Origin of the sequence: Streptococcus infantis (genome assembly GCF_047464215.1) — a bacterium.
Lineage (GTDB): Bacteria > Bacillota > Bacilli > Lactobacillales > Streptococcaceae > Streptococcus > Streptococcus infantis_P.
Genome location: NZ_JASHCG010000001.1, coordinates 1 through 230,686 on the forward strand (window position 1 = coordinate 1; position 230,686 = coordinate 230,686).

At 39.8% G+C, this 230,686-nt stretch carries 201 protein-coding genes, 2 tRNA genes, 6 pseudogenes and 1 riboswitch (1 of these 210 cut by a window edge); of the genes and pseudogenes, 174 read left to right on the plus strand and 35 right to left on the minus strand.

Going from position 1 to position 230,686, the window contains the following annotated elements; all coding sequences use genetic code 11:
- Positions 1-186 precede the first annotated feature (186 nt).
- The 5 genes from QM469_RS00005 (at position 187) to QM469_RS00025 (ending at position 4,424) form a co-directional block, all read left to right on the plus strand.
- Positions 187-945 carry a threonine/serine exporter family protein gene (locus tag QM469_RS00005; protein ID WP_414275769.1) on the plus strand — a complete coding sequence of 253 codons (759 nt, stop codon included), beginning with the start codon at positions 187-189 and terminating at the stop codon, positions 943-945.
- 1 nt (position 946) lies between these two features.
- Positions 947-1,396: a threonine/serine exporter family protein gene (locus QM469_RS00010; RefSeq protein ID WP_049503410.1), complete on the plus strand. Its 450-nt coding sequence runs from the start codon at positions 947-949 to the stop codon at positions 1,394-1,396.
- A gap of 153 nt (positions 1,397-1,549) precedes the next feature.
- A complete protein-coding gene (locus QM469_RS00015) occupies positions 1,550-2,722 on the plus strand; it encodes a hydroxymethylglutaryl-CoA synthase (RefSeq protein ID WP_414275770.1) in 1,173 nt (390 codons plus the stop codon).
- The gene (locus QM469_RS00020) at positions 2,722-3,996 is read left to right on the plus strand and encodes a hydroxymethylglutaryl-CoA reductase, degradative (RefSeq protein WP_414275771.1); all 1,275 of its coding nucleotides are present in this window, start codon (positions 2,722-2,724) and stop codon (positions 3,994-3,996) included. The genes QM469_RS00015 and QM469_RS00020 overlap by 1 nt, the downstream gene beginning before the upstream one ends.
- Before the next feature lie 236 nt (positions 3,997-4,232).
- Positions 4,233-4,424 (plus strand): hypothetical protein, encoded by a 192-nt coding sequence (locus tag QM469_RS00025; protein WP_414275772.1) that lies wholly within the window; start codon positions 4,233-4,235, stop codon positions 4,422-4,424.
- Positions 4,425-4,668: 244 nt separating this feature from the next.
- On the opposite strand, the gene QM469_RS00030 is transcribed toward QM469_RS00025, so the two are convergent.
- Together QM469_RS00030 and QM469_RS00035 are read right to left on the minus strand one after the other, a co-directional pair.
- A complete protein-coding gene (locus QM469_RS00030) occupies positions 4,669-5,634 on the minus strand; it encodes a LacI family DNA-binding transcriptional regulator (RefSeq protein WP_414275773.1) in 966 nt (321 codons plus the stop codon).
- Positions 5,615-7,069 (minus strand): sucrose-6-phosphate hydrolase, encoded by a 1,455-nt coding sequence (locus tag QM469_RS00035; protein ID WP_414275774.1) that lies wholly within the window; start codon positions 7,067-7,069, stop codon positions 5,615-5,617. The genes QM469_RS00030 and QM469_RS00035 overlap by 20 nt, the downstream gene beginning before the upstream one ends.
- A 363-nt stretch (positions 7,070-7,432) precedes the next feature.
- Here QM469_RS00035 and QM469_RS00040 point away from each other — a divergent pair, with 363 nt between their 5' ends.
- Both QM469_RS00040 and scrK read left to right on the plus strand, forming a co-directional pair.
- Entirely contained in the window at positions 7,433-9,316 is a 1,884-nt protein-coding gene (locus QM469_RS00040) for a sucrose-specific PTS transporter subunit IIBC (RefSeq protein ID WP_414275775.1), read from the plus strand.
- Between the two features lie 260 nt (positions 9,317-9,576).
- On the plus strand, positions 9,577-10,464 hold the full coding sequence (scrK, locus tag QM469_RS00045; RefSeq protein WP_371607603.1) for a fructokinase ScrK: 888 nt from the start codon (positions 9,577-9,579) through the stop codon (positions 10,462-10,464).
- Between the two features lie 40 nt (positions 10,465-10,504).
- Here the strand turns inward: scrK and QM469_RS00050 are convergent, their stop codons facing one another.
- Positions 10,505-11,695, minus strand: a complete 1,191-nt coding sequence (locus tag QM469_RS00050; RefSeq protein WP_414275776.1) for a cation diffusion facilitator family transporter — start codon at positions 11,693-11,695, stop codon at positions 10,505-10,507.
- A 157-nt stretch (positions 11,696-11,852) separates the two neighbouring features.
- Between QM469_RS00050 and QM469_RS00055 the strand changes: the two genes are divergently transcribed.
- The 12 genes from QM469_RS00055 (at position 11,853) to QM469_RS00110 (ending at position 28,188) form a co-directional block, all read left to right on the plus strand.
- Positions 11,853-13,463, plus strand: coding sequence for a hypothetical protein (locus tag QM469_RS00055; protein ID WP_414275777.1), 1,611 nt, complete (start codon positions 11,853-11,855; stop codon positions 13,461-13,463).
- Position 13,464: 1 nt separating this feature from the next.
- Positions 13,465-14,496 carry an acyltransferase family protein gene (locus tag QM469_RS00060; protein WP_414275778.1) on the plus strand — a complete coding sequence of 344 codons (1,032 nt, stop codon included), beginning with the start codon at positions 13,465-13,467 and terminating at the stop codon, positions 14,494-14,496.
- On the plus strand, positions 14,489-15,457 hold the full coding sequence (locus QM469_RS00065; protein ID WP_414275779.1) for a glycosyltransferase family 2 protein: 969 nt from the start codon (positions 14,489-14,491) through the stop codon (positions 15,455-15,457). The genes QM469_RS00060 and QM469_RS00065 overlap by 8 nt, the downstream gene beginning before the upstream one ends.
- A gap of 190 nt (positions 15,458-15,647) precedes the next feature.
- Positions 15,648-18,332, plus strand: a complete 2,685-nt coding sequence (locus QM469_RS00070; RefSeq protein ID WP_414275780.1) for a cation-translocating P-type ATPase — start codon at positions 15,648-15,650, stop codon at positions 18,330-18,332.
- Between the two features lie 108 nt (positions 18,333-18,440).
- Positions 18,441-18,851, plus strand: a complete 411-nt coding sequence (locus QM469_RS00075) for a peptide deformylase (protein ID WP_414275781.1) — start codon at positions 18,441-18,443, stop codon at positions 18,849-18,851.
- 45 nt (positions 18,852-18,896) lie between these two features.
- Positions 18,897-19,619, plus strand: a complete 723-nt coding sequence (gene yaaA / locus QM469_RS00080; RefSeq protein ID WP_414275782.1) for a peroxide stress protein YaaA — start codon at positions 18,897-18,899, stop codon at positions 19,617-19,619.
- Positions 19,620-19,759: 140 nt separating this feature from the next.
- Positions 19,760-21,046 (plus strand): homoserine dehydrogenase, encoded by a 1,287-nt coding sequence (locus QM469_RS00085; RefSeq protein ID WP_414275783.1) that lies wholly within the window; start codon positions 19,760-19,762, stop codon positions 21,044-21,046.
- A gap of 1 nt (position 21,047) precedes the next feature.
- On the plus strand, positions 21,048-21,917 hold the full coding sequence (thrB, locus tag QM469_RS00090; protein WP_414275784.1) for a homoserine kinase: 870 nt from the start codon (positions 21,048-21,050) through the stop codon (positions 21,915-21,917).
- Positions 21,918-22,195: 278 nt separating this feature from the next.
- Positions 22,196-23,134 carry a peptide-methionine (R)-S-oxide reductase MsrB gene (gene msrB, locus QM469_RS00095; RefSeq protein WP_414275785.1) on the plus strand — a complete coding sequence of 313 codons (939 nt, stop codon included), beginning with the start codon at positions 22,196-22,198 and terminating at the stop codon, positions 23,132-23,134.
- Between the two features lie 50 nt (positions 23,135-23,184).
- Positions 23,185-24,909 carry an ABC transporter ATP-binding protein gene (locus QM469_RS00100; protein WP_414275786.1) on the plus strand — a complete coding sequence of 575 codons (1,725 nt, stop codon included), beginning with the start codon at positions 23,185-23,187 and terminating at the stop codon, positions 24,907-24,909.
- A gap of 1 nt (position 24,910) precedes the next feature.
- On the plus strand, positions 24,911-26,659 hold the full coding sequence (locus QM469_RS00105) for an ABC transporter ATP-binding protein (RefSeq protein ID WP_414275787.1): 1,749 nt from the start codon (positions 24,911-24,913) through the stop codon (positions 26,657-26,659).
- A 269-nt stretch (positions 26,660-26,928) separates the two neighbouring features.
- Positions 26,929-28,188 carry a TRZ/ATZ family protein gene (locus QM469_RS00110; protein WP_414275788.1) on the plus strand — a complete coding sequence of 420 codons (1,260 nt, stop codon included), beginning with the start codon at positions 26,929-26,931 and terminating at the stop codon, positions 28,186-28,188.
- 178 nt (positions 28,189-28,366) lie between these two features.
- On the opposite strand, the gene QM469_RS00115 is transcribed toward QM469_RS00110, so the two are convergent.
- Positions 28,367-29,845 (minus strand): oligosaccharide flippase family protein, encoded by a 1,479-nt coding sequence (locus QM469_RS00115; protein ID WP_414275789.1) that lies wholly within the window; start codon positions 29,843-29,845, stop codon positions 28,367-28,369.
- A 124-nt stretch (positions 29,846-29,969) separates the two neighbouring features.
- Between QM469_RS00115 and mecA the strand changes: the two genes are divergently transcribed.
- The 12 genes from mecA (at position 29,970) to QM469_RS00175 (ending at position 46,966) form a co-directional block, all read left to right on the plus strand.
- Positions 29,970-30,707, plus strand: a complete 738-nt coding sequence (gene mecA / locus QM469_RS00120; RefSeq protein WP_414308233.1) for an adaptor protein MecA — start codon at positions 29,970-29,972, stop codon at positions 30,705-30,707.
- Positions 30,708-31,476: 769 nt separating this feature from the next.
- On the plus strand, positions 31,477-32,040 hold the full coding sequence (locus tag QM469_RS00125) for a TIGR01440 family protein (protein WP_414275791.1): 564 nt from the start codon (positions 31,477-31,479) through the stop codon (positions 32,038-32,040).
- Between the two features lies 1 nt (position 32,041).
- Positions 32,042-38,176, plus strand: a complete 6,135-nt coding sequence (locus tag QM469_RS00130) for a ZmpA/ZmpB/ZmpC family metallo-endopeptidase (RefSeq protein ID WP_414275792.1) — start codon at positions 32,042-32,044, stop codon at positions 38,174-38,176.
- A gap of 156 nt (positions 38,177-38,332) precedes the next feature.
- Positions 38,333-38,893, plus strand: coding sequence for a TlpA family protein disulfide reductase (locus tag QM469_RS00135; RefSeq protein ID WP_281334825.1), 561 nt, complete (start codon positions 38,333-38,335; stop codon positions 38,891-38,893).
- A 9-nt stretch (positions 38,894-38,902) separates the two neighbouring features.
- Positions 38,903-40,018 carry a peptide-methionine (R)-S-oxide reductase MsrB gene (gene msrB / locus QM469_RS00140; protein ID WP_414275793.1) on the plus strand — a complete coding sequence of 372 codons (1,116 nt, stop codon included), beginning with the start codon at positions 38,903-38,905 and terminating at the stop codon, positions 40,016-40,018.
- A 316-nt stretch (positions 40,019-40,334) separates the two neighbouring features.
- Positions 40,335-41,126 carry a ZmpA/ZmpB/ZmpC family metallo-endopeptidase gene (locus QM469_RS00145; protein WP_414275794.1) on the plus strand — a complete coding sequence of 264 codons (792 nt, stop codon included), beginning with the start codon at positions 40,335-40,337 and terminating at the stop codon, positions 41,124-41,126.
- Between the two features lie 117 nt (positions 41,127-41,243).
- Positions 41,244-42,965 carry an aminodeoxychorismate synthase component I gene (gene pabB, locus QM469_RS00150; RefSeq protein ID WP_153225319.1) on the plus strand — a complete coding sequence of 574 codons (1,722 nt, stop codon included), beginning with the start codon at positions 41,244-41,246 and terminating at the stop codon, positions 42,963-42,965.
- Positions 42,966-43,589 (plus strand): alpha/beta fold hydrolase, encoded by a 624-nt coding sequence (locus QM469_RS00155; protein WP_153225318.1) that lies wholly within the window; start codon positions 42,966-42,968, stop codon positions 43,587-43,589. It abuts the gene before it with no gap.
- 44 nt (positions 43,590-43,633) lie between these two features.
- Complete coding sequence (locus QM469_RS00160) at positions 43,634-44,479, plus strand: excalibur calcium-binding domain-containing protein (protein ID WP_414275795.1); 846 nt, start codon at positions 43,634-43,636, stop codon at positions 44,477-44,479.
- Positions 44,480-44,582: 103 nt separating this feature from the next.
- The gene (locus QM469_RS00165; protein WP_414275796.1) at positions 44,583-45,542 is read left to right on the plus strand and encodes an ROK family glucokinase; all 960 of its coding nucleotides are present in this window, start codon (positions 44,583-44,585) and stop codon (positions 45,540-45,542) included.
- 97 nt (positions 45,543-45,639) lie between these two features.
- Positions 45,640-46,074, plus strand: coding sequence for a GTP pyrophosphokinase (locus QM469_RS00170; RefSeq protein WP_315639717.1), 435 nt, complete (start codon positions 45,640-45,642; stop codon positions 46,072-46,074).
- 52 nt (positions 46,075-46,126) lie between these two features.
- Entirely contained in the window at positions 46,127-46,966 is an 840-nt protein-coding gene (locus tag QM469_RS00175) for a thymidylate synthase (protein WP_414275797.1), read from the plus strand.
- Between the two features lie 116 nt (positions 46,967-47,082).
- Here the strand turns inward: QM469_RS00175 and QM469_RS00180 are convergent, their stop codons facing one another.
- Entirely contained in the window at positions 47,083-47,253 is a 171-nt protein-coding gene (locus QM469_RS00180; protein WP_049526232.1) for a DUF3042 family protein, read from the minus strand.
- 120 nt (positions 47,254-47,373) lie between these two features.
- Between QM469_RS00180 and miaA the strand changes: the two genes are divergently transcribed.
- The 45 genes and pseudogenes from miaA (at position 47,374) to pyrE (ending at position 106,547) form a co-directional block, all read left to right on the plus strand.
- The gene (gene miaA, locus QM469_RS00185) at positions 47,374-48,258 is read left to right on the plus strand and encodes a tRNA (adenosine(37)-N6)-dimethylallyltransferase MiaA (RefSeq protein ID WP_414275798.1); all 885 of its coding nucleotides are present in this window, start codon (positions 47,374-47,376) and stop codon (positions 48,256-48,258) included.
- On the plus strand, positions 48,251-49,489 hold the full coding sequence (hflX, locus tag QM469_RS00190) for a GTPase HflX (RefSeq protein ID WP_414275799.1): 1,239 nt from the start codon (positions 48,251-48,253) through the stop codon (positions 49,487-49,489). The genes miaA and hflX overlap by 8 nt, the downstream gene beginning before the upstream one ends.
- Positions 49,482-50,105 carry a cystathionine beta-lyase gene (locus QM469_RS00195; protein ID WP_414275800.1) on the plus strand — a complete coding sequence of 208 codons (624 nt, stop codon included), beginning with the start codon at positions 49,482-49,484 and terminating at the stop codon, positions 50,103-50,105. The genes hflX and QM469_RS00195 overlap by 8 nt, the downstream gene beginning before the upstream one ends.
- Positions 50,106-50,119: 14 nt before the next feature.
- Entirely contained in the window at positions 50,120-51,049 is a 930-nt protein-coding gene (gene rnz / locus QM469_RS00200) for a ribonuclease Z (protein WP_414275801.1), read from the plus strand.
- 20 nt (positions 51,050-51,069) lie between these two features.
- Complete coding sequence (locus QM469_RS00205) at positions 51,070-51,825, plus strand: SDR family NAD(P)-dependent oxidoreductase (protein WP_414275802.1); 756 nt, start codon at positions 51,070-51,072, stop codon at positions 51,823-51,825.
- A gap of 398 nt (positions 51,826-52,223) precedes the next feature.
- Entirely contained in the window at positions 52,224-52,553 is a 330-nt protein-coding gene (locus QM469_RS00210) for a hypothetical protein (RefSeq protein ID WP_414275803.1), read from the plus strand.
- 6 nt (positions 52,554-52,559) lie between these two features.
- Positions 52,560-52,754: a helix-turn-helix transcriptional regulator gene (locus QM469_RS00215; RefSeq protein WP_006148098.1), complete on the plus strand. Its 195-nt coding sequence runs from the start codon at positions 52,560-52,562 to the stop codon at positions 52,752-52,754.
- Between the two features lie 340 nt (positions 52,755-53,094).
- A complete protein-coding gene (locus QM469_RS00220) occupies positions 53,095-54,843 on the plus strand; it encodes a glycoside hydrolase family 13 protein (RefSeq protein ID WP_414275804.1) in 1,749 nt (582 codons plus the stop codon).
- Between the two features lie 14 nt (positions 54,844-54,857).
- The gene (locus tag QM469_RS00225) at positions 54,858-55,415 is read left to right on the plus strand and encodes an SMI1/KNR4 family protein (RefSeq protein ID WP_414275805.1); all 558 of its coding nucleotides are present in this window, start codon (positions 54,858-54,860) and stop codon (positions 55,413-55,415) included.
- Positions 55,416-55,976: 561 nt separating this feature from the next.
- Positions 55,977-56,145: pseudogene (locus tag QM469_RS00230) on the plus strand (YSIRK-type signal peptide-containing protein); the annotation flags it as partial.
- Positions 56,146-56,351: 206 nt separating this feature from the next.
- Positions 56,352-62,469 (plus strand): annotated as a pseudogene (bgaA, locus tag QM469_RS00235) (LPXTG-anchored adhesin/beta-galactosidase BgaA); the annotation flags it as partial.
- Positions 62,470-62,498: 29 nt separating this feature from the next.
- A pseudogene (locus QM469_RS00240) lies at positions 62,499-62,756 on the plus strand (SIALI-17 repeat-containing surface protein); the annotation flags it as partial.
- Positions 62,757-62,789: 33 nt separating this feature from the next.
- Positions 62,790-63,701: pseudogene (locus tag QM469_RS00245) on the plus strand (SIALI-17 repeat-containing surface protein); the annotation flags it as partial.
- A 489-nt stretch (positions 63,702-64,190) separates the two neighbouring features.
- Positions 64,191-64,892: an ABC transporter ATP-binding protein gene (locus tag QM469_RS00250; RefSeq protein WP_248034751.1), complete on the plus strand. Its 702-nt coding sequence runs from the start codon at positions 64,191-64,193 to the stop codon at positions 64,890-64,892.
- A gap of 1 nt (position 64,893) precedes the next feature.
- On the plus strand, positions 64,894-67,599 hold the full coding sequence (locus QM469_RS00255; RefSeq protein WP_248034752.1) for an ABC transporter permease: 2,706 nt from the start codon (positions 64,894-64,896) through the stop codon (positions 67,597-67,599).
- A gap of 95 nt (positions 67,600-67,694) precedes the next feature.
- Positions 67,695-69,047 carry a UDP-N-acetylmuramoyl-L-alanine--D-glutamate ligase gene (gene murD, locus QM469_RS00260; protein ID WP_414275806.1) on the plus strand — a complete coding sequence of 451 codons (1,353 nt, stop codon included), beginning with the start codon at positions 67,695-67,697 and terminating at the stop codon, positions 69,045-69,047.
- A gap of 1 nt (position 69,048) precedes the next feature.
- Positions 69,049-70,107: a UDP-N-acetylglucosamine--N-acetylmuramyl-(pentapeptide) pyrophosphoryl-undecaprenol N-acetylglucosamine transferase gene (locus QM469_RS00265; RefSeq protein ID WP_414275807.1), complete on the plus strand. Its 1,059-nt coding sequence runs from the start codon at positions 69,049-69,051 to the stop codon at positions 70,105-70,107.
- Positions 70,108-70,116: 9 nt separating this feature from the next.
- Positions 70,117-71,421 (plus strand): FtsQ-type POTRA domain-containing protein, encoded by a 1,305-nt coding sequence (locus tag QM469_RS00270; protein ID WP_414275808.1) that lies wholly within the window; start codon positions 70,117-70,119, stop codon positions 71,419-71,421.
- A gap of 166 nt (positions 71,422-71,587) precedes the next feature.
- Positions 71,588-71,956 carry a hypothetical protein gene (locus QM469_RS00275; RefSeq protein ID WP_414275809.1) on the plus strand — a complete coding sequence of 123 codons (369 nt, stop codon included), beginning with the start codon at positions 71,588-71,590 and terminating at the stop codon, positions 71,954-71,956.
- A gap of 13 nt (positions 71,957-71,969) precedes the next feature.
- A complete protein-coding gene (locus tag QM469_RS00280) occupies positions 71,970-72,431 on the plus strand; it encodes a hypothetical protein (RefSeq protein ID WP_414275810.1) in 462 nt (153 codons plus the stop codon).
- Position 72,432: 1 nt separating this feature from the next.
- Positions 72,433-73,104 (plus strand): DUF2786 domain-containing protein, encoded by a 672-nt coding sequence (locus QM469_RS00285; protein ID WP_414275811.1) that lies wholly within the window; start codon positions 72,433-72,435, stop codon positions 73,102-73,104.
- A gap of 34 nt (positions 73,105-73,138) precedes the next feature.
- On the plus strand, positions 73,139-73,321 hold the full coding sequence (locus QM469_RS00290; RefSeq protein WP_414275812.1) for a hypothetical protein: 183 nt from the start codon (positions 73,139-73,141) through the stop codon (positions 73,319-73,321).
- Positions 73,321-74,445, plus strand: coding sequence for a replication initiator protein A (locus tag QM469_RS00295; RefSeq protein WP_414275813.1), 1,125 nt, complete (start codon positions 73,321-73,323; stop codon positions 74,443-74,445). The genes QM469_RS00290 and QM469_RS00295 overlap by 1 nt, the downstream gene beginning before the upstream one ends.
- 392 nt (positions 74,446-74,837) lie before the next feature.
- A complete protein-coding gene (locus tag QM469_RS00300) occupies positions 74,838-75,155 on the plus strand; it encodes a hypothetical protein (protein WP_414275814.1) in 318 nt (105 codons plus the stop codon).
- A 190-nt stretch (positions 75,156-75,345) separates the two neighbouring features.
- A complete protein-coding gene (locus tag QM469_RS00305; RefSeq protein ID WP_414275815.1) occupies positions 75,346-77,943 on the plus strand; it encodes an SEC10/PgrA surface exclusion domain-containing protein in 2,598 nt (865 codons plus the stop codon).
- Between the two features lie 142 nt (positions 77,944-78,085).
- Positions 78,086-82,789, plus strand: a complete 4,704-nt coding sequence (locus QM469_RS00310) for an SspB-related isopeptide-forming adhesin (protein ID WP_414275816.1) — start codon at positions 78,086-78,088, stop codon at positions 82,787-82,789.
- Between the two features lie 71 nt (positions 82,790-82,860).
- Positions 82,861-83,280 (plus strand): hypothetical protein, encoded by a 420-nt coding sequence (locus QM469_RS00315; protein WP_414275817.1) that lies wholly within the window; start codon positions 82,861-82,863, stop codon positions 83,278-83,280.
- Between the two features lie 80 nt (positions 83,281-83,360).
- Positions 83,361-83,588, plus strand: coding sequence for a hypothetical protein (locus QM469_RS00320; protein ID WP_414275818.1), 228 nt, complete (start codon positions 83,361-83,363; stop codon positions 83,586-83,588).
- Between the two features lie 9 nt (positions 83,589-83,597).
- Positions 83,598-84,347, plus strand: a complete 750-nt coding sequence (locus QM469_RS00325) for a conjugal transfer protein TrbL (protein WP_371560896.1) — start codon at positions 83,598-83,600, stop codon at positions 84,345-84,347.
- 56 nt (positions 84,348-84,403) lie between these two features.
- Positions 84,404-84,778 (plus strand): hypothetical protein, encoded by a 375-nt coding sequence (locus tag QM469_RS00330; protein ID WP_371560898.1) that lies wholly within the window; start codon positions 84,404-84,406, stop codon positions 84,776-84,778.
- Positions 84,720-87,083, plus strand: coding sequence for a VirB4-like conjugal transfer ATPase, CD1110 family (locus tag QM469_RS00335; RefSeq protein WP_414275819.1), 2,364 nt, complete (start codon positions 84,720-84,722; stop codon positions 87,081-87,083). The genes QM469_RS00330 and QM469_RS00335 overlap by 59 nt, the downstream gene beginning before the upstream one ends.
- A gap of 10 nt (positions 87,084-87,093) precedes the next feature.
- The gene (locus tag QM469_RS00340; protein WP_414275820.1) at positions 87,094-89,820 is read left to right on the plus strand and encodes a phage tail tip lysozyme; all 2,727 of its coding nucleotides are present in this window, start codon (positions 87,094-87,096) and stop codon (positions 89,818-89,820) included.
- A gap of 12 nt (positions 89,821-89,832) precedes the next feature.
- A complete protein-coding gene (locus QM469_RS00345) occupies positions 89,833-90,513 on the plus strand; it encodes a hypothetical protein (RefSeq protein WP_414275821.1) in 681 nt (226 codons plus the stop codon).
- A 10-nt stretch (positions 90,514-90,523) separates the two neighbouring features.
- Positions 90,524-90,763, plus strand: coding sequence for a hypothetical protein (locus tag QM469_RS00350; protein WP_414275822.1), 240 nt, complete (start codon positions 90,524-90,526; stop codon positions 90,761-90,763).
- The gene (locus tag QM469_RS00355) at positions 90,756-91,658 is read left to right on the plus strand and encodes a hypothetical protein (protein ID WP_414275823.1); all 903 of its coding nucleotides are present in this window, start codon (positions 90,756-90,758) and stop codon (positions 91,656-91,658) included. Before QM469_RS00350 ends, QM469_RS00355 begins: the two co-directional genes overlap by 8 nt.
- A gap of 1 nt (position 91,659) precedes the next feature.
- Positions 91,660-92,208, plus strand: a complete 549-nt coding sequence (locus QM469_RS00360; protein WP_414275824.1) for a DUF3801 domain-containing protein — start codon at positions 91,660-91,662, stop codon at positions 92,206-92,208.
- Complete coding sequence (locus QM469_RS00365) at positions 92,205-94,040, plus strand: VirD4-like conjugal transfer protein, CD1115 family (protein ID WP_414275825.1); 1,836 nt, start codon at positions 92,205-92,207, stop codon at positions 94,038-94,040. The genes QM469_RS00360 and QM469_RS00365 overlap by 4 nt, the downstream gene beginning before the upstream one ends.
- Before the next feature lie 12 nt (positions 94,041-94,052).
- Positions 94,053-95,402 carry a hypothetical protein gene (locus QM469_RS00370; protein ID WP_414275826.1) on the plus strand — a complete coding sequence of 450 codons (1,350 nt, stop codon included), beginning with the start codon at positions 94,053-94,055 and terminating at the stop codon, positions 95,400-95,402.
- Positions 95,403-95,413: 11 nt separating this feature from the next.
- On the plus strand, positions 95,414-100,420 hold the full coding sequence (locus QM469_RS00375; protein ID WP_414275827.1) for a PBECR4 domain-containing protein: 5,007 nt from the start codon (positions 95,414-95,416) through the stop codon (positions 100,418-100,420).
- Positions 100,421-100,468: 48 nt separating this feature from the next.
- Positions 100,469-100,777, plus strand: coding sequence for a hypothetical protein (locus tag QM469_RS00380; RefSeq protein ID WP_049509047.1), 309 nt, complete (start codon positions 100,469-100,471; stop codon positions 100,775-100,777).
- 114 nt (positions 100,778-100,891) lie between these two features.
- Positions 100,892-101,365 (plus strand): plasmid mobilization protein, encoded by a 474-nt coding sequence (locus QM469_RS00385; protein WP_414275828.1) that lies wholly within the window; start codon positions 100,892-100,894, stop codon positions 101,363-101,365.
- On the plus strand, positions 101,356-103,032 hold the full coding sequence (locus QM469_RS00390) for a helical hairpin domain-containing protein (RefSeq protein WP_414275829.1): 1,677 nt from the start codon (positions 101,356-101,358) through the stop codon (positions 103,030-103,032). The genes QM469_RS00385 and QM469_RS00390 overlap by 10 nt, the downstream gene beginning before the upstream one ends.
- Before the next feature lie 324 nt (positions 103,033-103,356).
- Positions 103,357-104,679, plus strand: a complete 1,323-nt coding sequence (locus tag QM469_RS00395) for an ISLre2 family transposase (protein WP_414275830.1) — start codon at positions 103,357-103,359, stop codon at positions 104,677-104,679.
- A 500-nt stretch (positions 104,680-105,179) separates the two neighbouring features.
- On the plus strand, positions 105,180-105,875 hold the full coding sequence (pyrF, locus tag QM469_RS00400) for an orotidine-5'-phosphate decarboxylase (protein ID WP_414275831.1): 696 nt from the start codon (positions 105,180-105,182) through the stop codon (positions 105,873-105,875).
- A gap of 39 nt (positions 105,876-105,914) precedes the next feature.
- Entirely contained in the window at positions 105,915-106,547 is a 633-nt protein-coding gene (pyrE, locus tag QM469_RS00405) for an orotate phosphoribosyltransferase (RefSeq protein WP_414275832.1), read from the plus strand.
- A 62-nt stretch (positions 106,548-106,609) separates the two neighbouring features.
- On the opposite strand, the gene QM469_RS00410 is transcribed toward pyrE, so the two are convergent.
- The 4 genes from QM469_RS00410 to QM469_RS00425 are packed head-to-tail and all read right to left on the minus strand — an operon-like array spanning position 106,610 to position 109,571.
- Positions 106,610-107,476: a cysteine ABC transporter substrate-binding protein gene (locus QM469_RS00410; RefSeq protein ID WP_414275833.1), complete on the minus strand. Its 867-nt coding sequence runs from the start codon at positions 107,474-107,476 to the stop codon at positions 106,610-106,612.
- An 18-nt stretch (positions 107,477-107,494) separates the two neighbouring features.
- Positions 107,495-108,253: an amino acid ABC transporter ATP-binding protein gene (locus tag QM469_RS00415; RefSeq protein WP_070459048.1), complete on the minus strand. Its 759-nt coding sequence runs from the start codon at positions 108,251-108,253 to the stop codon at positions 107,495-107,497.
- On the minus strand, positions 108,254-108,931 hold the full coding sequence (locus tag QM469_RS00420; RefSeq protein ID WP_070459050.1) for an amino acid ABC transporter permease: 678 nt from the start codon (positions 108,929-108,931) through the stop codon (positions 108,254-108,256).
- Positions 108,891-109,571 (minus strand): amino acid ABC transporter permease, encoded by a 681-nt coding sequence (locus QM469_RS00425; RefSeq protein WP_000384100.1) that lies wholly within the window; start codon positions 109,569-109,571, stop codon positions 108,891-108,893. The genes QM469_RS00420 and QM469_RS00425 overlap by 41 nt, the downstream gene beginning before the upstream one ends.
- A gap of 204 nt (positions 109,572-109,775) precedes the next feature.
- Here QM469_RS00425 and QM469_RS00430 point away from each other — a divergent pair, with 204 nt between their 5' ends.
- The 8 genes from QM469_RS00430 (at position 109,776) to manA (ending at position 118,552) form a co-directional block, all read left to right on the plus strand.
- Complete coding sequence (locus QM469_RS00430) at positions 109,776-110,171, plus strand: CopY/TcrY family copper transport repressor (protein ID WP_414275834.1); 396 nt, start codon at positions 109,776-109,778, stop codon at positions 110,169-110,171.
- Positions 110,172-110,181: 10 nt separating this feature from the next.
- On the plus strand, positions 110,182-110,553 hold the full coding sequence (locus QM469_RS00435) for a cupredoxin domain-containing protein (protein WP_004252344.1): 372 nt from the start codon (positions 110,182-110,184) through the stop codon (positions 110,551-110,553).
- Positions 110,554-110,562: 9 nt separating this feature from the next.
- On the plus strand, positions 110,563-112,785 hold the full coding sequence (locus QM469_RS00440; protein WP_414275835.1) for a heavy metal translocating P-type ATPase: 2,223 nt from the start codon (positions 110,563-110,565) through the stop codon (positions 112,783-112,785).
- 323 nt (positions 112,786-113,108) lie between these two features.
- Positions 113,109-114,884 (plus strand): pyruvate oxidase, encoded by a 1,776-nt coding sequence (gene spxB, locus QM469_RS00445; RefSeq protein WP_049503130.1) that lies wholly within the window; start codon positions 113,109-113,111, stop codon positions 114,882-114,884.
- A 110-nt stretch (positions 114,885-114,994) separates the two neighbouring features.
- The gene (locus tag QM469_RS00450; protein ID WP_020901924.1) at positions 114,995-115,342 is read left to right on the plus strand and encodes a VOC family protein; all 348 of its coding nucleotides are present in this window, start codon (positions 114,995-114,997) and stop codon (positions 115,340-115,342) included.
- Between the two features lie 365 nt (positions 115,343-115,707).
- Positions 115,708-115,863: a hypothetical protein gene (locus QM469_RS00455; protein WP_371559735.1), complete on the plus strand. Its 156-nt coding sequence runs from the start codon at positions 115,708-115,710 to the stop codon at positions 115,861-115,863.
- A gap of 184 nt (positions 115,864-116,047) precedes the next feature.
- Positions 116,048-117,487 (plus strand): 6-phospho-beta-glucosidase, encoded by a 1,440-nt coding sequence (locus tag QM469_RS00460; RefSeq protein ID WP_414275836.1) that lies wholly within the window; start codon positions 116,048-116,050, stop codon positions 117,485-117,487.
- A gap of 120 nt (positions 117,488-117,607) precedes the next feature.
- Positions 117,608-118,552 (plus strand): mannose-6-phosphate isomerase, class I, encoded by a 945-nt coding sequence (gene manA / locus QM469_RS00465; RefSeq protein ID WP_414275837.1) that lies wholly within the window; start codon positions 117,608-117,610, stop codon positions 118,550-118,552.
- 39 nt (positions 118,553-118,591) lie between these two features.
- Here manA and QM469_RS00470 read toward each other — a convergent pair whose 3' ends face one another.
- Positions 118,592-119,935: a sodium-dependent transporter gene (locus QM469_RS00470; protein ID WP_414275838.1), complete on the minus strand. Its 1,344-nt coding sequence runs from the start codon at positions 119,933-119,935 to the stop codon at positions 118,592-118,594.
- A gap of 229 nt (positions 119,936-120,164) precedes the next feature.
- Here QM469_RS00470 and QM469_RS00475 point away from each other — a divergent pair, with 229 nt between their 5' ends.
- Positions 120,165-120,905, plus strand: a complete 741-nt coding sequence (locus tag QM469_RS00475) for a MerR family transcriptional regulator (protein WP_414275839.1) — start codon at positions 120,165-120,167, stop codon at positions 120,903-120,905.
- A gap of 225 nt (positions 120,906-121,130) precedes the next feature.
- Here the strand turns inward: QM469_RS00475 and QM469_RS00480 are convergent, their stop codons facing one another.
- The 3 genes from QM469_RS00480 to QM469_RS00490 are packed head-to-tail and all read right to left on the minus strand — an operon-like array spanning position 121,131 to position 123,335.
- On the minus strand, positions 121,131-121,586 hold the full coding sequence (locus QM469_RS00480) for an 8-oxo-dGTP diphosphatase (RefSeq protein ID WP_414275840.1): 456 nt from the start codon (positions 121,584-121,586) through the stop codon (positions 121,131-121,133).
- A gap of 10 nt (positions 121,587-121,596) precedes the next feature.
- Positions 121,597-122,118, minus strand: a complete 522-nt coding sequence (locus QM469_RS00485) for a DUF1697 domain-containing protein (RefSeq protein ID WP_414275841.1) — start codon at positions 122,116-122,118, stop codon at positions 121,597-121,599.
- A gap of 50 nt (positions 122,119-122,168) precedes the next feature.
- Positions 122,169-123,335, minus strand: a complete 1,167-nt coding sequence (locus QM469_RS00490; protein ID WP_414275842.1) for an NAD(P)/FAD-dependent oxidoreductase — start codon at positions 123,333-123,335, stop codon at positions 122,169-122,171.
- Positions 123,336-123,537: 202 nt separating this feature from the next.
- Here QM469_RS00490 and tnpA point away from each other — a divergent pair, with 202 nt between their 5' ends.
- Positions 123,538-124,002, plus strand: coding sequence for an IS200/IS605 family transposase (gene tnpA / locus QM469_RS00495; RefSeq protein WP_173267970.1), 465 nt, complete (start codon positions 123,538-123,540; stop codon positions 124,000-124,002).
- A gap of 145 nt (positions 124,003-124,147) precedes the next feature.
- Here the strand turns inward: tnpA and QM469_RS00500 are convergent, their stop codons facing one another.
- Positions 124,148-124,993, minus strand: a complete 846-nt coding sequence (locus tag QM469_RS00500; RefSeq protein WP_414275843.1) for a DegV family protein — start codon at positions 124,991-124,993, stop codon at positions 124,148-124,150.
- Between the two features lie 124 nt (positions 124,994-125,117).
- Here QM469_RS00500 and QM469_RS00505 point away from each other — a divergent pair, with 124 nt between their 5' ends.
- From QM469_RS00505 to rpsR, 14 genes and pseudogenes are all read left to right on the plus strand, one after another.
- The gene (locus tag QM469_RS00505; protein WP_311523089.1) at positions 125,118-125,675 is read left to right on the plus strand and encodes a TetR/AcrR family transcriptional regulator; all 558 of its coding nucleotides are present in this window, start codon (positions 125,118-125,120) and stop codon (positions 125,673-125,675) included.
- Positions 125,676-125,693: 18 nt separating this feature from the next.
- Positions 125,694-126,161, plus strand: a complete 468-nt coding sequence (locus QM469_RS00510) for a deoxycytidylate deaminase (protein WP_000136981.1) — start codon at positions 125,694-125,696, stop codon at positions 126,159-126,161.
- An 86-nt stretch (positions 126,162-126,247) separates the two neighbouring features.
- On the plus strand, positions 126,248-126,877 hold the full coding sequence (gene upp, locus QM469_RS00515) for a uracil phosphoribosyltransferase (protein WP_414275844.1): 630 nt from the start codon (positions 126,248-126,250) through the stop codon (positions 126,875-126,877).
- Positions 126,878-126,989: 112 nt separating this feature from the next.
- Positions 126,990-127,583: pseudogene (locus QM469_RS00520) on the plus strand (ATP-dependent Clp protease proteolytic subunit); the annotation flags it as partial.
- A gap of 75 nt (positions 127,584-127,658) precedes the next feature.
- Complete coding sequence (locus tag QM469_RS00525; protein ID WP_049509420.1) at positions 127,659-127,928, plus strand: YlbG family protein; 270 nt, start codon at positions 127,659-127,661, stop codon at positions 127,926-127,928.
- A gap of 87 nt (positions 127,929-128,015) precedes the next feature.
- Positions 128,016-129,176, plus strand: coding sequence for an ABC transporter substrate-binding protein (locus tag QM469_RS00530; protein WP_281334786.1), 1,161 nt, complete (start codon positions 128,016-128,018; stop codon positions 129,174-129,176).
- Positions 129,177-129,291: 115 nt separating this feature from the next.
- A complete protein-coding gene (locus QM469_RS00535; RefSeq protein WP_281334785.1) occupies positions 129,292-130,161 on the plus strand; it encodes a branched-chain amino acid ABC transporter permease in 870 nt (289 codons plus the stop codon).
- A 3-nt stretch (positions 130,162-130,164) separates the two neighbouring features.
- The gene (locus QM469_RS00540; protein WP_281334784.1) at positions 130,165-131,121 is read left to right on the plus strand and encodes a branched-chain amino acid ABC transporter permease; all 957 of its coding nucleotides are present in this window, start codon (positions 130,165-130,167) and stop codon (positions 131,119-131,121) included.
- Positions 131,121-131,885, plus strand: a complete 765-nt coding sequence (locus tag QM469_RS00545; RefSeq protein WP_049503117.1) for an ABC transporter ATP-binding protein — start codon at positions 131,121-131,123, stop codon at positions 131,883-131,885. Before QM469_RS00540 ends, QM469_RS00545 begins: the two co-directional genes overlap by 1 nt.
- Positions 131,885-132,595, plus strand: a complete 711-nt coding sequence (locus QM469_RS00550; protein ID WP_281334783.1) for an ABC transporter ATP-binding protein — start codon at positions 131,885-131,887, stop codon at positions 132,593-132,595. Before QM469_RS00545 ends, QM469_RS00550 begins: the two co-directional genes overlap by 1 nt.
- A gap of 354 nt (positions 132,596-132,949) precedes the next feature.
- Positions 132,950-133,606, plus strand: a complete 657-nt coding sequence (locus QM469_RS00555) for a CBS domain-containing protein (protein ID WP_000268637.1) — start codon at positions 132,950-132,952, stop codon at positions 133,604-133,606.
- Between the two features lie 128 nt (positions 133,607-133,734).
- Positions 133,735-134,025, plus strand: a complete 291-nt coding sequence (rpsF, locus tag QM469_RS00560; protein WP_001151786.1) for a 30S ribosomal protein S6 — start codon at positions 133,735-133,737, stop codon at positions 134,023-134,025.
- Positions 134,026-134,036: 11 nt separating this feature from the next.
- Positions 134,037-134,507, plus strand: coding sequence for a single-stranded DNA-binding protein SsbA (gene ssbA, locus QM469_RS00565; RefSeq protein WP_000609604.1), 471 nt, complete (start codon positions 134,037-134,039; stop codon positions 134,505-134,507).
- 32 nt (positions 134,508-134,539) lie between these two features.
- Positions 134,540-134,779, plus strand: coding sequence for a 30S ribosomal protein S18 (gene rpsR / locus QM469_RS00570; protein ID WP_000068664.1), 240 nt, complete (start codon positions 134,540-134,542; stop codon positions 134,777-134,779).
- An 85-nt stretch (positions 134,780-134,864) separates the two neighbouring features.
- Here the strand turns inward: rpsR and QM469_RS00575 are convergent, their stop codons facing one another.
- Positions 134,865-136,121 carry an ISL3 family transposase gene (locus QM469_RS00575; protein ID WP_248034601.1) on the minus strand — a complete coding sequence of 419 codons (1,257 nt, stop codon included), beginning with the start codon at positions 136,119-136,121 and terminating at the stop codon, positions 134,865-134,867.
- 501 nt (positions 136,122-136,622) lie between these two features.
- On the opposite strand from QM469_RS00575, the gene QM469_RS00580 reads away from it, so the two are divergent.
- The 8 genes from QM469_RS00580 (at position 136,623) to QM469_RS00615 (ending at position 142,277) form a co-directional block, all read left to right on the plus strand.
- Positions 136,623-137,126 (plus strand): GNAT family N-acetyltransferase, encoded by a 504-nt coding sequence (locus tag QM469_RS00580; protein ID WP_248034770.1) that lies wholly within the window; start codon positions 136,623-136,625, stop codon positions 137,124-137,126.
- 80 nt (positions 137,127-137,206) lie between these two features.
- Positions 137,207-138,607, plus strand: a complete 1,401-nt coding sequence (locus QM469_RS00585; protein WP_248034771.1) for a bifunctional Cof-type HAD-IIB family hydrolase/peptidylprolyl isomerase — start codon at positions 137,207-137,209, stop codon at positions 138,605-138,607.
- A 1-nt stretch (position 138,608) separates the two neighbouring features.
- The gene (locus tag QM469_RS00590; protein WP_414275845.1) at positions 138,609-138,971 is read left to right on the plus strand and encodes a S1 RNA-binding domain-containing protein; all 363 of its coding nucleotides are present in this window, start codon (positions 138,609-138,611) and stop codon (positions 138,969-138,971) included.
- Positions 138,972-139,020: 49 nt separating this feature from the next.
- Complete coding sequence (locus tag QM469_RS00595) at positions 139,021-139,767, plus strand: tRNA1(Val) (adenine(37)-N6)-methyltransferase (RefSeq protein ID WP_248034772.1); 747 nt, start codon at positions 139,021-139,023, stop codon at positions 139,765-139,767.
- Positions 139,757-140,041 (plus strand): GIY-YIG nuclease family protein, encoded by a 285-nt coding sequence (locus QM469_RS00600; protein WP_248034773.1) that lies wholly within the window; start codon positions 139,757-139,759, stop codon positions 140,039-140,041. Before QM469_RS00595 ends, QM469_RS00600 begins: the two co-directional genes overlap by 11 nt.
- Positions 140,042-140,125: 84 nt before the next feature.
- A complete protein-coding gene (locus QM469_RS00605) occupies positions 140,126-141,061 on the plus strand; it encodes a manganese-dependent inorganic pyrophosphatase (RefSeq protein WP_009731484.1) in 936 nt (311 codons plus the stop codon).
- Between the two features lie 63 nt (positions 141,062-141,124).
- Positions 141,125-141,637: a YiiX/YebB-like N1pC/P60 family cysteine hydrolase gene (locus tag QM469_RS00610; RefSeq protein ID WP_371607568.1), complete on the plus strand. Its 513-nt coding sequence runs from the start codon at positions 141,125-141,127 to the stop codon at positions 141,635-141,637.
- On the plus strand, positions 141,621-142,277 hold the full coding sequence (locus QM469_RS00615) for a DUF1803 domain-containing protein (protein ID WP_371607567.1): 657 nt from the start codon (positions 141,621-141,623) through the stop codon (positions 142,275-142,277). The genes QM469_RS00610 and QM469_RS00615 overlap by 17 nt, the downstream gene beginning before the upstream one ends.
- A 26-nt stretch (positions 142,278-142,303) precedes the next feature.
- Here QM469_RS00615 and QM469_RS00620 read toward each other — a convergent pair whose 3' ends face one another.
- Positions 142,304-143,749: a UDP-N-acetylmuramoyl-L-alanyl-D-glutamate--L-lysine ligase gene (locus tag QM469_RS00620; RefSeq protein WP_371607566.1), complete on the minus strand. Its 1,446-nt coding sequence runs from the start codon at positions 143,747-143,749 to the stop codon at positions 142,304-142,306.
- 105 nt (positions 143,750-143,854) lie between these two features.
- Here QM469_RS00620 and QM469_RS00625 point away from each other — a divergent pair, with 105 nt between their 5' ends.
- The 19 genes from QM469_RS00625 to QM469_RS00715 all read left to right on the plus strand — a co-directional run bounded on the left by QM469_RS00625 (position 143,855) and on the right by QM469_RS00715 (position 165,409).
- Positions 143,855-145,477 carry an oligosaccharide flippase family protein gene (locus QM469_RS00625; protein WP_371607565.1) on the plus strand — a complete coding sequence of 541 codons (1,623 nt, stop codon included), beginning with the start codon at positions 143,855-143,857 and terminating at the stop codon, positions 145,475-145,477.
- Between the two features lie 200 nt (positions 145,478-145,677).
- A complete protein-coding gene (locus tag QM469_RS00630) occupies positions 145,678-147,636 on the plus strand; it encodes a peptide ABC transporter substrate-binding protein (protein WP_248034779.1) in 1,959 nt (652 codons plus the stop codon).
- Positions 147,637-147,781: 145 nt separating this feature from the next.
- Positions 147,782-148,876, plus strand: coding sequence for a cystathionine gamma-synthase (locus QM469_RS00635; RefSeq protein ID WP_414275846.1), 1,095 nt, complete (start codon positions 147,782-147,784; stop codon positions 148,874-148,876).
- A gap of 4 nt (positions 148,877-148,880) precedes the next feature.
- Positions 148,881-150,047 (plus strand): MalY/PatB family protein, encoded by a 1,167-nt coding sequence (locus tag QM469_RS00640; protein ID WP_371607563.1) that lies wholly within the window; start codon positions 148,881-148,883, stop codon positions 150,045-150,047.
- A gap of 92 nt (positions 150,048-150,139) precedes the next feature.
- Positions 150,140-153,226 carry a DEAD/DEAH box helicase gene (locus tag QM469_RS00645; RefSeq protein WP_371607562.1) on the plus strand — a complete coding sequence of 1,029 codons (3,087 nt, stop codon included), beginning with the start codon at positions 150,140-150,142 and terminating at the stop codon, positions 153,224-153,226.
- A 58-nt stretch (positions 153,227-153,284) separates the two neighbouring features.
- The gene (locus QM469_RS00650) at positions 153,285-153,881 is read left to right on the plus strand and encodes a hypothetical protein (RefSeq protein ID WP_049528575.1); all 597 of its coding nucleotides are present in this window, start codon (positions 153,285-153,287) and stop codon (positions 153,879-153,881) included.
- Positions 153,882-153,892: 11 nt separating this feature from the next.
- Positions 153,893-155,227: a UDP-N-acetylmuramate--L-alanine ligase gene (gene murC / locus QM469_RS00655; protein WP_371607561.1), complete on the plus strand. Its 1,335-nt coding sequence runs from the start codon at positions 153,893-153,895 to the stop codon at positions 155,225-155,227.
- 8 nt (positions 155,228-155,235) lie between these two features.
- Complete coding sequence (locus QM469_RS00660; protein ID WP_371607560.1) at positions 155,236-155,751, plus strand: GNAT family N-acetyltransferase; 516 nt, start codon at positions 155,236-155,238, stop codon at positions 155,749-155,751.
- Positions 155,748-156,236: a GNAT family N-acetyltransferase gene (locus tag QM469_RS00665; protein WP_371607559.1), complete on the plus strand. Its 489-nt coding sequence runs from the start codon at positions 155,748-155,750 to the stop codon at positions 156,234-156,236. The genes QM469_RS00660 and QM469_RS00665 overlap by 4 nt, the downstream gene beginning before the upstream one ends.
- Positions 156,237-156,311: 75 nt before the next feature.
- Entirely contained in the window at positions 156,312-158,129 is a 1,818-nt protein-coding gene (gene mltG, locus QM469_RS00670; RefSeq protein WP_371607623.1) for an endolytic transglycosylase MltG, read from the plus strand.
- 353 nt (positions 158,130-158,482) lie between these two features.
- Positions 158,483-158,965, plus strand: coding sequence for a transcription elongation factor GreA (gene greA / locus QM469_RS00675; protein WP_000818756.1), 483 nt, complete (start codon positions 158,483-158,485; stop codon positions 158,963-158,965).
- 82 nt (positions 158,966-159,047) lie between these two features.
- The gene (locus QM469_RS00680) at positions 159,048-160,421 is read left to right on the plus strand and encodes an amino acid permease (RefSeq protein ID WP_371607558.1); all 1,374 of its coding nucleotides are present in this window, start codon (positions 159,048-159,050) and stop codon (positions 160,419-160,421) included.
- A gap of 100 nt (positions 160,422-160,521) precedes the next feature.
- Positions 160,522-160,932, plus strand: a complete 411-nt coding sequence (locus QM469_RS00685) for a GNAT family N-acetyltransferase (RefSeq protein WP_371607557.1) — start codon at positions 160,522-160,524, stop codon at positions 160,930-160,932.
- A gap of 56 nt (positions 160,933-160,988) precedes the next feature.
- Positions 160,989-161,585 carry an HAD family hydrolase gene (locus QM469_RS00690; RefSeq protein WP_371607556.1) on the plus strand — a complete coding sequence of 199 codons (597 nt, stop codon included), beginning with the start codon at positions 160,989-160,991 and terminating at the stop codon, positions 161,583-161,585.
- 147 nt (positions 161,586-161,732) lie between these two features.
- Positions 161,733-161,942 carry a helix-turn-helix transcriptional regulator gene (locus tag QM469_RS00695; protein WP_070837358.1) on the plus strand — a complete coding sequence of 70 codons (210 nt, stop codon included), beginning with the start codon at positions 161,733-161,735 and terminating at the stop codon, positions 161,940-161,942.
- Positions 161,932-162,420 (plus strand): DUF6773 family protein, encoded by a 489-nt coding sequence (locus QM469_RS00700; protein ID WP_281334761.1) that lies wholly within the window; start codon positions 161,932-161,934, stop codon positions 162,418-162,420. Before QM469_RS00695 ends, QM469_RS00700 begins: the two co-directional genes overlap by 11 nt.
- Positions 162,421-162,527: 107 nt before the next feature.
- A complete protein-coding gene (locus QM469_RS00705; RefSeq protein WP_371607555.1) occupies positions 162,528-163,988 on the plus strand; it encodes a nicotinate phosphoribosyltransferase in 1,461 nt (486 codons plus the stop codon).
- Positions 163,985-164,809, plus strand: coding sequence for an ammonia-dependent NAD(+) synthetase (gene nadE / locus QM469_RS00710; protein ID WP_371607554.1), 825 nt, complete (start codon positions 163,985-163,987; stop codon positions 164,807-164,809). Before QM469_RS00705 ends, nadE begins: the two co-directional genes overlap by 4 nt.
- 57 nt (positions 164,810-164,866) lie before the next feature.
- A complete protein-coding gene (locus QM469_RS00715; protein WP_371607553.1) occupies positions 164,867-165,409 on the plus strand; it encodes a GNAT family N-acetyltransferase in 543 nt (180 codons plus the stop codon).
- A 46-nt stretch (positions 165,410-165,455) separates the two neighbouring features.
- On the opposite strand, the gene QM469_RS00720 is transcribed toward QM469_RS00715, so the two are convergent.
- From QM469_RS00720 to QM469_RS00735, 4 genes are all read right to left on the minus strand, one after another.
- Entirely contained in the window at positions 165,456-166,538 is a 1,083-nt protein-coding gene (locus QM469_RS00720) for a M24 family metallopeptidase (protein ID WP_371607552.1), read from the minus strand.
- Positions 166,539-166,653: 115 nt separating this feature from the next.
- On the minus strand, positions 166,654-167,436 hold the full coding sequence (gene gatD, locus QM469_RS00725; RefSeq protein WP_248035991.1) for a lipid II isoglutaminyl synthase subunit GatD: 783 nt from the start codon (positions 167,434-167,436) through the stop codon (positions 166,654-166,656).
- Positions 167,436-168,779 (minus strand): lipid II isoglutaminyl synthase subunit MurT, encoded by a 1,344-nt coding sequence (gene murT, locus QM469_RS00730; RefSeq protein ID WP_371607551.1) that lies wholly within the window; start codon positions 168,777-168,779, stop codon positions 167,436-167,438. The genes gatD and murT overlap by 1 nt, the downstream gene beginning before the upstream one ends.
- Before the next feature lie 87 nt (positions 168,780-168,866).
- The gene (locus QM469_RS00735) at positions 168,867-170,183 is read right to left on the minus strand and encodes an FAD-containing oxidoreductase (protein WP_371607550.1); all 1,317 of its coding nucleotides are present in this window, start codon (positions 170,181-170,183) and stop codon (positions 168,867-168,869) included.
- A 339-nt stretch (positions 170,184-170,522) separates the two neighbouring features.
- Here QM469_RS00735 and QM469_RS00740 point away from each other — a divergent pair, with 339 nt between their 5' ends.
- The 15 genes from QM469_RS00740 (at position 170,523) to QM469_RS00810 (ending at position 183,978) form a co-directional block, all read left to right on the plus strand.
- Entirely contained in the window at positions 170,523-172,100 is a 1,578-nt protein-coding gene (locus QM469_RS00740; protein WP_248035988.1) for a DEAD/DEAH box helicase, read from the plus strand.
- 271 nt (positions 172,101-172,371) lie between these two features.
- Positions 172,372-173,160, plus strand: a complete 789-nt coding sequence (gene codY / locus QM469_RS00745; protein ID WP_248035987.1) for a GTP-sensing pleiotropic transcriptional regulator CodY — start codon at positions 172,372-172,374, stop codon at positions 173,158-173,160.
- Positions 173,160-173,735 (plus strand): cysteine hydrolase family protein, encoded by a 576-nt coding sequence (locus tag QM469_RS00750; protein ID WP_281334752.1) that lies wholly within the window; start codon positions 173,160-173,162, stop codon positions 173,733-173,735. Before codY ends, QM469_RS00750 begins: the two co-directional genes overlap by 1 nt.
- A gap of 81 nt (positions 173,736-173,816) precedes the next feature.
- Positions 173,817-173,902, plus strand: a tRNA-Leu gene (locus tag QM469_RS00755).
- 135 nt (positions 173,903-174,037) lie between these two features.
- Positions 174,038-175,315, plus strand: a complete 1,278-nt coding sequence (locus QM469_RS00760; protein WP_414275847.1) for an ABC transporter permease — start codon at positions 174,038-174,040, stop codon at positions 175,313-175,315.
- Positions 175,316-175,328: 13 nt separating this feature from the next.
- Positions 175,329-175,976, plus strand: a complete 648-nt coding sequence (gene vex2 / locus QM469_RS00765) for an ABC transporter ATP-binding subunit Vex2 (RefSeq protein WP_016466097.1) — start codon at positions 175,329-175,331, stop codon at positions 175,974-175,976.
- A 47-nt stretch (positions 175,977-176,023) separates the two neighbouring features.
- Complete coding sequence (gene vex3 / locus QM469_RS00770; RefSeq protein WP_414275848.1) at positions 176,024-177,403, plus strand: ABC transporter permease subunit Vex3; 1,380 nt, start codon at positions 176,024-176,026, stop codon at positions 177,401-177,403.
- 70 nt (positions 177,404-177,473) lie between these two features.
- Positions 177,474-178,130 carry a response regulator transcription factor VncR gene (gene vncR / locus QM469_RS00775; protein WP_371607548.1) on the plus strand — a complete coding sequence of 219 codons (657 nt, stop codon included), beginning with the start codon at positions 177,474-177,476 and terminating at the stop codon, positions 178,128-178,130.
- The gene (gene vncS / locus QM469_RS00780; protein ID WP_371607547.1) at positions 178,127-179,479 is read left to right on the plus strand and encodes a sensor histidine kinase VncS; all 1,353 of its coding nucleotides are present in this window, start codon (positions 178,127-178,129) and stop codon (positions 179,477-179,479) included. The genes vncR and vncS overlap by 4 nt, the downstream gene beginning before the upstream one ends.
- A gap of 113 nt (positions 179,480-179,592) precedes the next feature.
- Positions 179,593-180,474 (plus strand): class II fructose-bisphosphate aldolase, encoded by an 882-nt coding sequence (locus QM469_RS00785; RefSeq protein WP_049549139.1) that lies wholly within the window; start codon positions 179,593-179,595, stop codon positions 180,472-180,474.
- 284 nt (positions 180,475-180,758) lie between these two features.
- Positions 180,759-181,751, plus strand: coding sequence for an ATP-binding cassette domain-containing protein (locus QM469_RS00790; RefSeq protein WP_371607546.1), 993 nt, complete (start codon positions 180,759-180,761; stop codon positions 181,749-181,751).
- Position 181,752: 1 nt separating this feature from the next.
- Complete coding sequence (locus QM469_RS00795) at positions 181,753-182,571, plus strand: ABC transporter permease (protein ID WP_371607545.1); 819 nt, start codon at positions 181,753-181,755, stop codon at positions 182,569-182,571.
- Between the two features lies 1 nt (position 182,572).
- Positions 182,573-183,358, plus strand: coding sequence for an ABC transporter permease (locus QM469_RS00800; protein WP_371607544.1), 786 nt, complete (start codon positions 182,573-182,575; stop codon positions 183,356-183,358).
- Between the two features lie 38 nt (positions 183,359-183,396).
- Entirely contained in the window at positions 183,397-183,858 is a 462-nt protein-coding gene (locus tag QM469_RS00805) for a GNAT family N-acetyltransferase (protein ID WP_371607622.1), read from the plus strand.
- A 47-nt stretch (positions 183,859-183,905) separates the two neighbouring features.
- Positions 183,906-183,978 (plus strand) — tRNA-Thr (locus QM469_RS00810).
- 624 nt (positions 183,979-184,602) lie between these two features.
- On the opposite strand, the pseudogene QM469_RS00815 reads toward QM469_RS00810, so the two are convergent.
- A pseudogene (locus tag QM469_RS00815) lies at positions 184,603-184,830 on the minus strand (helix-turn-helix domain-containing protein); the annotation flags it as partial.
- 407 nt (positions 184,831-185,237) lie between these two features.
- A riboswitch (glycine riboswitch) is annotated at positions 185,238-185,326 on the plus strand.
- A 90-nt stretch (positions 185,327-185,416) separates the two neighbouring features.
- Between QM469_RS00815 and QM469_RS00820 the strand changes: the two are divergent.
- The 5 genes from QM469_RS00820 (at position 185,417) to QM469_RS00840 (ending at position 191,171) form a co-directional block, all read left to right on the plus strand.
- Complete coding sequence (locus QM469_RS00820) at positions 185,417-186,739, plus strand: alanine/glycine:cation symporter family protein (protein WP_371607543.1); 1,323 nt, start codon at positions 185,417-185,419, stop codon at positions 186,737-186,739.
- A 393-nt stretch (positions 186,740-187,132) separates the two neighbouring features.
- Complete coding sequence (locus tag QM469_RS00825; RefSeq protein ID WP_371607542.1) at positions 187,133-188,311, plus strand: ryptide export MFS transporter; 1,179 nt, start codon at positions 187,133-187,135, stop codon at positions 188,309-188,311.
- A gap of 227 nt (positions 188,312-188,538) precedes the next feature.
- Positions 188,539-189,087 carry a carboxymuconolactone decarboxylase family protein gene (locus QM469_RS00830; protein WP_414275849.1) on the plus strand — a complete coding sequence of 183 codons (549 nt, stop codon included), beginning with the start codon at positions 188,539-188,541 and terminating at the stop codon, positions 189,085-189,087.
- Between the two features lie 14 nt (positions 189,088-189,101).
- On the plus strand, positions 189,102-190,166 hold the full coding sequence (locus QM469_RS00835; protein WP_371607540.1) for an acyl-CoA dehydrogenase family protein: 1,065 nt from the start codon (positions 189,102-189,104) through the stop codon (positions 190,164-190,166).
- 108 nt (positions 190,167-190,274) lie between these two features.
- Positions 190,275-191,171: a TDT family transporter gene (locus QM469_RS00840; RefSeq protein ID WP_371607539.1), complete on the plus strand. Its 897-nt coding sequence runs from the start codon at positions 190,275-190,277 to the stop codon at positions 191,169-191,171.
- A gap of 74 nt (positions 191,172-191,245) precedes the next feature.
- Here QM469_RS00840 and QM469_RS00845 read toward each other — a convergent pair whose 3' ends face one another.
- The 7 genes from QM469_RS00845 to QM469_RS00875 are packed head-to-tail and all read right to left on the minus strand — an operon-like array spanning position 191,246 to position 194,075.
- Positions 191,246-191,785 carry a DUF3278 domain-containing protein gene (locus tag QM469_RS00845; RefSeq protein ID WP_414275850.1) on the minus strand — a complete coding sequence of 180 codons (540 nt, stop codon included), beginning with the start codon at positions 191,783-191,785 and terminating at the stop codon, positions 191,246-191,248.
- Positions 191,786-191,797: 12 nt separating this feature from the next.
- Positions 191,798-192,139 carry a hypothetical protein gene (locus QM469_RS00850; RefSeq protein WP_153225184.1) on the minus strand — a complete coding sequence of 114 codons (342 nt, stop codon included), beginning with the start codon at positions 192,137-192,139 and terminating at the stop codon, positions 191,798-191,800.
- Positions 192,140-192,149: 10 nt separating this feature from the next.
- Positions 192,150-192,692, minus strand: coding sequence for a DUF3278 domain-containing protein (locus QM469_RS00855; protein ID WP_414275851.1), 543 nt, complete (start codon positions 192,690-192,692; stop codon positions 192,150-192,152).
- A gap of 26 nt (positions 192,693-192,718) precedes the next feature.
- A complete protein-coding gene (locus tag QM469_RS00860) occupies positions 192,719-193,054 on the minus strand; it encodes a hypothetical protein (RefSeq protein ID WP_248035642.1) in 336 nt (111 codons plus the stop codon).
- Between the two features lie 10 nt (positions 193,055-193,064).
- Complete coding sequence (locus QM469_RS00865) at positions 193,065-193,313, minus strand: hypothetical protein (protein WP_248035645.1); 249 nt, start codon at positions 193,311-193,313, stop codon at positions 193,065-193,067.
- 10 nt (positions 193,314-193,323) lie between these two features.
- Entirely contained in the window at positions 193,324-193,866 is a 543-nt protein-coding gene (locus QM469_RS00870; RefSeq protein ID WP_414273194.1) for a DUF3278 domain-containing protein, read from the minus strand.
- 14 nt (positions 193,867-193,880) lie between these two features.
- Positions 193,881-194,075, minus strand: coding sequence for a helix-turn-helix transcriptional regulator (locus tag QM469_RS00875; RefSeq protein ID WP_006152985.1), 195 nt, complete (start codon positions 194,073-194,075; stop codon positions 193,881-193,883).
- A gap of 218 nt (positions 194,076-194,293) precedes the next feature.
- Between QM469_RS00875 and QM469_RS00880 the strand changes: the two genes are divergently transcribed.
- Positions 194,294-195,127 carry a metallophosphoesterase family protein gene (locus QM469_RS00880; protein WP_414275852.1) on the plus strand — a complete coding sequence of 278 codons (834 nt, stop codon included), beginning with the start codon at positions 194,294-194,296 and terminating at the stop codon, positions 195,125-195,127.
- A gap of 217 nt (positions 195,128-195,344) precedes the next feature.
- Here QM469_RS00880 and QM469_RS00885 read toward each other — a convergent pair whose 3' ends face one another.
- A complete protein-coding gene (locus tag QM469_RS00885; RefSeq protein ID WP_248035735.1) occupies positions 195,345-196,127 on the minus strand; it encodes an amino acid ABC transporter substrate-binding protein in 783 nt (260 codons plus the stop codon).
- Between the two features lie 242 nt (positions 196,128-196,369).
- On the opposite strand from QM469_RS00885, the gene QM469_RS00890 reads away from it, so the two are divergent.
- The 11 genes from QM469_RS00890 (at position 196,370) to pheT (ending at position 208,007) form a co-directional block, all read left to right on the plus strand.
- Positions 196,370-196,975 carry a nitroreductase family protein gene (locus QM469_RS00890; RefSeq protein WP_414275853.1) on the plus strand — a complete coding sequence of 202 codons (606 nt, stop codon included), beginning with the start codon at positions 196,370-196,372 and terminating at the stop codon, positions 196,973-196,975.
- A 9-nt stretch (positions 196,976-196,984) separates the two neighbouring features.
- Positions 196,985-198,385, plus strand: coding sequence for a dipeptidase PepV (gene pepV / locus QM469_RS00895; RefSeq protein ID WP_414275854.1), 1,401 nt, complete (start codon positions 196,985-196,987; stop codon positions 198,383-198,385).
- A gap of 50 nt (positions 198,386-198,435) precedes the next feature.
- Positions 198,436-199,026: a uracil-DNA glycosylase family protein gene (locus QM469_RS00900; RefSeq protein WP_414275855.1), complete on the plus strand. Its 591-nt coding sequence runs from the start codon at positions 198,436-198,438 to the stop codon at positions 199,024-199,026.
- Positions 199,023-199,304, plus strand: coding sequence for a rhodanese-like domain-containing protein (locus QM469_RS00905; RefSeq protein WP_414275856.1), 282 nt, complete (start codon positions 199,023-199,025; stop codon positions 199,302-199,304). Before QM469_RS00900 ends, QM469_RS00905 begins: the two co-directional genes overlap by 4 nt.
- 166 nt (positions 199,305-199,470) lie before the next feature.
- Positions 199,471-200,796 carry a branched-chain amino acid transport system II carrier protein gene (brnQ, locus tag QM469_RS00910; RefSeq protein ID WP_414275857.1) on the plus strand — a complete coding sequence of 442 codons (1,326 nt, stop codon included), beginning with the start codon at positions 199,471-199,473 and terminating at the stop codon, positions 200,794-200,796.
- 97 nt (positions 200,797-200,893) lie between these two features.
- Positions 200,894-201,931 (plus strand): M42 family metallopeptidase, encoded by a 1,038-nt coding sequence (locus QM469_RS00915; protein ID WP_414275858.1) that lies wholly within the window; start codon positions 200,894-200,896, stop codon positions 201,929-201,931.
- 17 nt (positions 201,932-201,948) lie between these two features.
- Positions 201,949-202,905 (plus strand): hypothetical protein, encoded by a 957-nt coding sequence (locus QM469_RS00920; RefSeq protein WP_311523558.1) that lies wholly within the window; start codon positions 201,949-201,951, stop codon positions 202,903-202,905.
- A gap of 53 nt (positions 202,906-202,958) precedes the next feature.
- The gene (locus QM469_RS00925) at positions 202,959-203,420 is read left to right on the plus strand and encodes an HIT family protein (RefSeq protein WP_371559449.1); all 462 of its coding nucleotides are present in this window, start codon (positions 202,959-202,961) and stop codon (positions 203,418-203,420) included.
- An 11-nt stretch (positions 203,421-203,431) separates the two neighbouring features.
- The gene (ldcB, locus tag QM469_RS00930; protein WP_315639506.1) at positions 203,432-204,148 is read left to right on the plus strand and encodes an LD-carboxypeptidase LdcB/DacB; all 717 of its coding nucleotides are present in this window, start codon (positions 203,432-203,434) and stop codon (positions 204,146-204,148) included.
- Between the two features lie 276 nt (positions 204,149-204,424).
- Positions 204,425-205,471: a phenylalanine--tRNA ligase subunit alpha gene (gene pheS / locus QM469_RS00935; RefSeq protein WP_315639499.1), complete on the plus strand. Its 1,047-nt coding sequence runs from the start codon at positions 204,425-204,427 to the stop codon at positions 205,469-205,471.
- 130 nt (positions 205,472-205,601) lie between these two features.
- Complete coding sequence (pheT, locus tag QM469_RS00940) at positions 205,602-208,007, plus strand: phenylalanine--tRNA ligase subunit beta (protein WP_414275859.1); 2,406 nt, start codon at positions 205,602-205,604, stop codon at positions 208,005-208,007.
- A 119-nt stretch (positions 208,008-208,126) separates the two neighbouring features.
- Here the strand turns inward: pheT and QM469_RS00945 are convergent, their stop codons facing one another.
- On the minus strand, positions 208,127-209,032 hold the full coding sequence (locus QM469_RS00945) for an alpha/beta fold hydrolase (protein WP_414275860.1): 906 nt from the start codon (positions 209,030-209,032) through the stop codon (positions 208,127-208,129).
- Positions 209,033-209,359: 327 nt separating this feature from the next.
- Between QM469_RS00945 and QM469_RS00950 the strand changes: the two genes are divergently transcribed.
- The 6 genes from QM469_RS00950 to QM469_RS00975 all read left to right on the plus strand — a co-directional run bounded on the left by QM469_RS00950 (position 209,360) and on the right by QM469_RS00975 (position 216,537).
- Positions 209,360-210,253 carry an ABC transporter ATP-binding protein gene (locus tag QM469_RS00950; RefSeq protein WP_311523577.1) on the plus strand — a complete coding sequence of 298 codons (894 nt, stop codon included), beginning with the start codon at positions 209,360-209,362 and terminating at the stop codon, positions 210,251-210,253.
- The gene (locus QM469_RS00955; RefSeq protein ID WP_315639494.1) at positions 210,250-211,449 is read left to right on the plus strand and encodes an ABC transporter permease; all 1,200 of its coding nucleotides are present in this window, start codon (positions 210,250-210,252) and stop codon (positions 211,447-211,449) included. The genes QM469_RS00950 and QM469_RS00955 overlap by 4 nt, the downstream gene beginning before the upstream one ends.
- Positions 211,450-211,741: 292 nt before the next feature.
- Positions 211,742-212,317, plus strand: a complete 576-nt coding sequence (gene rpoE / locus QM469_RS00960) for a DNA-directed RNA polymerase subunit delta (RefSeq protein WP_322741485.1) — start codon at positions 211,742-211,744, stop codon at positions 212,315-212,317.
- A gap of 321 nt (positions 212,318-212,638) precedes the next feature.
- A complete protein-coding gene (locus tag QM469_RS00965) occupies positions 212,639-214,246 on the plus strand; it encodes a CTP synthase (protein WP_000105251.1) in 1,608 nt (535 codons plus the stop codon).
- Between the two features lie 98 nt (positions 214,247-214,344).
- Positions 214,345-215,298, plus strand: coding sequence for a class I SAM-dependent methyltransferase (locus tag QM469_RS00970; protein ID WP_414275861.1), 954 nt, complete (start codon positions 214,345-214,347; stop codon positions 215,296-215,298).
- Positions 215,299-215,346: 48 nt separating this feature from the next.
- Complete coding sequence (locus QM469_RS00975) at positions 215,347-216,537, plus strand: acetate kinase (RefSeq protein WP_414275862.1); 1,191 nt, start codon at positions 215,347-215,349, stop codon at positions 216,535-216,537.
- 55 nt (positions 216,538-216,592) lie between these two features.
- Here the strand turns inward: QM469_RS00975 and birA are convergent, their stop codons facing one another.
- The gene (gene birA, locus QM469_RS00980; RefSeq protein ID WP_414275863.1) at positions 216,593-217,528 is read right to left on the minus strand and encodes a bifunctional biotin--[acetyl-CoA-carboxylase] ligase/biotin operon repressor BirA; all 936 of its coding nucleotides are present in this window, start codon (positions 217,526-217,528) and stop codon (positions 216,593-216,595) included.
- A gap of 210 nt (positions 217,529-217,738) precedes the next feature.
- On the opposite strand from birA, the gene QM469_RS00985 reads away from it, so the two are divergent.
- Positions 217,739-218,929 (plus strand): O-antigen ligase family protein, encoded by a 1,191-nt coding sequence (locus tag QM469_RS00985; RefSeq protein WP_371607520.1) that lies wholly within the window; start codon positions 217,739-217,741, stop codon positions 218,927-218,929.
- A 52-nt stretch (positions 218,930-218,981) separates the two neighbouring features.
- Here the strand turns inward: QM469_RS00985 and QM469_RS00990 are convergent, their stop codons facing one another.
- Positions 218,982-219,530, minus strand: a complete 549-nt coding sequence (locus QM469_RS00990; protein ID WP_414275864.1) for an NADPH-dependent FMN reductase — start codon at positions 219,528-219,530, stop codon at positions 218,982-218,984.
- A 260-nt stretch (positions 219,531-219,790) separates the two neighbouring features.
- Between QM469_RS00990 and QM469_RS00995 the strand changes: the two genes are divergently transcribed.
- The 5 genes from QM469_RS00995 (at position 219,791) to QM469_RS01015 (ending at position 225,252) form a co-directional block, all read left to right on the plus strand.
- A complete protein-coding gene (locus tag QM469_RS00995; RefSeq protein WP_371607518.1) occupies positions 219,791-220,279 on the plus strand; it encodes a DUF5590 domain-containing protein in 489 nt (162 codons plus the stop codon).
- Positions 220,276-221,454 carry a pyridoxal phosphate-dependent aminotransferase gene (locus tag QM469_RS01000; RefSeq protein WP_414275865.1) on the plus strand — a complete coding sequence of 393 codons (1,179 nt, stop codon included), beginning with the start codon at positions 220,276-220,278 and terminating at the stop codon, positions 221,452-221,454. The genes QM469_RS00995 and QM469_RS01000 overlap by 4 nt, the downstream gene beginning before the upstream one ends.
- A gap of 150 nt (positions 221,455-221,604) precedes the next feature.
- Positions 221,605-222,948 (plus strand): asparagine--tRNA ligase, encoded by a 1,344-nt coding sequence (gene asnS / locus QM469_RS01005; protein ID WP_083279616.1) that lies wholly within the window; start codon positions 221,605-221,607, stop codon positions 222,946-222,948.
- Between the two features lie 269 nt (positions 222,949-223,217).
- On the plus strand, positions 223,218-224,417 hold the full coding sequence (locus QM469_RS01010) for an MFS transporter (protein ID WP_414275866.1): 1,200 nt from the start codon (positions 223,218-223,220) through the stop codon (positions 224,415-224,417).
- A gap of 67 nt (positions 224,418-224,484) precedes the next feature.
- Complete coding sequence (locus QM469_RS01015; protein ID WP_000567559.1) at positions 224,485-225,252, plus strand: epoxyqueuosine reductase QueH; 768 nt, start codon at positions 224,485-224,487, stop codon at positions 225,250-225,252.
- 265 nt (positions 225,253-225,517) lie between these two features.
- On the opposite strand, the gene QM469_RS01020 is transcribed toward QM469_RS01015, so the two are convergent.
- The 3 genes from QM469_RS01020 to QM469_RS01030 form a co-directional block, all read right to left on the minus strand.
- On the minus strand, positions 225,518-226,051 hold the full coding sequence (locus tag QM469_RS01020; RefSeq protein WP_000775325.1) for a DUF402 domain-containing protein: 534 nt from the start codon (positions 226,049-226,051) through the stop codon (positions 225,518-225,520).
- Positions 226,052-226,139: 88 nt separating this feature from the next.
- The gene (gene recX / locus QM469_RS01025; protein ID WP_414275867.1) at positions 226,140-226,916 is read right to left on the minus strand and encodes a recombination regulator RecX; all 777 of its coding nucleotides are present in this window, start codon (positions 226,914-226,916) and stop codon (positions 226,140-226,142) included.
- A 10-nt stretch (positions 226,917-226,926) separates the two neighbouring features.
- On the minus strand, positions 226,927-227,703 hold the full coding sequence (locus QM469_RS01030; RefSeq protein ID WP_414275868.1) for an aminoglycoside 3'-phosphotransferase: 777 nt from the start codon (positions 227,701-227,703) through the stop codon (positions 226,927-226,929).
- 55 nt (positions 227,704-227,758) lie between these two features.
- Here QM469_RS01030 and rlmD point away from each other — a divergent pair, with 55 nt between their 5' ends.
- The 3 genes from rlmD to QM469_RS01045 form a co-directional block, all read left to right on the plus strand.
- Positions 227,759-229,126, plus strand: coding sequence for a 23S rRNA (uracil(1939)-C(5))-methyltransferase RlmD (gene rlmD, locus QM469_RS01035; RefSeq protein WP_414275869.1), 1,368 nt, complete (start codon positions 227,759-227,761; stop codon positions 229,124-229,126).
- A 117-nt stretch (positions 229,127-229,243) separates the two neighbouring features.
- On the plus strand, positions 229,244-230,002 hold the full coding sequence (gene tpiA, locus QM469_RS01040; RefSeq protein ID WP_045763546.1) for a triose-phosphate isomerase: 759 nt from the start codon (positions 229,244-229,246) through the stop codon (positions 230,000-230,002).
- Between the two features lie 124 nt (positions 230,003-230,126).
- On the plus strand, positions 230,127-230,686 hold the start of the coding sequence (locus tag QM469_RS01045) for an ABC transporter ATP-binding protein (RefSeq protein ID WP_414275870.1). The gene runs 1,177 nt beyond the window's last position; only the first 560 of its 1,737 coding nucleotides appear in the window; its start codon is at positions 230,127-230,129; the stop codon falls past the right edge of the window.

Consider the following 230,686-nt stretch of genomic DNA (forward strand, 5'->3'; position numbering starts at 1 on the left):
CATATGATTCTTTCTAATGAGTTGTTTGATCGCTTTTCATTATAGGTCATATGGGACTTTTTTTCTACACAAAAATAGGCTCCATAATATCCATAGGGGATTTACCCACTACAAATATTATAGAGCCGATTTTTTTTCCTTCGAAATTATGATAAAATAAAATGGAGTTTGAAAAAGGAGGGAAACATGGACGAATCAAAAAAACTGAATGCAGTCATTGATGTCATCATGCTAGCAGGAACGATTCTGCTTCGCAATGGTTCTGAGATTTATCGTGTTGAAGATACCATGATTCGGATTGCTCATTCACAGGGCATTATGGATTGTAATGTTTTAGCTATGCCTGCCGCCATTTTTTTCTCCATTGAAAATACAAATATATCTCGTATGAAGCGAGTGACATCCTCCTCTTATAATATTGAGAAGGTTTGTGATGTTAACCAAATTTCAAGGCAGATCGTGGCTGGTCAGCTTGATCTGGATACAGCTTTTATCCAACTAAAGGAATTAAATGCCAAACCGTCTCCCTATACCAATGTTCAACTAACTGCTGCAGCGACTCTCAGTGCTCCTTTCTTTTCAATCATGTTTGGTGGGAATGTCTACGATGCAATCGGAGCGGGAGTGGCGACCTTATTTGCCTTTACTTGCTCTCTCTATGTAGAGAAGTTTATTCGTATTCCTTTTATGACAGCTTTTGCAGGTGCTCTTGTCTTTGGTTTGATTGCACAATTTTGGGCGCGCTATTCTGGTTTACCGTCAACAGCTGATCTGGTGATTGCGGGTGCGGTTATGCCTTTTGTACCTGGAATTGCTCTGACCAATGCTGTTCGAGATATTATGACCAATCACATTAACTCTGGTATGAGCAAGATGTTTGAATCCTTGCTGATTACCCTTGCCTTAGGGGCTGGAACATCAGTCGCCCTCTTACTCATGAACTAATATGACACTAACAACATTTTTATTGCAAGCTCTGGCAAGTTTGCTTGCCATTATTACCTTTTTAATCGTTTTAAATGTCCAGCGTTCCATGCTTATCCCTGGTGGAGTTTTAGGAATGTCTATCTGGCTACTCTATCTGATACTCAAGGAACCAACCAATGTTATTTTGGCAACCTTTATTGCTGCGGTGATTGGTTCTTGTGTTAGCCAGATTATGAGTATTCTCTACAAAACACCAGCAGTGGTTTTTGCCCTAGCCATTCTGGCACCATTAGTGCCAGGTTATCTGTCCTATCGAACCACTTCCTTCTTCGTTACAGGTGACTACGGCCATGCCATTTCTAGTGCCATGCTAGTTATGATGTTGGCCCTTGTTATCTCCATTGGAATGGCCAGTGGGACAGTTTTGTTGAAATTGTATCATTATCTCAAAAAGAATCGAGCTAGCTAAGACTCGATTTTTTGTAGCCCTAAAGTTCTATTTGAAAAATGAGATAATGAACTTGATTTGGTGAATCAAGTCTTTTTTAGCTCATTTGACCTCAATTGTGATAAAATAGAGGTGAACGATTTTTTACAATGAATGATAAAAATAGAGGTAAATATGACAATCGGTATTGATAAGATTGGTTTTGCGACCAGTCAATACGTTTTGAAATTACAAGATTTAGCAGAAGCTCGAGGGACAGATCCTGAAAAATTGAGTAAAGGACTCCTTTTAAAAGAATTGAGTATTGCTCCGTTAACAGAGGATATTGTGACCTTGGCTGCCAGTGCAGGAAATTCTATCCTGACTGAAGAAGATAAGCAAGAGATTGATATGGTTATCGTTGCGACAGAATCTGGAGTCGATCAAAGTAAGGCGGCTGCGGTTTTTGTACACGGTCTACTTGGGATTCAACCATTTGCTCGTAGTTTTGAAATCAAGGAAGCTTGCTATGGTGCAACAGCGGCCCTTCACTATGCTAAGTTACATGTAGAAAATTCTCCTAAATCAAAGGTTTTGGTGCTTGCTAGTGATATTGCAAGATATGGTGTCGAAACTCCTGGAGAACCAACTCAAGGTGCAGGCTGTGTTGCCATGTTGATTAGCCAAAATCCACGCGTTATGGTCTTCAACAATGATAACGTTGCGCAGACTCGTGACATTATGGACTTTTGGCGTCCAAACTATTCGACAACACCATTTGTCAATGGGGTTTACTCAACACAGCAATATCTTGATAGTTTAAAAACAACTTGGGAAGAGTACCAAAAGCGTTATGACTGTACTTTGGATGATTTTAAAGCTGTCTGTTTCCACTTGCCATATCCAAAGCTAGCTCTCAAAGGATTGAAAAAAATTCTGGATAAATCTCTGCCTCAAGAGAAAAAGGATTTACTTCAAAAGCACTTTGATGAATCCATTATTTATAGTCAAAAAGTTGGAAATATCTATACGGGTTCACTCTTTTTAGGACTCTTGTCTCTTCTTGAAAATTCTGATAGTCTGAAAGCTGGGGATAAGATTGCCCTCTACAGCTATGGTAGTGGTGCTGTATCTGAGTTCTTTAGTGTAGAATTGGTTGAAGGCTATGAAAAACAATTGCAGAATAATCGCTTAGACTTGCTAGATCAACGTCAAGCTTTGAGTGTTGCTGACTATGAACGAATCTTCTTTGAAGAAGCAAACTTAGATGAGTCTGGTTCTGCAACTTTGTCAGGCTATGAAGGACAAGACTATGCTCTGGTTGAGATTGTAGACCACCAACGACGCTACAGCAAGGTTGAAAAATAATGAAAAAAAATTGGAATGGATTTGCTAAAAAATCAATTCAAGAGCGCATAGAGTTCGTTAAGTCTCAGGCGCTTACTACTATTGAAGCCCAAGAAAGTCTTGAGCAGAATGAAAATCTCAGTCTAGCAGTAGCGGACCAATTGAGTGAAAATGTGGTAGGAACCTTCTCACTTCCATACTCAATCGTTCCAGAAGTTCTGGTAAATGGTCAAGAATACACAGTTCCCTATGTGACCGAAGAACCATCTGTAGTTGCTGCAGCTAGTTTTGCCAGTAAGATTATCAAACGTGCTGGAGGTTTTACAGCTCAAGTTCATCAGCGACAAATGATCGGTCAAGTGGCTCTCTATCAAGTCCCAGATAGTGACCAAGCTCGTCAGGCTATTTTGAGTCAAAAGGCGGAATTGCTGGAACAAGCAAACCAAGCCTATCCTTCTATTGTCAAACGTGGTGGTGGAGCTAGAGAGCTAACAGTTGAAAAAATTTCTGGTGAGGCTGACTTTTTAGTGGTTTATCTCCATGTCGATACTCAGGAAGCCATGGGAGCTAATATGCTCAATACCATGCTTGAAGCTTTAAAACCAAGTCTAGAGGCTCTCAGTCAAGGGCAAAGTTTAATGGGGATCCTATCCAACTACGCAACTGATTCGTTAGTAACAGCAACTTGTCGGATTGCTTTTCGTTATTTGAGCCGACAGAAGGATGAGGCGCGTGAGTTGGCAGAAAAAATGGTTTTAGCCAGCCAGTTTGCCCAAGCCGATCCTTATCGTGCAGCGACTCACAACAAGGGAATCTTTAACGGAATTGATGCTCTCTTGATTGCTACTGGAAATGATTGGCGTGCTATTGAAGCGGGAGCGCATGCCTATGCGAGCCACGATGGTGTCTATCAAGGTCTTAGTCGTTGGACTATGGATTTGGAAACAGAAGAGCTAATTGGAGAGATGACCATGCCGATGCCGGTTGCTACCAAGGGTGGATCAATTGGTCTTAATCCTCGAGTCGTACTCAGTCATGAGTTGCTTGGTCATCCATCTGCCAAAGAATTGGCTCAAATTATCGTTTCGATTGGTCTCGCTCAAAACTTTGCAGCACTTAAAGCTTTGGTCAGCACAGGGATCCAGCATGGACACATGAAACTTCAAGCAAAATCTCTAGCACTTTTAGCAGGAGCTACAGAGAAAGAAGTACCTAAGCTAGTAGAAAGCTTGATTGCTGAAAAAACTTTTAATTTAGAAAAAGCCCAAACTCTTTTGAAAAACTTAAGATCATAAGAAAAACTCAGACTGGTTTGATTTTTTGCGCTTTTTACTGTTTTTTTAAATAAAAGAAACTCAAATACAGAATCGTATTTGAGTTTCTTAATTCAACGACAGTGTTTGACAGTTTTTCTATTTTTGTTCAAAAAAACAAGATGTATGCATTGATAACGCTTTGATTTTTATTATAATATAACTGTAAATTATTAAGATTGGTAATCAAAAAAATATAGAGAGGAGGATTTTTGATTATGAATAAAAAAATAAAAATGGTAAGTGTTGCATTACTTAGTACAGTAATATTGAATATAGCACTTACAGAAGGTGTTTCAGTTGTTCATGCTAATGAGGTGGCTTCAGCTACAAAATTTGGAAATACTGTAGTTGACATGGGGTCTACTATTTTGGGAATTAAGGCAATTGGTGATAACTGTTTTGAATAAGAAATACAATATAGTTTTATTTTTATTATTTATAGTCTATTTGTTTGGGTACTTCTCAATTTCAAAAAATTTAATTCCTATAATGTGTGTGATCCAAATATTTTTATTAGAAAATATATTTAAATCTCAAAATAAGCTTATCCAAATAGGTAAAATTATAGTTATTATTGCTTCTATAATATTATTTATTGATAGTATACTAAATTAAGAGTCTGAGAACTATTTTGTCTCAGACTCTTTTTGTTTAAATACTTTTACCTGGTAAGAGGCTGACTGGTAAGAAATAACCGGTTGTGGCAACTTCTTTTCCTTCGATTTTTTGAAGTAGTAAATCAACTGTCAGGCGAGCAATTTCTTCCAAGGGTTGTTTAATGGTAGTGAGGTGAGGGTAGAAATTCTCAATGAAATAAGTTCCATCATAACCGATAACCTTAAGTTGTTCTGGAACAGAGATACCAAGTTCCTGAGCAATCTTCATAACCAAGATGGCTGTTAAATCGTCTGATGCGAAAATAGCATCTGGTTTTTGCTTGCTTAAGATAGTTTTGATTTCCATTTCTTTTCGAAGGGGTGAAAAGTCACTGGAAACATTGATAATGGGAGCCTTGGGTAAGATTGAAGCAAAACCAGCATGACGAAGTCCAGTTGGTGAATTGGAGTTGTCATTACCTGTAATCATAATGACAGACTTGGCTCCAGTTTTCTCTAAAGTTTGAGCTGCAAGGACTCCACCAGCATAGTTATCAGAGGAAACGACAGGAATGTCTGGTGATAGGTTTCGGTCAAAAGAAATGATTGGAGCCGTAACGCGATTGTAGTCTTCAATCCCCAAGTTATGACTGCCAGAGATAATACCATCTACTTGGTTGGCTTCTAGCATTTCAAGATACTCACGTTCTTTTTCCGAATCGTGCTCACTATTACAGATGATGGTCTTATAGCCGTTTTTGAAGAGTTCGTGCTCCAGTTTGTCAATCAATTCAGCATAGAAAACATGGCTGATTTTTGGGAAAATCAACCCAATTAACTTGGCTGATTTCCCTTGGAGGCTACGAGCTAGGTTGTTGGGTTTATAGCCCAATTCACGCATAGCTTCATTGACCTTTTGAATAGTTTTTTCAGACAGATAACCTTTTTTATTGATAACACGTGAAACAGTAGTAGGGCTGACGCCAGCTAATTTTGCGACATCAGTTAGTTTTGCGACCATATTCTAATTCGTAGTATGTTCCAGTTGGGTTTCCAGATTTAATGAGGATTCCATTTTGATCTTCATGAGGGAAGACACGACCAGAAAATACTTTTTCTCCTTTATTGATGAAAATTTCAAAAACTGAATTATCGATGAAGATATTTACAGTAGTAGCTTGATTGTCGATTGAACATGAGCGAGTAGTTCCAAATTCTTGAGCATACTGCTCACCTGCTTGACTGCGGTCAACGGTAACTTGACCATTGACAAGGTCAAAATTGATAGAGAGTCCTTTGCCATCTTTATCAGCAAGAAGAACGATTTCACTTTGACTATTAGCTTCTAAGTTAAGCTCGAGCTCGTAGGTGTTTTTGGTTTCAGAACGATTTGAAAATTCCTCTTCTGAAGCACGGAGTTCTTTGATAGCAGCTACAGGATACTGATAGAGTCTGCCATCTTTAATGGTAAGTTCCTTGACCAATGAGAAAGTCCCTTGGTGATCAAAACGATCAGATGGATAAGACACATCTGGCAAACCAAGCCAGCTAACTGCCAGGGCACGTCCATCAGGAGCATTGAATGCTTGAGTAGCGTATGCTTCAAACCCATAATCGAGGTTATGTAGTTCAGACACATCTACCATACGAGCATTTTCAGGATCAAAGGAAGCACCGATTTTATACATATTTGGATAGATGTTGTCATAGTCAAGAACCTTTTTATCCAAACCTTGTGGACAGTAGAGAAGGACGGGGTGTTCTCCAACAAAGACAAGATTTGGGCACTCCATCATATAGGCAGTACGGTCATTGTTGAAGTCAAGATCACCAACTTCTTGCCAGTTTGTATAATCGTTATCGACCGCTTTGTAGAGACGAACAAAACCTTTTTTCTCCAAGTCTTGACCACCAACGATAGCGTAGTATTGTCCTTTAAAGTTGAAAATCTGTGGATCGCGGAAGTGGTCAGTAGCATCAGCAGGTTGATCAATCAAGACCTTATCAATCTTTTTAATATTTCCATCCTTATCCATCAAGGCACCAATCTGATAAGGGTGGCGTACCCAATTTTCATCACGGACATTTCCTGTATAGAATAGGAACAATTGATCATCAAACTGCATAGCAGATCCTGAGTAAGCGCCGTGGCTATCCAGTGGAGTATCAGGTAAGATTTTAACACCTGTTTCAGTAAAGTGCACCAAATCATCACTCTCAAGTTGAACCCAAGATTTCAAGCCGTGGGCTGCTCCAAAGGGGAAGTTTTGGTAAAAGACAATCCACTTACCATCAAAATAAGAAAAACCGTTTGGATCGTTGAGAAGTCCTTCCTTTGGTTCAATGTGATAGCTGACATGCCATGGGGATTGCGCCATCTTTTCTTGGATTTCTTTTCTTTCTTCTTGTGTCCAATCTTCATAACGTCTGTAACGACGTTCAGTAGTCCATTCCATTTCTATTTCCTCCATAAATTCTACTATCTTAATAGTAAACGTTTCCTTATAAAAAAGCAAGTCTTTTACACTAAATTAAAGAAAAAAATGTCAAACGATTGACAGAATCTAGGAACGTAATTTTATGAAAAATGATGAAAATATGGAAGTTTTTGAAAACTTTAAAGTAAAAACCTTGATTTTAGAGGGTGTTATGGCTGTGTTGATGAAAAAAATAGCAAAAACAATCAAAAAATAAAAAATAGCAAAATTTTTTCTGCAAAACGCTTGACATATTTTTTAAACGTGATAGAATAGTATTCGTGAGGCGAGTAAAATCGCTTTCAAACAAGAACAAATTTTTTTATAAGGAGATTTTTGCAAATGACCAATACAGAAATTGCAAAAAAAGTCATCGAAGCCTTGGGTGGACGTGAGAACGTTAACAGTGTAGCCCACTGTGCGACTCGCCTTCGTGTTATGGTGAAAGATGAAGCGAAGATCAACAAAGATGCTATCGAGAACTTGGAAAAAGTTCAAGGTGCTTTCTTTAACTCAGGTCAATACCAAATCATTTTTGGTACAGGTACAGTAAACAAGATGTACGACGAAGTCGTAGCTCTTGGTTTGCCAACGACATCTAAGGATGAGATGAAGGCAGAAGCTGCTAAACAAGGAAATTGGTTCCAACGTGCCATCCGTACTTTTGGTGACGTCTTTGTTCCAATCATTCCAGTTATCGTAGCAACTGGTCTCTTCATGGGTGTTCGTGGTCTCTTGAATGCTCTTGGAATGACACTTCCAGAAGATGTGACAACTTACACTCAAATCTTGACTGACACAGCCTTCATCATCTTGCCAGGTTTGGTTGTTTGGTCAACCTTCCGTGTATTCGGTGGTAACCCAGCCGTTGGTATCGTTCTTGGTATGATGCTCGTTTCTGGTTCACTTCCAAATGCCTGGGCTGTTGCGTCTGGTGGTGAAGTAACTGCAATGCAGTTCTTCGGATTTATCCCAGTTGTAGGTTTGCAAGGTTCAGTTCTTCCAGCCTTCATTATCGGGGTTGTCGGAGCTAAGTTTGAAAAAGCAGTTCGCAAGGTTGTTCCAGATGTACTTGATCTCTTGGTAACACCGTTCGTAACACTCCTTGTAATGTCAATTCTTGGATTGTTTGTTATCGGACCAGTCTTCCACGTTGTTGAAAACTACATCCTCATTGGAACTAAAGCAATTCTTAACTTGCCATTCGGACTTGGTGGTTTCTTGATTGGTGGAGTTCACCAATTAATCGTCGTATCAGGTGTTCACCACATCTTCAACTTGCTTGAAGTTCAATTGCTTGCTGCTGACCATGCTAACCCATTCAACGCTATCATCACAGCTGCCATGACTGCTCAAGGTGCTGCGACAGTAGCCGTTGGTGTGAAAACTAAAAATCCTAAACTTAAAACACTTGCTTTCCCAGCTGCTCTTTCTGCCTTCCTAGGTATTACTGAGCCTGCTATCTTCGGGGTTAACTTGCGTTTCCGTAAACCATTCTTCCTTTCATTGATTGCTGGTGCAATCGGTGGTGGATTGGCATCTATCCTTGGACTTGCTGGTACTGGTAATGGTATCACAATCATCCCTGGTACAATGCTTTACATTGGTAACGGACAACTTCCACAATACCTTCTTATGGTAGCTGTATCATTCGCTCTTGGTTTTGCTCTTACTTACATGTTTGGTTATGAAGATGAAGCAGAAGTGGCTTCAGAAGCTACAACTGAACGTTTGGCTGACGAAGCAGTAACTGGTACTGTTGTTGCACCTAGCGAAGGTGTCATCCAAACACCAATCGTTGGTGACGTCGTTGCTCTTTCAGACGTTAATGACCCAGTCTTCTCAAGTGGAGCTATGGGACAAGGTATCGCTGTAAAACCTAGTCAAGATGTTGTTTATGCACCAGCTGATGCTGAAGTGACAATCGTCTTCCCAACAGGACATGCTTATGGTTTGAAAACTGCAAACGGAGCTGAAATCTTGATCCACGTGGGTATCGACACTGTTTCAATGAACGGTGAAGGATTTGACCAAAAAGTTGCTCAAGGTGACAAGGTTAAAGCTGGAGATGTTCTTGGAACATTTGACTCAGCTAAGATTGCTGCTGCAGGCCTTGATAATACAACAATGGTTATCGTGACAAACACTGCAGACTTTGCTTCAGTAAATCCAGTTGCTTCTGGATCAGTTGCTAAGGGAGATGCAATCATCGAAGTTAAAGCTTAATACTCTTCGAAAATCAAATTCAAACTGCGTCATACTCGCTTTGCCGTACTCAAGTACTGCCTGCAGCTCGATTCCTAGTTTGTTCTTTGATTTTCATTGAGTATACTACTGTCGATTTAATAAAACAAAAAAACGAACAAATGTCATGTTTGTTCGTTTTTGATTGAATCTTAAAATTTACAGAGGAAAAACTAAAATATAGGGCAACTTTCCTCCTTGAAATATGCTATAATAGAGAAAATAAAAACTAGAGGTTTATCATGACAAAATTATACGGAAGCTTGGAAGCGGGCGGTACAAAATTTGTCTGTGCTGTCGGTGATGAAAACTTTAACATTGTAGAAAAAACACAATTTCCAACAACAACTCCTATCGAGACAATCGATAAAACCATCGAGTTCTTTTCAAAATTTGATAATCTTGCAGGTCTTGCAATTGGTTCATTTGGTCCCATTGATATTGACAAAAACTCAAAGACTTATGGCTTTATCACAACAACTCCAAAACCTCACTGGGCAAATGTGGACTTGCTTGGTGCCCTCCGTCGCGCTCTAAACGTTCCAATGTACTTCACAACAGACGTAAACAGTTCTGCCTACGGTGAAGTAGTAGCACGTAATAACGCAGGTGGACGAATCGAAAACTTGGTTTACTACACAATCGGTACAGGTATCGGAGCTGGTGTTATCCAACGTGGTGAGTTTATCGGTGGCGTGGGTCACCCTGAGATGGGACACTACTATGTGGCTAAACACCCAATGGATATTGAAAAAGAATTCAACGGTGTTTGTCCTTTCCACAAAGGATGTTTGGAAGGCTTTGCGGCTGGTCCAAGCTTAGAAGCTCGTACAGGAATTCGTGGTGAAAACATCGAACTTAACAACTCTGTATGGGATGTTCAAGCCTACTATATCGCTCAAGCAGCAGTAAACGCAACTGTAACTTTCCGTCCAGACGTTATCGTATTTGGTGGTGGGGTTATGGCCCAACAACACATGCTTGACCGTGTGCGTGAGAAATTCACATCCTTACTCAATGGTTACCTACCAGTTCCGGATGTACGCGACTATATCGTGACACCAGCTGTTGCAGGTAATGGTTCGGCTACACTTGGAAACTTCGTTCTTGCTAAGAGCGTAGCAAAATAAGTAAAAAAAATGAGGTCGAGATTTATCTCGGCCTCTTTCTTTAGTCTTTTTCAATTTTCGTTTCCTGATGGAATATATTTTGCCAAGTTTCATGTCTGCGCCAGATACTTGTATGGATGGTGTCACCAATCTGATAGCGGATGAGTTTTGTCTTCTGACTAATGGAGGTCAAGTGAAGTTCCTTGATAGCAGAGGTTAGTTCTTTTTCCTCCTTATAGGATTCCTTGTCTAGTTCTTGTCCGTCTTGGCGAATATAAATGAAATCTTCAGCCAGTAATTCTTCCAATTGATTTCCTTGGTCAATTAGTTGCTCTCTCATGAGCAATTTTTTATAGACATTATCAAGAATTTCATCCTCAGGAATTGGTGCTGGTTCGATATGAATATCGGTATCAAAGACGCCAAAGCGTTCTGATAACATGGATTCAACCTGATCTGCAATTTCGTGACTTTCGAAAACGGAGAGGTCTGGATTCATCTCGAGAGTAATGTCTAGATAAATATTACTTCCATAAGTACGACCCCGTTGTGATTTGACCTTGCTAATCTTAGGGATTTCCATGATAGCCTTTTGGTAATCTTCCAACAAATGTTCATCAAAACCATCTGAAAGACTGAAGGATGACTCAATAAAGATATCATAGGCAGTCTTGAGGATAAAGAAGGTGATAACGATGGCAACCAACTTATCCACGAGAGGGAAGTTAAAACTGCTGGCTAGGATGGCGATGGTGGTTCCAAGTGAGGTGACGGCATCTGATAGATTGTCCTTGGCAGCTGCTTTCAGTGCCTTAGACTTGGATTGCTTGCTGAGGTGAGTGTTGTAGAGATAGACTCCAAACATAATCACTGCAGAAATCACTCCCAAAATCGCTCCCAGTGGATCAATCACAGTTTCTTCGCGACTGATAATCTTTTGAATCGTATCGCGAAGAACATCAAAACCAACATAGAACATGATGATGGAAGTGATGAGACTTGCCAAGTCCTCGATTTTCCAGTGACCGAAGCGATGTTCTCTATCTGCTGGTTGGCGAGCCAAACGAATCCCGATGAGGAGGGCAACATTTCCGATGATATCAGAAACGTTGTTGAAACCATCCGCCACCAAACTGGACGAGTGAAGGAGGTGGCCCGCTGCTAACTTAGCTGCTGACAAGAAAAGGTAGGTCAAGATGCTAATAATAGCACCTCGCTCAGCTAATTTCAAGTTTGAAACTGATTGATTCATCTGACTCTCTTCCTAGAATTTTTGTATTCTATCATTATACTGGTTTTGTAAGGAAAATTCAAATGGAGTGGTTGGGGAGATTTGCATTGATTCAACAGATTTTTTGATTGAAATATGATAGAATATAAAGTAATCATAATTTTAGAGAGAGTTTTCCATGACCCAAAAACAAATCACAGATAGAATGATTCGCATTGGTTTGATTGTGCTACCATTTTTTATTTTTTATGGATATAGATTGATGAAAGGCTTTGAATATCCAGTCGTAGATGATATCATGGTCAATCAAACCATACTATCTGGTGATAATATGTTGCTCCCTTACATTGGGATTATGTTGTCATCTGCTTTAGTATTCCTTCAGCAATTGTTTACAACTTGGAATGTTTATTTTATTTTCCTAGCCCTTAGTTTTTGCTTGAGCTTTAGTGTATACTTGGATTCTTTTTTCAGGAAGAAACTTTATTTTGTTCTTCCCCTACTTGTTATACTTCAAATGATTTTGATGAAGTATTTCTCGTTTTCAGTAATTGCTTATTTGTTGTCTACAGCAGGGATACTTTTATTATTCGATAGAAAACACATCGTAGGAGCTCTGTTGTCTCTGATTGGATTGTCGATTAGACCGCAAATCATTGCCAGTTTATTGCTACTTTTACTGCCGTTTCTAGTTTTTGAAGTAATCAAAGAGAAAAAGAAAAAAGAGCTTTTCGTATTATCTGCTCTTATTTTACTTATCTTTGCTTCTAATAAAGTTTACACCTTAACGAAACCAGATGTTCAAGAATACCTAACTTGGAATACTCTGAGTACCAATTTGAGAGATTTCCCTGCAATTGATTATGAGAAGCATGCCAAGGAATTTCAGGAATTGGGGGTCAGTGAAAACGACTTATCTGCTTCAACCTACTGGTTATTTGCTGAAAAAGATGCTTTGAACAATGAGTTGTTAACAAAAATTCAATCCGTACGTTCTTTCTCTGAGAAGTACTCCTTTAATGTATTTCAGATGGTGAAAGATTATTTCCAAAACATTATTTTGACAACCTTTCTTCTTGTTATGGTTGGCTGGTTTTTGTTCTTCAAGCCTAAGAAAGTCTATGGCTGGTTACTCCCGCTTGTTCCATTTGCACTCATCGGTGCACTATTTGTTAGGCAGAGAGTAGTAGAACGTGTTTATATCCCGATTATCGTTAGCTTTTTAATCTTTTTCGTCTACTATGCGCCCTTATTTTACAATAAGCGTAAACTGTTGAAAGAAAGAGGAATTTTTTATAGTCTACAACTTGTAGGAATGCTGGCGAGTATGGCCTGGGTAAATAGTGTGGGACAAGAACTTTACTGGTTCCCAATCATTCAATCATCCATGATATCAGAGTATCATGATGTAGTGGAAAAACATTCTGATAAATTGCTTGTTTTTGGCGGTTATGGAACACTTGTCAATTCTCAACCAAGCTTGGCTACGATTAGAATGAAGCCTGATCAGTTAATTGAAAATACAACAACCTTAGGTAATTGGCAAACTTTTTCGCCACATTACTATCAATTAATGGAAAACTACAATGTGGAGGACCCTAGTAATCTTCTTTCATCGGCTTTAGATAAGGAGAACATCCTATTCTTTTGGTCACCTTCCTCAGGAAATATGGATCGGGTCAAAAAAATTATGAAAGAACATTACCAGAAAGATATTTATTTTGAAGAAGTTGAGTTGGTCACTTCTGATATGAATCTTTATCGACTAAGAACAGGAGAAGATAGATAGGATGAAAAAGCGCATAGGTTACCTAGATATGGCTAAGGGACTAGCAATCATACTTGTTATTATAGGGCATAGTAGCTTTGTACCTGGACCTGCAAAAATGCTCCTGTATGTTTTTCATATCCCCTTATTTTTTTTCTTATCGGGATTTACTTTAAATGTTACTAAATACAAAACGTTTAAGGAGTATTTTTTTAGTAAGGTGAAAAGTTTGGTTGTACCCTTTTTTTACCTGAATATTTTTGTTTTCCTCTTTCAACTCTTTGTGATGTATCCTGAACAAGTGTTTAGTTTTAACCTTATTCATTTTGCTAAACAATTATTACTGTCAGATAGACTGCATGTTTATTTTCAGTTATGGTTTCTGAATGTCATGTTCTTGGCTCATGTTGTTAGTTACTTCATTCTGAGAAGAAAATGGTCGATTGGTCAATGGATACTAATTGCTATTTCCCTCTTATTCTTGGTCGTTCTAGGACAAAAAGTTTATTCTTGGAATTTTTATCTTATCTGGAATATTGATCTAGTTCCTGTAGCCATCATTTTTACACTCTTAGGTGTCGGTGTGAGAAAATATTTAGCGCAACTGGAAAAGTTTTTTGCAATATACTATTTACCGCTTGCCTTATTGCTAACTATATTTGTTGGTAGGTTGAACTATCATTGGAGTGGGAAACAGATTGTTGATCTTTACTATCAACAGATTGGAAACCATCTCTTGTTTTACATTGCTGCAATTTCAGGTATATGGTCCACCCTCATATTCTTTAAGTCAATTCCTGAAATGACTCTCTTGAAATCAATCGGTCAAAGAACCTTGATTTACTATGGTGTCCATGCCCCGATTGTTTTAGTATTGGTAGAAAAATTAGTTTTACAATTATCTACAAGATATACCGGTATTTTTGTGAATGCCTATATTACAACAAGTGTTGTGACAATATTGACTTTGGTAGGGTGTGAATTGATTGTCAGAGTATTTAGAGGGACTAATTTCCCTTTTGGATTTAAGAGGTTAGGAGAAAAAGATGACTAGAAATAATCCGATTTTATATATCGTGATTCCATGTTATAACGAAGAGCAGGTATTGCCTCATACTAACCCAATGTTTGTGGGAAAAATAGAGGAGCTTGTGAAAAATCAAGAGGTTCATCCAAATAGTAAGGTCATGTATGTGAATGATGGCAGTAAGGATAAAACTTGGGAACTTATCCAAGAATATGCTTCATCGAATCCATTTGTTGTAGGTATTTCTCAAAGTCGAAACCGTGGTCATCAAAGTAGTGTTCTTGCTGGGATGTACGAAGCTGCAGAATTTGCGGATATCGTGATTACCATTGACGCAGATGGTCAAGATGATATTGATTGTATGAATCAGATGATTGCTGAATATAAGTCAGGTTCAGAGATTGTCTACGGCGTTCGTGATAACCGAGAGACAGATTCGGCTTTTAAACGTATTACAGCAGAGGGGTTCTATAAGGTGATGCAACTATTTGGAGCGGATGTCGTTTTTAATCATGCTGACTATCGTTTAGTCTCCAAACGTTTTATTCATGAACTTGCTAAATTTAAAGAAGTAAACTTATTTCTTCGAGGCATTATGCCTCTTGTAGGGTTTAAGTATTCCTACGTGACTTATAAACGCCATGAGCGGATTGCTGGTGAGAGTCACTATCCACTCTCTAAAATGCTTGGTCTAGCTATGGATGGAATTACTAGCTTATCGATTAAACCAATCCGTTTGATTACTAGCTTGGGAGTTATGACTTCACTGTTTAGTTTTTTGTTGATCATCTGGGTTTTGTGGAGCAAATTTGTTGGTACAGTAGTAGCTGGATGGGCCAGTACCTACGCCATTGTAAGCTTACTTGGCGGGGTTCAACTCATTAGTCTTGGTGTAATTGGGGAATATATCGGAAAAATCTATCTAGAAACGAAACAACGTCCAAGATATATTATCAGCGACCGCACCTATGATGAGAATAATGACTAACTCCACTCCAACCCTTGAAAACTTTTGAAATTCTGATATAATAGAACTACTCAAGGGAGTAGCTGGCGGTTAACCGCGATAGTGTCGTCATTACGAATTATTTCCGGCACTATATTAAACAGCGAGACTTGTTTTTTTAAAAAACAGGTCTCTTTTTTTGTAAAAAGAGGCCAAAAAGGAGGAGACTGTTTTGTCAAAAGAACAAAATAAAGATTTGTTTTACACACAATCTTCTGAGGAAGTCCTAAAGAATCTGGACTCATCTGTCGAAGGTTTGTCAACTGCTCAAGCTCAAGAACGCTTAGCGACTTATGGTCGAAATGAGTTAGAAGAGGGCGAAAAACGTAGCCTACTAGCTAAATTCCTTGATCAATTTAAGGATCTGATGATTATCATCTTGCTAGCGGCAGCCGCACTTTCTGTCATTACAGAAGGAATGGATGGTTTAACAGATGCCATTATTATCTTGGCCGTTGTTGTCTTGAATGCAGCCTTTGGTGTTTACCAAGAAGGTCAAGCTGAAGCAGCTATTGAAGCGTTAAAAAATATGTCTAGCCCGATGGCTCGTGTTCGTCGTGATGGTCATGTCATTGAGATTGACTCAAAAGAATTGGTGCCTGGGGACATCGTCTTGCTAGAAGCTGGAGATGTGGTGCCTGCCGATATGCGTTTGCTTGAAGCGGCGTCTCTTAAAATCGAAGAAGCTGCTCTTACTGGTGAATCTGTACCAGTTGAAAAAGATATTACTCAAGTGGTAGAAGCAGATGCTGGTATTGGGGACCGCGTTAATATGAGTTACCAAAACTCAAACGTAACTTACGGTCGTGGTATTGGTGTCGTAACCAATACTGGTATGTATACAGAAGTTGGTAAGATTGCAGATATGTTGGCTAATGCCGATGAGACAGAAACACCATTGAAGCAAAGCTTGGAACAATTATCTAAAGCCTTGACTTACTTAATCGTTGTGATTGCGATTATCACTTTCTTGGTTGGTGTCTTCGTTCGTGGTGAGCATCCGTTGGAAGGCTTGATGGTTGCAGTTGCTCTTGCGGTTGCAGCGATTCCAGAAGGTCTCCCTGCCATTGTAACCATCGTTCTTTCTTTGGGAACTACAACTCTGGCTAAACGTAATTCAATCGTTCGTAAATTGCCAGCCGTTGAAACACTTGGTTCAACAGAAATCATTGCATCTGATAAAACAGGTACCTTGACCATGAACCAAATGACTGTTGAAAAAGTTTATACTAACGGTCAATTGCAAAGCTCTGCAGCTGAGATTGCTGCGAGCAACAATACCCTTCGTATCATGAACTTTGCCAATGACACTAAAGTGGACCCATCTGGCAAATTGATTGGTGACCCAACGGAGACTGCCTTGGTACAGTTTGGTTTGGACCACAACTTTGATGTTCGTGAAATCTTGAAGGATGAGCCACGTGTGGCAGAATTGCCATTTGACTCAGACCGTAAACTTATGTCTACGATCCATAAGGAAGCAGACGGTACTTACTTTATCGCTGTTAAGGGTGCTCCTGACCAATTGCTCAAACGTGTGACTCGTATCGAAGTCAATGGGGAAGTTCGTCCCATCACAGAAGAAGACAAACAAGCTATCCTTGCCACCAACAAAGACTTGGCCAAACAAGCCCTTCGTGTCTTGATGATGGCTTATAAGACAAGCAAGGAAATCCCAACTTTGGAATCTGAAATCGTTGAGTCTGACCTCATCTTCTCTGGTTTGGTCGGCATGATTGACCCTGAGCGTCCAGAAGCTGCAGAAGCTGTACGTGTCGCTAAAGAAGCAGGTATCCGCCCAATCATGATCACGGGTGACCACCAAGATACAGCTGAAGCCATTGCCAAACGTCTTGGAATCATTGATCCAAATGATACAGAAGACCATGTCTTCACGGGTGCTGAGTTGAATGAACTCACGGATGAAGAATTCCAAAAAGTCTTCAAGCAATACTCTGTTTATGCTCGTGTATCACCTGAGCACAAGGTTCGTATCGTGAAAGCATGGCAAAATGAAGGTAAGGTTGTTGCTATGACGGGTGATGGGGTCAACGATGCACCATCACTTAAGACAGCGGATATTGGTATCGGTATGGGGATTACAGGTACAGAAGTTTCTAAGGGAGCTTCGGATATGGTCCTTGCTGATGATAACTTTGCAACTATTATCGTAGCGGTAGAAGAAGGACGTAAGGTCTTCTCTAATATCCAAAAATCCATTCAATACCTCTTGTCTGCCAATATGGCTGAAGTCTTCACGATTTTCTTTGCAACCTTGTTAGGTTGGGATGTGCTTCAACCAGTGCATTTGCTATGGATTAACCTGGTAACAGATACGCTACCAGCCATCGCCCTTGGTGTGGAACCAGCTGAGCCAGGTGTCATGACCCACAAACCACGTGGCCGTAAGTCTAACTTCTTTGATGGTGGTGTCTTCGGAGCAATCATTTATCAAGGGATCTTCCAAACGATGCTGGTTTTAGGTGTTTATGGTTGGGCTCTTCTCTTCCCAGAGCACCAAAGTCATACTGAAATCCATGCGGATGCCCTTACCATGGCTTTTGCAACTCTCGGTTTGATCCAATTGCTTCATGCCTTTAACGTTAAGTCGGTTTACCAATCGATCTTTAAAGTGGGACTCTTTACAAACAAGACCTTTAACTGGTCTATCCCAGTTGCCTTCGTCCTCTTTGTGGTGACAATTTTGGTTCCTGGATTTAATAATCTCTTCCACGTGTCACATTTGAGTTTGACTCAATGGATGGTGGTCGCTGTAGGAGCGCTTATGATTGTAGTCCTTGTTGAGATTGTCAAAGCAGTTCAACGAGCGCTTGGAAAAGATAAAAACGCTATTTAATGCACTATGAAAGTCATCTTCGGATGGCTTTCTTGTTTTTATGTAAAGATAAAAGTCAATAGATTTTATGCTATAATCAAGTAGAGAAAAAGATGGAGGAAAGAAGACTTGGAAAAGAAAATCGTAAGAGATATGATATTTTTATCGCAGGTATCCCAGCCTGCTAGTCAGGAGGATTTACCTCTAGCAAGGGATTTGCAAGATACCCTAGAGGCCAATCGTGAGACCTGTGTTGGACTAGCGGCTAATATGATTGGGGAGCAAAAGCGAGTGATTATTTTTAATATCGGCATGATTCCCATGGTCATGTTTAATCCCATCCTCAAATCTTTTGAAGGGCCTTACGAGACCGAGGAAGGATGTTTGTCTCTGACGGGTGTGAGACCGACAACCAGGTATGAAAAAATTACCGTATCCTATAGAGATATTCATTGGAAAGAACAGACCATTACCCTGACGGGTTTTCCAGCTCAGATCTGTCAGCATGAACTCGATCATTTAGAAGGTCGTATTATTTAGGCTCAAATCCTTGGTGCTCCTAGAAAAATATGCTACACTAAAACTATGAAAATTCTAATCCCAACCGCAAAAGAAATGAACACTAGTCTTCCGACTGTAAAAGCAAAACCCTTGTGTCCTGAAAGTCAGGCAGTACTAGACGAACTAACTATATATTCTGCTCAAGAACTGGAAAATTTTTATAAAATCTCTGCCGAAAAGGCGCAAGAGGAGTATGAACGCATCCAAGCTTTAAAAAATGGAACTGCAAACTCTTATCCTGCTTTGCAACTCTTTGATGGACTCATGTACCGCAACATCAAAAGGGACAATCTAAGCAAGGTTGAACAAGCCTATCTGGAGAAACACCTCATGATAACGTCAGCTCTTTACGGTGTGATTCCAGCCTTTGCACCCATCGCTCCTCATAGACTAGATTTTATGATGAAGCTCAAGGTTAGAGGCAAAAGTCTTACAAAACATTGGCAAGCGGCATACGAAGAATCTATGCAAGAAGAATCATTAATTTTTTCTCTCTTGTCTTCGGAATTTGAAACTGTCTTCCCTAAAGAGGTTCGCGAGCAAATGGTGACCTTTAAGTTTATGGAAGACAGAGATGGAAAACTTAAAGTCCACTCAACCATTTCAAAGAAAGCTAGAGGTGCTTTCTTAATAGCCTTGATGGAAAATCAGATGACTTCGGTAGAAGAAATCAAAAAGCTCAGCTTTGCAGGTTTCCACTATCGAGAAGACCTGTCTACTGGCAAGGAATTGGCTTTTGTGAAATAGATTGAAAATAGAGTCTGCCCTAGGTTGTATCAGGGCAGGCTTTTTTATGATTTGACGCTCCTATTTTTAGTTCAGAATGGTAGGAATTTTCGCACAATTTTGGTATAATAGGACTATTAGAAAATTTCGAGGAGACAAACATGTCAGTTAAGATTGCTTTACTTGGATTTGGTACAGTAGCCAGTGGTGTACCATTCTTGCTAAAGGAAAATGGAGAAAAAATTGTTCAAGCAGCACATTCAGAAATTGAAGTAGCTAAAGTTTTGGTCAAAGACGATGAAGAGAAAGCACGCTTGCTTGAAGCAGGAAATGATTTTAATTTTGTAACAAATATTGATGAAATCTTGTCAGACAAAGATATCACAATCGTTGTTGAGTTGATGGGACGTATCGAACCGGCAAAAACATTTATCACTCGTGCTTTAGAATCAGGGAAACATGTCGTGACAGCAAACAAGGACCTTTTGGCTGTTCATGGTGCAGAATTGCTTGAGATTGCCAAAGCTCATAATGTTGCTCTTTATTATGAAGCAGCTGTTGCGGGAGGAATCCCAATTCTTCGTACCTTGGTCAACTCACTAGCATCAGACAAAATCACACGTGTTCTTGGTGTCGTCAATGGCACATCAAACTTCATGATGACTAAAATGGTAGAAGAAGGTTGGTCTTATGCAGATGCCCTTGCTGAAGCCCAACGACTTGGCTTTGCTGAGAGCGACCCAACCAATGACGTTGACGGGATTGATGCAGCCTACAAGATGGTCATCCTTAGCCAGTTTGCATTTGGGATGAATGTCAAATTTGAAGATGTGGCCCATCAAGGAATCCGCAACATCACTCCAGAGGATGTGGCAGTTGCCCAAGATCTTGGTTATGTGGTTAAATTAGTAGGTTCTATCGAAGAAACACCATCTGGAATCGCTGCCGAGGTTACACCAACTTTCCTTCCTAAGGCTCACCCACTTGCAAGTGTCAATGGGGTCATGAATGCAGTCTTTGTGGAGTCTATTGGTATCGGTGAATCTATGTACTACGGACCAGGTGCCGGACAAAAACCAACTGCGACGAGTGTCGTAGCTGATATCGTTCGTATCGTTCGTCGTTTGAATGACGGTACAATTGGAAAAGCCTTTAATGAATACAGCCGCCCAGTGGTCTTAGCTAAGCCAGAAGATGTCAAAGCTAACTATTATTTCTCAATCTTGGCTCCTGACTCAAAAGGTCAAGTCTTGAAATTGGCTGAGCTCTTTAATGCGGAAGATATCTCCTTCAAGCAAATCCTTCAAGATGGTAAGCAAGAAGGCAAGGCTCGTGTTGTCATCATCACTCATAAAATCAACAAGGCGCAACTTGAAAATATTACAGCAGCTTTGAAGGGTGTAACTGAATTTGAACTTCTCAACACCTTCAAGGTTTTAGGAGACTAAGATGAAGATTATTGTACCCGCTACGAGTGCCAATGTGGGTCCTGGTTTTGACTCAGTTGGTGTAGCTGTAACCAAGTATCTAGAAATTCAGGTTTGTGAGGAACGTGAAGAATGGATGATCGAGCACCAATTAGGCAAATGGATTCCACGGGATGAGCGTAATCTTTTGCTGAAGATTGCTTTACAAATTGTTCCAGACCTACAACCACGACGTTTGAAAATGATTAGTGATATTCCTCTTGCACGTGGGCTTGGTTCTTCTAGTTCAGTCATCGTTGCAGGGATTGAGCTGGCAAATCAACTCGGAAACTTGAAGCTAAGCAAACATGAAAAATTACAGTTGGCGACTAAGATTGAGGGACACCCTGATAATGTTGCACCTGCTATCTATGGAAATCTCGTCATTGCAAGCTCAGTCGAAGATCAGGTTTCAGCAGTTGTGGCTCCTTTCCCAGAGTGTGCTTTCTTAGCTTATATTCCAAACTATGAATTGCGTACTCGCGATAGTCGTGGTGTCTTGCCTAAGAAACTTTCTTACAAGGAAGCTGTTGCAGCAAGTTCTATCGCCAATGTAGCTATTGCAGCTCTACTGACTGGTGACATGGTTAAAGCAGGCCAAGCTATCGAGAGTGACCTCTTCCACGAGCGTTACCGTCAAGAACTGGTGCGAGAATTTGCGACCATCAAAAAAGTTGCCAAGAAAAATGGTGCTTATGCAACCTACCTCTCTGGAGCTGGTCCGACTGTCATGGTCTTGGCTGACCCTGACAAGATGCCAAAGATTAAGGCAGAGCTTGAAAAGCAACCTTTCAAAGGCAAGCTTCATGACTTGCAAGTAGACACAGAAGGCGTTCGCGTCGAAGAAAAATAAATATAGCGATAGGATGGGGAAACTCTCTATTAGAGGGCTTCCTGTCCTTTTTTTGAAAATGAAACGTGAGAACTGATACTCAATGAAAATCAAAGAGCAAACTAGGAAGCGAGCCGCAGGTTGCTCAAAGCAATGCTTTGAGGTTGTAGATAAGACTGACGATGTCAGTTACATATATCTACGGCAAGGCGACGCTGACATGGTTTGAATTTGATTTTCGAAGAGTATGAAAGGTTTCCCGTGTTTAGCGACCGATAGTTGGTCAAGGAGGATTTGAAATGGCAGAAATATATCTAGCAGGCGGTTGTTTTTGGGGCTTGGAAGAGTACTTTTCACGTATTTCTGGAGTGTTGCAAACCAGTGTTGGTTACGCTAATGGTCAAGTTGAAACTACCAATTATCAATTAATCAAAGAAACAGATCATGCAGAGACTGTGCAAGTTATCTATGATGAAAAAGCAGTCTCGCTCCGTGAGATTTTGCTTTATTATTTCCGAGTCATTGATCCATTATCTGTCAACCAACAAGGAAACGACCGTGGTCGTCAGTACCGCACAGGGATTTATTATCAAGACGAAGAGGATTTACCGACTATCTATGCTCTTGTCCAAGAGCAGGAGCGCATGCTTGGACGCAAGATAGCAGTAGAAGTGGAGAAGCTTCGTCACTATATCCTGGCTGAGGACTATCACCAAGACTACCTCAAGAAAAATCCTGGTGGTTATTGCCACATTGATGTGAGGGATGCGGAGAAACCACTGATAGATGCCGCCAACTATGAAAAACCTAGTCAGGCAGTTTTAAGAGAAAATTTGTCAGAAGAGTCCTATAGAGTCACGCAAGAGGCAGCGACGGAAGCTCCCTTTAGCAATGCTTATGACCAAACTTTTGAGGAAGGGATTTATGTCGATATCACGACTGGGGAGCCCCTCTTCTTTGCCAAGGATAAGTTTGCCTCAGGCTGTGGTTGGCCAAGTTTTAGCCGTCCTATTTCCAAGGAACTCATTCATTACTACCAGAACTTGAGTCATGGTATGGAACGTATCGAAGTCCGGTCACGTTCAGGAAATGCTCACTTGGGACATGTCTTTACAGACGGGCCTCAGGAACTAGGTGGCTTACGCTATTGTATCAATTCTGCCTCTCTACGATTCATCGCTAAGGATGAAATGGAAGAGGCTGGTTATGGCTACCTACTTCCATATTTGAACAAATAAAAGAAGATGGTGGTTTTTCCACCTTCTTCATTTTGAATTAGAAGGGACATATGAAACAATTACTTTCTTACTTTAAACCCTATCTCAAGGAGTCTTTCCTAGCACCCTTGTTTAAGCTGCTAGAAGCTGTTTTTGAACTCTTGGTACCCATGGTGATAGCTGGGATTGTCGACCAATCCATCCCTCAAAAAGATCAAGCTCATCTCTGGATGCAAATGGGTCTCCTCTTTGTGTTTGCAGTTATCGGCGTTTTGGTAGCCTTAGTAGCTCAGTTTTACTCAGCCAAGGCGTCGGTCGGATTTGCTAAAGAGTTGACCAATGATCTCTATCGTCATATTCTCTCCTTGCCCAAGGATAGTAGAGACCGTTTGACGACTTCGAGTTTGGTGACGCGTTTGACTTCAGATACCTATCAGATTCAGACAGGGATCAATCAATTTTTACGCTTATTTTTAAGGGCGCCTATTATTGTTTTCGGTGCCATTTTCATGGCCTATCGCCTCTCGCCTGAATTGACCTTCTGGTTCTTGGTCATGGTTGCCATTTTGACCCTTGTCATTGTCGTTCTGTCACGGTTGGTCAATCCCCTCTACAGTAGTTTGAGAAAGAAAACTGACCAGCTGGTTCAGGAGACGCGCCAACAGATACAAGGTATGCGTGTGATTCGTGCCTTTGGTCAAGAAAAACGAGAAATTGAACATTTCCAAGTACTAAACCAAGTCTATATGGCTATCCAAATGAAAACAGGATACTGGTCCAGTCTCTTGACCCCCTTGACCTATTTGATCGTCAACGGAACTCTGCTGGTGATTATCTGGAATGGCTATTTTTCTATCCAGGGAGGCTGGCTCAGTCAGGGAGCCTTGATTGCTTTAATCAACTATCTCCTGCAAATCTTGGTAGAGTTGATTAAACTAGCCATGCTGATTAATTCACTCAACCAGTCCTATATATCAGCTAAGCGAATTGAGGAAGTCTTCGCTGAAGAACCTGAAGATATACTGGCAGAAATTGCTCAAAAAGAAACTTCCTCGAACCAGTCCTTACGAGTTGAACATTTATCCTTTACCTATCCAGATGCTGCCCAACCTTCTCTGAGAGATATTTCTTTTGCTATGCAACAAGGACAAATTCTTGGAATCATTGGGGGAACTGGTTCTGGTAAGTCAACCTTGGTACAAGTCCTACTTGGGCTCTATCCGGCAGATAAGGGAAGCATTTCCCTTTATCGAGATGGACGTAGTCCTCGCGATCTTTCTGAATGGCGATCGTGGATGGCCTATGTCCCTCAAAAGGTTGAACTTTTTAAAGGAACCATTCGTTCTAACTTGACTCTGGGTATGGATGAGGCAGTCTCTGACCATGAACTCTGGCAGGCCTTGGAAATTGCCCAGGCCAAGGACTTTGTCAGTGAAAAGGAAGGTCAGTTGGACGCAGAAGTTCAAGCAGGCGGCCGTAATTTCTCAGGTGGGCAAAAACAACGTTTATCTATTGCCAGAGCAGTTTTACGTCAAGCTCCTTTTCTCATCCTCGATGATGCGACTTCAGCCCTTGATACCATCACCGAGTCCAATCTTCTAAAGGCCATTCAGGAGAACTTGCCAAACACCAGCTTGGTTTTGATTTCCCAACGAACTTCAACCTTGAAGATTGCTGATCAAATTCTCCTTTTAGAAAAAGGTCAGCAATTAGCGCTTGGAAATCATGAGGAATTGATGAAATCTAGCCAAGTCTATCGTGAAATCAATGCATCCCAACATGGAAAGGAGGACTAGAATGAAAGGTAAACATGCAAGTCAAACCCTCAAACAATTGGCAAAAGATTTAGCAAGTCATCCCGTCCTTCTTTTCCTGGCTTTCTTAGGAACCATTGCTCAAGTGGCCCTATCAATCTATCTTCCAATCTTGATTGGACAAGTAATTGACCAAGTCCTAGTGACGGGCTCATCTCAGGTATTTTGGCAGATTTTTCTCCAGATGATATTGGTGGTCATAGGAAATACACTGGTACAATGGGTCAATCCTCTCCTCTATAACCGTCTTATTTTCTCCTATACCAGAGATTTACGTGAAAAAATCATTCAAAAACTCCATCGTCTCCCGATTGCCCTTGTAGATAGACAGGGGAGTGGAGAAATGGTCAGCCGTGTGACGACAGACATCGAGCAGTTAGCAGCGGGACTGAATATGATTTTCAACCAATTTTTCATCGGAGTTCTGATGATTTTGGTCAGTATCCTTGCTATGCTTCAAATTCATCTTTTGATGACTCTATTAGTTCTGCTCTTAACACCTCTGTCTATGGTCATTTCACGCTTTATCGCCAAGAGATCCTACTATCTCTTTCAAAAACAGACAGAGTCTAGGGGTATTCAAACCCAGCTAATCGAGGAATCGCTCACCCAACAGAACATTATCCAGTCTTTTAATGCCCAGGAAGAATTTATCGAGAGACTTCATGAGGCAAATGATAACTACGCAGGTTATTCTCAGTCGGCTATCTTTTATTCTTCGACAGTCAATCCTTCAACCCGTTTTGTAAATGCCCTTATTTATGCTCTTCTTGCTGGAGTTGGTGCTTTCCGTATCATGATGGGCTCTACTTTGACAGTTGGACGTTTAGTGACCTTTTTGAACTATGTGCAGCAGTACACTAAGCCTTTTAATGATATTTCATCGGTCTTAGCTGAGTTGCAAAGTGCCTTGGCTTGTGCAGAACGTGTTTATACTGTTTTAGAAAGCCCTGAGATTAGAGAAACAGGTCTTGAAGTCTTGAACAGCGACCAGGTCAAGGGAGCTATTTCCTTTAAGCATGTTTCTTTTGGCTACAACCCTGAAAAGATCTTAATCAAGGACTTGTCTATTGATATTCCAGCTGGTAGTAAGGTTGCTATCGTTGGACCAACGGGTGCTGGGAAATCTACCCTTATCAATCTCCTCATGCGTTTTTACCCGATTAACTCTGGAGATATTTTACTGGATGGCCGTTCCATTTATGACTATACTCGAGCTTCTCTTCGACAGCAGTTTGGAATGGTGCTTCAAGAAACCTGGCTCAAGCAAGGAAGCATTCATGACAATATTGCCTTTGGCAATCCTGATGCTAGTCGAGAGCAGGTTATTGCAGCAGCTAAGGCAGCCAACGCAGATTTCTTTATCCAACAGTTGCCCCAGGGTTATAATACTAAGTTAGAAAATGCGGGTGAATCCTTGTCTGTTGGTCAGGCTCAGCTCTTGACCATTGCCCGTGTCTTTCTAGCCATTCCTAAGATTCTGATCTTAGATGAGGCGACTTCATCCATCGATACCCGGACAGAGATCTTGGTTCAGGATGCCTTTGCCAAACTCATGAAGGGGCGGACAAGCTTTATCATCGCTCACCGTTTATCGACCATTCAGGATGCTGATTTGATTCTTGTCTTGGTGGATGGAGATATTGTCGAGTATGGCAATCATCAGGAACTCATGGCGAGAAAAGGCAAATACTATCAAATGCAAGAAGCAGCTGCTTTTAGTCCAGAATAGACTTTTAATCGTTTATAAAGCAAATACAGAATAAAAGTTGCCTTCGGGTGACTTTTTTGTTACAATAGCTAGAAAAATTATCTAGTATGAAAGCTAATACTCAATGAAAATCAAAGAGCAAACTAGGAAGCTAGCCGCAGGTTGCTCAAAGCACTGCTTTGAGGTTGTAGATAGAACTGACGAAGTCAGTAACATATATACGGCTAGGCGACGCTGACGTGGTTTGAATTTGATTTTCGAAGAGTATAATTTAGAAAAGGAGCCTATTGATGAAAGTCTTTCAGCATGTAAATATCGTGACTTGTGACCAAGATTTCCATGTCTACATGGATGGTATCTTAGCTCTTGAAAATTCTCAAATCGTCTATGTCGGTCAGGAAAATCAAGAAATTCTCAAGCAAGCAAATCAAATCATAGACTATCAGGGTGCTTGGATCATGCCTGGTTTGGTTAACTGCCATACTCACTCTGCAATGACAGGCTTGAGGGGGATTCGTGATGATAGCAATCTCCACGAATGGCTAGAAGACTATATCTGGCCAGCAGAAGCAGAATTTACACCAGAGATGACTACAAAGGCCGTCAAAGAGGCGCTAACAGAGATGCTCCAGTCAGGAACGACAACTTTCAATGATATGTACAATCCCAATGGAGTGGAGATAGAGAAGATTTATGATGCAGTCAAGGCATCCAAGATGCGTTGCTATTTCTCTCCGACCCTCTTTTCTTCAGAAACCGAGACGACGGATGAAACCATAGCCAGAACTCGATCTGTTATCGAGACAATCAAAGGCTATCAGGATTCCAAGTTCAAGGTTATGGTGGCTCCTCATTCGCCCTACAGTTGTAGTCGAGAATTGTTAGAGGCTAGTTTGAACCTAGCAAAAGAAGAAGATATTCCACTTCATATTCATGTGGCAGAAACAAAAGAAGAGTCAGGGATTATCCTGAAACGTTATGGTAAACGTCCAATAGCCTTTCTAGATGAACTTGGCTATTTAGATCATCAGGCTGTATTTGCCCACGGTGTGGAGTTAAATGAAGCAGAAATTACCCGCTTGGCAGATTCACAAGTCGCTATCGCCCACAATCCTATCAGCAATCTCAAGCTAGCCTCAGGCATTGCACCAGTCGTCCAACTTCAAAAGGCAGGGGTGCCAGTCGGGATTGCGACTGACTCAGTTGCCTCTAACAATAACCTGGATATGTTTGAGGAAGGGCGGACTGCAGCACTCTTGCAGAAGATGAAGAGTGGTGATGCCAGTCAATTTCCAATCGAGACTGCCCTTAAAGCCTTGACGATCGAGGGTGCTAAGGTGTTAGGAATGGAAGATGTGATTGGTAGTATAGAAGTTGGCAAGCAGGCTGACTTTCTCGTTATTCAGCCCCAAGGTAAAATTCATCTCCAACCACAAGAAAACATGCTTTCTCACTTAGTTTATGCCGTGAAATCCAGTGATGTCAATGACGTCTATATTGCAGGTGAGCAAGTCGTGAGAGCTGGGAAGGTACTAACAGTAGATTTGTAAGTGATACTCTTTCTAATTTTTTAAAGCTAGGTCGGTGTCGTCTTGAACTCGTTTGCTCTAACAAGTTCATTGAGTGAGTATTTATTGTGTAGGCCGTATAGAAAAAAGAAGACTCTGTAAGGTCTTCTTTTTGTTACATAATATTTAATTTGAACATTTTTGAGAAGGCTAATGACCTCTATCCTCTTTTAATCTTAGCACGAACTAGATCAAGTGCATAATGAAGTGTTTTATCTTTGATAATAAAGAGTGTGATAGCGTAATAGATGCCACAAGCTGCGATTGTAGAAAGAACCATGCTGATCATATTCATCGTAACTTCGTAGCTATGAACTTGGAAGAGGGTTTTAAAAACAAAATAAATTGGGATGAAACCGAGTGACACGATTGTGTAGCGAGTTAAGGTTGTAAAAATCTCTTTCAAATCCAATAGTTTGTACTTCTTAATAAAGCGAATCTCTAGCAGAACCACAATTGCTTCAGCTAGAACGGTTGTTCCAATGTAGTATTCAGGAGTGAAGATATTATTGAAAAACAGCAAGGAGTTAAATAGAATATTTGCACCACCTCCGATAAAGTAGAAAGCAGTCAAGTGATTTTCATGGTCATTGATAAAGATAATTTGTTTAGCAAGGATTAATTCGATGGCCCAGATAATGGTACGAAAGGCAAAGACACTTGTTACAATTCCGGCTTCTAGATATTTCTCAGAAGAGTAAATAACTGTAGCATAGGTTCCCAAAACCATAATACCAATACTGGTAGGAATCATGAGGAAGTAAAAGAGGGATGCGCCCTGATTGACCAAATTTTTATAAGAAGTAAAATCTTTTTTTCCTAGATAATAACCAAGTCGTGGGATGCTGACGTTGATAGCTCCGCTAAGGACACTAGCGATCAGCATAACGATACTGGAGGCGATGGTGTAGTATGAGATGTAATTCTCATCAGGTCCTTTGGTAATAAACATACGGTCTAGCAAGGTATAGAGCATATTAGCATTTGCTAGAAGGAGCATAGTTAGGAGAGGTTTAGATGACTTGAGAAGTTCGATGAACTCAATCTTAACAAAGGAGACCTCTCGTTTAATCCAGAGGAAGCTTAGCAGATAGTTGATGATAGTTGTCGCACTCATGATGGTAGCATAAGGGACGATATCATCAGGTGTCTTAACGAAAGCGAAGATAGCGACCAACATTCCAATCCGAATAACCAGTGTTTTATAAAGGATAAAAGAATAATTCTCGTAGGCTTCATTCATCCACTCGATATTTAGAAATTGAAAGAGTGCTTGGATTCCAAGGATATAATAAAGGATTTTGAGGTTGACAATACTGGTATCAAAGTGAATAAAGAGGAAGTAGATAACTGTTGTTACAACTGAAGTAATTAGCGAAATATAGAATAACTTAGAAAAGACATAATTGATCTTGTTTTTGTCATCCTTAACTTTACTAATGGCTCGAATCCCATAATTGTAAATCCCAAAGGCAGCGAGTGGAATGACAAAGCTTGCCCAGGTGTTGGCAGTGTTGAAGTAACCGTAATTCGATTTGCTAAGAATCCGCGTTAGATAGGGATTAGTAATCAAAGGAAAAACGATATTCAAGATATTGACCAGCAAGCTAGCCAAAGCATTAACTTTTATATTTTTCATGAAACTTTCTTTCTTACATTCTAAAATAGATACTAGTATTATATCACATTCCAACGCCATTCTTTTGATAAAATTTTTGAAATCTTGTATAATAGATAGAACTGAAAGTATGAGGTTACGAACTATGAAAATGAAACAAATCAGTGATACGACTTTAAAAATCACCATGTCTCTAGAAGATTTGATGGATCGTGGAATGGAAATCGCAGACTTTCTCGTTCCACAGGAAAAAACAGAAGAATTTTTCTATGCAATCTTGGATGAGTTAGAGATGCCAGATAGCTTCTTGGATACAGGTATGCTTAGTTTTCGAGTAACACCTAAGCCAGACAAGGTTGATGTTTTTGTGACCAAGTCTAAGATTGATCAGAATTTGGACTTTGACGATTTGGCAGACCTTCCAGATATGGATGAATTGGCCAAAATGTCTCCAGATGAGTTTTTGAAAACCTTGGAGAAAACCATGGCAGAAAAAACTAAAGATGATATTGAAGCTATTCAATCTTTAGAGCAGGTTGAAAAGGAAGAAGAAGCAGCGCTTGATGAAGCCCTCGAAGTAGAAGAAGGAAAAAGAGAGCCTTATATCTACTACATCTTATGTTTTGACGATTTATCTAATTTGGTTTCTTTGGCCAAAACGGTTGACTACCAAATGGAGACTTCAGAACTCTACAAGATGAATGACCAGTACTATCTAACAGTCTTAGTTGATGTAGAAGACCAACCTAGCCTTTATCCAGCTTGGTTGTTGGCACGTATGCGAGAATTTGCGGATGATAGTGATATCAGCCGTTCTGTCCTACAAGAATATGGGCAATTACTCATCAATCATGATGCTGTTCAAGGACTCCAAAAAGTTTAATCTAGAAAAAGAGGTTGGGACAAAAGATCCCGACCTCACTTTTTATTAGCAATCAAACTTTGACGCGGTAGATGATTGAACTTTTTGTTCGTCTTTTATACTCTTCGAAAATCAAATTCAAACCACGTCAGCGTCACCTTGCCGTACTCAGGTACAGCCTGCGGCTAGCTTCCTAGTTTGCTCTTTGATTTTCATTGAGTATTAGACTCCAAAAAGCTCCTAATCATCCTCGCGGGGCTGGGACTACGAAATCTAGACTTTGTCTATTGATTTCTGTCCCACCGCCTTTTGTTATCTTCTCTGTAAAATCTATTTTTAAAAAATTGGATACAGTTTGTATTCAAAAAATTGCTATATTATAATTTGATAGTAGAATTAAAATTTTAGCATAATTTCAAGAAAATTTTCTGAATGGTCAAAGGTTGGTACAAAGTAGAAAAAAAGTCCAAAAAATAAGGTAAAGTAGTAGCTTAAAAGTAAGAAATGGGGTAGAATGGAGGAAGTTACTTTCGGTAGTTTAGAATCGAATTGACTGACAAATCTTTTAGGTGTAAATGTTGTTACATCAACGATTTTACTAAACTATTATATTTTTTTGTTTTCAAAGTATAATTTTAGTTTATATTTGAAAATAGATAAAATTTGAATCAGTTTTTGAAAAGAGCCCTCATATAGTTTTTGAATCCGAGCAAATGGTATTCCTATGTCTTCCAATCTTGCTAAAATTGATGAAAAACGATATGATAGAATGAAAAAAGCGAGGTGAAATATGGACCAAAGACGGATTCAAATAGAAACACAGCAGATTCTTGAAGATGTACTAGACAAGGCTTCTTTACAGGAGGGAGCACTATTTGTCTTGGGTTTGTCTTCGAGTGAAGTGCTGGGAGGACACATCGGAAAAGATTCGAGTCAGGAAATCGGTGAACTAATTGTCAAGACTATGTTGGAACTGTTGACGGCTAAGGGAATTCACCTGGCTGTTCAAGGTTGTGAACATGTCAATCGGGCTTTAGTTGTTGAACGAGAAGTAGCTATAAAACATCAGTTGGAGATTGTGAGTGTACTCCCGACCTTACATGCAGGAGGTTCTGGTCAATTGGCCGCCTTCCGCTATATGAAGGATCCTGTGGAGGTCGAATTTATTAGAGCTGATGCTGGTTTGGACATCGGAGATACTGCTATTGGGATGCATATCAAACATGTTCAGGTACCCATTCGGCCAGTCTTAAGAGAGATTGGTAAGGCTCATGTAACGGCACTTGCTAGTCGACCAAAACTCATTGGAGGGGCGCGTGCTCAATATCCAATAGATCACATTAGAAAGATTTAAAATGAAAAACAGAAAAATGCAGTTTGATAAAGTTATTAAATACTCTATTCGGAAGTTCTCAGTTGGTGTAGGTTCTGCAGTTATCGGGACATTTCTTTTGGGAGCAAACAACTTTTTAGTTGAAACTGTTGCAGCTAACGAAGTAGCAACACCTAACCAAGTTCATTACCGCTATTTGGCTGAACAGGAATTGACGGAATCAGAAAAAGCTTTGATCCATCGCGAACTTCCTTCAGATTTAAAGCAAGATGATGTTGTCTATCTTGTTTACAGAAAAAAGGAAGTGAATTCTCAACAATTGCCGAACACTGGAAGCAAGGAGTTGGCTCTAGCAACTCTTGGTTTTGCAACAGCGTCTATGGTTGTTGTGGTGATGTCTAAAAAACACCGCAATAAAATGTTGGGTATTCTCTTTATTGGGGCTCTAGGTGGTAGTTACTTTATCCCTCAGTCTGCTCAAGCCTTTGAGAATAAAATCTTGGTGTCCTTCAATCAAACGATTGCAGCAAGTAGTCAAGAGGACTTGGCAAAAGGTGTCATTCAAATCGAAGGATACGAGTACGTCGGTTACTTTAAAGCATCAGACTTCCAAGACCAACCAGAGCAAATGACGACTGCTAAGGGAACTCAAGAAGAAGGCCACGAAGGCGAATCCCTAGTTCAGCCAGAATTGCCAGCCTATACAGGCGAACTTAGCGCTAAAGGCACTCAAGAAGCAGGCCACGAAGGCGAATCTTTGGTTCAGCCAGAGTTGCCAGCCTATACAGGCGAACTTAGCGCTAAAGGCACTCAAGAAGCAGGCCACGAAGGCGAATCTTTGGTTCAGCCAGAATTGCCAGCCTATACAGGTGAACTTAGCGCTAAAGGAACTCAAGAAGCAGGCCATGAAGGCGAATCTTTGGTTCAGCCAGAATTGTCAGCCTATACAGGCGAACTTAGCGCTAAAGGAACTCAAGAAGCAGGCCACGAAGGCGAATCTTTGGTTCAACCAGAATTGCCAGCCTATACAGGCGAACTTAGCGCTAAAGGCACTCAAGAAGCAGGTCACGAAGGCGAATCTTTGGTTCAGCCAGAATTGCCAGCCTACACCGGTGAGATCAGTGCTAAAGGCACGCAAGAAGAGGGTCACCAAGGCGAAGCTTTAGTTCAACCAGAAGAACCAGCCTACACAGGCGAAATTACAGCAAAAGGTACGCAAGAAGCAGGTCACGAAGGTGAGTCCTTAGTTCAGCCAGAGTTGCCAGCCTACACAGGTGAGATTAGCGCTAAAGGAACTCAAGAAGAGGGCCACCAAGGTGAATCTCTAGTTCAGCCAGAAGCTCCAGCCTACACCGGCGAGCTTAGCACTAAAGGAACCCAAGAAGAGGGTCACCAAGGTGAGTCCTTAGTTCAGCCAGAATTGCCAGCCTACACAGGTGAGCTTAGCACTAAAGGAACCCAAGAAGAGGGTCACGAAGGTGAATCCCTAGTTCAGCCAGAATTGCCAGCCTACACCGGCGAGCTTACAGCTAAAGGCACGCAAGAAGAGGGCCATCAAGGTGAATCTTTGGTTCAACCAGAATTGCCAGAGTATACAGTAGCTGAAGCAACTGTCACAGAAACTGAAACTGTGGAAGTCCCATATACAAGAGAGTATGTAACAGATGATACTCGCTACACTGATGAAGAAACAGTAATTCAAAATGGTCAAGCCGGAAGTCAGCTGATTCACCGTGTCTATAAGACTGTCAATGGTCAAAAAGTTGGGGACCCAATCAGTACGAGTACAGAAACTGTTAAGGCGCCAGTAAACGAAAAAATTAGTCGCGGTACAAAGGCTATTGAAGGTCAAGTTGAAGAAGTTTCATTTGAAGAAATTCCTTTCGAGACAAGAACAGAAGTAGACAGCACTCTTCCGAAGGGAACAGAAGTTGTTGCTCAAGCTGGTCAAAACGGTAAGAAAAAGATTACCAAAGTCTATAAGACTCTTAAGGGCGTGAAAACTGCAGATGCTCCAACGATTTCAGAGGAAGTTGTTGAAGCAGTTCAAGATCGTATCATCAAAAAAGGTGATCAAATCCTGACTGAGCCAACGTTGACCCTCACTCATATAGATAAAGAAGAATTAGAGCGTAGTGCCAAGGTTCGTTACCAATTGGTTAAACCAACAGGTGTAACCATTAAATCTCTTGAAGTTGTCTTGAAAGAGGGAGACACTAACCTTCAAACAGTCAACATGTCTGAGGGAGACCTGACTGCAAATCTTACAAACTTGAAATACTACAAGGACTACAAGATTGCGACCAAGATGGTTTACGATCGTGGAAATGGGAACGAAGAAGTAGTTCTTGCGGAAGAACCACTGCGACTTGATCTCAAAAAAGTCGAAGTCAAAAACATCAAGGAAACCAGCCTTATCAGTGTTGATGACCAAGGTGTAGAAATTGATAATAGTCTATTGTCAGCTAAACCATCAGATGTGAAACCTTATTACTTGAAAGTGACAACTCATGATAACAAGGTGACAAAACTTGCAGTTGATAAGATTGAAGAAGTCACAGTTGATGGTAAAGACTTGTTCAAAGTCACTGCTAAAGCACCAGACCTAGTCCAACGCAATGCAAATAATCAGTTTGCAGAAGAATATGTCCATTACTTTGCTAAGCCAAAAGCTCATGAAGGTGATGTTTATTACGATTTCAATGATCTTGTAAAGGCCATGCAGGACAATAAAAATGGAACATTTAAACTAGGTGCTGATCTTAATGCAGCTAATGTTCCAACACCAAATAAACAATATGTACCTGGTAAGTTTAGTGGAACTTTAACAAGTGTTGAAGGAAAGCAGTACACAATCCACAATATGGCTCGTCAATTGTTCGATAATATCGAGGGTGGCTCGGTTACAAATATTAACCTAGGTAACGTTGATATCAATATGCCTTGGGCTGAAAATATTTCACCACTTGCAAGAACGATTAAAAATGCTACAGTTGAGAATGTCAAGGTGACTGGTAGTGTTCTTGGTAAAGATGGTATTGCTGGTATTGTCAATAAAGCAGATGTTGGTGGCCTACTTAAAAATGTCGCATTCATTGGTAAACTTACTGGTGTTGGTGACAAAGGCTGGGATATTGGTGGTATTGCCGGTGAAATTTGGAGAGGGAATATCAAACACGCTTATGTAGATGCTGATATTACAGCAAATAAAGCTCGTGTTGGTGGTCTTCTTGCTAGATCTGATAATGGTTCGGATCCTAATGGAATCGACAAGTATGCTTCTGTTCGTAATGCTGTTACTAAAGGAACCATTAATGTTAAGACACCTGTTGAGGTTGGTGGATTCATTAGTAAAAACTGGACATGGGGTAGAGTTGCTGATACTGTTTCAATGATGAAAGTTGAAAATGGTGAAGAGTTCTACGGTTCAAAAGACTTAGACGAAGAAGACGGTTACTATACAAACGATTGGATTGAGCGAAACTATGTTGTTAAAGATGTCAGCTCTGGTAAACGTTCATTCAAACGTTCTCGTACTAACAGAATTCAAGAAATCAGTCTTGAAGAAGCAAATAAAAAGATCGCTGAATTCGGTATCACTGCTGATACGTTTGAAATTAAACCTCTTGTTGAGGATACTCTCAATAATAAGAAAGTAAAAGCTGATACTTATAAAGATACTCAAGATTACGATGCCTCTCGTGAACTTGCCTACCGTAATATCGAAAAATTACAACCTTTCTATAATAAAGAATGGATCGTAGACCAAGGAAACAAACTTGCTGCAGGTAGTCCTCTCTTGACTAAAGAAATCTTGTCTGTTACTGCCATGAAGGGAAATGCCTTTGTGACAGAATTGGCTGATGCTGACCATATTATGGTTCATTATGGTGATAAGACTAAAGACATCTTTACTGTTTCACCGAAAGACTCTAAGGTCAAACAAGTCAAAGAGTACAGCATTGCTGAACTTGGAGAAGTTGTTTACACTCCGAACATGGTTGACAAAGATCGCAGCGATCTTATCAATGCTATTGTTGAAAAATTAAGCCTAGTAGAATTGCAATCAGATCCTATCTACACACACCTAGGTAGAACAGGACAAAATAAAGTTAACGCTATAAAAGATCTTTACCTAGAAGAAAGCTTCAAAGAAGTCAAGGATAATCTGGCTAGATTTGTGAAACAGTTGCTTGAAAATGAAGACCATCAATTAAACACAGATGAAGCTGCTAAACGTGCTTTGATCAAGAAGATTGATGACAACAAGGCTGCTGTTCTTCTTGGTTTGTCTTACCTCAATCGTTACTACGGAGTTAAGTTTGATAACTTCAATATCAAGCAACTCATGTTGTTCAAACCAGACTTCTATGGTAAAAATGTCAATGTGTTAGACTTCTTGATCAAGATTGGTTCCAAAGAAAATAACATTAAAGGTGATAGAACTTTAGAAGCTTATCGCGAAACTATCGGTGGAGTTATCGGTATAGGCGAGTTAAACAGTTTCTTAGACTATAATATGCGTCTATTCACAGAAGACAAAGATCTAAATGATTGGTTCATTAAAGCAACTAAAGATAATGTCTATATCGTGGAACCAAAAACAACAACTCCTGAGTTTGCTGATAAGAAACACAGAGCCTATGAAGGATTAAACAACGATATGCACGGTAAGATGATTCTTCCCCTTCTGAACTTAAAAGATGCACATATGTTCTTAATCTCAACATATAACACTATGGCATACAGCTCATTTGAGAAATATGGCAAGTATACTGAAGCAGAACGTGAAGCATTCAAGAAAGAAATCGATAAAGTAGCCAAAGGTCAACAAAACTACCTAGACTTCTGGTCACGCTTATCATTGGATAAAGTTCGTAATCAACTACTTAAGAGCAACAACATGGTACCTACACCGGTATTAGATAACCAAAACTATAAAGGTATTAGCACAGACCGTTACGGCCACACTGCTAGTGGTAAAGACGTTGCTCCGGTACGTGAATTATATGGACCAACAGGTCGTTATCACGCAACAGACGGTCGTATGGGAGCAGTAGCTCGTGTTTATCCTAAACCATATAAAGATGATTCTGTTTTCTTCATGGTGACAGATATGATTAGTGACTTTGGTATTTCAGCCTTTACTCACGAAACAACTCACGTAAATGACCGTATGGTTTATTTAGGAGGTTCGGGACATCGTGAAGGTACGGACTTAGAAGCGTTTGCTCAAGGGATGTTACAATCTCCTGCTGAATCTAGTCCAAATGGTGACTTTAAAGCTCTAGGATTAAACATGGCCTACGAACGTCCAAATAATGGAAACCAATGGTACAACACAAATCCAAATGACCTTAAATCTCGTGAAGAAATTGATCGTTACATGAAAGGCTTCAATGATACTCTCATGCTTCTTGATTACCTTGAAGGAGAGGCTGTCCTCAATAAAGCAAATCAAGATTTAAACAACGCTTGGTTCAAGAAGGTTGATAAGCAATATCGAGGAAATAACACCAAGAACCAATTCGATAAGGTTCGACCTTTAAGTGATGATGAAAAGACTATTCCTTTGCGTACAGTTGATGACTTAGTTACGAATAACTTCATGACCAACCGTGGTCCAGGCAACAGAGTTTACAACCCAACTGACTTTGATTCTGCTTATGTCACTGTACCTATTACTGCAGGTATCTACGGTGGGAACACAAGTGAAGGTGCTCCTGGAGCGATGTCATTTAAACACAATACCTTCAGAATCTGGGGTTACTATGGCTACGAAAAAGGCTTCTTAAACTATGCTTCTAACATGCTAAAAGCTGAATCTAAAAAAGCTGGAAAAGATACTCTAGGTGATGACTTCATCATTAGCAAGATTTCTGAAGGAAAATTCAACAATCTTGAAGATTGGAAGAAAGCTTACTTCAAAGAAGTTGTGACAAGTGCCAAAAATGGAATTCAATCTATTGAAATTGATGGTAAGACATACAATAGCTATGAAGACTTGAAACGCGCATTTGCTGAAGCAGTTGATAAAGATAAGGCTACTCTAAGTAAGGGATCTGTTAAATTTGACAATACTGTTGCTTTGAAAGAGAAAGTCTTCAAGAAACTTCTTCAACAAACAGATAGCTTTAAAACTTCAATCTTTAAATAATCCAAAGCTCTCATCTGCTTAGCAGGTGGGAGTTTTTGTAATCAAGAAGATTATTGATTTTCCAAACAGATTCTAAGTATTTTTAGCAAGGTAGGTATATAATAGAACTACAAAGTAAATATCTATATTCATATAACAAAAAAGAAGGTGATGAAGATGAAAAAATGGCAAGCAACTGTATTGGTCTGCACTAGTCTGTTTTGTCTATCAGCTTGTAAAAATCAGACGACGAGCGAAGCTGATAAGCAAAATGGAGACAAAAATGCACAAGTTAGTTCTCAAAATGCAAAACAAGGAGAAGCAGTTCCAGACTTTGAGCTTATGGGAGTTGATGGGAAAACCTATCGCCTATCAGATTATAAGGGCAAAAAGGTCTATCTCAAATTTTGGGCATCTTGGTGCTCTATTTGTCTAGCTAGTTTACCTGATACCGATGAACTGGCAAAAGAAGCTGGCGATGATTTTGTAATTTTGACAGTTGTTTCTCCTGGTCAAAAAGGAGAGCAAGCAGAAGAAGCCTTTAAAAAATGGTATCAAGGTTTGGACTATAAAGATTTACCAGTATTGCTAGACCCTTCGGGACAACTTTTGGCGAGTTACGGAGTTCGTTCTTATCCGACTCAAGCCTTTATTGATAAGGAAGGTAGACTCGTTAAGACCCAGCCAGGCTTTATGGACAAGGAAACTATTTTACAGACGCTAAAAAGCATAGATTAGAGGCTCATCATGAATGATAAATTAAAAATAATTGTATTCATAGGAATCATCATTTGCATTATTATTGGAATTCTATTTCTTTTGGAAAAAAGGAGCGCAAGCTACACAGATACCACTCAAATCGAGAAGGCAGCAGTTAGTCAAGGACAAAAGGCCAAGAAAAAAACTGAGCCAAGTAAAGATGCTGACTTACATGATATCTATCTAGCGGGAGGTTGTTTCTGGGGAGTAGAAGAGTATTTTTCGCGAGTAGCGGGTGTGACAGATGCTGTTTCGGGCTATGCAAATGGTAGAGGAGAAACAACCCAGTATGAATTGATCGGCCAAACTGGGCATGCTGAGACTGTTCATGTGACCTATGATGCTAATCAAATCTCTCTAAAAGAGATCTTGCTTCATTATTTCCGCATTATCAATCCAGTCAGTAAGAATAAGCAGGGAAATGATGTGGGGACTCAGTACAGAACAGGAGTCTACTATACAGATGAGAAAGATTTAGAAGTCATCAATCAAGTTTTTGACCAAGTTGCTCAGAAATACGACCAGCCTCTAGCGGTTGAAAAGGAAGCCTTAAGAAATTTTATCGTGGCTGAGGACTACCACCAAGACTATCTCCAGAAAAACCCTAATGGATATTGCCATATCAATGTCAATCAGGCAGCCTATCCGGTCATTGATGCAAGTCAATATCCAAAACCGAGCGACGATGAATTGAAAAAACTTTTGTCTTCAGAGGAGTATGCCGTGACTCAAAATGGTCAAACAGAACGTGCCTTTTCAAATCGTTACTGGGATAAATTTGAAGCAGGTATTTATGTGGATGTTGCGACTGGCGAACCTCTCTTTTCTTCGAAAGATAAATTTGAGTCGGGTTGTGGTTGGCCAAGTTTTACCCAGCCGATCAGTCCAGATGTTGCGACCTATAAGGAAGACAAGTCATACAATATGGTCAGAACAGAAGTCAGAAGTCGAACAGGGAATTCTCACCTAGGACATGTCTTTACAGATGGACCTACAGAAAAGGGTGGGCTACGATATTGTATCAATAGTCTCTCCATTCGCTTTATTCCTAAGGATCAAATGGAAGAAAAGGGCTATGGCTATTTGTTGGATTATGTTGAGTGATCTTGAAATTATTAAAAAGAGTTTACTAGAAATATATTTTAATTCATAAGAAGTGTAGAGTTTGGATTTTAGAAGTAGAATGTCTTTTAAAATAGTTTTCTTTTTAATAAAAGAAAAATGAGGTCTGGCAATTTAATCGAACGTGTTGGGATCACTCCTGAAAATTTTTGATTTTGAAAACAAGTAAGGTGAAGGCCATCAGGGTGAATATGGCGCTCTCGGGCTCAATATGGCATACATGCGACCAAATGATGGGGATCAATGGTACAATCCTGATCCAACCAAGTTGCAAACACGCCAGTAGATTGACCACTACATGAAAGGTTATAATGAGGCCTTGATGCTTCTAGATTATCTGGAAGGGGAACGAGTTCTCGCTAAGAATGATCTGGCTTTGAAGAAGGCTTGGTTCAGCAAGATGACCAAGCAAATGCGCTATCAGGACCAGGATAATAAACTCCTTGCTCCAAACCAGTGGGACTATGTCCGTCCATTGACAGATGAGGAAGCCAAGACTCAGCTAAATTCTGTGGATGATTTAATCAAACATAACATCATCACCAATAGGCATTATCAGGGAACTTACCGACCAGAAGAACTCAAGACAGCTTATGTCAATGTCAAGATGGTGGATGCTATCTATGGTGGAAATACAAGTCAGGGAGCTCCAGGAGCCATCTCCTTCAAGCATAATGCCTTCCGTATGTGGGGTTATTATGGCTACGAAAATGGTTTCCTAGGCTATGCTTCTAATAAATACAAAGATGAAGCCTTAAGCGAGGGACGTGACACCCTTGGGGATGATTTCATTATCCAGAAGGTTTCGAAAGGCAAGTTCCAGAACTTGGAAGAATGGAAGAAGGCTTGGTTTGACGCTATTATTGCTAAGGCAAAACGAGGAATCCATAGTTTTGAAATTGATGGTCAGCAAATTGATTCTTATGAGAAATTGCAAGACTTGTTTGACCAAGCAGTAGAAACGGATTACCGAAACTTTAAGTATGGTGGTTCAGTTGCCAACTATACAGTAGCCCTGAAGAAAAAAGTCTTCCAGAAACTATTGCAGGTTACAGATGCCTTTTCATCTGAACTCTTTCCCAAAGGATAGATAAAAGAGAGTGTGTTTTTAGATTTGCTAAGGAAGTGAAATCTACTTTATCATTCTCAAAGAATAAAATTGCCAGATCTCCTGTTTGGGGTCTGGCTTTTATGGTATACTTAGGATATGCATAGAAAAACAGTGATTGATTTCAGGGCTTTGGGCGAGCGATACACCTTTACCCAGCCTATCAAAGAATTAAAAACCAGAGATTTAGCAGAAGTAACAGACTTGTTAGCTCAAGTGGAAAGCTACCAAGAACAGGACTATTATGTGGTGGGTTATGTTAGTTATGAAGCAGCGCCAGCTTTTGAGGAGAAGTTGGCGGTTCACTCAGGTCCCTTGTTAGGAGAGTATCTCCTCTATTTCACTATTCATGACAGCGTTGAAAAATCTAGCATTCCTCTGACTTATGAGGAGGTGGCTTTGCCATCAAACTGGCAGGAAGTAACATCTGCAGAGGACTATGAAAAGGCGATTGCTCAGATTCACCATCATTTACGACAGGGCGATACTTATCAGGTCAATTATACGGTTCAACTCAAGCAGGAGTTGTCTGCTAATCCTTTTGCTATCTACAATCGTATGGTGGTGGAGCAGGAGGCAGGCTACAATGCCTACGTAGAGCATGATGACATGGCAGTGATTTCCATGAGTCCAGAACTCTTTTTTGAACAAAATGATCGTGAATTGACAACTCGTCCTATGAAGGGGACGACTAAACGTGGTCTGACTGATGCTGAAGATTTGAAAGAAGCAGCTTGGTTGGAGCAGGATCCCAAAAATCGTTCAGAAAATATGATGATAGTTGACCTCTTGCGTAATGACATGAATCGTCTGTCTGAGGTGGGAAGTGAGCATGTGGAACGTTTATGTCAGGTGGAACAGTATTCAACGGTTTGGCAGATGACTTCGACCATCAAGAGTCAGTTACGACCAGATATTGACCTAGTAGAAATCTTCCGTTCACTCTTTCCATGTGGTTCTATCACAGGAGCTCCCAAGATAGCGACTATGGAAATTATCAAGAATTTGGAACCACAAGCTAGAGGAGTTTACTGTGGAACTGTTGGACTCTTACTTCCCAATGGTAGACGGATTTTCAACGTAGCTATTCGAACCATTCAACTGCATCGAGATCGAGCCATCTATGGAGTCGGCGGTGGCATCACTTGGGATAGTACTTGGGAGTCAGAATACCGTGAAGTCCAGCAAAAGGCAGCTGTTCTTTACCGAAAACAGCCTCGTTTTCAATTAATAACGACAGGGAAAATCAGTCAGAAGAAATTACTCTTTGAAAATCAACATCTGGAAAGACTGCAAAAGGCTAGTCGTTATTTTGCCTTTACATTTGATGAAGATAGTTTGAGACAAAAGATAGAGGAAGAGTGTCAAGTTTGTGACCTCCATCAAGACTACCGTTTGCGAATCAGTCTCAATAAGTCTGGAGAAATAGACATTGATCGCCAAGTATTGACACCGATTAGTTCTAGCTTCTGTCAGGCTAAACTTTGTCGGCAAGAAGCTGATTTGCAGCAGGCCTTTACCTACTTTAAGACGACACACCGACCGCATTTGACAGTGGGAGAGAATGAAATTATTTATCATACTGCTGATGGAAAATTGCTTGAAACCTCTATTGGCAATCTGGTTTTGAAAATGGATGGCAAACTCTATACACCGCCAAGTCAACTAGGTATTTTACCAGGGATTTATCGTCAACACTTGCTTGAAAGCGAACAAGTAAAAGAGAAGGTCTTAACCATAGAAGATTTGAAGCGAGCAGAAACTGTATACGGATGCAATGCAGTCAGGGGCTTGTATGAGTTATCATTACAGGAGAACTAAATGAAACTTATATTTTTACATGGCCTAGGTCAGTCAGCAGATAGTTGGAAAGAAGTTCAGGATTTACTGGCAGATTATCCTTCTGAAGCCATAGAGTTATTTCCTACTGGAGTTGGGACTTATCAAGAAGCCAAAGAGCGCATTTATCAGCACTTATCAGAGGAGACAGAACCTTTTGTCTTAATCGGTTTGTCTTTAGGGGCTGCACTTGCATTGGAGCTTTCAAGTTATGATCTACCATATCTTCAGGCCTTGGTTTTGTCAGGATGTCCACTGAAATTAGCAGGTAACATTCCTTTTTACATACAGTTGCTGATATTTAAATTGCTTCCTAAGAGGATATATGAGAAGCAGGGGGCAGATAAGGCTCTTATGGTTGGAGTTTCCGAAGAATTAAAAACACTTGATTTAAGAGAGATTGCACGGAATTGTCCCTATCCAAGCTTGTTAATTTGTGGTAGTCAGGATAAGCCTAATCTCAGTTCAATGAAAGCTATTCAAGAACTGATGCCAGATTCTCAGTTTGAGATCATCCCTGACGGCCCTCATGTCTTGAATAAGGCAAAACCAAAAGAGTTTGCAGAATTAACCAGAAGTTTTCTTGAATTGCTGAAACAAGTTTGATAAAATAATATTGAGATTGATATTATAATTTTAGGAGAAAAATCATGAACAAACGTCATCTATTAAAACTAGGCCTATTTTCTTTACCTGTCCTTGCTCTGTTTTTACATCCTGTTGTTGCAGATGAAAGTATCCATTTTTCAAGCTGTAAGGAAGCTTGGGAGAATGGTTATGCAGATATTCATAAGGGAGAACCAGGGTATTCTGCTACTCTAGATAAAGATCATGATGGGATTGCCTGTGAATCGAAGAATGCGCCAAAGGGAGTTTTAAAAGAGAAAAAGACGAGTACATCTCAAGCTAACAACAGTGTAGCACCAAATAGTGCAGTACCTGCTCCAAGTGCAGCAGCTGTAAGTGGCTGGGTTCGTCAGAATGGATCTTGGTACTATTTTTCTGAAAATGGAACTCCAGTAACAAATACTTGGCAGGGTGCTTACTATCTCAAGTCAGATGGAAGAATGGCTGAGAATGAGTGGGTATACGATAACTATTACCAAGCCTGGTATTACCTCAAATCAGATGGTTCTTATGCACGCAATACTTGGCAAGGAAGTTACTATCTCAAATCAGATGGTAAGATGGCTCAGGGTGAATGGCTTTATGATTCTTACTACAAAGCTTGGTATTACCTCAAATCAGATGGATCTTATGCGCATAATACTTGGCAAGGTGCATATTACCTCAAGTCAAATGGGAAAATGGCTCAGAGTGAGTGGGTCTATGATTCTTCTTACCAAGCCTGGTATTACTTGAAATCAGATGGATCTTATGCTCGCAATGCATGGCAAGGAAATTACTATCTCAAATCAGATGGCAAAATGGCTAAGAATGAGCGAGTGGATGGCGGACGCTATTATGTAGATGCTTCTGGTTTGTGGAAACCATAGAATAGAAAAAAATCTGGAAAGTTAATGCAAACCTTTGCACTGATTGGCAGATTTTGTTATACTAGTACTGTAAGCATTTTCAATTAAGGATAAGGAGAAGACGATGAGTCAAAAGATTATTGGGATTGACCTTGGTGGAACTTCTATCAAGTTCGCTATTTTAACGCAAGAAGGAGAAATCCAAGAAAAATGGTCTATTAAGACAAACATTTTGGATGAAGGAAGCCATATCGTAGACGATATGATTGAAACTATTCAACACCGTTTGGGCTTGCTTGGATTGTCTGCTGAAGATTTCCGTGGAATTGGTATGGGGTCACCTGGTGTGGTTGACCGTGAAAAAGGGACTGTTATCGGTGCCTACAACCTCAACTGGAAAACTCTTCAACCAGTCAAAGAAAAAATGGAAAAAGCCTTGGGGATTCCATTCTTTATCGACAATGACGCCAACGTGGCAGCTCTTGGTGAGCGTTGGATGGGTGCTGGTGACAACCAACCAGATGTTGTCTTTATGACACTTGGTACAGGTGTTGGTGGCGGTATCGTAGCAGAAGGTAAATTGCTTCACGGTGTTGCAGGTGCTGCTGGTGAACTTGGACACATCACAGTTGACTTTGACCAACCAATCGCATGTACTTGCGGTAAGAAAGGCTGTCTTGAGACAGTAGCTTCAGCGACAGGTATCGTCAACTTGACTCGTCGTTACGCAGATGAATACGAAGGCGATGCAGAGTTGAAACGCTTGATTGATGACGGAGAAGAAGTAACAGCTAAAACTGTCTTTGATTTGGCAAAAGAAGGAGATGACCTTGCCTTGATCGTTTACCGTAACTTCTCACGTTACTTGGGTATTGCATGTGCCAACATCGGTTCAATCCTAAACCCATCAACAATCGTTATAGGTGGTGGTGTATCAGCTGCGGGAGAATTCCTCCTTCAAGGTGTGCAAAAGGTTTATGATGAAAATACCTTCCCACAAGTTCGCACAACAACTAAACTAGCTCTTGCAACTCTAGGAAATGACGCTGGAGTGATTGGTGCTGCGTCACTTGTCTTGCAATAATGCACATGAATCAAGAGCTTGGATATTGATCAAGCTCTTTTTAAGTTGAAGTTGTTAAAATAAAGTAATAGCTCACTAATGATAGGAGGAGTTTTGGATGAATACTGTAGAACAATCCATGGTTGATTTAGCCTTGTCTATTGCTAGGCAAGCTCATGAAGGGCAACTGGATAAGGCAGGGGTGGCTTACATAGAACATCCAATCTATGTAGCCAGTCTTGTACAAACGGAAGAAGAAAAAGCAGTTGCTTTGTTGCATGATGTTCTTGAGGATAGTCCTGTTTCAGCTGAAGAACTATTACAAGCTGGTTTACCAGAAACAGTTGTTACTGATGTTCAGGTTTTGACAAAGAAACCAATGCAAGATTATCAAGCATATTTGGAAACTGTAAAGACAAATCCTCTAGCACGAGTAGTCAAATTAGCTGATCTAAAACATAATTCAGATTTATCGAGATTGCCTTCTATTACTGCAAAGGATAGGGAAAGATTGAAGAAATATAAAAAGGCCATTGATTTGCTGAGCAGGTAGAAAAGCCCTTTTTATGCTATACTAGTTAAGACAATAATTGAGGTGAGAGTAAATGACAAAAGCAGACACGATTTTTAAAGAAAATATCGAGCGAATTCTCAATGAAGGAGTCTTTTCAGAACAGGCTCGTCCCAAGTATAAGGATGGAACAGTGGCTAACTCCAAGTACATCACAGGAGCCTTTGCGGAGTATGATTTGTCAAAGGGTGAATTTCCCATCACGACCTTGCGCCCAATCGCAATCAAATCAGCCATCAAGGAAGTACTTTGGATCTACCAAGACCAGACCAATAGTTTGGAAGTTCTCAATGACAAGTACAATGTTCACTACTGGAATGACTGGGAAGTTGGAGATACAGGGACTATTGGGGAACGTTATGGGGCTGTTGTTAAGAAGCATGATATTATCAACAAGATTCTCAAACAGTTAGAAGCCAATCCTTGGAACCGTCGCAATATCATCTCACTTTGGGATTATCAAGCTTTTGAGGAGACAGATGGCCTTCTGCCTTGTGCCTTCCAGACCATGTTTGATGTCCGTCGTGTGGATGGTGAGATTTATCTGGATGCGACCTTGACCCAACGTTCTAACGATATGCTGGTGGCCCACCATATCAATGCTATGCAGTATGTGGCTCTTCAGATGATGATTGCTAAACACTTTGGTTGGAAAGTTGGAAAATTCTTCTACTTTATCAACAACCTTCACATTTATGACAATCAATTTGAACAAGCTCAGGAATTGCTTCGTCGTGAGCCTTCAAACTGCCAACCACGTTTGGTCTTAAATGTACCAGACAAGACCAACTTCTTTGATATTAAAGCAGAGGATTTTGATCTGGTTGATTATGATCCAGTCAAGCCACAGTTGAAGTTTGACTTGGCAATTTAATACTCTCTGAAAATCTCTTCAAACCACGCTAGATTCCTAGTTTCCTATTTGGTTTTTATTGAGTATAAAAGAATAGAAAAAAAGAAGTTGAGAAAAATCCCAACTTCTTTTGTGTTTTAACGTGATACGCGACGACGCGCTGCTTTCTTACGGTTTTCTTCGATGAAAGCTGCTTTTTGTTCTTCTGGTTCGATCACTTTCTTTTTAACTGCGTAAACTGCACCTGCAACTGCAGCGACAGTTCCTGCAATACCTGTTACAAGACCTTTAGCGAAACCTTTAGCCATGAGTATTCCTCCTTTAACTTATAAATCAGCCAGCTACCTCAAGAGGTCGCATTTTTCTGACTGACCTTTTTGTGATATAATAATAGTAGCGAAAAAATGGGAATTTTTCAAGGAAAAAAGATGAAAACAAAAATAATTGTGATTGTTGGACCGACTGCAGTTGGAAAGACAGCTCTAGCTATTGAAGTTGCTAAGCGTTTTAATGGTGAAGTAGTTAGTGGAGATAGCCAACAAATCTATCGAGGACTAGATATTGGGACAGCCAAGGCTAGTCCAGAGGAGCAGGCAAGTGTTCCTCATCACTTGATTGATGTGAGAGATGTAACCGAGTCTTACTCGGCTTTTGATTTTGTTTCAGAAGCTAAGGCAGCCATTGAGGATATTCAAAGTCGCGGCAAACTAGCTATTATCGCTGGTGGGACAGGTCTTTATATCCAGAGTCTGCTAGAAGGATATCATTTAGGTGGTGAGACTACCCATGAGGAGATTTTAGCTTATCGAGCTAGTTTGGAGCCTTATACAGATGAGGAATTAGCCCATTTGGTGGATCAAGCAGGCCTTGAAATTCCCCAGTTTAATCGTCGTCGTGCCATGCGTGCCTTGGAAATTGCCCATTTTGGTCAAGACTTGGAAAATCAAGAGACCTTGTATGAACCTCTGATTATTTGCTTAGATGATGAGCGTAGTCAATTGTATGAACGGATTAATCACCGTGTGGATTTGATGTTTGAAGCTGGACTATTGGATGAAGCTAAGTGGTTGTTTGACCATGATCCAGATGTGCAGGCTGCTAAAGGGATTGGCTATAAGGAACTCTTTCCCTATTTTCGAGGGGAGCAGAGCCTGGAGGAGGCCAGTGACAGTCTCAAACAGGCGACCCGTCGTTTTGCCAAGCGTCAACTAACCTGGTTTCGTAACCGCATGCAGGTGACCTTTTATCAGATAGGAGAATCTGGTGTGCAAGACCGTGTTTTAAGCCAGATTGAGGAGTTTTTAAATGATTGAAACGGAGAAAAAAGAGGAGCGGGTCCTGCTGATTGGAGTTGAACTCCAGGGCATGGATAATTTTGACCTTTCCATGGAAGAACTAGCTAGTCTGGCTAAGACGGCTGGTGCAGTCGTAGTCGATAGTTACAGACAAAAACGTGAAAAATACGACTCTAAGACCTTTGTCGGATCTGGTAAGTTGGAAGAAATTGCTCAAATGGTGGATGCAGAAGAAATCACAACTGTCATTGTCAACAACCGTCTGACACCTCGACAAAATGTCAATTTAGAGGAAGTCTTGGGTGTTAAAGTCATTGACCGTATGCAGTTGATTTTGGATATCTTTGCCATGAGAGCTCGAAGTCATGAAGGAAAGCTTCAAGTTCATCTTGCGCAACTCAAGTATCTCTTACCTCGCTTGGTTGGTCAGGGGATTATGCTTAGCCGTCAGGCAGGGGGCATTGGTTCTCGTGGTCCAGGTGAAAGTCAGCTAGAACTGAATCGTCGTAGTGTTCGTAACCAAATCACAGATATCGAGCGTCAGCTCAAAGTCGTTGAGAAAAATCGAGCGACAGTTCGAGAAAAACGTTTGGAGTCAAGTACCTTTAAGATTGGTTTGATTGGCTACACCAATGCTGGAAAGTCAACTATCATGAACACCTTGACTAGCAAGACCCAGTATGAGGCAGATGAGCTCTTTGCGACTCTGGATGCGACAACTAAAAGCATTCATCTGGGGGGCAATCTTCAGGTTACCTTGACTGACACCGTTGGGTTTATTCAAGATTTGCCGACAGAGTTGGTGTCTAGTTTCAAGTCGACCTTGGAAGAAAGCAAGCACGTAGATCTCTTGGTCCATGTTATCGATGCCAGCAATCCTTATCATGAGGAACATGAAAAAACGGTCCTGTCTATCATGAAAGACTTGGACATGGAGGATATTCCTCGCCTAACCCTTTATAATAAAGCGGATTTGGTGGAAGATTTCACGCCTACTCAAACGCCTTATGCATTGATTTCTGCCAAGTCTAAAGATAGTCGAGAACAGTTACAGGCTTTATTGCTAGATAAGATCAAGGAAATTTTTGAACCCTTTACTTTGCGCGTGCCTTTTTCTAAGTCCTACAAGATTCACGGCTTAGAAAGTGTTGCTATCCTCGAAGAACGTGACTACCAAGATGACGGTGAAGTCATCACAGGCTTCATTTCTGAGAAAAACAAATGGAGATTAGAAGAATTTTATGACTGATATCAAATCATTAGCTCTCAAGTATGGTGGCTATACAAGTCTAGACAAGGTTTATCTGGATCAGCTTTTAGCTGGTAGGTCTGAAGAGGAGCAACTAGCTCTCATTACCCCTCCACCTAGCGTGGTTAATGCCTACTTTGCAGAACTCTACCAGAAAAAAAGTCCTCAAGCTGCGACAGATTATTTTGCGGAAGTCAGCCAGGAACTGAATCTCTACAATGCTGAACCAAGTTTCACGGAAGAAAGCAAACCCTTTATCCGCCTCAATCTATCAGGCAAGTCTTTTGGATTTTGTTACGAGAAAGAAGGTCTTGGACGCATTTTCTCAGAAGCTGAGGAAACAATCACAGCTGACTTGCTTTTTGAGATTGCGCAAATTTTTCCCCATCAGCTGGTCTTTGAAGAGTCTGGGAAAATTTACATGAAGGCAATCGGAGAAGAGGAAGTTGTTAACGTGGAAAATCTCACAGCCTTGACAGATCTGGAAAGTTTGGCAGATGGTCGCAAGCGTCTCAAAGGTTATAGTCAAGAGGATTTGCTACAAGAAGCTAAAGCCTATACTGGTAAGTTTTATTATCGCTCAGAAAACCGCACCGCTATGTTATATATTGATTAATTAGAAAGTATCGAATGGATATTCAATTTTTAGGAACGGGGGCTGGTCAGCCCTCTAAAGCCCGCAACGTTTCAAGTCTCGCCCTGAAACTCTTGGACGAGATTAACGAAGTCTGGCTCTTTGACTGTGGAGAAGGTACACAAAATCGCATTCTTGAAACCACAATTCGACCACGCAAGGTTAGCAAAATCTTTATCACCCACTTACACGGAGACCATATCTTTGGCTTACCAGGATTTCTCTCTAGTCGTGCCTTTCAAGCCAATGAAGAGCAGACAGATTTGGAAATCTATGGACCTCAAGGTATCAAGTCTTTTGTTTTGACCAGCCTTCGTGTATCGGGTTCTCGTTTGCCTTATCGTATTCATTTTCATGAATTTGATCAAGATTCTCTTGGGAAAATCCTTGAAACGGATAAGTTTACCGTTTATGCAGAAGAGTTGGATCACACTATTTTCTGTGTCGGCTATCGTGTCATGCAAAAGGACTTAGAAGGTACCTTGGATGCTGAGAAACTAAAGGCTGCTGGTGTCCCATTCGGCCCGCTCTTTGGAAAAATTAAAAACGGTCAGGATGTCGTCTTAGAAGACGGCACCGAGATCAAGGCAGCAGACTATATCTCAGCACCACGCCCTGGTAAGATTATCACCATTTTGGGAGATACTCGAAAAACAGATGCTAGTGTGCGTCTTGGAGTCAATGCAGATGTTCTTGTCCATGAGTCCACTTATGGCAAGGGTGATGAGAAGATTGCCCGCAACCACGGTCACTCAACTAATATGCAAGCTGCTCAGGTTGCAGTAGAAGCAGGAGCCAAACGACTCTTGCTCAACCATATCAGTGCACGCTTCCTTTCAAAAGACATTAGCCAGCTCAAGAAAGATGCGGCAACGATTTTTGAAAACGTCCATGTGGTTAAAGACCTAGAAGAAGTGGAAATCTAGGATCTCGAGAAAGGATAAATATGTCTACTATTCTCATTACGGGTGCTAGTGGTGGTCTAGCCCAAGAAATGGTCAAACTCTTGTCCAATGATCAATTGATTTTGCTGGGTAGAAATAGAGAAAAATTAGCTCAACTATACGGAAATCATCCACAGGCTGAATTGGTTGAGATTGATATTACCGATGATACAGCCCTAGAAACTCTGGTAGCAGACCTCTATCTCCGCTATGGCAAGATTGATGTTTTGATTAATAACGCTGGTTACGGGATCTTTGAAGATTTTGACAAGATCTCTAATCAAGATATTCATCAGATGTTTGAGGTTAACACCTTTGCTTTGATGAATTTATCACGTTTGATCGCTTCTCGTATGAAGGAAATGCGAAAAGGCCATATCATCAATATCGTTAGTATGGCTGGTTTGATAGCAACTGGCAAGTCCAGTCTTTACTCAGCGACTAAGTTTGCGGCTATCGGTTTTTCAAATGCTTTACGTCTCGAACTCATGCCCTATGGAGTCTATGTGACGACGGTTAATCCAGGTCCGATTCGTACAGGATTTTTTGACCAGGCTGATCCAGATGGAACCTATCTTAAGTCGGTTGATCGTTTTCTACTCGAGCCAGATGCAGTAGCTAGAAAGATTGTCAAAACCATAGGAAAAAACAAACGGGAACTCAATCTTCCAATCTTGCTCAATCTAGCCCATAGGTTTTACACCCTCTTTCCCAAGTTAGCAGATAAGTTAGCTGGGGAAACCTTTAATTTTAAGTGATGAAGCTGTTCCCTTGAGGAATGGCTTTTTACTTTAATTAGGAGGAGTTGTACATCAAAAATAATCCCTGAAAATACTGGTAGTTTATCTCTATTTGATAGTTTTGGAGTATAATTGAGATAAGAAAGCAGATTAAAGAGAGAATAAACTCCGAGTCTAACATAACTAAAAGTATATCTATAGCCGAAGCTTATGAAGTCAAGATAAAATAGGTTTAAAAGAACTTGCCCTTTGTCGGATTGACTAGGCTGTAAATCGGAGTTAGAAATATTCTTAGAACAGAAGAAAATAAAAAAGCCTAAAAATGTTAAAACATCTTGACATTCCATCGATTTAGAGTATAATAAAAAATGTAAAGAGCTCTTGACATTGTTTTGACGGATTGGAGGAACAGGACTATGAGAAAAATGGATGAAATGGACAGAGCGATTCAGCTACGTTCTGAGGAGTGGGGATATAAAACGGCTCTATTTGGCTTATGTGGATGGACAGTATTTAATATTTATCAATCTATTACAAAAGGCATTGAACTTGAAATGTTACCATGTCTGATTTTATGTTTATCTATTTCTGTTCAAGGATTTGCACAAACTGCCATAAAACAGAAAATGATTGGTGGTGATGAAGAGTTTAAAGAACCAAATAAACTTGTTCAAGGAGTAATTTTGATGGTTGTTATCCTTATCGTAGTTTTGGCGATTGGCATTTATTGTTTTCAGAAAGACTAATGCTGTATGAAAAATAATATCAAACAGTTAAGAAAGTCTGAAGGACTACGTCAGGAAGATATGGCAAAAATATTAGGCGTTAGTCGACAAACCATTATAGCTATCGAGAATGACAAGTACAATCCTACACTTGAACTAGCAATGAAAATTGCAAGATTGCTACGACTACATGTTGAAGAAATTTTCATTTTAGAAGATTAAAGATATCAGATAGCATTTATTTTAATCATCTGCTCCGTAATGATGAGAGAGTTTTCCGGTTCATGGAAACTCTCTTTTTAAAGCTCATAAAGAGTCTACTCAATTTTACCCTTGTCCATCTATATATAGTTTGTTGAATCTAGAATAGTACACTATGGATTCTAAAAAAACTTCTAGAAATTTAGTTGGCTTTCCCAATCTCTTTGTTCACACCTTAATTCAATCTATTATATCTATCGTAAAACTGGTATAAAAATTGCAAATCGAATCTTTAAATAGTATACTAGAACTAGTAATTGTGAAAACGTTTGCGCTTTTTATTGATTTTAGGAGACAAGACATGGAATTAACAGCCATTTATCATAGACCAGAATCAGAGTATGCTTATCTGTACAAAGAAGGTCAGCTACATATCCGAATCAGGAGCAAGAAGGATGATGTCCAGCAGGTCATCTTGCACTATGGAGATCCTTTTATTTTCATTGAGGATAAGTATGAAGCCAAGAAAGAAATGACTAAAGTAACCTCGGATGCTTTATTTGATTATTGGCAGGTTACAGTATCGGTTGATTTTGCACGGATTCAGTATCTCTTTGAACTCCTTGATAAGGAAGGTCAGGGTGTTTTCTATGGTGATAAGGGTTGTGTGGAACATACTCAAGAAAACTTGGATGCTGAAGGTAATGGTTTCAAGCTTCCTTATATTCACGAAATCGACGGTTGCCAAGTTCCTAGCTGGGTTTCAGAAACTGTTTGGTATCAGATTTTCCCTGAACGCTTCGCTAATGGAAACCCTAATTTGACTCCTGATGGAGCTCGAGCGTGGGATGCAGAGATTTCTCCTGAAAGGGATGATTTTTTTGGTGGAGATTTGCAAGGGATTATTGACCATCTGGACTATTTCAAAGACCTAGGAATCACTGGGCTCTATCTCTGTCCGATTTTTGAAGCTACAACCAATCACAAATATGATACCACGGATTATTTTGAGATTGACCGTCACTTTGGAGACAAGGAAGTCATTCATAATCTAGTTGAAGAAGCTCATAAACGTGGCATTAAGATCATGCTTGATGCAGTGTTTAACCATATCGGTTATCAGTCAGCCCAATGGCAGGACGTTCTAAAGAATGGAGAGAATTCCCCTTATAAAGATTGGTTCCATATTCAAGAATTTCCAGTTACAGAGGATAAACTTAAGAACCCAAGAGAACTACCTTATCATACCTTTGCCTTTGCTAGCTATATGCCTAAGTTAAATACGGCAAATCCTGAAGTTAAAAAATTTCTTTTAAGTGTTGCGACCTATTGGATTGAAAATTTTGATATCGATGCTTGGCGTTTGGACGTTGCCAATGAAATTGACCATCAGTTCTGGAGAGATTTTAGAAAGGCAGTTCTCGCTAAAAAGCCTGATTTGTATATCTTAGGTGAAATCTGGCATACCTCACAACCTTGGCTAAAAGGGGATGAGTTCCATGCAGTCATGAACTACCCACTTTCTGAAAGTATCAAGGATTATTTCTTACGTCAGCATAAAAAGACGGAGCAGTTTATTTCAGAAATCAATAGCCAGTCTATGTACTATAAGCAACAAATCTCGGAAGTGATGTTTAACCTTTTAGACTCTCACGATACAGAACGTATCCTCACGACTGCCAAAGGAAATATCCAGCATGTTAAGGCTGCTTTAACCTTCCTCTATCTTCAAAAAGGGACTCCTTGTATCTATTACGGAACAGAGCTGGCACTTAAAGGTGGACCAGATCCCGATTGCCGTCGTGTCATGCCTTGGGACCGTGTTTCTGAGGACAATGATATGCTGAATTTCATGAAGAAATTAATTAAGGTCCGTAAGGAAATTTCAAGCATTATTCAATATGGAACCTATAAGCTAGAAGAAGTGAAACCAGATGTTCTAGTTTTGAAATGGAACTATGAAGGGAAAGAAGTTCAAGCCATCTTTAACCAGTCTTCTGAGAATTTTGTTTTAGATAGAGATTCAGTTGATTTAGCTAGTCATTGCCAGCTTGAAGATGGACATCAAGTCATCTTACCAGCTGGATTTGTGGTCTATATTTCTGAGTAAAAAGGATTAAAATAATGGCACTCAAGGAAGTTTATGATTATTTTCGTCACTATGATAAGGAAACTTATCAGGTTGTCGCCTGCATGGGCAATGAACCATCGGAAGTAGATGTCCAGGATTTTGAAAATCAATACGGCATTCGTCTGCCAGAAGATTTCAGGGAATTCACCATGTCAGCTCTGGGAGGCCTCTTTATGGAGGTAAGAGAAGAGCTATGGCCAAGAGCCAAGGCTTACGATGTAGCACCATTTTGGACCTTCTGTCGAGGTATTAAGGTCTTGGGAATTGCAAATGGCATCCCAGACTTCTTAGACATTCGTCTTAAAACCAAGGAATTACACGCTCTGGGCTTTGTGGATTATATTCCATTTCTGTCTATCATCGGGGATGGAGATGTCATATTTTGCTTTGATAAGGACAATCATATAGTAGCTCTAGCTTGGTATAATAGTGGCGAAACTGAAGAGCTTGAATGTGATTTTTCAGGATTTTTACTCCATCAAATTGCCGAGCTAGAAGAACGTAAGAATGAGATGGTCAAGCTTTTGGAAAAGGGTAAATCTAGTCAATAATCTATAAGGAAATATCAGTTTGATAGTCCGTAAAAGAGGTTGGGACAAAAGATCCCGACCTCACTTTTTATTAGCAATCAAACTTTGACGCGGTAGCTGATTGAACTTTCTGTTCGTCTTTTATACTCTTCGAAAATCAAATTCAAACCACGTCAGCGTCGCCTTTCCGTATATATGTTACTGACTTCGTCAGTTCTATCTACAACCTCAAAGCAGTGCTTTGAGCAACCTGCGGCTAGCTTCCTAGTTTGCTCTTTGATTTTCATTGAGTATTAGACTCCAAAAAGCTCCTAATCATCCTCGCGGGGCTGGGACTACGAAATCGAGACTTTGTCTATCGATTTCTGTCCCACCGCCTTTTTTAGTAAAACCATTCACTAAATGTACATTCAGATTTTTAAACTTTTCTACAAATTATAGAAAAAAGAATCAAAAGTATGATTTTTATGCTGCCAGTATTGAAGTTTCTTATATTATTTTATAAAATAGAAGCAAAATACTACTGAAAAAGTAGAGCGCTTACACAAAAATGGAAGCGGTTACGAATATAAGGAGGATCTTATGGGAAAAGGTCATTGGAATCGAAAAAGAGTGTATAGTATCCGGAAATTTACCGTTGGAACTTGCTCTGTAGTCATCGGTACTTGCTCAGTCTTATTTGGAGCAAGTGTAGCTGGTGCAAATCCAGTAGCTGCGGAAGAAACTCCGATTACAGTTGCTACAGAAAAAGTAGCGGATGATTCTCATAAAGAGGAACTTGGTGAAACAAGAAGTCCAGAACAGCCAGCATCAACTGAATCAGCTGCAAGTGAAGTTGCTACACCAGCTCATGCAGTTGAAAAGGCACAGGACGACCAAACTCTACAATCAGATTCTGATAAAAAAGTGGATTCCATGCTAGATAAGAAATCTCAAGTAATTACTCAAGATCAATCTTCTCAAACGGAAAAACCGGACCTAAAACCGGCTACCAGCGAGGAGGTAAATCAATTGGTTGAGGATCGTAAAGTAGAATTTAACCAAAACTGGCATTTTAAACTCAATGCTAATGCCAAAGACGCCATCAAGCCAGATGCCGATGTATCAAGCTGGAAGAAATTAGACCTTCCTCATGACTGGAGTATCTATAACGACTTCGACCATCAGTCTCCTGCCCAAAATGAGGGTGGACAACTGAATGGTGGGGATGCTTGGTATCGCAAGACCTTTAAATTAGATGAAAAAGACCTAAACAAGAATATTCGCCTAGTCTTTGATGGTGTTTATATGGATTCGCAAGTCTATGTAAACGGTCAGCTAGTTGGTCACTATCCAAATGGTTACAACCAATTCTCTTATGACATCACTGATTATCTCAATAAAGACGGTCGTGAAAATGTCGTAGCTGTACATGCGGTTAATAAACAACCAAGTAGCCGTTGGTACTCAGGAAGTGGTATCTATCGTGATGTTACTCTTCAAGTGACAGACAAATTGCATGTTGCCAAAAACGGTACAACCATCTTAACTCCAGACCTTGAAAAACAACAAAATGGTAAGGTTGACACTCACGTATCAAGTAAGATTGTCAATACAGATGACAAAGATCATGAAATTGTTGCTGAATACCAAATTATTGAACGAAATGGTCAGGCTGTAACGGACGTGGTTCGTACAGATAGTCAAGTCTTGAAAGCTCATCAATCAACTAGTCTAAATGCTATTTTGCAAGTTGAGAAACCAAAACTTTGGACAGTCCTTAACGACAAGCCTGCCCTTTATGAATTGGTAACTCGTGTCTATCGTGATGGCCAGTTGGTAGATGCTAAGAAAGATTTATTTGGTTATCGTTATTACAATTGGACTCCAAACGAAGGCTTCTCTTTGAATGGTGAACGGATTAAATTCCACGGTGTTTCTCTTCACCATGACCACGGGGCCCTAGGAGCAGAAGAAAACTATAAGGCAGAATACCGTCGTCTTAAACAGATGAAGGATATGGGTGTGAACTCTATCCGTACAACCCACAACCCAGCTAGTGAGCAGACCTTACAAATTGCTGCAGAGCTTGGTTTGTTGGTTCAAGAAGAAGCTTTTGATACTTGGTATGGTGGTAAGAAACAGTATGACTATGGCCGCTTCTTTGAAAAAGATGCCACTCACCCAGAAGCTAAAAAAGGTGAAAAATGGTCTGATTTTGACTTGCGTACCATGGTCGAAAGAGGTAAGAACAACCCGGCTATCTTCATGTGGTCTATCGGTAATGAAATCGGTGAAGCTTCAGGAGATCCACATTCTCTAGCGACTGTTAAGCGTTTGGTCAAGGTCATCAAAGACGTTGACAAGACTCGCTATGTCACAATGGGAGCAGATAAATTCCGCTTCGGTGATGGTAGCGGTGGACATGAGAAAATCGCTGACGAACTGGATGCGGTTGGATTTAACTATTCAGAAGATAACTACAAGAAACTGCGTGCTAAACATCCAAACTGGTTGATTTACGGTTCAGAAACTTCTTCTGCAACTCGTACTCGTGGCAGCTATTTCCGTCCTGAAAGTGAACTAGTCCACAGCAACCAAGCTTACCGTCATTATGAGCAGTCTGACTACGGTAATGACCGTGTTGGTTGGGGTAAAACAGCTACAGCATCTTGGACTTTTGACCGTGACAATGCAGGCTATGCAGGTCAGTTCATCTGGACAGGTACTGACTATATCGGTGAGCCTACTCCGTGGCACAACCAAAACAATACGCCAGTTAAGAGTTCTTACTTCGGTATCGTAGATACAGCCGGAATTCCAAAGAATGACTACTACTTGTACCAAAGCCAATGGGTTTCTGCTCGGAAGAAACCAATGGTTCACCTGCTTCCTCACTGGAACTGGGAAGATCCTACTCTTAAAGCTAACGTAGCGGATGCAGATGGTAAGATTCCTGTTCGTGCTTACTCTAACGCTGCAAGTGTTGAGTTATTCTTGAACGGTGAATCTCTAGGCAAGAAGACCTTTAACAAAAAACAAACAAGTGATGGACGTACTTACCAAGAAGGTGCCAATGCCAAGGAACTTTATCTTGAGTGGAAGGTTGCTTTCGAAGCTGGAACTTTGGAAGCAGTGGCTCGTGATGAAGCAGGTAATGAAATTGCTCGTGATAAGATTACGACTGCTGGAGAGCCTGCAGGTGTTCGCTTAGTGAAAGAAGAACATGCTATTGCAGCAGACGGGAAAGACCTCACTTATATTTACTATGAAATCGTTGACCAGGCTGGTAATGTAGTTCCTACAGCTAACAACCTTGTGCGCTTCCAGTTGCATGGTCAAGGTCAAATTGTCGGTGTGGATAACGGTGAACAAGCAAGCCGTGAGCGTTACAAAGAGCAAGCTGACGGTTCATGGATTCGCAAGGCCTTCAATGGTAAGGGTGTTGTAATTGTTAAATCAACTGAGCAAGCTGGTAAATTTACCTTGACTGCCCACTCTGATCTCTTGAAATCTGATCAAACAACGATCTTTACAGGTAAAAAAGAGCAAGCAGAAAAAACTGTCTTAGGTACAGAAGTACCTAAAGTACGTACTGTTATCGGTCAAGCACCGAAAATGCCTAAGAAAGTAGCCTTTATCTACAGTGATGGCAGCCGTGCCAAACTTCCAGTAGAATGGTCAGCAGTTGATGTCAATGAACCAGGAATTGTGACTGTCAAAGGTGTGGCAGACGGACGAGACGTCGAAGCGCGTGTTGAAGTCTTGGCTCTCGAAGCAGAATTGCCTGTAGTCAAGAGAATCGCTCCAAATACAGACCTAAATTCAGTTGACAAATCTGTTTCTTACGTATTGTCAGATGGTACTGTAGCAAGCTATGATGTTAATAAGTGGGAAATTGCAGCAGAAGATCAAGCTAAACTAGCTATCCCAGGATCTCGCATCCAGGCAAAAGGTATTTTAGAAGATGAAGAAATTGCTGCAACCTTGGTAGTGGCAGAAGGTGAAGCTGCTAATCCAGTAGTTCCAAGCGTAACTGTGGCAGATCAAGCGGTTGAAGGCCTTTCGACTGACCAACCTGTAAAATACCACAAGCTTGCTTATGGAGTAGCCTTGCCAGAGGTCAAAGCTACAGCTGAAAATGCGGAAGTGACTGTTATTCAAGCTAGTGAAGCGACGGGTATGCGAGCAACTATCCATGTTCAACCAAATGATGGTGGCCCACTACAAATCTATGCTATCCAATTCCTACAAGAAGCTCCACAAATCGAACGATTGAGCTTAGAGGTAGAGAACGAATCTGCACTTAAAGAAGACCAAACGGTCGGTATCAAGGTCTTGGCTCACTACCAAGATGGTACTCAGGCAGTCTTGAAGGCTGACAAGGTTACCTTCTCAACTACAGGTGTGGGAGATGTAGCCGTTCGTAAAGGTATGCTTGAATTGCACAAACCAGGTCAAGTAACTCTGAAAGCTCAATTTGAAGGAGCAGAAGGTCAGATTGACTTGAACATTCAAGCAAATACTGAAAACAAAGTCGTACAAGCAATCCGCCCAGTCAGCGTAGTGACAGGCTTGAATCAAGAACCAAGTCTCCCAGCTACAGTAACTGTAGAGTATGACAAAGGATTTCCAAAGGTTCACAAGGTGACTTGGCAAGCAGTTGCTAAGGAAGACCTTGCTAAATACCATAGCTTTGATGTTCTTGGTAAAGTAGAAGGGCTCGAAAAAGAAGCTCATGCTAAGGTATCTGTTGAAGGTATCATTGCTGTCGAGGAAGTGAGCGTAACAACTCCAGTTGCAGAAGCTCCTCAACTACCAGAGAGTGTTCGGACTTATCACTCAAATGGCCAAGTATCTTCAGCTAAAGTAACTTGGGACGCAATTGAACCAAGCCAGTACGCAAATGAAGGCAGCTTTACTGTTACTGGTCATGTTGAAGGAACTCAGTTACCAACCAAACTTCATGTTCGTGTCTCTGCTCAAACAGAAGTTGGTGCTAACATCTCTGATCAGTGGACTGGTTCAGAATTGCCACTTGCCTTTGCATCAGACTCAAATCCAAGTGACCCAGTAGCCAATGTCAATGACAAACTAATCTCATATAATAACCAACCAGCAAACCGTTGGACAAACTGGAACCGTACAAGTGAAGCTTCCGTAGGAATTCTCTTTGGTGACTCTGGTATCATGTCTAAACGTTCAGTTGATAACCTCAATGTCGCCTTCCACGAAGACCACGGTGTTGGTGCACCTAAATCCTATGTCATCGAATACTATGTCGGTTCAGCAACTCCAACAGTTCCTAAGAATCCAAGCTTCGTAGCACGTGAAGATCATGTCTTTAATGACGATAAAAACTGGAAAGAAGTAACAAATCTCAAGGCTCCAGATCAAGTAAGAGCTGGAGAAATGACCCACTTTAGCTTTGATAAAGTCAACACTTACGCAGTTCGTATCCGCATGGTTCGACCAGATGGTAAATGGGGTACTTCAATTACAGAATTGCAAATCTTCTCTAAACAGGTAGCAGCAGCTAAGAAAGCTCAAGCACAAATCCAAGTAGATGGAAAAGATTTGCCAAACTTTAACCCAGGCTTGACTGACTACTATCTAGAAGCAAGCCAAGGAAAAGCTCCAACTGTAACAGCAAGTGTCACTGAAAATGGTATTGCAACAGTTGTACCAAGCGTAGGTGAAGGAGATCCAGTTCGTGTTGTTGTCAAGGCTGAAAACGGTGATATCCTGGGTGAATATCGTCTACACTTCACAAATGATAAAGATTTGCTCGCAAGTAAACCTGTTGCTGTTGCCAAATCCTCTCGCTTGGTTGCTAAAGGACAAACCCTTGAGCTACCAGCAAAAGTTCCTGTCTACTTCACAGGAAAATCTGACTATGAAGTGAAAGACTTGGCTGTTGATTGGGAAGCAGTCCCAGCAGAAAATCTAACAAAAGCAGGTGAATTTACAGTTCATGGTCGCGTTTTGGGTACTGATTTAACTGCTGAAGTGGCTGTACGTGTGACTGATAAACTCGGTGAAAACCTATCAGACAACCCAGACTTCGATGATGACAGCAACCGCTCATTTGCCTCAGCAACTAACGATATTGATCCAAACTCTCATGACCGTGTGGATTATGTTAACGATGGTTCAGATGATGAAACCCGTCGTTGGACCAACTGGTCTGCAAGTCCATCTGAAAATCCAGAAGTCTCAGTAGGGGTTATCTTCAGAGAAAATGGTCAGATTGTTGAGCGTTCAGTAGCAGAAGGAAGCATTCGCTTCTTTGCAGATGGTGGAACAGATGCACCTTCTAAACTAGTATTAGAGCGCTATATTGGCCCAGAATTTGATTCGCCAGAATATTACTCTAACTACCAACCATACGATCCTGATCACCCATTCAACACTCCTTCTAACTGGGAGAAAGTTGAATACCGTGCGGATCAAGAGATTCAAGCAGGAACTGACATCCATGTAACCTTTGCACCAGTCAAAGCTAAAGCTATGAGATGGCGCATGGACAGAAAAGCAGACAAGAAGGGTGTAGCTATCACTGAAATGGCCTTTATCGCACCAAGTGAAGCACCTAAGGATAATACAGCTTCTAAACTTCTTGTGGATGGTAGAGAGCTTGCTGACTTCTCTGAAGCTCGTGTAGATTACCAAGTAACCTATAGTGGAAAACGTCCTAAAGTGACAGTGGAAGCTGGTGAAAACGTAGCGGCGACAGTTGTTGATAGTGGTGATGATAAACTTCCAGTCTTGGTACGTCTTGTTTCAGAAAGTGGTAAGAACGTTAAAGAGTATCGGATCCAATTGACTAAAGATGAGGTCGAAACTGCTAAGACAGAACCAGCTGTTCAAGAAGCACTTCCTAGCCTAGAAGTGGTAGAAGAAGCAATCAGCTTCAAGTCTATTATGCAAGATGATCCGACTCTTCCAGAAGGTGAAACTCGTGTGACTCAAGTAGGTCGTGAAGGTAAAGAACGCATCATTACTGAAGTTGCAGTAGATGGAAGCCGTACTGAAAAACTTCGTGAAGTTGTTGAAGCAGCACAAGATGAGATTGTCTTAGTCGGAACTAAGAAAGAAGTATCAGGCAAAACCGAACCAGCTATCCACGAGGTTCCAGAATTCACAGGTGGTGTTAACGGAGCAGAAGCAGCTGTTCATGAAGTTCCAGAGTACACAGGAGCAATTGGAACAGCAGGCGACGAGCCAGCCCCAGTAGTAGAAGTTCCAGAGTACACAGGAGCAATTGGAACAGCAGGCGACGAGCCAGCCCCAGTAGTAGAAGTTCCAGAGTACACAGGAGCAATTGGAACAGCAGGCGACGAGCCAGCTCCAGTAGTAGAAGTTCCAGAATACACAGGAGCTATTGGCACAGCAGGCGATGAACCAGCTCCGGTAGTAGAAGTTCCAGAATTTGAGGGTGGCGTCAATGCAGTAGAAGCCGCTAAGAATGAGTTGCCAGAATACACAGAAGCAATCGGCACAGTAGGTGACGAGCCAGCCCCAGTAGTAGAAGTTCCAGAGTACACAGGAGTTATTGGAACAGCAGGTGAAGAAGCGGCTCCAGTAGTAGAAGTCCCAGAATTCAAGGGTGGGGTTAATGCTGTTGAAGCAGCTGTTCATGAAGTTCCAGAGTACATTGAAGAAAATGAAGCAGCTGATAAAATCCAACCACCAGTAGTAGAAGTCCCAGAATTTACAGGTGGAGTAAATGGTGTCGAAGTAGCTGTTCATGAAGTTCCAGAGTACACTGAAGCTATTGGCACAGCAGGTGACGAAGCAGCTCCAGTAGTAGAAGTCCCAGAATTCAAGGGTGGCGTTAACGCAGTCGAAGCAGCTGTTCATGAAGTTCCAGAATACACAGAAGCAATCGGCACAGTAGGCGACGAGCCAGCCCCAGTAGTAGAAGTCCCAGAATTTGAAGGTGGTGTCAATGCAGTAGAAGCCGCTAAGAACGAAGTCCCAGAATTTACTGGTGGTGTCAATGGAGCAGAAGCCGCTATTCATGAAGTTCCAGAGTTTACTGGTGGAGTGAATGGTGTCGAAGCAGCTGTTCAGGAAGTAAGCCCAGAATTCACAGGTAGTGTCAATGGATCAGAAGGAGCAATCCATGAGGTTCCAGAATACAAAGATGAGCAGTCTCTTGTAGCTCTTACTATGTCACAAGATAAGACTTACCAAGCACCTGCAAGTCATCAATACAAACTCCCAGAGACAGGCACTAAAGAAAATGCTGGCCTTGCAGCCGTAGGTCTTGTAGGAGCATTACTTGGTCTCTTTGCAATGGGAAAGAAAAAAGAAGACGAATAAGGTGATGTAAAATCATCCAAGTCATAGAGAGTGGGACAGAAATCGGTAATTCGTTAGAATTCGATTTCGTCGTCCCACCTCCGCACAGTTGAGTAGGGCTGTAAAAGCTGATGAAATCAGCGTAGTAGAGCCCACTCAACCACTGCGTCTTGCTCGACAATCCAAAGACAATTGAGAGGCTAGGACTTTTGTCCCAGCCTCGATTATAAAAAGCGGACAAAACTAGTTTTCTGATGAACAGAATCTGGTCTTGTTCGCTTTTTTGGCTCATGAATCAATTGCAAAAGAAGATAAGAGATGATTTTCTACAAAAAGCAAACAGCAAACTAGAGGAATTGCCTTAGAAACAAGGTAAGTAAGCCAATAAGACTTGTTTTCAGCGATTTTAAGGAGTCTTAAAATCACTCTAATGTATACAGGGATAAGCTTTCTTTCTCTCCTCAAAAGAGTTATAATAAAGATGAAAATAGGAGAAGAGGAGGAGATAGGATGGCTTATATTGAAATGAAAAATAGCTATAAGAGGTATCATACTGGTGATACAGAAATCGTAGCTAATCGAGATGTCAACTTCGAGATTGAAAAGGGAGAACTAGTCATTATCCTTGGGGCATCTGGTGCAGGGAAGTCAACCGTTTTAAATATTCTAGGTGGTATGGATACAAACGATGAAGGGCAAGTCTGGGTTGATGGGACTAATATTTCTGACTATACATCCCATCAGAGAACCAACTATCGTAGAGATGACGTTGGCTTTGTCTTTCAATTTTACAACTTGGTTTCTAACTTGACTGCTAAAGAAAATGTCGAGCTAGCTTCAGAAATTGTTGCCGATGCCTTGGATCCAGAACAGGTTCTCAAGGATGTAGGTTTAGGCCACCGTCTCAATAACTTTCCAGCCCAGTTGTCAGGTGGTGAGCAACAACGGGTCTCTATTGCACGAGCCGTTGCTAAAAATCCTAAAATTCTCCTTTGTGATGAACCAACGGGAGCTTTGGACTACCAGACTGGTAAGCAGGTTCTAAAGATTCTGCAAGATATGTCACGAAAGAAGGGTACCACTGTTATCATCGTGACCCATAATGCTTCGCTAGCTCCTATAGCTGATCGCGTGATTCAGATGCATGATGCCAGTGTCAAGAGTGTTGTCCTCAATCCTCAACCACAGGATATTGATGATTTGGAGTATTGAGATGAAAAGAAAGACATATTGGAAAGACCTGCTCCAGTCTTTCACAGGTTCAAAGGGACGGTTTTTATCCATCCTAACTCTGATGATGTTGGGTTCTTTAGCCGTGGTTGGTCTCAAAGTAGCCAGTCCCAATATGGAGCGAACAGCATGGGATTATATTCAAAAAGCCAATCTGGCTGATATTACTGTCATAGCAGATTATGGTCTAGATCAGGCAGACCAGGCAGAATTGCAAAATCTTACGGGAGCAGCCGTAGAGTTTGGTTATATGACGGATTTGACTCTAGAAGGTAGCCAAGATGCCATACGAATCTTTTCAAATACTGATAAGATTTCAAAATTTCAAGTAACGGAAGGTCGTTTGCCTGAAAAAGAAGATGAATTAGCCTTGGCGGACTTTTGGAAAGATCGCTATCAGATTGGTCAAGTCATTCATTTGAGTCAAAAGAAGGGCAGCAATTCTCAGTTGAAGCGAGATAGTTATACCATTACAGGCTTTGTCCACTCACCAGATATTTTTTCAAAATCAGATATGGGGAGTTCAGTCAGTGGTAATGGAAATCTAGCAGCTTACGCTGTCGTAACTGAAGAAAATTTTAAGAGCTCTGTATACACGATTGCCCGCTTGCGTTTTGCTAGTCTAACAGATGTCAATCCTTTCTCTAGTGATTACGAAAAAAAGCTAGAGGAAGAAGAGGAGACTTTAAAGGAACTAGTTGCTGATAATGGACAAGCGCGGCTAGAGAAAATGAAGAAGGATGCCCAAGAGTCCCTTGATGAGGGCAAGAAACAACTAGACGAGGCAGAGACCAACTTGACAGCTGGCAAGAAACGCCTACAAGAAATCGAAACGCGTCTACAAGCTCAAGAAAATCAAGTGAGCCAACTACCAGAACCACAAAAAAGTCAAGCATCTAGTCAGTTAGAAGAAGCAAAAAAGCAACTGAAGCAGGAACAGGAAAAGCTGAGCCAAGCCGAAACAGATCTTACTAACGAAAAGGCTAAATGGCAGACCAGTCAGGATGAAGTCAATGCTCTGACAGAGCCAAGCTATCATGTCTACAATCGAAAGAGTTCTCCAACTGGTCAAGGTTATCTCATGTATAGTAACTCGGCCATGAGTATTCGTGCCGTAGGGAATATTTTTCCAGTTGTTCTCTATGCCGTAGCAGCCATGGTTACCTTTACCACCATGACACGATTTGTAGACGAGGAAAGGACCAATGCTGGTATCTTTAAGGCTTTAGGCTACCATAGTAAGGATATCATTGCTAAGTTTGTGATTTACGGTCTAGTTGCTGGTACTCTTGGCACCCTTTTGGGAATTCTGATTGGTCATTATGTCTTAGCACCCACAATCTCGCATATCATCACTGAACGAATGATCGTTGGTGAGAGTCAGCAGTATTTCTATTGGACCTATAGTTGCTTAGCTCTGGGTCTAAGCTTAGTAGCTAGCGTTTTACCTGCCTACCTTGTATCTCGCAGAGAGTTGCATGAAGAAGCAGCGCAATTATTACTACCCAAGCCACCAGTCAAGGGCTCAAAGATTCTCTTGGAGCGCATCACCTTTATCTGGTCTCATTTGAGCTTTACCCAAAAAGTTACAGCTCGCAACATTTTCCGTTACAAACAACGCATGCTGATGACTATTTTTGGGGTCGCAGGTTCAGTAGCCCTCCTCTTTGCAGGGCTTGGTATCCAATCTTCTGTGGTAGGAGTTGCTGACAGGCAGTTTAAGGATTTGCAACAATACCAGATGGTTCTCTCTGTCAATTCTCGAGCTTCAGATTCTGATAAGGCAAAGCTAGAAGAAAAATTGCAGAGTGATGAAGTTGAAAACTATCGTTTAATTTCTTCCAAACAGGTTGAGGAAAAGTATGCTGGCAAGGCAGGTGTTCAAACCGTGACCATCATGGTAACGGATCAAGATGATCTGGCTCCCTTTGTCCTCCTAGAAAGAAATGGGGAAAAACTGAGCTTATCTAACGGACTTGTTCTAACTGAAAAATTAGCCCAGTTGGCAGGAGTTTCCCTTGGTGACAACTTTACAATAGATGGGAAAACCTTTAAGGTTGGAGCCATTACCGAGCACTACGTAGGCCATTTTGTTTATATGAATCAGGCGACCTATGAGGAGATATATGGTCAAACTCCTAAGATGAATACCTATCTAGTCCAACTCAAGGATAAAAGTGAAGGCAATACTGAAAGAGTCGCAGGAGAATTTATGGACCAGGCGGCTGTCAGTGGCCTCGTTCAAAACGCCTCCACCATTCAGCTCTTTGAAAGTTTTGCTAATTCTCTGAATCACACCATGGCGATTTTGGTGCTGGTATCGGTGCTACTAGCCATCGTGATTCTCTATAATTTGACCAATATCAATGTTGCTGAACGGATTCGGGAACTCTCAACCATCAAGGTTCTTGGTTTTCATAACAAAGAAGTGACCCTTTACATATATCGGGAAACCATCCTATTGTCACTAATTGGAATGATTGTAGGATTGGTATCAGGCTTTTATCTCCATCAATTTCTCATTCAGATGATCGCACCCGGTACCTTCCGTTTTCAACCCAAGGTCGGCTGGGAAGTTTATCTCATCCCAGTTCTAGCTGTCAGTGTCATTTTGACCATCCTAGGAGTTTTTGTCAATCATTATCTCCGAAAGGTGGATATGTTAGAAGCCCTCAAGTCTGTAGAATAATTGGTAGAGGACAAAAACAAATAAGAAAGCCCTTTGTGGCTTTTTTATTTTCATAAAAATGGTAAAATAGTAAGAGTAGAAATGGAGTTCTAGATATGAAACGAATTGATCAATTTGAAAATAAGAAAGTATTAGTCCTAGGTTTGGCCAAATCTGGTGAGTCAGCAGCTCGTCTCTTGGACAAGCTAGGTGCCATTGTCACCGTAAATGATGGCAAACCTTTTGAGGAAAATCCAGCTGCGCAAAGTCTCTTGGAAGAGGGCATCAAGGTTGTCACTGGTGGACATCCTTTGGAATTATTGGATGAAGATTTTGCCCTCATGGTAAAAAATCCAGGAATTCCTTATAGCAATCCTATGATTGAAAAAGCGCTAGAAAAAGGCATTCCAGTCTTGACAGAGGTTGAGTTGGCCTACTTGATTTCTGATGCACCGATTGTTGGTATTACTGGTTCAAATGGCAAGACTACGACCACCACTATGATTGGAGAAGTTCTGACTGCAGCTGGGCAAAATGGCCTTTTATCAGGGAACATTGGTTATCCTGCTAGTCAAGTGGCTCAAACTGCCACAGATAAGGACACTCTTGTGATGGAACTTTCTTCTTTCCAACTAATGGGAATCCAAGAATTTCATCCTGAAATTGCTGTTATCACCAACCTGATGCCAACCCATATTGACTATCACGGTTCTTTTGAAGCCTATGTAGCAGCCAAGTGGAATATCCAAAGCAATATGACAGCAGCTGATTACCTAGTATTGAACTTCAACCAGGAATTAGCTAAAGAGCTTGCTACAAAGACAAACGCGACTGTAGTACCATTCTCAACACTTGAAAAGGTGGACGGAGCTTATCTAGAAGATAGTCAACTCTACTTCCGTGGCGAAAAAGTCATGGCAGCTGATGAGATTGGTGTTCCAGGTAGCCACAATGTGGAAAATGCCCTTGCAACCATTGCTGTAGCTAAACTTCGTGGTGTGGACAATGAAATCATCAAGGAAACCTTGTCAGCCTTTGGCGGTGTCAAACACCGTCTCCAATTTGTAGACCAAATCAATGGGGTGAAATTCTACAACGATAGTAAGTCAACCAATATCTTGGCAACTCAAAAAGCCTTGTCTGGATTTGACAACAGCAAGGTTATCTTGATTGCTGGTGGGTTGGACCGTGGCAATGAGTTTGACGAATTGGTTCCTGATATTACTGGACTTAAGAAAATGGTCATCCTCGGTCAATCTGCAGAACGTGTCAAACGTGCAGCGGATAAAGCTGGTGTGGCTTATGTCGATGCGACTGATATTGCAGATGCGACTCGTAAGGCTTCTGAACTTGCGGAAGAAGGAGATGTGGTTCTCCTCAGTCCTGCTAATGCTAGCTGGGATATGTATGCCAACTTTGAGGTACGTGGAGATCTTTTCATCGACACTGTAGCGGAGTTAAAGGGATAATATGAAAAAAATAGTATTTACAGGTGGGGGAACGGTTGGACACGTCACCCTCAACCTTTTGTTAATGCCTAAGTTCATCGAAGATGGCTGGGAAGTCCACTATATTGGTGACAAAAACGGAATTGAGTATCAAGAAGTCCTCAAATCGGGTCTAGATGTGACCTTCCATTCTATTGCAACTGGGAAATTACGTCGATATTTCTCATGGCAAAATATGGTTGACGTCTTTAAGGTTGCTTTTGGAATTCTTCAATCGCTCTTTATCATGCTTCGAGTTCGTCCACAAGCCCTCTTTTCCAAGGGTGGATTTGTATCTGTTCCGCCTGTTATCGCAGCGCGAGTATGCAGAGTACCAGTCTTCATCCACGAGTCTGATCTCTCTATGGGATTGGCCAATAAAATCGCCTATAAATTTGCGACTAAAATGTACTCTACTTTTGAGCAAGCGTCTAGTCTCACTAAGGTAGAGCATGTAGGAGCCGTTACAAAAGTTTCTGGTCCTGTTATTGAAGAGCCTGAGGAAATGGTGGATATCCGAACTTCTTTCAATGATAAGCTACCAACTCTTCTTTTCGTCGGAGGTTCTGCTGGTGCGCGTGTCTTTAACCAATTAGTTACAGACTACAAGGAAGAGCTGACTAGTCGTTATAATATCATCAACTTGACTGGTGATTCTAGTTTAAATGAACTAAGCCAGCATCTCTACCGTGTTGACTACGTGACTGAACTCTATCAACCGCTCATGAATATGGCTGATGTAGTCATCACTCGTGGTGGTGCCAATACTATTTTTGAACTTCTTGCCATGGCTAAATTGCATGTCATTGTCCCTCTAGGGCGTGAAGCTAGCCGTGGAGATCAGATTGAAAATGCGGCTTACTTTGTGAAAAAAGGCTATGCTGAGGAGTTGCAAGAGGGCGATTTGACCTTGTCTACTTTAGAAGAAAAAGTAAGCAAGCTTTTGACCCACAAAGAAGACTACCAGAACACGATGAAGAATTCTCATGAATTAAAATCTGTGGCGGATTTTTATGCGCTACTAAAAAAAGATCTATCATAAGGAAAATCGATGTCAAAGGATAAGAAACAAGAGCCAACGCAAGGCAAGGAATTGTCAGAGTGGCAAAAACGAAATCAAGAATATCTTCGAAAAAAGGCTGAAGAAGAGGCCAACTTAGCTAAAGAAGAAGCCAAGGGAGATTCAGGCAAAAAGGAAGTTTCAATAACTTCTGATGCAGAAACTAGCTTATCAGAGTGGCAGAAGAAAAACCGAGAGTATCTGCGCAAAAAGGCTGAAGAAACCAAAGAAGAGCAAGAGTCAGATATATCCGAAAATACAGAGGAAGCAACGGAAGTAGATCCTAATAGCGAAGAGCAGAAGGAGCTTATAGCAGATGAGTCCTCGTCTGAACTTGAAGAGGAAGCAGCTGAAGCAGAACAAGTGGAAGACCAGGCCGAAGAATCAGAAGCAGCAAAAGTAGAAAAGGTAGAAGAAAAGAAGGTTAAAACCAAGAAAAAGGCTACCAAGCCTTCTATTCCTAGAGTTCATATCTGGCGTGCTGTTACGATTCTAATCCCGAGTTTGCTTTTCTTGGCCTTTTCGATCTATCTCTTGACGCCCTTCTCAACTCTGAAAAACATAGAAGTCACTGGGACAGTAGAGACCAATGCAGATCAAATCAAAGAGGCTTCAGGGATTCGTGATAGTGACTATACCTTTAGTCTACTTCTCAATAAAGACAAACATGCTGAGATGATTAAGTCCAATCACTGGATTGAATCTGCTAGCATTAACTATCAATTCCCGACCAATTTCACCATCCAGGTCAAGGAATACGGAATTGTAGCCTATTATGTTTCTGGAGAGGATCATTATCCGATTCTTTCTAGTGGGACGGTGGAAACTAGTCCAGTTAGCCTAGTCAGTCTTCCAGAAACCTATATGTCTGTACTCTTCAACGATGAGCAGCAAGTAAAGACCTTGATTGCCCAACTGGCTGATGTTAGCCCAGAGATTAAGCAAGCGATCAAAACGATTGAATTGGCTCCAACTAGTGTAACCAGTGATCTACTCAAGATTACCATGTATGATACGGATGAAGTTTTGGTTCCTCTATCAGAACTAGGTAAAAAATTGCCATACTATAGTAAGATTAAACCTCAATTGACAGTACCAAGTGGTATTGATATGGAAGTTGGGATCTATAGTTATAGCTTGACGGATAAGGCTTTAGAAGAAGCGAGAATCAAAGCTAAAGAAGAGGAAAAGAAGAAGCAGGAAGAAGAAAAGAAAAAACAAGAAGAGCAAGGGAATCAAACTCAGAATCAAACACAAACTCAAAATCAAACAACCCAACAATCACAGAGTCGTTAAGTTTGAGATGATTCTGTTGACTTGATGATGAGTCATGTTTTCTACAAGTTCAATCGCTGGGTAAGTGTCTAGAGTTTTGAGAAATGCAAGAAACATATAAATATATGTAGAGAACGAGGAAATTCGTTCTCTTTTTTCGTTACCAAAATTAAAGAAAGGAGAAAAAATGTCAGATAATATTGAAATTGTTATGGATATTGATTCGTTAGAAATTTTCGATGTAATAGATCTTGATAAGAATGAAAATATGGTTGATTGTATCCCTGAAGGAAATTCTGATGAAAAAGTATCTGTATACGATGATCTCAATAGAGTTTGGCTTGGAGATGGCTATTACTATAGACCTTCTAGTCTTCTCTGGAGAGTTATAAAAGATGATGTTATTCATGAATTATATCCTAGAATTAAGCTTGGCACTTATCCTTACTCCAGAAGAGCGAGAGATGGAACTTGGGGACAGACTAGACAATTGACTCAGGACGAAGCCTTGTGGTTGACTCTGGAGTTTAATCCAGAATTGATGGGATATGTGTAGGAAGGAATAATGCATGGAAGCTGGAATTTGTAGACGATGTGCTTGTAACTGGGTTACACCTTGCATCAATGAAAAGTATGGTCCTTGTTGGTGGGTAGATAAAAACAGAACGCTGTGTAGTCACTGTTTTTATGGATTTAATGATGAATCTTGTCAGACAAAAGTTTATTACAGACCAGGGCATGATTGGCTTGAGAGAGATTGGGAATTTGCTTGGGAAATTCTGACAAATTCAAAAAGTCATTGGGTATATGATATGGAACATGATGTGTTGTGTGTGGTTGGTTTAGGAGATCATATTGGAGCCGTTAGATTTATTGTAAGGAACTTTTATGGACTTAATCGCATTTATCGTGAGGAGATTCCTAAATGGCAAGAAATTATTGGGAATAATATGATTTTTTATAATGCAAAGGTTAATGATTCAAAACATTACGCTAGTTCTTTGCCTAGAAAGTATAAACATGTGGATTGATATGGATAATAAAATTATTGAGAAGATACAAAATCTTTTAGAGTTAGCTTACGATGCACCAAACGATGAAGAGGGGCAGACTGCCCTTCTGATGGCTCAAAGACTTATGGTGAAGCATAATCTTTCTATGAATGATTTAACGAATAGTAAAACTCAAAAAGATATTAGTGAAACAATAGGGACATGGGAATATAGACTTCCATGGTGGCAAGAAAAGTTGGCAGGTATTTTAGGTGAAAATTTTAGATGTAAAACGATAAGAAGACGACTTCACGAAGATGGCATCACACAGATAATTTTCTTTGGATATCAATCTGATGCTGAACTTTGTAGTAAGGTTTACGAAGGTGCGCTCTTATATCTTAAATATCGGTTGAAACGACTTTCCCCTACAGTCTCAAGAGCAAGATGGAAAGACTATAAGAAATCGTATTTACTCGGTTTCTTAAACGGAGTAGATCAACGTTTTCAGGACCAGGTTCAATCATCAGAAGAATTTGGTTTGATGGTAAAAATCCCAGCAGAAGTTTTGGAAGAACAACGACTACGTATGGGGAAATTAGAGAGTAGAAGCCTAAAAATCGAAATTGAAGTTGATTATGAGGCTTATATTGCTGGTTTTGAACACGCAAAAGAGACTAGGTTGCTATCAGAAGAATTATTACAAGTATGAATATAAAGTGGCTTACTTAAAGAAAGGATTACCTATGAAACAACACCAAACAAAGGTCTCAAGATTGACTAGAGATGTAATGATTTTCGATTTGATGAATACAATGGGATGGACTAGAAGTCGTGCTATTGCAGCTATTGAAGAGTTAGAACGAACTCATCTTGTCTCTTTTCCTGAAGCTGGTGGCTTGAGGTTACAAGTTGTAGGAGGATACTAATGGCAGATATCACGATTGATCAACTAGCTACTTTAACTTTTTATCAAATTCCAGAAATCTTTTTCACTCGTATTCAACACAATGAGAACGGCTATGTCAAATTGACTAGTTCCTACACGAGTCTTTCATCTGATGCCAAGTTAGCTTATGGGGCTCTCTATAATCGTTGTAAATTAAGTATCAGTTCATTCCAGAAGGGGAATAGAGATTACGTTGATGAAAACGGAGCGGTCTTTCTAATTTTTACAGTTTCTGACTTGATGTTACTACTTGATAAGGGAAAGATGAAGGTTACTAAGATCAAGAAAGAACTGCAAGAACATGGTCTCTTACGGGAAGTTAGGCAGGGACTCAATAAGCCAAATAGACTTTATCTTCAGCTAGTAGATGCTAATTTAGAAATAGTGGAGCACTATTCAGCTGATGGTGAGTTACTGAAGAGGGTTAATGCTTTTGGTAAAGTTCTCTATGAAAAAGTACCCCAAAGCATTGGTAATAGCGAAAGTATCAAAAATGGACGTCCGCAAAATGGACTTCAAAACGTCCACGAAGCGGACGGAATAAATACAGAGAGGAGTCAGACAGAGTCCTCATACGATACTAATCGATACGAGGGCGAGTCATCTTTATCTGGTTTATCAATTTCTGAAGCATTTAAAATGGGGCAACATGGTTTTCTTTCTCCTAAACTAGTTCAGAAACTCAGTTTATTTGGAAAAGATGCAAAAATTCTTGAAAATAAAATCTATCAAGTAAAACGTCAAGTTGAGAAAAATTACAACAACCTCTTAGCTGATCAGGAAATTTATGGAGAGGTTTGGCTACAGGATCTTGAACGTGAGCTTGATAAATTGATTTTCAAAATCAAAACAGGAGAGGCTGAAGGAAAACCAATCCAGAATGTCCCAGCCTACTTTTACAAAATGATGATGCGTTTCTGGAAAATGGCTCTACTTATCGAAAAAGAACAGGGCTTTATGGAGGTATCAGGACAAAGTGAGCACGCTAGAAAATTCCCTGATGAGTGTCCTAGTCTGATTGCATACTATTATCCAGATAAACTATCGGAGACGAAACTGAATCAATATTTAGCTGAATTGTCTAAGAACACCGAAACATGTTAAAGGAATGAGAGTGGACTTTATGGGGTGTTTAATAACCAAGAGAGAATTAACAGAGGGCAAGCTATGAAAGCAGCACCTTACCAATCGGTTCCATATTTCTAAAATACTTGACCTGAGCAAGTCCTAAAACTACTCTTGTTCTTTGAAAATTGAATATCCCCACTGTCCCGATTAGCGCAGTCTAGGCATAAAAAGAAGAACAGGGGCGGTGTGTATCTAGAAACTATATCTAGTGCTGACTGCATTATGTAAAGTCACGGTTGACTTGTCCCGTAAGACGAAAGAGTTTGCGATTTCTAAACTAAAAATCGTGCGTAAAAAACACAGTAGAGATGTACGGCATCAACTCGGCATGGCTGTAAATCAGCCTTTGATTCAAAAAGGAGGACAATATGAATCAAATAAAATCAACTAGTGAGGTTACACTCACTGACTTAAGACGACTAGGTTTTCAAGGTGATGCAACCGCACGGCTTGCAAGTGGTGAAGAAATGAAATTAACTAGTAAGTATGGTCTTATTCCAAAAAAAGGATATGTGGCCGGAAAACTTCAAACCGTTGAAATGATTGCAGAATACTCTAAAACCTATAGAGATATACGCACTATTAAACGTGGAGATATTTTAGTTGCCAGACGAATTAAGCAAGGTAATAAAACTATCTTACAACTAACCGGTAAAGGTTATCACCGACCTAGCGGTAAAATTTAACAGATAGAGCCTCATCTATCTGTTTCATCAAGGAGAGGGAATCTAATCTGTTCTAAACGTCCTATCTTTGATTAAGCGGATAGATGAATGAAAATCAGGAAAAAATTGAGAAAAAACTCTAAAGATGGTAAAATATAAGTATAAAATAAATATTTTAAGAACGTTTTTTAAACAAAAAAGGAGAAATCAAATGGAAATCATGAATGAAGTTAAGAAAGTTATGTTGGCTAGTGTTATCGCAACCGCAAGTGTTGGAGTAACGACGCAAGTTACTGCAGAAGAGGTAAAACCTTCAGACCAAATTTCAGGGAACCAACAAAAGACAGTAACTCAAAAAACAGTTACAGAAACTGATGTCGCTATCTCCAAAGAAAAAGTGGAACAGGTAAACGCAGTTGTAAAAAACCAGGAGGAGATTGTAAAATCTAATCAAAACGAGGTAAACGATGCAGAGAAAGTAGTTGGAGAAGCTACAGAAGCTGTTGCTCAAGCGGAGAAAGCTGTCCAGGAAGCTACTCCTAAAAATATCCAGGATGCAAAAGAAGATGTGTCTGTAAAAGAGGCTGCTGAGAAGAAGGCTCAAGAAGAACTATCCACTTCTAAAGAGCAACAAAAGCTAGCTGAAAAGAATGTTACAGATCAGGAAGCAAATGTCAAAAAAACTACGAGAAAGCTTGATGACAAAACAAAAGAAGTTACAGATGCAGAACAAATTGTAGCTGAAAAACAAGCTATTTTAGACGGCACTGGAGTTGCAGGCATTGTTGCCAATGCTGAAGCAGCTAAGCGAAACTTAGAAATGAGCGAAGAAGCTGAATCACAAGCTCGACAAGATTTGCTACTTGCTAAAGAATCAGATGATCAACGTGCTTCTAAACTGAAACAGGCCGAAGCAGAGGTAACGAGTACTGAAGGAACTAGGTTGGTGAAAGCGAAGGAGCTAGGTCAAGCAACCACTCAAGCTATTAACGCTGAAAATCAGTATCAAGTAGCTAAAGAGAATCTATCTAAGGCTCAAAGTATCCTGGATAGTTTGACAACGACCTCTATCACATATCCTGCTGGCTATGTAGAAGCTCTAAAGGCTTACTTCAATAACCCCACTGAAGAAAATTCAAATAAGTTACAAGAAATTGCCAAGAAAGGAATGACCGCTGCTGGATTTAGCTCGCCAGATGGTGGTGAGACTTATTACGGTAATCCAAACTCTCCATTTAAGCAGAGTGAAGCAGATAAAAAGACTGTGATTGCTGATGTCAATCATTTATCTGCTGAAGTTCAAGATGAACTTGCCATTTTCAATGCACATTTGATTAATGATTTCCGTCGATTGATGGGAACAGATGATATTCCAGTCTTAGTGAATCGAGATATGCAGAAAGTGGCACAGAAAGCAACTCAACTATCTACTAATCAGTACGGCCATGACCTAGATGCTTTGAACACTGTTGCGAAAGAAGTTGGTTTAAATCAAGGTAATCAAGGTCTGCTTGCTGAAAACATTGGCTTTCAAAATGCAGGTGATGTAGTAACATTAGCTGATCTGAAACAACAGGCATACGAAAACGTGATTATGATGCTGTTTTATGATAAGCATGCTAATTGGGGCCATGCTTTAAACTTTGCAGGACTTGATCGTGAGTCGGTTACGATGCAGTATATTGGTGTAGCAACTCGAAAGACAGATCTTGGTTTGATTGCGATGCACTATGTTGGAACAGATTCTAAAACAATTGATTTGCTGAAAAATGGTTTCCATCAAAATGTTAAAGTTGACACTAAGAACAATCTAGCTAGTCTTCAGGAAAGAATTCAAGTAGCTAGAAATTCTGTGGCACAAGCTCAGGATACTTATGAGACTGCGAAAACGAATCATAAGGATGCACAAGCTAGAAAAGAACAAGCACAGACAGAATATACTCAAGCAGAAGTTACTGCGCAAAATGCAGTGACTAATCGTAATGATATTCAGAATATTACTTTAAAAACTCCTGAAGCAGAAGATAAGTTAAAGAAGGCGGAAGCAAACCTTGAAAAAGCTGGCTTAGAAAACAAACAAGCGCAAGAGGCTTTGGAACAGTTGAATGCAGACGTGCAAAACAAACGTGAAGCACTTGCGTTAGCTAAAGATAAACTAGCTGAAAAACAAACTGAATGGAAATCACTGAATGAAGCATTGACAGCTGAGAAAGAGGTATTGATTGCTAAAGAAGGTGAACTTACTCGAATTAAAGAACTTGTCCTCAATCGTCAAGCCTTACTTTCAGAAACAACTGAAGTCTTGAAAACATCAAAAGAGCGAGTGGAATTTTTGAAGAATGCCCCTCAACTTTTAGCAAAGGCAAAAGTGAATCTTGAAGTTGCTCAAAAAGTTTTGAAAGAAAAGAAATCAGTTCTTGAGTTAGCACTATCAAAACTAGAAACTGCAAAGACAGAACAAAGAAAGGTATTAGAGGCTCATAAAGAGTTATTGTCGGATTATCGTGATTATCTGGAAGCACAACAAGAAATTAAGCATCAAAAAGAGTTAGAGGCTCAGAAGGCAAGTATTGAGCAAGCTGGAGGTCATCCGATTCCAGTGATTCAAAATGGTAAGATTGTAAAGTATGTGCAAGATCAAGTTAATAATCAAGTTGCAAAAGTCAAAGATCCAGTCTATCAAGCACCTGCTGCAACATACGAATTACCTAAGACAGGAGAAAAATCTTCTAGTCTTTGGTTCTTTGGAATGGTAACTATTTCACTTTTAAGTTTGTTGAAAATCAAACGAGGATCTAAGGAAAATTAAATTAAGTAAAGTCATCAAGGTTTCTTGGTGACTTTTTTGTTGGAGAAAGAAATGGAAATTATATATTTTAGAGCGAGAGCTCCTTCAAATTATGTCCAAAGTGAATAATATTGAATACTGTATTAAAAATTAAGGAGAAAAAATGAAATTTAATAACGAGACACGAGCATTCGGTTCTATCCGAAAAACACGACGATGGGGGACGTGTGGAGTGATTCTTGGTCTAGCTACCTTAGGCTTGATGACTAGTCCAGTTAGAGCAGATGAACGAGTAAATCCAAATCCTGCTACAAATGCGAAAAGTTTACAAGACTCCCCAACGGTGGATTCTACAACCGACCAAGGTAGTGCAGAAAAATCAACAGGTTCTGTTGAAGTCACTGTTAACCGAGAGAAAGTAGAGTCTGCGGTATCGGCTGCTAAAGAAGCAGGTTTAATTGTAAAAGAAACTGAAGTTGATGGTGGTTTGGTGACTAATTCTGATGAGTTAGCTAAGAAAACTGCTGAAATTGAGTCTACTTATGAAAAACAAGCGACTACTGTTGTAGATGAGTCTAAGAAGTACAAAGAGGAAGTAGAAACTCGTAAAGAAGAGATTCAAACGATTACTACTGAGAACAAGGAACAACAAGACTCTTATGAGAAAGCAAAAGCTAAGTATGAAAAAGATTTAGCAGAAGCTACAACTAAAAATGCTCAGATTGATAAAGAAAATCAAGAAAAGAATGAGCGTTTAAAAGCTGAGAGAGAGCGTGTATCAAAAGAGAATGAGCGTATTAAACAAGAAAATGCGCTTGCCAAGTCTAAATATGAGAAGGCTTTAGCTGATCAAACAAAGAAAAATGCTGAGATTGATAAAGAAAACGCAGAGGCTAAGAAAGCTTACGAAGAAGCTTTAAAAACATGGACTGTTGAAAAAAGTAAGTCTGATGCTGATTTAACGAAGTATAAAGAGCAGTTGGCTCAGTATCAGAAGGACTTAGCTGAAGCAAAGCGTAAAAACGAAGAAATTGCTAAGAAGAATCTTTCAGATAAAGATGCTTATGCAAAAGCAGTAGAAGCTCGTAGGAAAGAAAATGAAGCTATTCTTCAGGCTAATAAAACTGCTTTAGACGCTTATGAAAAAGCTTTAGCTGATTTAAAACTTAAAAATGAGCAGATTGATAAAGATAATGCAAAATCACAAGATGAGTACAATAAAGCATTATTGAGGTATCAAACTGCTCATGCTCAATACGAAAGTGATTTAGCTGACTATAACCGTAAGTTAGCTGCATTGAGAACTCAGAGAGTTCAAGGTAGTGCGAATGGTGTTACTATTTATGGTGAATTTGATGAATCGAAGCGTGGTTCATTAGAATATTACTCTAAGCTGACTGCGGTTTTTGATTCAAGTGTTCCTAATCTTGAGGTTGTAGATGGTGCTTTGGGTGCAAATGTTAATACAACTATGAATTTAGATAAGGATTTGCAACACGATAGATTAGAGAATAAAGATTTCTATGGTCATTCTGATTCTAAAGGAACTTATGGTGGTTATGTAATCACAGGTATCAAACAAGGTTCTACCTTCACTTTACATAATGTTGGTAAAACAAAAACGGGAAAAATAATTTCTGCAAGATTTGTGGCTCGTAATAATCCTATACCAGAGCATAAAATTGCAGGCAACCCTTCAACTTATACTCGTTTGAATGTTTGGTGGAATAAAGCTAAAACTGACACGGAGACTTCTTCAGTTAACTTCAACCCATATAATTACTTTAATGTTGAGTGGGATATTCATTACTATGATGAGAAAACAGGTAAACCTATCGACTTAGGTTCAGTCTCTATTTACTCTGACTTAGATCATAGACAAGCTGTAAGACATACTTATGGAGATGATAATACAGGCGCTGTAATCAATCCATCAGATTCATCTGTTAAAGAAACCACAGTCAATGGGAAAAACTATTGGATGGGTGTAAAATCTGATGGTGTGTATAAGGAAGATGATCCAAGTGGGTTGAATCGTTATAAGGCAGGTGATCCTTACTATACCGATGTAGATGATTACAATTCTATTCCAGAAGGGTCCATTGTAAGTGTTGGTCATGGTTCTGTTCAACACTTAACGTACTTAAGTAATGGAAATAAACCTTTACATACTTATACTGAATCGCAGTCAGCTTCTTACCGTAAGTATTGGAATGATGAGCGTAGAGCTAACGGGCAACCAGAGGATAATGATGATGAAATCTTTTCATCAGGGTTTGCCTTCCAACTTTGGGGTGGTCGTTCTGTGGTTAATCAGTTAGTTCCACCGTCTCCGCTAAAAATACCAATTCCACCAAGCTTAATTCAAAAGGATAAGGATACTATTGAGAAACCTACACCTAAGCCGTTATTACCAGAAATTCCACCAGTATCTGATACAGGTGAGGTTCCTTTGCCAAAAGAACCTCCTAAACCAGACGAATTTACAAACCCAAGACCAGATGAACCAGAGTATAAGGAGAAGGATAAGACTCCATTGACACCTCCTACGGAGAAACCTTTATTAGCCTCGCCAAAAGATGAACCAGATAAACCTCACGTTCCTATTCCGAGTGAACCTCCTACACCGGACTTAAAGCCTGTGCCAAATGAGGTGGCACCAAGAGAAGTTGAAGTTACTTACACTCGCTTGAGAACTACGCCTACTGTAGAAAAGTTAGTTAAGAACTCTGCAGGTACAAATGTAAATAATTCTTCAGTACCTAAGTTATCAGAAGTTGTTTGGGAGTTAAAAACTAAACCTCTAGCGGCAAACAGAGAAGAAACTACAATTTACGAACTAACAGACAACTTACCTCAAGGGTATCGTTTAGATTTAGCAAAAACTGTAGCTCAAAACCAAGACTTTACTGTAACCTATGATAAAGCTAAACATCAGTTAAAAGGGTTATTGAAGTCTGAAGGTTTAGCTAAAGTTAATTTGGATTTAACTAAAGTATTTACCGCACCTGTTCTTAAAGTGTATGGTACAGTAACGAATGATGCTGCTACTTATAAGAACAACTTCCGTTTGAATTTGAATAATGAATTTGAGTCTTATTCAAATATTGCTAAGGTAACAACCCCAGGTAAACCGAATGATCCAGACAATCCGAATAATAACTTGATCAAACCTCTCAAACACAATCATAATAAGGATGGTGTTATCATCGATGGAAAGACAGTTCTAGCTGGTTCAACGAATTACTACCATATAACCTTGGATTATGATCAGTATAAAGGGATAAAGGCAGATCCATCTGCTATTCTAAAAGGCTTTGGTGCGATTGATGATTATCCAGAAGAGGCAGTGACTATTAATGAATCAGATATTCGTTATATTGATAGCGAAGGAAAAGAAGTTTCTGGTATTTCAGTGTATCAGTATGATTCTATTGAAGCTGTTGATAATGATAAAGTTAAAGCCTTTCTAGATAGTTCTGAAATTAAGCCTAAGGGAGCTTTCCAAGTATTTTTAGTGGATGACCCAGAAGTCTATTTTAACCAATATATCAAAGCAGGAAAATCTGTTACAATTATTGATCCAATGGTAACTAAGGAAGAATTGCGAAATACAGGAAAATCATTTGAGAATACGGCTTACCAAGTTGATTTCGGTAACGGATATCAAACTGATACAGTTGTAAATAATGTTCCTACTGTTAAACCAACCAAAAAGAATCTTAACAAGGAAGGTGTTAACATCGATGGGAAACAGGTCTTGGCAGGCTCTGTCAACTACTACAAGGTAACGGCAGATTATAGCCAATACAAGGGCATTGAAGTAGATAAAGAACGTATTGGCAAAGGGTTCTATATCGTTGATGATTACCCAAAAGAAGCTGTTACGATCAATCAAGATGGTGTTCAAGTAACGGATTCTAAAGGTCAAGTAGTTAAGGGGTTGAGAGCTACTATATATGAAAGTCTAGACAAAGCTCCAGTAGGAGTTCAAGAATCTTTGAAAGAACAAGGATTTATCCCCAAAGGAGCGATTCAAGTATTTGAGGCGGAGAATCCAGAAGAATTCTACAAGACCTACGTGCAAACTGGAGAAGTTCTGACGATTACTAATCCAATGACTGTTAAGAAGGAATTGGGTCAAACAGGTGGTAAGTATGAGAATACAGCCTACCAAATTGATTTTGGTATGGCTTATGTAACTGAAACTGTAGTCAATAATGTTCCGAAGATTGAACCTAAGAAAGATGTGGTGATTGACCATCTAAGTAAAGAAAGTTTAGATGGCAAAGATGTCAAGCTGAATCAAACGTTTAATTATAAACTAGTTGGTTCCTTGATACCAAAATATCGCTCAGAACAGTTATTTGAATATAATTTTAGAGATGACTACGATGAAATACATGATGATTATCAGAGTATCTATCAAGTATTTGCTGCTGTAGATTTTGAAACAAGTGATGGTCAAAAATTCAAAGCTGGTGATGAATTAACTAAGTTCACCAGTCAAGTAGTAGATAAGGCTAAAGGTAAAGTAGATATTAGCTTTGATGATGCTTTCTTGAAGTCAATTTTAGAGACATCAGAGTTTCAAGCAGAAGTATATCTACAAATGACACGCATTCAGTCAGGAACAGTAGAAAATACTTACTATCATACAGTTAACGGTGTGGAAGTTGTTTCCAATACGGTTGTGACTCATACTCCAGAAGAGCCAAAAACTCCTGAAGAACATCCGCAACAACCAGAACGAAGCTTGCCTTCAACAGGGGAGAAGGACTCTGCAGATTTACTATTGGCTGCTCTAGCAATGGGAAGTGTTGCTACAGGCTTGCTCTACAGCAAGCGTGAGAAAAAAGAGGCTTAGAATACTCTAGGAACCTTTAAAATAAGCTATTTTTATGGTATAATAACGGTAAATCGTGGAGGAGTAGAGTTATGAAATTAGGGAATGATTTTTCCTGGCTGTGGGTAGCTATCATTAGGATTTTTACAGCTCCCTTTTATATCGTTCTTTGGTGTATTAATGTTGTGAAATCCACTATTGGTATGTTTATTCTTTGGGTTATAGCTAAAATATGTATAACAATCGTATTGATTGGGGGAATGGCAATCATTCATCATCTATTCAATTTCCCAAGCGAAAACATAATTGATAATATTTTTGGATGGTATACACCGCATATTTTAGGAATGTCCCATGATTCACTTATTACTGCTGGTCAAGTGGTTGATGCTCCAAAAGGAGGAGGGTTATTTTTCCCATATCCGAATTTTGAAGTTCCAATTATTATTGGCCTCAGTATTCTAGTAGCTACTGTTCGGACGATTTATCGTGAAGAATTTGAAGAATTATAAAAATAGTATTGTGTTTGGCACTGTAGAAATCTCTGCAGTGCCTTTTGTTATAAAAATAAAATTAAAAGAGGTAAAACAAAATGGAACTCATTACAAAAATTATTACTGGTCTAGGTGCACTCGGAACAGTTACAGGTCTTATTTGGATCTGGAATGGTTCATATGACTTTCTCCAAGGAAGAAAGAATAATGATAAGCAAAGGAAAGATGAAGGTTCTGATTCTATGACTCATGGTGCATTTCTGGCCATATCTTCTGCGGGAATTTCAGCCACAATCGTTGCAGCACTATCTCTAATAAAATTTTAGGAGTAGCCTATGAATTTAGATATTAGAGAGCTAACAAGCTCTCTTTCTAGTTATAGCTCTGCTACAAATCAAGCTGTAAATATGATGGCTGATGCAGTCAGACCTATTGGTTATATCCTTTTAGCTCTTTTTTTCTGGTTTGAAATGGTATCATGGACGCAAATGGTAAAGTCGAGGGGAGGTGCATTAACACAGAAGATTTGGTTAGAGGCTTTAATGAAATATTTATTTGCTTTAATCATGATCTCTGCCTCATCTCAAATTTGTGATGCTATTCTGGAATTACTTAATATTGTTGTGAAAGTGATTGCTCATGTAACACCTACCGTTAAAACAACCATTGATTCTAATATTTCTGGTGGGAAAGGAATGATTGAAAAAGCTATCATTACCTTAGTCGGAAAAGCTGTAAGTGGAGTGGCTAACATAATTTTAGGGATTATTGTTTTCCTACGTTACTTGGATTTGTATATGCTTAAAGCTATAGCTCCATTGTTAGTAGCGTTCTTTATGATGGACTCGTTACGATCTGTTACGATTAATTTCTTGAAATACTTTGCGGCCTCTGCCCTTATTGGTGTCATCCTAATTATTGTTTCTGTTGTATATGATTCGATTGTTGCAGCAGATATCCTAAAGGTTACGACTGGTTCCAGTGATTCATGGGGAACAGCCTTTGCTTCAATTGCCAAGGGGGTTATCTATATTTTTGTTATGGTTGGGTCTAGTCGAAAAGCCAAGCAACTTTTAGGAGTGTAATCCATGTCTAGAAAAATTAGAATGGATCGATGTTATTTTGTGTGAAAGGAAACTAATTGAAAAAAATTGGATCAGAATTTTTAAGAGAATTTGAAACAGAGGACAGACCTATTTTATTTGGATTAACAGGTAGAATGATTGTTCTCTATGTATGTTTGGTAATAGCTGTTTCAGGTTCAATTACGATATACTTCTTTGGTTTACCTGATTGGTACATTTATCTTTGGGATGCTATTTTTGTTCTTCCTGGGGCAATGTACGGTACAGGTATGACCAAGAGAATACGGATTAAAGAAAAAATCAATTTCTTTTTCCGAATTCAACAAAGAAGCTATGAGACAGAATTTGGAAAGGTAGGAATTTATACAAAAGATGAGTTTATTCAAAAGCAAAAGAGAAAAACTAGAAAACGCAGAAAAGAAAAGAATTGAGCGCTTGCGTCGTCAGATGAAACCTACGACACAAAATACAATCAATTATACACTTCTACATGAAGATGGATTGATGCACATTGCTCGTGAGAAGTATTCTCGTAGCTTCATGCTGGGGGATGCTTCTTACTCAACTGCTCAACAAGATGAAAAAGAGAGCATCATCGATACAACGATGGATGCTCTTAATTCACTGGATGAGGGCAGTAACTATCAACTCTTAGTAATTAACCGTAGAGTATCGGATAATTCCTTGCAGAATATCTTGTTTGAAGAAACAAACGATGGCTACGATGACTATCGAGAAGAGTTAAACGAGATGATTAAGGAGCGATTTACGACACACGCTAACAACTTTGAGGTACATAAGTATGTGACCATTTCAACGAACGCTGATGATCGAAAACAGGCTCAGTTGTTACTACAAGATATTGGAGTTTCACTAGGAACACAATTTCAGGAATCGGATATTACATTTAAGGAAATGAATGGTTTGGATCGTCTAAAGGTCTTTTCAGAACTATTACGAGGAAACCCGTATGTCAATTTTGATTATCGAGAAATTGCTCTATCTGGATTATCAACTAAATCATTTATCGCTCCGAACCGAATTGAGTTTCAAGAAAAACGGATGATTATTGATGATAGTTGGGCCAAGGTACTCTATGCCCACCGATATCCTAACTGGATGTCTGATCGTCTCATTCGTGATTTAACGACACTGGGATTTGAACTAGCCATTACTATCCATGCAGAGCCCTATGAGAATGTTGAAATCTTAGAAAAGATTAACGATGCAGAAATGGATGCTGAAATTGGGAAGCTACGTTCTAAACGTAAGGCTGCTCAATCTGGTATCTTTGATGATGCAGTGGTTGCTGGTCGTGACCAAGAAATCTCAGAAGCTACCAAGAAGTGGCGAGATGAGATTACAGAGTATGATCAGAAAATCTTTTCTGGATTGATTGCAGTGTATTTTAAGGCAGATAGCCAGGAGGAACTACAACGTAATGAGCAGAAGATTAAGCGTGCTGGCCGGAAACTAGGGGTAGAATTTGAAGATCTTTATTATTACCAGGAAGAGGCTCTAAATACGATTCTACCTATCGGAGAGTGCTTCGTAAATGTGAAGAAGAATTTCATGAGAAAGATGACAACAGCTAATATTGCTACGCAAGTTCCTTTTACTAACGTGGATTTGAAGTCTGAAAGCTCATTTGCTCGCTATTATGGACAAAATCAATTATCAAACAATATCATTACTTTGGATCGAAAACGTGATCTGAATACAGGTTCAGGTGTTGTAGTCGGTTCCTCTGGATCTGGTAAGTCTACTACGATCAAGGGTGGAGAGGTTATTCCAACTTTGCTGAAATACCCAGAAGACCGAGTAATCATCGTGGATCCCGAAGATGAATATTCTGATATTGGCCGTGCTTTCGGTGCTCAGATGGTGGATATTTCGATTGGTTCTAAAACACATATCAATCTTTTGGATCTACCAGACCTGGAACGTTTGGATGATGAGGATGACGATCCAATAGGGGATAAAGCAAACTTGCTGATGGGATTGTTTGAATCGATTCTGTCAGAGGTGACAGATGCACAGATTGGGATTATTGACCGAGTGACAGGTGTGACTTATGAACGCTATTTGACGGAGAATTTTACTCCAACATTAAAAGAGTGGCACCAGATATTGAAGGAACAACCAGAGCCAGAAGCTCAAGATTTAGCTTTGGCAGTGGAAACCTATACAACTGGTTCTCAAGATATTTTTGCCCACAATACCAACGTGGATCTCAATCATCGCTTTGTTATCTTTAATCTGAAGAAGTTGTCGCATAAATTGAAGCCGTTCGCTTTGATGGTTATTCAGGATTATATCTGGAATCAAATTGTAGAGAATCAAGGAAAATGTACCACTTGGGTATACTTTGATGAGATGCAGATTCTATTTAAAAATAAGGCTCAAGCAGACTTCTTTACTACACTGTATTCACGGATTCGGAAATATGGTGCGATTCCAACAGGAATCACCCAGAACATAGAAACGCTAGCGGCTGTTGAAGAAGGTCGGAAATTGCTCTCAAACAGCGAGTTTATGATTTTGCTTAAACAAAAACCCCAGGATTTGGCTATCTTAAAAGAGATTGTTAACTTGACTGACAAACAGATTCGCTACCTAGCTCGGCCAAAAGCTAAAGGTACCGGCTTAATCGTAGCAGGGCCAGTTGTAGTGCCATTTGAAAATCCAATACCTAAGAATACTAAGTTATATAACTTAGTCGCAACAGACGCTTAGGAGTCTCACTATGGATCAGGAGAAAGGCAGACCAAAAACAATCGGTCATAGGTTAGATCGAAAGCTAGAAAAAGTTCGTAAGAATTACCGAACGGTTCAACAAGATAGTGCTATGCGAATGAAAGAACTAAAGTCACAATCACGTTCTACGAATCGCATCGTTAAGAATAGTCATAAACAATTTAGAGCTTCAAGAGCCAAGGTCAAAAAAATCCAAAAAGAGTATAAGAATATCCAGAAACAGGAAAGAGAGCTTCGGAAAGAAGGGAAGGCTCTTCGTCCAGAAGAAATCAAGAAGCAGGCTTTTCTTAAACAGGAATTGGATAAAGCAAAGCTAGAGAAAAAAGTTTCTAAAAAAACCTATAAAGTTGCTCAAGAGGCTAACGGTGGATCACGGAAGAAGAAGTTTCTTCGTGCGGCCAAACAACCTGTAGAACGAGTTGCTAATCAACAGGCTAGTTCTACAGCTCATCAGGATGATACCCTTTCAGATATAGCACGAACTAAGAATCAGTATCAAGATATACAGATTCAAGGAAAACGTATTAAAACGATTGGGAAGTATAGCGGTAAGCTTAGCCAAGGAGTAGTTAAATCAAGCTATGGTCTAGGAAATAGATTCTACAATAAGGCTAAAGGGAGAGGCTTCACTCGAACCCCAAGAGAATTTTCTTGGGAAGGAAAGTTATCTCGACAGATACAGGCTTATAGGAAACGCTTAGCTGCATCTAAGACAGGGAAGGCTGCTAAGAAGGCTAGAAAGGTCTATCGTTTGGGATCAAAACCGATTAAAGCTATTATCAAAAATCCTTTTGGCTTTAAGGCTTATCTGATTGCTTTTGGTCTGCTTTTGTTTCTGGCAATACTTGGTATTGGTAGTTCAGGAATTACCCGTCAAGATGAGTTTGATATGAATGATACCTGGTTGTATCTTTCAAAATTGGATCGTGAAAAATCGAATGATAAGGTAGATTATTGGACAAAAATTGATGATCCGCTTTTGTACTTGAATTATAAGTATGATGATATTTCAGATAAACTTCGTATAGACGGGAACAAGTATCTTTCGAAAAATAATCGAGGGAAGCTTTACTTAGATACCTTATGGAAGAATTTGAATGGGGATAAAGATAATCTTAAAACAATGGAAGCTCTTTATACAAAAAATGACCTTTACAAGTTGAGTGAGGATGAGTTAGAAGAGTATAAAGAACTCTTAGAAATTGCTCGAGACAACGGAAAATATATGTTGCTACAAGAGCTAGACAATCCATTTTATACAGAAGGTCAGCCTGAATCAGAAGCTCCCCTTCAGATTATTGAGCGCTTTGGTTATAAAACTACGAAGGAAATCTTTAATGGTTCTGTTTTGCAGGCCACAGGTGGACAGACTCTACTAGCTGTTTTAGATGGGAAAGTCGAAGTCAATGGTAATGATTTAGAAATCAGTGATGAGAATTCTAAGTTTCTGTATAAGAACGTAGATACGATTCGTTACAAAACAGGAGATCATGTTAAATCTGGAGATATCATTGGAAAGGTGGCTGCTGAAGGAAATCAAACAGTCTATTATCAAAAGCTAGAACCTGATCGAGCCAACAAGAAAGATAAAGATGGCAGTGTTAAGAAGAATTGGACCTATGTCAATGTCGGTTTTTACTTCCAGCGTGTAGAATACACACAAGCAACGTCTGTTGTCAGTAATATTGAAACATCTGGAGAGAAAGGAAAACGTGCGAGAGCTTTTGCAGATGCGATTAAAAAGAATATACCGGAGGCAACTGATGAAGGGATTGCAGCCGTTTTGGGAGGATTTGATATTGAGAGTTCCATCACTTTTAAACGTTATGAAACAGATTTTCTAACCAATAATCAATTTGATAAGGTTGCTAAAGAGCCAACTGCAGAAAATCTAGTTGGTAACTGGGATGCCTTCCAAGCTATGTATCCGAATCTGCGTTTAAATAAAGGAGGATACATGGTCAATGGTTTACACTATATTGGAATTGGGATTGGTCAATTTACTGGCCCTCGTGCTCTTGCATTGTGGAATTTTGCAAAAGAGATGAATGGAGATATTTGGTCTGCGGAAGTTCAAACTAAATTCCTATTAGAAGCAGATGATCCAATTAGACGAGAAGCTTTTAAAAGAATTGTAACCTCAACAGGTTCCGTAGAAGCTCTTGCAGAGGACTTTTTGAATGCTTGGCTAGGAGTACCAGGTAATAAGCTTTTAGAACGACAAACTGCAGCTCGTCAATGGTTAAATTTCTTAAAAAATAAAGGAGGAGGTTCAACAGGAGTTTCGAGTCAACAAGTTCCAGCAGAGTATAAGGACAAACTTCCGTATGGACTCCCTACCGATCAAGCAATTCTAGAGGGTCAAGGTTATCCAGGTAATGCCTATGCACTAGGAAATTGTACTTGGTATGTCTATAACCGTTTTGCTCAGATTGGAACTGGAATTTATCCATATTTAGGAAATGCCAATCAATGGGTTGATAGTGGTCAAGCTCAAGGATATGAAATTTCAACGACTCCTAAACCAGGTTCTGCAGTTGTATTCATGAATGGTGTAGCTGGAGCATCACCAATCTATGGTCACGTGGGATTCTGTGAGTACGTTAATAGTGATGGTAGTTTCTTAATGTCAGAAATGAACTTTGGTGGTTTATACCTAACGACTTGGCGAACCTTGACACCACAATCAGGCATCTACTTTGTTACCCCTAAATAAGAAAGGAAAAGAATGTATAATCAAAAGTTAATCAAAATGGTAAAGGGACTCCTTATCGGAGTCGCTGCCGTTTTATGTATTATCCTGGGCTATTCTATTGCTCAAGTACAACAGAATTTGAGACAGAATAGTCAAGTTCAGGAAGAGGCAAAACAGAAACCAGAAGAGAAACAACAGGAACAACTATCTCTTACTGAACAGCAAGTCGAGGACTTTCTAATTGCTTACTATACCAAAAAGGATTTAGAAGAGAATCGCCCACGCTATAAGCCTTTTATGACGGATTCTATGTATCAGGAAACTGTTCAAGAAGAACAAAAGCCAGTCAACCAGACTTATAAGGGGTATGTAGTTGACCAATCTTATGAATCAGGTTCTATCTACATTGATAAAACACATAAAGTTGCTTTAGCCCAGATTCAATATTCTAGCACAACCTTAGCAGAAAAAGATAATCGAGATTCTAAGGGGCTTACTGGTATCACTAAGGCTACAATTCGATTGACCTATGTAGAACAATCAGGGAAACTATTAGTCAATAAAATTGAGCCTATCGTCTTGACTGAAGCAAAGGGGCAAAGTATAGGCACCTATTCAGATACTAGCAGTTCAAGCTCGACTCCCGTTTCCTCTACATCAACCACAACAACTACATCCTCAGAACAAACAACCGCAACCAGTAGTAACCAATAAGGAGAATTGAATGAATAAAAAAATAGAACGACTTGAAGCTAAGCTTGAGAAAGTCAGGAGAGAGAAGGAAAAAGCACAACGACAAAAAGAAGAAGCAGATAAAAAAATCAAGAAGTGCATAGGTCAAGAAAAGGATTTGGAAGCACAGCTTTTTGTTGCCCTTTCAGAAGAAAGTGGCTTATCCTATCAGGAAATGAAGGAACTCATTCTTCCAGCACAATCAAGTAACCAAGGAGTGAACCATGTATAAAATTATCAATCAACTGACTAATCAAGAGGAAACATTTGAGTATCGAGATGAGTTGTTATCAAGGCTAGAAATCATCAATGAGCGAATGAAGAGTAATAAAATAAATGGAATCTATCGACTTTATTCACTCAATTCTGAAGGTGAAATCTTACAAGAAGAGAGGCTTGAAATACCTTTTGTTGGAATCATTGATCAGTTGCTGGAGAATTTTGGTACGAGTGTTGGGAAGAAAAAGAGAGGTTTTCTTCATTTTTTAGCAAAACATAAAGAAAAGAACTCTTCACTAGGAACACCAGAACCTCAACCCCAACCCGAGTTCCAACCGGAACCAGATCCTGAACTAGAAGATCTAACGGTCAAGAAAGAGGCGAATTTGGCTCGTCAAAGAATTGCTGAGCTAGTTTCTCAGAAGCCTAAAGATGAGGTTAGAGAGGAAGTGCCTTTGGAAGATAAAATTACCTATTCTTCTAGTGAATGGACTACAGATCATTTCAGTAGATTAGATGAAAATGAGGAAGAACGAGTAGAACCTTCACAAGATGAAAATACACAGGATGCAGCTACAGAAGAAGTAGCACCAGTTGTTGATACATTTAGTCAGAAAGAGAATAAAACGCTTCCTAATCAAAAGACTGAATCTTCCTTCTCTCTTTCTCATGCAGCTGCAGTAAATGTGCCTTCAGAGGTTATTGATAGCTTTGAGGCTCAGACGGTTACTTATAAGCAATCTATTAAAAATAAAATCAAATCTAACGAAGATTTTATCAAGGAAGCCAATGAGGAAATTGATCAGTGCCAGAATAGAATCGATGAGTTGAAACAACAGATTCTTGCGAAAGACTTTCAAGCTACTCAATTGAAGGATCTTTATTTCAAAATTGAAGAGGTGAGCTAAAATGGAACAAGAACAAGTGGTAGCCCAATTAGGACGGGCAACTCTTGTGACAGGAGAAGTCATCTTAAAAGGACTCTTCTTGGTGAGCTCTAAAGCAGTTGAAATGTATCAAGCCAGAGGGGAGAATGTAGTCTTTACTGGTGATACAGACTGGAATAAATTCATGGCAACAGCAGATGCTAAAGAAGTCCAGCAATTACTACATAATGAAGTCAATCTCGAGGCAGTTCGAAAAGAACTGGGCCAATACGGGATTGGCTTTTCTTTTTATACTCATCCAGATGGAAAGACAACTCTTGCTTTTAATGCAAAAGATAAAGGTGTTGTCGAACAAGCCTTTAAGGATGTTCTAGAAGGTATCACAAGAGATCCTAAAGGATTCAATGAGCGCAATCTTAAAAATGGGAAAACGACTTCTTTTGAGGAGAAATTGAAATATTTTAAAGCAGTGGAACAAGAGAAAATTAACTCTCTTCAGGTAAACATTCATACTAAGGAATTTGTTCTTCCAGAAAATATCGAACCACAGATTGGAGGGAAAATGAAGTGATTACAGAAAAGAAGAAACGGAAACTTAGACCGTATTTGTTGTTAGGAATTGGTCTATTCTACCTCTTTCATTGGCTCTTTAAACTATGGCTATTGGCACCCGATACGGATTCAGTAACGGATGTATTTGGTCTTGGTAAGTTTAACTGGATGAGCGATCATCTGAGCGATAAATCTTGGTTTGATTTTCAATTCACACCAACTTCTTTATTGATTGGTATGAGTGGCTTTCTGATTGCTTTTCTCTTGTATTTGAGAGTAACAGATACAGGTACATACAGGTATGGGGAGGAACATGGTTCAGCTCGCTTTGCAACGAAAGAAGAGTTGATGAGATTCCGAGATGAAGATCCTGAAAAGAATATGATCTTTACTCAAAATAGCCAGATGGGACTATTTAATAACCGATTGAGCTTTGAAAATCAGATTAATAAAAATATTTTGGTGTATGGTGGTACAGGGGATTCAAAGACACGTAGTGCTGTAAAACCAAATATTTTACAAGGAAATTCTAGTTTTGTAACCACAGATACCAAAGGGATTTTGATTCATGAAACAGGGAAGTCTCTTATAGAAAAAGGCTATAAGATGAAGATTTTTGATTTGATTACTTTCTTGAATTCAGATGGTTTCAATGTTTTTAGATATATTCATAATGAAATGGATATAGACCGAGTGGCAGAGGCTATTACAGAGTCTCTCAACAGAAATGGTCATGAGGGAGATCCTTTTTGGCCAGCAGCCAATAAACTCCTGATGCGTTCTCTAATTGGCTATCTTTATTTTGATGGTAAGCTCGATCACTATCTGCCTAATTTAGGGCAGGTTACAGATATGATTCGAGAATTGAGAAGAAATCATCCAGAAGCGGAGAGTCCTGTTGAATTGATGTTTGAAGACCTGGAGAGAAGGAGCCCAGGGAATTATGCTAGTAGGCAGTGGGATCTATTCAATAAAAACTTTGATGGCCAAACACGGGCTTCTGTTTATGCTATCTTTGCAACAACTTTCTCAGTATTTGATCATGAGCAACTAAGAAAGATTATTGAAAAGGATACACTCGAGATTGAAAAATGGAATATTGAGAAAACAGCAGTTTTTATTCATATTCCAGAAGTGGATCCAGCTTACCAGTTCTTATCTGCCCTTCTTTTTAGTACCATTTTTGATGTGCTAATAAAAACTGCAGATGCAGTTATATTAGGTGAGCATCCAACAAAGACCAAGGAAGATTTATTGCATCTACAGGTGTGGGCGGATGAGTTTGGTCAGATTGGGAAGATTCCTAATTTACCACCAATTATCTCAGTTATTCGTTCTCGAGAGATTTCTATCAAGATGATGGTACAATCTCAAAGTCAGATTGAAGTATTGTACGGTAAAGAAAATACAAAGACGATTATCAATAACTGTGGTGCTATTCTTTATTTAGGCTCCAATGACTTAGATACGCTTAAGTACCTATCTGAGCGATCAGGGAAGCAAACTTTGAATGATCAGAACTATAGCGAGAGCAGGGGAAGAAATGCCAGCAGCTCTAAGCAGAACTCTAAAATTGGTCGAGAACTGTTGACACCGCATGAGGTGGCCACGATTGGAACAACAGAAGCCCTACTCTTCCTATCCAAACAAAATGTCTTTCGAGATCAAAAATTTAACCTGGATACGCATCCAAGAGCCTATCTTCTAAGCAATGGTCCAAACGATGACAATTGGTATCGATATAAGCGCTATCTGAGTGATATTGATGAGTGGAAAGACCAGGTTGGGGAAGAAAATGTTATTCATATTGGGATTAAGGAAGTTGAGGAAGTTCCTCTCAGAGTGAGTTAGAAAGGATAAAGAATGAATACATTACCACAAAAACAATTTAAACGAATGAAACGTGAAGTTGAGGAGGAGACTGCACGAGGGATTGGTTATTTTGAGGGGATTTTAGAACATATCCCTTCTTACCCCCTATCTGAAGCAGTAAAAGAATTGGCTTTAGCTGGTTGGATTACAGCTCATACAGATGTCGTTGATGTCCAAAATATGATTGTTACAGAATCCATAAAATGGATGAATTATCAAGATTTCAAAAAAGTTGCTCCCTATTTATTTTCATATCCTCGAGAGCAACGAGAGAAAGATTTATTGGTTCAACCAGTGAAAATCTCCAGAGAGTATTTTGAGGAATTACAAGCCAATGCAGAAGAATTATTTCACTTGAAACAAGACTTGCTTCAGGTTAATGATCAATTAGATGCTAAAATCCAGGAATTGGAGATGGATCAGCTACCCAATGGCGATCAGGTCATTGGAGTGGATCTGGAAGCTGAGGAGGTATTGTTACTACGAACTCCAGAAAATGCTCAGGTTGAGGAGTGGGAGGTTCGTAAAGATGGCTTGATTACTGATTATCGTTCCAATCTTTCAGAATATGCTCAAATTGTAGATACTTTGCTTGAAATGGAGAATCCAGAGATTGATATGATTCTCTACGAAGAAGTAATCAACTATTCTAAGAAAACTTGGCCAGATTCAGAGCCAATTCAACTTCCAGAAAATATCAAGGAACTGTTGAATCAAGAAGCTAGACTAGACCCTTCATATTACCAAATAGCTCGGTTTGAAACATTAAGACAAGCCTATATTTATGGGATGATTTCACCTAGCTTTCAGGAACATTTCCCTCATTATTCAGATTTTGTTAGGAACTATGTTGAAGATAGGGAAGAATACGAATTTTTCGATTATCGTACAGAAGCAGTCTCTCTAGCTCAGGAAATTTTAGCTCCCCGTTTAGACGATATTAATCAGATTTTAAGTACGAACAATCAGGAGTTAATCATTCAAGAAGTCACTGGATATTCTCAGGGTGAAAGCTGGGGACTAGCTTATTTACGGGATACAAAGACGGAAGATAGAGAATCTGTTCAGTTCTATCTTGAAAGTGAGATTGGGGCTTGGTATAAGGGGAGTTTAACAGAGTTGGCTATTATCCGATTTGATGATATTGATTTAGAGAAAGGATTTAATGGCCATCAGGAAGCAGTCTATCATATCGATGAGAACCTATTAGTTCATGATAAGCTAAAACAAGCTCAACTCCATTTTCCTGATTTAACCCGTTTTATAGAAGCCGAAGAACTTGATAAAGAACAGACACAGGATAAAGTAGCCGAAAAAGAAGAGCCAGAATTTTCATTGTAGGGAGGTAACAGATGGTATTAAGTAAAGAAGAAGCCAAAAGATTATCTATTATTTCTGTTGCAGAGCAACTAGGCATAGAGTTAAAGCGTACAGGAAGCTATAGTTATACCTGGACAGAGCATGATTCATTTGTGATCGATGCAAGAAAAAATGAATTTCACTGGAATTCAAGAACTGAATTTGGAGATGTCATTCAGTTAGTACAATCCATAAAAGGAGTTTCTTACAAAGAAGCGATGCATTTTTTGGAAACTGGAGAATTTAAGAAAGTTAATGCAGAAGCTCAGATGGCTCCAAAAGAGTCGTTTCACTATAATTTGGAAAGATATGAGAATCAGGATTTTAGCGCCTCTAGGAGCTATTTAAAGGCACAGAGAGGCCTTTCAGATGATACGATTAATTTCTTTATTAGCCAGGGGAGTATGGCAGAGGCAACCCGAAAAAAAGGAGACTATTTCGAGCCTGTGATTGTCTTTAAATATAAAGACAATACGGGCTTTTTAGCTGGTGCTAGTCTCCAGGGAATAGTAGAGAATCGAGTGCATTATCCAGAACGTGGGCGCTTAAAACAAATTATGAGAAATTCAGACGGACAACTGGGATTTTCAATTGATATTGGCACCCCTAAACGTTTGGTATTTGCGGAAGCTCCAATCGATCTAATGAGCTACTATGAGCTTCATAAGGATACTCTTCACGATGTCCGCTTAGTAGCTATGGATGGGATCAAAGATGGTATCATTAGTCGAAGATTTATGGAATTATATGCCGAGATGAACGGTAAATCTTATCAAGTGGATCAGAATGCTGGAAAAGCGCTAGAAAATGTCGCTAGAACAACGAATTATTTTAAAGATGGTCAGCATCAGGACATGATTACCTTAGCAGTAGATAATGATGCTGCAGGACAGAATTTTATCACTCGATTGCAGGAGAAGGAGATTCCAGTCCAGATTGCGATTCCGCCTATCGTTCAGCTTAACCAGGAAAAGGAAGATTGGAATGATTTCCTGAAGAGGGGGAATGAAGCTCCTAAGGAGCTGGCGCACGTTTACACAGCAGATGAAAAGTCCTGGAATTACCAGGGCTTTTTTGAGAAGGAAATAGCTCTTGCAAAAGCGCAAGAGTTAACTGCAGATGATGTAAAAGCCTTTGTGTCAGATAGGCAGCTGACGAAGGAAGAAGTCCATCAGAAATATACAAGGATTGTCAATCAAGAGAAAGAAAGGAAACATACTATGTCGGAAGTACATGAAGCAGGGACTGAGTATGAAGCAGAAAAGCCAGATAATAGTCGCTTGGCGCAAGCTAGACGAAAGCTAGAGCGACTCAAAGGAGAAGCTGATGAGGCAATCAATGCGGCCTATTCTCATCAATCTCTAACGAATGGCCAGCCTATGAATGATAAACGAGGTGGAGGGCGTTTTATGCAGAAGCAAGAACAAATTGAAAATCGTGTCTTCTCTAAATTGGATGAAATCAAGGAACAAGAAGAGCGAATTGAAAGGCTCCAGGAAAGAGAAGACCGAAAAGCAGCAGGTCTCAACCGGCAGGGGAATGGTCTGGAGATGAGTGTCCAAAATATTCCCCGTATTCGGGAAGAAATTGAGAAGGCAGAACGTGGGGAATCGAGTTATAGGCCTGAAACTATCAAGCGTTACAAAAAGGAATTAGAACGCCTAGAAGCCATTCAAGATAAAGTTGATGGACTGGTTATTCAACCAGAGACACAAGCTTTAATTGATTCTGGAGAGGTCAAGCAGTGGGCTAAGCAGCCAAATATCTACTTCGTAAAAGGGCTACGTCGAGTTGCTTTGGAATTGACCGAGGAAGGGAGATTAGAACTATCTCCTAAATATCGCCCTAATACGGATGAAGAAAAAGAGATAGTAAACAAGTTACTGTCCAATCAGAAGAAACGTGAGGATGATACTCAAAAAGCAGCCTTGACTCCAGATAATAGTAATCTATCTCCAGAAGATGCGGAATGGTTGAAGCAGAACTGGGATAATACCAGCTTTTCAGTAGAGCCTAAAAAACAGATGGTTATTGATTCAGATAAAACAGTGACCTTTGAAAAACCTTCCAATCCTCTTGGAGATTCTAGTAGAGCGCTGGAAGAAAATCAGAGCACAGAAAAAGCCCTTGGGAAGTCTCAAGAGCAAAATGTGAATTCAGAGTATCAAAAAAATGAGAGGACCAATGGTAGTCAGGGGTTTTTACAGCCCAAGGCTGAAGGCAGTCCCACACCCGTACCAGAAGTTGGTACCTTTGAACGCTCTGTTACCAGTCGTCCTACGTTATCCTCTCATTTATTATATTTTACCATAAATGAAGAGTTTCAGTCAAGTAACGATGGCCACTATCATTCTATTTCCTCGCATGAATTAGCTAAAATGAATCGTCCAATTCGTAGTCAAACTATTCAGAATGCAGCGCAGTATTATTTGGCTGAATTGGCTAACTCTAAGATTTATTATGTCACTCCTGATAAGACTGTACAAGTAAATTTTGAAGAAAAACACTTCATGCACTTGACGGGGATTAAGCCACTTGCACCAGGGCAGACACCTGAAAAAACTTTACATGATTTTGCAGAGGGAAACGGGCACTTTGATAATATTCTTTTGGCTAACAATGATGCAGCTTTTGACAAAATCAACGTCCTGTCAGATCTTTCAGTCGCAACAGAAAGTACGTCTTTCTATTTTGATGATTTAACTAATCTTAGACGATATAATGGGCGCTTTGACAGTCTTATAAAGTCTGATGATAAAGATATTATTTTACTGTTTAAAGAGCTGGAAGAAGAAAATTATATCCCAGTATCAGTATTTCAATCTAGAGCCAGACTGGTCAAAGAACTGGAGACGGCAGATAAAACTCCTATTCTTGCAGTATTCCGTGAACGTAATGGCCACATTGAACAGCTATCGATCAATGAGGACTATATTAAGGATGGGGGCAAAGAATTGCAATCCATTATGAAAAATGGCTTGTTTGAGGAAATCAAGCCTGATACAACTAAAGAAATTGAACAGATTGCTCCAGAGAACACATCAAATAAAACTTCACTTGATTCAGCTACCTTTACTCAAGTCTTAGATACTGTTTATAATTTAGGTGTGCCAGGTGACATCTCAAAAACTCCAGAAGAATTTCATCAATCCTGGAATCAGTATCTTGACTATGCGAAACAGTACAATGATAAATTTGATCAGATTGTTGCTGCAGCTGGAGAAGATCATCTTTTAGATACAAATTCAGATTTTTATAAAGAATGGAAACAAGATTATATCTATAAGGAGAACTACCATGTACGACTTCAATGGGCTGAAGAGCGCCCAGATGGGCCTAAATTGCCATTTAAAGAAACAGAGCTGATATCTTATCAAGATTTTGCTAAGGAACTATATAAGGTCAATCAGAGCTTCTATCAGCTACATCAGGAAGGGCTAAAACAAGTAACTGGTGGTCACCCAGAAGCCTACATCTCTCCAACTAAGATCCAGTTTAGTATCTACGCTCCTGATGGTGAACTGATCCAGGATGGCATCCGTTACGAGATTGGGGACGAGATTAACCCAATCGCTCACAAAGAAAGACTTGGAACACGAGAAATGCGAGAGCATCCAGAGTTGATGAAGATAGATGAGGCATTATTCAATCAGTATCATCTGGAGAGATTGGCGAGTGAACAAACCATCGAAAACATTCGGGATGAATTTGAAAAAACACAAGTCAAGAATTCGCAGAATACACCAGATAATCCATACGAAAAAATTTATCAGTATAACCGAAAAGATGAGAGGGATCGTGATTTGGATGGTGATGGTATTTCTAATTCTGATGAGATGTTGCAAGGAACAGATCCATACAATGCTGCTTCTAACCTTCATAAAAAGCAGGAAGATCGAGAAAGAAGGACAGATGCTGAAGTGGCTGCAGGAGCTATTATTACCGAAGCAGTTGCTACTAAAAGTTCAGAACAAACCATTTCCCAGCTGGTCGCAAATAAAGATACAAAAGCTTTAGCTGAACACTTGAAAGAAGGAATGAAGAACTATTTGGATTCAGAACAGTTTAAATCTTTCTTGGATACGATGAGTAAGTTTCATAACTACTCACTTAACAATATCCATTTTCTGAAAATGCAGAATCCTAATGTTTCCCAAGTTGCAAGTTTTAATAAATGGAAAACGGATTTTGAAAGAACAGTTAAAAAGGGTTCTAAGGCTCTGAAAATTTGGGTTCCGTATCAAGTGAAAACTAAAATTTCTGCTAATCAAAATGAGTTGAGTTTTTCTCCATCTGAGAATGAGATGGAAGAGAAGGAAGTCACAGTTACTCGATTTAAGTTAGGGAATGTCTTTGATGTCTCTCAAACAGAAGGAAAAGAATTGCCAAAAGCAATTAATGAATTAACTGGTTCTGTTAAAGATTATGAAGATTTATATCGAGCAGCTAAAGCAGTTTCGATGGATAATCATGTCTCTATCAGTTTTGAAGATATTAAAAGAGAAAGCGCAAATGGTTATTACTCTCCAGATGAAAATCGAATTGTCATTTCAAAAGGATTGAAGGGGCAGGAACATATTCTAAAAACAATTTTTCATGAAATGGCTCACTCAGATTTACATAGAGGAACGAATGCACAATATGGTGATGACCAATATCGTAAGCAAGAACTACAAGCTGAGAGTGTAGCTTATGTCGTAGCTAATCATTTTGGTTTTGATACTAGTAGTTACAGTTTTGGATATTTAGCTATCTGGGCGAAGGATAAAAATGGCTTTGAAGATATGGTAGAACAACTGCAGATTGTTCAGAAAGAAGCAAAAAGTTTGATTGAACGGATGGATGCCAAGTTAGAACTAGTGAAAAATAAAAGCGTAAAGAAAGATAAATTTGCAGATAAACTTCAACAAGCAAAAGAAAAATCTGAGAAGTTAGGTAGTCAAAAGGCGGAGGCTGTAAAGCAGGTGGAAGAAAAAAAGTCCCTGAGCAGCCCTCAATAATGGAGGCGATAACCCGCAGAAAGAAAAACAAAAAAGGAGAAACAGAAGATGATTGAAAATCTAAAGCAAGAAACTTTTGATATTTTGATGGAGATATTTTTTGAGGATGAGGCTACAGATTCGCCAAAAGTGAATGAAGTCAACCAGCATATTTCACGTAAGGAATGTCTCTACATTCTTCGTAGGGATATGCGAATTAAAACAAGCTATGAACTAGAAGAAGCAGAAATGTATCCAGTTGCATTGAAAGAAATCGAGGAAATGAGTGACGAAAGATTTGAGGCACTTAGAGATGAAATCTTAAAAATGAAGTTGCTTGATGGGATGGATTTTCTCTTGGAAACTTTAAAAGTTTAATCAAACTTTTCTCCTCGAAATAAATAAATTCCTGCTTGCAGGGATTAGGGGATTGGGGATTTCCCCAAAAATTTAAAAAGTCAAGAATGGTCAGGGATATTCCCCTGACTATCTTTGACCTTTTTAAAAACAGCATTTGGGTACCCAAGTGCTATGCTTGCCAGAAGAAAAGGGGCCCTAGGCCCTCAAGCGAAAAAGTCAGAAGAAGGGAGAATTTTTTTGAACAATAGAGAAAAACGAAAACGAATGATTCAAAAGAAAATTCGTTTAACGGAAGAAGAAGCACGATTTATTTCAACAAAGGTTTCAGAATCTGGAATGACAAATTTTAATGCCTTTGCTCGAATCATGTTGATTATGGGCGAGGTCAAAATCTTAAATTTTGAAGAATTGAAAGAATTGCGGAAGGCAATAAATCGAATAGGTGTCAATATAAATCAGATCTCAAAAAAGGTAAATGAAGATGATCAAGTCAGTCTAAATGAATTGAGTCAGATTCTTGAATTGCAAATACATTTGAAAGATACAGTCAGCCAGTTTATCCAAAAACAGGAAAATCAAACAAAGGAACAAGAGCGATGGTTGTAACAAAAGTTCTTCAGATAAAAGGAGTAGCTTCTTTAGGCCGAGCTACAAAATATATTGAGGATGAAGCAAAGACGGTCGAACTGACTGATACAAAAAGTTTAAATAATGCTTTACGCTATATCGAGAATCCATCTAAAACGAGTTTCTTAGAACAAGATGAGCAACTTGAATTTCCAGCAATAGTTAAAGATGGCCGAGTAGTAAAGCAACTGGTATCTACTTATGGAATTACTGATGCCAGCACAGCCACAGAAGAATTTCTTTTGACAAAAAAGAATGCGGCTCAAAGATCAGGGACAAAAGAATTAAATGATATTCAAAATCCAAATCGAGTTTTAGCTCATCACATCATTCAATCATTTTCTCCTGAAGATGATTTAACTCCTCAAGAAATTCATGAGATTGGGCGGAAAACAATTTTAGAATTGACTGGAGGTCAACATGAATTTGTCATTGCTACACACATGGATAAGGGACACATTCATAATCACATTATCTTCAATTCAACTAACTCTGTTACCTTAAATAAATTTCGTTGGCAGAGAGGTACCAAAAAAAGTTTAGAGAAGATTTCAGACAAGTATGCGGATTTAGCTGGAGCTAAAATTCTTAAAGAGAGATTATGGACTAATCGAAAAACCTATCATGCCTATCGACAAAAAAACTCTTTTCGTTATGAGATCAAATCACGCATAGATTTTCTTTTGAAACACTCAACCTCTTTAGAGGATTTTAAGATCAAGGCACGAGCTTTAAATCTTGAAGTTGATACTTCAGGGAAGGAAATAAAATATCGTTTAACTGATCAGGAACAAACAAGAAATGTGAGGGATCGTACACTGTCCAAAAAAGGAAATTATTCTTTAGAGAAAATTTCTGAGAGAGTGATTACCAACGAGGTGACTTTTTCTGTCGATGAAATAAAATCCGAATATGAAAAAATGATAGCAGAACGAGAAGATGATTTTGAAATGAGAATCACAGTTGAAGAATGGCAGGTGATGGAAGAAACAAAAAATGGGATCTATCTTGAAATGGAATTTGGGATTAGAAATAAGGGAACCATTCTTATTCCAGCTCATCAGATTGAAAAATCAGAAGATGGCTCTTATGAAATTTTTATCAGAAAAAATGACTTCTACTATTTTGTTAATCCTGAACACGCTGATAAGAATCGTTACATGAAGGGAGAAACAGTCGCTTCTCAGTTGTCGTATGATAACGGAGAAATGATTGTCCGGAAAAATCCGAAAATCTCCAGTTTGGATCAGCTTGTTCGTGAATATAATTATCTATCTGCTCATGGAGTGACAGAAGGACAGCAATTTGATGAATTGTTAAATCGTTTTGAAGAGGAACTAGAAGAAGTAGATAATTTGCTTGATAAATTAGATCAACGCTTGGGTGAGCTTAATAAAATTCAGTCTGCATTTCTTGCATTGGAATCGAGCAATCCTCAGGAAGTTAAACTAGCTGTTTCTATTTTGAAAGATTTGAGAGTAGATCCTAGCACTCGCAAAGCTGAGATTGATAAACTTGTTAAGGAGGCGACTTTTGAGCGTCAGGCTTTGTATCAACGAGTAGAAGCAATTACAAAAGATTATAAGTTACATCAAGACATTGAGAAAAATGTGGAGCAGCGTAAGGAAAGAGAAACTTCATTGTAAAAAATAATTATAAATATAATTATAAATACATTCTGTAATTATTTTAACTCATTGCTTTTGTTGCTAAACGAGTCATATTAGTTGTGAGATGATACTACTATTAACTACCTTAAGTCTGGTTTAATACCAGGCTTTTATTATGCACTGAAACATTTGAACTATTGATACTCAATTAAATCGCTTTTGTATTTTGTAATAAAAAATAGGGCATTTATTTTAATTTTAAGAGACGTCCTATTTTATTCTTGGAACAAAAATAAATTTGATGACTTGATTTAAAAATCATACAATTTTCATAAGAATTGAAAGGAAAATGAAAATTGTATGAAACAATTTGATGAATTGAGATTTAGTAGTCAGGAACAAGAAAAGACAATACAAAATTTTTTACAGCATATTGCACAGTACGATGAGTCTGTAAGCTCCAGTATGAGAACTAAAGGCTATCGTTGTAAAAATCAGTCTGAACGTACAGTAGCTTTTACATTTGGGGAAGTGACGTTTTCTAGGAAACGTTGGTATAAAAATGGGGAATGTAGAATACCAGTTGATGAAATGTTAGGTTTAGAAAAGAATGTACGTCATTCTCAGGAACTATTGTATCAGGCTGCGGTTCTAGCTACAAAACTACCCTATCGTCAGGTAGGAGAGACAATTGAGATGGTTTATAACGTAACTGTCACTAAAGATACAGTCAATAAGGTTGTTAAATTAGCCAATCAATTACTGGAAGAAAAGGATGATTATCGATTTTTTAAAGAAGAGAAGAAGATTGAAAAAATTAAAACAGATATCATCTATATAGAGGGAGATGGTGTATATGTAAAAACGTCTGAGGATGGTTCTGAAAAAAGAAATATGGATTTATCTCATTTTGTAGTTCATACAGGTTCAAAACAGATTAGTCCGAATCGTTTTGAGCTAGAAAATAAAAAAGAGATTATCCGCTTGGATAATCACTCAGCTCGTAGAGAATTGTTAGATTTATTGGAAAATGAATATGAAATTACAAACGAGACAATATTAGTTACTAATTCTGACTGTGGCAAGGGATATACTCCACATGTATTTACTGAAATTGCTAAATCATTTAGTGTTAAGAGGCATGAGCATTTTTGGGACGAATATCACTTGAACAAAGAAATCAAAGAATTTACAAAGTCTTATCCAAGAGAACTGAGAGAAGACTTGTTTCGAGCTATTCGAGAGCACAATAAGAAATTATTGAGGCGTTCACTAGATACTATAGAGTCTTTGGTTAATAGTGAAGAAGGACAAGAAAAATTTGAATATTATTCGAGTAGATTCATGAGGAATTTTCAGTATACAAAACCAGCGGAGATGAGAGGACTTCCAAAGTCAGGTATTGGGATTATGGAGAGCCAACATCGAAAAATAACGTATAGAATGAAGCATAGAGGGATGTATTGGACAAGTGAAGGAGGGGTAGCCGTAGCGAATATGATATTGTTAGAGCGTGAAGGAAAATTAAGAGATTTATTTTTTGGGGAATGGAAGAAGGACTATGATAAGTATACTTCATTGGATCATATTAGTGCGGATAGTGTTCGTCCTAAAGATGACTTGAAAGACTACAAACTCCCCCGTTTACATAAAAGTATAGAAAAAATATTTAAGATGAAATAATTTTAGCAAAATCACAGATATAAAAAAGCAAAAATTTCTAGAGAGATTTGGGCTTTTTTGGCATGGAATAATTGACATTTATCCTGATTTTGGTATAATAGAGATATAGAAATAACGAAAAAAGGAGTTGGAAATGAGCCTCCAACTCCACAGAGTAACACAAAGCCAACTTGTATTACTCAGTCAACTAAAATGATAGCATAAGAAAAAATCATTGTCAAGGGCTGAGCATACAAAAATGTTTAGCCCTTTTGTGTATCTGCATATATTTATATGGGTTTTTGAGATTTCTCAAAAAATACGACACATACAATCGCTGGTTTTTACTTGACAAGTACCGCTTTAAATAATAGAATAGTAAAAAACCTTTAAAGCAGTCCAGAGAGGCAGCTAAGGTTAGACGGTGAAAGGGTGAATTCTACCCATTTTTCGTGGAACCTTGCTGTAGGCAGGTTCCTTTTTTCATGCTCTCTAGCTAACAAAGGTAAAAGGAGAAAAGTATGCGCGAATCTCGTCCAGTTATTGCTCTTGATTTTCCAAGTTTTGAGGCAGTCAAGAAATTTTTAGCTCTTTTTCCAGCTGAAGAGAGCCTCTATCTAAAGGTAGGTATGGAGCTCTATTATGCTACAGGTCCGGAGATTGTTTCTTATTTGAAAGGCTTGGGACATAGCGTCTTTCTAGATCTCAAACTCCATGATATACCCAATACAGTCAAGTCAGCCATGAAGGTTTTGTCTCATCTGGGCGTTGACATGACCAATGTTCACGCTGCAGGTGGTGTAGAAATGATGAAAGCCGCGCGTGAAGGCCTTGGAAAAGAAGCCAAATTGATTGCTGTCACTCAGTTGACTTCAACTTCTGAAGAACAAATGAGAGACTTTCAAAATATCCAAACCAGTCTTCAAGAATCGGTCATTCATTATGCCAAGAAAACTGCTGAAGCCGGTTTAGATGGTGTGGTTTGTTCGGCTCAGGAAGTGAAACTTATCAAAGAAGCGACAAGTAAAGATTTTATCTGTCTGACACCGGGTATTCGACCCGCAGGCGCTGAAGTTGGAGACCAAAAACGAGTCATGACACCTGCGGATGCTTATCAGATTGGTAGTGACTATATCGTAGTTGGACGCCCAATCACTCAAGCAACTGATCCAGTCGCAGCTTATCATGCTATCAAGGATGAGTGGAACCAAGACTGAAATTAAAGAAATAGATTATAAAAACAAAAGGAGTAGACCATGACACTTGCTAAAGATATTGCTAGCCATCTATTGAAAATTCAAGCCGTTTACCTCAAACCAGAAGAACCTTTTACTTGGGCATCAGGTATCAAGTCACCGATTTATACGGACAACCGTGTGACGCTTGCTTATCCAGAAACTCGTACCTTGATTGAAAATGGTTTTGTGGAAGCTATCAAAGCAGAATTCCCAGAGGTAGAAGTAATTGCGGGAACAGCGACTGCAGGTATTCCACACGGTGCTATCATCGCTGATAAGATGAATCTGCCATTTGCCTATATCCGTAGCAAACCAAAAGACCATGGAGCAGGCAACCAAATTGAAGGCCGTGTAGCCCAAGGGCAAAAAATGGTCGTTGTTGAAGATTTGATTTCAACTGGTGGCTCAGTTCTTGAGGCCGTGGCTGCTGCCAAGCGTGAAGGAGCAGATGTTCTGGGTGTTGTAGCTATCTTCAGCTATCAACTAGCAAAAGCAGATAAGAACTTTGCGGATGCTGGTGTCAAACTGGTGACCCTTTCAAACTATAGTGAGCTCATCCATCTAGCCCAAGAAGAGGGCTATATCACACCAGAAGGACTTGACCTTTTAAAACGATTTAAAGAAGACCAGGAAAATTGGCAAAATGCTTAAGGTATATAAAAATCAGGTAGTCCTAAGGATTACCTGATTTCTTTTTGTGATTTCATTGAGTATTAGTCGACTTTTCCGCCTTCAACAACAAGGTCATCTGCTTTTGCAGCGTCACCGTAAGTTGGGTGGAGTGTTTTTTCATAAGCCTTGTGGAAGAAGTTTTCCTTACCTAATTTCTCGATTTCTTGATTGATGTAGTCAAGTAGTTCTTGGTTACCTTTTTGAACTGCTGGTGCAATGGTATCTGGGTTACCTAGAGAAGTAATTCCTACTTCAAAACCTTTGTTTTCAAGCGCCCAAGCTAGAACTTCAGTATTGTCAGTAGAGAAGGCATCTCCACGTCCATCAAGAAGGGCTTGATAGGCATCGCTATATTGGTCGTATTTTTGAAGTTTTACTTCTGGGTGATTTTTCTCAAAGTAAGTTTCAGCAGTCGTTCCTTTTGTAACGATCAAGGTTTTGCCTTCAAGTTGCTTAACATCTGTAATTAGACCAGTCTTAGGCGACACAACACCAAGAGAAACTTTCATGTAAGGAAGGGCAAAGTCAACTTGTTTCTTACGTTCGTCAGTAACTGTAAAGTTAGCCAGGGTGATATCAACCTTGTTAGAAATCAAGTATTCAGCACGGTTGGCAGCATCGACAGAAACGTATTTGACCTTTACACCAAGGTCTTGAGCTAATTGGTTACCTAGTTCGATATCATAACCTTGGTAAGAACCGTCGTTGTCAACATAACCAAAAGGTTTCTTATCTCCAAATACGGCGATTCGAAGTTCACCACTCTTTTTAATTTCATCAATAGTGCGAGCCTTGGCAGTTGCCTTAGCGGATGAAGCATCAGAGCTACCACCTGAACTACAAGCTGTGACAAAGATAAGTGCAAATGCTAGAGCAAAAACAGTTAGAATTGGTTTGAGTATTTTCATAATAATCTCCTTTATTCATTATAGATATGAGCCAAACTGGCTAAAGTCAAAGACGTTTAAAAATTCTTGTGCTCGTTTCGTTTTTGGGTTTGTGAAGAATTCTTGAGCAGTTCCTTCTTCAGCAATCTTCCCTTGGTCAAGAAAGATAATGCGGTCCGCAATAGCTTGGGCAAACTGCATTTCGTGGGTTACCAAAATCATGGTACGACCTTCTTGGGCCAAGTCATTGATGAGTTCTAGAACCTCACGCACCATTTCTGGATCCAGTGAAGCAGTCACCTCGTCAAAGAGGATAATTTCTGGATGCATAAGCAGGGCACGGACGATCGCAACCCGTTGCTTTTGTCCACCAGATAATTGGCGAGCGAAGCTATGTTGTTTATCTAGAAGTCCGACACGTTCCAGTAGTTGTAGAGCTTCTTCAGTAACCTCTTTTTTGTCTCTCCCTTGAGCCTTGATAGGTCCTAGGATGAGGTTTTGAAGGACATCCAAGTGAGGAAAGAGTTCATAACTTTGAAAGACCATACCGATCTTTTGGCGAACCAGGTGAAAATCTTTTTTATTTTCAACGATAGACTGGCCATCCAGCAGGATATCTCCTCCTTGAATACTTTCTAAACCATTGAGGCAACGAAGGAGGGTACTTTTCCCACAACCAGATGGTCCTAGGATGACGACCACTTCCCCCTTTTTAATATCTAAAGAAAGTCCTTGGAGGATTGGATTGTCTCCGAAGGATTTTTTTAGTTCCTTGATTTCTAAAATAGTTTCAGACATTTAATTCCTCCAATGTTTTTCTAGATGAGTAGATAGTTTGGAAATAGGGAAGCAAACTGCGAAATACAAGACTAGGATGGTTCCATAAATCCAAAAGGAAGCGGTTGGGATGGTTAAGCGATTGCTATCAATGATTTGTTGTCCAACCTTGGTAACCTCAACAACTCCAATCAAAACAACCAAGGAAGTTGTTTTAATCATCCGAGTGACAAGATTGATGGCTTGTGGCAGCAGTCTTCTCAAGACTTGAGGGATGATAATGTGGTAGTAGAGTTGCACTTTAGTTAAGCCAAGTGCTTGTCCGCTCTCAAACTGATGCTTAGGGAGGGAGGTAATAGCTCCACGGACTAAGTCGCCCATCTCAGCTGTACCCCACAGGGTAAAAACGATAATAGCAGAAGTCTCACCTGAGATATTGATATTAAAGTTTCGAGCCAAACCAAAGTAAACGATGAAGAGAAGCACTAGCTGGGGCATGATACGGATAAATTCTAGATATAAGCGTGTCAAGAAGCGAATCACTCTAGAATGAGAAGTCATGATAATTCCCATAACTGTTCCGAAAATCATGGATAAGAGGACAGACAGGATAGAAATCCCAATCGTGACGCCCAATCCCTGTAAGATTCTCAGGAGATTATTTCCCTGAAAGAGTACTTGCATTCCCGAATCCTGCATGACGGAGCCTCCTTTCTATCCAACTAAAGACTAGTGAAATAGGTAGCAGCATGATAAGGTAAGCAACCACCAACATGGCTAGTGCGATATCTGTCTCATAGTAGAGTCCTATCAAATCCTTAGCAACATACATTAGGTCAGCAAGGGCGACTGCTGAGAAGACAGATGTTTCCTTGATCAGGAAAATAACATTGGCACTAAAGGATGGTAGAGCCACTGCAGTCGCTTGTGGAAGAACTACGTAGCGAAAGACCTGAAAAGGTGTAAGCCCAATGGCTAAACCAATCTCATGCTGGGTTTGACTGACTGCTTCTAGCCCGCTTCGGAAGGATTCTGCCATGTAGGAACCACCTAAGAAGATGAGCCCGACTGTTGCACAGACTTCTGAAGAAAGAACAATCCCTATTCTAGGTAGGCCGAAGTAGAGAAAGAAAAGTTGTATCAAAAGGGGTGTATTTCGTGAAAGTTCGATATAGGCTGTTGCCAACTGGGAGAAAACAGGAAGGCGGTAATGCCGGATGACACTGACGATGAGCCCCAGCAAAAAAGAACCTAGAATTCCCCAAACTGCAATATGCAAGGTCAGAAAGAATGCCTTTTGATAGAGTGGTAGATATTGTTCAACAATGGACCAATCCAAAAGTAGAACCTCCCATCTAGGAAAATGATACAGTTATTGTAGCATTAAAAGAGAGCTTTGGATAATATGTATTTTTTATTGTGGTGATAAAAAATATTTATAACGGCGATAAATTTTAAAAATGTGATTTTGGGTTGACAAATGTAGATTTTAAGAGTATACTGATAATTGTAATTGACAAATGTAGATTTTGGAGGTGTGATTATGCAGATTTCAGATGCAGAATGGCAGGTCATGAAGATTATCTGGATGCAGGGAGAACAGACTAGTACTGATCTCATAAAAGTATTAGAGAAAAGGTTTAGCTGGTCCAAGTCCACGATCCAGACACTCTTGGCTCGTTTGGTGGAGAAAGAATGTTTGACTCGGGAAAAACAGGGCAAGTACTTTGTCTATTCGGCCCTTTTAACGCTAGATGATAGTAGGGGCTTAATGGTTCAGGATATCAAAGACAAGCTTTGTTCTCGCAGAATAAAGCTCTTGCTAGCTGATTTGATTGAAGAATGTGACTTTACCCTAGCTGACTTGGAAGGCTTGGAAGAAGTGATTTCAAAGAAAAAAGCAAGTGCTGTAACAGAAGTAAAATGTAATTGTATGTAAAGGAGACGCTATGTTAAATCTATTTGTATCTATTGTTGTTTTAGGAATGATTGCTTTTATCCTCTTTTGGTTTTTCAAAAAACCGCAAGAAGATGCTAAGAGAGCCCAGCAAAAAAATGGCTATCAAGAAATTCGAGTGGAAGTCATGGGGGGATACACTCCAGGAACTATTATCCTCAAAAAATCGCAACCAGCTCGCATTATTTTTGATCGAAAAGATCCTTCACCTTGCTTGGATCAAATCGTTTTTCCAGACTTTGGAGTGCATGCAGATCTGCCTATGGGAGACCAATATGTAGTTGAAATCACTCCTGAAGAAGCAGGTGAGTATGGTTTCTCTTGTGGCATGAATATGATGCACGGTAAGATGATTGTAGAATAGGAGAAGGATATGACCGAAATTGTAAAAGCAAGTCTAGAAAATGGTGTTCAAAAAATCCGTATCACAGCAGAAAAAGGCTATCATCCAGCCCATATTCAACTCCAAAAAGGAATTCCTGCTGAGATTACCTTTCACCGTGTGACACCATCAAACTGTTATAAAGAAATTCTCTTCGAAGAAGAAGGGATCCTAGAACCAATCGCTCAAGACGAAGAAAAAGTCATTCGTTTTACTCCTCAAGACTTGGGTGAGCATGAATTTTCATGTGGTATGAAGATGCAAAAGGGGACCTACACCGTTGTTGAAAAAACTAAAAAGTCTCTCAGTCTTTTACAGCGTTTTTGGATTACTAGTATCTTTACTGTGCCTCTTGTGATTCTCATGATTGGGATGTCTACAGGAGGAATTAGTCACCAAGTCATGCGTTGGGGCACCTTTTTAGCCACAACACCCATTATGCTGGTAGCTGGAGTTCCATATATCAGAAGCGCCTGGGCTAGTTTTAAAAAGCACAATTCCAACATGGATACCTTGGTTGCTCTGGGAACCCTAGTGGCCTATTTCTATAGCTTAGTTGCCCTCTTCACTGATCTGCCCGTTTACTTTGAAAGTGCTGCATTTATCCTCTTCTTCATTCTTTTGGGAGCAGTTTTTGAGGAAAAAATGCGAAAAAATACTTCGCAGGCAGTCGAAAAATTATTAGACCTACAAGCAAAAACAGCAGAGGTTTTGCGTGATGATGTTTATGTTCAAATTCCTCTAGAACAAGTCAAAGTTGGTGATCTCATTCGCGTTCGACCAGGTGAAAAAATAGCCGTTGATGGGACTGTGTTAGAAGGTGAAACGAGTATTGATGAATCAATGGTGACTGGGGAAAGTATTCCAGTCGATAAATCAGTTGGAGATGCTGTCATTGGTTCAACCATCAATAATAGTGGTACTATCATTTTTAAAGCTGAAAAAGTGGGTTCTGAGACTATGTTGGCTCAGATTGTGGACTTTGTGAAAAAAGCGCAAACGAGTCGTGCTCCTATTCAAGATTTGACAGACAAGATTTCTGGGATTTTTGTACCAGCAGTTGTCATTTTAGGACTTCTTACTTTTTGGATCTGGTTTGTTTTTCTTGGTGAAAGTTTTGTAACGTCGCTTCTCTATGGTGTTGCAGTCTTGATTATTGCCTGCCCTTGTGCTCTTGGACTTGCGACACCGACAGCACTCATGGTTGGAACAGGACGAAGTGCCAAGATGGGGATTCTTCTCAAAAATGGTACAGTTTTACAGGAAATCCAAAAAGTCCAAACGGTTGTTTTTGACAAGACAGGAACCTTGACCGAAGGGAAGCCAGTAGTGACAGATGTTATTGGTGATGAAAGAGAAGTGCTAAGTTTGGCTGCTTCACTGGAAGATGTATCTCAACACCCGCTAGCTCAAGCTATTGTTAATCGTGCATCTGAACTAGGAATTAGCCTTTACCCAGTGGAAAACTTCCAAGCCTTGCATGGAAAAGGTGTGACTGGGATTATTAATAGTAAACAAGTCTTGCTTGGGAATACCAAACTTTTAGCTGACCTTGCTATTCCACATGATTATCAAGAACGATTTGATTTACTTGAAAAAGAAGCAAAAACAGTTGTCTTCCTATCCGTAGATGGTCAGTTAAAAGGCTTAATTGCCTTGCAGGATGTCCCTAAGGAAAATGCCAAAGAAGCTATTGCTAAATTGAAAAAACGTGGTCTTAGAACGGTCATGCTTACTGGAGATAATGCTGGAGTAGCCCATGCGATTGCAGAGCAAATTGGTATCGAAGAAGTAATCGCAAATGTCTTGCCAGAGGAAAAGGCACATGAAATTCACAAGCTTCAAAAGAATGGGAAATTGGCCTTTGTTGGAGATGGGATCAATGATGCGCCGGCCCTCAGTGTAGCGGATGTCGGAATTGCCATGGGCTCTGGGACAGATATTGCCATTGAATCAGCAGACCTTGTTCTTACAACTAATAATCTACTAGGATTGGCACGTGCTTTTGATATGAGTAAGAAGACCTTTAATCGTATTCTACTCAATCTTTTCTGGGCTTCTATCTATAACCTCATTGGTATTCCGATTGCAGCAGGAGTCTTTTCAAGTCTTGGTTTGGTACTCAATCCAGAACTTGCAGGATTGGCCATGGCCTTTAGTTCAGTCTCTGTTCTAATCAGCTCTCTGATGCTTAATTTTACTAAAGTCGATTAATACTCTTCGAAAATCAAATTCAAACCACGTCAGCTTCACCTTGCCGTACTCAAGTACAGCCTGCGGCTAGCTTCCTAGTTTGCTCTTTGATTTTCATTGAGTATAAAAAGGCGGTTTTAACCGCTTTTTTGCTATTCTAAAACAGATTTTCAAAACGTTTTCAATCTGTACTGTAATAGAGAATGAAAGTTTCTGAGCACATTCTTATGAAACTATAAGTAAATGTGATAAATTAGGAGTGTAAATTTACTGAATCGTTTTCAAAAAACATATAAAAGCGCTTTTATTATTCATCAAATTAACTTTTAAGGAGAGTTATCATTATGACTCAAGGGAAAATTACTGCATCTGCAGCAATGCTTAACGTATTGAAAACATGGGGCGTAGACACTATCTACGGTATCCCATCAGGAACACTCAGCTCACTTATGGACGCTTTGGCTGAAGACAAAGATATCCGTTTCTTGCAAGTTCGCCACGAAGAAACAGGTGCTCTTGCAGCGGTTATGCAGGCTAAATTTGGCGGTTCTATCGGTGTTGCAGTTGGTTCAGGTGGTCCAGGTGCGACTCACTTGATCAACGGTGTTTACGATGCAGCTATGGATAACACTCCATTCCTCGCTATCCTTGGATCACGTCCAGTTAACGAATTGAACATGGATGCCTTCCAAGAATTGAACCAAAACCCAATGTACAACGGTATCGCTGTTTACAACAAACGTGTAGCTTACGCAGAGCAATTACCAAAAGTTATTGACGAAGCTTGCCGTGCTGCCGTTTCTAAAAAAGGTCCAGCTGTCGTTGAAATTCCAGTAAACTTTGGTTTCCAAGAAATCGACGAAAACTCATACTACGGTTCAGGTTCATACGAGCGTTCATTCATCGCTCCTGCTTTGAACGAAGTTGAAATTGATAAAGCTGTTGAAATTTTGAACAACGCTGAACGCCCAGTGATCTACGCTGGTTACGGTGGTGTTAAAGCTGGTGAAGTGATCACTGAATTGTCACGTAAAATCAAAGCACCAATCATCACAACTGGTAAAAACTTTGAAGCTTTCGAATGGAACTACGAAGGTTTGACAGGTTCTGCTTACCGTGTTGGTTGGAAGCCAGCCAACGAAGTGGTCTTTGAAGCAGACACAGTTCTTTTCCTTGGTTCAAACTTCCCATTTGCTGAAGTTTACGAAGCATTCAAAAACACTGAAAAATTCATCCAAGTGGATATCGACCCTTACAAACTTGGTAAACGTCACGCTCTTGACGCTTCTATCCTTGGTGATGCAGGTCAAGCAGCTAAAGCTATCCTTGATAAAGTAAACCCAGTTGAGTCTACTCCATGGTGGCGTGCAAACGTGAAGAACAACCAAAACTGGCGTGATTACATGAACAAACTCGAAGGTAAAACTGAGGGTGAATTGCAATTGTACCAAGTCTACAATGCAATCAACAAACATGCTGATCAAGACGCTATCTACTCAATCGACGTAGGTGACACTACTCAAACATCTACTCGTCACCTTCACATGACACCTAAGAACATGTGGCGCACATCTCCACTCTTTGCGACAATGGGTATTGCCCTTCCTGGTGGTATCGCTGCTAAGAAAGACAATCCAGATCGCCAAGTATGGAACATCATGGGTGACGGTGCATTCAACATGTGCTACCCAGACGTTATCACAAACGTTCAATACGACCTTCCAGTTATCAACGTTGTCTTCTCAAATGGTAAATATGCCTTCATCAAGGACAAATACGAGGACACAAACAAACACTTGTTTGGTTGTGACTTCCCTAATGCTGACTATGCGAAAATCGCTGAAGCGCAAGGTGCTGTAGGATTCACTGTGAACCGTATCGAAGACATCGATGCAGTTGTTGCAGAAGCTGTTAAACTCAACAAAGAAGGTAAGACAGTTGTGATCGATGCTCACATCACTCCACATCGTCCACTTCCAGTAGAAGTACTTGAGTTGGATCCAAAACAACACTCAGAAGAAGCAATCAAAGCCTTCAAGGAAAAATACGAAGCAGAAGAACTCGTACCATTCCGCCTCTTCTTGGAAGAAGAAGGATTGCAATCACGCGCAATTAAATAATTTCTCTCGTCGAAAATCAAATTTTAAATTTGTAGAATTTATTCTTTGATTTTCATAGAGTGAAACTTAAAAAGATCGGAGCAATCCGGTCTTTTTCTGGAGGATAGTTAATGAATTTAAATCAATTAGATATCATCGTTTCAAGTATTCCTCAAGTCTGTGCTGACTTGGAGCGTATTTTGGATAAACAGGCAGATTATGTTGATCAAGGCTTTGCTCAGTTCACGATTGGCAGTCATTGTCTAATGTTGTCCCAAAATCATTTGATTCCTTTGGAAGATTTTCAGTCAGGTATCATTCTTCACATTGAGATTGAGGATCTAGAGCAGAATTACCAACGTTTAAAAGAGAGAGGTGTCGAGATTTTACACGGTCCTTGTGAAACGGATTGGGGAACAGAGTCCTTATTAGTTAAAGGTCCTGCTGGTCTAGTGCTTGATTTTTATCGTATGAAATAAGGGGCTTAGTCATTTGAAGATAACCTTAACTATTCTTAAAACAGAATGTGAGAATATGAACTATTGAAAGATCGGAGCAATCCGGTCTTTTTGTTTATTAAAGATTGCATATAAATATTTGACGGCGTTTTTTGAAAATCATATAATAAAAATGTAATAATAGAAAATGTGACTGATATGGAAAGGAGAAATATTTTTTAAATAGTTGTAGTAAGAGGGATTTCTTATTTAGAAAGAGAATGCTAAGGGCATTCAGTCCACTGCTCGACTTTATGGATCTGAGAAACTTTATAATATAGTCACATAATGGTCAATGAAACTTGAGATTAAAAGTATCTCAATATGTAGATATTAGGAGGAAAGATATGGAAAAAAAGGATATTTATCTAATCTGTGTGACCATGATTATCTGTTCAATTATTTTAGGAGTGATTATAGGAAGTTTTATTCTTCATGGTTTGGAAGATATTGCTGCAATAATTAGCCATGGCTTGCTGACAATCAATCAATCGATTAAGTAACAAGAGGTATTAAATTTCTTACATTTTGATGACTAAACAGATCGGAGCCATCCGGTCTTTTTATCTTGTACGAGAGCAACAGCTACCTTAGAATAGGTTCAGTTTTTCATAAGATCTGGTAGGATTTTGGAAAGAGAAGGGGATAATGGTATACTAGAACTATCAAATCAAGTGGGGTAAAGTGATGACAGAAATACTACAATTTCCAGAGGGTTTCCTCTGGGGTGGTGCTACTGCAGCTAATCAATGTGAGGGTGCTTATAATTTAGACGGTCGTGGGTTGGCGAATGTTGATGTTGTACCGATTGGACCTGACCGTGAAGCCATAATCACAGGTCAGAAAAAGATGTTCTCGTTTGAGGAGGGCTATTTTTACCCAGCAAAAGAAGCCATTGATATGTACCATCATTACAAGGAAGATATTGCCCTTTTTGCGGAAATGGGCTTTAAGACTTATCGACTTTCCATTGCTTGGACAAGAATATTCCCCAAAGGAGATGAAGCAGAGCCAAATGAAGCTGGTCTAGCCTTTTATGAAGACTTGTTTAAGGAGTGCCACAAGTATGGGATCCAACCTCTGGTAACCATCACGCATTTTGACTGTCCTATGCACTTGATTGAAAAATACGGCGGTTGGCGCAATCGTCGTATGTTGGATTTTTACGCAAATCTCTGTCGCACTCTCTTTACCCGTTACAAGGGCTTGGTCAAGTACTGGCTAACCTTCAACGAAATCAATATGATTCTGCATGCCCCCTTTTTAGGAGCAGGAATTTGTTTTGAAGAAGGAGAAAATCAAGAACAAATCAAATACCAAGCGGCTCACCATGAGTTGGTGGCCTCAGCCCTTGCGACTAAAATTGCTCATGAAATTGACTCAGAAAATAAGGTTGGATGCATGTTGGCAGCAGGGCAATACTATCCCAACACTGCCCATCCGAGAGACTACTGGGCTGCTATGGAGGAAGACCGCAAGAGTTACTTCTTCATCGATGTTCAAGCGCGTGGGGAATACCCAAACTATGCCAAGAAGCAGTGGGAACGTGAGGGTATTGAGATTGAAATGACAGCAGAGGATTTGGACTTGTTGAAGAATCACACTGTTGACTTTGTTTCCTTCTCTTACTATGCAAGTCGAGTGGCCTCAGGTGATCCAGAAGTTAAAGAATTAACAGCTGGAAATGTTTTTGCCTCTCTCAAAAATCCCTATCTAGAATCCTCTGAATGGGGGTGGCAGATTGACCCATTGGGGCTTCGTATTACCCTCAATGCTATCTGGGATCGTTACCAAAAGCCTATGTTCATCGTAGAAAATGGCCTCGGTGCTATTGATACACCGAATGAGAATGGTTATGTAGCAGATGACTATAGGATTGCTTATCTAGAGGCCCACATCAAGGCTATGCGAGATGCCATTTACCAAGATGGAGTAGACTTGCTTGGTTATACAACTTGGGGCTGTATCGATCTGGTTTCAGCTGGAACAGGTGAAATGAATAAACGCTATGGCTTTATCTATGTGGATCGTGATAATGAAGGTCATGGAAGTCTCAAACGTAGCAAGAAGAAGTCCTTCTACTGGTACAAGGATGTCATTGCCAGTAATGGTGCAAGCATTGAGTAGAACACATTTATTCACTATTTTTACAAAATATTCTCCCTACTTTATAAGATATGAAAAAGAGTTCAATTAGGACTCTTTTTTTGCTATAATGAGGGTGAAAAATCAGACAGGAGATGAAACATGTCAGAACCATTATTTTTAAATTCCGTTATGCAAGAAAAAATCTGGGGAGGTACTAAACTTCGTGATGAGTTTGGCTATGACATCCCGAGCGAAAAGATTGGTGAATATTGGGCAATCTCAGCTCACCCAAATGGTGTTTCCAAGGTAGCCAATGGTCGCTTTGAGGGAATCGACCTAGCTACTTTGTATGCGGAACACCGTGAGTTATTTGGCAACCGTCCAGAGCCAGTATTTCCGCTTTTAACAAAAATCCTTGATGCCAATGACTGGCTCAGTGTTCAAGTTCACCCAGATGATGCTTATGGCCTAGAGCATGAGGGCGAACTCGGAAAAACAGAATGTTGGTACATTATTGCTGCAGATGAGGGTTCAGAAATTATTTACGGCCATAATGCTAAGTCAAAAGAAGAACTCCGCCAGCAAATCGAAGATAAAAACTGGGATGCCTTGTTAACAAAAGTTCCTGTAAAAGCTGGAGATTTCTTCTATGTTCCAAGTGGAACCATGCATGCTATTGGAGCAGGAATCTTGATCCTTGAAACGCAACAGTCTAGTGATACAACCTACCGTGTCTATGACTTTGACCGCAAGGATGATAATGGTAACTTGCGCGAGCTTCACCTTGAAAAATCCATCGATGTTCTAAATATTGGTGAGCCTGCTAATAGCCGTCCTGTAACCGTCAAAGCAGACGATTTGCGTTCAACTCTCCTTGTATCCAATGAATTCTTCGCAGTCTACAAGTGGGAAATCACTGGAAAAGTTGACTTTGAAAAAACAGCTGACTATAGCTTGTTTAGTGTCTTAGCTGGTCAAGGGAAACTAACTGTAGACGGTAAGGAATATCCAATTCAAAAAGGTAGCCACTTTATCTTACCAAGTGATGTTGAAACTTGGACACTTGAAGGACAAGATTTGGAATTGATTGTTAGCCATCCGTAAAAAGAAAGGACCTGAGTTCATTACTCAAGTCCTTTTTGATTACATAAATTGGGCGATAAAAACCACAACGATGATAATAGGAATGATGAAACGAAGGAGGAAGAGCCAGACTTGGAAAAGTCCTTGTTTCCACGGTGTTTCATCAAGCTGGAGTTCCTCCATAGCCAATGCTTTTTTGAAGACATAGCCTGTAAAGAGAGACAAGCAGAGTGCACCAAATGGCATGAGGAGATTAGAAACCAAGAAGTCCATGGCATCAAAGAAGGTCTTCCCAAAGATTTGAACGTCTGCCATGACTCCGTAGGATAGGGCTGAAGGGATACCAAATACAAAAGTTAAAACACCTAAAATCATACTCCACTTGGCACGCTTACGATTGTCTTGGTTGGTGATGTTGCCTACATTGATTTCCAGCATCACGACAGAAGAAGTGACTGTCGCAAAGAGAAAGAGCAATAGGAAAAGGATGTAGAAAATACTTCCAAAAGGCATCTTATCAAAGAGTTGTGGCAAGACAATAAAGAGGAGACTTGGACCACCTTCAGACTGGATGTTAAAGGCTGACATAGCTGGGAAAATAGCTAATCCTGCCATGATGGATACAGAGATGTTCATGGCAACGATGGACATACCTGATTGGACTAGATTGGTTTTCTTATCCAAGTAAGAAGCATAGGTCAACATGGCTGTAACCCCGAGGGATAAAGCAAAGAAAGATTGTCCCAGAGCATAGAGGAGTCCAGCACTTGTCAGTTTTGAAAAGTCAGGTTTGAGGAAGTAAACTACACCTTCCATGGCATTTGGCAAGCTGAGAGAGCGCCCGATGATAATGACAAAGATGATAAAGAGCAGAGGCATCATAACTTTCGATGCTCTTTCAATCCCTTTTTGAACTCCCTTAGATACGATAAAGATGTTGAGGAAGATGAAGAGAGCTTGGGAACCGAGAGCAATCCATGGATTTGAAATAATATCTATGAAGAGTTGGGCATAATCACTGCTAATCCCCCAAATTTGGAAAGCTTTAGCAATAGCGATACCTAGATAAACTAAAACCCATCCACCAATAACACTGTAAAAGGATAAGAGGATGAAAAGGGCAAAGGCTCCGATCCAACCGATAAAATTGTAGTTCTTGTTATCGCCCAATTTTCCAAATGTTTTGATTGCTGACACGCCAGCGCTTCGCCCAAGGGCAAATTCAGCGAGCAAAAGTGGGAAACCAATTAAAATCGTTGAGATGAGAAAGACCAGTAAAAATCCTCCTCCACCATTGGCAGCGGTCATATAAGGGAATTTCCAAACGGCACCAAGACCAATAGCAGAACCAGCAGATGCAAGGATAAAGCCTAGCTTAGATCCCCATTGCGATTTTTCAGACATTGTTAAACTCCGATCTATTTTTTAAAACAAGAAAAGGCTACTTGAGTTGTCAAATAGCCTTCTCTCAATGGCTCTTTATGAGCTTTTTATTTGATTGATAGACTTGATTATCCTATCATGATTTTTGAAGTCTGTCAAGAAAATCAATTTTACGTTTTCATAAATCTTAAAAAAATACTTGACTCTCCCCAAAGGGGAGGGTATATACTAATTATGTGAGGAGGAAATCATGTACCATATCAAAGAAGCTGCGCAGCTTTCAGGCGTTTCTATCAAAACACTTTACCATTATGATAAGATAGGACTTTTGGTCCCATTAAAGTCAGAAAATGGTTATCGAATCTACAGCCAAGAGGATTTAGAACGACTTCAGGTTATCCTTTATTACAAGTATCTAGGCTTTTCTTTAGAAAAAATAGCAGAGCTATTGAAGGAAGAAAAGACGGACTTGTTACCACATTTGACGAGACAGTTGGATTACCTGACTCGAGAAAGACAACATCTGGATACCTTAATTTCAACCTTACAAAAAACCATTCAAGAACAAAAAGGAGAAATAAAAATGACCATTCAAGAAAAATTCACTGGATTTAGCTATCAAGACAATCAAAAATACCACCAAGAGGCAGTAGAGAAATATGGCCAGGAAGTCATGGACCAGGCTCTAGAGCGTCAAAAAGGACGAGAGGATGAGGCTACAACAGCCTTTAATCAAATCTTTCAAGCCTTGGCACAAAATCTACAATCTGGTCTGCTGATAACAGCATCTGAAAACCAAGAGGAAGCAGCCAAGCTCTTGCAAGCTATTCGTACTTATGGATTTGACTGTTCTATGGAAGTCTTCGGTCATATCGGAAAAGGCTATGTCTATAATCCAGAGTTTAAGGAAAATATTGACAAATTTGGCCCAGGGACAGCTCAGTACACATCAGATGTTATTGCTCACTATGTAAGCACACAAACTCGATAAAACTCAAAGACTAAGCTAGGACTGACAAAGCCAGTAACAGAAATTTATACTCTTCGAAAATCTCTTCAAACCACGTCAGCTTCACCTTGCCATATTCAAGTAAAGCCTACGGCTAGCTTTCTAGTTTGCTCTTTGATTTTCATTGAGTATTAGTAGTAGGACACAGACCTAGCTTGAAGATTAGACAAGCTAAAAATCGGCGGAGATACCTCTGCCGATTTACTGTTATTTGAGTTGGTAAGACCAGTCTTCCCCATCCTTAGAGTAAAAGAACTCACTGAGGTCTTCTTCCAAAAAAACACGAAGCATATCAGACATATCCTCAGTAGCCAGTTTAAGATGAGATAGATTTTCAAAATCCTCCCACCAGACTTTTCCTTCGTCTGAAGATTGGAGCTCACCAGTAAAGTGTTCAGTTTTGTAAAAGAGGACAACATAGCGATAATCTGCATCATCATACCAATCTTTGATACCACAGAGTTGAGGTTTAGAAATGGTCAAACCAGTTTCTTCCTCCACTTCACGAATGACGGCATCGACAAAGGATTCGCCACGTTCAACATGGCCGCCAGGAAAAGTAATGCCAGGCCAGTTAGGACTAACTCGATCTTGAACCAAAACCTTGTCCCCATTTTTAATCATACACATGTTGACAAATTCGACTGATTCTCTTCTGTTCATCTTATTTTTCCTATTTTGTTAGTAATTTTTCTACCACGTTTAACTTTCGCATGGTCAGATCAACGCCGAACAGCTTTTCAAGATAGTTGGTATTAAGCTTTTTTCGTTTTGCAGTTCTAGGGAGATAGAGGTAAAGACAATGGTTGCCGATACAAATTTCTTCTTCACCATAGTCAATATTCAATTTTTCTAATGGTAGACTTTGGATAGCATTCTGGAAAAGAATTATATGTATACGGTCATAAAGATAGTGTTCTCCAAACGGATTTTCTTGGACAATTTTTGTAAAATCACTCTTATTTTTAATGACCAGTTTCAAGTCGGCTCCGATTTTTTCTTTTATTAGAGTATGGACTTGTTCTCGTATTTCTTCTATGGCTAAGTCACTTTCAAGAATGATATTCCCACTTTGAATATAGGTTCGAACTTGTTGAAAACCAGCCTCTGTTAAGATATTTACCAGATAAGACATTTTAGGGATAGCATTTTGTCCATTCGGTGTAACACCTCTCAGTAAAATAATATGTTCCAAAATAGCTCCTTTCTTATCCAATATCTTTAGATACTATATCATTTATAGTTCTAGTTTGAGCCTGCCACCCAGCCGGTGCAGAGGGCAGAAGTGATGTTAAATCCCCCCGTATGGGCATTGATATCTAGTACTTCGCCAGCAAAGTGGAGTCCAGGTACTAGCTTACTTTCCAGCGTTTTAGGATTGATTTCCTTGAGACTAACGCCACCTTTAGTTACAAAGGATTTAGCCAATGACATTTTGCCAGTTACAGGGATTTTAAGAGCCTTGATGGACTGGACAAGTTGGTCGCGTTCTTTTTCTGTTAGTTGTTTGACTTTTTCAGGATATCCTTGCACGAAAAATTCTGCCAAGCGTTCAGGGAGCAAGGTTTTTAAGGCATTTTTCAAGGATTTTTCACGATTTTCTTCTAGAAAGTTTACTAAGTCACTTTCAGAAAGTTGTGGCAAGACATCTAAAGAGAGAGTTTCCCCACCCTTGACAAAGCTAGACATGCGTAGTGCAGCAGGTCCTGACAAACCAAAGTGGGTAAAGAGCAAATCATGAGTGATGACGTGCTTACCATAGCTTAGGGTTACATCGTCTAGGGAAATTCCCTGCAAGGCCTTATGCGGGAAATCAGTCAACAATGGACTTTCAGCAGCTTCGAGTTCGGTAATAGTGTGTTTGAAATGTCGGGCGATTTCATGACCAAAACCAGTAGAGCCAGTAGAAGGATAGGATTTTCCACCTGTTGTGACAATGAGTTTATCACAAGTGAAGGTTTGATCTGTAGACTTAAGGACAAACTGGTCGTCAATCTTTTTAACAGAAACAATCTCTGTTTGAGTGGCAACTTGCCCACCTAGCTCCATGATTTTCTTTTCCAGTGCTTCGATAATGGTCCGAGATTTGTCGCTGGCTGGAAAGACACGCCCGTGGTCCTCAACCTTGAGTTTGACGCCATTTTCCGTAAAAAAGTTGATAATATCATGGTTATCAAACTGGGAGAAGACGCTGTAAAGAAAGCGCCCATTTCCAGGGATGCCAGCTAATAGGTCATCTAGAGTTCCATTGTTGGTCACGTTACAGCGACCACCACCAGTACCAGCTAATTTTTTTCCGAGTTTTCGATTTTTTTCGATGAGAAGGGTTTTCTGCCCATAAAAGCTACTGGAAATGGTAGCCATCATACCAGCAGGGCCTCCCCCGATTACAATAGTGTCAAAATGTTTCATAAAAGTATTGTACCATAAAAAAACAAGAGATGATAAGTCATCTCTTGTTTGATTATGTGACTTTCAGTCCGTCTCGCTCCGTTAGGCGCGAGACAAATAAACCACCCGCTATGCGGGTGCGCGTCGAAGGTTATACCAAAAAAACTCCAAACGCGATACAATAAAGGTGTTCAAGCCAATTGTAAAGCGAAAGGAGAAAAATATGGCACAAAAGGCACATAGTTTATCGCACACAAAGTGGATGTGTAAATATCACATTGTGTTCACCCCTAAGTATAGACGAAAAGTGATCTATAATCAATATCGAAGTAGTTTGGGAGAAATATTCCACCGATTATGTAGTTATAAAGGTGTTGAGATTATCGAAGGTCATTTAATGCCTGATCATGTACATATGTTGGTAAGTATTCCACCTAGGATAAGTATTTCAAGTTTCATGGGGTATTTAAAAGGCAAAAGTGCACTCATGATGTTTGATAAACACGCCAACCTCAAGTATAAGTTTGGGAATCGGCATTTCTGGGCGGAAGGTTATTATGTGAGTACAGTAGGGCTTAATGAAGCCACAATTAAGAAATATATTCAAGAGCAGGAAAAGCATGATATAGCACTAGATAAATTGAGTGTAAAAGAATATGAGGATCCCTTTAGGGATAGTGGTAAGTAATACTCACGCCTCTTTAAGAGGCAAGTGACGAGTCAAGAGCAATGAGGCTTGAACAACGTGAGAGCCAGCGCCTTTAGGCGCTGGCTGGTAATTTGGGCTTATAGCCCTGGTACAAACCACCCGTTTGACGGGTGGTTATGATTTATTAGTCAATTTCATATCCCATGAGGAGTCCACCCTCTTCTGCATAAAAACTGCAGAGGCCAGAAGTTGGGAGAACATTAATATCAGCTTGTGGGAATGTTTCACGCACACGTTCAGAGAACTGTTGGCAGAATTTTTCGTTGCTTCGATGAGCAATTGTGATACGGCCACCAGCATAGCCAGCTTTAATTAATTCTTCATAGGTAGCTTGAAGAGATTTTTTAGCACCACGAGCCTTTTGGAGGAGTTCCAAGGTTCCAGTTTCACTTGCTTCCCCAACCATACGAATATTGAGGAGCCCAACAACTGTACCGATCAGTTTACTCAAACGACCATTCTTAACCAGATTATCAACCTTAGCGAGAACGAACAATAACTTAGTTTTTTCTTGGTAAGCAGTAATAGCATTAACCACTTCTTCAAAAGAAAGTCCTTGGTCAATCAAATCATTGATTTTCTCAACGATTAGATCAACTTCCCCACCAGCAGACAAGCTGTCAATAACATGAATCTGAGTATCAGGATGTTCTTCTAGGTAAATGTTTTTTGCCAGACGTGCACTATTATAACTACCAGAAAGAGTTCCGGTAATGGTCACTACAAAAATATGTTTTGCCCCTTCAAATGCTCGCAAGTAATCATCAGGGCTAGGACAAGCTGATTTTGAAGCTTCAGAAGTTGCATACATGGTTTCCATCATTTTGTCAATATCAAGACTAGCATCGTCAATAAAGACTTGATCAGCCACTTGAATGGTTAAGGGAACACTGATGAATTCAGTATCAATTGCTGGATTTGCCAGTTGACGATAATCACAACCAGAGTCAGCTACAATCTTCCAAGTCATAGAAATTCTCCATCTTTATCATTTATACATTGACAAAGGTTCTGTCTTTTTTTACAATTATATCATGAAAAATCTTAAAACAAAAGTCTCGTCACTCTGTTGTCACAAGTAGAAAGGAAGTGTTATGGCCGAACGAAGAATTTCTGAAAATTCACTTGAAAATCTCAGAAAATCAAACAAAGAATCCAATTTACTGACCAGAGAAGCTATCGAAACAGCTCTTTTGCAACTTTTGGAGAAAAAGGAGTTGACAAAGATTAGCATTTCCGAATTGGTAAAAAGAGCTGGGGTCTCCCGTGCAGCCTTTTATCGAAACTATGACTCCAAAGAAGAGATTTTAGAAAGCGTCTTTAAACGCAGTGTCCATAATATCATGGAGCAGCTGAGTCATTATGATGTCAAAACGGATCTCTATCTGGTTTGGGTTCATCTCTTTCGTGAAGCCAGAAAAGAAGCCAAGATTATTCAGCTTGCCTTGGACTACCACTTGGAAAAAATCTTTGTGCAAGCCATGCAAGAGTTTTTAGAAAAATACTATGGAAAATCAAAAGGAGTCAGCTCTTACCTGCATTCTTTTTGGAGTTCTGCTATCGTATCAGTTTTGCTTAAATGGATCAAGGATGGAATGAAGGTTCCTGCTGAAAAAATCGCAGATTTACGCCTGCCATTCTTCAAAAAATAGATCAGGAGGAGAGAAGTTATGACAGAAAAAAGACTGGCTTGGGATGAGTATTTTGCTGCTCAAGCCTTATTGATTGCCAATCGTTCAACCTGTAAACGCGCTAAGGTAGGAGCTGTTTTAGTCAAGGATAATAAGGTTATTTCAACAGGTTATAATGGCTCTGTATCTGGAACAGAGCATTGTATTGACCATGACTGTTTGGTGATTGAGGGCCACTGTGTCCGCACTCTTCATGCTGAGGTTAATGCTATTTTACAAGGAGCCGAACGTGGCGTTCCAAAAGGATTTACAGCTTACGTTACTCATTTTCCTTGTCTCAACTGCACCAAGCAATTGCTTCAGGTAGGATGTGAGCGTGTCGTTTATATTAACCAGTACCGTATGGACGACTACGCCCAGTATCTCTATCGTGAAAAAGGGACCGAGTTGACCCATTTACCACTTGAGACAGTACAAGCAGCTCTTCAAGAAGCTAACTTGATTTAAAAATTAAAAAAAAGATGGTTTAGAAGGATTTTTAAACCATTTTTTGATATAATAAGAAGAATAAATTGAAAGAAGGAATTCAGAAAATGGGAAAAATTGAAGTTATCGATCATCCACTAATCCAACATAAATTGTCAATCTTGCGTCGCACAGACACTTCTACTAAAGCATTTCGTGAATTAGTTGATGAAATCGCTATGTTGATGGGCTATGAAGTGCTTCGTGATCTTCCGCTTGAAGATGTGGAAATTGAAACACCAATTACTAAAACCGTTCAAAAACAATTGACAGGTAAAAAATTAGCAATCGTACCAATCTTGCGCGCTGGTATCGGTATGGTTGACGGTCTCTTGAGCTTGGTTCCAGCTGCTAAGGTTGGACATATCGGTATGTACCGTGATGAAGAAACTCTTCAACCTGTTGAATACTTGGTAAAATTACCAGAAGATATCGACCAACGTCAAATCTTTGTTGTTGACCCAATGCTTGCGACAGGTGGTTCAGCTATCCTTGCTGTTGATTCCCTCAAAAAACGTGGAGCTTCAAACATTAAATTTGTCTGCCTAGTTGCAGCACCAGAAGGGGTTGAAGCTCTTAATGCAGCACATCCTGATGTTGAGATTTTCACAGCAGCTTTGGATGAACGCTTGAACGAAAATGGATACATCGTTCCAGGTCTTGGAGATGCTGGTGACCGCTTGTTCGGTACTAAATAAGAATCCAATCTAGGATTTGATCAAATTAAAAAATTGACCTTTTTTGACCAATGGGGTATAATAGCTTCATTATCAGTAATGATCTACTCATTAAAAAGATCAAAAGGAGAAATCAATGATTCCTGTAGTAATTGAACAAACAAGTCGTGGGGAACGTTCCTACGATATCTACTCTCGTCTTTTGAAAGACCGCATCATCATGCTGACAGGTCCAGTTGAAGACAATATGGCAAACTCAGTTATTGCCCAGTTGCTCTTCTTGGATGCTCAAGACAGTACTAAAGATATCTACCTCTATGTTAATACACCAGGTGGATCAGTTTCAGCTGGTTTGGCAATTGTAGATACTATGAACTTCATCAAAGCAGACGTACAAACGATTGTTATGGGTATGGCTGCCTCAATGGGAACTATTATCGCATCAAGTGGTGCTAAGGGCAAACGCTTCATGCTTCCAAATGCAGAGTACATGATTCACCAACCGATGGGTGGTACTGGTGGTGGTACGCAACAGACAGATATGGCTATTGCGGCTGAGCACTTGCTTAAAACTCGTAAGACTTTGGAACAAATTCTTGCAGATAATTCTGGTAAATCAGTTGAGCAAATCCATGCAGATGCTGAACGTGATTACTGGATGAGCGCTCAAGAAACACTTGAATATGGTTTCATTGATGAAATCATGGCTAATAATTCTTTGAATTAATCTTTTGAAGCAAACTCGACTGAGTTTGCTTTTTTTGATATAATAGTAAGAAGATTGTTAGAAGGAAGTTGTAATATGTTTCAAAAAGAGAATCGGTCTGGTCTGATTATCTACCTATACTATAATCGTGATGCAAAAAAACTCGATAATTATGGTGATATTTGTTACCACTCTAAAAAACACCGTTATCTGCAACTGTATGTCCCAACAGAAGAAGTGGAAGAACTGGTTAGCCGTTTAGGAAAAGAGAGATTTATCAAAAAAGTGCGACGATGTCATATCCAAGAATTGGAAACTCCCTTTGTTGGTAGTCTCTATAGAAATAGCGAAAACGTTATCATGTAAAAATTAAGATAAATGTGTTGACAATTTTCAGATAATTCGGTATATTCTTAACATGCTATTTATTTAAGAAATAAGGAGACAAAAAAGATGAAGAAAAAATTTGCCTTATCACTTGTAGCTCTTGCAAGTGTAGCTGTTTTAGCAGCTTGTGGAGAAGTGAAGACAGGAGCTTCAAATTCAACTGGTAACCCAGTGGATGAGAAAGTCGTTAAAATCGGTTTCAACTTTGAAGAAACTGGTGCAGTAGCATCTTACGGTACATCTGAGCAAAAGGGTGCTCAACTTGCAGTTGATGAAATCAACGCTGCAGGTGGTATTGATGGTAAACAAATCGAAGTAGTAGATAAAGATAACAAATCTGAAACTGCTGAAGCTGCTTCTGTTTCAACAAACCTTGTTACTCAATCTAAAGTAGCAGCTATCGTAGGACCTGCAACTTCAGGTGCAACCGCAGCAGCAGTAGCAAATGCTACACAAGCTGGGGTTCCATTGATTTCTCCAAGTGCTACTCAAGATGGTTTGACAAAAGGTCAAGATTTCCTTTTCATCGGAACATTCCAAGATAGCTTCCAAGGGAAAATCATTTCTAACTATGTTACAAACAAGTTGAACGCTAAGAAAGTTGTCTTGTATACTGATAACTCAAGCGACTACGCTAAAGGAATTGCAAAATCATTCCGTGATTCATTCTCAGGCGAAATCGTAGCAGATGAAACGTTTGTATCAGGTGACACTGACTTCCAAGCAGCTTTGACAAAAATCAAAGATAAAGACTTTGATGCAATCGTATTGCCAGGTTACTACACAGAAGCTGGTAAGATTGTAAACCAAGCTCGTGGTATGGGAATTGATAAACCAATCATTGGTGGTGACGGATTTAACGGTGCAGAGTTTGTTCAACAAGCAACAGCTGAACGCGCATCAAATATCTACTTCATCTCAGGTTTCTCAACTACTGTAGAGGTTTCAGCAAAAGCAAAAGCCTTCCTTGAAGCTTACCGTGCAAAATACAACGAAGATCCTTCAACATTTGCAGCTCTTGCTTATGACTCAGTTTACCTTGTAGCTAATGCAGCAAAAGGTGCAAAAACTTCAGTTGATATCAAGAACAATCTTGCTAAAACACAAAACTTTGAAGGTGTTACAGGTCAAACAAGCTTTGATGCAGATCACAACACTGTGAAAACAGCCTTCATGATGACCATGAATAATGGTAAAGTAGAAGCGGCAGAAGTCGTAAAACCATAATTATAGATACAGGAAATGGGGAATGAGCTTTTACTCACTCCCTGTTTCGGTGTTTATGAAAGGATTATTTTTTTATAAAAATCCTAAAAAATAAAACTTAGAAAGAGTGAACCATATGCTTCAACAACTTGTCAATGGTCTAATCTTGGGGAGTGTCTATGCACTACTAGCCCTAGGTTATACTATGGTTTATGGAATTATCAAGCTCATTAACTTTGCCCACGGTGATATTTATATGATGGGTGCTTTCATGGGTTATTTCTTTATTAATTCCTTGCAATTAAATTTCTTTGTTGCCTTGATCTTATCGATGATCGGAACGGCAATTCTCGGTGTTATCATTGAGTTTCTTGCTTATCGTCCATTACGTCATTCAACTCGTATCTCTGTATTGATTACAGCCATCGGGGTTTCCTTCTTACTGGAGTATGGGATGGTCTATCTGGTAGGCGCCAATACACGTGCCTTCCCTCAAGCAATCCAAACAGTGCGTTATGACTTGGGACCAATTAGTTTAACAAATATTCAATTGTTAATTTTGACTGTCTCACTTGTTTTGATGGTTCTTCTACAACTCATCGTACAAAAAACCAAGATGGGGAAAGCCATGCGTGCCGTTTCTGTAGATAGTGATGCTGCTCAGTTGATGGGGATTAACGTGAACCGTACAATCAGTTTCACCTTTGCATTGGGTTCAGCTCTAGCTGGTGCAGCGGGTGTCTTGATTGCACTTTACTATAACTCTCTTGAACCATTGATGGGAATGACTCCAGGTATTAAATCATTTGTGGCTGCCGTTCTTGGTGGTATCGGAATTATCCCTGGTGCAGCTCTGGGTGGCTTGGTTATTGGTCTTTTGGAGACATTTGCTACCGCCTTCGGAATGTCAGATTTCCGTGATGCCATCGTGTATGGAATCTTGCTCTTAATCTTGATTGTTCGTCCAGCTGGTATCCTCGGTAAGAATGTGAAAGAGAAGGTGTAAACAATGAAAGAAAATTTAAAAGTTAATATTCTATGGTTATTCCTTTTGTTGCTTGGATATGGTTTGATTAGCCTATTGGTTTCAGTAGGAGTCTTGAACCTTTTCCATATTCAGATTATTGAACAAATCGGTATCAATATTATTCTAGCAGTAGGTCTTAACCTAATCGTTGGGTTCTCTGGTCAGTTTTCACTTGGACATGCTGGATTTATGGCTATTGGTGCCTATGCAGCAGCCATTATCGGATCAAAATCTCCAACCTATGGTGCATTCTTTGGAGCTATGTTACTTGGTGCCATTATTGCTGGTCTGGTTGCCTTGGTCGTTGGAATTCCAACCCTACGTTTGAAGGGTGACTACCTTGCAGTTGCAACTTTAGGTGTTGCTGAAATTATTCGTATCTTTATTATTAATGGTGGAAGCCTTACAAACGGTGCTGCTGGTATTTTGGGGATTCCTAGCTTTACAACTTGGCAAATGGTATATTTCTTTGCTGTGATTACAACGATTGCTACTCTCAATTTCCTTCGTAGTCCTATCGGGCGTTTAACTTTATCTGTTCGTGAAGATGAGATTGCTGCTGAGTCAGTAGGGGTAAATACTACAAAAATTAAAATCATCGCTTTTGTTTTTGGTGCTGTTACTGCAAGTATCGCAGGTACTCTTCAGTCAGGATTTATTGGATCAGTCGTACCAAAAGATTATACGTTTATCAACTCTATCAATGTTTTGATTATCGTTGTATTCGGTGGTTTAGGATCCATTACAGGGGCAATTGTTGCGGCGATCGTGCTTGGAATCTTGAACATGCTCCTTCAAGACGTGGCTAGCGTTCGTATGATTATCTATGCTTTGGCCTTGGTACTCGTTATGATATTCAGACCAGGTGGTCTTCTTGGGACATGGGAATTGAGCCTATCACGTCTCTTTAAAAAAGGTAAGAAGGAGGGACAAAACTAATGGCATTACTTGAAGTAAAAAATTTAACCAAACATTTTGGTGGTCTGACAGCCGTTGGGGACGTCACTCTCGAATTGAACGAAGGTGAACTTGTTGGTTTGATTGGACCTAATGGTGCTGGGAAAACAACCCTCTTCAACTTGTTGACAGGTGTTTATGAACCAAGCGAAGGGACAGTAACCTTGGATGGTCACTTGTTAAATGGCAAGCAACCCTATAAAATCGCATCTCTTGGTTTAGGGCGTACCTTCCAAAATATCCGCCTTTTTAAGGACTTGACAGTTTTGGATAACGTTCTGATTGCATTTAGTAATCATCATAAACAACATGTTTTTGCAAGTTTCTTGCGCTTACCAGCTTTTTATAAGAATGAAAAAGAATTGAAAGCTAAAGCCTTAGAATTACTAAAAATCTTTGATTTGGATGGAGATGCTGAAACTTTAGCTAAAAATTTAGCCTATGGTCAACAACGTCGTTTGGAAATTGTTCGTGCTCTTGCTACAGAACCTAAAATCCTTTTCTTGGATGAGCCTGCAGCAGGTATGAATCCACAAGAAACTGCAGAATTGACTGAGTTGATTCGTCGCATCAAGGATGAATTCAACATTACTATCATGCTGATTGAACATGATATGAACTTGGTTATGGAAGTTACTGAGCGTATCTATGTTCTTGAGTACGGTCGTTTGATTGCTCATGGAACACCAGATGAAATCAAGAGTAATAAACGTGTTATCGAAGCTTATCTAGGAGGTGAAGCCTAATGTCTATGTTAAAAGTTGAAAACCTCTCAGTACACTATGGTATGATTCAAGCTGTACGCGATGTGAGCTTTGAAGTAAATGAAGGAGAAGTTGTTTCCCTTATCGGTGCAAACGGTGCTGGTAAAACAACTATCCTTCGTACCTTGTCAGGACTTGTTCGTCCAAGTTCTGGTAAAATTGAATTTTTGGGACAAGAAATCCAAAAGATGCCTGCACAAAAAATTGTGGCATCAGGACTTTCTCAAGTACCAGAAGGACGTCACGTCTTCCCTGGTTTGACAGTTATAGAAAACTTGGAGATGGGAGCTTTTCTTAAGAAAAATCGTGAAGAGAATCAAGCAAATTTGAAGAAAGTCTTTTCACGTTTCCCGCGTTTGGAAGAACGTAAAAACCAAGATGCAGCTACCCTTTCTGGTGGTGAGCAACAGATGCTTGCTATGGGACGTGCGCTTATGTCAACGCCTAAACTTCTTCTCTTAGATGAACCATCAATGGGGCTTGCACCAATTTTCATCCAAGAAATTTTTGATATCATCCAAGATATTCAAAAACAAGGTACAACTGTTCTTTTGATCGAGCAAAATGCCAATAAAGCACTCGCCATCGCAGATCGAGGCTATGTTCTTGAAACAGGTAAAATCGTTCTTTCAGGAACAGGTAAAGAACTCGCAGCATCAGACGAAGTCAGAAAAGCATATCTAGGTGGCTAAAAAGGTCTGGGGGACCTTTTTAGTCGGCGGATAAGGATTACGTAGTAATCTTCGCATAGTCTGGGAGACTAGTTTAGGTTGCGAATAAGGATTGCGCCAGCAATCCACATTAGTCCGTGGGACCTTTTTAGTCGGCGGATAGAGATTGCTTGGCAATCATCAGAACCAGTGGATTGTGTTAGTGCGCGGGAAAGATTACCAAACAAATTACATAATCATAAGATTGAGGGCTCTAATCTAGGGCTCTTTTTATAGTATTTCAGAGTTTTCAGAATCTTGAAAAAGAGATGAAAGCGTTTGATTGATTTTCGTAAAAAGTGTATAATAAAGCTATAAACATAAAGGAGAGTTCCTATGGCAGTTAAAGATTTTATGACACGAAAGGTCGTATATATTAGCCCAGATACGACTGTAGCACATGCAGCAGATTTGATGCGCGAACAAGGTTTGCATCGTCTTCCTGTTATTGAAAATGATAAATTAGTTGGTCTAGTAACAGAAGGAACAATTGCTGAAGCCAGTCCATCAAAAGCAACGAGTCTTTCAATCTTCGAGATGAATTACTTGCTCAATAAAACAAAAGTCAAAGACGTCATGATTCGTGATGTTGTAACTGTCTCAGGTTATGCAAGTTTGGAAGATGCAACCTACCTTATGCTGAAAAATAAGATTGGCATCTTGCCAGTTATTGATAATGGGCAAGTCTATGGTGTCATTACTGACCGTGATGTATTCAGAGCATTTCTTGAAATTTCTGGTTATGGCGAAGAGGGAATCCGTGTTCGTTTTATCACAGAAAATGAAGTTGGGGTACTTGGTAAGATTGTTTCTTTAATCGTTGAGGAAAATCTAAATATTTCTCATACTGTTAATATTCCACGTAAAGATGGTAAGATTGTTATCGAAGTTCAAATTGAGGGAACGGTTGATCTAGCTACCTTTAAACAGAAATTTGAATCTGAGAATATTCAGGTTGAAGAAATTACACAAACTTTAGCAAAAAAACTGTAAAAAATAAAATAGAAGCAGTTTTTACTTGCTAAAAAAATTTTTTTCTAGTATAATAATTTACTGTGAGCAAACCTCACTTACCCCTTGCAATGTCTTGGGGTCATTAGACCAAAAGGAGGAACATATCAATGGCTAAATACGAAATTCTTTATATCATTCGTCCAAACATTGAAGAAGAAGCGAAAAACGCTTTGGTAGCACGTTTTGACTCTATCTTGACTGACAACGGTGCAACTGTTGTTGAATCAAAAACATGGGAAAAACGTCGTCTTGCATACGAAATCCAAGATTTCCGCGAAGGACTTTACCACATCGTTAACGTTGAAGCAAACGATGATGCAGCTCTTAAAGAGTTTGACCGTCTTTCAAAAATCAACGCTGACATTCTTCGTCACATGATCGTCAAAACTGACGCGTAAGAAGGTAGATTATGATTAACAATGTTGTACTTGTAGGGCGTATGACTCGTGACGCTGAGTTGCGTTATACCCCATCAAATGTAGCAGTTGCGACTTTTACTCTTGCAGTAAACCGTACATTTAAGAGTCAAAATGGCGAACGTGAGGCTGATTTTATCAATGTCGTTATGTGGCGCCAACAGGCTGAGAATCTTGCTAATTGGGCTAAAAAAGGCTCACTTATCGGGGTGACAGGTCGTATTCAGACTCGTAGTTACGATAACCAGCAAGGACAACGTGTCTACGTGACGGAAGTCGTGGCTGAGAATTTCCAAATGTTGGAAAGCCGTAGTGTGCGTGAAGGACATACTGGTGGAGCTTATTCAGCACCAAGTTCAAATTATTCAGCACCTACTCAATCAGTACCTGACTTTTCACGTGATGAAAATCCATTCGGAACAACGAATCCTTTGGATATTTCAGATGATGATTTACCATTCTAATGGACAATTAATACTATAAAGGAGAAAAAAACATGGCTCAACAACGTCGTGGCGGATTCAAACGCCGTAAAAAAGTTGATTACATCGCAGCAAACAAAATTGAATATGTTGATTACAAAGATACTGAGCTTCTTAGCCGTTTCGTTTCAGAACGTGGGAAAATCCTTCCTCGTCGTGTAACAGGAACTTCAGCTAAAAACCAACGTAAAGTAACAACAGCTATCAAACGCGCTCGCGTAATGGCTTTGATGCCTTTCGTAAACGAAGATTAAAAAAGAGGTCCGGGTGGACCTCTTTTTCAGACCCCGACGGGTCTTTTTTTGGCTCTCTGTCAACTGTAGTGGGTTGAATAAAAAGCTAACATCTGGAGAGGACAATCGTTGTCCTCTCCATTTTTATATTCAGAGCGATGAAAATTCGTTTCTTAAAGTTGTCAAAGTTCCGAAAACCAAATGCATTTCGTTTGATAAGTTTTATGAGATTATTGGTCGCTTCCAGTTTGGCGTTGGAATAGAGTAGTTGAAGGGCGTTGACAATTTTCTCTTTGTCCTTGAGAAAGGTTTTAAAGACAGTCTGAAAAAGAGGATGAACCTGTTTAAGATTGTCCTCAATGAGTCCGAAAAATTTGTCTGGCTCCTTGTTCTGAAAGTGAAAAAGCAAGAGCTGATAGATATTATAGTGGTGTCTCAAGTCTTCTGAATAGCTCAAAAGCTTGTCTAGAATCTCCTTATTTGTTAAGTGCATGCGAAAAGTAGGGCGATAAAAACGTTTATCACTCAGTTTACGACTATCCTGTTGAATGAGCTTCCAGTAGCGCTTGATAGCTTTGTATTCATGGGATTTTCTATCAAATTGATTCATGATTTGAACACGGACACGACTCATAGCACGGCTAAGGTTTTGCACAATGTGAAAACGATCTAGAACGATTTTAGCACATGGAAAAAGCTGTTTAGCCAAGTTATAGTAAGGACTAAACATATCCATAGTAATGATTTTCACCTGACAACGAACAGCTCGCTCGTAGCGCAGAAAGTGATTTCGGATGATAGCCTGTGTTCTGCCTTCAAGAACAGTGATGATGTTGAGATTATCAAAATCTTGTGCAATGAAACTCATTTTTCCCTTAGTGAAGGCATACTCGTCCCAGGACATAATCTCAGGAAGACGAGAAAAATCATGCTTAAAGTGGAAATCATTGAGCTTTCGAATGACAGTTGAAGTTGAAATGGAAAGCTGATGGGCAATATCGGTCATAGAAGTCTTTTCAATTAACTTTTGCGCAATCTTTTGGTTGATAATACGAGGAATTTGATGATTCTTCTTGACGAGCGAGGTCTCGGCGACCATCATTTTCGAGCAATGATAGCACTTGAAACGACGCTTTCTAAGGAGGATTCTAGTAGGCATACTAGTCGTTTTGAGGTAAGGAATCTTAGACGGTTTTTGAAAGTCATATTTTTTCATTTGACTTCCACAATCAGGACAAGATAGAGCATCGTAGTCCAGTTTGGCGATGATTTCCTTGTGTGTATCCATATTGATGATATCTACAATCTTGATGTTTGGGTCTTTAATATCAAGGAGTTTTGTGATAAAATGTAATTGTTCCATATGAATCTTTCTAATGAGTTGTTTTGTCGCTTTTCATTATAGGTCATATGGGACTTTTTTTCTACAACAAAATAGGCTCCATAATATCTATAGGGGATTTACCCACTACAAATATTATAGAGCCCTTTTTTTCACGATCTTTGAAATGAGAGAGCGAGTTTGGGTCCGGGGGACCTCTTTTTCAGACCCATTTGGGTCTTTTTTTCAGGTCCAGTGGACCTCTTTTTCATGAGCTTGAAAACAAGAAAGCAAATTAAGACCCGTTTGGGTCTTTTTTTCACGAGCTTTGAAATTAGAGAGCGAGTTTGGGTCCAGTGGATCTCTTTTTCATGAGCTTTAAAATAAGAAAGCGAATTAAGACCCCGACGGGTCTTTTTTTCACGAGCATGGAAAAATGAGAGCGAGTTTGGGTCCAGTGGACCTCTTTTTCACGAGATAGTTTTTTTCTGATCTTGGCGTGCTATAATGGTAATAGAAAGAGTAAAGGTGGGTAAGTCAAAGATGAATTGTACGATTAGAAATATGATTAAGTCTGATATTGAATCCTTATCTCATGGATTTATGAATCAAGGTTGGCCTGGAAGAGAGGAAATTTTGGCTAGATATTTTCTGGAACAGGAAAGTGGGGAGAGAGAAGTCTTAGTTGCAGAGATTGATGGTGCTGTAGCGGGCTACATTGCCATTTTGCCCTCTGCTAAACATGGTCCTTTTGCAGAAGTCTATCCAGAATTATCAGATTTTAATGTGTTTGAGCCTTTTCGAAATCAAGGGATTGGGAATCAACTGCTAGAAGAAGCAGAAAAACGAGTCAAGTTTGTTTCGAATAAGGTCACTCTTGGTGTAGGTTTGCACTTAGGCTATGGCCCTGACCAGAGATTGTATATCAGACGGGGCTACATTCCAGATGGGACAGGTGTCTGGTATCGAAATCAACCCTTGGAAATGAATGCAACTAGCCAAAATAATGATGATTTGGTTTTGTATCTAGTAAAGGAATTCGGATAAGAGACAAGGATTTTATTGGGGATGTGGGATTTCTCTACTTTATGGTATAATGGAAAGAGTGAATTGAAGGAGGTAATGAGATGGATGCGAAATTAAGATATAAGGCAAAAAAGATAAAGATTATTTTTTTTGATATTGATGATACTTTGCGAAACTCAAAGACTGGTTTTATCCCAACCTCAATTCCAACAGTATTTCAACAATTACGTGAAAAAGGTATTTTGACTGGGATTGCGACTGGTCGTGGGATTTTCGGTGTCGTGCCAGAAATTCGCGAACTTAAACCTGACTTTTTTGTTACTCTGAATGGTGCCTATATTGAGGATAAAAAAGGCAATGTGATTGATAGTAACAAAATCTCTAAAGATAAGGTTGAAACCTATATTGCTTGGACCAAGGAAGTTGGGATTGACTATGGTTTAGTTGCTAGTCATACTGCTAAACTCTCTACTAGAACCGAGTTGATTAGTGAGGCCATTGATCCAATTTATCCCGAGTTAGATGTAGATCCTGATTTTTATGAAAAAGAAGACATCTATCAGATGTGGACTTTTGAGGAGCGGGGAGATGATTTGATCTTGCCTGATACTTTGGCATCGACTTTACGTATGGTACGTTGGCATGAACATTCGTCAGATGTGGTACCAATTTCAGGTTCAAAAGCAGCTGGTGTAGCAAAAGTTGTAGAACATTTAGGTCTTAAACCTGAGAATGTCATGGTCTTTGGGGATGGACTGAACGATTTGGAGCTTTTTGATTATGCAGGTGTCAGCATTGCCATGGAAATATCTCATGAAAAAATCAAAGAAAAAGCAGATTATATTACAAAAACATTAGAAGAGGATGGCATTTTTGATGCCTTAGAAGGATTTGGTATGGTAGAAAAAGAATTACATTTGCCACAAGTAGACATTGAAACAGTAGATGGTCCGATTGCGACTATTAAGACAAATCATGGAGACTTGCGTATCAAGCTCTTCCCTGAACAGGCTCCCAAAACAGTTGCCAACTTTATTGCTCTGTCTAAAGACGGTTACTATGATGGTGTGATTTTCCACCGCATTATTAAAGACTTTATGATTCAAGGTGGAGATCCAACTGGTACTGGTATGGGTGGCGAATCTATCTATGGTGAGTCATTTGAAGACGAATTTTCAGAAGAACTTTACAATATCCGTGGAGCCCTTTCTATGGCCAATGCTGGACCAAATACTAACGGTAGCCAGTTCTTTATCGTGCAAAATCAACACTTGCCATACTCTAAGAAAGAAATTGCTCGTGGTGGTTGGCCAGAGCCAATTGCGGAGATTTATGCAGAACAAGGTGGAACTCCTCACCTTGATCGTCGTCACACAGTTTTTGGACAGCTTGCAGATGAAGCTTCTTATGAAGTTCTGGATGCTATCGCAGGAGTTGAGACAGGTGCAATGGACAAGCCAGTTGAAGATGTCGTCATCGAAACGATTGAAATCGAGGACTAAGATGAAAATAGGTGATAAGCTAACAGGGCGAATTACAGGGATTCAGTCTTATGGAGTCTTTGTGGAGTTAGAGACTGGTATCACAGGCTTGATTCATATTTCTGAAATTCGTACAGGATTTATTGAGAATATCTATGATGTACTGAAAATCGGTGAAGAAGTTCAAGTCCAGGTTGTCGATTTGGACGAATATACAGGGAAAGCAAGTCTTTCTATTCGGACTTTGGAAGAAGAGAAACATCAATTACCGAGACGGAGACGTTTTTCAAGTGACCGTGTCAAATACGGATTTGCTCCTTTGGCTCGCATGATGCCTATCTGGACCAAGGAAGCTATCTCTAATCTAAATAAGAAAAAGTCTTAATTGATTTTTTCTCTCTTGAAATGTTAATATAGTTTGTTATAATAGAAGTATGGTAGAAGAATTATTAAAATCAGGAGAGAGAATCAACCAGCTCTTTTCTACAGATATTAAGATTATTCAAAATAGAGAGGTTTTCAGCTATTCGGTGGATAGTGTCCTTTTGTCACGCTTTCCTCGCTTTCCTAAAAATGGCTTGATAGTGGATTTTTGTGCGGGTAATGGAGCTGTTGGCCTTTTTGCCAGCAGCCGGACCAAGGCTAAAATCCTGTCTGTCGAAATCCAGGAAAGATTGGCGGATATGGCTGAAAGATCTGTTCGTTTAAATGGCTTAGAAGAACAGATGCAGGTCATTTGTGATGATTTGAAAAATATGTCTGCTTACATTCAGGGGAGTAAGGTTGATTTGATTTTATGCAACCCTCCCTATTTTAAGGTGGACCCAAATTCTAATCTGAACGAGAGTGAGCACTATTTGTTGGCTCGGCACGAAATTACGACCAATCTTAAGGAAATCTGCCGTAGTGCTCAAAGTATTCTCAAATCCAATGGGCGTTTAGCCATGGTCCATCGTCCTGATCGATTGTTAGATATTTTAGAAACGCTTCAACAACACAATTTGGCTCCAAAGCGTCTGCAATTTGTTTACCCTAAACGGGAGAAGGAAGCCAATATGCTTTTGATCGAGGCTATCAAGGACGGCTCCACTAGTGGTTTTAAGGTTCTGCCACCACTCATTGTTCATAATGATGATGGTTCCTATACTCCAGAAATTCAAGAGATTTACTATGGATCATAAGGCTTACATGTATGTGGTAGAATGTTGTGATGGTACCTACTATACTGGCTATACAACGGATGTTAAAAAAAGAATCGCCGTTCACAATAGTGGTAAGGGAGCCAAGTACACACGAGCTCGGTTGCCAGTAAAACTTATCTATGTAGAAGGTTTCGATAGTAAAGAAGAAGCCATGTCAGCCGAAGCGCTTCTAAAACGTAAGAAGAGGCCGCAGAAGGAAAGATTTTTATCTGAAAACCAAGAAAAAAATTTAATCAGTTATTTTGAAGAGTAGAGGGGAGTTCTTTGACTCCTCTTACTTTTGTCAAAAATTGAAAAAAATGCTACAATAAAGAGAATAAAGAAACGAGGTATTATCATGTCTAAGATTCTAGTATTTGGTCACCAAAATCCAGATTCAGATGCCATCGGGTCATCTGTAGCCTTTGCTTATCTTGCAAAAGAAGCTTATGGCTTGGATACAGAAGCGGTAGCTCTTGGGACTCCAAATGAAGAAACAGCTTTTGTTTTGAACTATTTTGGTGTGGAAGCACCGCGCGTGATCACATCTGCTAAAGCAGAAGGTGCAGAACAAGTCATCTTAACAGACCACAATGAATTCCAACAATCAGTTTCAGATATTGCTGAAGTTGAAGTTTATGGTGTTGTGGACCACCACCGTGTGGCTAACTTTGAAACTGCCAGCCCACTTTACATGCGTTTGGAACCAGTTGGATCAGCATCATCTATCGTTTACCGCATGTTCAAAGAGCATGGCGTAGCTGTTCCAAAAGAAATTGCAGGTTTGATGCTTTCAGGTTTGATTTCAGATACCCTTCTTTTGAAATCTCCAACAACACACCCATCTGATAAGGTGATTGCGCCTGAATTGGCTGAATTGGCTGGTGTGAACTTGGAAGAATACGGTCTTGCTATGCTCAAGGCTGGTACAAACTTGGCAAGCAAATCTGCTGAAGAATTGATTGATATCGATGCTAAGACATTTGAACTCAACGGAAACAATGTTCGTGTGGCTCAAGTGAACACAGTTGATATTGCTGAAGTCTTGGAACGCCAAGCTGAAATCGAAGCAGCCATCCAAGCCGCAAATGCAGCTAACGGCTACTCTGACTTTGTCTTGATGATTACAGACATCGTCAACTCAAACTCAGAAATTTTGGCTCTTGGTGCCAACATGGACAAGGTCGAAGCAGCTTTCAACTTCAAACTTGAAAACAACCACGCTTTCCTTCCAGGTGCTGTTTCACGTAAGAAACAAGTTGTACCACAATTGACTGAAAGCTTTAATGCATAATCATAGATGGGAAAGCCCATTATTAAAAAGGAGTTTCGACTCCTTTTTTGCTAGGAGAGAAGTATGTTAGAATCTGGTGATTTGATTTTTGTGAGGGAAGCTTCAGATATGGGGAAGGCCATTCAGGAATCTACTGGTAACTATAGCCATGTGGCCATCTTTTTGGACGGACAGGTCTATCATGCAACTACGGAAGGCGGAGTCATTGCCCAATCTCCTGAAGATTTCTTTGAAGCTGAGAAAGTCTATGACCTTTATCGCTATCTAAAAATGGATCAAAAAGAAGTCAAAAAGCGGGCAGAGAGCCTTTTGGGGTCACCCTACAATGCTTCCTTTTACCCGGATGGAGATGGTTATTACTGTTCCCAGTTTGTAGCAGAAATTCTCCCTATTTTTGAGACTATTCCCATGAAGTTTGGGAACGATACACAGGAAATTAGTGATTTCTGGAGAAAATATTATCGAGAGTTGGGGCTTTCTGTACCTTTGGATCAGCCTGGCACTAACCCTAGTCAATTAGCAGCATCACCACTTTTAGTTTGTAAAGAAAGGAATCTTCATGATTCAGATTTTTAATCCATCTCGCTTGACGCGTCAACCATTCTTTAGGGATTTGGTAGACTATCTTGATCAGCATGATGATGTTATCCTCCGTGAAATCAAGGCTCAGTTTCCAGGGGTTGCAGTTGACAAGTACTTGGAGGAATACATTAAAGCTGGTTTCATTCTTCGAGAAAACAAACGCTATTATCTCAATCTCCCATTTCTAGAATCTACAGATTCTCTTGAACTAGACCAAGAAGTCTTTGTGAGAGATGATAGTCCAATCTATCAAGAAATCTTGGAGAAAGATTTTCAGACAGAATTATGTAATCAAACCAATGCGGCTATACTGGAAGAGTATACGGATTTTGCTAGGGAAAAGATGACCTTGTCTAATTATTTTTACAAGGTAAAACATCAGTATCCGCTGACAGAAGATCAACAGAAACTCTATGCTGTTTTGGGGGATGTCAATCCTGAGTATGCTCTCAAGTACATGACGACTTTTTTGCTCAAGTTTCTCAAAAAAGACGAGCTTATGCAGAAGCGTCGAGATATCTTTGTTGATAGTTTAGTCTTATTAGGTTACATCCTTCAAAATGAAGATGGGAAATATGAGTTAGCTGTAGAATTTGATAAAGAACGCTTTATCTTTATAAAAAATAAAGGCTAGGGATTTTCCTAGCCTTCTTTAAGTTCTTATAGATAACGTTCTGCGATAGCTGCATCTCCAGGGTAGTCTTCCTTCTTGCCTTGGACGATTTGGTAGCAATCCGCTCCTTTACCAGCGATAATAACAGCGTCCAGTTCTTGACTTGTAACAGACATAGCAGCCTTGATAGCTTGCTCGCGATCGACAATCTTTTCAACAGGATGATGGATATAGCTACTGATTTCATCTGCAATGGCCATCGGATCTTCGTAGTTTGGATCATCAGCTGTTAGAAAGACTTGAATTTCAGGATGTTGATTGAGGAGAAGTCCAAAGTCCTTACGACGGCTTTCTCCCTTGTTTCCAGTTGAACCAAGTACTAAAGCAATCTTTCCAGTTTGATGAGTTTCAACCACAGCGATTAGTTTTTTAAGACTGTCACCGTTGTGGGCGTAGTCGATGAAAACTTTTGCGCCATTTTTCTGTGTGAGAACTTCCATACGGCCAGGGACGCGAGTAAAAGCAATCCCTTTTTTGATATCTTCAAGACTAGCACCTAAACGAAGACAAGCAAGTCCTGCAGCAACAGCATTCTCTTGGTTGAAGTGCCCAATTAGCTGGATATCATAGTTTCCTGCTAATTTACCAGTAGCTGAGAAACTAAAGGCTTTGGAGTTCTGAATTTGGTTATCAGATTGGCTACCATAGAAGTCATGTTCTTGATTTTCTACTTGTTCTTTCAAGACTGAAAAATGGTCCATATCACTATTGATCACAACTGTTCGGCTATTTTTCATCAAGAGACGCTTGTGGTAGAAGTAGTCTTCAAAGGTTGGATGCTCAATAGGACCAATATGGTCAGGACTAATGTTGAGGAAGACACCGACATCAAAGGTCAGTCCGTAGACTCGTTTAACCAAGTAGGCTTGACTGGATACTTCCATGATAAGGTGAGTTCTTCCATTATCAACAGCCTGGGCCATCATGTCAAAGAGATCGATACTCTCAGGAGTAGTCAGGGCAGACTTAAAGAAAGTCTTACCGTCCAAGGTTGTATTCATGGTTGATAACATAGCTGGACGATGTTGTTGACTTAAGATGTTGTAGGCGAAGTAAGCTGCCGTTGTTTTTCCTTTAGTACCAGTGAAAGCAAGGAGTTTTAGTTTTTCTTGAGGGTTGCCATAAAATTCCATAGCAATCAAACTCATGGCTTTCTTGATATCGCTAACAACAATAACGGGAATACCGACTTCATAGTCCTGTTCCGCTACATACCATTCAAGTCCTTGTTCAATTGCAGAAAGGAGAAATTCTTTTTTAAAGGTTGCTCCTTTGACAAAAAAGAGACTATTTTCTCGAGCTTTTCGGCTATCGTAGCAGATGCTATCAAAAACGACATCACTGTGATAATAATGGTAATGTCCTTGGTCAATAATCTCACGGAAGAGATCGTCTTTCTTTAAAATATCTAATACGGTTTCAATCTTTATCATACTTTCTATTGTAAACCGAAAGTCTGAATTTTACAAGTAACAAGGAAAAGTTTATAATGGAAGATAAGGAACATTTCCTAGTTATTAAAATTGAATGAGGAAGTTATGTCTAACGAAAATAATCATCAGCAGGCCCAGATGTTACGAGGGACTGCCTGGCTAACGGCTAGTAACTTTATCAGTCGCCTGCTCGGGGCTATCTACATCATCCCTTGGTATATCTGGATGGGGACTTATGCAGCTAAGGCTAATGGCCTCTTCACCATGGGCTACAATATCTACGCCTGGTTCTTGTTGATTTCAACAGCAGGTATCCCGGTAGCGGTCGCTAAGCAGGTCGCTAAATACAATACCATGCATGAGGAAGAGCATAGTTTTGCCCTGATTCGGAGCTTCTTAGGCTTTATGACTGTGCTAGGACTTGCCTTTGCCTTGATTTTATACCTCTTTGCACCTTGGTTGGCGGACCTTTCTGGAGTCGGTAAGGACTTGATCCCCATTATGCAAAGTCTAGCGTGGGCTGTCTTGATATTCCCATCTATGAGTGTTATCCGTGGATTTTTCCAAGGGATGAATAATCTTAAGCCCTATGCCATGAGCCAAATTGCTGAGCAGGTTATCCGTGTCATCTGGATGCTCTTAGCGACCTTTATTATCATGAAGCTAGGTTCAAAAGATTATCTATCAGCAGTCACCCAGTCTACCTTTGCGGCCTTTGTGGGAATGGTAGCCAGCTTTGCTGTCTTACTTTATTTCCTTTTTAAAGAAGGGATGCTTCAAAAAGTTTTTGAAACGCGAGATAAGATTGATAGCAAACACCTGTTAATGGATACGATTAAGGAAGCAATTCCGTTTATCTTGACTGGTTCGGCTATTCAGCTTTTCCAAATCTTGGACCAAATGACCTTTATCAATAGTATGAAGTGGTTTACCAACTACAGTAATGAAGACTTGGTTGTCATGTTTTCTTATTTCTCCGCCAATCCTAATAAAATCACCATGATTTTGATTTCGGTTGGAGTTTCGATTGGTAGCGTTGGGCTACCTCTCTTGACAGAGAACTATGTCAAGGGTGATTTGCCAGCGGCTTCTCGTCTCGTTCAAGATAGTATCACCATGCTCTTCTTATTCTTACTTCCAGCAACTGTTGGAGTAGTCATGGTTGGTGAACCTCTCTATACAGTCTTTTACGGTAAGCCAGATAGTTTGGCTATGGGCTTGTTTGTCTTTGCAGTCTTGCAGTCAACAATCCTAGGTTTGTACATGGTCTTGTCACCAATGCTTCAAGCCATGTTTAGAAATCGCAAGGCAGTTCTTTACTTTGTCTATGGATCCATTGCCAAAATTGTTCTACAATTACCATCGATAGCGATTTTCCATAGTTATGGTCCTTTAATTTCAACGACAATTGGTCTCATCATTCCAAATGTCTTGATGTACCGAGATATCTGTGAGGTGACAGGTGCACGTCGAAAGATTATTCTGAAGAGAACAATTTTAGTCACAATTTTGACTTTAGTCATGTTTATTCTGGTAGGCCTCTTACAATGGATTCTTGGATTTGTTTTCCATCCAACTGGACGTTTCTGGAGTTTCCTTTACGTTCTTCTAATCGGAACAATCGGTGGTGGTCTCTACGGAGTCATGTGTCTCTATACTCGTCTCTTGGATAAGGTTATTGGACAGGCAAAAGCGGACCATTTGCGAGAACGCTTGAAAATATCATAATAGTTTATAAATAAAATGAACAATTTGAACTTTCAACTCTAAAAAAGTTTAAATTGTTCATTTTTTATTTAAAAAATAGGATAAAATATAAAATTAGTAGAAAAAAATCTATAATTTGGTAAAAAATAGATAAAATTGCTTGACTAAAAAAAACAATAGCTGTATAATGATACAAATATTTAAATTTGGAGGTTCTGGAAATGAAAAAGTCTAAGGCAAAATATCTGACGCTGGCAGGCCTTGCCCTAAGTGCCGCTCTACTATTGGCGGCTTGTAGCAACTCAGCTAGTTCAACTAAAACATACAACTATGTCTATCCTAGCGATCCGTCTAGTTTGAACTATCTTGCAGAAAACCGTGCAACAACCAATGACATCGTTACCAATTTGGTAGATGGGTTGATGGAAAATGACCAATACGGTAACTACGTTCCATCCTTAGCAGAGGATTGGAGTGTTTCTCAGGACGGTTTGACATACACTTATAAACTTCGTAAAGATGCTAAGTGGTATACCTCTGAAGGTGAAGAATATGCTCCAGTAACTGCCCAAGATTTTGTAACTGGTTTGAAATATGCTGCTGATAAAAAATCCGAAGCTTTGTACCTGGTTCAAGATTCTGTAGCAGGTTTGGATGACTATATCAACGGGAAAACAACTGACTTTTCAACTGTCGGTGTTAAGGCGATTGACGACCAAACAGTTCAGTACACTTTGACACGACCAGAATCTTATTGGAATTCTAAAACAACATCAACCATTCTCTTCCCTGTCAATGCAGATTTCCTGAAATCAAAAGGGGATGATTTTGGTAAGGTGGATCCTTCTAGTATTTTGTACAATGGACCTTTTTTGATGAAATCCTTTGTTTCAAAATCTGTTATCGAATTCAAGAAAAATCCCAACTACTGGGATGAAAAAAATGTCTTTGTAGATGATGTGAAATTGGCCTATTATGATGGTAGTGACCAAGATGCACTAGCTCGTAACTTTGTAGAAGGAGTCTACAGCTACGCACGTCTCTATCCAAATAGCTCAAGCTTTGAAGGAATTAAAGAGAAGAACAAAGATAACATCATTTATAGTATGCAAACCGCAACTTCTTATTACTTGAACTTCAACTTGGACAGAAAATCTTATAACTTCACGTCTAAATCCTCAGATATCGAAAAGAAATCAACTCAAGAAGCAGTTCTGAATAAAAACTTCCGTCAAGCCTTCAACTATGCTTATAACCGTACAGCCTATGGAGCTCAATCTCAAGGGGAAGACGGAGCAACGAAGATTATTCGTAACCTGGTTGTACCTCCTACATTTGTAAGTATCAACGGGAAAGACTTTGGAGATGTTGTTTCAGAAAAGATGGTCAACTATGGCCAAGAATGGCAAGGAATCAACTTTGCAGATGCGCAAGACCCATACTACAATCCTGACAAGGCTAAGGCTAAGTTTGCAGAAGCTAAGAAAGAATTGGAAGCTAAGGGTGTGCAGTTCCCAATCCACTTGGATGTATCAGTTGACCAATCAGCTAAAAAAGGTGTACTTGAAGCAAGTTCTTTGAAACAATCCATCGAATCTGTCTTAGGGGCTGAGAATGTGGTTATCGATATCCAACAATTATCAACAGACGACTTTGATAACTCTAGCTACCTCGCTCAAACCGCAGCTCAAAAAGACTTTGACATCTATAATAGTGGTTGGAGTGCTGACTACTTGGATCCATCAAGTTATCTTGATATCTTAAATGTCAATAACGGTGGTATGTTGCAAAACATTGGTCTAGAACCAGGTGAGGTCAATGACAAGGCTAAGGCAGTTGGACTCGATACTTACACTCAAATGTTAGAAGAAGCGAACAAGGAGCAAGAACCAGCGAAGCGTTATGAAAAATATGCTGAAGTTCAAGCTTGGCTCGTTGATAGCGCCCTTGCAATTCCAAACGTTTCCCTTGGTGGAACACCGACCTTGAGAAAGACAGTTCCATTCTCATCACCATTCTCACAAGCTGGAAATAAGGGGGTGGAATCATACAAGTACCTCAAGTTGCAAGATAAGACTGTAACGGCTGATGAGTATGAAAAAGCTAGACAAAAATGGCTGAAAGAAAAAGAAGAATCTAATAAAAAAGCCCAAGAAGAATTAGCTAAACACATTAAATAATCAGTCTATTCAACAGGAAAAACGATAGTTTCTTAAGAAGCTATCGTTTTTATATAGTTTGAAACTATAACTAGCTCTTGAAAACAAGAAAACGAAGGATACAAAATAAGTGGTACAATAGTTACTATAGATTTGGAGGTAAAGTATGAGCAAATCATTTCACATCAACACAATTTTAGCACAAGCAGGTATCAAGTCAGATAAAGCGACAGGTGCTTTGGTAACACCAATTCACTTTTCAACGACTTATCAGCACCCAGAATTTGGTCAATCAACTGGATTTGACTATACCCGCACCAAAAATCCAACTCGTAGCAAGGCAGAGGAAGTTTTGGCAGCAATTGAATCAGCCCACTATGCTCTAGCAACTAGTTCAGGTATGTCTGCGATTGTGTTGGCCTTTAGCATTTTTCCAGTAGGAAGCAAGGTTTTGGCTGTTCGTGACCTTTACGGTGGTTCTTTCCGCTGGTTCAATCAAGTTGAGCAAGAAGGACGATTCCACTTTACCTATGCCAACACAGAAGAAGAGCTAATTGCCGAGCTAGAAAAGGATGTGGATGTACTTTATATCGAAACACCAACCAACCCTTTGATGTTGGAATTTAATATTGAAAAATTGTCAAAATTAGCTCATGCTAAGGGTGCTAAAGTTGTCGTTGACAATACTTTCTATAGCCCGATTTATCAACGCCCGATAGAAGAAGGAGCTGATATTGTCCTTCATTCGGCGACCAAATACCTTGCAGGTCATAATGATGTCTTGGCTGGGGTAGTTGTGACAGATAATGCTGATTTGTACGAAAAACTCTTTTATAATCTCAACACGACAGGGGCTGTCTTGTCACCATTTGATAGTTATCAATTGATTCGTGGTCTCAAGACCTTGTCACTTCGTATGGAGCGCTCAACAGCTAATGCTCAAGAGATTGTAGCCTTTTTGGAACAATCACCTGCAGTCAAAGAAGTCTTGTATACAGGTCGTGGGGGAATGATTTCCTTTAAAGTGGCGGATGAAAAGCGTATCCCTCATATCTTAAACACTTTGAAAGTATTCTCTTTTGCTGAAAGCCTGGGTGGTGTTGAAAGTCTAATTACATATCCAACTACTCAAACCCATGCAGACATTCCTGCAGAGGTTCGTCATTCTTATGGATTAACAGATGACCTTTTACGCTTGTCTATTGGTATTGAGGATGCGAGAGATTTGATTGAAGATTTGCGTCAAGTTTTGGAAGGATAAGACTATGGGAAAATATGATTTTACGACTTTGCCCAATCGTTTTGGACATCATACCTACAAATGGAAAGAAGCAGAGACTGACCGTCAAGTATTGCCAGCCTGGATTGCTGATATGGACTTTGAAGTGTTACCTGAGATTCGTCAGACTGTCCATGACTATGCAGAGCAATTAGTCTATGGCTATACTTATGCCAGTGAAGAGTTAACTAAGGAAGTTCAAAAGTGGGAAGCGACACAACACGGTTACCACTTTGACAAAGAGGCTCTTGTCTTTATCGAGGGTGTGGTACCAGCCATCTCAACAGCTATTCAAGCCTTTACAAAAGAAGGCGAGGCAGTTCTGATTAACACACCAGTTTACCCACCTTTTGCTCGCAGCATTAAGCTCAATAATCGTAGACTAATCACCAACTCTCTAGTAGAAAAAGACGGACTTTTTGAGATTGATTTTGATCAATTGGAGAAAGACTTTGTTGAAGAGGATGTAAAACTTTACGTTCTTTGCAATCCTCATAATCCTGGTGGACGTGTTTGGGAAAAAGAAGTCTTAGAGAAGATTGGACAACTTTGTCAAAAACATGGAGTTTTGTTGGTGTCTGATGAGATTCACCAAGATTTGGCCTTGTTTGGGAACAAGCACCAGTCATTCAATACGGTAAATGAAGATTTTAAAGAATTTTCACTGATTTTAAGCAGCGCTACCAAGACCTTCAACATTGCTGGAACAAAGAATTCCTATGCTATCATCGAGAATCCTAAGTTAAGAGTTGCTTTTCAAAAGCGCCAGCTGGCTAATAATCAACATGAAATCTCAGGGTTGGGATATTTGGCAACAGAAGCAGCCTATCGCTCTGGTGAAGATTGGTTAACAGAACTCAAAGAACTGATTGAGAAACACATCAATTATGTCGTCGATGTGTTTGGTAAAGAAACTAAGATCAAGGTCATGAAACCTCAAGGGACCTATCTCATTTGGCTTGATTTTTCAGCCTACGATATTAGTGATGAAGAATTAAGAAGCCTTTTAAGAGACGAAGCCAAGGTTATCCTGAACAGAGGCTTGGACTTTGGTGAAGAAGGAGCCCTCCACGCTCGCTTAAATGTAGCCATGCCGACATCTGTCTTGGAAGAAGTCTGCCAACGAATCATTGCTACTTTCGCTAAATTTTAACAAGCTAGCCTTTTAGGAGAAAAGTACTCCTAGAAGGCTATTTTCGTAAGAAGAAATGTGGTATAATTAAGAGATAAAGTAAAGGGGAAAATATGGCTAAATTGATTCCAGGGAAGCTTCGAATGGAGGGAGCTCAACTCTACGAAACTAGTCAGATTGAAATTATCAAAGAGAAAGATCATCGCCTCTATGCGCGTGTAGCAGATGAAGAAATTCGCTATAGCTTAGATGATGATTTGGTTTTTTGTGCTTGTGATTTTTTCCAAAAAAGAGGGTTCTGTGTGCATTTGGCAGCACTAGAGCATTACCTGAAAAATAATCACATTGGTCAGGAACTCTTGGGAAATCTGGAAAATGTGCACGAACAGAAAGAAGAAGTTGAAACTCAGGTTACTTTTGGAGGAAAGTTTTTAGAATCCATTCAAATTCCTAGTCTTTCTGAAATCTATCAGTTGTCTGCTCAAGGGCAGATTGAAGCAGGGACTAATCGCATTATTTGGACTTTGAGAGTCGGTCTTATCCAGACGCAGAAATTTTATGTAATCCGAGATATTCCCCTTTTTCTGAAGGTTTTAGAAACTAGTAAACCCTACATGATTGGAAAGTTATATGAAACTTCCTTGAATATTCGTCAGTTTGATGAAAGTAGCCAATTTGTTCTGAATTTCCTTCAGGGAATTGTAGAAGATGAGGTTGAAAATGCCCTCTTTTTCCAAAATCAAGGTCGTCATCTCTATTTCCCGCTGTCTTTTTTTGAGCAGGGTGTTAGTCTGCTGATGGGCTTAGATGAATTCCAATTTGACCATCAGATTTCAAGCTATCCTCATCTTGTATTTCAAGATTTTGATGGTCAAGCAGGCTTATTTACCTTTCAAATTGAAGAAAAATCCAACTATTATGAGATGGAAATTTTTCAACAGGTAGGGCTTAATTCGTTTTATAAGGGACAAGTCTTGTTTACTAAAGGTACATTTTATCTTCTGTCAAAAGAACAAGCTAGACTTATAGAAAAATTAAAAAAAGTATCTATCGATAAAAGTGGTAGAAAGATTTTACAATTTGATACTAGTGATCGAGATCTTTTAGCTTCGACCTTGTCGCAGTTTAAAGACATAGGAGAGGTAAAAGCCCCTGATGCGCTTCAAATTCAGTCTTTCCGTCCTTCTTTCTACATGGAAGGAGAAGAGGACGGTTCTATCCGTTTGGATATGCAGTTTCAGTATGAAACTTGCTTAGTAACAAATCGCAATGAACTAGAGAGTCTTCCTTTTGCTAGTGATATTCAACTAGAGAAAGAGATTTTTCAACTAGCTCTATCTGCAGGATTTGAAGCTGACTTTCGTTCTTGGCGTCAAAACCTCAAGGCTGAAGCAGTCTATGCTTTCTTTCATGAGACGCTACCAGCTTTTGAAGCACTTGGAGAATTAAAGATTTCTGAGAGCTTGCAAGACCTTTATCAGGTTCAGAAGCCTCAAGTTCACATCTCATCCAAGGGAAGCCTATTAGAAATTCAATTTGATTTTCAAAATATAGATCAAGAAGAAATCGATCGAGCGATGAAAGCTCTAGTTGAGAAGCAGGATTATTACATCAGCTCTTCGAATCAGGTTTACTATTTCGATGATCAGACCAAGCGTATCCGTCAGAATTTAGAAGAATTAGGGATAGAGGACCTACAAGATGGAGCTTTTCGAGTTCGTAAATCCCTAGCTTATACTCTATCTCATCTATTTAAGGACCAGGATCAAATTTCTTTCACCGAAGAATTTCGCAATCTGGCCCATGATTTGACGCATTCAGAAGATTTTCCGATGAAAGAGCTGAATATCCAAGCAGAACTTAGAGACTATCAGAAAAAGGGAATTCAGTGGCTTCAAATGCTTCACCATTATGGCTTTGGTGGGATTTTAGCAGATGATATGGGACTTGGGAAGACCTTGCAAACTATCGCCTTTTTAAGTAGTCAGGTTCAAGCAGATACTAGTGTCCTAATCCTTGCTCCGTCTGGCTTAATCTATAACTGGGCTGATGAATTTCAAAAGTTTGCTCCAGATTTGGATGTCGCGGTAGTGCATGGTTTAAAATCTCATCGAGAGTCAATTTTGGCAGAAAATCATCAGATTTATGTGACAAGCTATGCTACTTTCCGTCAAGATAGTGAAATTTATCGAGACCTATCTTTTGATTTTCTTTTTCTAGATGAAGCTCAAGTCATGAAAAATGCACAAACGAAGATTGCTCAAAGTTTACGACGATTTGTGGTTCCATCTGTCTTTGCACTATCAGGAACACCGATTGAAAACCATCTGGGAGAACTTTGGTCAATTTTTCAGATTGTCTTACCAGGCCTCTTACCTGCTAAGAAGGAGTTTATGAAACTATCAACTGAGAGAGTGGCTCAATTTATCAAACCCTTTGTCATGAGACGTAAGAAAGAAGAGGTTTTGACAGAGTTGCCTGACTTGATTGAAGTTGTCTATAAGAATGAACTGGAGGATCAACAAAAAGCTATCTATCTTGCTCAACTGCAACAGATGCAGGATCGTCTGGGACAGGTAAGCGATTCGGAATTTCAACGAAATCGCGTCGAAATTTTGACTGGTCTCATGCGTCTGCGTCAGATTTGTGATACACCTGCGCTCTTTATGGAGGACTACCAAGGAGAGAGCGGGAAACTGGATAGTTTACGAGATTTGCTGGTTCAGATTGCTGAAGGTGGGCATCGTGTACTTATCTTCTCACAATTTAGAGGTATGCTGGATCAGATTGAGCAAGAGCTGCCTGACTTAGGCTTGAATTCCTTTAAAATTACAGGTTCAACACCTTCACAAGAACGTCAGGAAATGACCAAGGCCTTTAACCAAGGAGAGCGCGATGTATTTTTAATTTCCCTAAAGGCTGGCGGGGTCGGTCTCAATCTCACTGGTGCCGATACAGTCATTTTAGTAGACTTATGGTGGAATCCTGCAGTTGAATCGCAGGCTATCGGTCGCGCACATCGTATGGGGCAAGAGCAAGCTGTTGAAGTTTATCGTCTTGTGACTCGAGGTACAATTGAAGAAAAGATTCAAGAATTACAAGAGAAAAAGAAAAATCTTGTTTCTGAAATCTTGGATGGAACAGAGTCTCGTGGCAGTCTGAGTCTAGCTGAAATACGAGAAATTTTAGGGATTTCATGAGCCTATACTTGAAAAATCAAGACATTACGCTATAATGGAGTATTGAAAGGAAATAAATATGACACAAAAACGATTTCCAATAGTGGCAGATGATGAAGTCATGTTGACAGAAATGCCAGTTATGAATCTCTATGATGAGTCTGATTTCATCAGTAATATAAAAGGTGATTACCAAGACAAAAACTACTTGGAATGGTCTCCAATCACTGAAGACAAAAAGCAAGAGGAAGCCAAGCCTCTTGTAAAATCGATTGAGAAAAAAGAAAAATCCTATGCTGAATTAGCGCGTGAAGAAGCTCGCGCGGATTTGAAAAAGAAGCGATCGGCTCGATATTTGACTCAGGATGTAAGTCATACGAGACGTCAACCGAAGACAAGCCATGTGCGTCCAGCAAATCAACCGACAGCACCTTTTCAAAAGGAAAATCCAGGAGAATTTGCGAAATATAGTCAGAAGTTAGGTCAGTCTCACTATATTTTGGCAGAAACAGTTTCTCAAGTGGAACATCCAATTTCAGATGGTGAGACAAGTCATTCCAAGAAAAACAATTATGACTTTTTAAAGAAAAGCCAAATTTATAACAAAAAAAGTAAACAAAAAGAACAAGAACGTCAAGTGGCCCAAGAGCTTAACTTGACTAGAATGAGCGAATAGAGGGGAAGAAAATGGCAAAAACCTATCATTTTATCGGAATCAAGGGATCAGGTATGAGTGCCTTGGCTTTGATGTTGCACCAAATGGGGCATAAAGTTCAAGGTTCTGACGTTGAAAAGTACTACTTTACACAACGTGGACTAGAGCAAGCAGGGATTACAATTTTACCTTTTGATGAAAAAAATCTTCAAGGTGACTTAGAAATTATCGCTGGTAATGCCTTCCGTCCAGATAACAATGTTGAAATTGCTTATGCGGACCAAAATGGTATCAGCTATAAACGTTATCATGAGTTTCTTGGTAGTTTTATGCGTGACTTTATCAGTATGGGAGTTGCTGGTGCACACGGTAAGACTTCAACAACTGGTATGCTTTCTCACGTCTTGTCACACATTACTGACACTAGCTACTTGATCGGAGATGGTACAGGTCGTGGTTCTGCAAATGCCAAGTATTTTGTCTTTGAATCAGACGAGTATGAGCGCCATTTCATGCCATATCACCCAGAGTACTCTATCATCACTAACATTGATTTTGACCACCCTGACTATTTCACAAGCTTGGAAGATGTCTTCAACGCCTTCAATGATTATGCCAAACAAATTACCAAAGGTTTATTTGTCTACGGTGAAGATGCTGAGTTGCGTAAGATTACGGCTAATGCTCCAATTTATTATTACGGTTTTGAAGCAGACAACAATGACTTTGTAGCCAGCGATTTACTTCGTTCTACAACAGGTTCAACCTTTACCGTTCACTTCCGTGGTCAAGAGTTGGGCCAATTCCATATTCCAACTTTCGGTCGCCACAATATCATGAATGCCACAGCAGTAATTGGTTTGCTTTATACTGCTGGCTTTGATTTGAATTTAGTGCGTGAACACTTGAAGACTTTTGGTGGAGTGAAACGTCGCTTTACAGAAAAGATTGTCAATGACACTGTTATCATCGATGATTTTGCTCACCATCCAACTGAAATCGTAGCGACTCTTGATGCTGCACGTCAAAAATACCCAAGCAAGGAAATCGTGGCTATCTTCCAACCGCATACTTTTACTCGTACCATCGCCTTGTTGGATGATTTTGCCCAAGCCTTGAATCAGGCTGATGCAGTTTACCTCGCACAAATCTACGGTTCAGCTCGTGAGGTGGACCATGGTGATGTCAAGGTAGAAGACCTTGCCAATAAAATCAACAAGAAACATCAAGTTATCACAGTTGAAAATGTTTCTCCACTCCTAGACCATGACAATGCTGTCTATGTTTTCATGGGAGCTGGCGATATCCAAACTTATGAATATTCATTCGAACGTCTCTTGTCTAATTTGACAAGCAATGTTCAGTAAGGAAGATCATGGAATTTCCAATTAAAATCAGGGAAGCACAGCAATCAGATATAAATCAGATTTGCTTGATACAAGAAAGTATTTCAAACTCCATAGAAATAATGAATAGAGAAATAATAGAAGAACGTATCCGCAACCATGCGGGTACGTTTCTCTTAGCTAGCCTGGATGATCAAGGGATTGCCTATATCACTGCGACGACACCTCCTATTCCCTCTTTAAGAAAATGGATGCTTGAGATCGGAGATGAGGAATTCATTAGTGAGAACGCAATCATCCTTGAAGATTTAGCTGTTCATCCAGATTACCAGGGGCAAGGCTTTGGAACCTTGTTGCTAGCAGCTTTGAAGGAAGTTACCCGTCAGCAAAATAGACCAGGTATTTATCTGCTTTGTGAGGATGAGTTGCTGGCCTACTTTGAAATGAATGGATTTGTGGAACAAGGGATCGTAGATGGAGAAAGGAGCAGTGAAGTTGCCTTTCTCATGCGATGGCATAATCCCTATTATCAGGAGGAACTATGATTATTAGACCAGCTAGATTGACAGATTTAGATCGTATCTTTGAAATTGAGCTAGAAAATTTTTCAATTGAAGAAGCCATTCCTCGTCCTGTTTTTGAAGCTCATCTGAAGGAAATTAAGACTAGTTTTTTAGTGGCTGAAAAAGAGGGGGAAATACTAGGCTATATTGAGGGACCAGTAGTTCCTCATCGACATTTACAAGACCAGTCCTTTACAGAAGACATTAAAGATTACAGCCGTCAAAAAGGTGGCTATATCTCTGTGACTTGTCTATCCATTGCTAAGAAAGCTCAAGCTTTGGGTGTCGGACGAAAATTATTGACCGCTTTAAAAGATCTCGCTCTTGAGCGTGAGGGAATCAATCTAACCTGCCATGACTATCTTATTGGCTATTATGAGAAACATGGTTTTGTGAATGAAGGAAAATCCAAGTCGACTTTTGCTGGTGAAGAATGGTATGATATGGTCTGGGAAAACACGAATTAGGCATCAGAAAGGCATCTATGGTTGCTTTTCTTTAGTTTTTGAGATATAATATTATAGATTATCAACAAGGAGGTAATACCTTTGAGCGAAAATTCTCGAGAAGAAGAAAAGTTAAGTTTTAAAGAACAAATTTTACGAGACTTAGAAAGATTGAAAAGAGAAGAAGAGGTTAACGCTACCGAGAGTGGTAAGGATGAGCTTTTCTCTGATTTCAGTAATCTTTCAAAGACAGATGAATTAGTGAAAGAGCCGTCTGTAGAAGACTTGATGGAAGATTCAGTTTCACTAGTGGATGAACTATTTGCTAATGCTCCAACAGTTCCACCACGTCCATCTTTGTCATCAGAAGAACCAGTTGAACCAGCTGTAGTTCCAGAAAAAGTTACACCTGCAGAACCAGCTGTGGCTCCAGAAAAAGTTACACCTGCAGAACCAGCTGTAGTTCCAGCAGAAGTTACACCTGCAGAATCTGCAGTAGCTACAGAACCAGTAGTACCTACTGTAGATCGAGTTGAATCTCATGTGCCTGCTCAGCCGGTTCAAGAAGAGAAAGAGTTCAATGCTAATTCGACAAGGATTCCAGTTTCTTATCGTACGAATCAGGCCAAACCAAGTCCTGCTCGAAAGAATATTAAACCTCAACCGAAACCAACAGTTCTTGCAAAAGAAACTCCAAGTCAAGAACCAGTTGCTCCAGTTGAAACTAGAACGGAGCTTCCTAGAAGAAGTCGTAAAGAATCAGTGAAACCAATCAAGAAAAAGAAAAAATCACGCTTGAAAGGATTTTTCATAACAGTATTTGTTTTATTGATTTTACTAGGTGTGGGTGGATTCTTTGGTTACCGTTATGTCGAATCTGCACTCCAACCGGTTGATGCTAATTCAAAACAGTATGTTACGGTTCAGATTCCAGAAGGGGCCAATCTTCAGCAAATTGGTGATACCTTAGAAAAATCTGAATTGGTAAAACACGGTTTTATCTTTAGCCTTTATGCTAAGTATAAAGACTACAATGATTTGAAATCTGGTTACTATAATTTGCAAAAGAGCATGAGTACAGATGATATCATCAAAGAATTGCAAAAGGGTGGAACGCCTCAACCTCAAGAAGTTGCACTTGCAAATCTTACAATCCCTGAAGGATATACCCTTGATCAAATCGCACAAACAGTTGGTCAGCTTCAAGGAGACTTTAAAGAACCTTTGACTGCTGATGCCTTCTTGGCAAAAGTGCAAGATGAAACCTTCATCTCTCAATTAGTTGCTAAGTACCCAACCCTTCTCGGAAGTCTACCAACTAAAGAAAGTGGTGTTCGTTATCGTTTAGAAGGGTACCTATTCCCAGCAACTTATGCTATCAAAGAAAGCACAACTATTGAAAGCTTGATTGATGAAATGGTGGCAACTATGGACAAAAACTTGTCAGCACATTACACTGCAATCAAAGAAAAGAACTTGACAGTGAATGAACTCCTCACCATCGCATCACTTGTGGAAAAAGAAGGATTGAAAACTGACGATCGCAAACTGATCGCTGGAGTCTTCTATAATCGTTTGAACCTTGGTATGCCACTTCAAAGTAACATTGCTATTCTCTATGCAGAAGGTAAGCTAGGACAAAATATTAGCTTGGCAGATGATGCAGCAATTGATACAACAATCAATTCACCGTATAATGATTATACGAACCTTGGCTTAATGCCTGGCCCAGTAGACAGTCCAAGTCTGGATGCAATTGAAGCAAGTATCAATCAAACTAAGAGCGACTATCTCTACTTTGTAGCCAACGTACAAGATGGTAAGGTTTACTTTGCAACGACACGAGAAGAACATGATCGAAACGTTGCAGAGCATGTCAACAGTAAACTGACACAATCAAGCAGTTCAAACTAACTCTTAGAACAAGATTTGCTATTAAATCCGTGAGTGTAGAAGAGAAACTCTCTTTTTACGGGAATAGCAAGTCACACCAGTCTTTCCGCTATGATTAGAAACGCCTGAAATTCACAAGTTTTAGGCGTTCGGAAATTACGAAAGTAAAAACTTACCTCTTATTTGAACCTGAGTCTAGAAGTGATAGAATCATTAGGTTTAGGCACAGATTTTAAAAGGTCGATACTGACTAAAATCATTCAAGGAAAGCTTTAAAAAGACTTTGTCTTCATTGTAAAATTATGTGGTTTACCACATAATTTTGCTTTACTACCTAAAGAAATTTAAATTTAATCAAAAGAAAGTTGAGAAAAATGGCAGAAAAAACATATCCAATGACCCTTGAAGAAAAGGAAAAACTCGAAAAAGAATTAGAAGAGTTGAAACTAGTTCGTCGTCCAGAAGTTGTAGAACGCATCAAGATTGCGCGTTCATACGGTGACTTGTCAGAAAATAGTGAGTATGAAGCAGCTAAGGACGAGCAAGCCTTCGTTGAAGGACAAATCTCTAGCTTGGAAACAAAAATCCGTTATGCTGAGATTGTCAATAGCGATGCGGTTGCTCAAGATGAAGTTGCTATCGGGAAAACAGTAACTATCCAAGAAATTGGTGAAGACGACGAAGAAGTATATATCATCGTGGGATCAGCGGGTGCAGATGCCTTTGCAGGTAAAGTATCAAATGAAAGCCCAATTGGGCAAGCCTTGATTGGTAAGAAAACAGGTGATACTGCTACGATTGAAACACCTGTAGGAAGCTATGATGTTAAAATCTTAAAAGTAGAAAAAACAGTTTAATAGGAATGAAAAGAAGGAGTAGATATAGGGAAAGCGTTTCCCATTACTCCTTTTCTTAATTCTAAAAACTAGAGGAGACTATATGAATTCAGAAAATAAGCACAAAAAGAAAAATAAAATGGAACGTGGGTTAACCAATCGCCATGTTCAGGTTATGGCGATTGCAGGAACAATTGGAACAGGACTGTTTCTAGGAGCTGGACGTTCTATTAGTTTGACAGGTCCGTCAATCGTCTTGGTCTATATGATTACGGGTGGTTTTATGTATCTTATGATGCGTGCTATCGGGGAAATGTTGTACCAAGATCCGGAGCAACATACCTTTATCAACTTTATTACTCGTTATCTAGGTCAGGGTTGGGGTTACTTCTCAGTCTGGTCTTACTGGCTCTCAGTAGTCTTTATCGGTATGGCTGAGATTACAGCTATTGCTCACTATGTTCAGTTTTGGTTTCCATCCTGGCCATCTTGGTTGATCCAGGTTGTATTTCTGACAATACTCGGCTTGGTGAATTTGATTGCCGTTAAAATCTTTGGTGAAGTAGAATTTTGGTTTGCTATGATCAAAATCGTGGCCATTCTCGCTATGATTGCAACAGGGGTCTTTCTTGTTTTGACCGGTTTTGAAACTCCATATGGTTCAGCAAGTCTCGCTAATATTAGTGAGCAGTTCTCACTTTTCCCAAATGGTGCTATGAACTTTGTCATGGCCTTCCAGATGGTTTTCTTTGCTTACTTAATGATTGAATTTATCGGTGTTACCACATCTGAAACCAAGGATCCAAGAAAAGTCTTGCCTAAGGCTGTTAAGGAAATTCCCTTGCGAATTATCTTTTTCTACGGTGGAGCTCTCTTAGCAATCATGTCTATTATTCCTTGGCGTGAGCTTTCTGCAGCAGATTCACCATTTGTAACGGTATTTGAACTTGTTGGTCTTAAGTGGGCAGCGGCCTTGATTAACTTTGTAGTTTTGACTTCAGCTGCATCAGCCTTGAATTCAACCCTTTACTCAACAGGTCGTCATTTGTACCAAATTGCCCATGATTCACCAAATCATTTCTTGAAAGCTATTAAGGCAGACACACTCTCACGCCACAACGTTCCTCAGAATGCTATCATTGCTTCTGCCGTATTGATTGGTTTTGCAGCCTTCATCAATGTCCTTCCAGGCGTATCAGATGCCTTTGCTTTGATTACGGCTTCTTCATCAGGTGTTTATATCGCCATCTACATCTTGATCATGGTAGCCCATCTCAAATATCGTAAGTCTAAAGACTTTATGGCAGATGGCTATCTTATGCCTCAATATCGCTTGCTAAATCCTCTGACTATGCTCTTCTTTATCTTTGTATTTGGAACTCTCTTCTTACAAGAGTCAACTGTAATGGGAGCTAGAGGTTCAGCTATCTGGATTGTTGCATTTGGTATTTACAGCCAATGGAAGTTTAGAAAATAAGTTATATTCTCATCAACTCAGGTTGGTGAGTTTTTTTAAGTTTGACAGTTCTTCAAAATAGGAATATAATCAAGGCATAAGTGTCTTTGAGGAGGTTTTGATGCACATTAGATTGGAGAATACAGAGTCTCAGAAAGCACAGGAGATAGGGAATTTGATTCGCTCCTATAATCGTTCCAAAAGGGAAGCAGCTGAATGTGAGCCACTAAACCTTTATGTCGAAGATGAACATGGTCAACTCCTGGCTGGTTTAGTAGCAGAGACCTTTGGAAATTGGCTAGAAATCGAGTATTTATTTGTGAAAGAGGAGTTGCGAGGACAAGGAATCGGCTCCCAACTATTGCAGCAAGCAGAGAGTGAAGCTAAAAAGAGAAACTGTCGCTTTGCTTTTGTGAATACGTATCAATTTCAAGCGCCAGCCTTTTATCAGAAGTATGACTATAAGGAAGTTTTTACATTGAAGGATTATCCATACACTGGACAAAGGCACTATTATCAAAAAGATTTATAACATAAAAATAGAGATTGAAGTAAAGATTGCTATTCGATTAACAATAGAGGTGGATAATGGATATTATACTAGACATGGGAAATGTTTTATTAGAATGGAATAAGGATAAGATTTTGAAAGCTGTAGCTAAAACTCAGAAAGATTATCTAATTTTAGACAAGGCTATTTTTCAGTCGGGGCTCTGGGAAAGATTGGACCTGGGGACCTTGACTCGAGAAGAATTGGTTGATAAGGTTCTTTCTATGATAGGGGATTGCTATCAGAAAAAGGTTGAAGAAGTCATTTGGAATTGGCCAGCCTATATCGATATTTACATGGAAGTCTTTCCGCTGCTTGCACGTTTAAAGGAAAAAGGTCATCGTATTTTTGTTTTGTCAAATACATCACCAGTTTTTTATGAATTATTGAAAGACCAACTATCTCCTTTAAATGGAATCTTAGATGGTTTCGTCCTTTCCTGTGATATCAAGGTCATCAAACCTGATCGAAAAATGTTTGAAGAAATCCTCCATAAATATCAGTTGGACCCAGCAAATTGTGTCTTTCTTGATGATATAGCAGACAACACTAAGATGGCTGAAAGTTTAGGTATCAAAGCCTATCAAGTAAAACACAGAAGCGATATCGTAGATATTTTACCAAGATTTGAATAAACATAAAAGTCTCTATCATATAGGTGGTAGAGATTTTTTGTTAAAAAAATCGCACAAAATGAAAGATATATATTGCATAATGTAAAATATATGATATAATGAACTTAGAAAGAATCGCGACTTTTAAAATTAAGGAGGAGGTAAGAAGTGGCTAAGAATTTAAAATTAAAACTCGCTCGAGTAGAGCGAGATATGACACAGGGTGATTTGGCAGAAGCTGTGGGTGTCACTAGGCAGACTATCGGCTTGATAGAAGCTGGGAAATACAATCCCTCGCTTTCGCTTTGCCAGTCTATTTGCAGATGCTTAGGCAAAACTCTAGACCAATTATTTTGGGAGGAAGAAGATGAAAAATAGATTTTATTATTACCAATTATTAGATGAAAGAGAAGAGCAACTGATGAATAAAGCGGGGGCTGAAAGTTTCTATATCTCTATAGCTTTCTTGCTTTTATCTTATATGATTACAGTATTAGCACCAAGTCTTTTTAATCCGAGAATGATTCTCATCATTATCATTATTGGAACTTCTTACTTTTTCGGCCGTGCTCGAGATTTGGGTGTGAACTACTATAGTCGTTTTCATTTTACAATTATAGGGTGTTTGCTGGTAACTCTCGCTATTACGACTCTTTTGATGTTGCAGAATTATCAATTCAATATCGAAATTTATCAGCACAATCCTCTGAACGTTAAATACTTGTCTGCTTGGGCAATTACTTATGTTATTTACCTTCCTTGGGTTTTTATTGGCAATCTAGGTCTGAAGAGCTATGGCGAATGGGCTCAGAAAAAATTTGAGCAAGACATGGATGAACTGGAGAGTGGAGAATAGCTTGTTACTCTTTTCTCAATCCAGCTAAAATGTGATATAATAGTATTAATTTATGAGAAAAGAAGAAAGATTTTCATCTTTTTGCAAATAAGGAAGAAGGACAGTATATGTACCAAGATGACAGTTTAACATTGCACACAGATTTGTATCAGATTAACATGATGCAGGTTTACTTCGACCAAGGGATTCATAACAAGAAAGCGGTTTTTGAAGTTTATTTCCGCCAACAACCTTTTAAAAACGGTTATGCTGTATTTGCAGGTTTGGAACGAATTGTGAAATACCTTGAAAACTTGCGTTTCTCAGATAGCGATATTGCTTATTTGGAATCACTTGGCTATCATGGCGCCTTCTTGGAATATCTCCGTCATCTCAAGTTGGAATTGACTGTACGTTCTGCTCAAGAAGGGGATTTGGTATTTGCCAATGAACCGATTGTTCAAGTGGAAGGTCCTTTGGCTCAGTGTCAATTGGTTGAAACAGCTCTCTTGAACATCGTCAACTTTCAAACCTTGATTGCGACTAAGGCTGCTCGTATTCGTTCAGTCATTGAAGATGAGCCTTTGATGGAGTTCGGTACACGTCGTGCTCAAGAAATGGATGCAGCTATCTGGGGAACGCGCGCCGCTGTCATTGGTGGTGCCAATGGGACTAGTAATGTACGTGCTGGTAAGCTCTTTGGAATTCCTGTACTAGGGACTCACGCTCACGCCTTGGTACAAGTCTATGGGAATGACTATCAGGCTTTCAAGGCGTATGCCTCAACGCACAAAAACTGTGTCTTCCTAGTGGATACCTACGATACTCTTCGTATCGGTGTTCCAGCAGCGATTCAGGTTGCTCGTGAACTGGGTGACAAGATTAATTTTCTTGGTGTCCGCATTGATTCTGGAGATATCGCCTATATTTCTAAAAAAGTTCGTCAGCAACTGGACGAGGCAGGATTTACGGATGCCAAAATCTATGCATCCAATGACCTTGATGAAAATACCATCCTTAACCTCAAGATGCAAAAAGCTAAGATTGATGTCTGGGGTGTAGGAACTAAGCTCATCACAGCCTATGACCAACCAGCACTTGGGGCAGTATATAAGGTTGTTGCCATTGAAGATGAAAATGGTCAGATGCGCAGTACTATCAAACTTTCAAACAATGCAGAGAAGGTTTCAACACCAGGTAAGAAACAAGTTTGGCGTATCACCAGCCGTGAAAAAGGCAAGTCAGAAGGCGATTACATTACCTATGATGGTGTCGATGTTGCTAGCATGACTGAAATCAAGATGTTCCATCCAACCTATACTTACATCAAGAAAACTGTCCGTAATTTTGATGCTGTTCCTCTCTTGGTAGACATTTTCAAGGAAGGTAAGCTAGTCTATGATTTACCAAGTTTACCTGAAATTCAAGCCTATGCTCGTAAGGAATTTGACAAGCTCTGGGACGAATACAAGCGTGTTCTGAACCCACAACATTACCCTGTCGATTTGGCTCGTGATGTATGGCAAGATAAGATGGACTTGATTGATAAGATGCGTAAGGAAGCTCTAGGTGAAGGAGAAGAAGAATGAGTTTGCAAGAGACCATTATCCAAGAACTGGGAGTTAAACCAGTGATTGATGCCCAGGAAGAAATCCATCGTTCGATTGACTTTTTGAAAAGATACTTGAAAAAACATCCTTTTTTAAAGACATTTGTCTTAGGAATTTCTGGGGGACAGGACTCGACCTTGGCAGGACGCTTGGCTCAACTAGCCATGGAAGAAATGCGAGCTGAAACTGGTGATGATTCTTATAAATTTATAGCGGTTCGCCTGCCTTATGGAATTCAAGCAGATGAGGATGACGCTCAAAAATCCCTAGCTTTTATCCAGCCAGATGTGAGTTTGGTGGTCAATATCAAAGATTCTGTAGATGCAATGGCAGCGGCAGTAGAGGCTACTGGTAGTCCAATGTCAGACTTTAATAAAGGGAATATCAAGGCTAGAAGCCGGATGATTGCCCAATATGCACTCGCAGGAGCTCATAGTGGAGCAGTTATTGGTACTGACCATGCTGCAGAAAATGTCACAGGTTTCTTTACCAAATTTGGTGACGGCGGTGCAGATATCCTTCCTCTCTATCGCCTCAATAAACGTCAAGGAAAACAACTCTTGCAGGAACTTGGAGCTGATCCAGCCCTCTATGAGAAAGTACCAATCGCAGACCTAGAAGAAGAGAAACCAGGATTGGCAGATGAAGTAGCCTTGGGAGTCACTTACAATGAAATCGATGATTACCTCGAAGGTAAGCAAGTAAGCCAAGAAGCCCAAGCAACCATTGAAAAATGGTGGTATAAAGGCCAACACAAACGCCACTTACCAATCACAGTGTTTGATACGTTTTGGGAGTAAAAAAGTCCGGGGGACTTTTTTAGCCCGAGCCTGAAAATAAAAAAGCGAGGTTGAATTATGAAATCCATAGGTACAAAGACATTACATACTGAACGGTTGCTATTGCGACGCTTTTGTGAAACTGATGCTCAAGCCATGTTTGAAAATTGGGCTTCTAGTCTAGATAATCTAACCTATGTTACTTGGGATCCTCATCCAAATGTTGATTTTACAAAGAACTCAATAAGAACTTGGGTAGCATCCTATGACAATCCAAATTACTACAAATGGGCCATTAGTCTCAAAGAAAATCCAGAATATGTCATTGGAGATATTAGTCTGGTCAGTGTGGATGAAGAAAACTCTAGCTGTGAAGTCGGATATATCTTAGGGATGGACTACTGGGGACGAGGACTCATGACAGAAGCCTTGAAGGCAGTTTTATCATACTGTCTAGATGAGATTGGATTTGAAGAGGTTGATGCTTGCTATGTAAGTCTAAACCCAGCATCTGGTCGTGTTATGGAAAAGGCGGGTATGACTTTTTGGAAGACGATTCCAAATGCAGTTGAACGAAAAGGTTATATAGCCGATAAAATTTATTATCAAATCAAAAAATAAGATGGAAAAGAATAACTTTTCCATCTTATTTTTTGTAATATACTTTTTAATCAAAATAAAGCAAGTCTTTGCTGGTACTTGTAAAGAGGTCGAAGCCATCCTTCGTAACAACACCGCAGTCCTCGATACGAACACCGACTTTACCAGGGATATAGATACCAGGTTCAACAGAGAAGCACATGCCTTCTTCGATAACCATGTCGTTTCCTTCCATGATAGATGGGAATTCGTGGACATCCATACCGATACCATGACCGAGACGGTGATTGAAGTACTCACCATAGCCAGCTTTTTCGATAACTTCACGGGCAGCACGGTCTACTTCATGCGCAGTGACACCAGGTTTGATAAAATCAAGGGCAGCTTGTTGGGCTTCAAGAGTCAAGTTGTAAATGTCTTTCTTGAATTGGTCAGGTTTACCAACAGCGACTGTACGAGTCATATCTGATGCATAACCATTCACCATTACACCGAGGTCAAAGAGGAGAAGGGCATTGTTTTCAACCTTGTTAGCTCCAGGAATACCGTGTGGATTTGCAGCGTTATCACCTGTCAAAACCATAGTATCAAAACTCATCTCATAGCCTTCGCGTTTCATGGCAAAATCAATCTGTGCAATGATATCAGTTTCCGTATTATCAAGAGAGATATTGTCAAAACCAACTTTAACAGACTTGTCTGCATAGACACCTGCTACCATCATCTTTTGTACTTCGTCAGCTGATTTGATCAAGCGCATGCGTTGGATTAATGGAGTTAAGTTCTCAAACTCAGCAGTTTCAAAGACAGATTTCAAACCGTGGTATTTAGTTAAGATGAGATTATCAAACTCAACTGCGACACGTTTGAAATCAATCTGTGGTAAGGCGTTTTGGATTTTTTTCCAAGGGTTTTCAGAGTCCACATAACCAACGACTGGAAAAGAGACAGTGCTAGTTGCGCGCTCAACTTCAAGAGCTGGAACAAAGAGGAGTGGTTCCTGGTCAGCAAGGACAAAGAGGAACATTTGGCGTTCGTGTGGATCACTGTAAAAACCAGTGAGGTAATTGATAGTGACGGGGTCAGATACGACTGCGACGTCTAACTTTTCAGATTCGAGATATGTTACAATTTGTTGTAATTTAGACATATGTTACCTTCTTTCTACCCCTCTATTTTTGCAAAAAATAGTAGAAAATGCAAGGGAGAAGGGGAAAAGAGCTTAAAAAAATTCCAACAGCCGATGGCATGCTGGAATAGGAAGTTTAGTTGAATTCTGCCTTACTTTTCACATCGCTGTATTCTTCAGCGACTTCTTGATTGAGAATGTCCTCGTAAGCCGGAAGGACAAGATCCTGACCGTATTTCTTTTTGAGGGCAAGGGTTACTAAGCGATAGGCTAAGTTTGCATTACGGGATAAAATAGGTCCGTGGAAATAAGAACCGAAAACATTTCTATAGTGAACACCTTCACCGATTTTTTCTTCATTATTTCCATTTCCGTAAACAACCTGACCGAGCGGTTTTTGGTCATCTGAGAGGAAGGTACGGCCTTGATGATTTTCAAAACCATAATAGGTTTCATCGAATTCTTCATTATGAATTTTAATGTCACCGATAAAGCGGTTGTTGGTTTGGTTGAGTGTGTAGTGTCCCATGACACCTAGACCTTCGATACGTCTTCCAGAAGCTTCGATATAGTATTGACCCAGTAATTGGAAACCGCCACAGATAGCTAGGACGACACCATCATTTTGGATAAAGTTGCCAATGCTTTCTTTTTTAGCAGGCAAATCACCAGCAATGATGCTTTGTTCAAAGTCTTGACCACCGCCGAAAAAGGCGATGTCGTAGTGATTTTCATCGAAATCATCGTGGAGAGAAACGATGTCAACTGTAACATGAGCACCCAGCTTTTCAGCTACATACTTGAGCATAAGGATATTCCCGTTATCTCCGTAGGTATTCATGAGGTTACCATAGAGGTGGGCGATATTTAGCTGGTAAGGATAGTTGCCGTCTTTTGAGGAAAGTGAAGTATAAACCATTAGTTCATCTCCTTTCTAACAAGCTGACGATTGGCTAGTAGTTCTCGGAATTCCAGCATAGCAGTATAAGTCGCAAGGATATAAGCATGTTTGCAGTCTTGGGCTTCAATCGTTTTAAGAACTTGTTCCAGACTACTTGTTTCAGTGATTTTATCAGCTGGATAACCAGTTACTCGAAGACGACGAGCGATTTCAGAATGACGAACGCCACCGGCGTTGATTTCTGGGATATCCATGTCAGTTATCTGTTCAAAATCCGCATCCCAGATCCAGCTGGTATCAATACCGTCAGCATAGTTAGCATTGAGAAGAACAGATAGACTAAATGGGTAAGGAGCTAGCTTAATCATTTCAATAGCTTGTGTAGCACCGACAGGATTCTTGATGAGAACCAGTGTGCATTCCTTGTCACCGATATGGAAGGTTTCTTGTCGTCCAAAAACTGCACGACTCTTGTCAAAACCTTGTTTGATCAGTTGAGAATCAGCTCCGAGGTAACGGGCGATAGCAACTGCAGCCAGAGCATTGTAGATGTTGTAGAGACCACCGATTTGAATACCGTATTCTTGGCCGTCAATAACAAAACGAGAACGATTGTTAGTCAACTCAACCAATTTTGTCAGACGGTAGTCCAAGTCAGGACGCTTGCATCCACAATTATTACAGATATAAGCTCCCAAGTTAGCATAAGTATTGAGTTCATATTTCAGAATACTTTGACATTCAGGGCAGAGAATACCTTCAGTATTGTAGTGAGCCAGTTGTGCTGGACCTTTTTCCATATCGAAGCCAAAATACTGAACAGGATTTGGAATTGCAGGTTTGTAGAAAAGTGGACTATCACCGTTCAGCAGAACAGTAGCAGTAGGAACTTTTCGAATAGCATCCAAAATCATGTTGTAGGTCGTATAGATCTCACCGTAGCGGTCCATCTGATCGCGGAAGATATTAGTGATAACGAAAAGACTAGGCTGGATGTAGTCACAGATATGTGAGAGACTAGCTTCATCGATTTCAAGTACTGCTATATTTTTTCCAGTTTTTGAAGATTTTGCAGTCAAGAAAGTAGTCGTGATTCCTGTTATCATGTTGGCACCACTAGGATTAGTTAACACTTGACCATAAATTTCCTTTAGGATACCGACAGTGAGAGCGGTTGTCAAGGTTTTTCCATTGGTACCAGTTACCACAACAATCTCGTAGTTCTTCGCTAAATGTTGTAAAATATCTTTATCAAATTGAAGGGCAAGTTTTCCGGGGAGCGTACTTCCACGTCCGAGACGACTCAAAATAAAATGAGAAGAACGTCCAGCAAGGAGCCCAAAAGTAGTTTCTAATTTCATGTTTCTATTATATCATAAAAGCTGAAAAAGACAGATTTGAGATTTTAGAAAAAGAAAAACAGCCCAAGGAGGGCTGCCTGAATTAACTTAAATCGCAAACAAGTCATTCAAGTTTTCAGCCAAGGTTGGGTGAGTGAAGATTTGTTTTGTGAAGTAAGTGTATGGGATTTTGTTGTCCATAGCAACAGTAATGATGTTGATGATTTCTTGGGAACCTTCTGAGAAGATGGTTGCCCCGAGAATTTCTTTGGTTTCAGTATTAACCACAGCTTTGAAAGCTCCACGAAGGTCACCATTTACATGACCACGAGGCATAGCAGCAACAGGGATTTCCTTAACAGCGTATGGAAGTTTCAAATCAGCTGCTTGGGCTTCAGTCAAACCAACTTGTGAAAGTGCAGGCGTGATGAACATGGTGTTTGGAACATTGAGACGGTCTTCAAGTGTGTAGCTGCCATCACCAGCAAGGTAGCTGTAGACAACACGGAAGTCATCAAGTGAAATGTAAGTGAATTGAAGTCCACCATTGACATCTCCAACTGCAAAGACACCAGGAACGTTTGTTTGACAGTGTTTGTCCACCTTAATCGCACCACGTTCAGTTAGTTCAATATCTGTATTTTCAAGTTGAAGTGGTTCTACATTTGGTTTACGTCCAGTTGCGTAGAGAAGGGCATCGAAACGGTAGGTTTCATTCTCTGTCACGACAAGAACTTGGTCACCATCGTTTTTGATTTCAGTAGTATGGATATTTTGAAGGAGTTCAATGCCGTCTTCTTCCATGTATTGTTTAGCAAGAGCTGCGATAGAAGGTTCAGCACGAGGCAAGAAAGTATCCAGAGCATCTAGGACTGTTACCTTACTTCCAAGTTTGTTGAAAAGACCAGCAAATTCAAGACCAATATTACCACCACCAAGAATTCCAAGTTTTTCTGGTAATTTGTCTAAGTTTTGGATACCTGTTGAGTCAAAGACGTTTTTGCTTGTAGCAAGTCCTGGAATTGGCAAGACGTTTGAAATAGCACCAGTGTTGATGACGATAGTTTCAGCAGTCAATTCTTGTTTTTCCTCACCAGCTTGGATTTCGATGACTTTATTTGAAAGGAAGTGAGCTTCCGCATCAAAGATATCGACGCCTGTACCAGCAACAGTCGCATAGTTTTTACCATTGAGGCGTGTAGTAACCGTATTTTTAGTAGCCATGACTTGATCAAATGACAAGTCTTTTTCAGCAGCAACTAACAAGGTTTTAGTTGGGATACAACCGATATTGATACAAGTACCGCCGTACATCGCCTTACTACGTTCGATAAGGGCAACCTTTTTACCAGCTGAAGCTAGTTTTCCAGCAAGCGTTTTACCTGCCTTACCAAAACCAATGACAATTAAATCGTATGTTAACATTTTTATTCCTCCTGTTCGAATTTCATTCTAGCATAAGAAAAAAACTTTTGCACAAATCTGCTACGGAAAATCATTTCAGGAACCGAATGCTCTAACAAATACTTTTTGAGTGAAGCAAATCGATAGAAAAATCGTTTACATGATTTAATCAGGAGGTTAGACTATCTTTTGACCCTCTCTTGTGTTATACTAGATAAGTTGCAAAAAAGCAGTACTTTTCTTTAGTGGAAAAGAAGCAACACGGTCTTTCATAAAAGATATGAAAGTACGTCATGACAAGAAAAGTATAAACTAAGCGCTATAGGATGGCTTCGCACCATCTTTAGAAAGAAGAATAACGTGAAATTTAATGAATTTAATCTTTCTGCTGATTTATTGGCAGAAATTGAAAAAGCAGGATTTGTAGAAGCAAGTCCTATCCAAGAGCAAACCATTCCTTTGGCTCTTGAAGGAAAAGATGTTATCGGACAAGCCCAAACTGGTACAGGAAAAACTGCTGCCTTTGGCTTGCCAACCCTTGAAAAAATTCGTACAGAAGAAGCAACCATTCAAGCTTTGGTCATTGCACCAACCCGAGAACTAGCTGTGCAAAGTCAGGAAGAACTCTTCCGCTTTGGTCGAAGCAAGGGTGTAAAAGTCCGTTCTGTTTATGGTGGTTCAAGTATCGAAAAACAAATCAAGGCTCTTAAATCAGGTGCTCATATCGTAGTTGGAACACCAGGTCGTCTCCTAGATTTGATCAAACGCAAGTCCTTGAAATTGCAAGATATTGAAACTCTTATTCTTGATGAAGCGGACGAAATGCTTAACATGGGCTTCCTTGAAGACATCGAAGCCATTATCTCTCGTGTCCCAGAAAATCGTCAAACCTTGCTCTTTTCAGCAACTATGCCTGAAGCTATCAAACGTATCGGGGTTCAGTTCATGAAAGAACCTGAGCATGTGAAGATTGCGGCTAAAGAGTTGACAACTGAACTAGTTGATCAGTACTATATCCGTGTCAAGGAACAAGAAAAATTTGACACCATGACTCGTCTTATGGATGTTGAACAACCTGAGTTGTCTATTGTCTTTGGTCGTACCAAACGTCGTGTGGATGAATTGACTCGTGGACTTAAAATCCGTGGCTTCCGTGCAGAAGGGATTCATGGAGACCTTGACCAAAACAAACGTCTTCGTGTCCTTCGTGATTTTAAAAATGGTAACCTTGATGTCCTAGTAGCTACAGACGTTGCAGCACGTGGTTTGGATATCTCAGGTGTGACTCATGTCTATAACTACGACATTCCACAAGATCCAGAGAGCTATGTTCACCGTATTGGTCGTACAGGTCGTGCTGGGAAGTCAGGTCAATCGATTACTTTCGTAGCACCAAATGAGATGGGCTACCTCCAAATCATCGAAAACTTGACCAAGAAACGCATGAAGGGCTTGAAACCTGCGACAGCAGAAGAAGCCTTCCAAGCTAAAAAGCATGTTGCACTTAAGAAAATTGAACGTGACTTTGCCGATGAGACTGTTCGTGGTAACTTTGATAAATTCGCAAAAGATGCCCGTAAATTGGCAGCTGAATTCAGCCCAGAAGAATTGGCAATGTACATCCTAAGTTTGACAGTTCAGGATCCAGATAGTCTTCCAGAAGTTGAAATTGCGCGTGAGAAACCACTGCCATTTAAACCATCAGGTAATGGCTTCGGTGGTAAAGGCAAGGGAGGACGTCGTGGTGAGGATCGTCGAGATCGTGATCGCCGTCGCGACAATCGTCGTGGTGAACGTCGAGATGATTTCAAAAAAGGTGGTCGCAAAAACGACCGCTTTGAGAAGGAAAAACGTTACCGTAAGGATAATAAAAAACCACGCAATACTTCAAGCGAGAAGAAAACTGGTTTTGTAATCCGTAACAAGGGCGATAAATAATAAAAAAAGCGGTTCACTGAGGTGGATCGCTTTTAATATATAAGGAGACCGAGAGTCAAGAAAAGTTTAATACGAGAAAATAGATTTATATATTTGATATCTTATAATATTATATTATCAAAAATTTAGGAACCTGTCAACAAGAAAATTGAAAAAAATATAAAAAATTGCAAATGTAAGAGAATTGCAATTCAATAAACAATTTTCAGATAATTATTGAAATAATGGCCATTTTATGATATAATCGAAGCGATTGAATACGAGGTGAAAAATGGCACATTTATTAGAAAAAACGAGAAAAATTACGTCTATCCTGAAGCGTGCGGAGGAGAAATTACAAGATGATCTTCCATATAATGCCATCACACGCCAATTAGCGGATATTATTGATTGCAACGCTTGTATTGTTAACAGTAAGGGGCGTTTGTTGGGCTACTTTATGCGCTATAAAACAAACACCGATCGTGTAGAGCAGTTCTTCCAAACAAAGATTTTCCCTGAGGACTATATCCAAGGGGCAAATATGATCTACGATACGGAGGCCAACCTCCCTGTGGAACATGATTTGACTATTTTCCCAATTGAAAGTCGCTCAGACTTCCCAGATGGTTTAACAACTATTGCTCCAATCCATGTTTCTGGGATTCGTTTGGGATCTTTGATTATCTGGCGTAATGATAAGAAATTCGAAGATGAGGATTTGATTCTTGTTGAGATTGCTAGTACGGTGGTTGGTATCCAGCTTTTGAACTTTCAACGTGAAGAAGACGAGAAAAATATCCGTCGTCGTACAGCCGTAACAATGGCAGTCAATACTCTTTCTTACTCTGAGTTACGAGCAGTATCAGCTATTTTGGGTGAATTGAATGGCAATGAAGGACAATTAACTGCATCAGTCATTGCAGACCGTATCGGTATTACGCGCTCTGTGATTGTCAATGCCCTTCGAAAACTCGAATCAGCAGGAATTATTGAAAGTCGTTCACTGGGGATGAAGGGAACTTATCTTAAGGTCTTGATCCCAGATATCTTTGAAGAAGTGAAAAAGAGGGACTATTAATGGCTAAGGCTTTAATTTCGATTGACTATACAGAAGATTTTGTAGCGGATTATGGAAAATTGACAGCAGGAGCTCCTGCTCAAGAAATATCAGAAGCAATCAATCAGGTAACTAGATTAGCATTTGACCGTGGAGATTATATTTTCTTTACCATTGATGCTCATGAGGAAAATGATGTCTTTCATCCAGAAAGTAAACTATTTCCCCCTCATAACCTTATTGGGACTAGTGGGCGTAATCTATATGGTAAGTTAGCTGAATTTTATCAGGAACAGGCCCAGGATAGTCGTGTTTTCTGGATGGATAAACGTCACTATTCGGCTTTTTCTGGCACAGATTTGGATATCCGTCTGAGAGAGCGTCGCGTGGATACAGTCATCTTAACAGGTGTTCTGACAGATATCTGTGTATTGCATACGGCTATTGATGCCTATAATCTTGGGTATCAGATAGAAGTTGTTAAGCCAGCAGTCGCATCCATTTGGCCTGAAAATCACCAGTTTGCACTTGGACATTTTAAGAATACATTAGGAGCGAAACTCCTTGATGAAAACCTAGTTGAAATCAAAGAATAATGTATTCAAAAAATCTGAAAAAAATCTGAAAAAAGTGTTGACAAAGTTTGTGAAAGTTGATATACTAGTAAAGTAATCGACGCGGGGATGGCGGAATTGGCAGACGCGCAGGACTAAGGATCCTGTGACCGCTTTAGGTCGTGAGGGTTCAAGTCCCTCTCTCCGCATAGGAAAAGAGTTAGCTTTGGCTAGCTCTTTATTTTTTTATCAAAATGAGGGCAAAGATTTTGCTCTTTTTTTGTGATTTCATAAACATTTCATATTTGAATATTATAATGGTTTTACAAATATGGAGGTGCTATATGAATCCCACTCAAAGAGCTTGGGCTTACGTCAGCAGAAAACGACTGAGAAGTCTCATATTATTCTTGATTCTATTTGTCTTATTGGCTGGAATATCGGCTTGTCTGACGCTTATGAAGTCCAACAAAACAGTAGAAAATAATCTCTATCGCTCATTGAATACGTCTTTTTCTATTAAAAGAATAGAAGCAGATCAGACTTTTCAACTGTCTCAACTAGATGACCTTAAAAAGATAAAGGGTCTTGAGAAGATTTCACCTGAGCTAGAAACAATAGCCAAGTTGACTGACAAAGAAGTCGTTACTGGAGAACAAAGTATCCAAAGGGATGATTTGACAGAGGCTGAAAAAAATCTTATCAGTTTGATTGCATTAGAAGACTCTTCCAAGGATGTTTCTTTTACAAGTTCCGCCTTTACCCTTAAGGAAGGAAGACATCTACAAAAAGGAGATAACCAGAAAATATTAGTCCACGAGGAATTGGCTAAGAAGAATAACTTAAAACTTGGGGATAAGATTAGTCTAAATCCTGGTCAAGTAGAAGGAAATAATGGACAAAGGCTAGATTATGAAATCGTCGGTATTTTCTCAGGTCAGAAGCAAGAGAAATTTACCGGTCTCTCATCAGACTTTAGTGAAAACACGGTCTATACAGACTACGAAAGTAGCCAAAGTCTTCTTGGAAATAAGGAAGCTCAAGTTACTGCCGCTCGTTTCTTTCTAGAAAATCCAAAAGATATGGATAGAATCATTCAAGAGGTTGAAAAGTTATCTCCTGAAACGAAAGGTTACCAAGTCGAGAAGGAAAATAAGGCTTTTGAACAAATCAAGGATTCAGTTTCGACCTTCCAAACCTTCCTACAGATCTTCCTCTATGGTATTATGATTGCTGGTGTAGGAGCGCTGATCTTGGTCTTGTCCCTTTGGTTACGAGAGCGAGTCTACGAGGTTGGTATTTTATTGGCACTAGGTAAAGGGAAAGTAGCAATCTTTAGCCAATTCTGCCTGGAAGTCATCATAGTTTCATTGGCATCTATTCTGCCTGCATTTGTGGCTGGAAATGCCATTACTTCCTATCTCTTGAAGACTGTGCTAGCAAGTGGCGACCAAGCTGCCCTACAAGATACGCTAGCAAAAGCAACGAATCTTTCAACAAGTCTTTTATCATTTGGAGAATCTTATATCTTCCTACTTATCATCAGCTGCTTGTCAGTTGCACTTTGTTTCCTATTTTTATTTAGAAAATCACCGAAAGAAATTTTATCATCCATCAGTTAATAAAGGAGAAATCATGACTTTACTACAATTACAAGATCTTACTTATCGTTATAAGAACACTGCAGAAGCAGTATTATATAAAATCAATTACGATTTTGAACCAGGCAAGTTTTATAGTATTATCGGAGAATCAGGAGCTGGAAAATCCACACTCTTGTCTCTATTAGCAGGACTTGATAGTCCAGTCGAAGGTGCTATCCTATTTGAAGGCAAGGATATTCGTGAACAAGGATATTCTTATCACCGAATGCACCATATCTCTTTGGTTTTCCAAAACTATAACTTGATTGATTATCTTTCTCCATTGGAAAATATCCGCTTGGTCAATAAAAAAGCTAGCAAGGATACCCTTCTTGAACTTGGTTTAGATGAAAGTCAAATCAAGAGGAATGTTCTCCAATTATCAGGTGGACAGCAACAACGGGTTGCCATTGCTCGTAGCCTTGTATCGGAAGCACCAGTGATTTTAGCAGATGAACCGACAGGAAACTTGGATCCTAAGACTGCTGGGGATATCATCGATTTGCTCAAATCTCTTGCTGAGAAAACAGGCAAGTGTGTGATCGTTGTGACCCACAGCAAGGAAGTAGCACAAGCATCAGATATTACACTGGAATTGAAGGATAAGAAACTGACTGAAATAAGAACAAACAGTAACTAAAACTTTTAAACATATTAAAAACGGAAGTAAATCTAGAAAGGAATCTTATGTTACACAACGCATTTGCCTATGTCACAAGAAAATTTTTTAAGTCGCTTGTGATCTTTCTTATCATTCTCTTGATGGCTAGTTTGAGTTTGGTCGGCTTGTCTATCAAGGGTGCGACAGCCAAGGCTTCTCAAGAAACCTTTAAAAATATCACCAATAGTTTCTCCATGCAAATCAACCGTAGGGTCAACCAAGGAACTCCACGTGGTGCGGGGAATATCAAGGGTGAAGATATTAAAAAAATTACTGAGAATAAGGCCATTGAATCCTACATCAAACGGATCAATGCTATCGGTGATTTGACAGGCTATGAACTGATTGAAACGCCTGAAACCAAGAAAAATCTAACTGCAGATCGAGCTCAACGTTTTGGAAGTAGCTTGATGATCACAGGAGTTAATGATTCGGCTAAAGAAGACAAGTTTGTGTCAGGCTCTTACAAACTGGTCGAAGGTGAGCATTTAACAAACGATGACAAATACCAAATTCTCATGCACAAAGACTTGGCTGAAAAACATGGCTGGAAGGTAGGGGATAAGGTTAAACTTAACTCTAATATCTACGATGCCGATAATGAAAAAGGAGCCAAGGAAACAGTAGAAGTAACTATTAAAGGACTTTTTGATGGACATAATAAATCTGCTGTAACCTACTCACAAGAACTTTATGAGAATACAGCTATCACAGATATTCACACAGCAGCCCAACTCTATGGTTATACAGAAGATACAGCTATTTATGGCGATGCTACCTTCTTTGTGGCTGGAGATAAGAACTTAGATAGTGTCATGCAAGAATTAGGGTCTATCAACGGCATCAACTGGAAGATGTATAGCTTGATTAAGAGTTCATCTAACTATCCTGCCCTCGAACAATCTATCTCAGGCATGTACAAGATGGCTAATCTTCTCTTCTGGGGTAGCTTGAGCTTCTCTGTTCTCCTACTTGGTCTCTTACTGACACTTTGGATCAATGCCCGTCGCAAAGAAGTGGGAATTCTCCTTTCAATTGGTCTAAAACAAGCAAGTATTTTAGGTCAATTTATCACAGAAGCAGTTATGATTGCTATTCCAGCGCTGATCTCAGCTTACTTCCTAGCCAACTATACTGCTCGTGCCATTGGAAATACTGTTCTTGCAAATGTCACATCAGATGTGGCCAAGCAGGCAAGTAGGGCAGCCCAAGCTTCCAATCTCGGTGGTGGTGCAGAAGTTGACGGCTTTAGTAAAACACTTTCTAGTCTTGATATTTCCATTCAACCATCAGACTTTGCTATCGTTTTTGTTCTTGGATTGGTACTGGTAGTACTTGTTATGGCACTTGCTTCAAGCAATCTCCTCTTTAAGCAACCAAAAGAACTTTTGATAGACGGTGAATAAGAATCGTGCTACCTATTCTCTTTCAAATGAGATATAATATAGGTAGCATTTTTGATAGAAAAGGATTTATATGAAAATTCTAATTGTAGAAGATGAAGACATGATTCGTGAGGGAATTAGTGATTACTTGACGGATTGTGGCTATGAAACCATTCAGGCAGCAGATGGCCTTGAGGCCTTAGAACAATTTTCTCATCATCAGGTTGCCTTGGTTCTCCTAGATATTCAAATGCCTAAACTCAATGGTTTAGAGGTTTTGTCAGAAATCCGAAAAAGCAGTCAAGTTCCGGTCTTGATGCTAACAGCTTTTCAGGATGAGGAGTATAAGATGAGCGCCTTTGCCTCACTAGCAGATGGGTATCTTGAAAAGCCTTTTTCCCTATCTCTGTTGAAGGTTCGGGTGGATGCTATTTTTAAACGTTATTATGATACCGGTCGTAGCTTTACCTATAAGGATACCAAGGTCGATTTTGACAGTTATAGTGCCACAGTGGCCGGCCAAAATGTTCCTGTGAATGCAAAAGAATTGGAAATCCTAGACTATCTAGTTAAAAATGAAGGTCGTGCTTTGACTAGAGCTCAGATTATCGATGCTGTATGGAAATTGACAGATGAAGTACCTTTCGATCGTGTTATTGACGTTTACATCAAGGAATTACGGAAAAAATTGGATTTAGACTGTATTCTTACCGTGCGCAATGTTGGTTATAAATTGGAGAGAAAATGAGACGTTCAGGTTTATTTAAAAAGATTTTTATCTATACCTTCTCGGTATTTTCTACCTTGGTCATTTGTTTGCATTTGGCCATCTATTTCCTCTTTCCTCCGACCTATCTAAGTCATCGTCAGGAGAGCATCGGGCAAAAGGCTACAGAAATTGCTCAAACTCTCCAAGGAAAGGACAGACAAGCTATTCAGGAAGTCCTTGAACTTTATTCTCAAAGTAGCGATATTAAGGGAGCCATCAAGGGAGAAATGACCCAGGACAAGTTGGAGGTCAAGGATAATCTTCCCATTGATAAAGAACGACAGACGGCTTCTTTGGTTATTGAGGAAAGAGAAGTTCAAACTAAGGATGGTCAGACGATGACCTTACAGTTTTTAGCTTCTATGGATTTGCAGAAAGAAGCAGAAGACATCAGTCTTCAATTTCTGCCTTATACTTTATTAGCGTCTTTCATCATTTCGCTCCTCATCGCCTTTATCTATGCTAGGACTATTGTTGCACCGATTTTGGAAATCAAACGAGTGACTCGACGGATGATGGATTTGGATACAGAAGTGAGGTTGCGCGTGGATTCTAAGGATGAAATTGGCGATCTTAAAGAACAAATCAACAGCCTTTATCAGCATCTCTTGACAGTCATTGCGGATTTGCATGAGAAAAATGAAGCCATCCTCCAGTTAGAAAAGATGAAGGTCGAGTTTTTACGAGGTGCTTCCCATGAACTGAAAACACCTCTAGCTAGTCTGAAGATTCTTCTGGAGAATATGAAAGCCAATATTGGACGCTATAAAGATCGGGACCATTATTTGGGAGTTTCTTTGGGGATCGTAGATGATTTGAGTCATCATGTTCAGCAAATCCTATCCCTTTCTTCGGTACAGGAACTGCGAGATAAGAAGGAAGAAATCAATCTTCTGGATATGACCAATCTTCTATTGAAGGACTATGACTTATTAGCCAAAGAGAGAGAAATCTCAGTTGAGAACCAGCTAACTGATCAGCACGTTTATCTAAATCCTTCAGTACTCAAGCTGATTCTTTCAAATCTGATCAGTAATGCTGTGAAACACTCTGTCCAAGGAGGTTATCTAAAAATTGGAGTAAAAGATGGCTGGATATTTATTGAGAACAGTTGTACACTTGAGGAACAAGATAAATTTGAACAATCCTTTGCGGTTTCTAGTCGACAAAGTAAGGGAGCTGGCTTGGGACTATTCGTCGTCAAAAGTTTATTAGAAAACGAAGAAATTGACTATCATTTTGAAAGAGACGATGATAACCTAGCATTTTTCATGAAGCTACCACAGACCGAGCCGGAAGTGATTAAGAAAGGGTTTACATCAATCTGATTGGAAGAAATTCAATCTAAAGTATGGGAAAAACTAGCTTTTTTTGCTAAAAAGTGATAAAATGAACAATGTAAATGGGATATCCCATAAAAATATACAGGAGGCCTGATAAAATGGCAATCGTTTCAGCAGAAAAATTTGTCCAAGCAGCTCGTGACAACGGTTATGCAGTTGGTGGATTTAACACAAACAACCTTGAGTGGACTCAAGCTATCTTGCGTGCAGCAGAAGCTAAACAAGCTCCAGTTTTGATCCAAACTTCAATGGGTGCTGCTAAATACATGGGTGGTTACAAAGTTGCTCGCAACTTGATCGCTAACCTTGTTGAATCAATGGGTATCACTGTACCAGTAGCTATCCACCTTGACCACGGTCACTACGAAGATGCACTTGAGTGTATTCAAGTTGGTTATACTTCAGTTATGTTTGACGGTTCACACCTTCCAGTTGAAGAAAACCTTGAAAAAGCTCGTAAAGTTGTAGAATTTGCTCACGCAAATGGTGTATCAGTAGAAGCTGAAGTTGGAACTATCGGTGGTGAAGAAGACGGAATCATCGGTGACGGTGAATTGGCTCCAATTGAAGACGCTAAAGCAATGGTTGCAACTGGTATCGACTTCTTGGCAGCTGGTATCGGTAACATCCACGGTCCTTACCCAGCAAACTGGAAAGGTCTTCACCTTGACCACTTGCAAAAATTGACTGAAGCTGTACCAGGATTCCCAATCGTATTGCACGGTGGTTCAGGTATTCCTGATGAGCAAATCCAAGCAGCTATCAAACTTGGTGTTGCTAAAGTTAACGTTAACACTGAATGCCAAATCGCATTCGCTAACGCAACTCGTAAATTTGCTCGTGACTACGAAGCAAACGAAGCAGAATACGACAAGAAGAAACTCTTCGACCCACGTAAATTCTTGGCTGACGGTGTAAAAGCTATCCAAGCATCAGTTGAAGAACGTATCGACGTATTTGGTTCAGAAGGTAAAGCTTAATCTAGCTTAACCATATAAAACAGAAACCTACCCATTGGGTGGGTTTTTTGTGTTTACAGAAAACTATTAAACCAGAATATTGGATTAAAACCATTATTTTATGAGAGAAATCTCTAATTTCATAATCTGTAGGCAAACGCTTGCATTCCATTTTTTATTAGACTATAATAGGTTGGTATAAAGCCTTTTGTAATAATAAAATGTAGAAGGTTTAGAAAGTAAGGATTTAGAATATTTGTAGTCAATAATACAATATTGCTCTTCCTTACCATAGGGAGATAGATATGGCAATGATAGAAGTGGAACATCTTCAGAAAAATTTTGTGAAGACGGTCAAGGAGCCAGGTTTGAAGGGGGCTTTGCGCTCCTTTATTCATCCTGAAAAGCAGACCTTTGAAGCGGTCAAGGATTTGACCTTTGAGGTTCCAAAAGGACAAATTTTAGGCTTTATTGGGGCAAATGGTGCTGGAAAGTCGACAACCATCAAAATGCTGACCGGGATTTTAAAGCCGACATCTGGTTTTTGCCGGATTAACGGCAAAATTCCGCAAGACAATCGCCAAGATTATGTCAAGGATATTGGGGTTGTTTTTGGACAACGGACCCAGCTATGGTGGGATTTGGCTCTGCAAGAGACCTACACGGTCTTGAAAGAGATTTACGATGTGCCAGATTCGCTCTTTCATAAGCGAATGGACTTTTTGAATGAAGTCTTGGATTTGAAGGACTTTATCAAGGATCCCGTGCGAACTCTTTCATTGGGTCAACGGATGCGGGCGGACATCGCGGCTTCCTTGCTTCACAATCCCAAGGTTCTCTTTTTAGATGAGCCGACTATTGGTTTGGATGTTTCGGTCAAGGACAACATTCGTCGCGCCATTACCCAGATCAATCAAGAGGAAGAAACAACCATTCTCTTGACCACTCACGATCTGAGTGACATTGAGCAACTTTGTGATCGGATTTTTATGATTGATAAGGGGCAGGAGATTTTTGATGGAACGGTGAGCCAGCTCAAGGAGACCTTTGGCAAGATGAAGACTCTATCCTTTGAATTAGTGCCAGGGCAAAGTCATCTCGCTTCTCACTATGAAGGCCTACCTGATATGTCTATTGATAGACAAGGAAATAGCCTCAACATTGAATTTGATAGTTCACGCTACCAGTCGGCGGACATTATCAAGCAAACCCTGTCTGATTTTGAAATCCGCGATTTGAAGATGGTGGATACGGATATAGAGGATATTATCCGTCGCTTCTATCGAAAGGAGCTCTAAGATGGTCAAATTGTGGAGACGTTATAAACCCTTTATCAATGCAGGTGTTCAGGAATTGATTACCTATCGAGTCAACTTTATTCTCTATCGGATTGGCGATGTCATGGGGGCTTTTGTGGCTTTTTATCTTTGGAAGGCTGTCTTTGACTCATCGCAGGAGTCCTTGATTCAGGGTTTCAGTATGGCAGATATCACCCTCTACATCATCATGAGTTTTGTGACCAATCTTCTGACTAGATCAGACTCGTCCTTTATGATTGGGGAGGAGGTCAAGGATGGTTCCATTATTATGCGATTGTTGCGACCAGTGCATTTTGCAGCCTCCTATCTTTTCACTGAGCTTGGTTCCAAGTGGTTGATTTTTATCTCTGTTGGACTTCCATTTTTAAGTGTCATTGTGCTGATGAAAATCTTATCTGGACAAGGAATCGTAGAAATGTTGGGCTTAACTGTTCTTTATCTTTTTAGCTTGACGCTGGCATACCTGATTAATTTTTTCTTTAATATCTGTTTTGGGTTTTCAGCTTTTGTGTTTAAAAATCTATGGGGTTCCAATCTCCTCAAAACTTCCATAGTGGCTTTTATGTCTGGAAGTTTGATTCCTTTGGTTTTCTTTCCAAAGGTTGTTGCAGATATTCTGTCCTTCCTGCCTTTTTCATCCTTGATTTACACTCCGGTCATGATTATCGTTGGGAAATACGATACCAATCAGATTCTTCAGGCGCTTTTGGTACAGTTTTTCTGGCTCTTAGTGATGGTGGGCTTGTCTCAGTTGATTTGGAAACGAGTCCAGTCATTCATTACCATTCAGGGAGGTTAGTATGAAAAAATATCAACGTATGCATCTGATTTTTATCAGACAATACATCAAACAAATCATGGAATACAAGGTGGATTTTGTGGTTGGTGTGCTGGGAGTTTTTCTAACTCAAGGCTTGAACCTCTTGTTTCTCAATGTCATTTTTCAACACATTCCATCACTAGAAGGTTGGACTTTTCAAGAAATCGCCTTTATCTATGGATTTTCCTTGATTCCCAAGGGACTGGACCATCTCTTTTTTGACAATCTCTGGGCGTTAGGGCAACGCTTGGTGCGAAAAGGTGAGTTTGACAAGTATCTGACTCGTCCTATCAATCCTCTCTTTCACATCCTCGTTGAGACCTTTCAGATTGATGCCTTGGGCGAACTATTGGTCGGTGGAATTTTACTAGCGACAACTGTATCAAGCATTGCTTGGACTCTTCCCAAATTCCTGCTTTTCCTAGTCTGCATTCCTTTTGCGACCTTGATTTATACTTCCTTGAAAATCGCGACAGCCAGCATCGCTTTTTGGACCAAGCAGTCAGGAGCAATGATTTACATTTTCTATATGTTTAATGATTTTGCCAAGTACCCGATTTCTATATACAATTCACTTCTTCGTTGGTTGATCAGTTTTATCGTTCCTTTCGCCTTTACGGCCTACTATCCTGCCAGCTATTTCTTGCAGGACAAGGATGGGCTCTGGAATATTGGTGGTTTGATTCTGATTTCTCTTATCTTCTTTTGCATCTCTTTAAAACTTTGGGACAGGGGGTTAGATGCCTACGAAAGTGCTGGTTCGTAAGAGGTAAAGTAGGACTAAAATCAAGAAAGGAACTTATGATGTTTGTAATTGAAGAAGTCAAGGATGATAATCAAAAAATGGCAGCTGTCGCTGATGTTTTAAAGGATTTGCCAGAATGGTTTGGAATTCCAGAAAGTACGCAAGCCTATATCGAAGGAGCCAAGGACTTGCAAGTGTGGGCTGCCTATCAGGAGAGTGATTTAACTGGCTTTGTAAGCTTGTCCTATTCTAGTGAAGATTGTGCAGAGATTGATTGTCTCGGAGTAAAAAAGGCTCATCAAGGTAGAGGAATTGGGAGCCAATTACTTGCTACTTTAGAAAGTGAAGCACGCAAAAAAGTCGACTATTTGCAGGTAAAAACTGTGGCAGAAGGTTCTAACAAGGATTATGACCGAACCAATATCTTTTATCGCAGTCTTGGCTTTAAAAAACTAGAGATTTTTCCGCAACTTTGGGGACCTCAGAATCCTTGTCAGATTTTGATTAAAAAGATAGGTTAAGAATCTCTTGACATCCGTCCTTATAGTGCTATACTATAAGTGGAATCGCCGATTTAGCTCAGTTGGTAGAGCACCGCACTCGTAACGCGAAGGTCACAGGTTCGATCCCTGCAATCGGCATTTTAGAAATGTAAAGAAAGACAAAGAAAATTCAAAATGTTTATTTGAAGGCCATTATCACAAGTTGATTTTTAAAAATAATTTAGTATTTTATTTGAAAAAAACAGTAAAAAGCGCAAAAAATCACTTCCTGTGCTACACTGTAATTGAAAATTTTTTATTTTGGGCGTTAGAACTGTTTCCTCAGTCCTAGCGCCTTTTCTTTTTGATAAGTTTGTTTGGTGGAGAAATGATTCTGATACTCAATGAAAATCAAAGAGCAAAGTAGGAAACTAGGGAACTAGCCGCAGGTTGCTCAAAGCACTGCTTTGAGGTTGCAGATGAAACTGACGAAGTCAGCTCAAAACACTGTTTTGAGGTTGCAGATGAAACTGACGAAGTCAGTAACATATATACGGCAAGGCGACGTTGACGCAGTTTGAAGAGATTTTCGAAGAGTATGAGAATCTTATGGGCGCAAGCAATGATGGCTTTCATCTTGCTTCCTCTTTGGGAAATTCGATTGTAAAAAGAAGAAAAAGCTGGATCCTTAGAATTTGCTGCAATCAATCCCGACATGGTCAAAGCTTGCTTGATATATCGATTTCCTTGCGTGATGTGTGAGGATTTCTTAATGCCAGCACTTTCATAAGACTGTTGAGCATAGTCGGCCGAATAAACCTTTTTGAAGCGCCCTTTTCCAACACATTGCAGAATTGTCCCGCGCTTGATTTCAGTATGGATAGTTTGAGGAGTTTTTCCAAGTAGAGAGGCAATTTCTCTATTTGATTTCCCTTCCTTTTTCCATCGTTCGATTAAGCGACGGCTATCGATTGTCAAATGTTTGGCTTTTGTAGTATAATAGCTTTGAATCTCTGTGCCTTTCTTGTGTTTGTGGTTGAACAGCAAGTATAACACAGAGCTGTTTTCTTATGCCTATAAGAGCTTTCATGTGACAAGAGGACCCCTTGAAGCTGTTTTGTCAGCTAAAGCAAGGCTAGTCTTAGCCTTGGACACCAGCTTAACATCATCAAGCCTCATATCAAATGAAATCGGGTACTAGCTATAAGTTAGTTGAAGCATCTAATTTTTAGGAGAGCTGGATGGCTAACTTCATTATAGAACTTTCAGTAAAGCAAAAATCATAAAAAGTATAATAAAATTTTCTGAAAATAATTGACAAGAGCTAAATTTTCTTGTAAAATAAGAAAAAATTAAATACAACACCGAATGAAGTTTAATAGAAGTGGAAAATCGTTTGATTTTTCATGACTGTAAATGGACGGAACTCTGGAGAGACCGTAAAGGCACCGAAGGGGCAAGGCAGGCAACTGCTCAAACTCTCAGGTAAAAGGACAGAGCAATGATAGAGCGCTTTTTAGCATTTATCGATGCATTCCAGAGTACATGTTTTTAACATGTACTCTTTCTTTTGGGGTTGAATAGATAGGAGAATGGTATGTTAAATTTGCTAAAAGAGCTGGATGCTCTGGTATGGGGACCACCCCTTTTGATCTTATTGGTTGGTACAGGAATATATTTAACTCTTCGTTTAGGACTCTTACAAATTTTGCGTCTTCGTAAGGCCTTCCAGCTTATTTTTACCAAAGACAAGGGACATGGTGATGTTTCCAGCTTTGCTGCCTTGTGTACAGCCCTAGCAGCAACTGTTGGTACAGGAAATATCATCGGGGTCGCAACGGCTATCAAGGTTGGAGGACCAGGGGCTCTTTTTTGGATGTGGGTGGCTGCTTTCTTTGGAATGGCAACCAAGTATGCAGAAGGACTACTTGCTATCAAATATCGAACCAAGGATGATCATGGTGCGGTAGCAGGAGGACCGATGCACTATATCCTTCTAGGGATGGGCGAAAAATGGCGTCCCCTTGCAATCTTCTTTGCTGTAGCTGGAGTACTAGTTGCACTTTTAGGGATTGGTACTTTTACCCAGGTGAATTCCATTACAGAATCCGTGCAAAATACGGCTAGTATTGATCCGACAATTACTGCACTTGTTTTATCTATTTTCGTAGGGATCGCAGTCTTTGGTGGGCTCAAGTCTATTTCTAAGGTGTCAACTACAGTTGTTCCCTTTATGGCTATTGTCTATATCTTGGGAACTTTGACAGTCATCTTCTTTAATATCGAGAAACTCCCTGCAACTCTGGCCTTGGTCTTTACATCAGCTTTTAGTCCAGTGGCTGCAGTAGGAGGCTTTGCAGGAGCCAGTATCCGAACTGCTATTCAAAATGGTGTGGCGCGTGGTGTCTTCTCAAACGAGTCGGGATTGGGTTCAGCTCCCATTGCGGCTGCGGCAGCTAAGACCAACGAACCGGTGGAGCAGGGTTTGATTTCCATGACAGGGACCTTTATTGATACCTTGATTATCTGTACATTGACTGGTTTGACAATCTTGGTGACTGGGGTTTGGAATGGTAATTTAGATGGTGTTGCTCTAACTCAGTCAGCTTTTTCTACAGTATTTTCTTTCTTTGGACCTGCTCTTCTAACAATCTTCTTGGTACTCTTTGCCTTTACTACGATTTTGGGATGGAACTATTACGGAGAGCGTTGTTTTGAGTTTCTTTTTGGCGTTCGCTTTATCTGGCTTTATCGTGTTGTCTTTGTACTCATGGTCTTGCTGGGAGGATTTATCGAGCTGGATATGGTCTGGGTCATTGCGGATATTGTTAATGCCCTCATGGCTCTACCAAACTTGATTGCACTCTTAGCCTTATCACCAGTTGTTATCGCTGAGACTAAGAAGTATTTTGATAAATAATGTATGGTTGATATTCCCATTTATAGATAAGACTAGCATCTGTTTGTGAGATGCTAGTTTTTTCACTACTAGGGCTAGTCTTTTATTTTATACTCAATGAAAATCAAAGAGCAAACTAGGAAACTAGCCGCAGGTTGCTCAAAGCACTGCTTTGAGGTTGTGGATAGAACTGACGAAGTCAGTAACATATATACGGCAAGGCGACGTTGACGCGGTTTGAAGAGATTTTCGAAGAGTATTATGTCATAAGATGAATGAAATTCAAGAGTACCTCTTTTATGATATTCTTTATTTGCACTTTTATTTATTGTATAATAGTCAGCATAAATCTGTTTTTGTTCTGATATGTCTTGTTTCATCTATGTGAGAAAGAAAAATAAACTGGAGGTGTATATGTCAAAAGATATTCGAAAACTAATGGTTTCACAGGCGATTGCGAATCTAGCAGATGTCTTTTTTAGAGTTGTTGTGATTGCAAATGTGTTTGTCTTATCTGGTTCGGTTATTTCAACCTCCCTAGTGCCAATTCTGATTGGTCTATCCTCCTTTTTAGCCAGTTTCTTAGTTCCATTAGTAACGAAGAGACTAGCTTTAAATCGTGTTCTTTTCTTGACTCAATTTGGTAAGACGATTCTGCTAGCGATTTTACTTTTTCTACTCAAGCAATCTGAAACTATTTCCCTCCCTCTTTTATATGCTATTGTTACCTTAATCTCCGTTTTGGATGGTTTTGCAGCACCTGTTTCCTATGCGATTGTTCCACGCTATGCAAGTGATTTAGCTAAAGCGAACGCAGCTATTTCTATGAGTGGAGAAAGTGTACAACTCGTTGGTTGGGGCCTAGGAGGTTTCTTATTTGCGAGTCTGGGAATGAATCCTAGCCTGCTCATTGTGTTAGTCTTGTTTACACTTTCGACGATTTTGATGTTCGGTTTGCCACTAGTCGAAAAAGAAGAGTTGTCCTCTGAAACAAGTCTTGAGACTCTAACAAAAGGTTGGCGATTGGTGGCTAAAGAATCAAGATTAGGCTTTATTGTCCGAGCCAATCTTTTAGAAATTCTAGCTAATGCTATCTGGGTATCTTCTGTTTTACTTGTTTTTGTGACTGAGATTTTACATCGGTCAGAAAGCTATTGGGGCTACGTCAATACCTCCTATTCCTTGGGGATTATCTTGGGAGGAGCTATTATCTTCCGTCTAGCAGAGAAAGTTGTTACCTATAAATATCAGACTATGATCTTTTCTTTGTTAGCGACAGCACTAGTAACTCTGTTGATAGTGCTATTTCCAAATGCACCTATTTTTCTATTCCTATCTCTAGTAATTGGTTTTCTATCTCAAATCAAGGAAGTCCCTGAGAGTGTATTATTACAGGAATCGGTTGATGAGGAGGAACTTGTGAATGTTTACTCCGTTATTGAAGTTGTCTCTACATTGGCCTTTTCTGCTTCTGTTTTTCTAATGAGTACCATCACAGAATATTTTGGAGTATTTACTGGCTTTGGCTTGGCTATATGCTGCTTGCTAGTAGAGTCCATCTTAGTTTTAAGAAACAAGCATCAGATAAATTAACAGTTATGATCACACATCTGGTGTGATTTTTTTTTGTTTTCATAAAAATTTTTTATCAGTGCAATTTAAAATATATATTATGCAAGGTATAGATTCTGTGTTAGACTTATTGTCAACGAAAAGCTAATGAATCATCAATCAAGGCAAGGATTTGTTCAATAGGCTGATGAGATTTCGAAAGATTTTCGCAGAAACCATTCAATTACAAAACGAAAAGAGGTCCCCTTATGACAACATTTACTATCCACACAGTAGAATCAGCGCCAGCAGAAGTGAAAGAAGTTCTTGAAACGGTACAAAAGGACAACAATGGTTATATCCCAAATCTTATCTGTCTTTTAGCCAATGCCCCTACAGCCCTAGAAGCTTATCGCACTGTTGGCGCTATTAACCGTCGCAATAGTCTAACACCTGTAGAGCGCGAAGTGGTGCAAATCACTGCAGCCGTAACCAACGGTTGTGCCTTTTGCGTCGCTGGTCACACAGCCTTTTCTATCAAGCAAATCCAGATGAATGATGACCTTCTCCAAGCCCTTCGCAATCGTACCCCAATCGAAAGCGATCCTAAGCTGGATACCCTAGCTAAGTTTACCTTGGCAGTCATCAATACCAAAGGGCGCGTAGGAGATGAAGCTCTTGGAGAATTCCTTGAAGCTGGCTATACGCAAGAAAATGCCTTGGATGTTATTCTCGGTGTAAGTTTAGCAAGTCTTTGTAACTATGCTAACAACCTAGCTAACACACCGATTAATCCAGAATTACAACCTTATGCATAAGAGGAGGACAAAGTATGGGATTTTTTTCAGAAGAATTCTTAAGCTGGTTAGACCAGCACGCCGATGAAATTGACAAAAAATCATGTCAAGCTGGAGAAGAACTGATTGAGAAAATTGCTGCAGAAGGTGCCTTTCGTGTAGGAGTACCAAAAGTTCTTGGAGGGCTAGGTGGAAATGACCAAGATGTTATCGATATCCTTGCTGAACTCGCTCAACATTCCTTAACAGCCTCCTTCATCTCATGGGGGCAACGAACTTTAATAGACAATATTCTTCATACTGATAATGCTTATTTCAAAGAAGTTTACTTGGAAAAACTCTTATCAGGAGAATATGCAGGTGCTACGGCCTTATCTAATGCGGTCAAGTATCTATCTGACTTAGAGGAACTAAATGTTCGTATCCTTGAAGAAAATGGAAATTATTATCTTAAAGGACGACTTCCTTGGGTAACCAATGCTCGTAAGGATCGCTTCCTCACTATTTTTGTAGCAGGATTTGCAGATGATCCGAGTACAAGTTATGTAGTAGCCGTACCATCGGACGCAGAAAACTTTAGTCGTTCCGAAGATTTGGAATTTGTTTCTCTCCAAGGAGGGAATACAGCAGCTCTGACTTTTAACAAGGTATCTTTAAAGGAAGAGTGGATTCTATCGAGGGATGCCCATCAATTTTTAGCGCAAAATCGTCCAGCCTTTTTAGGCTACCAATTTGGCCTAGCCTTTGGTTTGGCTGAACGTTCACTCTCAGAAGTCGAAAAAGAATTGGGGAAACGAGGTGTCTTGAAGGAAGAATGGCAGCATCAGGTCGAACAGTTAGATGATATTCGACATTCTCTCTATCAAGGACTATCTGAAGAGTCCTATTTCGTTAGAAATCCGCGTGAGCTATTCCAGTTACGAATTGATATTGTTGATGTTGTTGCCCAAAGTCTCTTATTAGAACTACAAGCTGGTGGCGGTAGAGGATATTTTAGTAAATCGACATCCGGTTTCATACGTCGTTGGAATGAAGGTGCCTTTTTGCCAATTGTTTCTCCTAGTGCAGTGCAATTGCGACATATTCTAGCGACAAACTAACAATAAAGAAAATAAAAACGAGGTTTATCTTTTTAAACTTCGTTTTTTAATACTTCATTTAAGCGCTTTTATGCTATACTGATAATAACATGACTATTGGAGGTTCACATGAAAAAACTCCCCTTGGCCTTTTCAGGGTGCTTATTGGGATTGGCTGGAGCAGGTAATCTCATCCTGGATATTTTTCCATTATTATCCCATGTCTTTAGTTTGTCAGGCTTGATTTTATGGTTTTATTTTTTATACAGTCATCTTAGTGATTGGCAAGAAAGCCAGCAAGAACTTAAGAAAGCTCCTCTATTATCGGGAATGGCGACCTTTCCTATGGCAGGGATGATTTTATCAACCTACTTACTGCGAATCTTACCTATGAGTATGAGTATCATAGCGCAAGCTCTTTGGTGGTTTGCCTTTCTACTGGATGTAGGTTTAATCATCTACTTCACTAAAAATTATGTGCAGACTAAACCAAGAACGAGCGCAACGCCAAGTTGGACAGTTCTTTATGTGGGAATTGCAGTAGCAAGCTTGACCTACCCAGTCGTGGGCATAGTCGAGATTGCCTATGGCGCTTGGATTTTTGGCTTTACCTTAACCCTTTTCCTTTATCCTCTGATTTATCAAGATTTGAAAAGTAATCCATTGCCACGGGCTTTACTGGGGCAAGAAGGAATCTACTGTGCTCCCTTTTCTCTATTGTTAGCAGCACTCGTTCGGATCGGAGGTTCAGGTCTTCATGGCTGGATTTTGCTAGTCATGATCCTTGCTTCACAAACTTTCTTTTTCTTTGTCCTCAGTCGTTTACCAAGGATTTTAAAACAGGGATTTCAACCAGCTTTTTCAGCCCTAACCTTCCCAACTATCATCACAGCAACTTCATTGAAAATGGCCCAAGGCATTCTGCAGTTTCCAGTCCTTAACCTCCTCGTTTGGCTGGAAACGATCATTTGTTTAACAATCCTTGTCTATGTATTAGTAGAATATATGCGGTATTTAAGGAACTAAAAAAGCCCCTAGCACTGAGAAGTGTTAGGGGTTTGTTGTCGACAATAAACATAATCAATTAGTTCAGCTTATACCTACTGTTCTTCATGTTCAGATAAAAAGTAATAAGTCATAGTACCGAAGATTGATCCTACTCCGAGTCCGACTAGTAGGAAAAAAGCGATCATTTTGAGTTCCAGAAACTGCAAAAAGAAATCTGCAATGGAGTGATTTTCAAGGATTACTTTTTTGGAAAATAGGATAAATAAGTAGAGAGTTGGGATGCTAGTTCCAACTATCCAACTTCTTAACTTGATTTGACGCTTGCTGTAAGTGATTTGTGGAATCTCGGATTGATCATCATCTTCTAAGTGGAGCCCTCTAGTAGAATATCTTGCCTTGAGACTGAGGGCAAAAATCATCAAGAAGTAGAGATAGGGCATAGCCATTCGAACTATCTCTATAAAGCGCCCAAACAAAAGATAGAATAGGAAGAGAAAGAAGGAAGAGTAAAAGATTTGGACCATGGAACGGGCGCAAGCCTTGTAGATGACCTCTTGACGGCATTCATCAAAGGGTCCTTGGATATGAAAGAAATTTCGAACTAAGCGAGTGGTTAAGTCTTCTTTTTTCATGGTAGTGACCTCTTAATAACCTTGTTTTTGATTAGCTTCTTTAAAGAGTTGATAGAGAGTATAGAAGTAGACTAGACTAAAAACGATACAGATGGTTAGAAATAGTAGATATCTCCAATCCATAGAATTCGTTAACAGTTGTGGGAAAGATACGAGGATAAAGCAGAGTGATGCGTTTAAGAGGCGTATTTTTTTTGATGTGATTTTCTGAAATCTTTGTCCTTTGTTCAAGACAGGAAGGGCTAAGAGGAAGATGATCAGAAAAGGACGCGTAATCTGCCCATAAACTAGGAAAACTGTCATAAAGATACTGACCAAAATATGACTGAGAATTAAAGTTTGTAGTGATTTCATAAGTTTCCTCCTAATCGTCGTCTTGATCTTCTCTAGCTTTTTGAATACGAAGAGTGATGACAATATGCACTGTTAATCCGAAAAAGAAGGCTGCAACGATGGTTGACAAGATGCTTCTTGTATTCAAAAGAGCGGTAAGATAGCTTTTGCTATCATCCATTAGGATATTGAGAAGTGGCATTCCAAAGAACATGGCTATTCCATAAACCAGACCAGCTTTAAGTCCAGGATTACGTAACTGTTTCTTTTCCTTCTGGCTCAACATATCAGGATCGATAGCAGCAATACCAGTTTTTTTAGTTTGAGTAGTGACATAGATAGCACAAACCATGGAAATTAGAAAGATAATGATTGGATATCCAAAAGCGACTACTTGGGGATATCTAAAAGCAAGGACAAAGGGAATAAGATTGCCTAAAGTCATGAGGTAAAAGAGAATCATAAAGATTTTATTTCCGATGTGCTCAGCTTCGCGCCGTTTGTGTTCATCAAGTGGCCCTGAAATGCCATAGATACGTTTGATTAGTTTTTCATAGAGGGGTTCTTTTTTCATGGGTAATTTCTCCTAAATGAACGATGTTATTTTGTTTCTTTTACGAATTGATAGAGATAATAAAGATAAGTAATAGAAGAAAGGATAGCGATAGTTAGCAATAGATAATATTTCCAATCGTTTGAAATAACCGTCAGTTGTGGTAAGGATAGAAAGGATAGAATCATAAAGAATAGTGCTAAGTTGAGTATGCGCGTTTTTTGGGAATCTATCTTTAGATAAGTCAGTCCTTTGTTGAGTGCTGGAACAAAGACAAGAACAAGGACTGTATCGTAGATGGGCAAGTTCCCTGAAACGATGATGAAGATGAGCAGTGAAGCAAACAAAAGATGATAGGTAAGTAAAGTTACTAGTGATTTCATAAGCTTTCTCCTAATCCTTATCTTGCTCTTTTTTAGCTCTTGCAATGCGAAGTGAGTCGACAATATGTATCATAACTCCGAAAAAGAAAGCTCCCAGTATAGTTTTAAAAATATGTTTTGTATTTAGAAGAGAACTGATAAAATTTGAATTTTCACTTGTTAGGGTATCAATGAGTGGAATTATAAAAAATATCACTGTTCCATAAATCGAACCTGCTTTTAGACCAGGATAACGTAACTGCTTCTTTTCTTTTTTCATGAGTTTCCTCCTAATCCTTATCCTGGTCTTCCTTGGCTTTTGCAATGCGACGGGAGATGATAATCTGTATGACCACTCCAAAGAAGACAGACTGGAGGATACTTGAAAAAATATTTTTAAAAGCGAGAAGAGACTGAAGATAGTCCTGACTCTCACCTAGCAGTATAAGGAGAAGAGGGGTTGAAAAAAAACTCATTAATCCATAGACTATCCCAGCTTTCAGACCAGGGTAATGTAGTTGCTTACTTTCTTTCTCAGTCAGCATATCTGGTTCGATAGTTGTAATCCCAGTTTTTTGCATTTGGTAGGTGACATAGCCAGCAGCGATGAGGGCAATCACTAAAATCAGAGGAGGATAGACTAGAGCCACTAGTTGAGGAAATTGATAGGCCAGAACAAGCGGAATAAGATTGCCGAAAATCATCAGATAAAAGAGAATCATAAAGACTTTATTTCCGATGCGGTCAGCTTCGCGCCGTTTGTATTCGTCCAGTGGATCAGAAATACCGTAAGTGCGTTTGATGAGCTTTTCAGTGAAGGTTTCTTTTTTCATTTTTCTTCTCCTTTTTAAAAATCATCCTCCCAAAAGAGACTGTTGAGGTCAGTTTGGAGGCTGCGGGCGAGATTGAGACAGAGTTCCAGAGTTGGATTGTACTTGTCGTTTTCAATCATATTAATGGTTTGTCTCGAGACACCAATATCCTTGGCAAGTTCGAGTTGGGACTTTCCCAGTTCCTTGCGGAATTCTTTTACGCGATTCATGCTTCCTCCTTTTTAGTTTATGTCACATATATTTGACTATAGTATATTCTTTTAAGAACATAATGTCAACTATTTTTGACATATTTTTAAAAGAATCTTGGTGATAATATTTCTATGTGAAAATCTTTTAGCGATTTTATGCTATAATGAAGAAAAGTACAGAATTATAAGAGTGAATTGGATAGACTGAAAGCTATCCACTAAAGAAGGAGCAGAAAATGAACCATAAGATTGCAATTTTATCAGACATTCATGGTAACACGACAGCCTTGGCTGGAGTTCTTGAAGACGCTAAAAATTTGGGAGCGACTGAATATTGGCTTCTGGGAGATATTTTTCTTCCTGGGCCGGGAGCAAATGACTTGGTGGCTCTTTTGAAAGACCTTCCCATTACAGCATCCGTTCGAGGGAACTGGGATGATTGTGTGTTAGAGGCTTTAGATGGGCAATATGGTTTAGAGGATCCCCAAGAAATCCAGCTTCTCAGGATGACTCAATATCTGATGGAGGACCTAAAGCCAGAGCATATTGATTGGTTGAGAAATCTGCCTATGGTAGCCAAGAAAGAAGTTGAAGGCTTACGTTTTTCTCTTTCTCATAATTTACCTGAGAAAAATTATGGTGGTGATTTGCTGGTTGAAAATAATACCGAAAAATTTGACCAGTTACTTGATGAAACTACGGATGTAGCCGTCTATGGGCATGTCCATAAACAGCTCCTACGTTATGGTAGCCAAGGCCAACAAATCATCAATCCAGGTTCGATTGGTATGCCTTATTTTAATTGGGAAGGGCTGAAAAATCACCGAGCCCAGTATGCCTTACTTGAGGTTGAAAATGGTGAATTGGTCAATATCCAATTTCGTAAGGTTGCCTATGATTATGAAGCAGAGCTAGAATCAGCCAAGACCAAAGGTCTTCCTTTTATCGAAATGTATGAAGAATTACGACGTGAGGACAACTATCAAGGACATAATAGGGAATTACTTGCTAGCCTAAATGAAAAGCATGGCTATGTGGAGGATGTGAAGAATTATTTTGATTTTTTGTAAGAGTTGCTTTAATGAACAGATACTAAATAAAGAGTCTGGGACAAAAGTCCTAGCCTCTTTTTGATGTTGGATTGTCGAGCAAGACGCAGTGGTTGAGTGGGCTCAACTGCGCTGATTTCATCAGCTTTTACAGCCCTACTCAACTGTGCGGAGGTGGGACGACGAAATCGAATTCTAACGAATTACCGATTTCTGTCCCACTCTCTTTTAATATTTCTTATTGTAATTGAGATTGATCTGGTAGGTAAGAACCACCGAGATAGGTTTTGCTGAGTTTTTCAAGGGTTCCATCTTGGTAGAGTTCTTTAAGAACCTTGTCAAATTGGTCTTTAAATTCTTTTTGGTCACTTGAAAAGATGATGTAATTGTTTGGATTGTCATTGCTTTCCAAGTCAACTACGTTCAAGTCTAAAACTCGGTCTTGGATAATTTTTTGAACAGAGATTTTATCAAAGATTAGGAAATCAAATTCGCCATTTGCGAGGTCAGTCAGACGTTTAGCGACATCTTCACCAGAGTATTGGATGGTAGCAGGATTGTCTGAATGGCTTTGATTCCAGTCCGCAACAACCTTGGCAGTAGAAGTTCCAGTATCATCCTGGGTTGTTTTACCAGCGATGTCTTGCAGAGAAGTAAGAGCTTTGTCTTTTCTGCTTACAAGCACCAAAGGATTTTTAGCGATAGGTAGGGAGTAGAGGTATTTGGCTGCTCTCTCTTTGGTATAGCTCAAGTTGTTGGCAGCAGCTTGGTAACGGCCAGCATCCACTCCAGGGAAGATACTTTCCCAAGCTGTTTTTTGAAATTCAATCTTGTATTGATCCAGTTTTTCATCGACCGCTTTTAAAACTTCAACATCATATCCAGTTAGGCTACCATCTTTTTCAAAGTCAAAAGGTGGGATGTCTCCGGCAGTTGCTACGACAATGGTTTTAGGACTAGCAGTGGAAGTTGAAGTACTTTCTTGTTTAGATTGTCCACAGGCGACCAACAAGGGACTAATGGCTAATCATAAGAATAATTTTTTCATAAGATAATGGTGTCTAGCTTACCAGACAATCAATCAGATATCTAATATATATTTTTTATGGAGATGATAGAGAAACATTATAAATTTTAAAATGGAGCCTAGAACTGAAAGTGGAATTTGAAAAAAGATAATTTGTTTCACTAATGAAAAATCTCTGCAAGCTCTTTCAAAATATGGTAAAATGGAAGCAGTAGAATTAGAAAAGGAAATCAATTATGAAATTTCTTGAGTTAAATAAAAAACGTCATGCGACTAAGCATTTTATTGATAAACCGGTTGATCCGAAGGATGTTCGTACAGCTATAGAAATCGCAACCTTGGCACCGAGTGCTCACAACAGTCAGCCTTGGAAGTTTGTTGTGGTTCGTGAGAGAAATGCTGAATTAGCAAAATTAGCTTACGGTTCAAACTTTGAGCAAGTAGCATCTGCCCCTGTAACCATTGCCCTGTTTACGGATACAGACCTTGCCAAACGTGCTCGTAAGATTGCCCGAGTTGGTGGTGCTAACAATTTCTCAGAAGAACAACTTCAATACTTTATGAAAAATCTTCCAGCCGAATTTGCGCGTTACAACGACCAACAAGTCAGTGACTACTTGGCTCTTAATGCTGGATTGGTTGCGATGAACTTGGTCCTTGCTTTGACTGACCAAGGAATCGGATCAAACATTATCCTTGGTTTTGACAAATCAAAAGTCAATGAAGTCTTGGAAATCGAAGAACGCTTCCGTCCAGAGCTCTTGATTACAGTGGGATACACAGATGAGAAGTTGGAACCAAGCTATCGCTTGCCAGTAGATGAAATTATCGAAAAAAGATAGGAAGAAAAAATGACAGTTATTGATTTTACAGCAGAAGTAGAAAAACGTAAAGAAGACCTCTTGGCTGACTTGTTTAGCCTTTTGGAAATCAACTCAGAACGTGATGACAGCAAGGCAGATGCTGAGCATCCATTTGGACCTGGGCCAGTAAAAGCCTTGGAAAAATTCCTTGAAATCGCAGACCGTGATGGCTACCCAACAAAAAATGTCGACAATTATGCAGGACATTTTGAGTTTGGTGAAGGAGAAGAAGTTCTCGGAATCTTTGCCCACATGGACGTAGTGCCAGCTGGTAGCGGTTGGGACACTGATCCTTACACTCCAACTATCAAAGATGGTCGTCTCTATGCGCGTGGTGCTTCTGATGATAAGGGACCAACTACAGCTTGTTACTATGGTTTGAAAATCATCAAAGAATTGGGTCTTCCAACTTCTAAAAAAGTTCGTTTTATCGTCGGAACTGATGAAGAATCAGGTTGGGCAGATATGGATTACTACTTTGAGCATGTAGGACTTGCAAAACCAGACTTTGGTTTCTCTCCAGATGCTGAATTCCCTATCATCAATGGTGAAAAAGGAAATATCACTGAATACCTTCACTTTACCGGTGAAAATACTGGTGCAGTTCGTCTTCACAGCTTCACAGGTGGTTTGCGTGAAAACATGGTACCTGAATCAGCAACAGCAGTCGTTTCAGGTGACTTAGCTGACTTGCAAGGAAAACTAGACGCTTTCGTTGCAGAGCACAAACTCAGAGGAGACATCCAAGAAGAGAACGGTCAGTACAAGGTGACTGTAATTGGTAAATCAGCCCATGGTGCTATGCCTGCTTCAGGTGTCAATGGTGCGACTTACCTTGCCCTCTTCCTCAGCCAATTTGCTTTTGAAGGACCTGCAAAAGACTACCTTGATGTTGCTGGTAAGATTCTCTTGAATGACCACGAAGGTAAAAACTTGAAAGTAGCTCATGTGGACGAAAAAATGGGAGCACTTTCTATGAATGCGGGTGTCTTCCGCTTTGACGAAGCAAGTGCTGATAATACTATTGCCCTTAACTTCCGTTATCCAAAAGGAACCAGCCCAGAGCAAATCAAGTCAGTTCTTGAAACCTTGCCAGTTGCTTCAGTTAGCCTTTCTGAACATGGTCACACTCCTCACTATGTGCCAATGGAAGATCCGCTTGTCCAAACCTTGTTGAATGTTTATGAAAAACAAACAGGACTTCAAGGTCACGAACAAGTTATCGGTGGTGGAACATTTGGTCGTCTCTTAGAGCGTGGTGTAGCCTACGGTGCTATGTTCCCAGATTCTATCGATACTATGCACCAAGCCAACGAATTTATCGCCTTGGATGATCTTTTCCGCGCAGCAGCTATCTACGCTGAAGCTATTTACGAATTGATCAAATAATGCTATAGAAGTCTGAGATTTTATGCTTAGACTTCTTTTTGGAGGAGAAAATGTCTCAAATCGAAAGAATCAAGCAAGCTATCATAGAGGATCCACAGAATACCAGCTATACTGAGCAAGGCATCGAGCCACTCTTTGCAGCACCAAAAACAGCTCGTATCAATATCATTGGTCAGGCACCTGGTCTCAAAACCCAGGAAGCAGGGCTATACTGGAAGGATAAAAGTGGGGACCGCTTGCGCGAATGGTTGGGTGTGGATGAAGACACCTTTTACAACTCAGGTTACTTTGCAGTCATGCCCATGGATTTCTACTTTCCAGGTCATGGGAAATCGGGTGACCTGCCACCTCGTCCAGGTTTTGCAGAAAAATGGCATCCAAAACTCTTGAAGGAATTGCCAGATATTCAATTAACACTCTTGATTGGTCAGTATGCTCAAGCCTACTATCTACATGAGAAAGTTAGTGGCAAGGTGACAGACCGTGTGCATCGGTTCAAGGATTATTTGCCTGATTATTTCCCTCTGGTGCATCCTTCACCACGCAACCAAATTTGGATGAAAAAAAATCCTTGGTTTGAGGCAGAGGTGCTTCCTAATTTGAAAGATAGAATCCAAAAAATTCTCGGAGAAGAAAAATGAAAGAAATTACTTTTAACGATTTTTACAAACTTTACCAGAAAGAGTCGCTTTCTGTGTTGGATGTGAGAGAAGTAGAGGAATTTGAGGCTCTTCATTTAGAAAGTGCTCGTAATTTCCCTCTTAGTCAACTGGCAGATACTTATGAACAACTAGACAAAGATAATCATTACTATGTAATTTGTAAATCGGGAATGCGTTCGGCACGCGCTTGTCAATTTTTAGCAGAACAAGGCTATGAGGTTACAAATGTCCAAGGTGGCATGGATGCCTTAGAATAAGAAAAATTTCCTTCGAAACCTTTTAAAAATTGGAAGGGTTCGAAGGATCTTTTTTGCATTAAAATTCGGAAAATTGAAAACATTTTAGAATTATTTCGTGACAGCCTTTTCTAGCCTTTAATCATGTTATACTAGGAAAGTATTTTATTTTTAATAAGGAGAGTTTATGGCTAAAAAAGGTGCTTTAACAGGATTACTCCTGTTTGGAATATTTTTTGGAGCAGGTAACTTGATTTTCCCTCCAACTCTAGGCGCACAGTCTGGAGAAAACTTCCTCCCTGCCATTGCAGGATTTGTATTTTCAGGTGTTGGGATTGCGGTCCTAACCTTGATCATTGGAACCCTTAATCCAAAGGGTTATATCTATGAAATTTCTAAGAAAATTTCTCCATGGTTCGCGACGATTTATCTTGCAGTTTTGTACTTGTCGATTGGCCCATTCTTTGCCATCCCTCGTACAGCAACGACATCGTTTGAAGTTGGTATTAGTCCACTCTTGGATCAAGCAAATAAAGGTTTAGGTTTGATTGTCTTCACCATTCTTTACTTTGTAGCTGCCTACCTAATCTCGCTGAATCCTTCAAAAATCTTGGATCGTATCGGTCGAATCTTGACTCCAGTTTTTGCCATCTTAATTGTTATTCTGGTTATCCTTGGAGCTTTCAAGTATGGTGGGAATGCACCACAAGCAGCTTCAGGAGCTTATCAAGCTTCCGCCTTTGGTGCAGGTTTCCTTGAAGGATACAATACACTTGACGCGCTTGCTTCTGTTGCCTTTAGTGTGATTGCAGTTCAAACCTTGAAACAACTTGGTTTCTCAAGTAAGAAAGAGTACATTTCAACCATTTGGGTTGTTGGAATCGTTGTAGCACTCGGATTTAGTGCTCTCTACATCGGTCTAGGTTTCTTGGGCAATCATTTCCCAGTAACAGAAGAAGCAATGAAGAGTGGAACTCCTGGAGTTTATATCTTGTCTCAAGCGACTCAAGAAATCTTTGGTTCTACTGCTCAGCTTTTCCTTGCGGCTATGGTAACCGTTACTTGCTTTACAACGACTGTAGGGTTGATTGTATCAACTGCCGAGTTCTTTAACGGACGTTTCCCACAAGTCAGCTACAAGGTTTATGCGACTGTCTTTACCTTGATTGGTTTTGCTATTGCAAATCTTGGTTTGAGTGCTATTATTAAGTACTCTGTACCAGTTCTCGTTATTTTGTATCCAATTACGATTGCCATTGTCATGATTGTGATTGTGAACAAGTTTGTTGCTCTTTCAAAACCAGGAATGCAATTAACGGTTGGTATTGTCACAGCCATTGCTATTGCAAGTGTTTTAGGATCTACTTTTAAAGTTGAGATCCTTGCAAATATCGTGAACGCTCTACCATTTGCGGAGGCTTCTCTGCCATGGTTGGTACCAGCTATTATCGGTATTCTACTTTCTCTTGTTCTTCCAAATAAACAAGAAAGTGAAGCTTTTGAAATGGAATAATCACTAAAATCACTTTTGTAGCTAAGTCTACAGGAGTGATTTTCTTTTTTTATCCGATGATAAATGTGTTATAATAGGTAGCAAAAGAGGTGAAAAAATGAATCAAACTGTAGAATATATCAAAGAACTTACTGCTATTGCGTCACCAACAGGTTTTACGCGTGAAATTACGAATTATTTAGTTGAGACGCTTGAAAAACTAGGTTACCAACCAGTCCGCACGGCTAAGGGGGGAGTTAATGTTACCATTAAAGGTAAAAATGACGAGCAGCAACGCTATGTAACTGCCCATGTGGATACCTTGGGAGCTATCGTTCGCGCTGTTAAACCAGATGGTCGTCTCAAGATGGACCGTATCGGTGGTTATCCTTGGAACATGATTGAAGGCGAAAACTGCACGGTCCATGTAGCTAGCACAGGGAAAACTGTTTCAGGTACGATTTTGATCCATCAAACTTCTTGTCACGTATACAAAGATGCTGGAACTGCGGAACGTACACAGGACAATATGGAAGTGCGTTTGGACGAAAAAGTGACTAATGAAAAAGAAACACGCGCACTCGGTATCGAGGTTGGTGATTTTATCAGCTTTGACCCACGAACTGTCGTGACTGAGACAGGCTTTATCAAGTCTCGTCATTTGGATGACAAGGTCAGCGCAGCTATTCTCCTTAATCTCCTCAAAGTCTACAAAGAGGAAGGGATTGAACTTCCTTTCACTACGCATTTTGCCTTTTCAGTCTTTGAAGAAGTGGGGCATGGTGCTAACTCAAGCATCCCTAGTCAAGTTGTCGAATATCTAGCTGTGGATATGGGAGCGATGGGAGATGATCAGCAGACAGACGAGTACACAGTGTCTATCTGTGTTAAAGATGCTTCTGGTCCTTACCACTATGAATTCCGTCAACACTTGGTAGCTCTCGCAAAAGAGCAAGACATTCCATTCAAACTAGATATCTATCCATTTTATGGTTCTGATGCTTCTGCAGCGATGTCAGCTGGAGCAGAGGTTAAGCACGCTCTTCTAGGAGCAGGTATTGAGTCAAGTCACTCATACGAGCGTACTCATACTGATTCTGTAGTGGCTACTGAGCGTATGGTGGATGCTTATCTCAAGAGTGGGTTGGTGGACTGAAGAGTCGATAAAGTACTATGTATGAAATACTGAAACAAATAGCAACGCCTGCTATAATAACAGGATTGATTTCGAGTTTGTATGCTTATTTTCAAAAGAAAAAAGAGGACTATCGTAAGTATGTGTATGAAAATAAACAAGAAAACTTTAAAGAACTAGTTGTTTATGCTGATGAACTGGTCGATAAAGGAATTACTAATCCAGATTTAGAAAAACTACTTTTTAAAATTTCTCAAAAAATTAATCCGTATGGACGAAAAATAAAAACTTTTGGAAAATATCAGTGGATAGAAGATGATGGATATGTGTGGTATCAAATAGAAATTATAGAGAAAAAACTTGCTTCTCAAATACTTCAAATAGAAGATTTAAAAGAACTAGCTCATCGGATACAAATTTCTAAACGATTACTAGATATTAAAGTAGAAAATAATATTCCGCTCATAAATTCAGCTAAAATATGGTTTAATTTATTTCAGTATGCGATGTTATTACTTCAGCTATTTTTCATATACTCTGGGTATAAGAGTTTTATCGAACAACCCACTGGATTCTCTTTGTTATTAGCTTATTGGTTGATTGTTATTGTAACCTTAATTTTTTTACTCCCAGAATTGAGTATTAATGAAAGCGATGATAGAAAATCTGAAATACGCATTACAGTACTCCTTTTCGTTATTGCCGCAGTTGATGCTGGAATAGCGTATTATTTGTATAATAATTCTTTTATTGCTCTGCTTGTTGGAATGGTTTCATTTTGTCTAAGTCTTGGTGAAGTAATTTCAAAAGCTATTATTTTCGGGGAAAGTGAAATTGGTAAAGTATCTACAATTTATATCGAAGAATATAGAAAACTACAGGGACCTAAGTTAAGTGAGAGACGCTTAAGAAATTATTTTAAAGTTATTCCATTTTTAAATAAGATTAAGATTTTATTTCATAAAGATAAGAGGGAGGGGAATGATGACCTATAAACACCGACTCTTTGACCTTAATCACACCCTTTTAGAGTTGAAAGGAGAAACTTATGTGCCTCATCTGTCAACGAATTGAACTCATCAAGTCTGGTAATAATCCCTACTTTGTCAAGGAATTAGAAACAGGCTATGTTGTGATTGGTGACCACCAGTACTTTGAAGGTTACACTCTGTTTTTAGCAAAGGAACATGTCACAGAACTACATCATCTAGATCCAAGTGTTAAACTTCGTTTTTTAGAGGAAATGAGTATGGTTCAGGAAGCTGTCTCTAAAGCCTTCTCTGCTGAAAAGATGAATGTAGAGTTGCTTGGAAATGAGGATGCCCATGCCCACTGGCATATTTTTCCGAGACGTGAGGGTGATATGAAGGGGCACGGTCTTAATGGTCGTGGTCCAGTCTGGTGGGTTCCTTGGGAAGAAATGGCAGCAGAAGATTGCCAAGTGCAACCGAAACAATTAGAAAACTTAATCCAAACTTTATCCGTTGAATTGGATAAAGTTATCATATGAAAGGATAAATCATGAAAAAAAGATACCTTATCTTGTCTGGACTACTAGCCCTAACATTGGCGGCTTGTTCGCAAGAAAAACCAGCAACTTCTGACGCAAAAGCTTCTTCAGAGCAAAAGACTGTACAAGAAGGAACCGCGGGAAGTAAATCTCAGGAAGCTAGTCAAAAGAAAGCGGAAGTGGTCAATAAGGGAGATTACTATAGCATTCAAGGCAAGTACGATGAAATTGTTATCGCTAATAAACACTATCCCTTATCTAAAGATTATAATCCAGGAGAAAATCCTACCGCTAAGGCAGAACTGTTGAAACTTATTGCAGCTATGCAGCAAGCAGGTTTCCCAATCAGCGACCACTATAGTGGATTTAGAAGTTATGAGACTCAGGTTAAATTGTATCAAGATTATGTCAATCAAGACGGAAAGGCAGAGGCTGACCGCTATTCTGCACGACCTGGATATAGTGAACACCAAACTGGTCTTGCTTTCGACCTTATCGGCACAGATGGAGACTTAGTGACAGAAGAAAAAGCAGCTCAATGGCTCTTGGATCATGCTGCTGACTATGGCTTTGTAGTTCGTTATCTTAAAGGTAAGGAAAAAGAAACAGGATATATGGCTGAAGAATGGCACCTTCGCTATGTTGGCAAAGAAGCCAAAGAAATTGCAGCAAGTGGCCTCAGTTTGGAAGAGTATTACGGTTTTGAAGGTGGAGACTATGTTGATTAGTCGCAAAACATCTTGCAAGATTACTTAAAATTTGATAAAATGAATAATAATTAAATAGGAATCTGCAAGACTAGTATCTCAGGGGAAGTATATCAGGGAGGAGAGCCGTGACTGAAAGCTCTCTATATGAAAGCTGGGTGAATTCACTTGCCTATGGATTCAGAAATAAAGGTCTGACTTGTCAGATAAAAACGGATGGTACCGCGTGTCAACGCTCCGAATGGAGTTTTTGGCATGTGGTTTTCTTTTTATCTACGAGAGACTGATGGAGGAATTATGTCAACTATTGAAGAACAATTAAAAGCGCTTCGTGAAGAAACGCTAGCTAGCTTGAAGCAGATTACTGCTGAAAATGAAAAAGAGATGCAAGAATTGCGTGTTTCTGTCCTTGGTAAAAAAGGGTCGCTTACTGAAATCCTCAAAGGGATGAAGGACGTATCAGCAGAAATGCGTCCTGTTATCGGAAAACACGTCAATGAGGCTCGTGATGTCCTAACAGCTGCCTTTGAAGAAACAGCTAAGCTCTTGGAAGAAAAGAAAGTGGAAGCTCAATTAGCAAGTGAAAGCATCGATGTGACACTTCCAGGTCGTCCAGTTGCGACTGGTCACCGTCACGTTCTTACACAAACTAGTGAAGAAATCGAAGATATCTTCATTGGTATGGGTTACCAAGTTGTGGATGGATTTGAAGTGGAGCAAGACTACTACAACTTTGAACGTATGAATCTTCCAAAAGACCACCCAGCCCGTGATATGCAGGACACTTTCTACATCACAGAAGAAATCTTGCTCCGTACCCACACATCTCCAGTTCAGGCGCGTGCAATGGATGCTCATGATTTCTCTAAAGGTCCTTTGAAAATGATCTCACCAGGACGTGTGTTTCGTCGTGATACGGACGATGCGACCCACAGTCACCAATTCCACCAAATCGAAGGTTTGGTTGTTGGGAAAAACATCTCTATGGCTGACCTTCAAGGAACCCTCCAGTTGATTGTACAAAAAATGTTTGGTGAAGAGCGCCAAATCCGTTTGCGTCCATCTTACTTCCCGTTCACAGAGCCTTCTGTTGAGGTTGATGTTTCATGCTTTAAGTGTGGAGGAGGCGGCTGTAACGTATGTAAGAAAACTGGTTGGATCGAGATTATGGGTGCCGGTATGGTTCACCCACGTGTCCTTGAGATGAGTGGTATCGATGCAACTGTCTACTCTGGCTTTGCCTTTGGTCTTGGACAAGAACGTGTAGCTATGCTTCGTTACGGAATCAACGATATCCGTGGATTCTACCAAGGAGATGTCCGCTTCTCAGAACAGTTTAAATAAGCTTGAAACCTGAAACACAATCCTATACAGTTTTAGTCATTTCCTCTCGGTGAGAAATGGCAAGAGCTTACTCGAAGAAAAAGAAAGGAATTGAAAAGGTCTCGATTGATGAGATCTTACGATCAGAATTATGTTAGTATCATACAAATGGTTAAAAGAATTGGTGGACATTGATGTGCCATCACAAGAGTTGGCTGAGAAAATGTCAACTACAGGGATTGAGGTAGAAGGTGTCGACTCACCTGCTGCTGGTCTCTCAAAAATTGTCGTCGGTGAGGTCTTGTCTTGCGAAGATGTGCCAGAAACTCACCTCCATGTTTGTCAGGTTAACGTTGGCGAAGAAGAAGCCCGTCAAATCGTTTGTGGTGCACCGAATGTGCGTGCAGGCATCAAGGTCATGGTGGCTCTTCCGGGAGCTCGTATCGCTGACAATTACAAAATCAAAAAAGGGAAAATCCGTGGTTTAGAATCTCTCGGAATGATCTGCTCACTTGGTGAATTGGGGATTTCTGACTCAGTTGTACCAAAGGAATTCGCAGATGGCATCCAAATCTTGCCTCAAGATGCCGTTCCAGGTGAGGAAGTATTCTCTTACCTAGACTTGGATGATGAAATCATCGAACTTTCTATCACGCCAAACCGTGCAGATGCTCTTTCTATGCGTGGGGTAGCGCACGAAGTAGCCGCTATCTATGACAAGGCAGTCAACTTTAAAGAATTTACCTTAACAGAAACAGACCAAGCTGCAGCCGATGCTCTTTCTGTCAGCATTGAGACAGACAAGGCGCCTTACTATGCTGCTCGTATCTTGGATAATGTGACCATCGCACCAAGTCCACAATGGTTGCAAAACCTTCTCATGAACGAAGGTATCCGTCCAATCAATAATGTGGTCGACGTGACCAACTATATCTTGCTTTACTTTGGTCAGCCGATGCATGCCTTTGACTTCGATACCTTTGAAGGAAGCGAGATCCGTGTGCGTGAAGCGCGTGAAGGTGAAAAATTGGTAACCTTGGACGGTGAAGAGCGTGACTTGGAAACAAATGACTTAGTGATCACTGTTGCTGATAAACCAGTAGCTCTTGCAGGTGTTATGGGTGGACAAGCTACAGAAATCTCTGAAAAGTCTACTCGTGTAGTTCTTGAAGCTGCTATCTTCAATGGCAAATCTATCCGTAAGACAAGTGGTCGTCTCAACCTTCGCTCAGAATCATCTTCACGCTTTGAAAAAGGTATCAATGTGGCAACCGTTAATGAAGCCCTTGATGCAGCAGCAAGTATGATTGCTGAATTGGCTGGTGCGACCGTGCGTAAGGGCATTGTTTCAGCAGGCCAGTTGGATACATCTGATGTAGAAGTTTCTTCAACTCTTGCTGACGTTAATCGTGTCCTTGGTACAGAGCTTTCCTACGCAGATGTAGAGGATGTCTTCCGTCGTCTTGGCTTTGGCCTTTCTGGAAATGCAGAAGCCTTCACAGTTAGCGTTCCACGTCGCCGTTGGGATATCACTATCGAAGCGGACCTTTTTGAAGAAATCGCTCGTATCTATGGTTATGACCGCTTGCCAACTAGTCTTCCAAAAGATGATGGAACAGCTGGTGAATTGACTGCGACACAAAAACTCCGCCGTCAAGTTCGTACCATCGCTGAGGGAGCAGGTTTGACAGAAATTATCACCTATGCTCTTACAACTCCTGAAAAAGCCGTTGAATTTACGATTCAGCCAAGCAACTTAACAGAGCTCATGTGGCCAATGACTGTGGACCGTTCAGTTCTCCGCCAAAATATGGTTTCAGGTATCCTTGATACAGTTGCCTACAACGTAGCACGTAAGAATAAAAACTTGGCTCTTTATGAGATTGGAAAAGTCTTCGAGCAAACTGGTAATCCAAAAGAAGAATTGCCAACTGAAATCAACAGCTTTGCCTTTGCCTTGACAGGTTTAGTCGCTGAAAAAGACTTCCAAACTGCAGCTGTTCCAGTTGACTTCTTCTATGCCAAAGGAATTTTGGAAGCCCTCTTTGCTCGCTTGGGTCTTGAAGTGACCTATACAGCAACCTCTGAAATCACTAGCCTCCACCCAGGACGTACAGCCTTGATCTCACTAGGGGACCAAGTTCTTGGTTTCCTCGGTCAAGTGCACCCTGTGACGGCTAAGGCTTACGATATTCCAGAGACTTATGTAGCTGAGCTTAACCTTTCAGCTATTGAAGAAACCCTTCAACCAGCCACACCATTTGTGGAAATTACTAAATTCCCAGCAGTCAGTCGTGACGTTGCCCTTCTCCTCAAGGCAGAAGTCACTCACCAAGAAGTTGTGGACGCTATCCAAGCTGCAGGCGTGAAACGTTTGACAGATATCAAACTCTTCGACGTCTTCTCAGGTGAAAAACTGGGTATCGGAATGAAGTCTATGGCTTATAGCTTGACCTTCCAAAATCCAGAAGATAGTTTAACCGACGAAGAAGTCGCACGCTACATGGAAAAAATCCAAGCATCACTCGAAGAAAAAGTGAATGCAGAAGTGCGTTAAAAATTTTCAATCCATCCCTAGGGATGGATTTTTTAGTAGAAAAAATCATCAAGTTTTAGCCTGATGATTGAATCAAATTGACGGAGAAATAACTCTTTTTTAATAGTGTTACAAGATGATCAGACATCGATGTTTTTTGCCATCCAATCAGCTAAGAAGTGGTAAGTATCTTGTCGATTGATTTCGTTTAGAATTTCGTGACGAGCCTCTTCAACTAATCGAAGGCTTACTTTCGAATGTGAAGCCTTTAGGAGTTTTACAAATCTCTCTATACCTTTACCATTTTCGCCTAGAGGGTCTTCTTGTCCTGAAATCACGAGAATTGGGAGTTGGGTTGGAATCTCATCGATCACTTGTTTACTCGCTACTTGATTAGAGAAGTAAAAAATGGCTCTGTACATGGGAATAGTAGGTATGAATTGACAGAATGGATCCTTCAGATAAGCATGATTGGATTCCTCATTTTTTGAGAGCCAATCGACAGATGTTTTAGGATGCTTAATAGTTCGATTAAAGCTATCAGTTGATAGATAGGTCAGGAGTTTACTACGGTGTTTATTCCCTTTTATAAGTCGAATGCATTCTGTTAGGATGAGAGCGAATCGAGTCAGAAATTGAGGCTGTTGACCAGTCGCCATGATAATCAAGGCATTGATAGGTGGTTTTCGTTTGGCTACATAATAGCGACACATAAGAGAACCCATAGAATGCCCTAGAAGGACGATTGGAAGTTCTGGATAGCTTTCTTGAATAAAAGAGGTCACTATTTCAATATCATCGATGAGTTCCTCGGGAGATTCAGGAAAGACTCCGAGTTGACTTGGATTTTGAGCAGTATAACCATGGCCGAGATGATCATGGCCGATAACAGTAAAGCCTTCGTTATTCATGGCTAGAGCAAATTCTTCATATCGTTCTACGTATTCTACCATGCCATGTACAAGCTGAAGAATGGCTTTTGGCTGTTCAGCTTCCCAAATGATTAAGTTATTGTTGTTTGGTTCGAGTTTAAGTCTTTTTTTCATATCAGATTCCTAGCCTAAGATAATCTATAGTCTATCAAAAATATACCATAAAATAGCACGATAAGCTAGGCAGGATGATGAAGATTAGTAGTAACAATTCAGGACTGAAAATGAACATTTGAGGACATAGCCAACGGATTTATCAAGAAATGAGTATAATAAATTTATCACTTAAAATCTGGAGGACTAAAATGCTTGGTGATGAGCCAATAAAGTTCCTATCCAGTAAATATCCTTCTTGAAATTAAGTTTTAAAAATGTACATAAATCATTGTAAATGCTATCAAAAAGGAGTATAATGAGTGCAATAAATTTCGGAGGTGGATGATGCTCGAAGTAAGAAATCTAGAGAAAAGTTTTGGGCCTAAGCAAGTTTTGTTTGGTGTTGACTTTCAAGCAAGACCAGGGCGTATTTTAGGGCTGGTTGGTAAAAATGGAGCTGGGAAAACAACTATTTTTCACAGTATTTTGAAATTTTTAGACTATCAAGGGGAGATTGAGCTTGATGGTCAAGACATTCGTCAGGAGACCTATGCTCGCATTGGTTATCTACCTGAAGAACGCAGTCTTATGCCTAAATTGACAGTCCTTGAACAAGTTCGTTACTTGGCTACCCTAAAAGGCATGGACACCAAGGAAATCAAAGAAAAACTCCCTCAATGGATGGAAAAACTGGAAGTTAAGGGGAAACTGACGGACAAGATTAAAAGTCTCTCAAAAGGAAATCAACAGAAGATTCAGTTGATTATCACTTTGATTCATGAACCAGATTTGATTATCCTAGATGAGCCTTTTAGTGGCTTGGATCCAGTTAATACCGAACTTCTTAAGCGGGTTATCTTGAAAGAAAAAGAACGTGGCGCGACCATTATCTTTTCTGACCATGTCATGACCAATGTTGAAGAACTTTGTGATGATATCCTCATGATTCGTGATGGGCGTGTGGTCTTGCATGGACCGGTTCAAGAAGTCCGCAATCAATACGGCAAAACACGACTTTTTGTTTCAAGTGACCGAAGCAAGGAAGAACTGGAGAGCCTTCCTCATGTCAAACAGGTTAGCTTGACCAAGCAAGGTAGTTGGAAGTTGATTTTAGATGATGAAAGTGCAGGTAGAGAACTCTTCCCAATATTGACTCAAGGTCAATATATCGCGACTTTTGATCAACAAGCTCCAACAATCGATGAAATCTTTAAATTAGAATCAGGGGTGGAAGTATGAGAAATATGTGGGTTGTAATCAAAGAAACCTATCTAAGACATGTCAAGTCTTGGAGTTTCTTCTTTATGGTGATTTCGCCTTTCCTCTTTTTAGGTCTATCTGGAGGAATTGGTGTTCTCCAAGGTTCTTCCTTGGCTCAAAATAGTAAGGTAGCAGTAGTTAGTTCTGTTCCTCTTGTTACAGAAGAACTTAAATCGACCAATGGTCTTAACTTTGACTATAAGGATGAAGCAAGTGCCAAAGAAGCCATCAAGGATGAAAAAATAAAAGGCTATCTAACCATTGACCAGGAGAATAGTATCCTCAAGGCAGTCTATCATGGTGAGACTTCACTAGAGAGTGGCATTAAGTTAGCAGTGACCGCTAAGTTGAATGAACTTCAATCCCAACTCAACCGTTCAGAAGCAAATTTGTCTCAGGAACAGGAAAAACGCTTGGCTCAAACAATTCAATTCACAGAACAGATTGATGAAGCCAAGGAAAATAAAAAGATGGTCCAAACCTTTGCGGCTGCAGGACTAGGTTTCTTTCTCTATATGATTTTGATTACTTATGCTAGTGTCACTGCTCAAGAGGTAGCTAGTGAAAAAGGAACCAAAATCATGGAAGTGGTCTTCTCAAGCATTCGTGCTAGCCATTATTTCTACGCCCGCATGATTGCCTTACTTCTAGTTATTTTGACTCATATTGGTATTTATGTTGTAGGTGGACTTGGAGCTATTTTCTTCTTTAAGGATATGCCTATCTTGGCAAATTCAGGTATTCTAAATCACTTGGGAGAAGCATTTTCGATCAATACCTTGTTATTTGTCTTGGTTAGTCTCTTTATGTATGTGGTCTTGGCTGCCTTCTTAGGTTCTATGGTTTCTCGACCAGAAGATTCTGGTAAGGCCTTATCGCCTTTGATGCTTTTGATTATGGTAGGTTTCATTGGAGTAACTGTCTTAGGAACTTCTGGGGATAATTTGATTTTGAAAATCGGTTCTTACATCCCATTCGTCTCAACCTTCTTTATGCCATTCAGAGCTATCAATGGTTACGCAAATGGACTAGAAGCTTGGATTTCGCTTGCTATAACGGTTATTTTTGCAGTTACTGCAACAGCCTTTATCGGACGGATGTATGCTAGTTTGGTCCTTCAAACAGATGATTTGGGGATCTGGAAAACCTTTAAACGAGCTTTAAGTTACAAATAAAGTCACGGACCTGTGAGTGTATCTCCCAGGTCTTTTATACTCTTCGAAAATCTCTTTAAACCACGTCAGCTTCCATCTGCAACCTCAAAACAGTGTTTTGAGCAGCCTGTGGCTAACTTCTTAGTTTGCTCTTTGATTTTCATTGAGTATTAATTAGCTGAAATATTTCACATTTATTTCTCCTAAACCTTTGACTATTAGGCAAAATTATCGTACAATAAAGAGTACATGATAAAATGAGATCAGAGTTTATCCACTCTGGCGTTAGTAGTAAAAAATGAGGAGAAACGCTTTGGAATTAGAAGTATTTGCTGGGCAAGAAAAAAGTGAACTATCTATGATTGAGGTGGCTCGTGCCATCTTGGAACGCCGTGGTCGTGATCACGAAATGCATTTTAGTGATTTGGTTAATGAAATCCAAAACTATCTCGGTACCTCTAATAGCGATATTCGTGAAGCTTTGCCTTTGTTCTACACAGAGTTGAACTTTGACGGTAGCTTTATCTCACTTGGAGATAACAAATGGGGGCTTCGTTCATGGTATGGAGTCGATGAAATCGATGAGGAAATCATTGCTCTTGAAGAAAGTGATGATGAAGAAGTAGCACCTAAGGCTAAGAAAAAACGTGTCAACGCCTTTATGGATGGTGATGCAGATGCTATTGATTACAGTGCAGATGATCCAGAAGATGAGGATGCATACGAAGAAGATCCAGCTCTTTCTTATGATGATGAAAATCCAGATGATGAGAAGAATGAAGTGGAAGCCTACGATGCTGAAATCAATGAAATCGCCCCAGATGATCTAGATGAAGAAGTCGATCTTAATGAAGAAGACGACGAAGACTCTGAAGAAGAGGAAGAATAAAAATAAAAAGGCGTTGGAGCTGGAATCGGTCTATCAAGTCTCGATTTCCTAGATCCAGCCTCTTTTTACTTTTTAGTTTGAATGAGTTATGCAAGATGGAATGCCAAGTCAACGATTTGTTCTATTTGACAAATGATTCATTTTGAGGTAATATATTGTTCGGGCACCTCTTTTAGAGGTCGGAGCTCCCTAGTTATTAGGGAGCTATTTTTGTTTTTTCCAGGAAGCTTTTCTTCTTGGGGTGTAGTTATTGATGAAGGTCTTGTTTCCTCAATCCCCTGTTAGTAAACAAGACCTTGAGCATTTTAGAAAGAGGAATCTATGTCTACGAAATATATTTTTGTCACTGGTGGTGTGGTATCGTCTATTGGAAAAGGGATCGTTGCAGCGAGCCTTGGGCGTCTTTTGAAAAACCGTGGTTTGAAGGTGACCATTCAAAAATTTGACCCTTATATCAATATTGACCCAGGAACCATGAGCCCTTACCAGCACGGAGAAGTATTTGTAACAGATGATGGGGCTGAGACAGATTTGGACTTGGGTCACTATGAGCGTTTCATCGATATCAACCTTAATAAATACTCAAACGTGACAACTGGTAAAATCTACAGTGAAGTTCTTCGTAAGGAACGCCGTGGAGAGTATTTGGGTGCAACCGTCCAAGTTATTCCTCATATTACAGATGCTTTGAAAGAAAAAATCAAGCGTGCTGCTCTTACGACAGACTCTGATGTCATTATTACAGAGGTTGGTGGAACAGTCGGGGATATCGAGTCACTTCCATTCTTAGAAGCTCTTCGTCAGATGAAGGCAGATGTGGGTGCAGATAATGTCATGTATATCCATACGACCTTGCTTCCTTACCTCAAGGCAGCTGGTGAAATGAAGACCAAACCAACTCAACACTCTGTCAAAGAATTGCGTGGTCTGGGAATCCAGCCTAATATGTTGGTCATCCGTACTGAAAAGCCAGCTGGACAAGGAATTAAAAATAAACTGGCCCAGTTCTGTGATGTGGCACCAGAAGCAGTTATCGAGTCCTTGGATGTGGATCATCTTTACCAAATCCCACTTAACCTGCAAGCACAAGGTATGGATCAAATCGTTTGTGACCATTTGAAAATTGATGCACCTGCAGCAGATATGACAGAGTGGTCAGCTATGGTTGATAAGGTCATGAACCTCAAAAAACAAGTCAAGATTGCCCTTGTTGGTAAGTATGTTGAGTTGCAAGATGCCTACATTTCTGTCGTAGAGGCCTTGAAACACTCAGGTTATGCCAATGATGCAGAAGTGAAGATTGATTGGGTCAATGCTAACGATGTGACAGCTGACAATGTGGCAGAACTTCTATCGGACGCTGACGGAATCATCGTGCCGGGTGGTTTTGGTCAACGTGGAACAGAAGGTAAGATTGAAGCGATTCGCTATGCGCGTGAAAATGATGTACCAATGCTAGGAGTCTGCTTGGGTATGCAGTTGACTTGTATCGAATTTGCCCGTAATGTTTTGGGACTTGAAGGAGCTAATTCAGCAGAGCTAAATCCTGATACCAAATACCCTATCATCGATATCATGCGTGATCAGATTGATGTTGAGGACATGGGTGGTACCCTTCGTTTGGGACTTTATCCTTCTAAGTTAAAACGTGGTTCTAAGGCAGCTGCAGCTTATCATAACAAAGAGGTAGTGCAACGCCGTCACCGTCACCGTTATGAGTTTAACAATGCCTTCCGTGAACAGTTTGAAGGAGCAGGTTTTGTCTTTTCAGGCGTTTCACCAGACAACCGCTTGGTCGAAATTGTGGAAATTCCAGAAAACAAATTCTTTGTGGCTTGTCAGTACCACCCAGAGCTTTCAAGTCGTCCAAACCGCCCAGAAGAACTCTACACTGCTTTCGTAACAGCAGCGGTTGAAAATAGTAAATAGACAGAATAAAACCTTTGAGAGTCATCTCAGAGGTTTTAATTTGTTTTCACTATCATGAAAATATGGAAAAAGGACATTATTTTTGGTAAGATAAGGGTATGGATTTTGAAAAAATTGAACAAGCATATACCTATTTACTAGAAAATGTCCAAATCATTCAAAATGATTTGACGACAAATTTTTACGATGCCTTGATTGAGCAAAATGGAATCTATCTGGATGGTCAGACAAATCTGGAAGATGTCAAGAAAAACAATCAAGCATTAAAACGATTGGCTCTTCGAAAAGAAGAGTGGTTACGAACCTACCAATTCTTGTTAATGAAGGCAGCGCAAACAGAACCTCTCCAAGCAAATCACCAGTTTACACCAGATGCCATTGGTCACTTGATGATTTTTCTGATAGAGCAACTGTGCCCTGCTGAGAATCTAAGTTTATTAGAGTTGGGGTCTGGGATGGGAATTCTAGGTGCTAGCTTCTTAACGTCCATGAACAAAAAGGTAAATTACCTTGGGATTGAGCTAGATGACCTCTTGATCGATCTGGCGGCGAGTATGGCGGAAGTTATGGATCTGCAAATGGGCTTTGTCCAAGGAGATGCAGTACGTCCACAAGTATTAAAAGAAAGTGATATTATCGTGAGCGACCTCCCGATTGGCTACTACCCAGACGATCAGATTGCCTCACGTTACCAAGTGGCAGCAAAGGATGAACATACTTATGCTCATCATCTATTAATGGAGCAATCTCTCAAGTATCTTAAGACGGGAGGCTATGCTATTTTCCTTGCTCCAACAGATCTTTTGATGAGTCCTCAGAGCGACCTCTTGAAAGTATGGTTAACTGAACAGGCTCAACTAGTAGCTATCGTAGCTTTACCAGAGGATCTCTTCGCTCAAGGAGCCCAGTCTAAGACCATTTTTGTTCTACAAAAGCAAGCGATAGAAGGCCTTGAACCATTCGTCTATCCACTTGCTAGTCTTCGTGATCCTGAAATTTTGTTGGAATTTAAGGAAAATTTTCAAAATTGGTGTCAAGAACATGAAATCTAGTATAAATTTTGATATAATAGTTGAAAACGCTTAAAAAGGGGAAACATTATGACAAAAACCATTGCAATTAACGCTGGAAGCTCAAGTTTGAAATGGCAACTCTATCAAATGCCAGAAGAAAAAGTATTAGCAAAAGGGTTGATTGAACGAATTGGATTGAAAGATTCTATTTCTACAGTTAAATTTGATGGTCGTTCAGAACAACAAGTCCTTGACATTGACAACCATACTTTGGCAGTTAAGATTTTGCTTGATGACTTGATTCGTTTTGATATTATTAAATCTTATGATGAAATTACTGGTGTTGGACACCGTGTCGTTGCAGGTGGAGAGTACTTCAAAGAGTCCACAGTCGTGGAAGGTGATGTAATTGAAAAAGTTGAAGAGTTAGGTCTTCTTGCTCCATTGCACAATCCTGCAAACGCTGCGGGTATTCGCGCCTTCAAAGAATTATTGCCAGATATTACGAGTGTCGTTGTTTTTGATACTTCCTTCCATACAAGTATGCCAGAGAAAGCTTATCGCTATCCTCTACCAACAAAATATTACACAGAAAACAAGGTTCGTAAGTACGGAGCGCACGGTACAAGCCATCAGTACGTTGCTCAAGAAGCAGCAAAACTCTTGGGTCGTCCACTTGAAGAGTTGAAGTTAATCACTTGTCACATCGGTAATGGTGCTTCTATTACAGCTGTTAAGGGTGGGAAATCTGTTGATACCTCAATGGGATTCACTCCACTTGGTGGTGTAATGATGGGAACTCGTACAGGGGATATTGACCCAGCCATCATTCCTTATTTAATGCAATATACAGAGGACTTTAACAAGCCTGAGGACATCAGTCGTATTCTCAATCGTGAGTCAGGATTGATGGGTGTTTCTGGTAAATCTAGTGACATGCGTGATGTAATTGCTGCTATGGAGGCAGGAGATCACGATGCCACTTTGGCTTATGAAATGTATGTTGACCGTATCCAAAAACATATTGGTCAATACCTTGCAGTCCTAAATGGAGCAGATGCTGTTATTTTCACAGCAGGTATCGGTGAAAATTCTACTAATGTACGTGAAGATGTTATTTCAGGGATTTCTTGGTTCGGTTGCGATGTAGATCCAGAGAAAAATGTCTTTGGTGCAACCGGAGATATTTCGACAGATGCAGCAAGTGTACGTGTACTGGTAATTCCAACGGATGAAGAATTGGTCATTGCACGTGACGTTGAACGTTTGAAAAAATAACAGATCAAAAAATCGACCTTCAATAATAAAGGTCGATTTTTTTGATCTAGGAAAACTACCATTTAGTCAGCGAAACTTCACCACTATTGAGCCAAATCTTTTTCCCCTTGGCTAATTCTATCTGCAGTTGTCCTTGGTCAGAGATGTCACAGGCTTTTCCTGAAATAGTTTGGTGATCTTGCTTAAAAGAGACTTCTTTTCCTAAAACGATAGAGTGCTTTTTATAGAGGTAGAGGAGTTCATCGGCTTCTGTTTCATAGAAACATTTCCAGATTTCAGCAATCAATTCATTGCGAGTAATGGGAGTATGTTGAGAAAATAAGCTTCCAGCTTTAGTTTGTAGATTCTTGGGAAATTCAGCGATCGAAAAGTTGATTCCGACCCCAATGATAACATCTGTAACGAGTCCAGTTTCGACAGAGGTAATGGCTTCTGTTAGAATACCAGCAATTTTTTTCTGGTTCAGATAAATGTCATTGACCCACTTGATATCGACGTCGATTAAACTAAGGTTTTTGATAGCCTTGTAGATAGCTCCAGCTGTCAGAAGTGTATAGGCTGGAAGATTCTGATAAGGGAGATTGGGTTGTAGGTGAAGGGACATGTAAATTCCCCCCCTATCAGGTGAGTAATAAGGACGTTGAAAACGGCCACGTCCCATAGTTTGGCTAGTGGAAAGGTAGAGTTTATCCCCTTTGGCACCAGCTTCCATAGCCTCTTTAGCATCAGTTTGGGTAGATTTTGTTGAGGGTTTAAACTGGACAGTAATGGGACTATTCGCTTCGATTTCCTGAGGCAAGATAAGGTCTCCGTCCAGAAGTTTATAGCCACGATTTTTGATACTGTCAATCTCCAGTCCCTCTTGTTGGAGACGTTGGATCGCCTTCCATACGGAAGTTCGAGATAGGTTTAATCTCTCAGCTATTTTTTCTCCGCTTAGATAATCAGTCTCAGTAACTAGTATTTTATAGACTTCTTGGTAGGATTTCATGCTAGACCCTTTCTGGAATAATTAGATTTATTGTACCATATTTTTAAAAAAGGAATAGCGATTTTCAAGTAATCTTAGCTAACTATAAAATTTTACCCAGTTTTAGTTAGGAGTATAGAGGTAAAGAGGTTTTCAAATCGCTTGAAAAATGGTAAAATGTTTTAATAGCTTATTTATCTGAATGTGATATTCAGAAGGAAAGGATCTGTTGTGAAATCAATAGGTGTCATTGAAAAGTTAAAAAGTTTATCGAAACAAGAAGGACTTCTTTTAGGAGTTATTCTGAGTATTTTTCTTCCTTTTTATCTTTTTGTTGTTATTTTTATCTCTTACTTACTTTGGTTAGTATATACTGGGGAGATGAAGGGGATCTTGAAACGTTTGTCTCAACACCCTGTCTTGCTCTTTTTTATTGCTTATAGCACTGCAATTTCTCTTCTGGCACAAAATGTGATGGGAGTAGTTTCTTCGGTGGCCATGTTTCTGTTTACCATCTTCTTTTACTACTATCAATCCCAGTTGACTCCTAAATTTTTCAGGTTGACGATTGAAGGAATATTAGCCTTAAGTGTCTTTGCAGCAGCCTTTGCAGCCTTGGAACATTTCCAAATTGTAAAGAAATTTGATTATACCTTCCTCTCACCACGAATGCAGGTTTGGCATCAGAATCGAGCGGAGGTTGCCTTCTTTAATCCCAATTACTATGGAATTATCTGTTGTTTCTGTATCATGATTGGTTTTTATCTGATTAGCACAACGAAGTTAAGATGGTTACGAATCTTTTCTATGATTGCCATCTTTGCTAATTTATTCGGTTTAAACTTTACGCAGAATCGCACAGCTTTTCCAGCCATCATCTTTGGAGCGATTATTTATCTCTTCACAACTATTAAGAACTGGCGTGCTTTCTGGCTTAGTGTTGGAGTTTTTGGGGTTGGTTTAGCCTTTCTATTTTCAAGTGATTTGGGTGTTCGAATGGGAACCTTAGATTCATCTATGGAAGAGCGTGTTTCTATTTGGAATGCTGGGATGGCCTTGTTTAAGCAAAATCCATTCTGGGGTGAAGGACCGCTAACCTATATGCACTCTTTCCCTCGTATTGGAGCACCTTATCATGAACATGCTCATAGTATTTATATAGATACGATTTTGAGTTATGGAGTTGTTGGTACCGTTCTCTTGGGGATTGCTTCTTCCACTCCAGTACGAATGTTGATTGATATGAGTCAAGTACCTAGTAAGCGTCCTATCCTTGGACTTTACCTCTCTTTCTTGACAGTAGTAGCTGTGCACGGAATTTTTGATTTGGCTCTCTTTTGGATTCAATCATCCTTTATTTTCCTTTTAGTGATGTGTAGTTTACCACTAAAACATAGTATGATTGATGAATTTGTTGATTAAGAAAAAGATAGTAGAAACTAACATTTTCTACTATCTTTCTTTTTCAATTCAATTATTGAATAGCTTGAACCAAGTCTTCAGCTTGTTGTTTTAGGGAAGAAGCAACACTGTCTTCAAGGACTAATTTGCCATCTGCCCAAGCAGAATCATTGACACGAGCTGCAGTGAATTCACCAACAACTTTTGTACGGATGAATGGCAAGAGGTCTTTGTAGATTGCAAAGAGTTGTTCATGACCAGCATTGGCTACAGATGATACTGTTACAATCTTATCTTGAAGAGCAGATGCTCCACGTGTATCAGACAAGTCAATTGCGCGTGAAAGCCAGTCAAGCAAGTTTTTCACTGTACCAGGAATCGAGAAGTTGTAGACTGGAGAGAAGATCCAGATAGCATCAGCAGCAAGAACTGCCTCACGTGCAGCAGCAACAGCTGGAAGTGTAAGAACTTCAAGGTCTTGACTAAATAAAGGAATTGTAGAGTAGTCAAGGTAGCTGACTTCAACATTTTCAGCAAGAGCTTTTTCAGCTTCTAGCGCCATTTGGTGGTTGAAAGAACCTTCACGAAGTGAACCAACGATAAATAATACTTTTTTAGACATAGGGAGTCTCCTTTAGATTTTAATCAGAGTTATCTCTGTTGTTATAAACAATGTTACAACAAAAGGGAATTATTTGCAAGAAATCTGCTCAGAAAATAAAAATCGATGATAGTCAAGATTATTTTTAGGAGTAGAGATTATGAAAAGTCTGTGAAATCAATGATTCAAGCGTCATATACTCCTGTCATAAGAGAAGTTCCGTGCTAAATCCTCCCCTTTATTCACTTGTAATTCACTAGGATAGATGGTAAAATAGACGAGTGAAAATGAGACAGAAAAAAGAAAAAAATTCCTTATTATTTCAGTACAGCATTGGCTTGACCCTGCTGGCTCTAGTTGTGACTTCTTCCTTTCTCTATTTGGTGTGGCTTAGCATGAAGCCTTATCAGACAGCAAAGGTAGAAGGGGAAAAACTTGCCAAGCAGTATGCGAATCTAGAAACGGTCAGCCAGGTTGATTTCTTTAATGGCTTAGAAAGCTATTATAGCGTTCTTGGTCAAGATAAGAATCAGAAACAAGTTGCTGTTTTAATAGAGAAAAGTAATAACAATATTTACGTATATCAACTAGAAAATGGTATTTCACAAGAAAAAGCAGAAGCAGTTGTTAGAGAAAAAGGAGCTACTGAAATTGATACGGTTACCTTTGGACGCTATGCTGAAAAGCCTGTTTGGGAAATCAAGTCTGGAGGAGACTATTATCTAGTAGATTTTGAAACTGGTGCCCTAATCGAAAAGGAGAAGCTATGAAATTATCTAAACGTGTCTTAGAAATGGAAGAAAGTGTCACTCTGGCTAGTGATGCAAGAGCAAAGAAGTTAAAAGCTGAAGGAAAAGATGTTCTTTTCTTAACTTTAGGTCAGCCCGATTTTCATACTCCTGAAAATATTCAAGATGCTGCTGTTGCAGCCATTCGAGATGGACGTGCTTCTTTCTATACGGTAGCTTCAGGTTTGCCTGAGTTAAAAGCAGCAGTCAATACCTATTTTGAACGTTATTATGGTTATTCTGTAGCAGCTAACGAAGTTACCTTTGCTACAGGTGCCAAGTTCTCTCTCTACACCTTCTTTATGGCTGTAGTCAACCCTGGAGATGAGGTCATCATTCCTACTCCTTACTGGGTTAGCTATGGGGATCAGGTTAAGATGGCAGAAGGTGTTCCAGTATTTGTCCAAGCCAAAGAAGACAATCACTTTAAAGTGACTGTTGAGCAATTAGAAGCAGCTCGTACAGTTAAGACCAAGGTCTTGGTTCTTAACTCACCATCTAATCCGACTGGGATGATCTATTCTCGTGAGGAACTCTTGGCCATTGGAAATTGGGCTGTTGAACATGACATTCTCATCCTAGCAGATGATATTTATGGTCGTTTGGTCTATAACGGAAATGAATTCGTCCCAATCTCTAGTCTATCAGAAGCCATTCGCAACCAAACCATTGTCATCAATGGAGTGTCTAAGGCCTATGCTATGACTGGTTGGCGGATAGGTTATGCAGTGGGTGATCCAGAAATCATTGCTGCCATGAGCAAATTGACAGGTCAAACGACTTCTAACCTAACCGCTGTTTCACAATACGCAACAATCGAGGCGCTAACTGGACCGCAAGATTCTGTGGAAGTTATGCGTCAAGCATTTGAAGAACGTTTGAATACCATCTATCCACTCTTGTGTGAAGTCCCTGGTTTTGAAGTTGTCAAACCACAAGGAGCTTTCTATCTCTTCCCAAATGTTAAAAAAGCTATGGAGATGAAAGGCTATACAGACGTAACAGCATTTACAACGGCTATCCTTGAGGAAGTTGGTTTAGCCTTGATAACAGGTGCTGGATTTGGAGCACCAGAAAATGTCCGTCTCAGCTATGCGACAGATCTAGATACACTTAAAGAAGCCATTCGTCGTTTGCACCAATTTATGGAAAAATAAGAAGCTTAACCTTCGTCTTAATAACGGAGGTTTTTATTTTTAAAAACTTAGGAATTTCTGTCAAACTAGCTAGCTATCAGGCATTATTTGTGGTACAATAATGAGTAATAATGTCTTTGGACAAGTTAAACGAATAAAGGAAGATAAATGATGACAAAACGTGTAACAATTATCGAAGTAAAAGACTACGTTGGTCAAGAAGTCACTATCGGTGCTTGGGTTGCCAACAAATCAGGTAAAGGGAAAATTGCTTTCTTGCAACTGCGTGACGGAACTGCCTTTTTCCAAGGAGTTGCTTTTAAACCAAACTTTATCGAAAAATTTGGAGAAGAAGTAGGTCTTGAAAAATTTGACACCATCAAACGTCTAAGTCAAGAAACATCTGTTTTCGTGACAGGGATTGTTAAAGAAGACGAGCGTTCTAAATTTGGTTACGAATTGGATATTACAGACATCGAAGTTATCGGTGAATCTCAAGATTACCCTATCACTCCAAAAGAACACGGAACAGACTTCTTGATGGACAACCGCCACTTGTGGCTTCGTTCACGCAAACAAGTAGCTGTCATGCAAATCCGTAATGCTATCATCTATGCAACTTATGAGTTCTTTGATAAGAATGGCTTCATGAAGTTTGATAGCCCAATTCTTTCAGGAAATGCTGCAGAAGATTCAACTGAATTATTTGAAACAGACTACTTTGGTACTCCAGCCTACTTGAGCCAATCTGGTCAGCTTTACCTTGAAGCTGGTGCTATGGCCCTTGGTCGTGTCTTCGACTTTGGTCCAGTATTCCGTGCTGAAAAATCAAAAACTCGCCGTCACTTGACTGAGTTCTGGATGATGGATGCTGAGTATTCATACTTGACACATGATGAGTCACTTGACTTGCAAGAAGCTTATGTCAAAGCTCTTCTTCAAGGTGTTCTTGACCGTGCTCCACAAGCCTTGGAAACATTGGAACGTGACACTGAGCTCTTGAAACGCTACATTGCTGAGCCATTCAAACGCATCACTTACGATCAAGCCATTGACCTCTTGCAAGAGCATGAAAATGATGAAGATGCAGACTACGAACATCTCGAGCATGGTGATGACTTTGGTTCACCACACGAAACGTGGATTTCAAACCACTTTGGTGTACCAACATTTGTCATGAACTACCCAGCAGCCATCAAGGCCTTCTACATGAAACCAGTTCCTGGAAATCCAGAGCGTGTGCTTTGTGCAGACTTGCTTGCACCAGAAGGTTACGGAGAAATCATCGGTGGTTCAATGCGTGAGGAAGACTACGATGCCCTTGTGGCTAAGATGGAAGAGCTTGGTATGGATCGTACAGAGTACGAATTCTACCTTGACCTTCGTAAATACGGTACAGTACCACACGGTGGATTTGGTATCGGTATCGAGCGTATGGTAACCTTCGCAGCTGGAACTAAACACATCCGTGAAGCTATTCCATTCCCACGTATGTTGCACCGTATCAAACCTTAATAGCCATAAAAACGCCGTCTGGCGTTTTTATACTCTTCGAAAATCTCTTCAAACTACGTCAGCTTCACTTTGCCGTATATATGTTACTGACTTCGTCAGTTCTATCCACAACCTCAAAACAGTGTTTTGAGCAGCCTGCGGCTAGCTTCCTAGTTTGCTCTTTGATTTTCATTGAGTATTACTTTAAACGAAAGAGGTGGAGAAAATGTAGGCAACTCTAAGTAAGTCTTTTAGAAAAACTCATATTATATATTGAAAGAGAGAAAACAATGTTTAAAAGAACTTACAAAGGCAATATTCCACTCCTAGCAGGTCTGGAATTCACTTCTTATTTTGGAATTACCAGTTTTTGGATTTTATTTTTCATTCAAAATGGTCTTTCCTTACTTCAAATTGGTCTATTAGAAAGTATCTTTCACGGTACAAGTCTCTTGTGTGAAATCCCATCTGGTATGTTGGCCGATCGATTTAGCTACAAGACCAATCTCTATTTGGCTCGCTTGGCTAGTATTGTGTCCTCTATCTTGATTTTGTTTGGTCAGGGGAATTTTTGGATTTATGCTTTTGCTATGATGGTCAACGCTTGGTCCTATAATTTTGATTCGGGGACCAGTACCGCTTTCTTATATGATTCTGCGGTAGAAGCGGGTCAAAAGGACCGATATCTTCAGATTTCTAGTTTTTTGTCTGGTGTGGCCGAAGTCACCCGAACCTTAGGTACAGTTGTGGCAGGCTTCTTTATTCACGGAGCATTGGCTTGGACCTATCTGATTGCTATTGGATTTTCATTTCTTTCTATAATCTTGATTTATTTTATGAAAGAACCAATGGCTAAGAGAGAGAAAAATCAAGGCTTAACCTTTAAAACGATTGTCCTGCAAGTACGAAAAGAATGGCATGAAAAACCAGTACTCTTTTACTGGATGATGACTTATCAGCTAGTCGGGACACTCATGTGCATGTTTTACTTTTATTATCAGCAGAAAATAAGTGACTTAGCAGGGTGGCAGGTTTCGCTGGTCATGCTGATTGGTAGTGGCTTAAATCTTATAGCGGTTTATATAGCTAGTCAAATTGGTAAAAAATGGAATAGCAATCGAGTTTTTCCGACTCTTGTTGCACTAACGGGCTTGGCCTTACTATTGGTGTTTTCTGGAACTCCCTTTGCTTTTCTTCTCGTATATCTTTTGACCGATACACTTTATGCAGTTTATCAGCCGATCTATTTCAATGACTTACAAGGCTATTTACCGTCCAGTGTAAGAGCAACTATGCTTAGTATCAATTCCATGCTTTTTAGTCTTTCTATGATTGTCATTTTCCCGTTGACAGGTTGGTTAATCGATCGTTGGGGTCTTATAGCTGTCTTTTTAGTTCTAGGTCTTATCTTGCTTTTAACCTGTCCTATCCTAATAATCAGTCTGACAAGGATGGGCAAGCTATTAGAGAAGGACTTAAAAACTGAGTAAAGCACGAAAACCTATTTGCCCAAAGGATCATCCTGTGGTACAATAGCAAGAGGAAAAGGAGAAGAGTATGATCGATGTAGAAGAAATTCTAAGTAAGATGAATCCCAATCAAAAGATCAACTATGACCGTGTCATGCAAAAGATGGTTCAAGTTTGGGAAAAAAATGAAGAAAGACCAACCATTCTCATGCACGTCTGTTGTGCTCCTTGTAGCACCTACACTCTAGAGTACTTGACCAAGTATGCGGATGTGACTATTTATTTTGCTAATTCAAATATCCATCCTAAAGCTGAGTATCACAAGCGTGCCTATGTGACAAAAAAGTTTGTTAGTGATTTCAATGAACGAACTGGGAATAAGGTCCAATACCTAGAAGCACCCTATGAACCCAACGAATATCGTCAACTAGTCAGAGGTTTGGAAGAAGAACCTGAAGGTGGCGATCGCTGCAAGGTTTGTTTTGACTATCGTTTGGACAAGACAGCGCAAGTGGCTATGGACTTAGGCTTTGACTACTTTGGCTCAGCCCTAACCATCAGTCCTCACAAAAATTCACAAACCATCAATAGTATCGGGATTGATGTGCAGAAAATCTACACTACTCATTATCTTCCGAGCGACTTTAAGAAAAATCAAGGCTACAAACGCTCTGTAGAAATGTGTGAAGAGTACGACATTTATCGCCAATGTTACTGTGGCTGTGTCTATGCAGCTCAAGCCCAGAATATCGACTTGGTACAGGTCAAGAAGGATGCAACAGCCTTTATGGTAGATAAGGATATCGAGAAAGATTATTCCCATATCAAGTTCACCGTTACGAAGTTAGATATTTAGACGAAAACCTGCCTCAAGGCAGGTTTTTTACTAGGGAAAAGTGATAGCCAGAAATTGATTGACTAATCTATGAATTCCTAGTCCTAGAATCTCAATCCTTTAATAAATCAGTGCATCTTAAAACTTGTGGATGAAAAATGAAGTTTTGATTAAATGAGTTTTTTGGAATTTAGAATGCTGATAAACAGTTCAATTAGTCGCCACTCAAAGGCTCGTTGAAAATCAAAAAACGAGGTCAGGATTTTAATCCTGACCTCTGACAACTTTACCGATTCTTTAGTTCTACGTAGCGTTTGTACCAAATGTTGACATAGGCTTCTGAGAAAGGACCTCGCTCATTGTTAATCCAATCAACAAGAATCTTTACATGCTCTTTCAGAATATAGTCTAGATCAGAAGAATACTTCATTTTTCGCTTATGTCGTTCATACTCCTCAACGTCCAAGAGGCGTTTTTCACCATCTGTAAACACTTTAACATCCAAATCATAGTCAATGTATTTTAAAGCTTCTTCATCCAGATAGTAAGGACTTGCCATATTGCAGTAGTAGGAGATACCATTTTCACGAATCATAGCGATAATATTAAACCAATATTTCTTGTGAAAGTAAACAATAGCCGGTTCTCGAGTCACCCAACGACGACCGTCACTTTCGGTAACAAGTGTGTGGTCGTTGACGCCGATAATAGCGTTCTCTGTTGTTTTTAGTACCATGGTGTCTCGCCAAGTACGGTGGAGACTCCCATCATGCTTATAACTTTGAATTGTAATAAAGTCGCCTTCTTTTGGAAGTTTCATAACTAACCAACTTTCTACAATTTATAAGTTTATCGTTTACTATTGTATCACATTTTTGTTTAAAGTTCTTAGTTTTTTCATGAAAAAATTAAAGATATTCTCTGAGAGCGCTGGCTATATCCGAAAAATCATAACCTTTTCTAGCTAAAACTTGGGTCAAACGTTGTTTCAGTTCGTATCCTTCATACTTTCGTGAATATTTCCGATACTGCTTGTCTAACTCTTTAAAAATAAGTTCCTGAACGGTTTCTTCTTCGACCTGGCTGTCCAATTGGTCAAAGGCTGTTTTGGCTTCTGTGTAGGAAAATCCTTTATTGGTTAGGCTTTGGATAATCTTATCCTGTAGAGCACGAGCAGGTAATTTCCCCTGGTATTTTTTCAGTAGTTTTTCAGCTGTGCGCTCTGCGACTTCCGTCATATCAAATTCTTGTAAGACTTCTTGGATAATGGATTTAGAAACGCCTTTTTGAGAAATCTTCTGCATCAGCATATAGCTTCCCTTATCTCCTGAAAGCTGATTGGAATTGATGATGGCATAAGCATATTGCCGGTCATTGATCCAATTATCATCTTTTAAAGACTGGATAACTTTGGGGATGATTTTCCCATCAATTTCATGCTTGGTTAGATAATCTCGAACTTCTTTTTCAGTGCGGGCCTTGAAGGATAAGTGGTAAAGAGCTAGATTTTTACTGTAGGAAAATTGCGCAAAGGATTTAATCTCAGTTAGTTCTTCAGCTGAGATCTCTTTCCCTTTAGTCAACATAAAGCGAACAATGGTATCCTCTGTAATGTAGCAGGTTTGGTCCCTATCAAGTTCGAGCAGATAGTGTATTTTTTTCTTTTCAAGTTTTGTGATTTTCATGGTTTACCTCTTATCCAAATGCTTCGAAGGCAGCAACGAGTCGAAGTTTATTGCTATCGACCTGTTTTCTCCCGTAATGGTCGAGAAATAGTTCAGCATATTTGTGATCTTTTAAGTTGTAATTGAGGGACCAAACTGCCCAAAAGAGATCGATATGTCGGTCACTGAAATCAGCCAAACTAAGGTCAATAAAACAAGAGAAATGGCTGGCATCTTTAAGAATAAAGTTTGGAAGGCAGGCATCCCCATGAATAAAGGCATCAGTTTTTAAAAGATGCCCTTGTTCTTGGATGAGTTGGAAGGCCTCTTCGCGACTGTTAATCTGGAATTGGGGTAGGAGCGCCTTGGCATAGAACTCGCCTTTTTCATAGTTTTTCAAGGTTCTGTCTTTATAGGTTTGTAAATGATTTTCTGATGGAAAATTTTTCGGATATAAGCTGTGAAGCTTTTTGAGAGCCTCTGCCATGGTTTGACAGATTGTCTCTGGCTGGTCTAAAAAAGCGAGAGCATCATGACCAATAGCCTCTTTAGTCAGGAGGTAGTCTTTATCCGTAGATAGATAGTGGATGACTGGTGTTCCTATTCCCTCTTGTTCAAACCAACTTGCAATGCGAGCTTCTCGCTCTAATCTTCCCTTTTGATCAATTTTCAAATAGTAACCTGAATCGAGATAGAGAACCCTTGCGCCTGAATGAGAAGAGCTGTCAGAAAGAGTTGCTCCCTCTATATAAGTTCGTAATTGCTCAGGAAAATCCAATGGGGAAAAATGAGATATCTTTGTATTCATGGTTTTATTGTAACATATTCTTAAACATTGAGAAACTACGTGGTATAATAGACTTATGAGTCTTAAAGTCAAACAAAAAATTCCATTAAAAATTAAGCGTATGGGGATTAACGGGGAAGGAATCGGATTTTACCAGAAAACCCTTGTTTTTGTTCCAGGCGCCCTCAAGGGTGAAGATATCTATTGTCAGGTGACTTCCGTTAAGCGTAACTACGTTGAGGCTAAACTCCTTGAGGTCAATAAAAAATCTAAGTTTCGAGTGGTACCAGACTGTACTATCTATAATGAGTGTGGTGGCTGTCAGATTATGCACCTACATTATGACAAGCAGTTGGAGTTCAAGACGGATCTCCTCCATCAAGCTCTGAAAAAATTTGCCCCTTCTGGCTATGAAAACTTTGAAATAAGACCAACCATTGGCATGCAGAAACCAAAATATTATCGGGCTAAACTGCAATTTCAAACACGAAAATTCAAGGGGCAAGTCAAGGCTGGCTTGTATGCTCAAAATTCCCATTATTTGGTCGAGTTAAAGGACTGTCTTGTTCAAGACAAGGAGACGCAATCTATTGCTAATCGCATTGCTGAACTCTTGACTTACCATCAAATTCCGATTACAGATGAACGGAAAATCCTTGGGGTTCGGACCATCATGGTTCGTCGAGCACGGAAAACTGGGCAAGTCCAGATTATCATTGTGACCAATCGCCAATTGAATTTGACTCAATTTGTGAAAGACCTAGTCAAGGATTATCCTGAAGTAGTGACTGTCGCAGTCAATACCAATACTGCCAAAACTTCTGAGATTTATGGGGACAAGACAGAGATTATTTGGGGTCAAGATAGTATACGTGAGGGTGTTTTAGACTATGAGTTCTCTCTTTCACCTCGAGCTTTTTATCAGCTTAATCCTGAACAGACGGAAATCCTCTACAGTGAAGCGGTTAAGGCCTTGGACGTAAATAAGAATGACCATCTGATAGATGCCTATTGTGGTGTTGGTACCATTGGTTTTGCCTTTGCCAAAAAAGTTAAAAGCCTGAGAGGGATGGATATTATTCCTGAAGCTATTGAGGATGCTAAGGCAAATGCCCAGCGTATGGGGTATAGTAATACCCACTATGAGGCAGGTACAGCAGAAGAAATCATCCCTCGTTGGTACAAGGAAGGCTATCGTGCTGATGCCTTGATTGTGGACCCGCCACGTACTGGTTTAGACGACAAGCTCTTGGATACCATAATCAAATACACTCCTGAAAAGATGGTCTATGTTTCTTGCAATGTATCTACCCTAGCGCGTGATTTAGTCCGTTTGGTAGAGGTCTATGACCTCCACTATATCCAGTCGGTTGATATGTTTCCGCATACGGCTAGGACGGAAGCAGTGGTCAAATTGACCAAGCGCGAATCATCTTCTAAATAGAAATAAGAGCACGAAAATTTTTGAAAATCAGTTTTCCGATTACAGAGTAAGATTTGCAAGCTCCCTATATTTATGATAAAATAAGTAGAAAATAAAATGAAAAAAGAGGTATGTGAAATGTCACGTAAACCATTTATCGCTGGTAACTGGAAAATGAACAAAAACCCAGAAGAAGCAAAAGCATTCGTTGAAGCTGTAGCATCAAAACTTCCTTCATCAGACCTTGTTGAAGCAGGTATCGCAGCTCCTGCTCTTGACTTGACAACTGTTCTTGCTGCTGCTAAAGGTTCAAACCTTAAAGTTGCTGCTCAAAACTGCTACTTTGAAAATGCTGGTGCTTTCACTGGTGAAACTAGCCCACAAGTTTTGAAAGAAATCGGTACTGACTACGTTGTTATCGGTCACTCAGAACGTCGTGACTACTTCCACGAAACAGACGAAGACATCAACAAAAAAGCAAAAGCAATCTTTGCGAACGGCATGCTTCCAATCATCTGTTGTGGTGAGTCACTTGAAACTTACGAAGCTGGTAAAGCAGCAGAATTCGTAGGTGCTCAAGTTTCAGCTGCTCTTGCTGGATTGACTGCAGAACAAGTAGCTTCAACAGTTATCGCTTATGAGCCAATCTGGGCTATCGGTACTGGTAAATCAGCTTCACAAGACGATGCACAAAAAATGTGTAAAGTTGTTCGTGACGTTGTAGCTGCTGACTTCGGTCAAGAAGTAGCTGACAAAGTACGTGTTCAATACGGTGGTTCAGTGAAACCTGAAAACGTTGCTGAATACATGGCTTGTCCAGACGTTGACGGAGCTCTTGTTGGTGGTGCATCACTTGACCCAGAAAGCTTCTTGGCATTGCTTGACTTTGTAAAATAAGCCTTAAATATCTGAGACAGACAGTTCCCTCTCTCGAGGTTTTGGCTGCCTGTCTTCTTTTTAGTAAAATGGCGTGCGAAAGCACGCTCTTTTCTGCATTTTAGAAGAAAAAGAAAGGAGAATTATGCTGTATATTTGGTCTTATCTCAAACGCTATCCCAAGTGGTTAGTGTTAGACTTTCTCGGGGCAATTTTCTTTGTCATTGTCAATCTAGGTTTACCAACAGTTTTAGCCCGCATGATTGACCAGGGAATCAACCAAGGTGATCAGGAAAAACTCTATTTTTGGGCCGTAATCATGTTGGTTATTATCGTCTTGGGAACATTTGGACGGGTTGTTCTGGCTTATGCTGCTAGTAAACTGACCACGAATATGGTTAAGGACATGCGCAATGATGTCTATGCGAAGTTGCAAGAGTATTCTCATCACGAATATGAACAAATTGGTGTGTCTTCACTAGTCACTCGTATTACCAGTGATGCCTTTGTCCTCATGCAGTTTGCAGAACAAACGCTTAAGTTGGGTGTTATCACTCCCATGATGATGCTGTCGAGTATTCTTATGATTTTCTTGACCAGCCCTTCACTAGCTTGGATTGTAGCTTTTTCAGTTCCTTTTCTAGCTGTAGTAGTCCTTTATGTTGCGGTCAAAACGCGTCCCTTATCTGAAAAACAACAGAAAAC

Coding starts and splice junctions, on each gene's coding strand:
- QM469_RS00005 (WP_414275769.1), top strand. CDS start 187: ATGGACGAATCAAAAAAACTGAATGCAGTCATTGATGTCATCATGCTA.
- QM469_RS00010 (WP_049503410.1), top strand. CDS start 947: ATGACACTAACAACATTTTTATTGCAAGCTCTGGCAAGTTTGCTTGCC.
- QM469_RS00015 (WP_414275770.1), top strand. CDS start 1,550: ATGACAATCGGTATTGATAAGATTGGTTTTGCGACCAGTCAATACGTT.
- QM469_RS00020 (WP_414275771.1), top strand. CDS start 2,722: ATGAAAAAAAATTGGAATGGATTTGCTAAAAAATCAATTCAAGAGCGC.
- QM469_RS00025 (WP_414275772.1), top strand. CDS start 4,233: ATGAATAAAAAAATAAAAATGGTAAGTGTTGCATTACTTAGTACAGTA.
- QM469_RS00030 (WP_414275773.1), bottom strand. CDS start 5,634: ATGGTCGCAAAACTAACTGATGTCGCAAAATTAGCTGGCGTCAGCCCT.
- QM469_RS00035 (WP_414275774.1), bottom strand. CDS start 7,069: ATGGAATGGACTACTGAACGTCGTTACAGACGTTATGAAGATTGGACA.
- QM469_RS00040 (WP_414275775.1), top strand. CDS start 7,433: ATGACCAATACAGAAATTGCAAAAAAAGTCATCGAAGCCTTGGGTGGA.
- scrK (WP_371607603.1), top strand. CDS start 9,577: ATGACAAAATTATACGGAAGCTTGGAAGCGGGCGGTACAAAATTTGTC.
- QM469_RS00050 (WP_414275776.1), bottom strand. CDS start 11,695: ATGAATCAATCAGTTTCAAACTTGAAATTAGCTGAGCGAGGTGCTATT.
- QM469_RS00055 (WP_414275777.1), top strand. CDS start 11,853: ATGACCCAAAAACAAATCACAGATAGAATGATTCGCATTGGTTTGATT.
- QM469_RS00060 (WP_414275778.1), top strand. CDS start 13,465: ATGAAAAAGCGCATAGGTTACCTAGATATGGCTAAGGGACTAGCAATC.
- QM469_RS00065 (WP_414275779.1), top strand. CDS start 14,489: ATGACTAGAAATAATCCGATTTTATATATCGTGATTCCATGTTATAAC.
- yaaA (WP_414275782.1), top strand. CDS start 18,897: ATGAAAATTCTAATCCCAACCGCAAAAGAAATGAACACTAGTCTTCCG.
- QM469_RS00085 (WP_414275783.1), top strand. CDS start 19,760: ATGTCAGTTAAGATTGCTTTACTTGGATTTGGTACAGTAGCCAGTGGT.
- thrB (WP_414275784.1), top strand. CDS start 21,048: ATGAAGATTATTGTACCCGCTACGAGTGCCAATGTGGGTCCTGGTTTT.
- msrB (WP_414275785.1), top strand. CDS start 22,196: ATGGCAGAAATATATCTAGCAGGCGGTTGTTTTTGGGGCTTGGAAGAG.
- QM469_RS00100 (WP_414275786.1), top strand. CDS start 23,185: ATGAAACAATTACTTTCTTACTTTAAACCCTATCTCAAGGAGTCTTTC.
- QM469_RS00105 (WP_414275787.1), top strand. CDS start 24,911: ATGAAAGGTAAACATGCAAGTCAAACCCTCAAACAATTGGCAAAAGAT.
- QM469_RS00110 (WP_414275788.1), top strand. CDS start 26,929: ATGAAAGTCTTTCAGCATGTAAATATCGTGACTTGTGACCAAGATTTC.
- QM469_RS00115 (WP_414275789.1), bottom strand. CDS start 29,845: ATGAAAAATATAAAAGTTAATGCTTTGGCTAGCTTGCTGGTCAATATC.
- mecA (WP_414308233.1), top strand. CDS start 29,970: ATGAAAATGAAACAAATCAGTGATACGACTTTAAAAATCACCATGTCT.
- QM469_RS00125 (WP_414275791.1), top strand. CDS start 31,477: ATGGACCAAAGACGGATTCAAATAGAAACACAGCAGATTCTTGAAGAT.
- QM469_RS00130 (WP_414275792.1), top strand. CDS start 32,042: ATGAAAAACAGAAAAATGCAGTTTGATAAAGTTATTAAATACTCTATT.
- QM469_RS00135 (WP_281334825.1), top strand. CDS start 38,333: ATGAAAAAATGGCAAGCAACTGTATTGGTCTGCACTAGTCTGTTTTGT.
- msrB (WP_414275793.1), top strand. CDS start 38,903: ATGAATGATAAATTAAAAATAATTGTATTCATAGGAATCATCATTTGC.
- QM469_RS00145 (WP_414275794.1), top strand. CDS start 40,335: ATGAAAGGTTATAATGAGGCCTTGATGCTTCTAGATTATCTGGAAGGG.
- pabB (WP_153225319.1), top strand. CDS start 41,244: ATGCATAGAAAAACAGTGATTGATTTCAGGGCTTTGGGCGAGCGATAC.
- QM469_RS00155 (WP_153225318.1), top strand. CDS start 42,966: ATGAAACTTATATTTTTACATGGCCTAGGTCAGTCAGCAGATAGTTGG.
- QM469_RS00160 (WP_414275795.1), top strand. CDS start 43,634: ATGAACAAACGTCATCTATTAAAACTAGGCCTATTTTCTTTACCTGTC.
- QM469_RS00165 (WP_414275796.1), top strand. CDS start 44,583: ATGAGTCAAAAGATTATTGGGATTGACCTTGGTGGAACTTCTATCAAG.
- QM469_RS00170 (WP_315639717.1), top strand. CDS start 45,640: ATGAATACTGTAGAACAATCCATGGTTGATTTAGCCTTGTCTATTGCT.
- QM469_RS00175 (WP_414275797.1), top strand. CDS start 46,127: ATGACAAAAGCAGACACGATTTTTAAAGAAAATATCGAGCGAATTCTC.
- QM469_RS00180 (WP_049526232.1), bottom strand. CDS start 47,253: ATGGCTAAAGGTTTCGCTAAAGGTCTTGTAACAGGTATTGCAGGAACT.
- miaA (WP_414275798.1), top strand. CDS start 47,374: ATGAAAACAAAAATAATTGTGATTGTTGGACCGACTGCAGTTGGAAAG.
- hflX (WP_414275799.1), top strand. CDS start 48,251: ATGATTGAAACGGAGAAAAAAGAGGAGCGGGTCCTGCTGATTGGAGTT.
- QM469_RS00195 (WP_414275800.1), top strand. CDS start 49,482: ATGACTGATATCAAATCATTAGCTCTCAAGTATGGTGGCTATACAAGT.
- rnz (WP_414275801.1), top strand. CDS start 50,120: ATGGATATTCAATTTTTAGGAACGGGGGCTGGTCAGCCCTCTAAAGCC.
- QM469_RS00205 (WP_414275802.1), top strand. CDS start 51,070: ATGTCTACTATTCTCATTACGGGTGCTAGTGGTGGTCTAGCCCAAGAA.
- QM469_RS00210 (WP_414275803.1), top strand. CDS start 52,224: ATGAGAAAAATGGATGAAATGGACAGAGCGATTCAGCTACGTTCTGAG.
- QM469_RS00215 (WP_006148098.1), top strand. CDS start 52,560: ATGAAAAATAATATCAAACAGTTAAGAAAGTCTGAAGGACTACGTCAG.
- QM469_RS00220 (WP_414275804.1), top strand. CDS start 53,095: ATGGAATTAACAGCCATTTATCATAGACCAGAATCAGAGTATGCTTAT.
- QM469_RS00225 (WP_414275805.1), top strand. CDS start 54,858: ATGGCACTCAAGGAAGTTTATGATTATTTTCGTCACTATGATAAGGAA.
- QM469_RS00250 (WP_248034751.1), top strand. CDS start 64,191: ATGGCTTATATTGAAATGAAAAATAGCTATAAGAGGTATCATACTGGT.
- QM469_RS00255 (WP_248034752.1), top strand. CDS start 64,894: ATGAAAAGAAAGACATATTGGAAAGACCTGCTCCAGTCTTTCACAGGT.
- murD (WP_414275806.1), top strand. CDS start 67,695: ATGAAACGAATTGATCAATTTGAAAATAAGAAAGTATTAGTCCTAGGT.
- QM469_RS00265 (WP_414275807.1), top strand. CDS start 69,049: ATGAAAAAAATAGTATTTACAGGTGGGGGAACGGTTGGACACGTCACC.
- QM469_RS00270 (WP_414275808.1), top strand. CDS start 70,117: ATGTCAAAGGATAAGAAACAAGAGCCAACGCAAGGCAAGGAATTGTCA.
- QM469_RS00275 (WP_414275809.1), top strand. CDS start 71,588: ATGTCAGATAATATTGAAATTGTTATGGATATTGATTCGTTAGAAATT.
- QM469_RS00280 (WP_414275810.1), top strand. CDS start 71,970: ATGGAAGCTGGAATTTGTAGACGATGTGCTTGTAACTGGGTTACACCT.
- QM469_RS00285 (WP_414275811.1), top strand. CDS start 72,433: ATGGATAATAAAATTATTGAGAAGATACAAAATCTTTTAGAGTTAGCT.
- QM469_RS00290 (WP_414275812.1), top strand. CDS start 73,139: ATGAAACAACACCAAACAAAGGTCTCAAGATTGACTAGAGATGTAATG.
- QM469_RS00295 (WP_414275813.1), top strand. CDS start 73,321: ATGGCAGATATCACGATTGATCAACTAGCTACTTTAACTTTTTATCAA.
- QM469_RS00300 (WP_414275814.1), top strand. CDS start 74,838: ATGAATCAAATAAAATCAACTAGTGAGGTTACACTCACTGACTTAAGA.
- QM469_RS00305 (WP_414275815.1), top strand. CDS start 75,346: ATGGAAATCATGAATGAAGTTAAGAAAGTTATGTTGGCTAGTGTTATC.
- QM469_RS00310 (WP_414275816.1), top strand. CDS start 78,086: ATGAAATTTAATAACGAGACACGAGCATTCGGTTCTATCCGAAAAACA.
- QM469_RS00315 (WP_414275817.1), top strand. CDS start 82,861: ATGAAATTAGGGAATGATTTTTCCTGGCTGTGGGTAGCTATCATTAGG.
- QM469_RS00320 (WP_414275818.1), top strand. CDS start 83,361: ATGGAACTCATTACAAAAATTATTACTGGTCTAGGTGCACTCGGAACA.
- QM469_RS00325 (WP_371560896.1), top strand. CDS start 83,598: ATGAATTTAGATATTAGAGAGCTAACAAGCTCTCTTTCTAGTTATAGC.
- QM469_RS00335 (WP_414275819.1), top strand. CDS start 84,720: ATGAGTTTATTCAAAAGCAAAAGAGAAAAACTAGAAAACGCAGAAAAG.
- QM469_RS00340 (WP_414275820.1), top strand. CDS start 87,094: ATGGATCAGGAGAAAGGCAGACCAAAAACAATCGGTCATAGGTTAGAT.
- QM469_RS00345 (WP_414275821.1), top strand. CDS start 89,833: ATGTATAATCAAAAGTTAATCAAAATGGTAAAGGGACTCCTTATCGGA.
- QM469_RS00350 (WP_414275822.1), top strand. CDS start 90,524: ATGAATAAAAAAATAGAACGACTTGAAGCTAAGCTTGAGAAAGTCAGG.
- QM469_RS00355 (WP_414275823.1), top strand. CDS start 90,756: ATGTATAAAATTATCAATCAACTGACTAATCAAGAGGAAACATTTGAG.
- QM469_RS00360 (WP_414275824.1), top strand. CDS start 91,660: ATGGAACAAGAACAAGTGGTAGCCCAATTAGGACGGGCAACTCTTGTG.
- QM469_RS00370 (WP_414275826.1), top strand. CDS start 94,053: ATGAATACATTACCACAAAAACAATTTAAACGAATGAAACGTGAAGTT.
- QM469_RS00375 (WP_414275827.1), top strand. CDS start 95,414: ATGGTATTAAGTAAAGAAGAAGCCAAAAGATTATCTATTATTTCTGTT.
- QM469_RS00380 (WP_049509047.1), top strand. CDS start 100,469: ATGATTGAAAATCTAAAGCAAGAAACTTTTGATATTTTGATGGAGATA.
- QM469_RS00390 (WP_414275829.1), top strand. CDS start 101,356: ATGGTTGTAACAAAAGTTCTTCAGATAAAAGGAGTAGCTTCTTTAGGC.
- QM469_RS00395 (WP_414275830.1), top strand. CDS start 103,357: ATGAAACAATTTGATGAATTGAGATTTAGTAGTCAGGAACAAGAAAAG.
- pyrF (WP_414275831.1), top strand. CDS start 105,180: ATGCGCGAATCTCGTCCAGTTATTGCTCTTGATTTTCCAAGTTTTGAG.
- pyrE (WP_414275832.1), top strand. CDS start 105,915: ATGACACTTGCTAAAGATATTGCTAGCCATCTATTGAAAATTCAAGCC.
- QM469_RS00410 (WP_414275833.1), bottom strand. CDS start 107,476: ATGAAAATACTCAAACCAATTCTAACTGTTTTTGCTCTAGCATTTGCA.
- QM469_RS00415 (WP_070459048.1), bottom strand. CDS start 108,253: ATGTCTGAAACTATTTTAGAAATCAAGGAACTAAAAAAATCCTTCGGA.
- QM469_RS00420 (WP_070459050.1), bottom strand. CDS start 108,931: ATGCAGGATTCGGGAATGCAAGTACTCTTTCAGGGAAATAATCTCCTG.
- QM469_RS00430 (WP_414275834.1), top strand. CDS start 109,776: ATGCAGATTTCAGATGCAGAATGGCAGGTCATGAAGATTATCTGGATG.
- QM469_RS00435 (WP_004252344.1), top strand. CDS start 110,182: ATGTTAAATCTATTTGTATCTATTGTTGTTTTAGGAATGATTGCTTTT.
- QM469_RS00440 (WP_414275835.1), top strand. CDS start 110,563: ATGACCGAAATTGTAAAAGCAAGTCTAGAAAATGGTGTTCAAAAAATC.
- spxB (WP_049503130.1), top strand. CDS start 113,109: ATGACTCAAGGGAAAATTACTGCATCTGCAGCAATGCTTAACGTATTG.
- QM469_RS00450 (WP_020901924.1), top strand. CDS start 114,995: ATGAATTTAAATCAATTAGATATCATCGTTTCAAGTATTCCTCAAGTC.
- QM469_RS00455 (WP_371559735.1), top strand. CDS start 115,708: ATGGAAAAAAAGGATATTTATCTAATCTGTGTGACCATGATTATCTGT.
- QM469_RS00460 (WP_414275836.1), top strand. CDS start 116,048: ATGACAGAAATACTACAATTTCCAGAGGGTTTCCTCTGGGGTGGTGCT.
- manA (WP_414275837.1), top strand. CDS start 117,608: ATGTCAGAACCATTATTTTTAAATTCCGTTATGCAAGAAAAAATCTGG.
- QM469_RS00470 (WP_414275838.1), bottom strand. CDS start 119,935: ATGTCTGAAAAATCGCAATGGGGATCTAAGCTAGGCTTTATCCTTGCA.
- QM469_RS00475 (WP_414275839.1), top strand. CDS start 120,165: ATGTACCATATCAAAGAAGCTGCGCAGCTTTCAGGCGTTTCTATCAAA.
- QM469_RS00480 (WP_414275840.1), bottom strand. CDS start 121,586: ATGAACAGAAGAGAATCAGTCGAATTTGTCAACATGTGTATGATTAAA.
- QM469_RS00490 (WP_414275842.1), bottom strand. CDS start 123,335: ATGAAACATTTTGACACTATTGTAATCGGGGGAGGCCCTGCTGGTATG.
- tnpA (WP_173267970.1), top strand. CDS start 123,538: ATGGCACAAAAGGCACATAGTTTATCGCACACAAAGTGGATGTGTAAA.
- QM469_RS00500 (WP_414275843.1), bottom strand. CDS start 124,993: ATGACTTGGAAGATTGTAGCTGACTCTGGTTGTGATTATCGTCAACTG.
- QM469_RS00505 (WP_311523089.1), top strand. CDS start 125,118: ATGGCCGAACGAAGAATTTCTGAAAATTCACTTGAAAATCTCAGAAAA.
- QM469_RS00510 (WP_000136981.1), top strand. CDS start 125,694: ATGACAGAAAAAAGACTGGCTTGGGATGAGTATTTTGCTGCTCAAGCC.
- upp (WP_414275844.1), top strand. CDS start 126,248: ATGGGAAAAATTGAAGTTATCGATCATCCACTAATCCAACATAAATTG.
- QM469_RS00525 (WP_049509420.1), top strand. CDS start 127,659: ATGTTTCAAAAAGAGAATCGGTCTGGTCTGATTATCTACCTATACTAT.
- QM469_RS00530 (WP_281334786.1), top strand. CDS start 128,016: ATGAAGAAAAAATTTGCCTTATCACTTGTAGCTCTTGCAAGTGTAGCT.
- QM469_RS00535 (WP_281334785.1), top strand. CDS start 129,292: ATGCTTCAACAACTTGTCAATGGTCTAATCTTGGGGAGTGTCTATGCA.
- QM469_RS00540 (WP_281334784.1), top strand. CDS start 130,165: ATGAAAGAAAATTTAAAAGTTAATATTCTATGGTTATTCCTTTTGTTG.
- QM469_RS00545 (WP_049503117.1), top strand. CDS start 131,121: ATGGCATTACTTGAAGTAAAAAATTTAACCAAACATTTTGGTGGTCTG.
- QM469_RS00550 (WP_281334783.1), top strand. CDS start 131,885: ATGTCTATGTTAAAAGTTGAAAACCTCTCAGTACACTATGGTATGATT.
- QM469_RS00555 (WP_000268637.1), top strand. CDS start 132,950: ATGGCAGTTAAAGATTTTATGACACGAAAGGTCGTATATATTAGCCCA.
- rpsF (WP_001151786.1), top strand. CDS start 133,735: ATGGCTAAATACGAAATTCTTTATATCATTCGTCCAAACATTGAAGAA.
- ssbA (WP_000609604.1), top strand. CDS start 134,037: ATGATTAACAATGTTGTACTTGTAGGGCGTATGACTCGTGACGCTGAG.
- rpsR (WP_000068664.1), top strand. CDS start 134,540: ATGGCTCAACAACGTCGTGGCGGATTCAAACGCCGTAAAAAAGTTGAT.
- QM469_RS00575 (WP_248034601.1), bottom strand. CDS start 136,121: ATGGAACAATTACATTTTATCACAAAACTCCTTGATATTAAAGACCCA.
- QM469_RS00580 (WP_248034770.1), top strand. CDS start 136,623: ATGAATTGTACGATTAGAAATATGATTAAGTCTGATATTGAATCCTTA.
- QM469_RS00585 (WP_248034771.1), top strand. CDS start 137,207: ATGGATGCGAAATTAAGATATAAGGCAAAAAAGATAAAGATTATTTTT.
- QM469_RS00590 (WP_414275845.1), top strand. CDS start 138,609: ATGAAAATAGGTGATAAGCTAACAGGGCGAATTACAGGGATTCAGTCT.
- QM469_RS00595 (WP_248034772.1), top strand. CDS start 139,021: ATGGTAGAAGAATTATTAAAATCAGGAGAGAGAATCAACCAGCTCTTT.
- QM469_RS00600 (WP_248034773.1), top strand. CDS start 139,757: ATGGATCATAAGGCTTACATGTATGTGGTAGAATGTTGTGATGGTACC.
- QM469_RS00605 (WP_009731484.1), top strand. CDS start 140,126: ATGTCTAAGATTCTAGTATTTGGTCACCAAAATCCAGATTCAGATGCC.
- QM469_RS00610 (WP_371607568.1), top strand. CDS start 141,125: ATGTTAGAATCTGGTGATTTGATTTTTGTGAGGGAAGCTTCAGATATG.
- QM469_RS00615 (WP_371607567.1), top strand. CDS start 141,621: ATGATTCAGATTTTTAATCCATCTCGCTTGACGCGTCAACCATTCTTT.
- QM469_RS00620 (WP_371607566.1), bottom strand. CDS start 143,749: ATGATAAAGATTGAAACCGTATTAGATATTTTAAAGAAAGACGATCTC.
- QM469_RS00625 (WP_371607565.1), top strand. CDS start 143,855: ATGTCTAACGAAAATAATCATCAGCAGGCCCAGATGTTACGAGGGACT.
- QM469_RS00630 (WP_248034779.1), top strand. CDS start 145,678: ATGAAAAAGTCTAAGGCAAAATATCTGACGCTGGCAGGCCTTGCCCTA.
- QM469_RS00635 (WP_414275846.1), top strand. CDS start 147,782: ATGAGCAAATCATTTCACATCAACACAATTTTAGCACAAGCAGGTATC.
- QM469_RS00640 (WP_371607563.1), top strand. CDS start 148,881: ATGGGAAAATATGATTTTACGACTTTGCCCAATCGTTTTGGACATCAT.
- QM469_RS00645 (WP_371607562.1), top strand. CDS start 150,140: ATGGCTAAATTGATTCCAGGGAAGCTTCGAATGGAGGGAGCTCAACTC.
- QM469_RS00650 (WP_049528575.1), top strand. CDS start 153,285: ATGACACAAAAACGATTTCCAATAGTGGCAGATGATGAAGTCATGTTG.
- murC (WP_371607561.1), top strand. CDS start 153,893: ATGGCAAAAACCTATCATTTTATCGGAATCAAGGGATCAGGTATGAGT.
- QM469_RS00660 (WP_371607560.1), top strand. CDS start 155,236: ATGGAATTTCCAATTAAAATCAGGGAAGCACAGCAATCAGATATAAAT.
- QM469_RS00665 (WP_371607559.1), top strand. CDS start 155,748: ATGATTATTAGACCAGCTAGATTGACAGATTTAGATCGTATCTTTGAA.
- greA (WP_000818756.1), top strand. CDS start 158,483: ATGGCAGAAAAAACATATCCAATGACCCTTGAAGAAAAGGAAAAACTC.
- QM469_RS00680 (WP_371607558.1), top strand. CDS start 159,048: ATGAATTCAGAAAATAAGCACAAAAAGAAAAATAAAATGGAACGTGGG.
- QM469_RS00685 (WP_371607557.1), top strand. CDS start 160,522: ATGCACATTAGATTGGAGAATACAGAGTCTCAGAAAGCACAGGAGATA.
- QM469_RS00690 (WP_371607556.1), top strand. CDS start 160,989: ATGGATATTATACTAGACATGGGAAATGTTTTATTAGAATGGAATAAG.
- QM469_RS00700 (WP_281334761.1), top strand. CDS start 161,932: ATGAAAAATAGATTTTATTATTACCAATTATTAGATGAAAGAGAAGAG.
- QM469_RS00705 (WP_371607555.1), top strand. CDS start 162,528: ATGTACCAAGATGACAGTTTAACATTGCACACAGATTTGTATCAGATT.
- nadE (WP_371607554.1), top strand. CDS start 163,985: ATGAGTTTGCAAGAGACCATTATCCAAGAACTGGGAGTTAAACCAGTG.
- QM469_RS00715 (WP_371607553.1), top strand. CDS start 164,867: ATGAAATCCATAGGTACAAAGACATTACATACTGAACGGTTGCTATTG.
- QM469_RS00720 (WP_371607552.1), bottom strand. CDS start 166,538: ATGTCTAAATTACAACAAATTGTAACATATCTCGAATCTGAAAAGTTA.
- gatD (WP_248035991.1), bottom strand. CDS start 167,436: ATGGTTTATACTTCACTTTCCTCAAAAGACGGCAACTATCCTTACCAG.
- murT (WP_371607551.1), bottom strand. CDS start 168,779: ATGAAATTAGAAACTACTTTTGGGCTCCTTGCTGGACGTTCTTCTCAT.
- QM469_RS00735 (WP_371607550.1), bottom strand. CDS start 170,183: ATGTTAACATACGATTTAATTGTCATTGGTTTTGGTAAGGCAGGTAAA.
- codY (WP_248035987.1), top strand. CDS start 172,372: ATGGCACATTTATTAGAAAAAACGAGAAAAATTACGTCTATCCTGAAG.
- QM469_RS00750 (WP_281334752.1), top strand. CDS start 173,160: ATGGCTAAGGCTTTAATTTCGATTGACTATACAGAAGATTTTGTAGCG.
- QM469_RS00760 (WP_414275847.1), top strand. CDS start 174,038: ATGAATCCCACTCAAAGAGCTTGGGCTTACGTCAGCAGAAAACGACTG.
- vex2 (WP_016466097.1), top strand. CDS start 175,329: ATGACTTTACTACAATTACAAGATCTTACTTATCGTTATAAGAACACT.
- vex3 (WP_414275848.1), top strand. CDS start 176,024: ATGTTACACAACGCATTTGCCTATGTCACAAGAAAATTTTTTAAGTCG.
- vncR (WP_371607548.1), top strand. CDS start 177,474: ATGAAAATTCTAATTGTAGAAGATGAAGACATGATTCGTGAGGGAATT.
- vncS (WP_371607547.1), top strand. CDS start 178,127: ATGAGACGTTCAGGTTTATTTAAAAAGATTTTTATCTATACCTTCTCG.
- QM469_RS00785 (WP_049549139.1), top strand. CDS start 179,593: ATGGCAATCGTTTCAGCAGAAAAATTTGTCCAAGCAGCTCGTGACAAC.
- QM469_RS00790 (WP_371607546.1), top strand. CDS start 180,759: ATGGCAATGATAGAAGTGGAACATCTTCAGAAAAATTTTGTGAAGACG.
- QM469_RS00795 (WP_371607545.1), top strand. CDS start 181,753: ATGGTCAAATTGTGGAGACGTTATAAACCCTTTATCAATGCAGGTGTT.
- QM469_RS00800 (WP_371607544.1), top strand. CDS start 182,573: ATGAAAAAATATCAACGTATGCATCTGATTTTTATCAGACAATACATC.
- QM469_RS00805 (WP_371607622.1), top strand. CDS start 183,397: ATGTTTGTAATTGAAGAAGTCAAGGATGATAATCAAAAAATGGCAGCT.
- QM469_RS00820 (WP_371607543.1), top strand. CDS start 185,417: ATGTTAAATTTGCTAAAAGAGCTGGATGCTCTGGTATGGGGACCACCC.
- QM469_RS00825 (WP_371607542.1), top strand. CDS start 187,133: ATGTCAAAAGATATTCGAAAACTAATGGTTTCACAGGCGATTGCGAAT.
- QM469_RS00830 (WP_414275849.1), top strand. CDS start 188,539: ATGACAACATTTACTATCCACACAGTAGAATCAGCGCCAGCAGAAGTG.
- QM469_RS00835 (WP_371607540.1), top strand. CDS start 189,102: ATGGGATTTTTTTCAGAAGAATTCTTAAGCTGGTTAGACCAGCACGCC.
- QM469_RS00840 (WP_371607539.1), top strand. CDS start 190,275: ATGAAAAAACTCCCCTTGGCCTTTTCAGGGTGCTTATTGGGATTGGCT.
- QM469_RS00845 (WP_414275850.1), bottom strand. CDS start 191,785: ATGAAAAAAGAAGACTTAACCACTCGCTTAGTTCGAAATTTCTTTCAT.
- QM469_RS00850 (WP_153225184.1), bottom strand. CDS start 192,139: ATGAAATCACTACAAACTTTAATTCTCAGTCATATTTTGGTCAGTATC.
- QM469_RS00855 (WP_414275851.1), bottom strand. CDS start 192,692: ATGAAAAAAGAACCCCTCTATGAAAAACTAATCAAACGTATCTATGGC.
- QM469_RS00860 (WP_248035642.1), bottom strand. CDS start 193,054: ATGAAATCACTAGTAACTTTACTTACCTATCATCTTTTGTTTGCTTCA.
- QM469_RS00865 (WP_248035645.1), bottom strand. CDS start 193,313: ATGAAAAAAGAAAAGAAGCAGTTACGTTATCCTGGTCTAAAAGCAGGT.
- QM469_RS00870 (WP_414273194.1), bottom strand. CDS start 193,866: ATGAAAAAAGAAACCTTCACTGAAAAGCTCATCAAACGCACTTACGGT.
- QM469_RS00875 (WP_006152985.1), bottom strand. CDS start 194,075: ATGAATCGCGTAAAAGAATTCCGCAAGGAACTGGGAAAGTCCCAACTC.
- QM469_RS00880 (WP_414275852.1), top strand. CDS start 194,294: ATGAACCATAAGATTGCAATTTTATCAGACATTCATGGTAACACGACA.
- QM469_RS00890 (WP_414275853.1), top strand. CDS start 196,370: ATGAAATTTCTTGAGTTAAATAAAAAACGTCATGCGACTAAGCATTTT.
- pepV (WP_414275854.1), top strand. CDS start 196,985: ATGACAGTTATTGATTTTACAGCAGAAGTAGAAAAACGTAAAGAAGAC.
- QM469_RS00900 (WP_414275855.1), top strand. CDS start 198,436: ATGTCTCAAATCGAAAGAATCAAGCAAGCTATCATAGAGGATCCACAG.
- QM469_RS00905 (WP_414275856.1), top strand. CDS start 199,023: ATGAAAGAAATTACTTTTAACGATTTTTACAAACTTTACCAGAAAGAG.
- brnQ (WP_414275857.1), top strand. CDS start 199,471: ATGGCTAAAAAAGGTGCTTTAACAGGATTACTCCTGTTTGGAATATTT.
- QM469_RS00915 (WP_414275858.1), top strand. CDS start 200,894: ATGAATCAAACTGTAGAATATATCAAAGAACTTACTGCTATTGCGTCA.
- QM469_RS00920 (WP_311523558.1), top strand. CDS start 201,949: ATGTATGAAATACTGAAACAAATAGCAACGCCTGCTATAATAACAGGA.
- QM469_RS00925 (WP_371559449.1), top strand. CDS start 202,959: ATGTGCCTCATCTGTCAACGAATTGAACTCATCAAGTCTGGTAATAAT.
- ldcB (WP_315639506.1), top strand. CDS start 203,432: ATGAAAAAAAGATACCTTATCTTGTCTGGACTACTAGCCCTAACATTG.
- pheS (WP_315639499.1), top strand. CDS start 204,425: ATGTCAACTATTGAAGAACAATTAAAAGCGCTTCGTGAAGAAACGCTA.
- pheT (WP_414275859.1), top strand. CDS start 205,602: ATGTTAGTATCATACAAATGGTTAAAAGAATTGGTGGACATTGATGTG.
- QM469_RS00945 (WP_414275860.1), bottom strand. CDS start 209,032: ATGAAAAAAAGACTTAAACTCGAACCAAACAACAATAACTTAATCATT.
- QM469_RS00950 (WP_311523577.1), top strand. CDS start 209,360: ATGCTCGAAGTAAGAAATCTAGAGAAAAGTTTTGGGCCTAAGCAAGTT.
- QM469_RS00955 (WP_315639494.1), top strand. CDS start 210,250: ATGAGAAATATGTGGGTTGTAATCAAAGAAACCTATCTAAGACATGTC.
- QM469_RS00965 (WP_000105251.1), top strand. CDS start 212,639: ATGTCTACGAAATATATTTTTGTCACTGGTGGTGTGGTATCGTCTATT.
- QM469_RS00970 (WP_414275861.1), top strand. CDS start 214,345: ATGGATTTTGAAAAAATTGAACAAGCATATACCTATTTACTAGAAAAT.
- QM469_RS00975 (WP_414275862.1), top strand. CDS start 215,347: ATGACAAAAACCATTGCAATTAACGCTGGAAGCTCAAGTTTGAAATGG.
- birA (WP_414275863.1), bottom strand. CDS start 217,528: ATGAAATCCTACCAAGAAGTCTATAAAATACTAGTTACTGAGACTGAT.
- QM469_RS00990 (WP_414275864.1), bottom strand. CDS start 219,530: ATGTCTAAAAAAGTATTATTTATCGTTGGTTCACTTCGTGAAGGTTCT.
- QM469_RS01000 (WP_414275865.1), top strand. CDS start 220,276: ATGAAATTATCTAAACGTGTCTTAGAAATGGAAGAAAGTGTCACTCTG.
- asnS (WP_083279616.1), top strand. CDS start 221,605: ATGACAAAACGTGTAACAATTATCGAAGTAAAAGACTACGTTGGTCAA.
- QM469_RS01010 (WP_414275866.1), top strand. CDS start 223,218: ATGTTTAAAAGAACTTACAAAGGCAATATTCCACTCCTAGCAGGTCTG.
- QM469_RS01015 (WP_000567559.1), top strand. CDS start 224,485: ATGATCGATGTAGAAGAAATTCTAAGTAAGATGAATCCCAATCAAAAG.
- QM469_RS01020 (WP_000775325.1), bottom strand. CDS start 226,051: ATGAAACTTCCAAAAGAAGGCGACTTTATTACAATTCAAAGTTATAAG.
- recX (WP_414275867.1), bottom strand. CDS start 226,916: ATGAAAATCACAAAACTTGAAAAGAAAAAAATACACTATCTGCTCGAA.
- QM469_RS01030 (WP_414275868.1), bottom strand. CDS start 227,703: ATGAATACAAAGATATCTCATTTTTCCCCATTGGATTTTCCTGAGCAA.
- rlmD (WP_414275869.1), top strand. CDS start 227,759: ATGAGTCTTAAAGTCAAACAAAAAATTCCATTAAAAATTAAGCGTATG.
- tpiA (WP_045763546.1), top strand. CDS start 229,244: ATGTCACGTAAACCATTTATCGCTGGTAACTGGAAAATGAACAAAAAC.